Origin of the sequence: Mariniflexile sp. HMF6888, assembly GCF_044335535.1 — a bacterium.
GTDB lineage: Bacteria > Bacteroidota > Bacteroidia > Flavobacteriales > Flavobacteriaceae > Mariniflexile.
The window spans coordinates 1-230,686 of the sequence record NZ_JBIQVZ010000003.1 but is presented as its reverse complement, the minus strand read 5'-3'; the positions used below and the strand labels follow the sequence as shown (position 1 = coordinate 230,686).

Here is a 230,686-nt window from a genome sequence, read left to right as displayed (position 1 = left end):
TCACTGGCATAATAAGCGTATCTTACCTTAACATCAGGACTTATACTTCTTCTCACTTTTGAGGCTGCTTGAATGGCTTTTTGATAATGTGCACCTTCCATTTCTAAACCAATAACACGCCATGTCGAGCTATAAAAGAATTTTAGAATGTCTTTGTTTTGTAATGAAGTTCCTAAAACTGTAATCATGGTACCTTCATACACATCAATACCATGGCCTTCTAAATCTTGCTTTGAAAGTTCGTTGGTAAATGGGTAATTATCGGCTGTTCCTTCAAAAATATGGGCTGTAGGAATCATAATATCACCTTTTCCTCCTTCTAAAATCCCAGCTTTTCCCATAATGGATATAGAATCTATGTTTAAATGGATGTTATTACCTTTTACTTTATAAGGCTTTAACAACTCGTCTATCGTTTCATAAGCTTGTTCCCCAAAAGCATAATCCATAACCAAAATAATCGGTTTTTCAGATGCTATTTTGGCTTCATTGACTTGAATATCCAACTTAGAAACATCTAACTTGCTCGTATCAAAAATTTGAACATCTATTTTAGTACCCGAGGCATCTTCAATATAAATCATGCCATTTTGTAACGCTTCTTTGGTTACTTTATTTCGTAAATCATCATTTTCCTTCTTGCTTAAAGATTCATAAACACTGTAAACATCTTTTGATGCTGGAGTTTTTAAAGCTGACGGTGCATAAAGCGTGTTCATAACACTATGCATGTTGGCACTTATAATGTGTATGGGTCTTTCTAACAAATTGTTTTTATAAAGAATGTCCTTAATGGTATCTGCCCAAATTTCACCGTGTATGTGATGCCCCAGTCGCTCTCTTAAAACAGGGCTAAAGGTAACAGTACGTTTGTTTGTATTAATTTGTTCTTCTATAGCTAGTTTTCCTAACCAATACACAATATGCAACAAGCGTTCTGGTTGTGTTGGTATTGCAAAATCTGAATAAACGGCTCTTAACTCGTTAAATGTGCGCCCTAAAATATTGGCAGTATGTGTTATGGCTATTTCACGTTCCTCTTGCGTGAGTTTCTTTTTCGACAAAACTGCATTTTCGAGTTTGGTCCAATCACGGGTTGTAGAACCACTTTCATCAATTAAAACACGACTGCTAATTTTATGGGATTCTATAAAAAGAAACGTCAGATGTGTTAAAATATCGTAGATTTCCGAACGACCTCGGGTAATCTCAATATTCATTTGCTCGGCATCAATTCTATAACAATTTCTACGTCTTTTTTCAGGTATGATGGGCTTAAAATGTGAGTCAGAATACCCCTCATCACTTGTTAGGTTTATAAAAGTGCATTCTTCAATACCAATAGGCAATCTATCGATGACATAAAGTAAGCCCTCTAATTCTGCTTTTTCTTCGCCAATAGAACCGTAAATTTCTGGTCTTAGTAACAACAGGGATTCACGAAGTGTATCGCCCGAAATACCCATGGGCTTATAAAACCCTCTGTTAAACAAATGGCGCATAGTAATATACATCCGCTCAATGGCGTTCGAGCTCTCTTGCGCTCTCGTTCTTTCGTGATGTTTTTTGTTACTCATACTCATTTTTAACGTGACAAAGATACCATTATTTGGTTTAATTTATGTGCGGAAACCCCTCAACTATTTTTCTATCGTTCGACAATCTGGGAAGTTTATTTTGTCCACCTAATTTTCCAATAGATTTCATATACTCCTGAAATCCGCCTTTTTTAACTTTTGTTATTTTAAGTGGCTGTAATACTTTACCTTGTATCAAATCGAAATAATAACTGTTTTGCTTTTGAAGTGATGCATCTATTTTTTGAGCTAAAGCAAAAAGATCTTTCGGTTCGTTTTCAAACTCAACAAACCATTCGTGATAGGGCAATCCTTCCAACGGATTAATTTGCGGAGCCACTGTAAATTCGGTAACTCTTATGTTTGAATTTAAAGTTGCTTCTTGCATAGCTTGTTCTACTTCTTTACCAATAACATGTTCACCAAAAGCAGAAATAAAATGTTTTATACGTCCAGACACGATAACACGATATGGTTTTGTTGAGGTAAACTGTACTGTATCACCAATATTATAGGCCCAAAGTCCTGCATTTGTTGAAATAATCATGACATAGTTTACACCTATTTCAACATCTTTAATGGTGATTCGTTTGGGGTTTTCGTTGAAAAACTCATCAGCTCTAATAAACTCATAAAAAATCCCTGAGTTTAATTGAAGCAGCATCCCTTTTTCGTTCTGTTTATCTTGAAATGCAAAAAAACCTTCACTGGCAGGGTACAACTCAATACTATCTACTTTTCTGCCGATTAAATTCTCAAATTTAGCACGATAGGGTTCGTAATTTACACCTCCAAAAATAAAAAGGTTGAAGTTTTTAAAAATGTCGCCTACTTTTTTTCCTGTTTTTTGCTGAAGTTTTTCAAAATACATCTGTACCCACGATGGTATGCCCGAAATAATAGTCATGTTCTCTGGAAGTGTTTCCTCAACAATCGCATCTACTTTGGTTTCCCAATCTTCAATACAGTTGGTTTCCCATGATGGTAACCGGTTCTTTTGAAGGTATTTAGGCACATAATGCGCTACAATACCCGAAAGGCGCCCTAATTGTATGCCATTTTGTTCTTTAAGGATAGGGCTTCCTTGAAGAAAAATCATTTTACCATCTACAAATTTGCTGTTTCCTGTTTCGTTAATATACATTAAAATAGCATTTCTGGCAGCTTCTACATGATAGGGCATGCTTTCTTTTGAAATAGGAATGTATTTAGAACCCGACGTGGTTCCTGATGTTTTTGCAAAATAGATGGGCTTACCTTTCCAAAGAATATCTTCTTCACCCGCAACAACACGTTCTACATAAGGTTTTAAATCTTCATAATCCCGTATAGGAACCCTTTTTACAAAATCTTCATAAGAATTAATGCTTATAAAATCGTGGTCTTTACCAAATTGGGTGCCGGCTGCTTCTGAAATTAGGTTTTGAAATACCTTTTCTTGGGTTTCAAAAGGTTTTTTTGCCCACTTTTGAATAGTGTAATGAACCCGTTTTGCAAAAGGTTTTGCTAAAGCCGATTTTATTGATATCATCTGTTGTTTTTAAGGTTATGAGGTTATATAGTTAATCGTTTATCATTCATCAATCGTTAAACCATCATTCGTTAATCATCAATCGTTAAATTATTTAAAATCTATGAAGTTTGTTGGGTTTATGGGGTAACCGTCATTCCAGAGTTCGAAATGCAAATGCGGACCGGTAGAAAGTTCTCCGGCATTTCCTGCGGTTGCAATAACTTCACCTGCCTTAACTAAATCGCCTTGGGTTTTTGTTAAAGCTGAATTGTGTTTATATACTGAAATTAACCCATAACTGTGTTCAATAATTACAACATATCCTGTATTAGCGGTCCATTCAGCAAAAATAACAATACCATCGGCAGTTGCTTTTATGGGTGTTCCTTTAGCAACTACAATATCGACTGCAAAATGTTTGTTTTTTACATTATACGATTCGCTTATAGTACCATTTACAGGAGGAAATAATACAAAATTGGACGCAGATGTTGCCGACTCAAATAAATTGTATTTATCCTCTTTATCTACTTTTTGTCTTAAAATGGAGTCTTCGGTTGTTGGTTTTAAGTTTACTTCGCTAGCCTCTAATTTAACCGCTTGAATAATGGAATCTCTAGAAAAATCTACCGTACTAACTTCTCCTTGCAACACCTTTTTTATGGAAGCGTAATAGCGGTCGTTCATAGCAATTACTTGCTGCAGTGAGTCGGTTTTATAATTCAATTCGGTTGCTTTTTTCTTTAATGACGCAGAGGAATATCCTGGTATATATTCTTTTAAAGAAGTAAATGCAATAAGCATGGTTGTGCCCGCAATTAAGATAATTGCCGACAAAGAAGCTAAAACAAACACATTTAAGCGCGTTAGCTTAATTGATAAGCGCTCCTCAAACGTATGCTCGTTAAGTATCACCAATCGGTACTTATCAAGTAATTTTCGTTTTATCTTTCTTTTTTCTGGTTTCTTTGTGTTCATCTTAAAGCAAAATTAAATAAAAATATGGCAAGACTGGTTGCTTTATACTAAAGTTATATCCAAAACGATTTTATTAAACTTTAATTACTAACTTTGCACAATAAAATTAATAATTATGATGTCATTAAGTATGTTTTTAGGAGCTATTGGTCCATTGCAAGTAGCACTAATAATCGTGGTTGTTCTATTATTGTTTGGAGGAAAGAAAATCCCTGAATTAATGAGAGGACTGGGAAGTGGTATTAAAGAATTTAAAGACGCTAGTAAAGAAGACGATAGTAAAGAGAACAAAAAAGAGGATAAAAAGTAATTAAGTTCTTTTGTATATAAAACAAAAAGACCAGCATAAATATGCTGGTCTTTTTGTTTTATATAGTCTAACTAATCTATTTTAACTGATCTAATTATAGACTCTAATTCTAACATATAATTACGTTTTTCTACTGATGGAGCAAAAGCAAAACCTTCAACAACGACCCAACGTTTATTAATTTTATCTTCAATAGCGTAACTAATAAATGGACCTCCCATAAAATCTTCTTTTAAATCCCACAATCCTTTGGTTTCAATTGCTGGTTTATTGTCTACAATCGTTTCAGATATATAAGGAGCATAAGAGTCTTCAGTAGTCATATACGATTCTATTTTTTCACCATTCGCTTTTATTATGCCATCTTGCCTTCCTTTAATATAAGCTTTACCAATAGAGTCTCTTAACTTAACTATTTGGTTTGTTAAACTATCATTTCGCTTAATGGCTGAATAAGGCAGTTCAAAAATCATTAAATTAGTAGTTCCTGTGGTAATGTCTTTTCTAATCCAAAAGAAATTATCGGTTTCTTTTGCTATTCTATATGCAGATGGAAATTGAATCGTTAATCCAAGTTTTTTTTGAATTGAAGTGAAATTGTGAGGTGATTTGGCCATTTGGCGTCTCCTTTCCGCAATCTCTTCATTTCTAAATGTTTTAACTATTTTTGAAGCATTATCCTTTAAAACATCGGCAAGTTGTTCTCTAGATTTTCCCCTAATTACAATAACTTTTTGAGGTTGTGCATAAACATTATTTAAAATTTCCATGCCCGTTTCCTCATTTACTTCTATTTTTAAAATGGTTCTATTTTTTGTAACAAATCCTGAAAAAACCGATGGTGGAATTTGACTAATAGTAAACATGGGTTCGTCTTGTGGCAATCCATAAATTGGAGCTGCAAGCACGTTTCTAATAGCATCTCCTACACTACCATCCCACAATTCGTTATCTATAATTACAGAAACGTTGTTAATGTTTCCCGACGAGTCTAAAAGCATTTTTTCGTTAGATGATTTTTTATCGCCACAAGAAACAAATAGGGTTAGTAAAACTGCTGAAAAAAGAATATTTCGCATAATTTAAATTGGTTTTAAGGAAATTTAGCTCTTTGATATTTTAAGTTTCATTCCTGGTTTTAATTTACTACCACTAATACCGTTCCAATCTTTAATATTTTGGACAGAAACTCCAGGAAATTTTTGTGAAATACTCCATAACGAGTCGCCACTTCTTACTGTATATATTTTTGAACCACCAGAAACAGCTTCCGAAGTTGTAGATTTACTTGTTGAAGATGTAGCTAATGCTGTTAAATTTCGTGGGTAAATGGCTAAACGTTGTCCAATCTTTAAATTGTTGCTTCGTAAGCCATTCCATTTTTTTATATCGCTTACTCGCACGCCGTACTTTCTGGCAATTAACCCTAGAAATTCTCCAGATCTGACACGGTGCGTCATTTTAGTGTCTGCATCAAAAAATTGAGGCATGGGCTTTTCGCGCTTGTCAAATTCGGCTTTGGCAAACTCGTAAATTTTATCTTCGTTCGTTACAAAATCTCCAATAGCCGTTCTAGGTAAACGCAGTGTATAATTCTCGCCTTTAATAAAAGGAATAATATCTAATTTGTAGGAAGGATTTAAAAATTGAAGTTCTTCTATTTCAACACCTGTGGCCTCTGATATTTGGTCGAGTGTTATCATTTGTTTCACTCGAATGGTATCCGTTTCAAACAGTGCAACCTCTGGTCTTGGTTTTGTAAACCCGTGTTCTTCAGCATATTCAAAAATATACATGGTTGCTAAAAAAGCTGGTAAATATCCTGCCGTTTCACGAGGTAAATTATGCCTTATGTTCCAATAATTTTGGTAACCACCGGAGCGACGAATCGCTTTAGTAACATTGCCTGGGCCTGAGTTATAGGCAGCAAGCGCTAAATCCCAATCGCCAAAAATTTCATAAAGTTTGGATAGGTATTTTGCGGCGGCTTCGGTAGATTTTATTGGATCACTACGTTCATCAACATAACTACTTACATCCAATCCGTACATTTTACCTGTGCCATACATAAATTGCCATAGTCCTGTAGCTCCTACCCTAGATTTTGCTCTTGGCTTTAAGGCAGATTCTACTATGGCTAAATATTTTATTTCCAAAGGCAGGTCGTGGTTGTCTAATTCGCGCTCAAACATTGGGAAATAAAAAGCACTTAAATTGATTAGCCTTTGAAGCGTTTCCCTTCTGTTTTTTAAATATGATTTGATAATACTTTCTAAACCTGGATTGTATTCTACATTAAAAGGTGTTTTTGAACTTAAATCGGCTAATCTGGATTTTAATAACTCTGTTGAAAGTTCTGGATATTCTACTTCTTCAAAATTAAGTTCGGTAATAGAATTGTAAATGGTATCGTAAAGTGAATTGCTATATAATTCTTTAAGCCATTTTTCATCTAAATTGGCGGTAAACATATCGTCTTCAACTTTTTGAAGTAAAAGACTATCTTTTTGAGTTTTAATGTGCTTAAAATCGTTCTCATTCCCTTTTACAGAAACCGAATCTTGCATTTGCGAAAAACACGTAGCAAAATTGAAGAGCCATACTATTATAAAAAATCTAAACGTCATAAATCTTATTCATTTGGTTATATTGAACGATATTAGAGCTAAAATCGTATTTTTTAAGTTAAAATAAAAACTTAATTTGATTTATGTGATTCAAAACCTACAATAATAGTTATTAACACGTTATTTTGTCGGAATTACGCTTTATTATTAAGAACTTCATCTTGACTTTTTTCAATTGGCTGCAAAATAATCTTTTTGCCCCATATTTCACCTGTTTTTTACTATGTAGCGCTGCTATGAAGTGCTAAAAAGCTAAAATCTGGAACCGGACGGAGCGTATAAAATAACCTGGTGGGTTATTTTAGCGAACGAGCCAGCTTGCGCAAAGGATATTTTTCGCTTCAATCAAAAAAGTCAAGATGAGTTCAAACTAAAAAAGCCACAAACACACAACTATCTTTCAATATTCGTGTGTTTGTGGCAAAATATGTATCAACTATATTTTGAAGCCAGTTACTAGTCAATTACCTCAAGGTAAGTCTCGAGCATTCAAATCTCGATTATCGAGTAAAGTTATTCTAAAATTGCTGCGATACCAGGCAATACAATGCCTTCTAAACTTTCTAACATAGCGCCACCGCCTGTACTTACATAGCTTACTTTATCTTCGAAACCAAATTGCTTTACGGCAGCTACCGAATCGCCACCTCCTACAAGTGAGAACGCTCCATTTTTAGTAGCTTCAGCAATAGAATTCCCTAATTCTATGGTACCACCAGCAAAACTTTCCATTTCAAAAACACCTAATGGCCCATTCCAAAGTATGGTTTTGCATTGCATAACGACATCATGAAATTGTTTTATCGATTTTGGTCCAGCATCTACACCTTCCCAACCATCTGGAATTTTATCTATATCAACTACTTGTGTATTTGCATCATTACTAAATGCATCGGCAGCAATAACATCAACTGGAATGTGTACCTGTACGTTTTTAGCTTTTGCTTGTTTTAATATTTCCAAAGCTAATTCTTGCTTATCATCTTCACAAATAGAGTTTCCAATTTTTCCTCCTTGAGCTTTAATAAACGTAAATGCCATACCACCACCAATAATTAAATGGTCAACCGCATCTAAAATATTTTCTATAATCGTGATTTTTGAAGATACTTTAGCACCTCCTAAAACTGCTAAAACTGGTTTTTCACCTGTTTTTAAAACTTTATCAATACTCTCAATTTCTTGTGCTAATAAATAGCCAAAACATTTACTGTTTGGGAAAAATTCTGCAACAATTGTAGTGGAGGCGTGTGCTCTATGTGCTGTGCCAAAAGCATCGTTCACATAAATGTCTCCTAATTTTGATAGTTTTTCGGCAAATGCTTTATCACCCGCTTCTTCTTCCTTATGAAAACGTAGATTTTCAAGTAACAAAATTTGTCCTGGTTGTAAACTAGCTACAGCAGCTTCTGCTTTTTCACCAACACATTCGTTTACAAACTTTACTTCAACACCTAAAATATTTTCTACTTCTTTTACTATGTGTGCCAAAGAAAACTGTTCTTGAACGCCTTTTGGACGTCCTAAATGTGACATTAAAACACAGCTTCCTCCATCTTCTAAAATTTTAATAATAGTTGGTTTTGCTGATACTATTCTGGTTGCATCGGTTACTTCAAAGTTTTCATTTAGAGGCACATTAAAGTCTACTCGTATTAATGCTTTTTTGTTTTCGAAATTAAAATCGTTAAGCGTTTTCATCTGTTTATATTTATTGTTTTTTTTTGGTCAGATGGAACACCCTGAATAATCATCCTCGTGTATGTGAATGCAATTCTCATGGGGTGTTTCATATAAAGCTGTTTATTTGTTTTTTAAAGGTTACATGGAACACCCTTTATAATCACCTTCGTGTGTGTGAATGTGATTCTCATGGGTGTTTCATATAAAGCTATTTATTTTTTTAAATATTTGGTTTACAAAAGTAACTAATTAAAAACAGCTACAAAACCTGTTTTCAAACGAAATCGATGTAGCTTGAAAATAATTTTTTTTGATTTTTATTTTAAAGCTTTATGGTGTTTTAACATCTAACAAAATTTGTGTAGGTTTGTTCGATGCAATTCACAGATATTCTTGGGCAGGAACACCTTAAAAACCATTTAACACAAAGTGTTGATAATGGGAGAATTCCGCATGCACAATTGTTTGTGGGACCTGAAGGTAGCGGCACCTTACCAATGGCCATTGCTTATGCGCAATATATATTGTGTAACAATGCTAATGGTGAAAATAATTCTGGTAACGAAGCATGTAACCTAAAGTTTAAAAACTTTTCACATCCCGATTTACATTTTGCTTTTCCCGTTACCAGCAGTGATAAAGCTAAGAGCCACCCTGTTTCGAGTCATTATCTTGAAGAATGGCGTCAACTTTTAAAAGAGCAGCCTTATGGCAATTTGTTTGATTGGTATAAACTTTTAGGTGTTGATAACAAACAAGGGCAAATCGGTGTTGATGAAGCACAGGATATTGTAAAAGCTTTATCGTTAAAAGCTTATGAAGGCGGTTATAAGGTGATGCTTATTTGGATGGCTGAAAAAATGAACACCGCCTGTGCCAACAAGCTTTTAAAACTTATTGAAGAACCTCCCAACAAAACTGTTTTTATTTTAATTGCTGAAGATGAAGAACAGATAATAAACACCATACGCTCACGTTGCCAAGTATTGCATTTCCCTCCCTTGGCAGAAGATGTTGTGAAAAATGCCTTGGTGAAAAATTACAGTTTAGATATTTCGGTGGCTACTAAAATTGCGCATCAAGCCAATGGTAATTACAACAAAGCCTGCGATTTGGTCTATCATGACTCTGAAGATTTACAATTTGAGACTTGGTTTATTTTCTGGATCCGAAGTGCTTTTAAAGCCAAAGGAAATAAAGCCGCCATACACGATTTAATTTCATGGAGTGAAGATATCTCTAAAACCGGTAGGGAAACCCAAAAACAATTTCTTAATTTCTGTTTAGACTTTTTTAGACAAGCCTTATTGCTTAATTATAAGGCGACCGATTTGGTTTACTTAGAACCCAAAACGGAAACATTCAAACTTGAAAATTTTGCGCCTTTTGTACATGGTAACAACATCTTGGAAATAAGTGACGAGCTGCAAGATGCCATTTATCACATTGAACGCAACGGAAATTCTAAAATAATTTTAACCGATTTGTCTATAAAACTGACGCGGTTGTTGCATAAAAAAGCGGAATGATTTTAAAACAGAAAACCCCTAAAAAATTATTTTCAGGGGTTTAATTTACTGTATATCAGTTAAATACTATTTTTTATACTCTTTATTTAAAGCTTCTAAAATAGTTTTTGTTAAATCTTTATCATCAGCTCCATACATAACAGTTGCAGCGGCATCACTAGTTCCTAAAATATAAGTATAGCCATTACTTTTTCCATAATCTTTAACATGCTTTTTTACTTTGCTAATTACAGAATCAATTTCAGTTTGAAATTCTTGTTGCAATTGTTGTTGTTCCATTTGCATTCTTTGTTGAAGCACTTGTTGTTTTTGTTGCAACCCTCCCATTAATTCTTGAGCTTTTGCTTGAGATGATTTTTGAGCTGTTAACTGCGTTTCTTGAACTTCTAATTGGAATGCTTGACCAACACTATCAGCCTTTTTTCTAAAAGCTTCTTCTTTCGCTTGAAATTTAGCTTCAATATCTTTTTTCTCTTGGTAATCGTTAATAACGGTTCCGTTATCTACAAATCCAATTTTTGCTTGTTCTTGGCAAGAAGTAAATGCCAACATCACCGCTGCTGCGTAAAATATATTTTTCATTTGTTTAATTTTATAACACGAACAAAAGTAGTAAAGTAAACGATATTTAAAGTAGAAATTTGTTTGATTTTAATATATAGTTATAATTTATAAAAAACAACACTGATCATAAAATTTTATTATCAAAAACGAGCTCCATAAACGCGTTTAAATCGATCCAAAGATTTTTGACTGGTGTTTGGCTGTTTTTGCTTTAAAAATCGGCTATAAACGCTTTAAAATCGGTTTTAGCTGTTTTTAATGACATAAATTAATGAAGAAGCCTCTTTAGTTGTAATAGATTTGAAATTTGATAGCATCCCAACCCAAAAGCCTTTTAAAAAACTCATTTTTCCATTTTTATACTTTTCAGAAAGCAGGCTTACATAAAACGCATCAAAATACATGGATTTTGTTTTTAGGACTTCCATTGAAACTTTCGAAACCAATTTTGATATAGAAGCTTTATTAAAATGCCAAAGATGTCTGGGCACATCATAAGCAGCCCAAAACTCTTTATAATAATTTGCATCGTAACTTTTATAATTTGGCACCGCAATAATTAATGTTCCGTTAGGCTTTAGCAATTTTTTAAAAATCTGAATGTGTTCTTCTAAATTTGGTAGATGTTCTAATACATGCCAAAGCGTTATCACGTCAAAACTTTCTGGTTCAAATTTTAAAAGTTGCGCCGAATTAAAAACCGCATTGTCAGTTTTAATATTAGCTATTTCCCGAGCTTGCTTGTTTGGTTCAATTCCAGAAACAGTCCAGTTGTTTTTCTTTGCCGTTAATAAAAAATCGCCTGTGCCACACCCTACATCTAAAAGTGTTTTTTCTATTGAAGAAAAACCATTAATTAGTTTTAGTTTTTGCTTTAAAGACACTTTTCTAACCAAATGATATACATTTTCAAAAAGATTTCTTTTGGAATCTGTATGCGAAATATAGTCATCGCTTTTATAATAGTCGGGCAATGTTTCGGATGATGGCTGTGGATGGGTTTCTAAAAAACCGTATTCTGAATTCTCGAATAATTCAAAATTCTCACCAGAAACCGAATGGTCTATTACTTTTAGAAAAGGTGATGTTGTTGTTGCTTTAGCCACTAATTCACGAATGTTTTTTAAAACTTTCTAAACGTTCCACGTGGAACGTTTAGAAAGTTTGATTATATAAATGCCGTTTTGATCCATAACAAAAATTAAAGCGTATCACTCCTATGTATCATTTTATTCTAAAAAAGCGCTATAAAATAACGTTTAGTTTGTCAGACTGAGCTTGTCGAAGTCCTATTGTAAAAAAAGCATTGGCATCTTTTCACAAGCTACGGTTTTGTCTTCAAATAATGCATTTCATTTTAGATAATGTTCAAGATAAACTTCATTCTGTCATATCTAAAAATGTAATTTTAAATCGACCAAACAAAGATTATCTACCCATATAAACCAACAATACCGAAATATCATTAGGCGACACACCGCTAATCCTTGATGCTTGGGACACCGTTGTTGGCTGTATCTTTTTAAGCTTTTCACGTGCTTCAAAACTCATGGATTTGATTTGTGAATAATCAAAATTCTCAGGGATTTTTACATATTCCAATCTCGTTAACTTATCAGCATTATTCTTTTCTTTAGAAATATATCCAGAATATTTTACTTGAATTTCTGCTTGCTCAATAACTTCATTATCTAAATTATTATCTTGAATATAATCTTCAACCGCATCAAATTTTCGCATATCATCTATAGTGATATTTGGTCTTGAAAATATTTTAAACATTTTATCAGACTGTCTAATTGATGAAGATTCTTTAGATTCCAAAACCGGATTGGCATCTTCTGGCTTCACACTAGTATCAGCAAAAAACTTAACAAACTTTTCTGCCTCTTCATGCTTCTGCTCCATTCTTCGTAAACGTTTTTCACTAGCTAAACCGATCTCAAAACCTTTAGGGGTTAATCTTAAATCGGCATTATCTTGACGCAACAACGTTCTATACTCTGCTCTCGATGTAAACATTCTATATGGCTCTTCTGTGCCTTTAGTGATTAAATCATCAATTAGAACACCTATATAAGCTTCGTCTCTTTTTAATATAAACGCTTCCTTTTCCTGAACTTTTAAACTCGCATTAATACCAGCCATCAAACCTTGGGAGGCTGCTTCTTCATAACCCGTAGTGCCATTAATTTGACCCGCGAAATATAAACCTTCAACAAGCTTTGTTTCTAAAGTATGCTTTAATTGGGTTGGTGGGAAATAATCATATTCAATAGCGTAGCCAGGTCTAAAAAATTTCACATTTTCAAAACCAACGACAGAACGCAAGGCCTTAAATTGAACATCTTCTGGCAACGATGTAGAAAACCCATTCACATAAACCTCACAGGTATTCCAACCTTCAGGTTCTACAAATAATTGATGCCTGTCCTTATCTGCAAAACGGTTTATTTTATCTTCTATAGACGGACAATATCGAGGCCCTAAACTTTTAATTCGTCCATTAAACATGGGCGACCTATCGAATCCTTCACGAAGTAAATCATGAACCAATTCGCTAGTGTATGTCATGTGACAAGAGCGTTGCTTCACTAATGGTTTTGTAACATCTAAATAAGAGAATTTCTCCGGGTTTTCATCACCTGGCTGTTCAATCATTTTAGAATAATCCAATGAACGCCCATCAACTCGTGGCGGCGTTCCCGTTTTCATTCTACCGGAATCAAAACCCAGACTTACTAATTGTTCCGTAATTCCTGTTGCGGCTTTTTCACCTGCTCTACCACCTCCAAAATTTTTATCGCCTATATGAATCAAACCATTTAAAAAAGTGCCGTTAGTCAACACAACAGATTTGGATTTAATCTCAACACCTAAAGACGTTTTCACACCAACAACCTTTCCTTTATCCATTAACAACCCGGCTACCATTTCCTGATAAAAATCAAGATTGGGCGTACCCTCTAAAAGCAGTCGCCAATCTTCCGCAAAGCGCATTCGATCGCTTTGAACCCTCGGACTCCACATCGCAGGCCCTTTAGATTTATTAAGCATTTTAAACTGAATAGCAGATGTGTCGGACACAATACCACTATACCCACCTAACGCATCTATTTCCCGAACAATTTGTCCTTTGGCAATACCGCCCATAGCAGGGTTGCAAGACATCTGTGCAATGTTTTGCAGGTTCATTGTAATAAGCAATGTTTTACTCCCCATGTTGGCAGCAGCGGCAGCGGCTTCACTTCCTGCATGTCCTGCACCAACAACTATAACATCATAAACATCATTAAACATAACTTCATTTATTAAATTGTTCCACGTGGAACATTAATCAAATTTAATTTTTGAGTTTGCAAATATACACTGATTTACTGAATATCAAACAAGTTGACTTAAGTAGTGGTTTTCTTTTTCTCGCATCAGCTTCGCCTCGTTATCGGTCTTATCTTTGTAGCCACAATAATGTAACACACCGTGAACCATCACACGCTGCAGTTCTTCATTCACAGGCACATTAAAATCCTTGGCGTTATCTGCCACTCGCTCTACAGATATAAAAATATCTCCATGTATATTTTTTCCGACTGAATAATCAAAGCTAATAATATCAGTTAATGTGTCATGATTAAGAAACTCTACATTCAATTTATGTAAATAAGCATCGTCACAAAAGATATAATTGACCTCTTCAAGTTGACATCCTTCTTCAGAAATAACACCTTCAATCCATTCAGATAATTGTTTCTCATTGTCTAATGAGAATACAGTTTCGTAATTAAAATTAATCATCGTTTTGTTTGAAATACTCTTGAACTTTCTTTTTGTAAACTGGATGCAAAGGTAGTATTTGTTTGTTCAATATTTCGGTCGTATTAAAATATTGCTTAGCCGTTGGAATTTGATTATTAGGATTGTTGTTATAATCGTCCTTATTGGTTTTGGATTCACGCTTATTATCTTCTCCTTGCTGGAACGTAGCGTTCTCCATCTTCAATAGTTGATGTTTTAAATTCAACATTTTTTGAAGGGTTTGATTCGTAAATCCTTTGTTCAATAAATCCAATTCGACTTCTTCCATCTTTCTAATTAATGAAGAAGCGTTACCAGATTTACCTTCTTTAGCAAGCTTATCTTCTAATGCATTTCTTAACGCTTGTTGTTGCTGATAAATTTGATACAGCAAGCCATTCATGTCTTCACTATTGCCTTCTCCTTCTCCTCCACTTTTGTTTCCGTTTTTATCATTTCCTTGCTTATCACCATTTTTTCCTTTGTCTCCTTCTTTTCCTTTATTACCTTCTTTTTGCCCTTCTCCTTCATCCTTTGGCTTTCCTTCTTTATCCTTTTTCATTCCTTCCTCCATCATTTTATTTAGCTGTTCCTGACTCATAATAACATCTGGAAGTTGCATATCTCCCTTGTTACCTTGTCCCATAGACATACTCAGATTTTCTTGCATATTATCCAAAACATCACTTAAGAAATTTGCTAAATTATTAGCCGCTGTGATGGTAAATTGCTGATTGGAGACTCCTTTGTATTTTTGATCTTCTGCAAACAACTCTAAAGCCTTATCAATGTTATAATATACATCTGTTATTTGCTTGTTAACCTCTTCAGAAAGTTTAGGCTGTCGAAGTGATAAGGAAAACAAACTATCATCTACATGCTCGAAATGTTGTCTCAAACTGTTTTGTTTTTTAAGAAGTGACGCGTACTGATTGTGGTTCTCTTCAATGGTTTGAAATCGTTTCATTAGCTTTTCTTGATCGAATGAGAAAAGCACTAAATTATCTAAAATTTGCCTTAGCATCTCAACATCTTCTTGTATTTGTTCACCACCACCTGCTTGCATAGCACTTTGCATTTGTTGACTTAACTTCTTCATTTTTTGAGCAGCTTTTTTCTGGCTGCTCTGGGCATTTTTTTGATTTTGGTTCTTGTCTAGAGCTTGTTCCTTTTTCTCTAATTCATCTAAAGCCTTTTGTTGCTCTTTCTTAATTTCATTCTCTTCTAACTTATCTTGGGGAATCTCAATAGGTTTTTTTAATTCTTTACCTTCTTTCTTTAAATCGTCCAACTGCTTTTGAAATTCTTCAAAGCTATCATTTAATTCTTCTTGCTTTTCTTTTGTGTTTTTCTCATCTGATTGATTAGATAATTTCTCTTGTTCGTTTGCAAGTTTTTCTAAATCATCTTTTAGTTTGTCTAACTTTTTCTCAACGTAAAAACGTTTGGTTAATTCCAATAACTGCTCTAAGCTTCGTTTTTTGTTTTTGTTTTGTTTAGCTAACTCATCCAGCTTTTGGGTCAGCTCTTCTTTGTTAATTTTATCTTGAAGTTTTTGTAATTCTTCTAAAAGTTTTTCATCTTGTTTTAGTTGTTCTTCATTTTCATCTAAACGCTTTTTTAAATCTTCTTTAAACGTATTTTCTTCTTTATGTTCCTTTTGAAAATCCTCTAAGTTATCTTTAAGTTTTTTGTTAAAATTTTTCATCATTTCATCTTGCTGCTTTTGGCGCTCTAAAAATGATTCTAGTTTCTTTTTATCATTAAAATTAAGATTCGATTTTTCTTTTTGGGTTTTAGCTAACTCTTCTAATTGCTTCTCTTGCTCATCAAATTTCTTTAAAGACTTATTTAAATCTTTAATGGATTCACTCTGTGCATTCAATTGTTTTGTAACTTCTTCCTCTTTAGTTCGCTTTCTATAACTAAAAACATTGCTTTTGACACTTTTATACTTATTAACTTCGTCATTATCAAATACTTGAAAGTATATTTCATAAGAAATACCTGCTTCTATGCTTAAGTTATTGGGAAATGCTGTGATAAACTCCGCTACATTGGAATTTGCTATGGAAATGGTCTCAATTTTCTTTTTCGATTCGTCATCAATAGGATAATAAACTAACTGTAATTTACTAAATCCGTAATCGTCGTTTATCTGCCCATAGAAATAAAGTGTTTGCAAATCCAGACTATCTGTTTTTACTTTTAGGTTGATGTTTGGAAACTCATCTTTAACAACGTTCAAATTAAATGCTAAGGTTTCATAATCTTTAAGGTTTTTGTTACTGGTACTTAGGCTATAGGCTAAATTATTATAAACACGTCTGGAGGTTTCAAAAAGGCCTTCTTTAACAGATAAAAAATGAATGGTGTCTTTGGCAAATAACTGGACCTTATCGGTTGATTTTGTTTTAAGCCGCCATGTAATATGGGTGCCTTCTGGAACAACAGCATTTCCCGTACTTTTTAAAGTTTCATCTTTCTTCTTGGTGTAATTTGGGTAATCTAACAGCATTTCAAAACTTAATAATGAAGGGACTTCAACAATATGAACGGTATAAGGTTTTGAGGTCACATTATTGGAGCTTAGTTGAAATTCGATTGGTTCTTTAGGTTGTGGAAACACATATTCAAACGCCCCTATTCCTGTTTGCTTTAAAAAATAGGTTTCATTGTTATAACGTATTTCAGCGTTTTCCGGAATAACATTGCCTGCTGTTCTAACCATCAATTTGAAGTCTTTGTTTTCTATGGCATTTAAATGGTCATTAACCACAAAAAACTGAAACGGTGCTGGCGGTTCGTATGCTGTTTTAAAGTGTACCACACGATCTAAACTATGGCTAAACCAATTGGTTTTACCAAATAGAAAAGTCGACAAAAGGATTAGAACAGGAATGGCAGCATATTTTAAATACTGAACATTCTTTTTAAAATTTATAGCTAGCTTAAAAGGAATCGGACTTAACTCTAAAGATTTTTGTTCGATGCTTGCTATAAGTAATTCCGATTGAGCTGGGTTTTGATACAGTTGCAATACATTCAACAACTTATCATTCACTTCAGGAAAATGCTGCCCTATTATTCTTGAAGCGTCTTCATAGTTTATCCCTTTCTGAAGTTTAAAAAGTTTCGCTAATGGCATAAAAATAAACTTGGTAAACAACGCCAGTTCCACCAAAACAAATAGCCAAAACAAGATGGTTCTTGCTAATGTATTAAGCCATAAAACATGTTCAACAAACAAAGTGAATAAAAAATATAAAAACCCGATGGCGAAAAATAAGATCGTGCCTTTAAACAATTCATTGGTGTAATAACGCCTAATAAAAGCTTCTAGTTTGGTCTGTATGTTTTTAAAACTGCTTTGCATCTCTATAATTAACTTACTAAACTACAATTTTATTTAGTACAGTGTTTATAATAATGTGTTAATTGTATCTTTGCCACAAATTTACAAAACATGACCAAAAAAGTTCGTGTGCGTTTTGCACCTAGCCCAACAGGACCGCTACATATAGGCGGTGTTCGTACGGCGTTATTCAACTATTTATTTGCTAAAAAACATCAGGGTACTTTTATTTTAAGAATTGAAGATACTGATCAAAATCGTTATGTTGAAGGTGCCGAACAATACATCATTGATGCCTTAAACTGGTGTGAAATTCCTTTTGATGAAGGTCCAAATAAAAACGAAACCTTTGGCCCTTACCGACAAAGCGAACGTAAACATTTGTACAAACAGTATGCCGATGAACTGATTGCTAGTGGGAATGCTTATTATGCTTTTGATACTGCTGAAGCTTTGGATTTTCATAGAAAAGATCATGAAGCTAAAGGAAAAACTTTTATTTACAACTGGCATAACCGCTTAAAACTAAGCAATTCGTTATCGCTTAGTGCAGAAGACGTACAGGCAAAACTAGATGCAGGTGATGATTATGTGATACGTTTTAAATCTCCACAAGACGAAACTTTGCATTTAACAGATATTATTAGAGGCGATATTAAAATTGACACCAATATTTTAGATGATAAGGTGTTGTTTAAAAGCGATGGCATGCCAACTTACCATTTAGCGAATATTGTAGACGACCATTTAATGGAAATCACCCACGTCATTCGTGGCGAAGAATGGTTGCCTTCTTTGGCATTGCATTATCAATTATACAAAGCGTTTGGTTGGGAAACACCAGAGTTTGCGCACTTACCACTTATTTTAAAACCTACCGGAAAAGGTAAATTAAGCAAACGTGATGGCGATAAATTAGGCTTCCCTGTGTTCCCTTTAAAATGGACTGACCCAATAACCCATGAGGTTTCTAGAGGTTATAAAGAAGATGGTTACTTCCCAGAAGCTATGATTAATTTCTTAGCTTTTTTAGGCTGGAATCCTGGAACAGAACAAGAAATTTTTAATTTAGATGAATTAGTTTCTGCTTTTGAATTAGAACGCGTTCATAAAGCTGGAGCACGTTTTGACCCCGATAAAATTAAATGGTTTAACCATCATTATATGCAAGAACAAGCTAATGACGATTTAGCTGAAGCGTTCAAAAAACAACATACTGAATTAACGGAAATTGACGTAAACTACATTTCTCTTGTCGTTGGAATGATTAAAGAACGGGCAACGTTTATATCTGATTTTTGGGAGTTAAGTTCCTTCTTTTTTGAAGCGCCAACATCTTACGACGAAAAAATAGTTGCCAAAATAATGACTAACGATACTCGTGAATTAATGAGTGAGTTAAAACAAATTATCAATGCCGTTTTAGATTTTACGGCTGAAAATGTTCAAACCGAAGTAAAATCTTGGATAGGTAAAAAAGAAATTGGTTTTGGAAAAGTGATGCAGCCTTTACGTTTAGCTTTAGTAGGAGAAATGAAAGGTCCCGATGTATTTGATATTATCTACATGATTGGAAAAGCAGAAACGGTAAAGCGTATTGAAAATATGATTTCTACTCTTTAGTTGCCGCGAATATGCAAATACATATGAATATATAATCAGACCTGTCAGGGCTTAAAATCCTGACAGGTTTTTTATTAAAACGAACCCATCACACCCAAAACCAGCATATTCTGATTGCCTTTAAATCGGGCATCACCACCTGCGGTATCTAAATTTTGGTTTTCAAGTTTTTTTAAAATATTTGTAAAGCCATAAATATATTGCGCTTTCAATTTAATAAACTTCAACCCTACTGATGCACCAATAGCACCGTTAAAATTAAATTGGGAAATATCGGTAATGTCTTCAGTCATTAAATTGCTGTAATTATCAACAAAATAACTTTCCTTGGTTTTATCTTTTAACTCCAATTTACTGTTGTATTGAATCATGGGTCCTAAATCTATGGTTAAATAATCTGGAATTACTTTAATGTGCCCCAATATGGCGACTTGAGCCGCAAATAGTTTATAATCTATAAACTCACTGTTAGCAACAACAGCGTCTGGTCTTGCAGAAACCCCCATAGTGCTTTCAGAAAGTTGCATACCAAAACTCACATTGTACCATCTATGGGGAATATCAACCGTTGCACTAAGGCCTCCTAAAAAACCATCACCTTGTTTAGTTTCAAAATTGGTGGTTGCAATATCAAATTTGGTAATCGCTCCCGTAATGCTTATTCCATTAGTAATTCTATAATTACTTTTTTGAGCAAAAATTTTTGTAACAAAACATAGTATAATAACTACTAATAAGGCAAATTGAGTTTTTTTCATTGTATCTTTAGGCTTAACAAAAAACAAATATAACTCAGAGACTGTTTAAATTTTGTTTTTGGAATGTTTTATAGGGTATTTTTTTGTCAAACCAAGGTATTTTGAGATTCATAGCCATAGCTATGTACCGAAAAATAGCTGATGTATGGCTGAAAAAGGCACATAAAAGAGCCAAAGGATAAAACTTAAACAGTCTCTCAATTTAGTAAGTATCATTTTTTAACCATTTTTAATCAAAAATATTATGAGCTTTTTAGTTTACCCTTTTATTTTTTTAGGACTCGTTATTTTAATTTCGTCCTTCTTTATTGTTAAACAACAAACCGCAGCTATCATTGAGCGTTTCGGTAAGTTTCAAGTGATTCGACACTCTGGTTTACAATTAAAAATCCCATTAGTCGATAAAGTTGCTGGCAGATTAAGCTTAAAAATTCAGCAATTGGATGTTATTATTGAAACCAAAACTTTAGACGATGTGTTTGTGCGACTAAAAGTATCTGTACAATATCGTGTTTTAACCCAAAAGGTATATGATGCATTTTATAAATTGGATTATCCACACGATCAAATTACCAGTTATGTATTTGATGTGGTACGTGCCGAAGTACCAAAAATGAAGTTAGATGATGTGTTTGTGAAAAAAGACGATATTGCATTAGCGGTAAAAGCAGAACTAAATGATGCTATGCTTGATTATGGTTTTGACATTATTAAAACCCTTGTAACCGATATTGATCCCGATGCACAAGTAAAAGCAGCCATGAACCGCATTAATGCTGCCGATAGAGAAAAAACTGCAGCACAGTATGAAGGGGATGCAGCACGTATTTTAATCGTTGAAAAAGCAAAAGCGGAAGCTGAAAGCAAACGTTTGCAAGGTCAAGGTATTGCCGACCAACGTCGTGAAATTGCACGTGGTTTGGAAGAATCCGTAGATGTTTTAAACCGTGTTGGAATCAACAGCCAAGAAGCATCTGCTTTAATTGTGGTTACACAACATTATGATACGTTACAAGCCATTGGTAGCGAAACGAATAGTAATCTTATTTTACTACCAAATTCGCCTCAGGCTGGGAGTAATATGCTGAACGATATGGTGGCTAGTTTTACAGCAAGCAACCAAATTGGTGAAGCCATGAAAGCCAGTAAAAAGAAAAAAGAATAACTTTATTAAAAATTATCAAAAGCCTCATAAATTAAATCTTTATGAGGCTTTTTTTATGAATGTTCTTCTTTATGTTTTTTAAGCATGATCTTTAAGGTTTCTAAATAATTTTTTAACGAATTATCATCAACATTTAAATTATCTTCACTTGGAATCGTAATAGGGTTTTCATCTAAATATTGATATAACTCAGGATAATTTGTTTCAATTTCCAAGGTAATATTTGATATTTCTAAAAGTAAATTGGCTTTCATGTTCCTGATAATTCATTTTTAATAAAACAAAAACTTGAATTACTAAAATAAAATGAGCTATAAAAAATTATTTATGTCTTATATCATCTTAGCTTTAATTTATAAACGGATGGCGTTCTTGCCAATTTTGTTTTGGGTTCATTAACTTAAATACCTGCTTTAATACCGCATTTATTAAACTATTGGTGTGTTTTATATAAACCTCCATAGGTTCTGGTTTAGCACCAACCGAACTTTTAATTTCCATAGCGGTTCTAGCATAAACCACTGTTTTGAAATTAGTGTCAATTCCAAATTCCAACATACTATAAAGCATATTTAAGTATAACTGATTTTTATATTGATGTGCTTCATCATACCCCAAAAAATAAGTTTCAAGGTGTTTTTCATTCGCTATTAAAGTAAAAAAACCAATGAGTTCGTCATTCAAATAATATCCAAAAACCTTAAAATTATCTTGCAGCTCAAGTTTTAAATTATAAAAATGATTTTTTGGTAGTATAAACGTATTAAACTTAGCATTGTTAGAAACATTTAAATAAAGCGCGTGTAAGCTATTAGAATGAGCTTTAACGGCTTCTAAACTTAATTCTGAACATTCTATACCATTCAACTTCGTTCTGGCCGTTTTATAACGTCTTTTGTACTTTTTGTTTAATGAAGCTACGTAATCGTTAAAGTTTAACCAATTTGGTTGAAGCTTCAAAATCATATTAGGTTGTACTTTAACTTTATGTAGTTTATGATTGTTGAAAAAATCGGTTTCTAAATGAATTGTGTCATCTAGAAAATAATCTTTAAACATGACAGCACGTATGGTTTTATTTTGGTTGGCTTTAATTTTATTTTTAATCACTTCTAAAGCTTCATAAACCAAATTCAAATAAACAGTATGTGATATGTTTTTCTTTTGAAAAAACACCCCATGTTGACCTGTATGCGTTAAGTTACCGACTACTAGAATATTTCCTTTTAATATTTTTGAAACAACATCACGAAAAAATCCTTTTAAACAAGAAACATTGATGGTTCTAAACATATCTTTTAGATACAACTGCACCCGTTGTATGATGGCTACTCCTACTAATTTATTTTCATCAAAAATTCCAACATAAAAAAATTGAATGTTATTGGGCGATGCATCTTCAAGTGCTTTTAGATAAGAAGATTGTAAAAAAATATCGTGCATAACAATGCTGTCCCACGAATTGGGAAGGTTTGCAACAGAATGATAAACTTGAAATGATTTCAAAAGTTAGAATAAAAAAGACCGAAGTTAAAACACTTCAGTCTTTATTTTATTTAAAAATTTACAAAATTTATTTCCAAGCACAGATAATGCCTCCCATGATACCAAGTGTTACTATCCAATAACCTGCATTTATAAGAATATACTTCGCACTTTTACGTTCAAATAAAGCATTAGTACCCAAAATAGGTAAAGCAATAAAAACACCTACGATAACACCATGTAAAACACCATGTTTAAAGGTTCTAAAAGCTTCGGAATAATCTAACATAAAAGCTTCATAAGAAGGTAAGGCATTGACAGAATCTCCACCTACTAAACTTAATGCCCCCATTTGATGAATAACAATTCCTGGTAGTGCTGTAGCTAATAAAAAGGCAAAAAGCAATGCTAAGCCAAAAATTTTAACCATGTTAGCACCTTTCATTTTTTCTTCAGTCATGTCGGCCGCTTGCATCCAAGCCGTACCAAATACTTTAGGGTTGTACCAAATAAATCCAATAACCAATGCAGAAATTGCTGCAACTAGAATTGCGAAAATGTTAAAAAAATCCATAATTATTTTAGTTAAAGTTAGGCTATAAATATAATTAAAATAACAATAAATAATTCATTTTAAATGATTTGAAAAAATAACTAAACTGCTTTAGCTTCTTCAACCAAAAGAGTGTTGGAGTCTTCCAGAGCTTTACTAATAAAATCATTCACCTCTGCATTTTTTTCTAATCCGTTTTTAACTAAAACACCTAAAACAATCATAGTAGCAATACGAGTCCCCACTTTTTTTGCTGCGGTGTTAAAAAGTGGCTGTAACTCATCGTAACTTATATTTTTAGCTAATTCTTGGATTTCTGCCTTTGCTTTAAGTTGTTTTGCTTCTGGTAAATTGGTGTATTTCTTTCCTAATTGCTGAACAACGTCAATGGCTTTGCGTTGTGGCTGTGCATTGGAACTATTCTGTTGAACAGGTTTATTTTCAGCTTTATGAGCCGTTTCTTGTTTTGCCCAAGTATCTCGCAATCCAACAGTTTTGTTGAATATGAGTTTATTAGAAGATGAATCGAGATCCACATTAAAATAACCTAATCGTTGAAACTGAAACCGCTCGCCTACTTTGGCATTTAATAAACTGGGTTCAACAAAAGCATCGATTGTTTTTAGGGAATTTGGATTTAAAAATTCCATAAAATCTTTATCTTCATGACTGTCTGGAGCTTCGTCCATAAATAACCGGTCGTATTCTCTAACTTCAGCTTTTATAGCATGTTTAATAGATACCCAATGCAATGTTCCTTTTACTTTTTTGGATGTATCTTCAGAATAGGTACCATGTATTTCCGTAATGTTTCCTTTTACGTCTTTTACAACAGACTCTGCTTTTATTATGTAGGCATTTTTAAGACGCACTTCACCACCTAACTTTAATCTAAAAAACTTACTGCCAGCTTCTTCTTTAAAGTCTTCTTTTTCAATATACAACTCACGTGAAAAAGGTACTTTTCTATATCCTGCACTCTCATCTTCTTGATTGTTTTCTGCTTCTAGCCACTCCTCTTTTTCTTCTGAATAATTTGTAATAACCAGTTTTATAGGATCTAAAACAGCCATAACCCGCGGTGCTGTTTTGTTTAAGTCTTCACGAATACAAAATTCCAAAAGTGATACATCAATAACGTTATCACGTTTAGCTACCCCAACAGTTTCAACAAACTTTCTTAAAGCATTTGGTGTATAACCTCTACGACGTAATCCCGAAATGGTTGGCATACGTGGGTCATCCCATCCTTTTACAATACCATCTTCAACCAATTTAAGTAGCTTACGCTTACTCATAATGGTGTAACTTAAATTTAAACGTGCAAACTCACGTTGTTTTGGTCTCACTAAATTAGGATCTATTACTTGGTCTAAAAACCAATCGTAAAGTTCTCTATGAGGTTTAAATTCTAATGAACATAACGAATGTGAAATTTGTTCAATATAATCGCTTTCACCATGTGTCCAATCGTACATAGGGTAAATACACCAATCGTTACCCGTTCTATGATGATGCTTCTTTAAAATACGATACATAATAGGGTCACGCATAAGCATGTTAGGGTGTTGCATATCTATTTTGGCGCGCAAAATATGTTCACCTTCTTCAAATTCACCCGCTTTCATGCGTTCAAATAAATCTAAATTTTCTGCAACACTTCTATTTCTGTAAGGACCATCAACTCCAGGTTGCGTTGGAGTTCCTTTTTGTTCTGCCATAGCTTCGCTAGATTGCGAATCTACATAAGCTTTCCCTTCTTTTATAAATAAAACAGCCCAATCATATAGTTGTTGAAAATAATCAGAAGAAAACAATTCTTTATCCCACTTATACCCTAACCAAGATACATCTTCTTTAATAGCATCTACATATTCCTGTTCTTCCTTTGCAGGATTGGTATCATCAAAACGAAGATTTACCGGTGCGTTGTATTTTTCACCTAAACCAAAACTAATACCAATAGCTTTTGTATGTCCAATGTGCAAATACCCATTTGGTTCTGGTGGAAAACGAAAACGTAATTTGTTTTTTGGCATGCCATTAGCCAGATCTTCTTCTATAATTTGCTCTAAAAAGTTAAGTGGTTTTCTTTCTTCAGACATAAAAATGTATCGCAATAGATAATTAAACAAAAATATTGTGCAAAATTAGGTAATTTTACCGACTTAAAACTGCTTAACATGGGAATTATAAAAGTTGAAAATATACGTGTATTTGCTTATCACGGTTGCTTAAAAGAAGAAACAAAAATTGGTAGTGATTACCGTGTAGATTTACAAGTTGAAGCTAATTTACAAACTTCTGCAAAAACAGATAAACTTGCTGATACTGTTGATTATGTGTTTCTAAATCGAATTATAAAACAAGAAATGCTTATTGCTTCCCATCTACTTGAAACCGTTGCAAAACGTATTTTAGATAGAATTTTCAATGAAGATAAATTAGTAAAAAAAGCAACCGTTTGGATTAGTAAATTAAATCCCCCAATTGGAGGCGATGTTGAAAAAGTAACTATAAAAATGACCGATAAGCGTAAAAGTTAATTTTAACTATTAAAAAGTGTTATTTTTTTTTACATTTGCAACACCATTAAGGTGTCGTGGCCGAGTGGCTAGGCTCAGCTCTGCAAAAGCTGCTACAGCGGTTCGAATCCGCTCGACACCTCAAAAAGCTTCTGGATAACTCTAGAAGCTTTTTTATTTTAAAGGACTTATCTTTTCTAATTTTTCTTTTAGAAGTTCCTTTTCTTTTGGAAAAAATCCTTGAACTAAAAGTATAAAGCCAAAGCCTAATATTACCAAAGCAATTATTTTTTTTGTTTTAAATATGATACGAGGTGTTAGTCTGCTCTTTAGTTTTTTTGCTATAACTATTTTAATTAAATCAATTAAAAAGTAAACTATTAAAATAGTGCTTAAAAATACCAAAACACCATCTTTTGAGCTTGTAATGGAATTAGCTATCACAATAAACGCCACCCATCCTAATAAAACACCGATGTTAATAAAATTGAGTAAAAATCCTTTTAAAAATAATTTTCCATAGCCCTTTTTTATTTCAATTTTATGATATTCTTTAACAATATCCCGAAACGATTTTGATGTTTTTATGAATGAAATAAAGCCATAGGTAACTAATAAAACACCTCCAAATATTAAAAAACTAGGATCGTCTTTAATTTTTTCAAGTAGTTTGCTGGTACTAAAAAATGCTACTAAAATGAATATTATATCTGCTAACATAACACCACAATCAAAGATTAAAGCGCTTCTAAATCCTTTGGTAGCACTAGTTTCAAGAAGTACAAAGAATACGGGTCCTATTGTAAAAGCCAAAATAATTCCAAAAGGAATTGCCGCTAAAATGTCATCAAACATAATATTTGTGAAGGTTTAAGACAAAGTAAAGAAATATTTTAAAACTTTATGGCTTCTTTTATACCATTTAATCATTTAAAATGACCGTAATAAAAAACAAAAACCCATTGCAAGCAATGGGTTTTCTATTAATTTTAATTTTTTTAAACTATTCCATTCGTTTTATACGTCCACCTAAAACTTTGCTTTCATTAACAGTTTCTGGGTTTCCATAAATAAAAACATCACCTCCTGCTCTTATTTTAACATCCACTAATTTTGATACTTTTACATATGATTCACCAGCTGCATTTATAGATACTTCGGTTGTGTCTGTATTAAGATTTTCCCCTCTATAAATCCCTCCTGTAAGTAATGACACTTTTTGTGATTTAGAAATACCTGTTGCTTTAATACTTCCTCCTGTCACAGCTTTTATATTAGCATATTTAACCTCTAATGGCACTTCAATACTACCACCTTCTTGGGCTCTTAAATCTATTTCAAACTGTTTGATTGTATCTTTTCCATATACTTTTGAACCTTCATTCACATCTATTATGTCTAAAGATTTGTAATGCAACATAACTTTTGTGTTATTGCCATCAAAAATTTCTTCAAATTTCATCTTAATCTTTAAAGTGCCATTTTTGTTATTTATTACAACATTTTGATTGTTTTGACCTGTAATAATAACCTTGTTTTCATTGGATTTTACCAATTCAACTTCTATTAAATCATAAACCTTAAGTTCATTGAATTCTCCTATGGTTTTTTCAATTTGCTTTTGAGCTAAAGTTGTTGCTGATACTAAGATAATCGCTAATAAGATAATACGTTTCATTTTTATTATTTTTAGTTAGAACGTTTTTTATCAATAATTATTCCCTTTTTAAAAACTATTCATTTTTTCCTATTAAATTAAAATCAAGGTGCTTTTTAACTAAATCGGTATTTTTAACTTTTACAATAACTTCATCGCCTAATTGGTACATCATTTTTGAATTTCTTCCAACCATAGCATATTGTTCTTGGTCAAACGCATAATGGTCATCTTTCATATCACGAATACTTACCATACCTTCACATTTGTTCACTATAATTTCTACATAAATACCCCAATCAGTTACACCTGAAATAACACCTACAAAATTTTCATCTTTATGATCTTGCATAAATTTAATTTGCATGTATTTTATAGAATCACGTTCTGCTTTTGTTGCCAAATTTTCCATATTACTGGAATGATTGCACTTTTCTTCGTAAACAGCTTCGTTAACCGATTTTCCTCCATCTAAATAATATTGCAACAATCTATGTGCCATCACATCAGGATAACGACGAATAGGCGATGTAAAATGACTATAATAATCGAATGCTAACCCATAATGCCCAATATTTTGAGTAGAATATTCAGCTTTACTCATACTTCTTATTGTTAAAGTATCTACTAAATTTTGTTCTTTTTTACCACTCACTTCTTTTAGTAAATAATTAAGTGACGCTGATGTTGTTTTACGGTCTTTAAAATTTAATTTATAACCAAATTTAGATACAATCCCTTGTAAATTAGCTAATTTACTATCATCTGGTTCGTCATGAATACGATATACAAAAGTTTTTTTAGGGTCTTTTTTTCCTATAAACTCCGATACTTTTCGATTTGCTAATAGCATAAATTCTTCAATTAATTTATTAGCTTCTTTACTGGTTTTAAAAAATACACCAACAGGATTTGCATTTTCATCTAAATTAAACTTTACTTCTACTTTATCAAATGAAATAGCACCAGCACTCATACGTTTAGCACGCATTTTTTTAGCTAATTCGTCCATTTTTAATATAGCTTGTGCTATTTCTGGTGAGGTATTGTAAGCTTCTCCAGTAAGAGAAACTTCTTTAGGAATGCTTGTATTGATTGATGAGATTCCTGCCTTCGCAGGAATGATGACATTATTTTCTATAATAGCTTGTGCTTCTTCATAAGAAAAACGGGCATCACTATAGGTTACCGTTCTACCAAACCATTCATTTTTTATCTCACATTTTTCATTCATTTGAAACACTGCAGAAAAAGTTAATTTTTCTTCAAGAGGTCTTAATGAACATGCATTATTTGATAATACTTCAGGAAGCATAGGTACGACACGATCTACTAAATAAATAGAAGTAGCACGCTCGTAAGCCTCATCATCTAAAACCGTTCCTTCTTGGACGTAATGTGATACATCAGCAATATGAATGCCTATTTCATATAAACCATTTTTTAAAATCTTAAAAGATAAAGCATCATCAAAATCTTTAGCATCTTTTGGATCGATAGTAAAGGTTAAATATTGACGCATATCACGACGTTTTGAAATTTCTTCAGTAGTAATAGAAGTATTTAATTTATTAGCAAAGTCTTCAACTTCATAAGGAAATTCATAAGGCAAGCCATATTCAGCTAAAATAGAATGTATTTCAGTGTTATGATCTCCTGGTTTTCCTAAAACCTGAATAACTTTACCATAAGGCGAATCGGCATTCTCTGGCCAATCTTCAATTTTTACTAAAACTTTATCACCATCTTCAGCTTTTAAAGTTTTATTTATTGGTACAAAAATATCTTTGTACATTTTATTGCTATCAGCTATAACAAAAGCAAAATTCTTCTTTTCTTGAATTTGAATAACCCCAATATATTCAGTTTTTTCACGTTTTAAAACTTGGGTAATTTCTCCTTCTAATTTTCCTCGGTGACGTCGTTTATAAACATAAAATTCTACTTCATCTCCATTTAAGGCTTTGTTAATATTGTTTGAAGCTATAAATACATCATCATCAAAATCTTCACAAATAACATACCCCATACCTTTTCCATATAAATCTAAAATTCCTGTATGGTATTCAGTATTCATTACAGCTTTGAATTTGCCACGTTCTACTTCTTCAATTTCTTTTTTTACTGCAAGCTCAGCTAACTTTTTTATAATTTGATTTCTACTACTAGCATCGGTTACACCTAATTTAGCAGCAATTTGTTTATAGTTAAAACTTTGATTTCTATCTTTTTTAATAATACTTAAAATAGTATTTGTAAGGTTGGAAATGCCTTTTTTGGATTTCCTTTTTTTCTTTCTTGTCATTTAATTCTTTGTAATCATATTTATTTCCTAAGATACTGGAAATTCTGTTATTAAATAGCGTTGTTTTAGGAGAAGATTTGCTATTTATTTTTTACAAAGCTACAATTTAAATATTAAATGACATTTTTTTATGTTAAGCTAAGTTAAAGTGTACTTATCCACATTATATATAATATCAATATTTTCTTTTTGAAATTTAAAAAAATTAATGATGATTATGATTGGTTGTTAATAGCGGTATAACTTTTTCAACTTTTATTTTGATTACAATTTATTTACTTTTTATTAATAGTTAATTAACATGTTATATGAATTTAAAAGGTTCATTTTTAAGTGATTTAAATTTTATATAAACAGTTGTTAACAACTTAAAATAGTTGTTAATTATTAATAATATTTTAAAAATAGCTGTTTATATATATGCTTTTATAAGCTTATAACATTGCTAAAAAAAGTGAGTTAAATTTTTGGTTATGTTCTTCTTGTTTTTGATTGGAAAAAAAATTGAATTATCAATATTTTTCTTTTAAAAAACTATCAACACTTATTAACAAGTAATGAATATACTAATCCACATTGTTTATAATTATTACCTTTGTATAAAGATACTTTAATATATATAAAATGAAAATTTCTATAGGAAACGATCACGCAGGAACTGATTATAAATTTGCTATCGTAAAACATTTAGAATCAAATGGATATACGGTTACTAACTATGGTACTGATGGTATTGATAGTGTAGATTATGCTGATTTTGGACATCCTGTAGCTACTGATGTTGAAACTAACAAATCTGATTTTGGTATTTTAATTTGTGGTAGTGCTAATGGTGTTGCAATGGCTGCTAATAAACATCAAAAAATACGTGCTGGTTTATGTTGGAACAAAGAAATTGTACATCTTGTTCGTAGTCATAATAATGCTAATATATTATGTATTCCAGCAAGGTTTACAGCTATACAGCAGGCTATTGAAATGGTCGATGTTTTTTTAAATACAGAATTTGAAGGTGGTCGTCACCAAACACGTATCGATAAAATACCTGTGTCTTGTTAAATGACACATAAACATTCCCATAATCATATACATATTTATGATATTCATAAGAAGGATAAAAATCTTATGGTTTCTATTCTTTTAAATACCTTTATAACTGTAGCTCAAGTAGTAGGTGGTTTAATTTCTGGTAGTTTATCATTATTAAGTGATGCATTACATAACTTTAGTGATGTCCTTTCCTTAATAGTAAGTTATGCAGCGTCTAAATTATCAAAAAAACAAGCTTCAGAAAATAGAACTTTTGGTTACAAACGAGCTGAAATTTTAGCTGCTTTTGTTAATGCGTCAACGTTAATAATTGTAGCTATTATTTTAATAAAGGAAGCCATTGAACGTTTTAAATATCCGCAAGTCATAGAATCTAATTTAGTTATCTGGTTAGCTTTATTAGCTATTATATTTAATGGTTTAAGTGTGTTGTTATTAAAAAAAGATTCTGTGCATAATATTAATGTAAAATCCGCCTATGTCCATTTATTAACAGATATGTTAGCAAGTGTTGCGGTGCTTATTGGTGGCTTATTAATGAAATATTTTCAACTGTTTTGGGTTGATAGCGTACTTACTTTTTTAATAGCACTTTATTTAATTTGGATGGGTTACGATTTATTAAAAACATCAACTAAAATGCTTATGTTATTTACGCCAGAACACATAAACATACAAGCTTTAGTTGAAAACATTGATGCTCTGCCTAAAGTTAAAAAGTTGCATCATGTACATATATGGAATTTAAGTGATTATGAATTACATCTAGAAGCTCATTTAGATTTATATGAAGATGTAACTATTTCAGAATTTGATAGTATATTACGTAACATAGAAACTGTTTTGAAAGAGCAATATCATATTAATCATGTAACTATTCAGCCAGAATATAATAAAAATGATCCTAAAGAAATTATTGTGCAAGATTAATTAAGTTTTTGAGAGCAGGATATTGTTGTTAATACATTTATTTAATCATTTATATTATAAAAACAAAAACATCCGTGTATTTACGGTAAAAAAGATAAGTATTTATTCATTTAAATTAGAATGATAGAAATCCAAATAAAAACTTTTTCAGAATTAACTACTGAAGAATTATACAGAATATTACAGCTTCGTAGTGAGGTTTTTGTTGTAGAACAAGATTGTATATATCAAGACATTGATGGGAAAGACGACAAAGCGCTGCATGTTTTAGGAATTAAAAACCAGCAAATAATAGCTTATGCCCGACTTTTTAAATCAGGTGATTATTTTGAATGTGCCAGTATTGGTCGTGTTGTTGTTGCAAAAAATCAACGGTCTTTTAAATACGGTTATGATATTATGAAGGTTTCAATTGAAGCTATTGAAACTTATTTTAATGAAACTACTATAAAAATTTCAGCACAAGCGTATTTAAAAGCGTTTTATAAGAATTGTGGTTTTGTTGAATTTAGCGGCATATATTTAGAAGATAATATACCACATATTATGATGATAAAGGAATAGGTTCTATTATCCTTATAAATTATCTTTTCAAAGTAAAATGTCCTTTAATAGTTTTGCCTGTATTTAAGGTAATTATGTACCAATAGTCGCTTGAAGCTAATAGTTGACCATTAAAATTTCCGTTCCACTCCATATTCGTAGGTAAATATTTTAAAAGTTTTCCGTAACGGTCAAAAATAGCAATGGTTTTAATAGTGTTATTAAAATCTTGAACTTTCCAAACATCGTGTACGCCATCGTTATTTGGGGTAAAATATTTTGGTATATAATAATCTTCAGTAGTAATTAAAACACTAAAAGTACTTTCATTAGTGGCACAAACCGATTCATTATAAATATAAATGGTTTGCGAAGTTGTAATAATATTACCTGCAAATAAAGGGGTGCCATTGCCACCAGATTGTGTAAAATAGTTTCCATAAGTTAATGTTGGCAAAGAGTAAGAAGTATTAGTAGCGACACTATTTAAAGTATCTACATTTACAAAATTATTACATTGGTCTTGTTTAGATACGTAATTTGAAAAACCGTCAGGGAGCCAGTTAGTATGTGTACTTGATGGGTTATCAACTACCACACAATTTAAGTTTAAATTACCGCTAAAATTTACGGAGCCATTACTGTTATTGCCATTTTTTACATTCAATCGACATAATTGGTTATTGCTACAATTTAAAGTTGTTAGGTTAGAATTTTTGGAAAAATCAAGTTCAGATAAATTATTAAAACTACAGTTTAAAGTTCCTAAAGCAGTATTGGTTTTTGTATCTAAAGTTGTGAGCTGATTTTGTTCACACGACAAAAAACCAATATTAATATTTTGAGATACATTTAAATTTGAAAGTAAATTATTTCCACATTGAAACTTGTTTAATTTGGTGTTTTTAGTAATATCTATGGTTGTTAATTGATTATTTTCACAAACAAAAACATTCAAATTTATATTTTTTGAAACGTCTAAATTTGTTAATTGATTGCTATTACAAACCAAAGAAATTAACAGGGTATTTTGACTAACATTTAAATTATTTAACCCATTGTTGTCGCACCAAAGAATATTCAATTTAGTTAAATTGGTAACATTTAAATTGGTTAATTGGTTATCATAACAAAAAAGTTGGGTTAAGTTGGTATTTTGAGACACATTTAAGTTAGTAAGTAGGTTGTTGGAACAATCTAAAAATGTTAATGAGACAAAAGCTTCAATACCCGTTAAATCTGAAATATTTTTTACTGAAATATCTAAATAGGTTATGCCACTAATATTGGTAGTTGATACAAAACCGTTTATGGGTGCAGAATCGTATCCTAAATTAATTAAAGCTTGCTCAAAATTTGGGTCGGGAATGGCTGTATTTTGTGAGAAACCAATAAAGCTAAATAGTACTAAAAACCCCCGATATATGTATATTTTAGTTACCCACATAGGTAATGACTATTTCTACACGTCGGTCAAATTTTGGGTCACCACCAAGTGGAAATTTACGACGCAGACCAATATGGCGCATGCGTTTTTTATCGACGCCTTTTTTTATAAAATAGTTATAAATATATTCGGCACGGGCTTCGGAAAGGTTGCGAAGTTTGGTTTTTCTATCAACAGCATCCCTTGAGTTTTGGGTACAGCATACATGTCCTTGAATGGTAAAGTAAACATTTTTTCGTTCCACTAAAGCTTTGGCGATAGATTCCAATGTTTTTTTGGATTCTGGAATAATTTGGCTATATCCTGTTTTAAATAGAATATTTTCAAACACTATTTTATCGCCAACTTTAAGATCGCCTTTTAACAGTTCGTGTGCGTCTTTCTTTTTTACTTCTTCTTCTTTTTCCTTTTTAGTATCTACTATTTTAGGAGGTTTTGGTTTTACTATTATTTCTACTTTTCGGTTTAAACCTCTAATTTTTATAACATTTTTTTCTTCAACTATTTTTAATAAAATTTTACCTTTACCATCAACATTGCTTATTAAGTCTTCACTAATTTCGTTATTAGAAAATACGGTTTTAATAGCGTTGGCGCGTTGTTGCGATAGTTTTAAGTTATAGGAATCGGCACCAATATCATCACAAAAACCAAAAATAGAAATAGATTCAATATCAATATCCGATAAGTTTGAAATAAAGAGAAGTAAACGACTTTCTTCGGTTGGAAGAATAGCGTATTTGTCGGTATCAAAATAGACCTCGTGCGTTAATTCATTTTGGGAAAAAACAAATACACATTGAAGCATTAACAAGAATAAAACCAGTTGTTTGTTCATAGTAGGATTATAGAACTGGATATAAATATACTATTTTTAATGAATTTTAATTAATACCGTTGATTTTTTGGGTTTAACAGCTATTACAACAGGTTGAAAAACAAACTTTTATTTTAAATAGTTTAGATAGGAAGTTTGATTTCCAAGTATCTCAGTTGCTTTTTTTATTTCGTTATCGTGTATTTTATAATAGTCATATAAACCTTCTCTGTAAACGTAACGTTTTACAATATCTTCGGTTAATAACTCTAATAAATAGGTTTTATTTTCGTCTATAACACCGCTTTTAGACTTGTTTAAATTTGAAACCAGGGTACTAAAGTCGGTTTCAATATTATCATCCAAATCATCATTTTTTGCTGCTTCAAACGCTTTATTTAGTGCTTTTTCGGTGTCAGTTTCAAATGAAAAATTATTGGCTTTTAAAAAGCTTTTAAAGTTTAAAAAATCGGTATCGTTAAGTTTTAGGCTATTAATATCTTTTACATCATGATTGTAGTAGTAATTGGTAGCATAATTAAAAATTAAATCGTTGTTAACAATGGCATTTATTATAGACGAATTTTTTGAAGCATTAAAGCTTACATCTGGAAATACACCACCACCATCAAACACTTTTCTACCGTTTTTGGTTTTAAACTCGTTGTAGTTTTCTTGTTTTACTCTAACAGCTTCCCCTTTTTCGTTTCTATGCCAATAATCTAATGCCTGTATGCATCTGCCAGAAGGTGTGTAGTAGCGTGAAATGGTAATTTTTACCTGTGTCCCGTAAACCAGTTCTTTAGGGCGTTGTACCAAGCCTTTACCAAAACTTCTGGAACCTACAATAACGGCACGGTCTAAATCTTGTAATGAGCCCGAAACAATTTCGCTTGCCGAGGCACTACCCTCATCAATTAAAATAACCAATGGAATTTCGGTATCTATCGGGTCGTTTTGGGTGTAATAGGTCTTGTTATATTTTTTCACCTTTGATTTTGTAGTAACTACCAACTGACCCTTTGGTATAAACAGGTTTACAATATTTATAGCTTCGTTAAGTAAACCGCCAGGGTTACCACGTAAATCTAAAATAATACGCTGCGCGCCTTGGGCTTTTAAATCGCGTAGGGCATAGTTGGTTTCGGTAGTCGCTTTATTGTTAAAACGGCTTAAAACAATATAGCCTGTTTTGCTGTTTACCATCGAGAAATGTGGCACGGCTTTTATTTCTACTTCGGCGCGTTTTATGGTGGTAGTTTGTGTTTTTCCTTGGCGTTTGTAGGTTACCTCTACCGAGGTATCGGTAGCACCTTTAAGGAGTTCGCCAGCATCTTCTTTGTAAGTTTCAACAAGCGTGTTCCCTACTTTAATAATTTCATCGCCTGCTTTTAAACCAGCTTTATCGGCGGGATAATTTTTGTAGGGTTCAACAATAACCAATTTATCTTTTAAGGTTTTTACTTTAGCGCCAATACCCGTATAGTCGCCTGTATTGTTAATTCTAGCAGCCTCTACATCCTGTTCGTTCATAAAATTGGTGTAAGGGTCTAAATTTTCTAACATGCTTTTTATGGCGATATCCATTAAATCGCCGGGGTTGGTATCGTCCACATAATTCATGTTAAGTTCTTTAAAAAGCGTTGTAAATATTTCTATTTGCTTCGCAATTTCAAAAAAATCGTTTTTAAAAGCAGTGGTTGTTACAAACAACACACTGGCTATTACAGGAATTATAAATCGTTTTTTAAGTAATTTTCTCATCACTATTTAATTTTTCAGTTTCTGAAACCTTTTTTAAAAACTTCTCAAAAAGGTGGTTCATATGGGTTTCAATTTGGGCTAACGTAGGTTTGTCTTTGCCAATGTACAAAATCATAAACGCATATGGCGTTGAAATGTTGTTAAAATAGTTGGCTTTATTAAGTCGGTAAACCTCTCGCATCAAACGTTTTATACGATTTCTGTCTACAGCCGTTTTAAATTGGCGTTTACTAACGGAAACACCTGCTTTTGCCATAACACCATCATTAAAAGTAGTTGGCATAAAAACCAAACGCAACGGAAATGCCGAAACTGCTTGTCCATTAGCAAACAACTGTTCGATAAGCTTTTTGCTTTTGAGTTTTTCTTTTTTATTGAATGAAAATTTCAAGTTTGAAGGTTTAAAAGCCAAAGGTAGTGAAATTAAAAAATGATAGTGTTTTTAAGATGTCAATTTAGTGTTTGGGGGTTATTTAAAGGTTAGGTTATGCGTAATGTGGGATTGAAAAGCGAAAGTTTTCATTTAGTGCGGCCAGTAGCCAAAGCTATAACTTTGTTTTTAATTTTTTATATAAAATGTCAAAACGGAGCTTTGGCGGAATAGAAGCAAAAAACGTTCTATTCTAACACATATTGTGTATAGGTTTTTGTTGGTAACTTTTTTCTAACGCCAATTATTAGACCAATCTTTCCAAACGGGTTCTAATCCTGAGTTTGTTAACATGTTTGCAATGGCTTCGGTAGATCGTTCATCTGAAATTTCAAACTGTTCTAAAGTTTGTTTATCCACTGTGTAACCACCAGGATTGGTTTTAGATTCAGCACTTAAAGACGTAATTCCTAAATGCACAATATGGTTTCTAAAGGTCTCACTTTCACGTGTACTCATCGACAGCTCTACGTCTTCATCCAATAATCTAAAAGCGCAAATAGTTTGTACCAAATCTTTATCGGTCATTTCTACTTTTGGTTCTAAGCCTCCTGAGTGAGGCCTTAGTCGAGGGAATGAAATAGAGTATTTAGTTTTCCAATAGGTCTTTTGTAAATACTTTAAATGTAGAGCTGTAAAAAAGCTATCTGCTCTCCAATCTTCCAATCCAAACAAAGCGCCCAAGCCTATTTTATGTATGCCTGCTTTTCCCAACCTATCAGGAGTGCCTAATCGGTAATCAAAATTTGATTTTTTACCTTTAGGATGGTGTTTTTTATATTCATCTCTGTGATAGGTTTCTTGGTAAACCAAAACCGCGTATAAGCTGGCTTCAATCAATTCTTCATACTCATGCTGGTCCATAGGCTGTACTTCCATGCTTATGTTAGAAAATTGATCTTTAATCAATTCCATCGCATGTTTTATATAGGGAACACCAACGGTTTTGTTTGCTTCTCCTGTCACCAATAAAATGTGGTCGTATCCTTTGGTTTTTAAAAAGGTAGCTTCTTTTAAAATTTCAGCATCGGTTAGGGTTCTACGTGGAATTTTATTTGTCATGCTAAATCCACAATACGTACAAATGTTTTGGCACTCGTTAGACAAATACATCGGCACATACATTTGTATGGTATTTCCAAAACGTTTTTGTGTGCTCATTTTACTCAGTACAGCCATTTGTTCTAAATATGGAGCAGCCGAAGGAGATATTAAAGCTTTAAAATCTTCTAAATCTCGCTTGGTTTTAGAAAGCGCATATTCTACATCTTGTGCTGTTTTTGAGTGGATGCTCGCTAAAGTTTCTTCCCAATTATAAGTATCGAATAGATTTTGAAATGTGTTGTTCATGTTTTTTTAGTAGTTAAGTAGTGGAGGAGTTAAGAATTTTAGTAGTTGAGTAGTTGAGTAGTTAAGTAGTGGAGGAGTGGAGAATTTTAGGAGTTAAGTAGTTTAGGAGTTTTACAAAAATAGATTATTGCTTAAGCGGCTGTAATTCTCCACTCCTCCAACTCTTCATTACTCCACTCCTCCAATTCTAAACTCCTAAAATTCTCCACTCCTCAATTTACTGCAAAAAACTTGTTAGCGGACTACTGGCTTCCGCATGCTGTTTAACGGTAGCTAATTTTGCGTTGTATGCCATTCTACCTGCTTCTACAGCCATTTTAAAAGCCTTGGCCATTTCTATGGGGTTTTGGGAAACGGCGATGGCTGTGTTCACTAAAACAGCATCTGCTCCTAATTCCATAGCATAGGCAGCATGCGAAGGGCTTCCAATTCCTGCATCTACAATTACGGGAACATGGCTCTGTTCTATAATAATCTCCAAAAAGTCAACTGTTTTAATACCTTTATTGGTTCCAATGGGTGCTCCTAAAGGCATGACGCATTGCGCCCCGACTTCTTCTAGTCTTTTACATAAAACAGGATCAGCGTGAATGTATGGCATCACTACAAACCCTAATTTTACCAATTCTTCTGCAGCTTTTAAGGTTTCAATAGGATCGGGTAATAAATATTTAGGGTCTGGATGGATTTCTAATTTTATCCAGTTGGTTTCCAAAGCTTCACGAGCTAATTGAGCTGCGAATACAGCTTCTTTGGCATTCCTTACTCCAGAAGTGTTAGGGAGTAGATTGATACTCGGACGCATAATGCTCTGTAGCATTTTGTCGTGTTCATTGTCTAGATCCACACGTTTTAGTGCAACGGTAATCAATTCACTTTCACTAGCAATCAATGCTTGGGACATCAAATCACTAGAACTGAATTTTCCAGTTCCTGTAAAAAGTCTTGAATGAAATTCTTTATCTGCAATTCTTAATATATCTTTTGTCATCTGTTAAGGATGTTTATGATTTAAAATTATAAAGTTGTTCTTCTGTTGATGAAGCGTTTAATAATTGATGAAAGACTTTAATTTTATTAAACTCACGAGTAATTTCACCAGACATTGCTATACCTGAAACGCCTGTTTTCAAGATTTCTGTAATATCGTTTTCTGTAATCCCACCAATAGCTATAATGGGAGTGGTTGTTTTTAATTCTTCAATAATTAAAGCGTACCCATCTAAGCCTAAAATGGGACTTAAATTTTCTTTAGTAGAGGTAAACCTAAATGGCCCTAAACCAATATAGTCTACTTCTTTTGCTATTAATATTTTACAGTCTTCTAAAGTGTTTGCTGTACCTCCAATAATTTGCCAAGCGTACAAATGTTTTCTTGCAATCGTTGGACAAGTATCTGTTTTTCCCAAATGAACGCCATCTGCTTTAACTTCTTTTGCAATTTTATAATGGTCGTTAATGATTAACCTTGTCTGAAAATGACTGGTGATTTCTCTAGCTTCTAGTGCTATTATTAAAACCTTTTTTTCAGATAGATTTTTTAAACGAAGCTGAACTAATTCGACACCCGATTGACATGCTTTTTGAATGTTTTCCAAATGCTCTTTAGGCGTGTTTCCTTGCGATATATAGTGGAGTTTGTTGATGGTCATTTTTTGAGAATTTTAGGAGTATAGAATTTAAGTAGTTTAGGAGTATAGAATTTAAGGAGTGGAGGAGTTTAGGAGTTAAGGATATGGGGATTTAAGAGTTTGAGTAGTTTAGAATGCTACGGCAATATACGTTTAACATTTTACTGACTTCATTAATTAAATCGTTTAGTATTTTGAATTGATTGGTGTATTCTAAATCACGAGCTAGAATTAAGAAATACTTACATTCTTCTAGGGATGCTTGTGCAATATTGTAAAAACGTAATTTTTCTTTATTACTGATTCTTTTATATCCTTCAGCAACATTTGCGGTGATAGATACAGCTGCTCTTCGGAATTGTGAAGTCAAACCGTAAATTTCTTCTTTAGGAAATTGTTTCGTGATTTTATACACCTCTAAAACAAATTGGTGTCCTTTTTGCCAAACCAATAAATCTTCAAAATTTTTACTCTTTTCCATAATTATTTAAATTTTTGTGCTACTTCACTCCTCAAATTCTCCACTCCTAAACTCCTCAAATTCTCCACTCCTAAACTCCTTAAATTCTCCACTCCTAAACTCCTATAATCATGACTTCCCAATAACGAATCATTACTATTTAAAAATTGTTCGGTGTAATATTTGGCAGCTTTACAAGCGTCTTCTATATGTTGTCCCAAAGCGATGTTACAAGCTAAAGATGATGATAAAATACATCCGCTTCCATGTTTTTCCGAGACTTTTTCTGTGTTTGGAGGCATGTTAACCATTACAATACCACTATGGTACAATTCATCCCAACCTTTTTTGTCTTTTCTATGGCCGCCTTTTAAATAGATGTTTGTGTAATTACTGATATATTCAAGAGTTTCTTCAATATCTTTTTCAGGATATAATAGTTGGATTTCATCGTAATTAGGAGTGATGATGTTACATTGCTTCCAAATTTTATCAAGCAAATCCTGATTTTCTTCTGTATGAAAATCAAAACCAGCAGTTGCTTTGATGATGGGGTCTAGGATGATTTTTATATCCCTATTTAAGTCATGCAATTTGTCTAAAATAAGCGATAATGTTGCCCAGGATTGAACGATTCCAATTTTAACGACGTTAATTTCAAAACGCTCAAACAATGTTTCTATTTGGGAAAGAATGACTTCGGGAGAAATCCATTCACAGGTTTTAAAATCCATATCATTTTGAACGGTAACCCCAGTACAGACAGATAAGCCATAAAAACCATGTGCTTCAAATGTTTTGATATCTGAAGTGATTCCGGCACCACTACTTGGGTCGAAACCGGCTATTGATAATATGCAATTATCAATTTGCAATGAACAATTTGCAATACGTGTTTGGTTGTTTGTCATTCTCTTTTATAAATTTATTCTTGAAGAATTAATGATTGCGTATAATATTTTTAAAATTTCTTCTATATCAATAAAATATTTTTGGAATTCATTTTCAGAAATATAGCCCGTATCCTTCAATATACGTAACCAATATTTTGTCTCTCTAGCTTCTTCTGTATTCGCTCCAACAGAAGTTCCCGAGCGGAGAATTTGTTTTGATAAAACATATTCTTTCTTTTCCGAAATCAACTTTTGAGAGAGTTTAACCATCAAAACAGCGAAATTATATGTTTTGTCTAAAATGATATTATTGCTCATTGTTCTTTGTTAATTGCACATTGCACATTGCACATTGCAAATTGTTCTTTGCTAATTGCTAATTGTTAATTGTTAATTGCTCATTGCTCATTGCTCATTGCTCATTGCTCATTGCTCATTGCTCATTGCTCACTAAAAAATGCTTGCATTTTAGCAAAATTCTCAATGGGATTTTTACTATTCCAAATACCTCCTAAAACACCCACTCCTTTGTAACCTAGCTTGTTAAACTCAGCCAAGTTTTCTGTGGTTACGCCTCCCATACCTATGATGGTTTTGTTGATATGATTCACGTCAAATCCACGACCATTATAGTCTTGTTTAGAAATAGATGAAAACACCGGACTGAGCAAATGATAATCAAACTCAAATGCACAGTTTTCTAATTCTTCAGGTTCATGAAAAGAGCTGCTAATTGTTTTACCATACATTTCTAATTCAGTAAAATAATTACTGGGAATATCTAAATGGTCTCTTCTTTTTTGTTCTTGAAAATGAATGCCTTTTATATTAAACCTGTTTACCAACTCATGAAAATAATGCACCACAATTCGGTTGTGGTATCGTTCATCAATCTGATTTAAATAGTCACAATGCTCTTGATAGTTCTTATGTGGTTTTCTAAAATGATAGTACTCTAAACCTTCTTGAAATAACTGGTGTAGTATTTCAATTTCGTTAGGAACATCATTTTCGGGAGCTATTAGTACAATCATGGCAATTTGCAATTAACAATGGACAATTAACAATGGACAATTTGCAATTAGCAATTAGTAATTAACAATGTGCAATGACACTATGATTCAGTGCACATTGTGGATTGAAAATGGGTTATAGGTAAACCTCTGAACCTTTGTCTTTAAATTCCTGAGATTTTTCTTCCATTCCTTTCTGAATGACTTCATTGTCTACAATGTCGTTTTCTGCTGCAAAGTCACGAACTTCTTGGGAAATTTTCATAGAACAGAATTTGGGTCCACACATAGAACAGAAGTGAGCTACTTTGGCGCCGTCTGCTGGTAATGTTTCATCATGGTATTCCAAAGCACGTTCTGGATCCAAGCCTAAGTTGAACTGATCTTCCCAACGGAATTCGAATCGGGCCATACTCAACGCATTGTCTCTGTGCTGGGAACCTGGGTGCCCTTTTGCTAAATCGGCGGCATGGGCAGCTAATTTATAAGTGACAACCCCTACACGTACATCTTCTTTATTTGGCAATCCTAAATGCTCTTTGGGCGTTACGTAACACAACATGGCACATCCGTACCAACCAATCATGGCAGCACCAATACCAGAAGTAATGTGGTCGTATCCTGGAGCAATATCCGTTGTTAAAGGGCCTAGTGTATAGAAAGGAGCTTCGTCACAAACTTCAATTTGTCTTTCCATATTTTCTCTAATCATGTGCATTGGCACGTGACCAGGGCCTTCAATAAAACATTGTACTTCGTGTTTACGTGCAATTTGTGTCAATTCTCCTAAGGTTTCTAATTCAGCAAACTGAGCTTCATCATTGGCATCGGCAACAGAACCCGGACGTAAACCATCTCCTAAAGAGAAAGCAACATCATAAGACTTCAAGATTTCGCAAATGTCCTCAAAATGTGTGTATAAGAAACTTTCTTTGTGATGAGCCAAACACCATTTTGCCATAATAGAGCCTCCACGAGATACGATTCCTGTTACCCGTTTCGCTGTCATAGGTACATAACGTAACAAGACTCCTGCGTGAATGGTAAAGTAATCGACTCCTTGCTCTGCTTGCTCAATCAATGTATCACGAAAAATTTCCCAAGTTAAGTCTTCGGCAACACCATTTACTTTTTCTAAAGCTTGGTAAATTGGCACGGTTCCAATGGGCACCGGAGAGTTACGCACAATCCACTCACGGGTTTCGTGAATGTTTTGACCTGTAGATAAATCCATGATATTATCTGCCCCCCAACGACAAGCCCAAACGGCTTTTTCTACTTCTTCTTCAATAGATGAGGTCGTCGCAGAGTTACCAATATTTGCGTTTATTTTTACCAAGAAGTTTCTGCCTAAAATCATAGGCTCTGCTTCTGGGTGGTTAATATTTGACGGAATAACGGCACGTCCTCTAGCTACTTCTGAACGTACAAACTCAGGAGTGATTTTTGCTGGAATTGAGGCTCCAAAATGTTCTCCTGGGTGTTGTTTTCTTATTTCGGTCATTTCGTCAATTCGTTGGTTTTCACGAATAGCGATGTATTCCATTTCTGGAGTAATGATTCCTTTTTTAGCGTAGTGTAATTGCGTTACGTTTTGTCCTTTTTTAGCACGCAATGGCTTTCTCAAAAGCGAAAAACGCATGTGGTCTAAACTTTTGTCGTTCAAACGTTCGTTACAATACTCTGAGGTAAAAGAGTCTAATTGTTCTACATCTCCACGATCTAAAATCCATTGCTCTCTAATGCGTTCAATGCCGTTATGTACGTTTAATTCTTTGTTAGGATCTGTATAAGGTCCCGAAGTATCGTACACAGTAACGGGCTCGTTTGGAGTCAATTTACCTGTTAAAGAATTTTTGGTGTCACTCAAAGAAATTTCACGCATGGCCACTTTAATTTGTGGGTGGATTTTTCCTTGTACGTAAATCTTTTTAGAGTTTGGAAATGGCTTTCTTGTAATTTGACCTTCCTTTGGTGCGGTGTCTTTATTCTTCATTTGTTTAAAGTATTAAGTACAGATTACAAAGTAAAGTACTGAGACTTTGATGCTGCTTATTTATGATTTGTTGTTTTTTAAATTTAGAGTCTCTAAGGTTATCCTCCCTGTGTGGCTTGAATAATTAAAACATTATCATTCTGATTGAATGTTTCTGTTTCCCACTGCGATTGTGAAATAATTTCAGTATTTATAGCTACAGCAATACCTTTGGTAGGCGAGTTAATTTGTTGTAATAGCTGTAAAACATTGAGATTCTCATCAATGTCTAGCGAACGTTCGTTAAGATGAATGGTTATCATTTACAATACATTTTGGTTATTGAACTCATCTTGATTTTTTTCAATTGGCTGCAAAATGATCTTTTTGCCCCATATTTTACCTGTTTTTTACTCCGTAGCGATGCTATGAAGTGCTAAAAAGCTAAAATCTGGAACAGGACGGAGCGTATAAAATAACCCGGTGGGTTATTTTAGCGAACGAGCCAGCTTGCGCAAAGGATATTTTTCGCTTCAATCAAAAAAGTCAAGATAGTTCATTGTAAACAGCAAGGGAAGCAAATAAGCTTTGAAAAAAGACACTTTCAGAAAAGAAGTGTTTAATGAAAAGGTGTGCTAGCGTATATTGCAATACACTATTCAACTTTTCCCTTCGTTGGTACTAACCAAATCAGGTTCAAAGGGTATGTCTCAGTTCTATCTGTTTTAGAACACCCCTAAAGTTTACATAGCGAAGGTATTAAAAAAAATAGAGGTAGCACAATTTATTTGATAATTAATGCGAATTAAGGACTGGGTTTTAAAGAATATTAATATTTAGTAAATGGATTTTCAGTATTTTCCAAAATTCACACCTTTGGAAAGCTATCTCTTTGATTCATAAGGCTCATTTTCAACCCTTGATTTGTATAAGTAACAAAAAAGGCTTCTTTTTATTCAAGAAGCCTTTAGTAGGAAAAAATAAGAAAGGTTACTTTTTATTATTCATCTTATTAATATCTGCCATTAAGTTTTTAGGATCTATTTCTACGCTTTTTACAGCTTTTTTAGTTGTAAATGTATAGGTAGGATACGCCCAAGCCCAATCATTTAAGGGGGTGGCTTTGGTTGGTTTTTCACCACGCATCATTTGTAACGGGATATAAAAATCTTCGGTATTGCCATCGGTGTAAGTAATGGTAATATCAATAGGCATGGGCATTAAACCAATACGCTCTAAAGTTACATTGTTGCTTTCTACGGTTTTTACACTATAATCAATCGTGTTGGTGGTTTGTGCAAAATCGGTTAAATACCAATCAAGTTCTAAGCCCGAAACTTTTTCGGCAGTACGTATAATATCTAACGGTGTAGGATGTTTAAAAGCAAAATCGTTAAAGTATTTTTTAATGGTTTTTGCTAAGTTTTCTTCACCCATAATATAGCCTAGTTGGGCTAAAAACACAGCCCCTTTGCTATATGCCGAAATACCATAGGATTGGTTGTCTTGATAGCGGTCTGCATGTGTGGTAAGCGGTTGCTCCTTGCCCGATTTTGCTAGATAAATATAGTTATTATAGGCATCTACTACTGGGTTAGTGTTGCCTTGGTTCATAACCTCGTTCATGGCCAAATCGCTTATATAACTGGTAAAGCCTTCGTCCATCCATTCGTGTTTGACCTCGTTGGTAGCCAATAGAAACTGAAACCAAGTATGTGCCAATTCGTGTGCCGTAACCCCTACCAAACTGCCGTAACTACGCTCTCCGGTAATAAGTGTACACATGGCGTATTCCATACCACCATCACCCCCTTGAATAACGGAATATTGCTTATAAGGGTAAGAGCCAATATGCTTGCTATAGTACTGCATAAGTTCAACCGTTTTTGGTTGCATTTTTTTCCAGCGTTCTTTTTGCTCGTTGCTTAATGTGTTTTTGTAGAAAAAATGAAGCATGGGGCCATCAGGCACTTGCATGATATCGTGGATATAATGGGGGTCGGCAGCCCAAGTAAAATCGTGTACATTAGGTGCTACAAAATGCCAAGTTAATTTATCGGTATTTGGACGGTTTACAGTTCCTGTTTCATAGCCATAGCCAATGTCGCTAGGGTTTTGTAAATAGCCTGTGCCACCAATAACATAGTTTTTATCGATGCTGATTTTTACGTCAAAACTGCCCCATACCCCATGAAATTCGCGGCCTATATAAGGGTCGGCATGCCAACCTTCAAAATCGTATTCTGCCATTTTTGGGTACCATTGCGCCATCGATAACGCTACACCTTCTTTATTGTTTCTACCCGAGCGACGAATTTGCAAAGGCACTTGAGCATCAAAATCCATCTCGAAAGTAACACGTTCTCCCGGTAAAATGGGTTTTGCTAAATCGACTTCCAGAACCGTACCTACGGTTTCATGTTTAATGGTTTTTCCGTTTTGTTTTAACGAATGTACTTTTATAAATCCAATTTCGTTAGGTTGCAATTTACTTATGCGATTGCCTACTCTAGAATCTGGATCGGCAATGGTTTGTGATCGTACATCCATTTCGCTACCTGGTTGAAACGCATTAAAATATAAGTGGTAATACACACGGTTTAAAACATCGGGTGAGTTATTGGTGTACACCAAGGTTTGTTTGCCTTTATATTGATAGGTATTTACATCCATATCAATAGCCATTTTATAATCGACGTGTTGTTGCCAGTAACAAGAAGTTGTAGTGCTTTGATTTTGATAGGCTGTAGTTGTTGTAACGGGCTGTGCACTATTACATGACGTGAATGCCAAAACAGATAGCACAGAAATAATTAATTGTTTCATTTGTTTTGTTTTTTATAAGTGGAACTCATTTAAACTTTTTCAATTAACTAAAAAAATCGCCTTTTTTTGTCCATGCGCCTCCCGACCGATTGGCTACGCCGAATCTTCGATTTCACTAAAATAGGCCACAGGACTGTTTACTCACGATACTTAATTATTTGAAAAATACGTGTTCGTGAACCTTACGGTTTCTTAACGCTCTGTCCTGTCTTTTTTCTTTCCGTAGGCCTTGCTATGTAAAGAAGAAGACCTTTAATAGGATACAAAATGACTAATTTTCGCTTCAATTCAAAAAGTTTAAATGAGTTTGTAGCTTCAAAATAATAAAAAAATGAGGTTAAAAAGTCCTTTAAATTTAATTTGTCATATTGAGCTTGTCGAAACCGATATGGATTACCAGTAATTAAACTATTTCGACAAGCTCAATATGAGACAGAAATAGACTTTTTATCCTCATTTTCAATACTTTAATAGTTTTGAAAAACTAAAATATTTTCAGCTTTTTGTCACTATAAATTTTATGTTAAATAGACATTTTAGCTGCCATAATGAAGGCATTGTAAGCATTAACAATGCGTCCTGTTTTAGATAAATCGGTAAAAGGTTTTATGTTATTGGTATCGCCACCAACGACCACTTTTGTTTTAATGGCTAAACCAGAGTCCATAATGATTTGTTTTACTTGAGCTGCAGACAATTTTGGATAATACGAACGAATTAATGCCGCAACCCCAGCAACCGCAGGTGCCGCCATAGAAGTACCTCCTTTTGTATCATATTCGTTTTGTGGGGTTGTTGAATATATTTTAGCACCTGGAGCAAATACATCAACATTTTGTTTTCCGTAGTTGGAGAAACTTGCAACAATGTTTGAACCATATTTTGGTTCTAATGCACCCACTCGAATGTATGTATTAGAGATTTCTTGACCATTCACATTATCGTCTGGAAAATTAGATTCCACATCCACATTTTCACTGTCATTTCCAGCAGCATGTACAAATACGACGTCTTTATCGCTTGCATATTTAATGGCATCACGTACCCAGTCGCTATGCGGAGAAAAGCTTTTTCCAAAGCTACCATTAATTATGGTTGCGCCGTTATCAACAGCATAACGAATAGCTAAAGCAATATCTTTATCGTATTCATCTCCGTTTGGAACGGTTCTAACACTCATGATTTTTACATTGTTAGCCACACCATTAGCTCCTTTGCCATTGTTGCGTTCTGCAGCAATAATACCCGCTACGTGTGTTCCATGACTTTCACTTTTCTTTACTGGTTTTACGTTTCCGTTTCCATAAAATTTAGAATTCCAGTTATTTGGGTCATCACCATTTACACGTCCGTTAAAGTCTTTATTTAAGTTATAGTTTAGGCGGTCGTTAATGCTTTCTAAGCCCTCGCTAATTTCTTTTAAGGCATCTGCCATAGAATCCATACCGTTGCTATACATGTAATTTGCCACTTGAGTAGCTTGAAGAAGTGCCTGGTCCTCAGTCTTAATGGCTTTTACTTCTTCTTTGGTATAATCTTTTTTTCCAAAATGTTTGGTAAGTAAATCGTCTGTATTTTTTATTTGTTGATAAATTTGATCGTATTGTGTTTTTCTACCCAACCATTTTTGATATTCTGTTTCGTACAAATTTTGTGCTCTTGCATAATCGGGGCTATTAGTATCGCCACTCGCCAGTATGCGTACATATTCTAATTGTTCGTTATAACCATCACCTAAAAAATTCCAACCATGTACATCGTCAATATAACCATTGTTATCATCGTCTTTTCCGTTGTTTGGAATTTCATCTTTATTGGTCCAAATCACATCGTTTAAATCTTCATGGTCTATATCAATTCCAGAATCTATCACAGCAACAATAACGGTATTTCCTTTTTTGTTTTTAATGAGTTCCGTATAGGTTTTATCGACGCTCATCCCCGGAATGGTGTCTTTTGCCAAGTCTAGATGGCCCCAATTATGTTTTTCATTTTCAGTTAATTCTGAAACTTTTAAAGGTGAAGTGTCAATATTTTCAAGGGGTGTAGAAAGAATGTTGGCAGTCCCTCCACAGCCAGAGAATAATACGGCCACAGCCGCCGATAGCATTACTGTTTTAATTGTTTTCATTTGTTTGTATTTGAATTAGTCACTTTTTTTATTGGAATATATCTTGCGAAGTATAGATGTCTTTTAATCTGACGCCTCTTTCGGTATTAGTCACAGTAATAATTTCATTATGGGCATCATGTTCTAAAAATAAATAATAATTATTGGATGCTGCTATATTAAGGAATTTTTCTTTTTCGTCGAGGGTTAAAAGAGGTCTGGTATCATAACCCATAACATAGGGTAGTGGTAAATGTCCAACAGTTGGTAATAAATCGGCCATAAAAGCGATGGTTATCTCTTTGTATTTGATAAGCGGAATCATTTGTTTATCGGTATGTCCGTTTGCAAAAAAGATATCGAAACCCAGTTTTGAATTTATAAGAGTATCACCTGTTGGAATAGTCATAAATTTAAGCTGTCCACTTTCCTCCATAGGTAGAATATTTTCTTTTAAAAAGGAAGCCTTTTCTCGTTTATTGGGTTGTGTTGCCCATTGCCAATGGTCTTTATTGCTCCAAAAGTGGGCGTTTTTAAATGCGGGTTCGTAACCTGTTTTGTCATGGTTCCATTGAATACTTCCTCCACAGTGGTCAAAATGTAAGTGGGTCATAAAAACATCGGTAACATCATCACGATGAAAACCGTGCTTTTTAAGAGATCCGTCTAGACTGTGGTTTCCCCATAGATAGTAGTAACCATAAAACTTGCTAGATTGCTTATTACCCATTCCTGTATCAACTAAAATAAGCCTGTTGCCATCTTCAATAAGTAAGCATCTTGTGGTAAGGTCTATCATATTATTGGCATCGGCAGGGTTTGTAGTTTGCCATAATGATTTTGGAACTACGCCAAACATGGCACCACCATCTAACTTAAAATTTCCAGAGTTTATTGGATATAACTGCATCTAGGGCTTGAAATAAAATATGTTGCAAATTACTAAAAACGTTAATGAGAAGTCAAAAATCATTGCGTTTATTAGATTTATTTAACATTTTGTTATTATAATTAAGTAAAACATTCTTTTGAAACCTTTAAAAATTCGATTAGATTTATAAAAATAATTTTTTGAGATGTCACTAAAACGCATTGTTGAAACACCATTAAAAATCAAAAAGATGAATCTCTTACGATTTGGACGGGACTTCAAACCTGATGAAGAGGTTATTTTAAGGGACTATCTTGCTATTGAGCGCACGCGTTTAGCAAACGAACGCACATTACTTTCTTACATTAGATCTTCGTTGTATTTGTTGCTGGGAGGCATTGCTTTTTTTCAACTGGAAATTTTTCCGAATTTCAAATATTTAGCTTTTGCCTCACTTTTTTTCAGTGCCCTTTTTTTTGTTATAGGAATTTATCGATTCACGCTATTAAAGAAGAGCTTGAAGAGGTTATATTACATGTCTGAATCCACAAAAGACGATAATTGATTTTCCCAAGTAATTTTATACAGAATAGATTATGAGTATCGATTTAATTATCACATTTTGTATTATTGGTGTTGGTGTTTTTCTTTTCGTAAAGGATTATTTTTCTATCGATACAACATCAATTCTTATCATGGCTCTGTTTATTGTTGCCGGGGTTCTAAATCCAGAAGAAGGTTTTTCGGGATTTAACCATCCAGCGACCTTAACATTGGGCTGTATATTTGTTGTAAGTGGCGGTGTTTTTAACTCGGGTATTTTAAACGGATTAAGTGGGCATATTATCAAACTAGCTAAGATTCATTATGTTGTGGCACTTGTTGTGTTTTGCTTTATTACAGCCGTGTTTTCAGCCTTTATAAACGATACGGCCATAGTGGCATTGATGTTGCCCATAGCCTTAACGGTTTGTAGAGAAACCAATATTAGCCCAGGAAAGTTATTAATGCCCATATCGTTTGCAGCACTTTTTGGAGGTACTTGCACGCTTATTGGAACATCAACCAATATTTTGGTTAGCGGTTATGCTAAAAAATATGGTTTAGAAGAATTTGGGATGTTTGAATTTAGTTTAGCAGCTCTTTGTTTACTAGTTATAGGGTTTCTATATATCTTCTTTATTGCGCCTTTTTTACTTCCAAAACGCAAAGAAGAAGATAATGAGCTTACTAAAAAAGTAGAAAAATATGTTCTTGAAATTGTTATAGAAGAAGGGTGTACAGATATCAATAAAGACATTATAAATTCAAAACTGGTTTTAGATTTCAACGTAAACATCATGTCCATAATGAGGAAAGGGGTTTTAAATTATGAATTGGGACCTAAAACCATTATTCTAAAAGGAGATGTTTTGAAAGTTGTTTTGCCGCCGCAAATGGTTCATAAATTGTTAGATGTTAAAGGATATAAGATTAAAGGGAGCAAACTAATAAACAGCATAGATAATTATAATATTTATGAGGTTATTGTTCCCTTTGGATCCAGTTTGTCTGAAGGGTCTTTAAAGTCCATGCAGTTTAATAGGCGGTACAACATGTCGGTGTTAGCGATTCGTAAACGAGGCGAGATTATATTCGACAAGTTATCATCAGTAAAGCTAATGGAAGGCGATATGCTGTTGGTTTTAGGGAAAAAAGAAGATATAAAAAATTTAGAAGATAAAAAGCTTGTTGTAACGCTTTCAGAATATCAAAAGAAAAAAACTGATTTAAAAAAAGCCATACCCGCAGTGTTAATTGGAATAGGCGTTGTTTTGGCAGCATCCCTTAATCTTACCACGATATTAATAAGTGCCATGGTGGGAGCGTTATTGATGGTTTTAACCAAAATATTAACCCCCATGGAAGCTTATAACGCTGTAGAATGGAAAGTTATTTTTATGATGGCAGGTGTACTATCTATGGGAACAGCATTAGAGAAAACAGGTGGAGACCAACTTATAGCCAGTTTTATACAAGAAACGTTGGGGCAATACAACCCACACATTACTTTGAGTTTATTATATTTAATAACCTTTATTTCGACCAACCTTATTTCTAGTAAAGCCACAGCCGCATTGTTAACACCTGTTGTTATTAGTCTAGCGGCCATCATGGAAGTTAGTGAGCGCCCTTTTTTGGTGGCAGTGATGTTTGCGTGTTCATTAACGTTTATGACACCTATGAGCTATCCTACAAATACTATGGTTTATGCCCCAGGAAACTATAAATTCAATGATTTTTTAAGAGTAGGAACACCTTTAAATTTAATTATTTGGATTGCCGCATCCTTTATTATTCCTTATTTCTTTCCTTTTTAATTTTTAACGGATTAAAGCGTATGTTCTTTAGCGACAAGGGCTTTTTATATGCCAATGGAACTAAACCAAAGGGGAAATACCAAAGACTTTTCAACTCTATAGGAGTAGTAATCATAATAACTAAAAAGGCGTCGTATAGTAATTGGGATTTTAAATCGAATAAAATTAGTATTTTAACACAAAAATTTAGTGTATGATAGAGTTAGCAGGAATTGTTATCATAGGAATATTGGCGCAATGGGTCGCTTGGAAATTTAAGATACCGGCCATTTTACCTTTAATTCTTATAGGTTTGTTGGTAGGTCCTGTTGCTTCAGAGTTTCTCTCATCAGATGGCACTAAATGGATTCAACCTATTTGGGATGGAAAGAAAGGGTTGTTCCCTGGTGAAAGCTTATTTTATTTTGTATCACTTGCTATTAGTGTTGTTTTATTTGAAGGTGGGTTAACATTACGGATGGGCGAAATTAAAAATGTGGGACCCATTATTACTAAGTTAATCACCATAGGCTCATTGGTGACATTTTTTGGCGCAGCAATTTCAGCCCATTATATATTTTATTTAAGTTGGGAAATATCTTATTTGTTTTCTGCTCTAATAATAGTAACCGGACCAACAGTAATTACTCCTATTTTAAGAAATATACCCCTAAAAAAGGATGTATCGGCAGTTTTAAAGTGGGAGGGTATTTTAATAGATCCCATTGGGGCATTGGTAGCGGTACTTGTTTTTGAGTTTATTAGTGTTGAAACTGGCGGCGCATTTACAAAAATGGCATTAATAGAATTTGGAAAAATTGTTTTATTTGGTTCAACATTTGGGTTTACATTTGCCCATACACTCAATTTTTTAATAAATAAAAAATGGATACCTCATTACTTATTAAATGTATTTGCCTTGGCATCTGTTTTAGGTGTTTTTGTCTTGTCCGATGTGTTTGCTCATGAGTCTGGCTTGTTGGCGGTGGTCGTAATGGGAATGGTTTTAGGAAATTCTAAATCGCTGTATTTAAAGGAACTGCTTTATTTTAAAGAATCGTTAAGTGTCCTTTTAATTTCTATTTTATTCATTTTGCTCGCAGCAAATATTAATATTGAAGATTTATTATTGATTTTTAATTGGAATGCCGTTATTCTATTTGCGTTGGTTGTTTTTATAATTCGTCCTTTAGGAGTATTTATTAGCACCTATAAATCTACATTAAGATTTAATGAAAAACTTTTTATTAGCTGGGTTGGTCCAAGAGGAATAGTAGCAGCCGGTATTGCTTCTCTATTTGGGTTAACACTTGCTAGAAGAGGTGTTGTTGATGCTCAGTATATTACACCTTTGGTATTTATGATTGTGTTGGGTACTGTTTTACTTAATGCAACTACGGCAAGACCTTTTGCTAAATTAATAGGCGTTTTTCTAAAGCGGTCCGAGGGCATTTTAATTGTTGGTGCTTCACATTTTTCTAGACTTATTGCGCAATATTTAGAGAAAAACGGCAGACATGTCGTTTTAATTGATAGTAATCAAACCAAAATAAAATTAGCACTGGAGGAAGGACTTGAAGCTATAGATAATGACATATATTCGGAAACCCTAGCGGATAATATAGAACTCAATGATGTTGGGTTTTTAATGGCAATGACAGCAAGTGCCGATATTAATGAATATGCTATTAATAAATTTTCTAGCCAGTTTGGTGAAAGTGGCACTTTTAGACTGATTAGTGTAGATGAAATGCAAAACCCAGAGAGTAGTCCTAAAGAAGGTTTGTTTTCGCAAACCGATGATTATATATCACTTACTGAAGTAGCCAGAAAACATCCTAAAATTCATGAAATTGAATTAAGTGATCGGAAACATTTTGAGGAATTAATTGAAATTTCAAACAATGATGTAGACATTATTCCTTTATTAGTAAAGGATAAACAAGGTGTTTTAGAAATAATTTCTTCCCACAATAAGGCTATAGATAAAATAGAAAAAGGCTATAAGTTGGTATATCTTGGTAAGCCTTTTTCTAATAATAAACGAGGTATGTAAAAATTTCTAGGCTATTATATGAAGCTCTGTAAATTCCTTACTAATAACAATAGTGTTTTCTCCATTAAGTTTTACATCTTCAAATAAAGCCTCTTCGTTATCAATTTGAATTTTAGAGATATTAAATGGCAATCCGTGAAATTTAATCCTCAAAGTTTCGTAAGGGGTTATGTATTTACCCGATTTAAACTGCTGAATAATTAATGACTTCTTTTTGCCTAAAAGTTTAAAGTTTCTTAGGCTATATCTACCTTTTATATAATCATAGCCATCTTGTGCATCTTCAAAAACCTGGGATGTTTCTTCACCTGCTTTATAATACACATCTAATATGAGCTCTTCTAAAGGTTTTTCACCTACATATTGCTGAATAGGGTATTTTGGTATGATAGCACCTTCTTTAACAAAAATTGGCATGCTATCTAAATCGGCATCTACCCATAGTTCTTGACCTCCTTCAAAAATATCATTGTTCCAGTAATTATACCAATTTCCAATAGGGAAATACATGCGTCTTCCTTTGGCGTTTGGTTCAGTAATAGGACATGCTAATATTTTTTCACCACAAATAAATTCGTCATTTCTATAATGTGTATGCGTATCATCTTGGTCAAATAAAACAAGTGACTTTAGTATAGGAACCCCTTCATTGGCATATCTCCAAAAGGCGGTATATAAGTAAGGCAATAGTTGGTATCTAATCTCTATAAACTTTCTAACAATGTTAGTAATATTAGTTCCGAAAGCCCAAGGTTCTTGGTCTCCGTGGTCTCCCGAGGAGTGTGTTCTACAAAACGGGTGGAAAATACCTAATTGGATCCAACGTGCATATAATTCGCCATTAGGTTGTTCGGCAAAACCGCCAATATCAGAACCAATAAACGAAAAGCCAGACATACACATACGCTGTGCTTGAATGTTGGCTATGGTTAAATGCTCCCAGCTTGCCACGTTATCTCCTGTCCAGCTTGAGGTATAGCGTTGTGTACCAGAATAAGCCGCTCTTGTAATAACAAAAGGTCTTTTTGGGTATGCGAATTTTTTTAGCCCTTGATAGGTAGCCCTTGCCATTTGCATTCCATAAACGTTATGTGCTTTTCTATGGCTGCATTGGTTTCCATCATAATCGTGTCTTACATCGTTAGGAAAGGTTTTCCCGGGCACATCCATTACAGCGGGTTCGTTCATATCGTTCCAAACACCTTTAACACCTATGTCTTCAACAAGTTCTTTGAATAAATTGGACCACCATTCGCGCACTTCTGGGTTTGTAAAGTCTGGAAAATAACATTCCCCAGGCCACACTTTACCTTTCATATAAGGCCCATCGGCACGTTTACAGAAATAATCTTTATCCATACCTTCTTGGAAAACCGAATACTCTTTGTCGATTTTGATGCCTGGATCTATAATTACAATGGTTTTAAAGCCATTATCGGCCAGTTCCTTTACCATTTTTTTGGGATCTGGAAAGTATTCTTTACTCCAAGTAAAGCATCTAAAACCTTCCATATAGTCAATGTCTAAATAAATGGCGTCACAAGGTATTTCCAGTTCTCTAAACTTGTTCGTTATTTCTTTTACTTTAGATTCAGGATAGTAACTCCATTTACATTGGTGGTATCCTAAAGACCATAAAGCTGGTAATTCGTGAGGTTTCCCTGTTAAATCAGTATATATGGAAACAACATCAGACATTTGGGGGCCGTAAATGAAATAATAATTCATTTCACCACCTTGTGCCCAAAAACTGGTAATGTTTCTGCGTTCATGACAAAAGTCGAAAAAGGTACGGAAGGTATTGTCAAAAAAGATCCCGTAGGATTTTTTGTGGTGCAAACCTGTATAAAACGGAATGGCTTTATATATGGGATCGGTATTTTTGCCGTATGCGTAAGAATCTGTCACCCAATTTTCAAAACGTTTCCCTTTGAGGTTGTTATCTACCGGTTTATCTCCTAATCCGTAATAACTTTCACCTTCTTGTGCTGTTTTGGACATTTTAACAATGTCGCCACCTAAGTCGTAACTTTCTTCCCAGTGAAACCCTAATTCGTCTTCACAAATAAGGGTGTTATCTTTGGCATCATAAAGCGCCACTCTCATATCTATTTTTGCTACATGACAAATAATTTTGGAGGTAGTGATGATGTATTTATCTGCTTCTTCGGTTATTTCAAGAAAGTTATAGCCTCTGCTTGCATATTTGGTGATTGCATAAGAGAAATCTTTTTCAAAAACGCCTGTTGTCGTATATCTAAATCTTAAAATACTGTCGCGTTGGACAGTTATTTGCAACACCACATTATTTTCAGAAGTAAAAGATAAGGTATCTAGATTTTTTTTGTAAGAAATTATGTTTGAGGGAAATAGGTTTCCCTTGTATTCTAATTCAGTGTTTAATATCATTCTTAATGATGTTAGAATTAGTTGGCGAAAATACTAAAAGAATTAAATTTTAGTCGAATTTATTCATTAAAAATATTAAAGTAAAGCTGTCTAATAATCAAATAATTACATGTATAATTATAGAATTCACAATTTTTACACAAAGTATGCCCTATTACATAATTTTTTCAGTTTTTTTATACAAAATAGGCGTTGTTAAGATTGATTTCACCTTAACAACGCCTAAATTTTAACGTTAAAAAACAAGTATTTTTTAAGAGACTGTTTAAGACTTAAACTGAAAAACAGTAACTGCCAAAGGTGCTAAGGTTATTTCAGCGGAATATGCCTTGCCATTCCAGGATTTTTCAGAGATTACAAGCTGTTTTTTGGTTTTATTGGTTACGCCACTGCCTCCAAATTCTTTAGCATCACTATTAAATATTTCAATGAGCTTTCCCTTTACAGGAAGTCCAATAAGATACTTTTCTCTTACAGTTGGAGTAAAATTACAAACCACCACCACATCATTTTCAGTTTGATACCCTTTTCTAATATAGGATATGACACAATTTTCATGGTCGTCGTAGCTAATCCATTCAAACCCTTCGCCTGAAAATGCTTTTTCAAATAGGGCAGGGGTTGATTTATAGAACGTGTTCAATGCTTTATAATAATTGTGGAAGTTTTTGTGGGGTTCGAATTCTAATAAATTCCAATCTAAACTTGCTTGAAAATCCCATTCGTTATATTGCCCAAATTCGGTGCCCATAAACAGTAATTTAGTTCCGGGATGGGTAAACATATAACCAAATAAAAGACGAAGATTTGCAAAGCGTTGCCATTCATCACCAGGCATTCTTCCTAAAATGGAGTTTTTACCGTATACGACTTCATCATGTGAAAGCGGCAACATAAAATTCTCTGAAAACGCATAAGCCAAACTGAAAGTAATATCGTTTTGATGGTATTTTCTATAAACAGGGTCTTTTCCAAAATATTCAAGGGTGTCGTGCATCCAACCCATCATCCATTTCATACCAAATCCCAGACCTCCTAAAAACACTGGTTTTGAAACCTTTGGAAATGCGGTAGATTCCTCGGCAATGGTTTGTACATCGGGGAACGATGCATAAACTTCTTGGTTTAGTTCTTTAAGAAAATCGATAGCAGCCAGATTTTCCCTTCCACCGTAAATATTAGGTTCCCAATCGCCGTCTTCTCTGGAATAATCTAGAAATAGCATAGAAGCAACGGCATCAACACGTAACCCGTCTGCATGGTATTGATCCATCCAAAAAATGGCATTACTGATTAAAAATGATTTTACTTCGTTACGCTCGTAATTAAATATTAAGCTTTTCCAATCTTGGTGATAGCCTTTGCGCTTATCGGGGTGTTCATATAAACAAGAGCCATCAAAAAAACCTAATCCGTGGGCGTCTTCAGGGAAATGTGAAGGAACCCAATCGAGTATAATGCCTATATCGCTTTGGTGTAATTTGTCAACCAAATACTTAAATTCTTCAGGATAGCCAAAGCGTGATGTTGGCGCAAAATATCCCGTAAGTTGATATCCCCAAGAAGGATCATAAGGATATTCCATGATAGGCATCAATTCCACATGTGTAAAGTTCATGTCTTTTACGTATGTTACTAAATCGTCTGCCAATTCATAGTATGACAAAAAGCGGTCTTCTTCTAAATGACGTTTCCAAGATCCTAAATGCACTTCATAAACCGAATAAGGCGCATCTAAAGCGTTATGTTTTTTACGCTTTTTCATCCAATCGGTGTCTTTCCATTTATAGGTATCGTCCCAAATTATGGACGCTGTTTTTGGAGGGTGCTCACAACGACGTGCGTACGGATCTGCTTTTTCGGTTTTTATGCCATTGTTATGGCTTTCAATTTTGTATTTGTAGATATTGCCTTTACCTACTAACGGAATAAAGCCTTCCCAAATGCCGCTACTGTCCCAACGCACATTTAATTGGTGTTCGCCTTCGGTCCAATAATTAAAATCACCAATTACAGAAACTTGTTTGGCACTTGGTGCCCAAACAGCAAAATAAGTGCCCTCAATACCATCAACTGTGGTTATATGAGACCCGAATTTTTCATAAAGCCTATAGTGTTTACCTGCTTTAAAAAGGTTAATATCGAAGTCTGTAAATAGACTATAAACTTTTACTTGCGCCATATATTATATTACAAATCCGTTAGGGATGATTGCTCCTTTTTTAATTACTACAATGCCGTCTTTTATGGCATACGTGTCTGTTTCGGTGTCTTGTAAGTGGCTGCCACCATTAATTCTAACATCATCTCCAATGCGGCAGTTTTTATCTAGAATCGCGTTTTTAATAAAGCAACGTTCACCAATACCCAATAAAATTTTTATTTTCTTTTCTTCAATTTCAAGTAATGTTTCGTAGTAATCGCTACCCATCATATACGTTTTTATAACGGTTGTTTCTTTACCTATTCTTGAACGAATACCAATCACAGATTGTTCTATTTTTGCAGCACCAATTAAACAGCCTTCTGCTATTACGGTTCTTACTAAGGTGGTTCCTGCTAGTTTTGTTGTTGGCAACATTCTAGCATGCGTGTAAATACGTTTTGTTTTATCGTATAAATCGAATTTAGGAATATCATCGGTTAAACCTATATTTGCTTCAAAAAAGGAGTCAATATTACCTATATCGGTCCAATAGCCTTCGTATTGATAACTTAATGTTTTGTGTTTTTCAATAGATTGCGGAATAATTTCTTTGCCAAAATCGTTTGTTGATTGGTCGCTCATTAATTCCACTAAAAGCTCTCTATTAAAAATGTAAATGCCCATAGAGGCTAAATAGTTGCGACCTTCTTTTTTCATGTCGTCGCTAACTTCAGAGGACCAATCGGGTAATAAGCTAGCGTCTGGTTTTTCGATAAATGACGTTACAATATTTTCGTCGTTAGCTTTTAAAATTCCGAAAGAGGTTGCGTCTTTAGCACTTACAGGAATGGTCGCTATAGAAATAGCCGCATTGCTTTTTTCATGGGCTTTGATCATTTTATGGTAATCCATTTGGTATAACTGGTCGCCCGATAGTATTAAAGCATATTCAAAATCATGTCTTAAAAAGTGATGCATGCTTTGGCGAACGGCATCGGCAGTTCCTTGAAACCAACCTTTATTTCCGGGTGTTTGTTCTGCCGCAAGTACGTCAACAAAGGCACTACTAAAAAAACTAAAATGATAAGTGTCTTTTATATGACGGTTTAAGGAAGCCGAATTAAATTGCGTTAATACAAAGATACGTTTAATGTCGGCATTAATACAATTAGATATAGGAATATCCACTAACCTATATTTTCCAGCAATAGGAACTGCTGGTTTTGAACGCTCTTCTGTTAATGGATGTAGTCTAGAACCTTGACCGCCACCTAAAATGATGGATAAAACCTTATTGTTAATCATAATCAGTTAGTTTATAGAGTTATATAAATTTATGTATTCTTGTGCTGAAACGTGCCATGAATGGTCTATTTCCATTATTTTTTTACGTATATTATTGTATTCCGATTGGTTTTTATAAAGGGCGACCCCTCTATCTATGGCGTTTATTATTTCTAAAACGGTGACATTATCATGGCAAATACCAAAACCGTTTTCTTTGGAAATATCTATAACGGTGTCTTTTAAACCACCGATGCTTCTAACAATAGGAATGGTACCGTAGCGTAATGCATACATTTGATTCAAGCCGCAAGGTTCTACACGCGAAGGCATTAGTAAAAAATCGGCACCAGCATATATAATATGTGATAGCTTTTCGTCGTAGCCTATAAAAGCATTGTATGTGCCAATATAATCTTTTTTTAGCGCTTCTAGCTGTTGTTCAACAAAACTATTACCAGAACCTAACAACAATATATTAAGATTGTTTCTTTCGAGTGCAATTTTGAAGACGTCGGGAAACAGATCAGAGCCCTTTTCACCTACCAATCTACCAATAAAGGCAAACAAGGGTTTTTCAAAATCTAAATTAAACAGATTGCATAAATATTTTTTATTTGTTTCTGCGCCAGTGTCAACCGTTTGGATGCTATAATTTCCTGCAATATAATGGTCCGTTTCGGGGTTCCAAACATCTGTATCTATACCATTTAATATACCTGAACATTTGGCACTTTCAGCACTTAACAAACTTTCCAATCCGTTGGCGGCTAACTTTAACTCTTCCATATAGCTTGGAGATACTGTGGTAACGCGCCATGCGCATTTTATAGCTGCAGCTAATGGGTTTATGGTACCGCCCCAATCTAGTAAACCAACATTATTGAAATTAAATGATGGAATTAAGCCTACTTTTATATGGGAAAACCACCCTTGGTATTGGGCATTATGAATGGTTAATATATTAGGTATTTTTCTAAATGCTTCGTATTTATAACTTTCTTGAAGCATAAAAGGAATGAGTCCCGTATGGTGGTCGTGGCAGTGTATAATGTTTGGGTGTTTTTCCCATGTTAGCATCCAATCGAGTGTTGCAATTTGGAATGCTAGAAATCGGTTGGTGTCATCTGATGAATACACATAGTCTTTAAATAGAAGTTCGGGGATGTCTATAAAAAAGACATCAAAACCTAAAGATTTTTCCTTTAATGTTTTAACATTAAAGTTTACAAGTGTATTACCTAAATTGATTTCGTTACTATAAATAGTTGTAAACACATTTTCTTTAGTAAACATATTATCGTAAAAAGGCATGATAACCTGCGATGACACGTTTGAGCTGTTTTGATATTTAGGTAAAGCCCCAACAACATCGGCTAGTCCTCCTACTTTAGCTACCGGATAGCATTCTGCACTTATATGAATAATTGTCATGAATATTTTTGCTTTGTTTATAAACTTACAAAAATATTATACAATATTTTGAAGGAAATTTATTTTTGAAGAAATTATTGCAGAATCATGTTTAATTAAAATTTTCAATAATATTTTTGCATTAAAAGCCAAAAGCATTAAGAAATCCTAATCATTCAGCTTTGATAATGGTATAAAGGACTGTTCTGAATTTAAATATTTCCTTGTTTAAATACTTTATAACCTGAAAAACACTTTTAATTTTATATTTAAACGGAAGCTAAAATGTTTTAGTTTCTATATTTGTTCTGTTCCTTAATTTAAATATGTACAAAACATACCTTTATATATTTCTTTTGTTTCTTGCTTCCAGTTTAGGGGCCCAGAGCGATGTATTCAAGAACCAATTGGACAGCATACACAAATTGAGACAGCTTTCCCATAACACAGAACTTGGTTTAGAAACAAGGATAGCGTACGCAAAACAGGCTGTAGCGTTATCGAAAAGAACAGGTGTGGATTCTGTTTTTTTACTATCAAATAAAAATCTTTCAGTGGTTTATTTAGGGGACGTTAAGTATTTTGATACAGCTAAAAAAATGTTTCACGAAAACCTAAAGCTTGCACACAAACTGAAGGATTCGCTCAGTATTGCATATATAAATTATCAACTAGGTTATGTATGTCATGTTAGTAGAAAAAAAAACGATAGTGCCTATTACTATTATTACAACGCATTGAAATATTTTAAAAACCCATCCTTTTCTAAAATAGCCAAACATAAAATAACCCAAGCAAATATTTTAAACAATATAGCTATTTTACAAAAAGGAGAGCAAGATTACGCAGGAAGCCAAACGACAACAATACGGGTAATCAATTTGTTGTTGACGATCCCGGAAAGTGAAGAAACCCTCGGGATATTATCCAATGCATACAATTTACTGGGGCAGAACTTAATAAGGCTAAAAGAACATGACAAAGCATTGGAGTATTATCAAAAGGCATTATCAATATCCAATAATTTTATTGATAAATTATATGTGTCCATTAACATAGCTGAAGTTTATAAAGAAATGGGCGACTACAAAAATGTACTTGATAAATATGATAAACTGCTTGAAGACCCTGACCTTTTCAAAAAAGACCCCGGTTCCTATGGGGCCATTCTCTGCAACATAGCCTATACCATGTTTTTGGCCAAAGATAGAAACACGGCTAAAATAGATTCCCTTTTTACCAAGGCCCATAACATTTTTGAGGAACTAAAACTGGATTACGAGCTGTCTGCAAGCAGCAACGACATGTCCGAATTCTACCAAGCCACCAATGAAAAAGGGAAAGCCCTTTTTTATGCTAAAACAGCTTACAGGATCGGCAAAAGAAGTAGGGTATTTGAGGAAGAACTCCGTGCCCTGAAACAGCTCTCCGGACTAAAGGAAGGCGAGGCGGGCAAGGCCCATTTATATGAGTACATAGCGCTCAATGACAGCCTAATAGCCAACGAGCGTGCCAACAGGAACAAATTCGCCCGGATCCAGTTTGAGACCGACCAATATATACAGGAGACCAAGCGCCTAAGCACGCAGAACCTATTGATATCGGTCATAGCGGCCATTTTTGTACTCAGTTTGGGGCTGCTGTATTTTATAAGGCTGCAGCAGGGAAAGAACCAACGGCTCCTTTTTGACAGGGAACAGCAAGAGGCGAACCAGGAGATCTATGGCCTGATGCTCAGGCAACAGGCGAAACTGGAGGAGGGCAGGGTGCAGGAGCGCCATAGGATCGCGGAAGACCTGCACGATGGCATACTGAGCCAGTTGCTGGGCACCCGAATGAACATGGGCTTTTTGGAACTAAAGGGCGATGACGGTACCATGGGGGACTACCACCGGTTTTTGGACGAGATCCAAAAGATCGAAAAAGAGATCAGGTCGCTGTCCCATGAGCTCAAAGGGGATGAGGTTCTGGCAAGAACGAATTTCGAATCCATGATGGACCAATACCTAAAGGACCAAAGCCAAGTGGGCGGTTTTGAATATGAGATTGTAAACAGAGGGGTTCTGTTTGACAGCATCCATGATTTTACAAAAGTCAATATCTACAGGATCCTCCAGGAAGCCGTACAGAACATTGTCAAGCACGCAAGGGCCAAGCATGTGCGGATCGGCTTTTATTTAGAAGCCGAACGGTTGAACCTGGCCATAGAAGATGACGGGGTGGGCTTTGATGCCAACGGTGAGAAAAAGGGCATTGGGCTAAAAAACATGGCATCAAGAGCCGAGAAGCTAAAGGGCTCTTTTAGAATAGATACCGTACCAAACAAAAAAACGGTCATACACATTATTGTCCCGGTTTAATTTCCTGGATATTGGAGACCGTCCGTTGACAGCAGAAGCTTATAAAAAGGGATTCTCCCAGATTAGCTCAAAAAATCCCAAGTTAAATTTCGTGGTTGGTACAGCTAATAATTGTGATGTAGCATATTTACGCAATCACCTTACTTATTTTGAGGAAAAACCTTTGTCCTTACAGTCACATACGTTTTATATTTGAAGTGCTATTAGTAAAAATCGAGACTACATAAAACTCTCGAGATCATTTTTGGAAATTACATTAATAAAGGTGATTAAAAAAAGGGCGGCATGATATTTTTATTATCATGCCGCTTAATTTTTTTAATCATTCAGCTTTAAAACAGCCATAAATGCCTGTTGAGGTATTTCTACATTACCAACTTGACGCATACGTTTTTTACCTTTTTTCTGCTTTTCCAGAAGTTTACGTTTACGCGAAATATCGCCACCATAACATTTGGCCGTAACGTCTTTACGCAATGCTTTAATAGTTTCTCTTGAAATAATTTTAGCACCAATAGCGGCTTGAATAGGTATGTCGAATTGTTGGCGCGGAATTAACTCTTTTAGCTTTTCACACATTTTTTTACCAATATTTTGAGCATTATCGGCATGTATTAAAGCTGAAAGTGCATCAACAGGTTGGGCATTTAATAAAATATCCAAACGTACTAATTTGGAAACTTTCATCCCAATGGGATGGTAATCAAAAGAAGCATAGCCTTTTGAAACTGTTTTTAACCGGTCGTAAAAATCGAATACAATTTCAGCCAAAGGCATTTCAAACGTTAACTCAACACGTTCGGTAGTTAAATACGTTTGGTTGGTAACAATACCGCGTTTTTCAATACACAACGACATGACATTACCAATAAAATCGGCTTTAGTAATAATGGTTGCTTTTATATAAGGTTCTTCAACACGATTTATGGAGGAAGGATCTGGTAAGTCCGATGGGTTATTTACAATAAATGCCTCGTTAGGGTTTTTGTTTGTAAATGCGTGGTATGATACGTTGGGAACTGTTGTTATTACCGTCATATCAAACTCACGTTCTAAACGTTCCTGAATAATTTCCATGTGGAGCATGCCTAAGAATCCACAACGGAAACCAAAACCTAATGCAGCCGAACTTTCGGGAGTAAATACTAGAGACGCATCATTTAATTGTAATTTCTCCATGGAGCTACGAAGTTCTTCGTAATCTTCGGTATCAACAGGGTAAATACCGGCAAAAACCATCGGTTTTACATCTTCAAATCCTTCTACAATATTGGTTGTAGGGTTTGCAAAATCGGTAATGGTATCGCCTACTTTGACTTCTTTGGCGGTTTTAATACCAGTAATTAAATAGCCAACGTCACCAGTTTTAACACTTTGCTTAGGAATCTGGGTTAATTTTAAGGTGCCTACTTCGTCAGCATAATATTCATTAGCAGTAGCAACGAATTTAATTTTCTGTCCTTTTTTTATTTCACCGTTAAAGACTCTAAAATAAGTTTCAATGCCTCTAAAAGTATTGTAAACAGAATCAAAAATCAATGCTTGTAATGGTGCGTTAGGATCGCCTTTTGGTGCAGGAATACGTTCAATTACGGCCGCTAAAATATTATCGACACCAAAACCTGTTTTACCACTGGCGTGAATGACGTCTTCTGGTTTGCATCCTAATAAATCTACAATATCGTCGGTTACCTCTTCTGGGTTGGCACTTGGTAAATCGACTTTATTAAGAACTGGGATAATTTCCAAATCGTTTTCTAAAGCCAAATATAAATTAGAAATGGTTTGTGCCTGTATGCTTTGTGCCGCATCTACAATAAGCAAAGCACCTTCGCAAGCAGCAATGGAACGGGACACTTCATAAGAGAAATCTACGTGACCAGGCGTATCTATAAGGTTTAAAATGTATTGTTCACCTTTATAGGTATAATCCATCTGGATAGCGTGCGACTTGATAGTAATACCACGTTCGCGCTCCAAATCCATATTATCAAGTAACTGGTTTTGTTTTTCCCTTTCGGTTACAGAGCCTGTAAAATCCAACAAGCGATCGGCAAGTGTGCTCTTACCATGGTCTATATGTGCAATAATGCAAAAGTTTCTAATGTTCTTCATAAAGGAATTTAAACCCTAATTAATTTGCAAATATAGATGTTTTTAAATGAGGCTGAAAGATTGAATACATGTTAATTATATTATCTGATAGCAATTACCATAATAAATGTATTTTCAAACTCAATTTATATATTTTTTGTGTTTCCAAACTGTAATATTTTTATGATAATTTATTGTGTAAGAAATTAAACTTTTACATATTTTTAAAGTCTTAAGTTTGTTAGTGTTAAATAAAACGTAATTAAAATAATATAGGGATTAAATGTTGAATTTTTTAAACAGAATGACAAAACAACTATTAAAGTGCTTTTTAGCATGTATTCTGGCAACTACTTTGTTAAATGCCCAAGAGAAAAATGAAATTCCAAGTATAGAAAAAATATATATTCATACGGATAGGTCTTTTTATACGGTAGGTGAGTCGGTATGGTATAAAGCCTATTTGGTTTATGCTTACAATAATTTGCTTTTGGATAATAGTCATATATTATATGTAGAATTGGTTTCGCCAGATTCAAAAATAATTGCGAGAAACAAAACACAATTAGACAACGGATTGGGGTATGGTGATTTTAAATTAACCGATTCCGGTGGTGTAAAAAAAGTTGGAACTTATCAAATAAGAGCTTATACAAACTACAGCCGAAATTTTGGTAACGACTTTGTTTTTAAAAAGGAGATTGAGGTTATTGATGTTTTTGATAAACAAACAGACACTAAAGAAGCGGCAAGCAAGTTAAAACCTAAAACAGCAGAGGTAAATACCAATGAAGCTTCCCAAAACACTTTTAATGTGCAGTTTTTTCCTGAAGGAGGCTCGCTTATAAATGATGTTCAGAGTACTGTCGCTTTTAAGGCCGTTGATAATCATGGAAACCCTATTAAAATAGAAGGTAAAGTTTTTGACTCCAATGAGGAACTTGTGGGGATGTTATATAGCAGTCATGAAGGTATGGGAAAATTTCAGCTTAAACCACAGAAAGGGAATCAATATCATGCTAAAATTTCAATTTCAGATGGCAATCAAATAGAGGTTCCGCTTCCTAAAGCACATGAAACTGGTTACTTGTTAAGTTGTAAAAAAGTTAAGGATAAAGACATCATAACTATTAAAACGAATTCAGAAACCTTAGCGCAACAGCCTAATGCGCCGCTTACAATCGTTGGTGCTACACGGGGCGTTGGTTATTTTGAAGGCAGGCAATCGGTATCCAGCACGATTTTTTCTTTTGAGTTGCCCAAAACCAATTTTCCCGAAGGCATTACCCAATTAACATTATACGATGCCAGTTTAAGACCGCAAAGCGAACGCTTGGTTTATATTGAAAAAGAACAGGACCTGCAAGTAACCGTAGCAACTGACAAGAAGGTCTATAAACCTTCGGAAAAGGTAACGGTTAATATATCTTCAAAAACCAATGCAGGGGCTCTAGCGTCCGCAAGCTTTTCATTAAGTTGCACAGATTTGAACAGGCCAGAGGATGCCAAAGATTATGGTACAAATATCAGCTCCTATTTTTTAATGGAATCGGATATTAGAGGGCAGGTACACAACCCTAGTTATTATTTTGATGCTAGCAATTCCAATAGGCTATACCATCTCGATTTATTGCTTTTAACACAAGGTTGGCGCGGATTTTTATGGAAAGAAATGCCAAAAATTAGCGATAGTCTTAATTATCAACCCGAGAAAGCGTTTACCATAGCTGGTAGAGTAAAGCAGCTTTTTGGAAATAAACCAAAAGCCAATAGTAACATGACTTTAGCCTTAATGGGTAAAACGGGGATAAATATATTTGATACAGAAACAGATTCTCTTGGAATGTTTAAGTTTGATAACCTGGTGTTTTATGGAAAGGCCAATATGTTTTTAAATTCGAAAAATGATAAAGGAAAGGGCAAAGGGGAAATTATAACATTTCCATTTGAGCCAGATCCGATACCAGTAGCGTTTGAAAAGCAGTCAACCAGTCTTCCTTTAGTTACTAATGCCGTTAAAGAGACTATTTTAAGGAAATATGTCAATTATGGTATTGCACCAGAAAATGTATTGGATGAGGTTGAAATTATTGCCAAGAAGAAAAACACGACCCCAAGTTTATATGGCATAGCCGATTATAGCTATGTTGTAGGAGACGAATCCCCTGTTTTTAATGATATTTACCAACTTATTCAGCATAACATCCCAGGTGTTATTGTTGATGGAAACACCGTTCGTTTTATGAGGTTTAGTGAGCCTGCACACATTATATTGGATGGGATTTCATTATTCGACCCATCGCAATTAGATTTTATCTTGCCAGATAATGTTGAAAAAATAGATGCGATAAAAGGGCCAAGTGCAGCCATATTTGGTTCAGAAGGCGCCAATGGTGTTATTGCCATTTACACAAAAGACCCTACGGCAAATGTGCGGTCTAAAAAAGAATTCCATAACATTAACCAAAATATAGAAGGCTTTTATGATGCGCGGGTATTTTATTCGCCAGACCCCAACAAACCATCTTTAGAGATGCAGAACACAGACGCTGTACGCAATACATTATATTGGAATCCCTATATACACCCAGACCAAACAGGCACTTCTCAAGCAAGCTATTATAATAGTGAGGTTGAAACTACTGTAAAAGTGACTTTAGAAGGTATTACCGCAACGGGTATTCCTGTGGTGAAGAAGGTGTTTTATACCATTGAAAAATAACAAAGGGTTATTTTAAAAACGATTTATTCCCAAAATTTGCAGTTCGTCAGAAAAGTATTTTACCAAAGGTGTTATTAAAGTTCATTTGTGGTATAAATAATCAAATAGACTGTAATGAAAAAAGATGTTTTAAAAATTGTTCTGCTTATACTTGTTTTAATTGTTACTAGTATAGTGGTAACTTCAACAGATTCTAAGTATAAACACACTATACTTCCAGATGGCACCTATAGTTCAAATCATATTACAGATAGTAATTGGGAATATATTAAAGACAGATTGTTTAGTGGGAAAGGAGAGGCTGAATTTGTATTTAAGTTAAACCAGTTAGAAAAAAAGGCTCCTATTTTAATAGATCTTCAAGGAGAAACATACAATGATAGTTTGACTGTTGATAGCATTATTAAAGAATTAAGAACTATCATTCCCAATAAAACAATTGATATTTTTAAAAATTTTGCAGGAAAAACTTTTGACGAATTAAATTCAATTGGGAATGAAGAAATGTTAATTAAAGGATATTCTTTTTCTGACTTGAGGTTTTCGTGTATAAAATTGAAATTTGGAGAAGGTAAGAGTGCCTCTCTTTTTGATGAAATTATTAAAACCGTTTTTCCTGATGGTAGTAATATTGAAAGAACAAACCCTCCAAGGGAAGAACGTTACATAAGATATCCAAGTCAAGTGTGGTTTCATTTAAAAGACAGCCTTCCATATGATAAAAGACAAAAATATATAAAATATGAATTGTTAAGGACACTTTGTTTTATATATCCAAATAATTCAAATTCTAGACTAGAAAATGTTCCTAAAGGCATCTTTTCTTTACCAAATTATATTCCAGATGAAGCCAAGTTTAATGAACAAGACAGGTTTTTACTTCAAAAATTATATGCTGATGATTTTTTAGAACAATTTAGAGATTACTTGTCCACTACCTATTCTTGGAGATATGCCAATAATTTTTTAGACAAAGATTTAACAAAAATGATAACATGGGTGGTGATTATTTGCATGGGTTTATTTGTATTTCTTTTATCATTCAGTTTTTTACAGAGCAAAAAATTTAAGTATTCCTATCTAAATTATTTTTTACCATTACTATTTATAATGCTAAATGCCCTAAATTTTACGTTAATTTATGCTTATTTAACAGATTTAGGAGTAATACAAGTTCTTACTTTAGAAGCAATTTTACCAGGATATTTACTAGCCATTATGTCATCTTTAATAATTTCATTTTCCTTATGGTTGATAGAAAAGATGTGGATTAATAACATTAAGAACTTTAGTTTTCAATTACTTTCTAAAGTGATTTTTACTTTTATAGCATTTAATCTCCCAATTGTAATATTATTTATAATTGATTCGGAAAAAAGAGGTTTTTTAGAATTTTATATGCCAATTTTAATTTTTATTATTATAATGGCTATAAGTAGGGGGTTGCTCATCTATCTAAACCACTTCTCAGATTCCTTAGTAAAAGAAAAAGATGTAGAGTTGAGCCAATTAAAACAAGCAAATGCCGAAGCCGAAGTGAAAATTTTACAATCCCAAATAAACCCACACTTTTTATATAATGCTTTAAATTCTATTGCGAGTTTAGCGCACACCAGTGCCGATAAAACAGAAAAAATGGCATTGTCTCTATCAGATTTGTTTAAATATACCATTAACAGACAAGGAAAAACGATAAGTACTGTAAATGATGAACTTGATATGGTGCGTAGTTATTTAGAAATAGAACAAACCCGTTTTGGCGATCGTTTAGAATTTGTTATCAATGCCGAAAACGATGTGTTAAATGAAGAAATCCCTATGTTTATATTACAACCACTGGTTGAAAATGCGGTAAAACATGGTGTTTCTAAAATTGAAGATAAAGGCTTAATAAAACTTGATATTTTGAAAACAGACAAGGGTCTTAATATTGAAGTAATAGATAATGGCCCTAATTTTCCAGAAGGGTTAGTTAGCGGTCATGGGCTGCAAACGGTTTACGATTTATTGCGATTAAGTTATGGCGATAAATCGGCAATAAAATGGCAAAATATGCCACACAAAAGTATTAGCATTTCAATTGATAAAACAGCCTAAAAAATGACCATTCCTTATAAAACCATTATTATTGATGATGAGCCACCAGCCAGAGATCGTTTGCTAAAGTTGCTGGGTCATTTTCCTGATACCTTTCACGTAATAGCTGAAGCAAAAAACGGCAGGGAGGCCAAACAAAAAATAGAAGCACTAAGGCCAGATCTTATTTTTTTAGATATTGAAATGCCGGGACTTACAGGGTTTGAATTGCTAGCAGCACTTGAGACCATTCCTGTTGTTATATTTTGCACGGCTTACGATCAATATTCTTTAAAAGCTTTTGAAACCAATGGCATCGATTATTTGGTAAAACCCGTGCGTTTAGAACGTTTAGAAAAAACCATTAAAAAATTAAAATCACTTGACAAGCAATTTTCTTCCCAAAACTTTTCAAACTTATTAAAAGAAATATCAAAACAGAAAGAAGTTAAAAAAATGACTTCTATTACTGTAAAAAAAGCTGAAAAGCTTGTCTTTATTAAATTAGAAGACGTGTCGCATTTTGAAGCTAGTGAGAAGTATGTTACTGTACATACAAAAAATGAACAGCATTTAAGTGAACAATCATTAGTACAATTAGAACAAAAATTACCAACCAATTTTTTACGCGTACATCGTGCTGTAATAATTAATACAGACTACGTTAAAGATGTTCAGAAATACTTTAACAGTAGATTTATAATTACATTAAACAATCAAAAAATGAGCAATATAACCACAGGTAGAAGTTATAACGAAGCTATTAAAGTTTGGATGGGTGTGTAACAAAAACCCAAAGAATATACTTATAAGATAAATTGCTGGTATTTAAATAATAATATTTAAAGAAATTATTCAATCAAATAAACAATTACCATGAATCAAAAACTTATGAAATCTTTTTACTTACTTTTTTTGCTTTTGGCAACTCAAATGTTTTCCCAAAACACAAACAATTTAAAAACAGCTTTACCAAGTTCGGTTTTTGGAGAATGGACTATATCATATGGTGGTAGCCAGTACAATGAATTCACATTTCATAAACACTTTATTGAAACCAATTGGCAACCTTATATGTATGACAATGAAAATGTGCAAAAAAAAGATGACAATCTTTATTCTTTTACTGGTAGAAATGACCTTAATCAAACAATTAATTATCTAATAAAAGTTATTGCCAAAGACACTATTTCTATGGATACTGGTAAAGGTTTTGAAACTTATTTTAGACAAGAAACCCCCAGAAATGCTAATTATACAACTTTTAAAGACTGTCCTTCTTTTCTAAAAAAAACATGGTTTACAACCGATGGAAATGATAAGCTTGAGTTTTCTTTAATAGATAATCAATTTATTTTCAACGGGAAAAAATATGAAGTTGAAAAAGTAGTAAATTATACTGGCTCCAAACAATACAGATTTTTAGTTACAGACGGAATTGACTATAAAATGTTTTATTTTAAAGATTGGTACGCAGATGGTTATATACAGGTAGGTTTTCATGGAAAGTATGGCGATGTTTATAAATCTAATAAAGAATACCCAGATTCTAGGACAGAAAATGTAGATGCATACTTGGCATCTATAGTGCCAAAAGAAATACGAGGAAATTGGTTAAAAACAGATGGAAGTAACTTATGGTCTCATACCTTTTATTATGATTTTGCGGTGCTAGACAAAGCAAAATGGAACTATAAATCTATTAAAAAGAAAGGTAACAAATATGTGGTAGCTATAGAAAGAGATGGCATAGAAAAAGTAATGTATGCACAACCAAATGCTAATAATACAGTTAGCTTTGGCACTAAAAAGAAGGGACTTAAACCGTATAGTCTTAAAAAAACCAATACACCAAATGTTAAAATAAAAGAAGATATAAGTACTATTTTAGATACTACCATTCTTAAAGTGGGTACTGCAACTTATTCGGGCATTATAAAAAACTTTGGTAAGCATAGTACAGAAAAAACAGGGACAGTTTCTGTAAATAATATTTTTACTGGCAACCAAGATTCTTATTTAATTAAAATAAATGACGATGGTAGTTTTTCAGTTAGTTTTCCATGTTATCACTTAGAACAAGTATATGTTAAGTTTCCAGAAAGTTATTCGGCTGTATATGTAGCTCCTGGAAAAAATACATGGCATTTCATAAATAGTTATAAAAGAGGTGATGGTTTTTTTGCAGGAGATTTAAAACAGTTAAATACCGATGTTAATAGTCTATCTTTTATGGTGTTTGATCAAGATTATTATAATCTTACAAAAAATATAAATGAGCTTACACCGCAAGATTATAAATTGGCTTGTTTCGACATACAAAAACAACAGATTCATAAATTAGACAGTATTGCAGAAACACGTTTTTTAAGTAAAAAAGCGTATCAAACTATGCACGAAGAATTAACCTATAGAGGTTATGAAAATGTACTAAGTTATGATATGCTCAAAAGAGTCAACCGTAAAGATAGTGCTAACGTAGATGCAAAGTATATAGATTTTATTACTACAGATATATTAAATAACAAAAGAGCTATAGAAACAAGTAGTTATAATTCATTTATAAATCGTCTAAAGTATTTAAGGCATTTTAGAGAAGGGATTAGTGTGTCACATCCTAATATTAAAGAGTTAGCTAAAATATTAAAAGACCAAGATGTAGAATTAACCATTGATGAACTCGCTTTAATAGAAAAACTTAACACCTTTAATAAAGAAAATGCCCAAGTCATTAAAAAACAAAAAGAGTTTTATGATGAAAACAAAGATATTTCGGGTAGAATAGGCCAAAAATATGGCGTACTGTATCAAAAAATGACAGAAGATGAACGTAAAAAATATTTTGGTGAAAATATGTCGTTAGACAATCTCATAAAGTATATAAAGTCAAATAATTTAGACATTGTTTTTACAGAAGCAGAAAAAGAATATAAAATAAAGACAGAAAACTTATTGACTAAGGAAGAACAAGAACGTTTTAAATTGTTTTATTCTGAAGAAACTAAAAAGCAAAATAGTGTATTTACAGAAAAGTATAAAAGCTATATAGATAAATTTGTTTCGAACGAACTAAAGAGAAAAAGTATTGAAAAGATTCGCGAAAATCTAGAAGACACTTTTAGTACAGATGTTATTATTGCTCAAGAAATTTTAGGGGCGCTTAGTCGAAACTATACGCCTGTATCAAGTTCTGAATTAGAAGAGGCTAAAAAAGAAGTTAAAAATTCTTTTATTGCTGATGTCTTAACTATTGAAAACGATAAACTAATTGCTAAAATAGAAGCCAATAAAACCAAAACGGGTTTTGTAGTAAACACAACATCAAATACCGAAGCCGATGAGATTTTTGAAACCATCATTTCTAAATATAAAGGGAAAGTGGTGTTTGTCGATTTTTGGGCAACGTGGTGTAGTCCTTGTAGATCTGGAATTAAAAGGATGAAACCACTTAAAGAAGATTATAAAGATAAAGACGTTGTATTTGTGTATGTTACTAATCCGTCATCTCCAGAAACTACTTATAATAATATGATTCCAGATATTAAAGGAGAACATTATAGAGTATCTAGTGATGAATGGAATTATTTAACCCAACAATTTAATATTTCAGGGATACCACATTATTTGCTTGTAAATAAAGAAGGACAGGTTGTAAAACGAAACACGAGCGATTTGCGAAGTCCTGATAGTGTAAAATTACTTTTAAATAGTTATTTGGAAAAATAATAAGGCTATTCAGTAAATAGCCATTATGTTAATTGTAAAATAGCGGTATTTAGCTAGTATATGTTGTAATACCGCTATTAAATTTTACATTATCATACTTCCACAAATACCCAAACTTATAATCACATAAGCAGCCGCTAATATAAAAAACACTTTAGCTGCTTTTTTGTTATTTTTCAATAAAATGAAACCAATAATAGCTAATAAAATGGCAGGACCAAACATTATAGTTATAACTAAGTAAAGTATGGCATCGTAATTTGGTTCTAAAAGGATCATCATAACTTGCTAAAAACTTAAAGGCCGATTAATAGGGTTCCGCAAATACCTAACCCAATAATGATATAAGCAGTGGCAATTATAAATAATATTTTTGCGGTTTTTGGTTTATTCTGGCGAATGCTATAACCGATAAGAATCATTATTATTGCTGGGATATTACCAATGATTAAGGCAACTATAATTGCAAATACTAATTCCATTTTATATATTTTTTCTAAGTTCTTCCAAACGCGCTTTTTTATCATCCCTATAAAATAAATTCATCGTTTCAAAAGGGATAATTTTATTGTCTTTATTGACGATGTGTACACACGATTTTTTAATGGCACGCACATCAAAATTATAAGCATCAATAAATTGCATGATAATAATACGAAATAAATTGTCATAACCCAGATTGGGCGCATCAATATTTGGTAAGCAGCACATGATGGATTTTAGATTTTCTTCGGCGACTTCAACAGAATTTCCTGTGCTGAAAAGTTCAATCATTTTTTCTTGAAGTTGCGAATCTTGCTCGTAAATAATGGTATTTTTGCTATTATCCAACAAATCATTTGGGTTGATATAACGTGTTAGCGGAAAAACGTCGCCTCCAAGTTTTAAAGCATACCCCATAACCAAAGCATCAGGATTACAAGGTACAGGCAACAAATCATCGGGATTGAAAATACTGGTTTGTTCTAATATTTTTCGGCGCACTTCAGTAAGTGTCATTCTATCGGTTTCGGGATTAAAATGTTCTAATCTGCCGGCAATTTGAGTAGGCTGAAAGGTAACCCCACGAACACATTTTTGTTGTAAAGCAAAATCTATTATTTTTCCTATCTCATTATCATTTAAGCCTTTTTGAAGTGTTACCACTAAAGTTGTTGAAAGGTTTACGGCGTTCAAATGTTCAAGTGCTTTCATTCGGATGTCACTTAAATTGGCGCCTCGTAATTCTTGCAAAACACGATCTTCAAACGAATCAAACTGTAAATAGATTTCAAAATCGGGGGCGTAGGTTTTTAATTTTTCCGCAAAAGCGCTATCCTTTGCAATTTTTATACCGTTGGTATTCAACATTAAATGGCGAATAGGAAGTGATTTGGCATAATCTAAAATCTCCCAAAACTGTGGGTGAATTGTGGGTTCGCCTCCCGAAATTTGTACCACATCGGGTTCTCTTTCGTTCTTAACAATGGTATCGAGCATTTTTTTAATTTCATCTAACGTACGGTGGCGGCCATAAGTGGGCGAGGAACCTGCGTAACAGGTTGGGCAAGTTAGATTACACCTATCGGTAACCTCTATAACGGTTAGGCAACTGTGTTGCTCGTGGTCTGGGCACAAACCACAATCGTAAGGGCAACCGTAATGTGTTTTTGTATTGAAGGTGTATGGCGTTTCGCTAGGTTTATTGTAGTTACGTATGTTTTTGTAGTACTCAATATCATCGGCAATTAATACTTTGCTATGGCCATGTTCGTTACAGCGTTTTAGCATATAAACGTTACCATCTTCAAACACTATTTTGGCGTCAACCCGCTTTAAACAGTCTGGACACAAACTTAAAGTAAAATCGTAATAGGTATATTTTCTAGTTGGCATTTTTAAGTTTTTGAAAGATGAATTTATAATAATAAAGCCAACAAATTATGCATAATATTTGGATGCTACTTAAACCAAATACATAAAAGATATTGGGTTTTAAAAATTCTATAAAAAAGCGAAATCCGAAATACAGTAGCATAAAACATTTGAAGCGTTCGCCATTTTCTAAGCTGAAGTTATTTTTAATGTATGTTAAGCTGAAAAACAGCAGTACCAAAAACACCAATTCGTAAAGCGATGTTGGGTGGCGCAATACACCATCTCCTAAATCCATTCCGAAGATTGAATGTGTCTCATTGCCATATGTAAACTCATTAACACCCGATAGGAAACAGCCAATTCGACCAATAAAAATGCCCAGAATAATAGGAAAGACGAACAAATCGCCAGAAGAATTTGACTCACCAATGATCTTTTTAGCCAATTCCACACCAAGCAATCCACCAAACAAACCGCCCATAATGGTTTTGGTGTTTAATAGTTGGATGATGTTTTCTTTTGAAAATTCAATCATCGGGTTTTCTAAAAACCCAACCAATCGAGAACCAATTAAAGCGCCAATGGCAGCGCCAAGAATAATGGAAAGACGATTCATTGAAGGAATAGAATCCACATGTCTTTTTCTCAAAAAAACATAATACCTATAGGCTACAAAGAAAGCCAAGTATTCTAAAACCAAGTGGCTATTAATATGATAACCAAAAATTAAGGGTTCAAAAGGAATCTTCAAAAAAAGTAATGGATTAGAGTTTGATTATGATGAAGATACACAATTACTCAAAAAACACTAATTTTACACCAAATTTTTTGATGTGGTAAAAATAGACAACATACAGCTTCCCGATTTCCCCTTGCTTCTTGCGCCTATGGAAGATGTAAGTGACCCACCATTCCGTGCTTTGTGTAAAGAACAAGGTGCCGATGTGGTGTACACCGAGTTTGTGTCGAGCGAAGGTTTAATTCGTAATGCTGCCAAAAGCGTTATGAAGTTGGATATTTATGAAAAGGAACGGCCTGTCGGCATTCAAATATTTGGAGCCAATTTAGAAAGCATGCTCCAAACCATTGATATTGTTGAAAAATCCCAACCAGACATCATCGATATTAATTTTGGGTGTCCCGTAAAAAAAGTAGTGAGCAAAGGTGCGGGCGCAGGCATTTTAAAAGATGTTTGCTTGATGGAACAACTTACTAAGGAAATGGTAAAACGCACCAACATACCCATAACCGTAAAAACCCGTTTGGGCTGGGACCACGATTCCATAAAAATTCTTGAGGTGGCTGAAAGATTGCAAGATGTCGGCTGCAAAGCCATAGCCATACATGGGCGCACCCGTGCCCAAATGTACAAAGGTCATGCCGATTGGAGACCCATTGCCGAAGTAAAGAACAATCCACGCATGCACATACCCGTATTTGGAAATGGTGATGTTGACACCCCAGAAAAAGCTATGGAAATGCGCGATAGTTACGGACTTGATGGTGCCATGATAGGGCGTGCCAGTATTGGCAATCCGTGGTTTTTTAAACAAGTAAAGCACTATTTTAAAACAGGCGAACACTTAACGCCCATTTCCATTGAAGAACGTGTTGAGGCAGCCCGTCGTCATTTGCAAATGGCTATCGATTGGAAAGGCGAAACCTTGGGCGTTTTTGAAACCCGTCGCCATTATACCAATTACTTTAAAAACATTCCGCATTTTAAAGAATTAAGAACCAAAATGGTCACCAGCGACCAATCTGAAGATGTGTTTGCAGCCTTTGATGAGGTATTGGAACAATTTGCCAATTATCAATTTACAGAATAATTTTTTTGCATGGGCAAATGGCAAGCCACCGCGCTATCCATTACTAGTTTTGGCTCGATGCGTGCCTCGCCAAAAGCTATCCACTACTATCGCTTTTGCGGGCAACCCAATGAACATCGATTTATTTCTAAGGTGCTTGTAAAACGAGATGGATTTTTGCGAGAAGGATGGAAGCGGCATCCATTTTTGCCAATAAAAGCAAAAAAGATATAGCGGACAGCCTGTTTGCCATTTTTTTATGGCAACTCGCCCAAATTAATGTGTTTCTTCCACCAAAGATTTTGTAATGCGTACCGATGCTATTTTTGAAGCAATAATACCCAAAATCGAAATGGTTATAAACACAATAAATAAATTTTCAATTTTAATGTTTACGGGGTAAGCCAGCGACGGGGTTATCATAACCAACGAAAATGTTTTTTGAATAAAAACGATTAGTAAACCTAAGATCAATCCAGATGAAGCCCCTAAAAGAGTCATTACGGAACCATGTATAAAGAAAATTTTTCGTATTTTATTTATAGGCAACCCTAAATTAAAAAGGGTGTTTAATGATAGCTTTTTTTCTAGCACCATCATAATAAGAGAGCCTAAAATATTAAAAATCAATAGAGTTGATACTAGGGTTAATAAGAGATAGACAAAAAGGTTTTCGGTGTTAAGCATTTTATATAGGGCATCGTTTAATTGCGCTCTGTTTTTTATAACCACTTTATTGCCCAAGATGGCTTGAATATGTTCTTTTGCAAGGGCTTCGTCTATGCCTTCCTTAAGTTTAAACTCTATGGCACTTATTTGGTTGGGTTCGTAATTTAAGAGGTTTTGAGCCAAATCTATAGGAGCATACACATAGGTGTCGTTTAGTTTTTCATTAATAAAAAACACACCAACATTAATAACGTTAATACTGTTAAACGCATTTTTTGTGGAGGTTATTTGTCCTTTTCCTGGTTTTGGAACATAAACGTTTATGGGGTTGACGTAATCTAAAATACCTAACGATAAACTGTTTGCAATACCCCAACCAACCATGATTTGTTGTGATTTTGGTTCTATCCAATTGCCGTGTTCTATAACGGTATCAAAACTAACGACTTGTTCAAAATGTTCGTCAACACCTTTAATAGTGGCAATGGTATTCTTATCTTGGGAGGATATAATAACACGCTCTTCAACAATTTTGGCATATTGGGCAATGTCACTTAACTTATTAAGCTTACTTACATCATCATTGGTTAAAATAAACGATTTTCCTTTTGCCGTTTCAGCTTTCAAATCAGGATCTATAATGCTAGAAAACTGTAGTGTGAAATCTTTTAAACCCGAAAAGCCAGAAAGTACAATAAATAAGGAAGCAGAACCTAAAATAACACCAATTACGGCTATAATGGTAATAAAATTAATAGCATTGTTACTGCTTTTTGAGCGTAAATAACGTTTTGCTATATATAAGGGGACATTCAATTTATAATTAAGATTTTTTCCTTTTGTCTAAAATAGAGGGGTCTTTAATGGGGTTTTCCTGCCCTTTTAAAGATTTGTCGATTTGGTCGATATACTCTAAAGAATCGTCTATAAAAAACTCTAAATTAGGCATACGGCGTAACTGGTTTTTAGTGCGTTGCGCCAATTCGTGTCTAATTAACGGTGTGTTTGACTTGATTCCCACCAACAATTCCTTTGCTTTATCGTTAGGAAAAATACTTAAATATACTTTAGCAACCGATAAATCGACCGTTACTTTAACTTTAGACACCGATATTAATATACCATGTAAGCCGCCTTGTGTAGCGGCACCTTGTAGCACTTCAACTAAATCGCGTTGTAAAACCGATCCTATTTTTTTTTGTCTTTGACTTTCCTCTACGTTACTCATTTTAATACCTATTAAAGGTTTAGAATACAAAAATAGCGGTTATTTAAAGATTATCTTGCTTTTAGGTTTACAAAATTTGTATCTTACTATAAAGAATTGGTAAATGAATAAAATTGAACATATAGGAATAGCCGTTAAAAACTTAGACGAAGCTAATGAATTGTATGCCAAACTATTTGGTAAACTATGTTATAAAACTGAAGTTGTGGAAAGCGAAGGCGTTAAAACATCGTTTTTTATGATGGGGAATAATAAAATAGAACTCTTGGAAGCCACAAATGATGACAGCCCTATAGCGAAGTTTATTAATAAAAGAGGAGAAGGCATCCATCACATTGCTTTTGATGTCGATGATATTGAAGCTGAAATAAAAAGATTGACCCAAGAAGGTTTTGTGGTTTTAAACGACATACCCAAAAAAGGAGCTGATAATAAGCGCGTTGTTTTTCTGCATCCCAAGACTACGCATGGTGTTCTTATAGAGTTGTGTCAAGAAATTAGTTTAAAAGAATAATTTTCTTGTAGAGTTTTAAAATTAGTATTAAATTCGCAGCCAATTTCGGTGTGATGCTGTTTTAAGATGGTAAAATATACGAAATCGGTCCTATAGCTCAGTTGGTTAGAGCACCTGACTCATAATCAGGTGGTCCCTGGTTCGAGCCCAGGTGGGACCACTAGAAAAATCAAGGCTTCACAGAGTTTTAACTCTTTGAAGCCTTTTTATTTGCAAACAGCATGGAATTTTTTTTTAACAGGATTATTTTTTATTATAATTCGTTTACTTTTTTCTCTTAGATGGAGGTGTGTTGAGATTCTATTCCATAAACAGTAATAATAGTCCTGTAATGTTCTTTATGGGATATAGTGTGACCCCGTTGTTTAGCTGATTTTATGAAGGTATCCATAAATATTAGTGCTCTCGATACAAGTTTTTGGATTGCCGTAATATTTAATACCCCCTTTTTTAAATTTCTTTTCTGTACTATATTTATATATATTTGCTACGATAATAAAAAATGAGGGATTATTTTTTTCATATCAGATAGGTACTTTTTTTAGAATAGTATCGTTTTAAATAGTAAAACAATTGTGTTTCGTCGGACATTTTTAACGCTTTACAGGTGTTTTTAATGCTGTATTTTGTGTAGTTATTTTGTTCGCCCAGTTTTTTTTATAACTTGTATCCAATGATAATACAAAACAAAAGAATAGTTGTCTCAATCTTATTTGTATTAATAAGTTTTGTATGCGCTGCTCAAACTGGAGATGATCCACCACCACCAGGACCACCATCTGGCTATGGTTTACCTATAGATGGCGGTGTGCTATTAGGTGTTTGTGTTGGCTTGTTCTATGGTGTTAAAAAACTATTGTTTAAAAACAATAATAGTTAGTTTAACGCTCTAAGCTCTAAAAGTCTAGAGACATATTTTCCTAAAACATCAAATTCCAAATTAACAATGGTGCCTTTCTTAAAGGTGTTAAAGTTTGTATGATTATAGGTATAAGGTATAATGGCAACGCTAAAACTGTCTTTTTTTGAGTTTACAACCGTTAAACTTGTGCCGTTTATGGTTATCGAGCCTTTTTCAATGGTAATATTATTAAGCGAATCATCATAATCAAAAGAAAATACCCAACTACCATTAGCTTCTTCAACATGGGTACAAACAGCAGTTTGGTCAACATGCCCCTGCACAATATGCCCATCGAGCCTGTCACCTAGTTTCATGGCGCGTTCTAAATTTATTTGGTCACCAATTTTAAGAGTGCTTAAATTGGTTTTGTTTAGGGTTTCCTTTATGGCGGTAACAGTATATTCATTACTATTAATGGCAACAACCGTTAAACAAATACCGTTATGTGCGACACTTTGGTCTATTTTTAATTCGGGGGTAATCGTACTTTTAACTGTGATGTGAAGGTTGTCTAATTCTGTTTTTAAATTGGAAACAGTCCCAATATCTTCAATTATTCCGGTAAACATAATATTGTTTGTTTATTTAACTAAATTTGCGATTCCAAATGAATATCAAAATTACAAACAAAACTTGTCATTCTTAATGAAGAAATCGGAAAATATAGTAGTTGGCATATCAATAGGTGACTTAAATGGCATTGGTGGAGAAATTGTTTTAAAAACGTTTGAAGACTCTAGGATGCTAGAGTTCTGTACGCCTGTAATTTTTGCTTCGGCAAAAGTCATGAATTTTTTCAAAACACATTTTAATTCAGAAATCAATTTTAACAGCATTAACAATTTAAATCAACTCATTTTTGGAAAGGTTAATGTGTTTAATTGCTGGAATGAACCTGTAAATATTGAGTTTGGTAAAGAAGATGTTAAAATAGGAGCGTATGCCATTAAGTCTTTACAAATGGCGACAAAAGCACTTAAAGACGGTCAAATAGATGTTTTGGTTACTGCGCCTATAAATAAACACAATATACAGTCCGAAGCATTTAAATTTCCTGGACATACCGATTATCTGGCCCAACAGTTAGAAGGCGAAAGCCTTATGTTTATGGTAACCGACACATTAAGAATAGGATTGTTAACAGACCATGTGCCTGTAAAAGATATTGTAGGGCATCTATCTAAAGCTTTAATCATTAAAAAAATAAATGCAGTTTACAATTCACTTTTAAAAGACTTTAATATAATTAGACCTAAAATAGCCGTTTTGGGCATTAATCCACATACTGGCGATAATGGCGTTATTGGTAACGAAGACGATACTATTTTAAGACCAACGCTTCAAAAAATTAAAGAAGAAGGTAAATTAGTATTTGGACCTTATGCTGCCGATAGTTTTTTTGGATCCAATAATTACAAAAATTTTGATGCCATTGTAGCCACCTATCATGATCAGGGTTTAATACCTTTTAAAACACTGTCTTTTGGTCAAGGCGTTAATTTTACTGCGGGGTTGAATAAAATTAGAACCTCTCCAGACCATGGAACAGCTTACGAAATTGCAGGAAAAGGGGTAGCAGACGAGAACTCGTTTAAGGAAGCTGTTTTTGCCGCGATTCAAATATTTAAAAATAGATTTGATTATGAGAAGCTTACGTCAAATCCCTTGAAAAAATCAAATCAAAAGATGTAAACAAAAAAATGTTTATAAGTAATGTTGCTTAAATAAAAATTTATATATTTGCAGGCTCAAAATAGATGTGAGAATGAAGCCATTAAAAGAGTTTACAATCCCATTTGTGGGATTAAAGATTGGAAAGCATCATTTTGAGTATAAAATTGAGAAAACGTTCTTTGAATATTTTGAGTATGAAGAGTTTAATGATGTAAATGTTAACGTAGATCTTGTATTAGATAAGAAAACAACATTATTGGAATTAAACTTTAAAATTTCAGGATTTGTAAATGTTAATTGCGATTTAACAAACGAACCTTTCGATCAACCCATAAAAAATGAGTTCGATTTAGTGGTAAAGTTTGGAGATGAATACAATGATGAGTTTGTAGATATTCTTATTGTACCTCACGGTACATACGAAATTAACATTCAACAATATATTTACGAGTTAATTGTACTTTCGGTACCATTAAAACGTATACATCCTGGAGTTAAAGACGGAACTTTAGACTCCGATATACTTAAAAAACTAGAAGAATTAAGCCCGAAGCTTAAGGAAGAAAAAGAAACTGAAGAGGAAACCGATCCTCGTTGGAATACATTAAAGAAACTATTAACGGATAAATAAACATAAAAAATGGCACATCCTAAGAGAAAAATCTCAAAAACAAGAAGAGATAAAAGAAGAACACATTACAAAGCAACTGCGCCACAGATTGCTACTTGCCCAACAACTGGTGAAGCACATTTATACCACAGAGCTCACTGGCACGAAGGAAAATTATATTACAGAGGTCAAGTGTTAATTGATAACTCTGAAGCTGTAGAAAACGTAGCATAAATTGTATGCACGCATATAATAAAACGCTCACATGTGAGCGTTTTTTTTATGATATGCTTTTTCTAAAGGACAAAAACACGTAATTTGCACAATGTTTCGTCAAATTTTAGTAGTTTTCGCAACATTTTGAGCGTTTTTGTTCAATTTTAATGATTTTTTGATCAATTTAACTATAAAGTTATGGGAAAAATCTCAGCAGCAATAACCGCTGTTGGTGCTTATGTGCCAGAATACGTATTAACTAATCAAATTCTTGAAACATTGGTTGATACTAATGATGAATGGATAACTTCTAGAACAGGAATAAAAGAGCGTCGAATTCTTAAAGACGAGGGAAAAGGAACTTCTTATTTAGCTATTAAAGCAGCACAAGACCTTATTAATAAAAAAGGCATAGACCCTAAAACGATTGAACTTGTTATTGTTGCAACGGCAACTCCAGATATGAAAGCGGCCTCAACAGCTTCTTTTACGGCTACCGAAATAGGTGCGGTAAATGCATTTTCATTCGATATGGATGCTGCATGTTCTAGTTTTTTATATGGGATGTCTGTAGCAGCTAGTTATATTGAATCTGGGCGTTACAAAAATGTATTGTTAATTGGAGCCGATAAAATGTCTTCAATTATTAATTATAAAGACCGAGCCACTTGTATTATTTTTGGTGATGGAGCAGGTGCCGTTTTATTCGAACCGAATGAAGAAGGTTTAGGGCTTCAGGATGAATATCTAAGAAGTGACGGAACAGGTAGGGAGTTTTTACAGGCTACCTATGGAGGTTCTTCATTTCCAATAACCCCAGAAGCCATAGAAAAAGGGGGACAGTATGCTTTTCAAGAAGGGAAAACAGTATTTAAAAACGCGGTATTCAACATGGCAGATGCCACTGTTAAAATATTAGAGCGTAATAATTTAACAAAAAAAGATGTTGATTGGTTGGCAGCGCATCAAGCAAATAAGCGTATTATTGACGCTACCGCACAACGCATCGAATTGGAAGAAGAGAAAGTTATGATTAATATTCACAAATATGGTAATACGACATCTGCTACGTTACCATTACTATTAAGTGACTATGAATCACAACTTAAAAAAGGAGATAATATAATTTTTGCCGCTTTTGGAGGCGGATTTAATTGGGGTGCCATTTATTTAAAATGGGCATATAATTCAGTAAACTAACCATTAACTAATTAGTAAGATTATGGATATTAAAGAAATTCAAAACTTAATCAAATTTGTTGCCAAATCTGGGGCAAGCGAGGTTAAACTAGAAATGGATGATATTAAAATCACCATAAAAACAGGATCAGATTCCGAAACAACAGCAGTGCATTATGCGCCTGTAGCGGCTCAAATGCCACAAATGGCAGTGCCTGTTGCTGAAGCAAAACCAACTGCGGAACCTTCTGCGTCTGTCGCTCCAGCAGCAGAGGACTCAAAATATATCACTATAAAATCGCCAATTATTGGAACTTTTTATAGAAAACCATCTCCAGATAAGCCTTTATTTGTAGAGGTTGGACAAACCATTGCCGAAGGTGATGTGCTTTGTATTATAGAAGCAATGAAACTTTTCAACGAAATCGAATCTGAAGTTTCAGGTAAAATAGTTAAAATATTAGTTGACGATTCTTCACCTGTAGAATTCGACCAACCATTATTTTTAGTAGATCCATCTTAATTAATTCAGAATTCAGAATTCTGAATTCATAATTTTTATAAAATTATGTTTAAAAAAGTATTGATTGCCAATAGAGGGGAAATAGCATTGCGTGTTATTAGAACCTGTAAAGAAATGGGCATAAAAACAGTTGCTGTTTATTCTACAGCCGATGCAGAAAGTTTGCACGTTAAATTTGCAGACGAAGCCGTTTGTATAGGACCTCCATCTAGTAGTTTATCTTATTTAAAAATATCCAATATTATTGCGGCTGCCGAAATTACTAATGCAGACGCTATTCATCCTGGTTATGGTTTTTTATCTGAAAATGCTAAGTTTTCAAAAATTTGTGAAGAACACGGTATAAAATTTATTGGTGCTTCTCCAGAAATGATTGACAGGATGGGAGACAAAGCCAATGCAAAATCTACTATGATTGCTGCAGGCGTACCTTGTGTTCCAGGAAGCGAAGGGGTTATAAAGTCATTTGAAGAATGTGAAAAAATAGCCAAAAAAACGGGCTATCCAGTAATGCTTAAAGCTTCTGCCGGTGGTGGTGGGAAAGGCATGCGTGCCGTTTGGAAACCAGAAAACTTAAAAGACGCTTGGGATTCCGCTCGTCAAGAAAGTAAAGCTGCTTTTGGAAATGACGATATGTACATGGAAAAACTTATTGAAGAGCCAAGACATATTGAAATTCAAATTGTAGGAGATTCTACTGGAAGGGCATGTCATTTATCAGAAAGAGATTGTTCTATCCAACGTCGCCATCAAAAACTAACCGAAGAAACACCTTCACCATTTATGACCGATGAACTTCGTGAAAAAATGGGAAAAGCAGCAGTTAAGGCAGCAGAGTATATTAAATACGAAGGTGCAGGAACCATCGAGTTTTTAGTAGATAAACACCGTAATTTCTACTTTATGGAGATGAATACGCGTATTCAGGTAGAACACCCAATTACAGAGCAAGTTATCGATTTCGATTTAATTCGTGAACAAATACTTGTGGCTGCAGGAGTGCCAATTTCTGGTAAAAATTATTTACCAAAATTACATTCTATCGAGTGTCGTATTAATGCCGAAGACCCGTTTAACGGTTTCCGTCCATCACCAGGAACCATCACAACGTTACATGCCCCAGGAGGCCATGGTGTGCGTTTAGATACTCACGTGTATGCAGGTTATACCATCCCGCCAAATTACGATTCTATGATTGCCAAGTTAATCACAACGGCACAAACCAGAGAAGAAGCCATCAATAAAATGAAGCGTGCTTTAGATGAATTCGTAATAGAAGGTATAAAAACCACCATTCCGTTCCATAGACAATTAATGGATCATCCAGATTATTTAGCTGGAAATTATACCACTAAATTTATGGAAGATTTTGTTATAGAAAAACAAGTTGAAGAATAAATAGTAAAGACTCCGAAAGCAATTTCGGAGTTTTTTATGGTGTTCTTTTTTTTTTAAGTTACAAAGTTACAAAGTTACAAAGGTTCAAAGTTGCAAAGTTAAATAGTTTCAAAGCTGATTCGAAAAACCCAACACCCAACACCTAAAACCCAGAACCCAAATACCATCAACGAAAAATGACTCTCTCTTATTGGGAAATAAAATCGTGGTTTACCAACATAGATTTTACTATTGTTGGAAGCGGTATTGTGGGACTAAGTTGTGCCTTACAGTTAAAAGACCAATACCCAAAAGCTAACATATTAGTATTGGAAAAAGGCATGTTGCCACAAGGCGCCAGTACAAAAAATGCAGGATTTGCCTGTTTTGGTAGCCTTAGTGAAATACTTGATGACCTAAAATCACATTCGGAAGAAGAAGTTTTTAATCTTGTAAGTAAGCGTGTGAATGGTTTACAGCTGTTAAAAGAAATTTTGGGTGAGCGTACTATAAATTATCAAAACTATGGTGGTTATGAGTTGTTTTTAAATGATGATAATTTGTTTGAAGCATGCCTTTCAAAACAAACAGACATCAATAAATTGCTTCAACCTATATTTAAAAAGGATGTTTTCAGCATGAAGCCAAACGGCTTTCATTTTAAAAACATAAAAGAGCATTATATTTTTAATTCGTTTGAAGGACAGATAGATACAGGAAAGATGATGGAAGCTCTACTTCAAAAAGTACAATCAAAAGGTGTTAAAATATTAAATAACATAACGGTAGAAGGCTTTTCAGAAACAGCCGACTCAGTAAAAATAAAAACCAATGCCGTTGAGTTTTCAACATCAAAACTATGTATTGCTACTAATGGTTTTGCGGCGCAACTGATAAAAGAAGATGTAAAACCAGCACGGGCACAGGTACTCATTACAAAACCTATAGATAATCTCCACATAAAAGGCACGTTTCATTTAGACAAAGGGTTTTATTATTTTAGAAATATTGATAATCGAATTTTGTTAGGTGGTGGCAGAAACCTAGATTTTAAAGGAGAAGAAACAACCGATTTTGCTCAAACCGATTTTATTCAAAACAAATTGGAAAGTATATTAAAAACGGTTATTTTACCTGAAACTCCGTTTGAAATTGAACAAAGGTGGAGTGGTATTATGGGCGTTGGAAAACAAAAAAATACTATTGTAAAACCATTGAGTAATCATGTATATTGCGGTGTAAAACTCGGCGGTATGGGAATAGCCATTGGGAGCTTGGTAGGAAAGGAATTAGCACAATTAATTGCATAGCATGATTAGAAAATTATTTAGGTTTTTATTTAAAAGCCTCCTTTGGTTTTTTGTAATTTCAATAGGATTGGTTATTGTGTTTAAGTGGATGCCCATTCCTGTTACCCCACTCATGGTTATACGAACTGTTGAGCAAAAAATGGATGGAAAAGATATCGTTTGGAAACACGATTGGGAGTCTATAGACCATATTTCCAAAAACCTGCAACTAGCAGTGATTTGTAGCGAAGATCAAAATTTTTTAAACCATCATGGGTTTGACATGAAAGCCATTGAAAAAGCGCTTGTGTACAACAAAAAAGGCAAGCGTACCAGAGGCGCAAGTACCATTAGCCAACAAACAGCAAAAAACGTTTTCTTATGGCCACAGCGTAGTTGGTTACGTAAAGGTTTAGAAGCTTATTTTACGTTTTTAATAGAATTAATTTGGTCTAAAGAACGTATTATGGAAGTTTATTTAAACAGCATTGAAATGGGCAACGGTATTTATGGTGCCGAAGCAGCAGCGCAACATTGGTTTAAAAGATCTGCTGCCAATTTACGTCAACAAGAAGCTGCTGCCATTGCCGCTATTCTACCCAGTCCGTTGCGATACAGAGCTAATCCTGCAACCAGTTATATTCAAGGCAGAAAGAATTGGATCATGCGTCAAATGCGCTTTTTTGGTCCTTTAAATTACGATTAAGCCATGGCTTCGAGTTTAGAAATTAAAAAACAGCTGTATGCGCAATGCTTTGATTTTGTTGAAAACAGGTTCAATACGATTCAAAATACGATTAACGAAATACAGGAATCTTTAACGTCCGAAACCAAAAGTAGTGCCGGGGATAAACATGAAACAGGTAGGGCAATGCTGCAATTGGAACGTGAAAAAGCAGGAAACCAATTGGCGGAAATTCAAAAAATCAAAGAAAGCTTATCAAAGATATATATTTCAAATACTTCAGAATTTATTGGTTTGGGATCTGTTGTTTACACCAACAAAAGCAACTATTTTATTGCTATAAGTGCCGGTGAACTAAAAGTAGATAACGACGTGTTTTATGCTATTTCGCCCCATACCCCTATTGGGCAATTACTTATGGGGAATACAGTGGGGAATGCGGTTGTTTTTAGGGAGCAACAGTTTAAAATCGAAAAGATATTTTAGATTATTTTAATACAGAAAGACAAATATTTAGACCCTTTTCTAAATCAATATCATTTTCAAAAAAAACAATTTCCCCATTCAAATCGACTTCAATTAAGTAATAACTTCCTTTAAAATAAGAGTGTTTAACTGTTGCTTTTAAGTTTGAATTTTCGACTAATTTCAATTGATTTGCATAGACAATGCCATAATTCTCTATATCATTAAACTCATCAAAAAATGAAGCAATCAATTTGTTTTGTGGATTTTTGTACAGTTGTTCAGGCCTGCCTTTTGCCATAATTTTGGCATCGTGCAATACGATCATCTGATCAGAAAATGAAAGCACGTCATCTTTATCGTGTGTGGCGACAATACAAGTGATATGCTTTTCTTTCAGATATTTAAAAAGACTTCGGCGTAGCGATTGTTTTTTGAAATTATCAATATGGCTAAAAGGTTCATCGAGCAGTAATACCTCGGGTTGTTTCGCAATGGCTTTTGCTATAGCAACCCGTTGCTTTTGTCCGCCGCTTAATTCTTTCGCTTTTGTATTAGCATAGGGCTGTAGCTCTACCACTTCCAACAACTCTTTTATACGCGCCTGTTTTTCATCAGGATAAAAATTAGAAAGAAACGCACCAATATTTTCGGCGACCGTAATGAAAGGCATCAAATCGAATTCCTGCGCCACGTATTTCATGAATTCAGGTCCAATAATGAGGTTGTGTTTTGGACCTAATATTTCCTTATCTTTCCAAAAAATCTGACCTTCATTTAAATCGTAAGTCCCGTAAAGTAATTTTAGAAGGGTACTTTTTCCTGAACCGCTTTCACCTATAACAGCAAAATGTTGACCTGTTTTAACAGAGAAACCAATATCTTTTAAAATAGGTTGTTTTTTGTATTGGAATGTCAGGTTGTTTACTTGTAGCATGTCGCAAAAATAGCATAAAAAAACCGCTCAAATTATTGAACGGTTTTTAAATTTTTATAATTGGGCGGTTTTAATTCCAGCCGCCACCCAAGGCTTGATACAGTTTTACATGGGCTAACAATTGGTCTCTTTTAGTTTCTATAATTTCAATTTTAGAATCTAAAGCTTCTCTTTGGGTTAACAAAACTTCTGTGTATTCTGCTCTTGCCGATTTGAATAGTTGAATAGACAAATCAATCGATTCTGTTAGAGCTTCTACTTGTGCTTCTTTAAGCAGATAACTTTCTTTAAGATTTTGCACATTTGACAGCTGATTTTCTACCTCGATATAGGCATTTAATATGGTTTTTTCATACTCGAAAACAGCTTCTAATTGTCGATTATTTGCAGAGCTATATTCTGCTTTAATCGCATTTCTGTTGATTAACGGCGATACCATATCTCCTACTAAAGAATAGGCTAATGACTCTGGTGTACTCGTTAGAAATTTAGGTTTAAAAGCTTCTAAACCTAAGCCGGCCCTAAGACCTATTGAAGGAAAAAAGTTAGCTTTAGCCACCTTAACATTTAATTTTGTAGCTGATAATTCAAATTCGGCTTTTCTAATATCTGGACGGTTTGATAATAATTGCGAAGGCAGTCCTGTAGCGATTACATCGACTGTTTTTATAATAAAATCTTGAGAACTTCTTTGTACTTTTTGCGGATAGCGTCCCACTAAAAAGTTGATTAAATTCTCGGTTTCCACAATTTTTTGCTGAATTTGAAATTTATTGCTTTGGTTTTTGTACACTTCGGCTTCAAAACGTCTTACGGCCAATTGTGTAGCTCTTGCAGCTTCTTTTTGAAGCTTTACCATTTCTAATGCATTTTGTTGAATGTCTAAATTCTGCTCGATAATCGTTAATTGATTATCTAAAGCCATCAGCTCGTAATAGGCACTTGCAATTTCCGAAACTAATTGTGTAACCATGAAGTTTTTACCTTCAACAGACGCTAGGTATTCTAAAACGGCTGCTTTTTTACCGTTGCGAAGTTTTTTCCACACGTCCACTTCCCAAGAGGCGGAAAGTCCTGCTGAAAAATTAGTTAAGGGCTCTGGAAAGGCTTCTTCCTCATGAATGTTTAGGTTTTTTTCCACGGCACCATTTCGGGTAAATTCCCCAACTTTTTCAACTTCTGCGCCAGCATAAAAGCCAACAAAGGGCAAATATTCCCCGCGTCTTGCTTTTATTTCATTTTTAGACATTTCTACCTTTTGTAACATCATGTTTAGCTCTTGGTTATTTGCTAAAGCACTATCAATTAAGATGACTAAATTTGGGTCTGAAAAAAAGTCTTTCCACTTTACCATTGCGGTATTGATGGTATCTGATGATTGGTTTTTATATTGCTCTGGGACGGTTTTATTTTCTTCTCTTATGTTTTTGGTTGGTACACAAGAATATAGGGATAGTACAGCCAGAACAGCAACCAAACAACGTTTTATATCTGTTTTTATGTTATTCATCTTTGTTGTTTTTACTAAGTTTTTTTAACAGTTTTTTTAATTTGCTAATACTATAGGTATTAATATTTGTTTGGTTTTCGGTTTCGTTTTGTCTAATAAATTCTTCCGAAAGTGGTTCGCTAGCTTCATCTTTAATGAGGTTTCTACCTTCAGCCATTTTAGCAAAAACATAATAAAGCCCAGGGATGATTAACACACCAAAAAGTGTCCCGATAAGCATACCGCCTAAAGAAGATCCTCCAATGGTTCTGTTACCAATAGCTCCTGCGCCAGTTGCTACAACTAATGGAATTAATCCAGCAATAAAAGCAAAAGAGGTCATTAAAATAGGTCTAAAACGTGCTTTTGAGCCCTCGATTGCAGCTTCTAAAATCGTGACGCCTTGCCTGTGTTTTTGCACCGCAAACTCTACAATTAATACGGCATTTTTACCCAATAGACCAACAAGCATAATCACACCAATTTGGGCATATACGTCATTAGCCAATCCCATCGCTTTTAAAAGAAAGAACGATCCAAAAACCCCAACAGGAAGTGACAGAATAACAGCAAATGGCAACAAGAAACTCTCGTACTGGGCAGCTAAGACAAAATAAACGAACACCAATACGATGATAAAAATGTATAATGATTCGTTGCCTCTGCTGGCTTCGTCAAAGGATAATCCTTCCCAAGCAATATCGTAACCTTTTGGCAATTCTTTTGCAGCGACTTCTTTAATGGCATTAATAGCATCACCACTTGTAAAACCTTTTGCTGGAAGCCCTCTAATGGAAGCCGAATTATAAAGATTGTATCGAGTGATTTCATTAGGACCTAATTTCTTTTCAATAGTCATGAATGCTGAATAAGGTACCATTTCACCTGTTTCATTTTTAACAAATAGCTTTTCAAGATCTGATGGTAAACGTCTGTATTCTGGTGCTGCTTGTGTATATACTTTGAAGAATCTACCAAATCGAATAAATCCTTGCTCGTAGGTACTACCTATTAAAATATTAAGGTTTTCCATGGCTTTTCCAATGGTAACACCTTTTTGCATGGCAATTTTGTTGTTAATTTTTAACTCATATTGCGGATAGTTTGCAGAAAAGAAGGTGAACAATCCCGTAAGTTCTTTACGTTTGGATAAAGCCTCCATAAAAGCGTTGTTGATTTTTTCAAATTGATGGTAATCTGTAGAGTTGGTTTTGTCTAACAAACGCATGGCAAATCCTCCAGAAGATCCAAATCCAGGTACCGCAGGAGGTTCGAAGTATTCAATAACCGCTCCTAAATTTTTGGTTTCCTCTTCCAATTCTTCCATAATTTCGTGAACCGAATGATGACGATCCCCCCAAGGTTTTAAGTTAATTAAACACGTACCAGCGTTAGAACCGCGACCTTCGGTCATGATTTCATAACCGGCTAAAGACGAAACGGATTCCACACCTTCGGTTTCTTCACAAATTTTTTGAAGTTTTCTAGCTACGTCATTGGTACGTTCCAGGGTTGCACCTGGGGGTGTTTGAATGATGGCATAAATCATTCCTTGGTCTTCGTTTGGTATAAATCCAGCTGGTAAGACTTCGTTCGTAAAATAAATGCCTGCACAAAATGCCGCTAAAATTCCAAAGGTTACAATACGTCTAGCAACTATTTTATTAAGAATGGCCACATATTTCCCTGTTAATCGTTCAAACCCTCTATTAAACCATATGATAAAACGGTCTATTGGTGATTTTTTGATTTTACCATGGTTGTTTTTAAGTAACATGGCACATAAAACGGGCGTTAATGTTAAGGCAACAATTGCGGAAATAACAATAGAACCAGCCATAGTGATGGAGAACTGGCGATAGAATACCCCAACAGGGCCAGTCATAAATGAGATTGGTATAAACACCGAAACCATAACTAAGGTAATGGCTATAATAGCGCCCCCTATTTCGCCAAGCACTTCGGATGAAGCTTTATAGGGTGTAAGATGTTCCTCTTCCATTTTAACATGGACCGCTTCAACCACAACAATAGCATTATCGACCACAATACCAATGGCCAATACCAATGCGAAAAGCGTAATTAAGTTGATGGAAAGACCAAATAACTGCATCACAAAAAAGGCTCCGATTAAAGACACTGGTACCGCAATAATTGGAATTAAAGTAGAACGCCAATCGCCTAAAAACAAGAATACCACGATGGCTACCAGAATAAACGCATCTCTAAGCGTATGCATTACTTGCTCAATGGAAGCATCCAAAAAGTTGGACACATCGTAACTAATTTGAAAATCTACATCTGGAGGCAAATCTACTTTTAGTTCGTCTAACTTATCTTTTACTGCTTTAATAACATCACTACCATTACTTCCAAAGGTTTGTTTTAAAACGATTGAAGCAGAAGGTTTTCCATCTAGATTCGAATAAATATCGAAAAATTCACTTCCTAGCTTTACATCTGCAATATCCTCTAGTTTGATAATTTCACCTTCTTCATTGGCACGAATAATAATCTCTTTATACTGTTCTGGTTCGTTGTATCGGTCTTGATAGGTTAACACATATTCCAAGGACTGCGAAGTTATTCCTGAACTTTGACCTAAACGTCCAGGTCTGGCCAAAAGGCTTTGCTCTTCCATGGCCTTTAAAACTTCTTCCGCAGAAATATTATAAGCACGCATGCGGTCTGGTTTTAGCCAAACTCTCATGGCATATTTACGGCTACCTAATATTTGTGCACTTGCAATACCATTAATACGTTGAATTTCTGGAATAACCTTAGTGTAAGCGTAGTTGTAAAGAAATTTTTCGTCATTATTTTTATCTGAACTAGACAAGTTAACGTACATTAACATACTAGGTTGTACAGGTGTAATAACGACCCCTTCACGTTGAACGAGTTCTGGAAGCAAAGGCATTACTTGATCTACACGTGTTTTTACCCTAACAACGGCTTCGTTGGGATCTACACCTGGTTCAAAAATAATACGTATGGTTGCTTCACCGGCACTTGTGGCATCGGATGCGATGTAACGCATGTCTTGAACACCATTTATCGCCGTTTCTAATGGAATTAAAGTTGAATTAACCAATACTTCTGAACTAGAACCCGGATAAGCAATAAATATATTGACCGTAGTAGGTGCAATTTGGGGGAATTGTGAAATAGGCAGTTGCTTTATGGCAAGTCCACCTATAAATACGATAATCACCGAAATGACAATAGCCAAAACGGGTCTTTTTATAAATTTTTTAAACATTCTTTTGTAGATTAAATTCTAGAATTATTCAGCATATAAGTCTAATTCAGACAATACCTTATTTGGCTCTAAAAACTTAGTAAGGATTTTTTCATTGTTTTTTACCATCCTAATACCTTCTAATAAGATGGTATCTTTTTCTGTTAGTCCTTTACTAATTATATATAAGTGTGGTAGTTCTGCACCAATAGTAATTTCTCTTTGTCTTACAACATGGTCCTTACCAATTACAAAAACATAGGTTTTGTCTAAAATCTCAAAAGTGGCTTTTTGAGGAATAATAATAACATCTTTAAAAGGCACATTCATTAAAACACTCCCTGTTTCGCCATGTCTTAAAATACCGTCTGGGTTTGGAAATGTTGCTCTAAAGGCAATGTTACCGGTTTCGTTATTAAATTCGCCTTCTATGGTTTCTACAATTCCTTTTTGATTAAAGCGTTTATTGTTGGCCAGTAAAAGAGCTACTTCTTTTTTCACGTTTTTATCAGCACTCATTATATAATCAAGATATTCGGCTTCTGGCACATTAAAATATACCCACATTTTACTATTATCCGATAATGTGGTCAGTAACTCTCCTTCATCTAAAAGACTTCCTTCCCTTGCTTCTAAATGGTCCATAATACCATCAAAAGGAGCGTTGATTTTTGTAAAACCTAAGTGGGTTTGTGCTAGTGCAACTTCAGCAATTGCTTTATCATAATTGGCATTTGCTAAAGCCAATTCGTTTGGAGACACGACATTCCCATCGGCCAATAATTTGGTATTTTTTAGCTCAATTTCTGCTGTTTTGGATTCAGCTTTTGCTTTTTGTAATTCGGCCTGATAAATATTCGGCATTATTTGAAACATGGCTTGCCCCGTTTTAACATGTTGGCCTTCATCTACAAATATTTGCTTTAAATATCCCTTTTCCAAGGCTCTTATTTCAATGTGTTTAATAGAATGGATTTGACTCACATAGTCTTTGGTTATTATGGTATCTTTTTTAATGGGATTTGTAACAAGAAAGGCCGTTTGTTCTTTTTTTTCTTCTTTTTTTGTTTGACAACTTGTGTGAATTAAAAGCACAAGCAAGCCTATAAAAACAGCTGTTTTTTTCATAAAAATTTTGTTTAAAATAATTTGGAGTTAAATTGAATATATAGCAGCCATACTAGTTTTATATGACCAGCCAGTTAATTAAATTAAGATTTGAGTAAAAAAAGGTAAACTAAAAATGATGGTTTACAAGATGATGTATTATCAGATAATAAATACTTGAAGTCTTACATGAAGTTTTGTTGTAGACTTGTCAAAATAGTTTTTATAACTATGGGAACCCCCCTTGTGTAGTTGAAATGACAATTCATTAAATAATTGAGCATTTAAAAAAGTGGTTGAATAAGAATGAAAAGACAAAAGATTATCTTCACCAGGCACCTCCTCATTTTCTATTTCTTGAATTTCAGTAGTTTCAAAAAGAAATTTCCTTTCATTTTCTTGTCTAGAAGAATTAAAAGAGAAGCTATTTGAATGGGTATCGATAGAAGCTATATTTGTAGTAGCTCCTATTTCTTCAATAAAGTTTAAATAATTGCCTTCAATTATTGAATTTGCATTAAGGCTTATAGCACATGTAATCAGTGCTATACCAAAAAATAATAAATATTTGTTGAAGACTTTGTTCATTTCGGGCATAAAATTATTGTAAATGCCTTTTATAACCAAATAATGATAGTTTATAATTGAATTATAGTTAATTAATGTGTTTTCGACGAAAAAGTCTCTCTGTTTTTATTAATAAATAAAAATATTAAAGGTGTTTTTAGTTTCTGTTTAAAATATAAAACCGCTCAAGTAATTGAATGGTTCCTTATGTTTTAATTTAGTTCGAGCACAAAATACTACTTAATCTTTAAAACTTTCAATCTTGTTGGGTAATTCATCAAACCCCATATTAAAAAGTGTAAACCCAAAAATATCGGCATATTGCTCAATGGTTTTACTCACAGGTGTTCCGGCACCATGGCCTGCATCGGTTTCAATGCGTATTAATGTTGGGTTATTACCAGATTGTTTGCTTTGTAGTTCAGCAGCAAATTTAAAACTATGAGCCGGTACCACTCGGTCGTCATGATCGCCCGTTGTGATTAAAGTCGCGGGATATTCTACACCAGCTTTTACATTATGAACTGGGGAATAGCCTTTTAAATAGTCGAACATCTTTTTGCTTTGTTCGGCTGTACCATAATCGAAAGCCCAGCCTGCACCTGAGGTAAACGTATGATAGCGTAACATGTCTAAAACCCCAACGGCTGGCAATACTACTTTTGCTAAATCAGGTCGCTGAGTCATAACAGCGCCTACCAATAAACCTCCGTTTGAACCACCTCTTAAAGCCAAATAATTTGAAGACGTGTATTTGTTATTTATTAAGTATTCCGCGGCAGCGATAAAATCATCAAACACATTTTGTTTTCTTAATTGTGTCCCTGCATGATGCCACTTCCGACCATATTCGCCACCACCACGCAAATTAGGTACAGCTAAAATACCACCTTGTTCCATCCAAACGGCGTTGGTAATACTAAAAGCAGGTGTTAAACTAATATTGAAACCACCATAGCCATAAAGAATGGTTGGGTTTTTGCCATCCCGTTTCAAGCCTTTTTTATGAGTGATTATCATAGGGATTTTAGTGCCATCCTTTGAATTATAAAAAACTTGCTTGCTTTCGTAGTCATTACTGTTAAAGTCGATGTCTGGTGACCAATATAAATTGGTGCCACCTGTTTTAGGGTTTAACGAATAAATACTTGAAGGAGTATTGTAATTAGTGAATGAATAATATAGCGTTGAATCTTCTTTTTTCCCAGAGAAACCAGAAGCGGTTCCTAATCCTGGTAATTCTATATCTTTTATTAATTTACCATTGTAATCGTATTGTTTAACTATAGAGATGGCATCAACCATATATTCCGTAAAAAAATAACCACTCCCAACCGAAATATTTAACACATGTTCTGCTTCAGGAATGACATCTACCCAATGTTCTGGGGTTGGGTTTGAAGCATCCACTGAAACTATTTTTTTGTTTGGTGTATTTAGATTGGTTACTATAAATAATTTGCTGCCTTCATTTTCAATAACTTGTGAATCACTATCGGTATGATTTAAGATAGAAACTAACAGGCTGTTTTTATTTGATAAATCTTTTATAAAGAGTTTGTTTCCCGATGTTGAAATACGCGGTGTGATGATTAAATATCTATTGTCTTCGGTAACATTGGCATAGATGTACCGGTGCTTTTCTTCTGGTGTTCCTCCGTAAATAAGGGTGTCTTCACTTTGAGGCGTTCCAAGTTTATGATAATATACTTTATGCTGATCGGTTTTGGCGGATAGTTCGCTGCCATTTGGTTTATCATAACTTGAATAGTAAAAGCCTTCGTTTTTGTACCAAGAAATTTGGCTGAATTTGATATCTATTAGTATGTCCCCTATTTGTTCTTTAGTTTCAGCATTTAAAACGATCACTTTTCGCCAATCGCTTCCTCCTTCAGAAATAGAATAGGCTAAACGGCTACCATCTTTGGAAAAACTTAACGTATCCAATGAAGTTGTGCCATTTTCAGAAAATGTATTTGGGTCTAAAAATAGTTCTGCATTACCATTTCCTTTTTTTCTGTAAATAACATTTTGATTTTGTAAACCATCATTTTTAGAAAAGTACATATAGTTGCCTTCTTTAAATGGCGCACTTATTTTTTCGTAATTCCATAGATTTGAAAGGCGTTCTTTAAGTTCGTTTCTAAAGGGAATGTTGCTTAAATAGTTGTTGGTTACCTTATTTTGAGCTTTTACCCAAGCTTCTGTTTCCTTGCTTCTGTCGTCTTCTAGCCAACGGTAAGGGTCGTTAACTTTAACACCAAAATAAGAGTCTATACTATCAACTGTCTTTGTTTCAGGATAATTCACTGGCACTTTTTTTCTACAGGGTTCTGTTTGCAAGCCATAAAGCTTATAGTGACTACAATACTAATAATTAATTTGTTCATATAATTATTGATTTGCAATGAATTCAAAAATAACGAAAATCCCTCAGGATATGTTGTTGGTCTTAAAAGTTTAAATTTTACATAGCAATAGCTGTACTTTTACTATACATTTTATAAATTAATTTTAGTTATGAAGAAGGTCTTTTTAGGTTTATTATTAATGGCAAATTGTTTTTTGCTGTTTTCTCAGTCAGATATTACCAAGAACGAGATCAAGGAGCATATTAAATTTTTAACTTCTAGAAAGAATGAAGGACGTTATCCAGGTGGCAAAACTAATAAGCGTGTTGTGAAATATTTGGTGAAAGATTTTAAAAAATCGGGAATTGAATCTTTTGAAAGAGGATATAAGCAACATTTTAAAGCCAGATTAAGGGTAGAAGAAGGTGTAGCGGAAAAACCATTGGTATCTACCTGTAATGTTATAGGTTTTATTGAAGGTAATGATGCCATTTTAAAAAATGAATACATTATTTTGTGGGCACATTATGATCATTTAGGTTTGGGCGGACCTTCTTCGAAATCGGATAAAAAAAATACAATTCATTTCGGAGCCGATGATAATGCTAGTGGTACTGCAGCTTTATTGGAAATAGCAGAAAAGTTAGTGGGGTACAAATTAGAATTAAAACGCAGTATTATATTTATTGCTTTTGGAGCTGAAGAGCAAGGACTGTTGGGAAGTGAATATTTTGTTGAACACCCTATAGTGCCTTTGGAAAAGATTAAGCTTATGATTAATATGGATATGGTTGGTCGACTTAATGAAGAAAAGCAGGTGTATATGGGAGGAGCGGGAACGTTTCCAGGAGGCGTAGATTTTATGACCCATTTAGGAAAAAGTTTAGGTTTGAACCCTGTGGTCCATGCAGGATCGGTAGGGGGTTCTGATCATGTGTCGTTTTATAAAAAAGAAATTCCAGTAATGGGAATGCATACAGGCGGGCATCCGCAATACCATACGCCTGAGGATACTTTAGAGCTAATAAATTTAGAAGGCGAGAGAATGGTTTGTGAGTATATTTTTCAAACTATCGTGAAAATAGCTTCAACAAATAAGGAGCTCTATTTTATTAAACAAAACGATTGATTATAAAAAAAGAGGCTGTCTAAAAAGTCCTTTAAATTTAATTTGTCAGGTTGAGCTTGTCGAAACCGATATTGACTACCAGTAAGTTAAAATATTTCGACAAGCTCAATATGACATAGAACTAGACTTTTTAGACAGCCTCATAGTATATAGAATCCTATTGAAAATTATACTAAGTTGTTTGCTATTAAATACTCTCCAATTTGAATGGCGTTGGTAGCAGCACCTTTTCGTAAGTTATCGGCAACAATCCACATATTTAGTGTGTTTGGTTGCGATTCATCTCTACGTAAACGCCCCACAAATACCTCATCTTTATCATGCGCTAATATGGGCATAGGATATGTATTGGTTGCTGTATTATCTTGTAAAACAACACCAGGAGTATCGCTGATTATTTGTCTAACATCAGCCAAATCAAAATCGTTTTCAAACTGTACGTTTACAGATTCTGAATGTCCACCAGCAGTAGGAACACGCACTGCGGTAGCTGTTACAGAAAAAGTTTTGTCATTAAATATTTTTTGAGGCTCTCTGGCCAATTTCATTTCTTCTTTGGTATAGCCATTTTCTAAAAATGTATCACAGTGAGGCAGTACGTTTCTGTTAATTGGGTAAGGATACGCCATATCACCTTCAATACCTGCCATTTCGTTTTCTAATTGCTTAACCGCTTTAACACCAGTTCCTGAAACCGATTGGTAAGTAGAAACCACCACACGTTTCATCTTATATTTTTTATGAAGTTGCGATAATGCTAACACCATTTGAATGGTTGAGCAGTTAGGATTTGCTATAATTTTATCGTCTTTAGTTAGCTCGTGTGCATTGATTTCTGGAACGACCAATTTTTTAGTAGGGTCCATTCTCCATGCTGAAGAGTTATCAACTACAGTGGTACCAACTTCTGCAAACTTAGGTGCCCATTCTAACGATGTGTCCCCACCTGCCGAAAAAATAGCAATTTGTGGTTTTGCAGCCACAGCATCGGCTAAACCAATTACGGTGTATTCTTTATTTTTATATATTAATTTTTTTCCAACAGAACGTTCAGATGCTACCAAAAGCAATTCAGTTATTGGGAAATTGCGTTCAGCAAGAACTTTTAGCATCACTTCACCAACCATTCCAGTGGCACCAACTACAGCTACTTTCATTTTTAATTTAATTTAAAGATTCAATAAAATTTACGAGGCAAAACTAAGTAATAATTATATTTTAGAATCAAAAAAAAGCCCTTGTTTTCTTAAAACGAGAGCTTTTTAACAACAAATAACACGTTGTTATATATTTAACACTTTGTTATTTTTTAAGCAAATCTCTGATTTGAATAAGTAATTCTTCTTGTGTTGGTCCTGCAGGTGGTGCTGGTGCTTCCTCTTCTTTTTTCTTCATTTTGCTTATTGCTTTTATAATCATAAACATAACAAATGCAACAATGATAAAGTCAATTAAACTTGTTAGGAAGCTTCCGTAAAGTACAGCAATTTCACCAGTTACAGTACCTGATTCATCGGCAACTCCTGGTGTGATAACATATTTTAAATCGTTAAAGTCAGAATTAAAAATCAATCCAACTAATGGTGATACAATTCCAGCAGTAAATGAAGTGACAACTTTATTAAAAGCAGCACCCATTACAAAAGCAACCGCAATGTCTACAAGGTTGCCTCTCATTGCAAAATCTTTAAACTCTTTTAACATACATGATAAGTTTATTGGTTAGTAAATCACTAAAATAAATAAAAGAATGATAATTTTATGTTTTTTATTTTAAGAAAACCCGTTTTACTCTTTGCGAAATAGCTGTTATAAGTTCGTATGAAATAGTACCAGCAGTTTCGGCTAAATTTTCGGCGGTCGTGTTGGGACCAAAAACAATCACCTCGTCGCCTTCTTTACAATCAATGTTTGTAACATCTACCATAATCATATCCATGCATACATTTCCTAGAATATAAGCCTTTTGATTATTGATTGTTACATATCCTTTACCTTTACCGTATTGTCTGCCAATGCCATCAGCATGTCCAATGGGCAGCGTTGCCGTTCTTAAAATTTTGTCGGTTTTAAAAGCACGATTATAGCCTACCGATGCGCCTTTTTCAATAGCATGGATTTGAGAAATAATCGTTTTTAAAGTACCAATAGGTTTAAAATTTTTGTTTTCTTTTTCCGAATTTCCAAAACCATACATTCCAATACCACTTCTAACCATATCAAAATGGCCTTCAGGATAATTTAAAATGCCCGAAGTATTACAAATATGAAGCAATGGTTTGTATCCAATAGCATTAATAAGCGTTTTTGCTATATTTTTAAATGTTTCTATTTGATTTATGGTGAAATCCCTTTCGTTTAAATCTTCGCTAGCTGCTAAATGTGAAAAAACGGATTTTATTTTTACTGCCGAAGTTTCATTTACTCTTGAAACAATATAATCCACGTCACTTTCAGAAAACCCCAATCGGTTCAAGCCTGTATTAAACTTTATATGAATAGGATAGTCAGTTAGTTTTTCTGCAGAAGTGATAGAAATAAATTCGTTTAAAATCTTGGTATTATATAAATTGGGCTCTAAACGGTTTTCTATTAAAGCATTAAAATTTACCGCCTGTGGGTGTAATACTAAAATAGGTTTGGTAATGCCAGCATTTCTAAGCGTTACGCCTTCATGTACAAAAGCCACGGCAAAATAATCTACAGGTAGATTTTGCAAATGGTTGGCAATTTTGCAAGCGTCACTTCCATAAGCAAATGCTTTAACCACCGCCATAAATTTGGTATGGTTGTTTATTCTCGATTTTAAGTGTTCAAAATTATGTTTTAAAGCTTTTAAATCGATTTCAAGTACGGTTTCTTGCGCTTTAGGCATTCGGGTTTTGGGTTTTTGGAGTCAGTTCTTCGGCATCATTCACCTTCATGTTTCTAACTTTATCGCGTGTCATGGCTTTGTAATAAGCGGCTCTGCTTAAAGGTTCGTATTCATCAACTTCACCTAATAACACCAAATTATCATTTTTTCCTTTTCGGTAACTGTATTGCGCTAAGTTGCCTGTTCTGGTACAAACAGCGTGTACTTTGGTAACATATTCGGCAGTGGCCATTAAATTGGGCATAGGGCCAAAGGGGTTGCCTTTAAAGTCCATATCAAGTCCTGCTACAATAACTCGGACACCTTTGTTGGCTAAATCGTTGCAAACACGTACAATTTCGTCATCAAAAAACTGGGCTTCGTCAATGCCAACGACATCACAGCCATCGGCCAAAATTGGAATATTAGCTGCTGCAGGAACGGGGGTAGAACGAATTTGGTTGGCATCGTGCGATACCACCATATCCTCGTTATAACGCACATCAATAGTAGGTTTGAAAATCTCTACTTTTTGTCGGGCAAATTGGGCGCGTTTAAGCCTTCGGATTAGTTCTTCGGTTTTTCCTGAAAACATTGAGCCACAGATAACTTCAATCCATCCAAATTGTTCTTTATGATTTACTGTATTTTCAAGAAACATTTTGTAATTTTAACACTAAAATAAAGCGATTATTCGTTTGCATAAAGGTGGCGTAAATTTATTAAAAAACAAAAGCCTAAATAGCAATAATTTAAAATTTATAACAATGAAGAAGAAGTTAGAGTCGGAATTGATAAGTATTGCACACAGAATCCTTAAGTTAAAAGGAAAAGAAGACGTTGTCAAAATGCATGCTGAGGTATCGGAACTTTTTGAAAAGTTATCGGTATTAAAATTTGCCCATGAAAAATTTGAAGGTGATACGCCCACTATAGGAAGTGACACTTCTTTTTTTGGTATGCTAGATGGTGCTTTTAACAACAAAATAAGTGATACTATTGAAGTAGAAGATAAAATTTATATTAATCTGGATGAGGTTGAAGATGACCATATTATGGAGCCAGGTATTGAAACCATTAAAGGCATGGTGGCACACATGCCAAATGAACCTGAAGATATTGATGTAATTTTGGAAGAATCCATTCCGAAGCAGAAAAACCATAGAGATGACTTAGATGATTTGATGTCTAGTTTTAAAGACATGCCCGTTTTCGATCCTGTTTCTAAAACACAGAATGGTATTCCAAATGGTATTCCAAACGAAAAAAAATCATTAAACGATAAATTAAAAAGTGGTGGATTAAACATAGGGCTTAACGATAAGATAGCCTTTATTAAACATTTATTTGAAGGCAAAAGTGAAGATTATGAGCGTGTTATTTCCCAACTTAACACTTTTGAATCGTTTAGTAATGCCAAACAGTTTCTTATTGACATTGTAAAACCAGATTACAACAATTGGGCGAACAAAGAAGAGGTTGAAGAGCGTTTATTCCAAATTTTAGAAAACCGATTTAATTAGTGAGCAAGCTTTATATTGTACCAACGCCCATTGGAAATTTGAAAGATATGACTTTTAGAGCTGTAGAGGTTTTAAAAGAAGTCGATTTAATTCTTGCCGAAGACACACGCACATCTGGGAAACTATTAAAACATTTTGAGATTTCAACCCATATGCAGTCGCACCACATGCACAACGAGCATAAAACGGTCGAAAACTTAATTCAAAAACTAAAAAGCGGTACCACCGTAGCACTCATTAGCGATGCAGGAACCCCGGCTATTTCCGATCCTGGATTTTTATTGACTCGTGCTTGTATAGAAAACAATATTGAAGTCGATTGTTTGCCTGGGGCTACTGCCTTTGTGCCGGCTTTGGTAAACTCGGGCTTGCCAAACGACAAGTTTGTATTCGAAGGATTTTTGCCCGTTAAAAAAGGGCGACAAACACGTTTGTTGTTACTTGCTGAAGAAACCCGAACCATCATTTTTTATGAAAGCCCGCATAAATTACTAAAAACCCTTGCTAATTTTTGCGAGTATTTTGGCGAAGACAGAGAAGTATCGGTATCTAGAGAGCTTACAAAATTGTATGAAGAAACCATCCGTGGTACTGCAAAAGAGGTATTAGATCATTACACCAATAAACCTCCAAAAGGCGAAATAGTTATTGTGGTTGGTGGAAAAAAATAAGATACTCGTAAAACTGAACTCGTTTAACTTCGTTGAATCTTCGATTTCAGTTTCATACATATTGAGATTCTGAAGCAAGTTCAGAATGATATTAATTTTCAGAATTAAATAATTAAGATAATGACTATTGAAGAATTCATAAATAAAATAAAAGCCACACCAAACAGTATCGAGTTTTCAGAAACCATGGCTGTAATAGAATCAAACTACAATTTTACGCCAACGGCTTTTAAAAATGGCGCCTTACAAAATAATGCAGGTGAAAATTCGGGGTCTTGTAAATTATTTGCTTTCGCCAAATTACAAGGTTTCTCAAAAGATGAAACATTGGCTTGTTTTGGGAAATTCTATTTTGACGATGTGTTAAATGATCCAAATGGTACAGGTCATCAAAACATTCGAAATTTTATGAAAACGGATTTTGAAGGTTTGACTTTCGACGGAGAACCTCTAAAACTTAAATAGCTTTTTGTTTCAGATGCAAGACTTGTTATCAAATATAAGACAATGTACCATCTGCGAAAAACATTTGCCTTTAGGACCACGCCCCATTGTATCGGCACACTCCAATGCTAAAATCGTGATTATTGGGCAAGCACCTGGAACAAAAGTTCATAAAACAGGCATTCCTTGGGACGATCCCAGTGGGAAGCAATTACGAAACTGGTTGGGAGTCACTGATGCTGTTTTTTACGACGAAACCAAAATAGCCATCATGCCCATGGGTTTTTGTTATCCCGGAAAAGGAAATTCGGGGGATTTACCACCACGACCTGAATGTGCACAACAATGGCATAAACCCTTGTTGGAACACTTACCTAATGTAGAGTTGATTCTTTTGATTGGGATGTATGCACAAAACTATTATTTGAAAAATAAAGCAAAGAAAACATTAACTGAAACGGTTGCTAATTTTAAAGCATATTTACCAACGTATTTGCCCTTACCACATCCGTCACCGCGAAATAGGTTTTGGCTAACGAAAAATCCTTGGTTTGAGATTGAGGTACTGCCGGAGTTGAGAAGTAGAGTCCAAGAATGGATTTAATTATTTTCTGTAATAACTTCATTTAACCTTCATTAATTGATATAACTTAAAAATTAGTTCAAATGTTTTACTAATAGTATTGATTGATTTCAGGGAAATCTTTTTAGTCTTTTTTTTCTATGTATTTGAAAACGAAAATAATTTGTGTTGTTGGATTTGTTTAAGACATGAGATGAGATGCAATTTGCCTGTGCAAAAAGTAAAACTATTGAAAATGAAATATTATAAAATAAACCTCGCTATTTCTAACAAGTTCAATTAAAAATCCATTCGTTTATTAGAAGTAAAAAAATAACGAACAATCCGCATCCAATCCTATAATTTTAGTAACTTTCATTAATTATACAAAGCAAAGGGGTTTATGGAGTTAATAATCAGGTCGTTCAACTTAAAATTAAAGCATACATTTTCAATTTCCAGACAATCGTATAACGTGCAACCCACATTAATTGTTGAATTAAAAGAGGGTGGTTTTTCTGGGTTTGGTGAAGCTACCGCGAACCCCTATTACAATATGACAGTTGAAAAAATGAAGGACGATTTAACAAGCTTAAAGTCTATAATTGAAACTGCAAACCTTACCACTCCTGAAGAATTCTGGAAACACATGCATCCCCATTTAAAGCATAATATGTTTGCTTTGTGCGCTCTAGACCAAGCTTATAACGATTGGTATGCTAAACAAAAAGGCAAAAAACTTTACGAGCTTTGGGGTTACGATATTTCAAACAATCCATTGACTAACTACACCATCGGCATAGATTCTATTGAAAAAATGGTTTCAAAAATGAACGAGTTGCCATGGCCTATTTATAAAATAAAACTAGGAACCAAAGACGATATAAAAATAGTTACGGAATTACGTAAACATACCCATGCTATTTTTAGAATTGATGCCAATGGTGGTTGGAGCATTGATGAAACCATTAAAAATGCCAAAACTTTAAGGGAACTAGGGGTAGAATTTTTAGAGCAACCCTTAAAAGCCGATGATTGGGATGGCCATAAAGAAGTGTATCAAAAATCGGTGTTGCCGATAATTGCCGACGAAAGTTGCCAAGTAGAAGCCGACGTTGCCAAGTGCTACAACTATTTTCATGGTATAAATGTAAAGTTGGTAAAATGTGGCGGTTTAACACCTGCACGCCGTATGTTAGTTCATGCCAAAGAATTACACATGAAAACCATGGTGGGCTGCATGACGGAATCTTCGGTGGGTATTTCGGCAATTGCCCATTTATTACCGCTTTTAGATTATGTAGATATGGATGGGGTGTTGCTTATAGAAAATGATATCGCCACAGGCATTACGCTTAACTATGGCGTTGCGCAATACAGTGATTTAAATGGAACAGGCGTTGCTTTAATTTAAAAGCTTAGCAACCTACGTTCTGCCTACAGGATTAACTCAAATTACATCAAAAACTTTAAATGAGTTCATATTTAACAATCGAAATATCAATAGTTAATTTGTTAATAGAATGTCATTTAAATAAAAATAAAAAGATCTTAATAGCAACATTTTTATAAGTTAAGTTTTACACATAACGAGGTAACAAATAACCTCGAATGTTTTTTTTGGAAAATTAATATGTATTTTTACCGTCCAAAATAGGTAATACTATATAAAACTTAATAAAAATGACAAACCTTATTACAACGACTTGGTTGGGAAACATGAAGTTTGAAAGCACCAATCCATCGGGACATAATTTGTTTATAGACGCAGGACCAGAAAATGATGGAAAAGGAGAAGGTTATCGCCCAAAGGCGTTAATGTTATCGGCTTTAGCTGGTTGTTCAGGTCTGGATGTGGCATCGCTTATTAAAAAGATGAAATTGGATGTAGCTGATTTTAAAATAGATATTGAAGCAAATCTTACTGAAGAAGATCCGAAATATTATGATAAAGTAGCTATGCATTTTCATTTTTATGGCGAAAATCTAAGTGAAAAGAAACTTCAAAGAGCAGTCGATTTATCGGTTGAAAAATATTGTGGTGTTATGGAAATGTTTCGACAGTTCTCAGAATTAACCATAGAAACCCATTTTCATAATAAACCTTAAACTTTCAGCTAAATAGATGCGTTGGACAGTAAAACCTAAACCCGAATCTAAAAAAATTGAAGCTTTGCAAAAAGCGCTTCAAGTAGATGAAGTGGTGGCTACATTATTAATACAACGTGGTATTGAAACGTATGAAGATGCCAAAACTTTTTTCAGACCAAGTTTAGATGATTTGCACGATCCATATTTAATGAAAGATATGGACAAAGCCGTAGCCAGAATTGAAAAAGCCATGGCTAACCAAGAAAACATTCTGGTTTATGGTGATTACGATGTTGATGGGACAACCTCGGTGGCATTAATGGCATCCTATTTAAAGTCTAAACACAGCTTGGTTTATACCTACATTCCTAATAGATATGATGAAGGATACGGTATTTCATATAAAGGAATCAATTTCGCTTTAGAAAATAATTTCACACTTATCATTGCCTTAGATTGTGGTATAAAATCGGTCGATAAAGTAGCTTACGCTAAAGAGTTAGGGATTGATTTCATTATTTGCGACCACCACAGACCTGCCGATACCATACCACAAGCAGCAGCCGTTTTAGATCCCAAAAGAGAAGATTGCACCTATCCTTATAAAGAATTATGCGGATGCGGGGTGGGTTTTAAATTAGTTCAAGCCTTGGCTCAAAAAGACGGTTTGACCCCCGATGATTTAATGGGTTATCTAGATTTGGTAGCAACCGCTATTGGCGCAGATATAGTGCCTATTGATGGTGAAAATAGAGTGTTAGCATATTTCGGATTACTGGTAATTAACACCAATCCAAGGCCAGGAATAAAAGCTATTTTGAATCAAGTTGAAAAAACAGAATTAACTATTACCGATGTGGTTTTTATTGTAGCGCCTCGAATTAATGCTGCAGGGCGTATGGAACATGGTAATTTTGCTGTAAGACTTTTAACAGAGGAAGATGGTGAATTGGCAGCCAAATACGCTTCAGAAATTAACGATTATAATCTCGATAGGCGTGAAACAGATAAACAAATTACCGAAGAAGCTCTTAAACAAATTGAAGAGCAAGACGAGCAAAATAGAATTACTACTGTTGTTTACCATAAAGATTGGCATAAAGGCGTTATTGGTATTGTGGCTTCTAGATTAACCGAAACCTATTACAGACCCACATTGGTGTTTACAAAAAGTGGTGATAGATTAGCTGCTTCGGCACGTTCGGTACGTGATTTTGATATTTATAATGCTTTAGAGGCATGTAGCGAACATATTGAACAATTTGGAGGGCATAAATATGCTGCGGGATTAACACTTTTGGAAGAAAATTACGAAGCCTTTAAACAGGCTTTTGAAGATGTAGTTTCAAAAACCATCGACAGAAATCTTTTAACGCCCGAAATTAAAATTGATGCTAAGATTGATTTGGAAGACATCACTCCAAAATTTTACAGGATTTTAAAACAATTTGCACCTTTTGGACCTAATAATATGACCCCTGTTTTTATGACCGACAATTTGGTTGATACTGGTTACGGAAAATGTGTAGGCGAAGACAAAACCCATTTAAGAATAACCGTTGCCCAACCACAATCTAAAAGTCTGGTGGCTATAGGTTTTGGAATGGGCGATAAATTTGATTTAATTTCAAATAAAAAAATATTTAAGGCCGTTTATTCTGTCGATGAAAATGAATGGCAGGGAAATGTGTCTTTGCAACTCAAATTAAGAGACATCAAATAATAAAGTATGGCAAAAACCGACCCTTACGCCGCCTTGCGCATTAAGGAATTCAACATCTTTTTATTAGTACGTTTTGTACTTGTTTTTGGCTGGTCCATGCAATTTATTGTCATAGAATGGGAAGTGTATAGTTTAACTAAAGATCCGTTGTCGTTGGGTATTATTGGTTTAATGGAAATAATTCCAGCATTCACTATGGCACTATTTGCTGGTCATATTGTAGATCAAAACGAAAAACGAAACCTGTTAGCCCTTTGTATTGCTGCTTTCTCTATAATTAGTTTAGGATTGTTTTTATTAACATGGGATGCCGTTACAGGCAGCTGGGAAACTAAATCCATATTGTATGGTATTTATGCTTTGGTCTTTTTTGGTGGTTTTTTGCGTTCGTTTTTTGGACCCACCATATTCTCATTAGTGGCTTTAATAGTGCCTAAAAAAGTATATCCTAATGCTGCCACATGGAATAGTTCTACATGGCAAATGGCATCGGTTTTAGGACCAGCATTTGGAGGTTTTTTTATTAGTTGGATTGGTGTGCATTGGTCACTTTGCATCATTTTCGGGTTGATAGTTTTATCGTTTATCATTTTATTACAGATAAAAAGAAAACCTATTTTAAATCCTAAAATAGGTGAGCCTGTTATTGAAAGTTTAAAAGAAGGTGTGCGGTTTGTATTTAAAACAAAAGCCATTTTGGGAGCTATGACTTTAGATATGGTGGCGGTATTATTTGGTGGAGCCATTGCGCTTTTACCTGTGTTTGCACAAGATATATTAAAAGTTGGTAGCGAAGGTTTTGGCGTGTTGCGAGCCGCGCCTGCAGTTGGAGCATTCATAACCATGTTAATTACGGCTTACCTTCCTATTAGTAAAAATGCCGGTATGAAATTGTTAGCCGCTATTTTTGGTTTTGGAGTTTGTATTATTGTGTTTGGATTGTCTTCTATATTTTTGGTTTCGGTGGCAGCGTTATTTTTTAGTGGTGTAACAGATGGGGTTTCCATGGTGGTGCGACAAACCATTTTGCAATTAAAAACACCAGATCATATGCGTGGACGTGTATCGTCGGTAAACTCTATGTTTGTTGGATCTTCAAACGAATTGGGAGCTTTCGAAAGTGGTGTAACAGCCAAACTTATGGGAACGGTAACGGCTGTGGTTTTTGGAGGTACGATGACTTTAATTACCGTTGTTACTACAGGTATTGTATCGCCTTCGTTTAGGAAACTGGATTTAACTAAGGATTTGGAAGTTCATGGGAATGAGGATTAACATTTAGAGATAGATTAGTGATTTTTTTTATTATATCTCTAACAACATAGTATATTCTTTTTTCTAAATGAGCTTTAACATTAAAGTCGTTATTAGTTTTTTCAAGATAAGAATTAAGAGTTGAATTAATTTTTTGCTTATGATTTTTATCTTTTAATTTGGAATAATCTCCAATAATGATTCCATGAATATTTCCCTTTGAGTCTTTTAAAATAATTAAATTTTCATAATCCTTATTATTATCAAATGTTGTTTCTTCATCAAATGCAATTAATAAATCATCGGCATTATTTATTTTAATATTATAAATTTTTGGAATATGAGAATTTACTGGAGCAACTTTTATAATTCTATCTTTGAATCTTAAATCATAGAACTTATTAAAATGCTTTGATATTGCTTCTTCTGCAATATTCTTGATTTCTTGATTTTCTACCATTTTGAATTATTATTAAAAAAGACTGAGTAATGAGATAAAATTTCTTCAATTGCTCTAAAATCATCAAATCTTAAAAGATTAGGCTCTGTTGAATCTACAACAACTACGCCATAAAGGTCATCATGTTTAAAATACTTAATTGGACAACAAATATAAGAGCATGATTTGTCATTCAGCCTCTTGGATTTAAAGATAGGTAAATTTAATTTACTTTCTTGCTCTTTATAATAATTTTCTTTCGTGTTTTTTTCATACTTTGTCACTTCATCGAATAAAAACTCACCTATTGAGTAGCAAGTTCCAACAACACCCTCGTCTGGGAGGAACTTAACTTTGCATCTTTTTTTTTCTTGTCTAGTTTGATATCTTCCTACATTTACCAGTACAGTTCTATATTGAGGTAAATAGTATTTATCTCTTTTTAAAATCAGCATTTTTTTTGCTTTAAATGTAGATACTCTAAATTTAGAATTTTCTAGTGTAGTATTCGGTTTTATATATCCATCAAAAATAAGTTGACAAATATTATCATGCAATCTGGTTTTTTCTTTGGTTTCAATATTTCTATGTGATAAATAGTATAAAAGTAAATTTATAAAACCTAAAAAACATAAAACAACTACTGGTCTTGATACTATGTCTTTACGTAATTGCTCATCTAATATGCCTTTTGTAAATAGAAGTTCTCCATTAGCAACAGACTCTACAAATATTGTAATCAGGAATATTATCAATAATTGAAATAATCCGTAGATTTTTTCTTTATTAATCATTTAATCAGCTTGGTTAGTTTTTGATAAATGTAAGAAAAAAATTAATAAGTTTTCAACTCAAAATACGCACCATCAAAAACACCATAGGTGTAATAATTAATCCAATCTCCCAGATTGATGTATTTTGACTGGTCATTAAGTTGAATTTCTAAAGGCAAATGGCGGTGACCAAAAACAAAATAATCATAATGTTTTTCGTTTAATATTTCTTTGGAGTATTGTACCAGCCATTCATTATCCTCACCAAGAAACGTAGTATCATCATCACCTGAAATCAATTTGTTTTTAACAGATAGGTATTGTGCAATTTTCACACCAATATCGGGATGTACCCACCTAAAAATCCATTTAAAAAACGGGTTGGTAAATACCTTTTTCATGCGTTTGTAACCTTTATCATAAGGACCTAAACCATCGCCATGGCCAATAAAAAAGGTTTTGTTGTTAAAGGTAAATTCTTTGGGTTCGTGGTAAACAGGTATGTTTAGCTCTTCTTTAAAATAACCGTTCATCCATAAATCGTGGTTACCAACAAAAAAGTAAACTGGAATTCCAGAATCCGTAATTTCGGCAAGTTTACCAAGAGTTCTGGTAAAGCCTTTTGGAACGACTGTTTTGTATTCAAACCAAAAGTCGAATAAATCACCTACTAAAAATATAGCAGCGGCGTCATGTTTAACGCTGTCTAACCAAGCAACAAACTTCTTTTCACGGGGGCGGGAAGCTTCGGCAGTGGGTGCTCCGAGATGATTATCGGAAGCAAAATATATTTTTTTTCCTTGTGGAATATTCATGTGGTAAATATAAATAATTCCTGCGAAGGAAGGAATCTTATTATCTGAGGGTAAAAATAATAAAGATTAGCGCTGCTTTTGGTAATACCAGACGAATATTTGTTTTATAACTAGACATAGCTGGCGGGTGCGTTAGGGATTACTCATGAATTCTATTTTATGTTTTTGAATTCGTGAATACTCCGTATTTGAAGCAATTGTTGGAGCACCTCGTAGAGTGCGACTTGCGAAAGCCCGACCTGAAAAGGGAACGCCATAGAAACTGTTTAAGTTTTATCCTTTGGCTCTTTTATGTGCCTTTTTCCGCCATACATCAGCTATTTTTCGGTTCGCAGCTATGGCTATGAATCTCAAAATACCCTATAAAACATTCCAAAAACAAAATTTAAGCAGTCTCTAAATATTATCATACGCAAACCATTCGGCAAAAGAACTATCAGTTTCCTGAAGTTTTAACGAATGCAAATCGATGTTTTCTGGTAAACGGCGTTTTATTTTTTTTGCAAAATCTATCACCATCATTTCGCTGGTTGGTTGATAATCAACAAGCAACACATTGTGACCTCTGTCTTCAAGTTCTTTTGCAAGCTCAACGTGTGGCGTGTTTTTATTGAAAACGGTGGCATGGTCGAACACATTTACAATATCTTCTTTTACTATTTTCTTTAAATCACCAAAATCTATAACCATACCATATTTCACGTTTTTGGTGTCGGAAATAGGTTTTCCAATAACGGTAACAGATAGTTTGTAGCTGTGTCCGTGAACGTTTTTACACTTACCGTCGTACCCGTAAAGGGCATGACCGGTTTCAAAAGAAAATTGTTTTGTGATGCGAATAAAACTCATTAGGGATAAATTTAAAATACAAAGATAGGGGTTTTGTAAAAGCAATTTGTTTTTAGATTACATTTGGCCAATAAATGGCATTTTTTGATGCTATACAACACTTATTAGCAAATTTATGGGTCATCTTTTTGAGGCTATTGATTTTGTTGAAAATCCGCTTTATGAACAGATAATTTCTGATATTGGAAAGCAACAATTTAGCATTGTTGAAAATTTTTTTACAGATGATGAAGTTGCGATTTTAAGGCAATCTATTCAAGAAAAACATGAAGAAGATAATTTTAAAAAAGCTGCCATAGGCAATAGATTAAACGAAACTATAGTGAAGTCCATAAGAGGTGATGTTATTTTATGGATAGATGAAACTAGAGCCGATGCTGCCGAAAAGTTATTTTTTAATAAAATAAACGATTTGGTTGGTTATTTAAATAAAACCTGTTTTTTGGGCATTTTGCACAAAGAGTTTCATTATGCCATTTACCCTAAAGACACCTATTACAAAAGGCACATTGATACCTTTCAAAATGATGACAGACGTAAACTATCGTTTGTTTGTTATTTAAATGAAGATGGATGGTTGCCCGAAAATGGTGGTGAATTGGTGTTGTATTTAAATAAAAATGACAACGAAGTTGAAAAGATTATCTATCCATTTCCTGGGCGTGTTGTCATTTTTGAAAGCCAAATCATTGAACACGAAGTAAAACCGGTAAATACCGAACGCTTAAGTATCACGGGTTGGTTAAAAACACGTTGATTAGCGGCCTTTTCTTTTGTTTACAAAATAAACAATTATTAGAACAAGGGCTAAAACCAGAAACAAACCGTTACCACTTATAAAACTTAAAATATCCATAGCTATTGAATTTAATGCGCAAATGTAAAAATATTTATAAGAAAAATTCATACCAATAAAAGGGTGTTTGGTTGGTGGTAGATTAAAACTTAAACAGTCTCAGTAATTAAAAATTACAATTTAATTTCGCATATCTTTGTGAAGATTTTTATAATTCATTAAATTAATTACTTTTGCATTAAATTAATTACAACGTGAAATCGCCATGATTTGGAAACGCAAACACGAATAAAAACAAAGCGATACCATATGACCTTTAAGAAACAATAAATATTTCATATGAAAAATATTTTAGTACCTGTTGGAGCTTCTCAAAATGCATTAAGCAATTTACAATATGCTGTAGATTTTGCTCAAGCTTTTGGAGCCAGACTTTATGTAGTTCAAGTATATAATGTTTATACCAAAGCAGGCACTATGATAAAAATAGATCATATTTTAGAAGAAGATACGCTTAATTATTTAAACGATCTAGTTTCTAAAGTTGACACCAAAAATGTTGAGGTCGTTGTAAGAGCGCTTAAAGGAAAATTTATTGATACCATAGAGTTGGTTTGTAAAGCAGCGAATATTGATTTAATTTTGATTGAACCAAGGATTTACTCAGAAGATGATGGCTTATTTTTAGGAAAAACATCTGGTAAAATTGTTAAACAAACGGTAATTCCAACTTTAATAATTCCAGAAGGTTATGTTTTTAAGCCTATTAAAACCATTTTGATGGCTGTTAAATCTGCGATTATTAAAAAAGAAGGTGTACTTACTCCATTAAAAGCTATAAAAAATAATTTTAAAGCGGTGGTTAATTTGCTTTTAGTTAAAACGCCTTATTATAATGAAGGAGATTTTGATGTTAACGACGAGCTATCGAGTATCGTATCGGAGGTGATACATTCTGAAAACCCAACCACCTATCATGGTGTTTTAGAGCATTACAAAATGCACAACCCAGATATGCTTTGTGTTGTAAGACGAAAAAGAGGGTTTTTCATGAAGAAATGGGAGAATAACCAAATTTATAAAAAGGATTTTAACAGTAGCTTACCTGTATTAGTGTTAAGCGAATTAAAATAATGAGTCGGGGATGTAGCTCAGTTGGCTAGAGTGCTTGACTGGCAGTCAAGAGGTCGTGGGTTCGAATCCCATCTTCTCCACAAAAAACCTTCGTGTTATCAATAAACACGGGGGTTTTTGTTTTTAGTTGACAATCTGGTTGACATTTTGTGTTTTTATTTGTTTTTATTCTTCCTTTATTATAACTATTTTCATTGGATCAATAATAATTTTTATAAAATGGAATCTCCAAAAGAACGACATGCAAGACTTGAATCAATGCTTAAAAAATCCGAAGAAGACTTGGAATTAAGTAAAGAAGCATTAAAAGCGGAAAATAAAAAACTAAAAGATGCTAAAGAACGTACCAAGCAATTAGGTATTAAATATTTTGGTTTTGATATTGAAGAGGAAGAGGATAGACTATCAAAAAATGTCTTAGAAATAATAAATTAACAAAACACACACCACCTAAAGTAAAATATGTGGTGTGTGTTTGGATTGAATTATTCGGAATGCATTGGTTTAATTGTGGGTGTAGGTGTTTTGTTCGATAATAGGAACAAATCATTATTGTGATACCATAAATACCACAAAATAAAAGTGTGTGGTATGTTTGTCTTGGCATCTATATACAATTTACCACAAGAAAACAATATGAAATTCAGAAAAGCAGAATAGCGTTTTTTTGGAATATAAGCGCCTTTAATAATATCTACCAATTCCCAGGTTTTGCAAATTTTTTGTCGCCAATATTTATGATGCCATCAAATTGACAAGATTTATATCTTTTAGGTTTTATAGTATAGTAAAGGTCTGCATAATTTTTAAGTTCATCATTAGTTCTTCCATACGGAAAAACCAAAATAATTTTAATGCTACTATCAATAATTCTTGCGGTCTCTATTGCGGGTATTAAATCCGTATCACCAGATACAATTACATAAACTTCACTATGAGATTTATGCACTAACTCTAAAAGTTTTGTAGCAATAGCTACATCTGTTTTTTTCTCCTCATGCTTAATGAAATCTCTGCCACACTCTTTACATTTTATTGTCTTAGGCTTAAATCCACCATAAATAATTTCAATACCAGTGCTTTTTATAGCGTTTATATATCTTTCGTGTCGCGCTATGCTTTGAGGTTTTTCCTCAGCTACATGATATCTTAAAGCGGTAAAATAATAAATCCCATTAAACGAATGTCTCTCTTCAGATAATTCTTTAAAATTGGGGTCTGTTAAATAAGTTCTTAATAAAGTTTTTACATCAAGCCATTTGGCTTTGATCCTGTGTTCCGTATAGAGGTCTTCGATGGAGTGATAAAGATTAAAACCATCTATTAAAAAGGATACTTTCATTTATAGCAAAAAAAAACCCTCTAAACCTTAATCGAGAGGGGACTAATAACATTGCTGCTATTAGCGGAGTTGGGTCAAATATATATAATTGTATGTTTTTGTCCTACATTTTTATGCTAATTTTATATTAAAATCGATGAAATACTGTTTTTGTTAACATTTTGTCATATTCTTTCCTTGTGGTAAATTATATATAGAAGCCTTTGTCTTGAGTTGCTCGTTAACCCGATTGTTGTCTTTGGGAGGGTTATCATACAATAAGTACAAACTCATACTTGTTACACTACAAAACCCCCAATCACTACACAAAGTAAAAATATGTGGGTTTAGGGGTGGGTTCTTTTAAATTATGCACAAGTCCTTATTGTAATACTACCAAAACCACACAACCCACAAAGAAAAATTGTGGGTAGTGTGTTATTCATGTTTTCCTCCATGGGTAAAAAACCTCGCTTACCAAAGAACAGCAAACATCCAAACGCTGTCAATCAATAAAACGAGGTTGCTATGAAGACGTAGGAACTATAAATTTTAATCTGAAGGGTTTTTAATAGGTATTTTTACGCCAACATTCATATTCTATTTTTTAAATTTTATTCTAGGTTTCTGTGTTTCTGGAAAAGAGTAAAATTGTAGTTATAATTGTTAACCCAATAATGACATAGTTAGTTTTTTTATCATCTACACATTTTATTAGTTCACTTTCTAGATCATCAGGGTTCATTAAAATATCTACACGTTTTAAATCATATTTACTCTCTTTATAATCGTTGGTAGTACCATCAATAATATAATAATCTTCATTGAATTTAGAATCTTCATTTAAAAGTGGGAACTCTTGATTTTTTGGTATAATAACGTAAATATGCTCTCCTTCACCTTCATAATTCACAGCCCTAAAATAGTGCTTGATGCCTAAATTTAATAAAACGGTACTAGCGAAAACACTAAAACTTTTACAATCTGCATTTCTTGAAGCCCAAACACAGGCAGGACTTTTTACATTATACACATCATTATAACTATACTGAATATGTGAATACAAAAAATCTTGTATCAAATTACAAGTGTTTTTTAAGGATTCTGAAACAAAAAAATCTGAAATATCTTTAGTATCCCTAATGTGTTTTCTGGACCATGTAATAACTTCTCTTATTCCTACACAGCCTTTTCCGTGAGAAGTCTTTATAATTTCACAGTTACTTGCAGGAAATAAATCGTTAAATTCATATCCGCTTAAAACAGGCCTGTTAATAACACCATTTATCACTTCATATCCCATACTCTAAAGGTTTATTGTTCCTCATTTGTTTGGTTGTCCTCACTTTTTTTCTTTGAAGCAACTGCTATAACAACCAACGCAAATAAACCCACACCCACATAAAGTATTGTGTTGTTTTTGGTTTTTTTGGGTGCTGTAACAACAACATCCTTTAATTCTTCATATTGTGGGTCTAAATATTCAATCTTTTGAATATCTGAAGCTTTAGCTTCGACGGCCTTGTAACCTATAAAAGATATAGTTATCAAATCGGTTGGAAGAGTTTGTAACTCATATTCTCCGTTCCAATTAGTAGTAGATCCTTTTTTCTCTCCGTTTCTAATATAATAAACGTGTGCTCCAGGTAAAGGTTTATTGGTTTCAAAATCAATTACCCTGCCCTTTAAAAGAATTGTACCTCCATCCGGGCTAAATGGTGGTGTTGATAAATCAAATGGGATAAACCCTAAGCGATTGCCATAGGCATTGTTTGTGAAATACATGATGTTTTTTTTGAGTTTATACTAGTGAAGGGAAATCAAATATACATAAATTTTATTGATTGTATATATTGTTTTGATAAATAAAAACTATTAATGCTAATAGCTTTCTTCTGATTCTTTAGGTAAAAAATTTTCATTTATTTTAAATCTTAACACATCAAAAGGGATGTTCCTAGTGAAATTAGATGTAACAGTTACTTCATCATCATCACGTTCTACAAATGCAACTGTTTCAGCTTTTTTCATTATAGCACTTCCTAAATGTCCTGTTGGTTTATCGGTTCCATGATTCTTGTGTAAAATCGTACACAAATGAGCGTTACTAACTGATGTCCATTTCATCATACTTTGAACAATTTTATTTGAAACATCTAAATCATTTACCGTTTCCAATATATCCGCTGCACCATCAATTGTTATTAAGCCAATATCATTTCTGTACTCACTTTCCAACATTATCCATTCAATAAACTTAAATCGATTTTTTGAATCTTCCTCTCTTAATCCAAAAGGGACAAATAGATCATAATTGCTTCCCACCATTTCACAAACTCTTTTTGCTACTTTTTGGGTGTGAAATGTTGATTGTTCGGTATCCACATCAATAACAAATTTACTTTTAGTGTCATGGCCTTTTAAAGAAGGAAAATAGAAGTTAGATTTTCCACCAATGTAACTGGCTATTATTGCAGATTTTAGAAATGTTTTATACGATTTTGAGGGACCTACTAAACAACTAAAATTTCCATAAGTGCCAAAAGGTGTTGGATAGTAATTGTTTTTATATTTATACTCTCCAAGGCTTAATGCAATAGGTTCTGGTTTTAGTTTAGCATTAATATCTATGCGATATTTGTCATGCATTTTTTTGAAATCAAGAGAACTAAGCTCATTTTCTAAACTAGGGATTTCTTCTATCGGTTTTAACATCGTAATATATATTTAAGAAGTGATTTATTTGCGTTATTAAAATATCTCTAACAACGTCTTCATTCCATACTTTGCGAAAAAGTTTTTTTTCGTTTTCCTTGTCTTTAATAGCTTCAGACAATACTTCTGTTTCTTTATCTTTAATCTCTTGAGATTTCGTTGTTGGATGTTCTTTTTTAATTTTTAAACTATCAAATAAATTTTCTACCTCCTGGTCATTTAGTTTCTCAGTAAATTTTTGGATATACACACTTAAAGGATTTTCTAAAAGTTTGTGTAGTTCTTTTGTAGGCATATCATCGTAAACATTCGATTTATATTTTTCTAGAAATTCACTGTAAGTATGAATGTAAAGTTTAGCAAATAATTCTTGTCTATTAATCTGTTCCTTTTCTTTTTGATTAACATATTTAACAACCTCATTGAAAGCTTCTATATCGTTTTTATTTGCGTTCCATCCATTACCTTCAATTCTCCATTTAATTCGATTAACCGCTTTCTCAATATTCATAATGCAGGAGTCTTTTTGTCTTTAAAATCTCTATGTGCCTCAAGATTTCCCATTTTATCAATTTTATTAAGCCAATTTCTAAAGTGTTTTTTAAAACTAATAATGTCTTCATCTAATTTATTTTTACCTGATGATATTTCAGAAAGCTTAAATTCATTTAATAGCTTTTGTAAACTGCCAGATTTTAATTTAAATTTCTCATAAATTGATTCTCTCCATTTTTCTTCATTATTCGACTTTATGATTTCTGTATATGAAGAAAAAACATCATCAATATTGTTGGTGTCATTATCATTATCATTATCAGTATCATTATCAGTATCATTATCAGTATCGGCATGTTTCGCATCCGTTCGCATCCCATCGGAAGCGTTTGAATTTTTTTTATTCCATCGCATTCGAGCGTTTTCGCTATTTTTTTCACAAACTTGTTGGTATTTTTCACAATCCCTATCTAGTTGAAGTTTAATAGGTAACCATGCCATTTTTAATACTAAATCTTCTGTTTCAAAAGAAATATTATTAACATAGTTTAGAACATACTTAAATAGCTTTCCTGCCATTTCATCAGGTAGTTCCTTAACAACATGGTGTAAGTCTTTATAAAGCACGAAGGAAGATTTGCTTTTCTCGTTGCTATTTTTTTTAGTATCTTGTTCCATAATTTATTGCATGGTGCTATAAATAATATTAAACCCTAGTACATTGTGGTGATGGCTAGGGTTCTTTTATCTTTTATATTTTAGTGATTTGACTTCTTTTAGGGCTTCGTTTAGGTCTATTCTTTTAATGAATACTCTACGACCAATTTTAACTGCGGGGAGGATACCCTTTTTTATGTAGTTGTGTACTGTTAATTCTGCAATGCCTAGTTCATCTGAAACGTCTTTTATTGACAATTTTTCGTTTTCATCTACACTGGTAAGAATTGCTAATTTTTTGTCAATGATATTTTCTAAATGCTCGAAAAGTTCGGCTTTAGAAATGTTTTGAAGTTGGATTACATGTGTCATACGATACTGTTTATGTTAAACGATACCGTAAAAATATGTTTGAATATAAAAAAGTGGATTTGATAATTTGATTTATCAAAAAATCAAATGAAATTATTCAGTTAAACTAAGTTTAGTTATAAAATGAAGTAGGTCAGAATAGTCTTTTGATTCAAGTGTTTTTTTGGTAAAATGGTTTTTTTTCCAATGGCTATATAGACTTTCACTAAGTGGTTTTCCTTCAGGAAATTTAAAAGTATTATTCAAAATCGCGACTAAATTCTTTTGATTAATTGAATTGTTTTTACAACAAAATCCAATATAAGAAGCTATACCAAAAATTGTCATAGGAATAGATGGTGAAAATATTGTGCAATTATTATCAATTATTTTTTCTGACAATAATTTGTTATATAATTTACTCCATTTTTCAGTTCCTAAAAAATCCTCTAAAGTTTTATCTTCAACATTTATTTTTGGTGGTTTTGTGGTTTTTTTTGTGGGTGCTTGGTTGGTTGTTATGTCTTCTAATTCTTTTATTTTTGAAGTGATTATCTCTAAAGCTATGTCTTTTTGATAATATTTCCCCCAATCTTTTAAGAACTTAAAAAAAACTTCGTCAAATGTTTTTTTGTGTTTAACAATATAATTTACAAAAAAACCATGTTGATCTGAAATGTGAAGCCCATGTTCTTCTTTGTAAGGAAAAGTCAAAAAAAGAAAGACTATTTGAGGACATAAACCAAAATAGAAATCAACCATTAACTCCTTCCAGTTACTTATACCATTTGTAAATATTTCAAAATGATCAATATTTCCCCTGTAAATAGCAAAGCCTTCAACCTCGTTAATCGGAAATATTTCTTTATATCTCTTTTTCAAAAAATCAATTTTATCTTTTACATCTACAAAACCTTTTATTTTATAAATACAATTTTTAAGTTCAGTATTTGGATCTCCAAAAGCCCCTTCGGCGTAATATTTAAAAATCAAATAAATTTCATTAATAAAAGACTCTGAGTATCGGTGTCTCTTTTCTTTGAAAAAATCACAAAAATATTCTTCAAAAACCCCATTGGATACCATTTCCTCTTTAAGTAAGTCGCTATTACTTCTCAGATTTCTTTCTTTGAAAATTCCTAAATATTTAAACTTTATATCGTTTGAATCATATTCAAAATTATCGGGTTTTATTTGCGTAATAAATGTCTTCATGCCTTTTTCAATTTAGGTAACTCCATGTTTCCAAATGCAAGTTCGACAGCATCTTTTCGTGCGATATTATCTACTTTGTAGTAGGTATTGAATGTCTTTAAATCCCTGTGGCCAGACATGCTCATAATAGTTTTGTCTGCAACACCTTTTTTCTTTAGCAACGTGATGAATGTTCTACGAGCTGTATGTGTGGATATGCGATTGTTAAACGATTTTTTAAGCGTTTTCTTTTCTTTATTTTTAGTCCTGGTATATTCTACAATATTGGTAAACCCAGCAGATTCAAAAATATCCTTTAAATATTTGTTTTGTTTTTGATTTGATATTAAAGGTAACTCATAATCGTATTTTTTTAAAATATATTCAGATAGCTCAAATAATGGAATTTCTCTAATTACTTTGGTAACATCCTTTTCCTCTCTTAAATAGATGGTGCCATTTATAATGTTGTTTTTGTTTAATAAAAATAGCTCTCCGTAACGTAAACCAGTAAGACATTGAAAAACAAAGATATCTTTCACTTTTTCAAGGCTTTTGCTTTTAGTGTCATGCTCAAATATTGATTGTAACTGATCCATTGTTAAAGCAATTTCTTCGGTGGCCACTCTTTCGGGGTTTTTGAAATCTTTAAATGAGTTGTTATAGGTGTAATTTTTTTTAAAAGCCCAATACAAGAAGGTTTTAATAAGGCCCATATTTCTAGCGAATGTGTTGGTGCTGTGGTCTGAAGTTGTGTAGCAATAATCGGTGAATTCGGTAAAAAACGTATCGTTAATGGTGCTAAAAGTTAATTTGTATTTGCGTTTTATCTCAAATTCTTCAAAATGGTTTCTAATGTTTTGGTATCTCTTAATGGTAGACGGCTTCCATTCTTTGCGCTTTTTCTTTTCATCCATAAATTCATCAAAGGCATCAAAAAACAAATCTTTTTTTGAGGAAGATTTTTTAAAGTTTTGGTCAAAGGCATTTTTAAGAGCTTTTGAAGTGAAATCTTCATTCATCTTTTTACATTCAGATTCAACATTTAAAAATGCATCAGAATAGCGATCGAGTTGGTTTTTAATGGTTGTTGCATTGATATCTTTAACCGTTCCTTTTAATTTTGGTCTATTTTCTGTAAAGCTCCAGTGCGTTGGCTTTATTTTTTCTCCTGTTGAGTAGACGAATTTTTTACCTTCATGCTTAAAGTAGCAAGAAAATAAAATAAGAGTTTCATTATTGCTTTTGGGTTCTTTTAAATAGAAAGTGTGTGTCATTTATTCTAGTTGACAGTTAAGTTGACAATTTAGTTGACAATTTTAATATGTTTACTTATAACTCAAATATATAACAAACTATATTAATAAGCTTAAAATGTGAATAAAATATAATTTTAGTTATGTTAAAACATGTTAAATATTAAAAAATTCAATAGCCATCTTCTCCACTTAAAAACCTTGTGTTTCTAGTAAACACGAGGTTTTTTTGTTTTAAGGGAATGGTTTGGTTGACAATTTTCTATTTTGCTCTTAAACATATTGACTTAAAGTCAAAAAAAATTACGGTATAAATTAAGTGTGCTAAACTTAATAAATAAATATAAAAAACCGATAAAGTAAAATTTATATTACACATAAAACACACCACAAATTTTGTGGGTGGTGTGGGTTTTACGCTTTTAATACTCGGTATTAAATAAAATACAAACATTCCTATAGAATAAAGTAAAAATGTACGGGTGTGCGTGCGATTGTGGTGTGTTTAGATTGAATTTACGTAACCAGTTTAAAACCCATTGGTTAAATGGAGGTGAATTAAAATCTAAATGGTACAAACCCTAAACCATAGACATTGTTTCTGTAAATCATATGGCTCTTTTGAAAAAGCCCGTCTATTGCTAAACGGGCATTAAGATAATCTTTATACGGAGGAACTAATTCAATTTGACTTAGTTCTATTGCTTTTGCAAAAGCAACTTAAATCAATTAAATCTAAAATTCTATTGAGAAATCTCTCTTACACGTAGGGTATTTACCATACCTTTTTCTGCAATTGGCATAGAAGCTAAACTAATTACCATATCACCTTTTTGTACGTAATTGTGTGCTCTAGCAATTCTGTTTATATCGCCTACGGTTTCATCGGTAGAAACAAATTTATCGTAATAAAAAGCCCTAACTCCCCACAGCAAACTTAATTGCGTTAAAATACGTTTGTTTGATGTAAACACTAATATATGGCATGATGGTCTCCAAGCCGAAATTTGAAATGCAGTATATCCACTATTAGTTAATGTTGAAATAGCCTTTGCATCAATTTCATTTGCCATAATAGCAGCATGATAACAAATAGATTTTGTGATATATCGGTTTGTACGGATATGTGGTGGTAACTGTGGCACTTTAATTAATGGTGAATCTTCAACATTTCTTAAAATGTTTGCCATTTGTCTAATAACTTGAACAGGGTAACTACCAACCGATGTTTCTCCAGAAAGCATTACCGCATCGGCTCCATCCATAACAGAGTTTGCCACATCGTTTACTTCTGCACGTGTTGGTGTTAAACTAGTAATCATAGTTTCCATCATTTGGGTTGCTATAATTACTGGTATTCTAGCTTTTTTAGCTCTTAATACTAATTGCTTTTGAATAAGCGGTACTTCTTCTGCAGGAACTTCTACACCTAAATCACCACGAGCTACCATTAAACCATCACAATGCGCTACAATGGCATCAATATTTGTTACGGCTTCTGGTTTTTCAATTTTTGCTATAATCGGGATTTTATGTTCGCTATGCTTTTCTATTAAATCACGCAGTTGCATTAAATCTTCTGCATGACGCACAAATGATAAGGCCATCCAATCTACATTTTGACTTATAGCGAATAAAGCATCCTCAATGTCTTTTTCGGTTAAAGCAGGTTGTGATATATTGGTATTAGGTAGGTTTACTCCTTTTTTAGATTTTAATGGCCCACCTTGAATCACTTTTGCTTTTACCTCTGATTTACCATCGGTTGAAACGACTTCAAAAATTAATTTACCGTCATCTAAAAGGATACGTTCACCTGGTTTTGCATCTTGCGGAAACCTATCGTAAGTCATATACACGCGTTCCTTTGTGCCTTCAAATCGTTCGCCCGTTGCAAAGATTATTTCGTCTCCTGGATTTACTACCACTTCCTCTTTCATAACGCCTACTCGAAGCTTAGGTCCTTGTAAATCGGCTAATATGGCAGCATTAAAACCAAACTCATCATTTAGTTCCCGTATCATTTGTATACGTTCTGCTACATCTTTATAATCGGCATGGGAAAAGTTAATTCTAAATACATTTGCGCCTTCTTCAAGCATTCCTTTTAATACTTCCTTAGTGCTTGTAGCTGGACCTAATGTGGCAACTATCTTGGTTTTTTTTCTTAATGGCATTAGCTAAAAATTAAATTGTCTTTTGATTTTAATTGGTTAATATCAATACTAAAGGCTGTTGCTATTTGTTGTATTTTTAATATGTTATTTAAAATACTTTTTTCTTCACTTAAATTAAATTGGTTATCTATTTTTAAAAAATAGTTAACAGCCTTATATTCTGGTATTAAATATAGTGTTTGTGTTATTTTTTCTTCTGTATCAAATAATGAATTAACAGTGTCTTTTTTGTAAATTTCTGTTTTATAAATATTAGAGACTAAACTCCATGTTGTAAGCTGCTTAGCATCTTCCCATTCAAAAATTGAATACGTGGCATTATTAAAACTACAGTCTAAATTTGATGTCCTTCGAGTAAGATTGGTACTCAAATGTTTATTTAGAAGATATGCTAAACGATAATCTTCAATAGTACAATAAATTGCTATTAAAGTGCAATCTACCTCTTCAAAAACATCATCAAGAATAAGTTTGTGTACTGCCATAACTTACATTAAAGGTTGTAAATATAGTATTTAAAACCATTCTATATATAAAAGTTAGGCGAATCTTAACAAGTAAAACAACTAAAACGTTATAGTTAATTACTTTGTTTGAAATAGTCTAAATCATTTTAGACATTTTGTTTTGAAATACAAAAAAAGCACGTTTTGAAGCTTTTTCTTCGGCCTTTTTTTTAGAAGTAGCTCTTGCCTTAGCAACAACTTTATTGTCTATTGATAGTTTAACCGAAAAGTGCCTAACCTCATCATTGCCAGTATCTTCATAAACATTATAGCCAAATGTTCTTTTTTCTTTTTGGCACCATTCTATAAGTAAGCTTTTATAACTTATTACTTTGCCTTCTAAGGTTTCTATATCTACATAAGGTGTTATAACACGTTTGTAAATAAATTTTTCGCAATATTTATAGCCTTTATCCAAAAAAATAGCGCCAACTAATGCTTCAAATAAATTACCATGTATATTGTCTCCAAATTGTCCGGGAGGGATCTTACTTTCTACTAAGCCAATTAAGTTCAGTTCCTTTCCAAGTTCATTTAAATGCTCTCTACTTACTACTTTAGACCGCATTTTGGTTAGATAGCCTTCATCACCTGCAGGTACTTCAAGATATAGATGAGATGCAATAACAGCACTTAACATAGCATCACCTAAAAATTCCAATCGTTCATAATTAATAGCGTTTCCTTTGCTATCTTTTATGTTCATAGATCGGTGTGTAAATGCCTTTTTATAGAACTTAATATCTTTTGGCTTAAACCCGAGAATCTTAATTAACTCCATAAAAAAATTCCCGTTGCGTTTAAAACGGGAACTTAATATGTTACGAATGTTTTTCATTCGGGATTCAGTCTAATTTTTTAAATAATACACAAGCGTTATGTCCGCCAAATCCAAATGTATTACTCATTGCTACTTTAATATTGCGTTTTTGGGACTTGTTTAAAGTTAAATTTAGTTCTGGATCAATATTTTCATCTACCGTAGTGTGGTTAATAGTTGGCGGAATAATACCATGTTCCATAGCCAATATAGCCGAAATAGCTTCGATAGCTCCTGCGGCACCTAATAAGTGTCCAGTCATTGATTTTGTTGAATTAATATTTATATGCTTGGCATGACTACCGAATATTTCTGAAATTGCTTTTAATTCTGCAACATCACCTAATGGTGTAGAGGTTCCATGAGTATTGATATGGTCTACATCTTCTGGTTTTAGACCTGCATTTTCTAAACAATTTTTCATTACGGCAACGACACCTCTTCCTTCTGGATGTGGTGCTGTCATGTGGTAAGCATCAGACGATAAACCTCCGCCAACAAACTCAGCATAAATTTTAGCTCCTCTTGCCTTTGCATGCTCATATTCTTCTAAAATAAGTGCACCTGCGCCTTCGCCAAGTACAAAGCCATCTCTAGTAGCATCAAAAGGTCTCGATGCTGTTTCTGGACTTTCGTTTCTAGTTGAAAGGGCATGCATGGCATTAAAACCACCCATTCCAGCAATAGTAACTGCAGCTTCGCTTCCACCAGTAACAACTAAATCACAATGCCCTAAACGAATTGAGTTTAATGCATCAAACATAGCGTTTGCTGAAGACGCACAAGCAGAAACCGTTGTGTAATTTGGTCCCATAAATCCATATTTAATGGATATGTTTCCTGGCGCAATGTCTGCAATCATTTTAGGAATAAAGAACGGATTAAATCTTGGTGTTCCGTCACCTTTAGCAAAGTTCAAAACTTCTTCCTGAAAAGTTTCTAAACCTCCAATGCCTGCTCCCCATATAACGCCTACCCGTAATTTATTAACGGCATCTAAATCTAACTTAGCATCGGCAATAGCCTCATCGGCTGCTACCATGGCATACTGTGTAAATTTATCCATTCTACTGGCAAGCTTTCTGTCAATAAAATCGGTAGCATTAAAGTTTTTTAATTCACAAGCAAATTTGGTTTTAAACTTCTCGGTATCAAAATATGTTATAGGCGCAGCACCACTTCTACCACTAATTAAGCCTTCCCAATATTCGTCTTTGGTATTGCCAATAGGTGTTAAAGCCCCTAGACCCGTGACTACAACTCGTTTTAATTCCATAAATGTTTTTTGCTTATTTTGCAGCTTCTATATAAGAGATAGCTTGACCAACTGTTGCAATATTTTCAGCTTGATCATCTGGAATTTGAATATCGAACTCTTTTTCGAATTCCATTATTAATTCTACAGTGTCTAAAGAGTCTGCTCCTAAATCGTTTGTGAAGCTTGCTTCAGTTACAACTTCGTTCTCATCAACTCCTAATTTGTCTACGATAATCGCTTTTACTCTTGATGCAATGTCTGACATAATGTTTAATTTTAAGTTTTAATTAAGTCGCAAAAATAAAAAACTTTATTTTATAATTTGCTATTCTGTTAAAAATGTATTGGTAATTTACTAAAATTAGTTTTAAGTATTTCAAATTTAACTCTTAATTGTTAATAATTATTCTTTTTTTTGTTCGAAATAATGAAGCATTTTGTCTGTAAAATGAAATGAGTTTGAAAATTTTATGAGTTATCCTATGAATTTTATTACGAAAGGCATCTGACACTAGTTTAAAAATAAAAATAAGCTGATGAAACACCATGAAAATGACATTCACACACGAGGACGATTATTAGGGTGTTCCATCTAACAATTAAAAAACAAATAAGTATAACATAGATGAAACGTATAGTAATTTTTGCTTCCGGATCTGGAACCAATGCTGAAAATATAATCAAACTTTTTAATAACAGCGAACATGCGTCTGTTGTTTTAGTACTTACAAATAATCCTCATGCTAAAGTTTTAGACCGATGTAAAAACTTAAAGGTTAGTGCGTTGTCGTTTAATAAAATAGCTTTTACAGAAACCAATGATGTGCTTAATATTTTAAAAGCTTCAAAACCCGATTTAATTGTTTTGGCTGGTTTTTTGTGGAAATTTCCTGAGTTTATTCTAAATGAATTCCCAAATAAAGTTATTAATGTTCATCCAGCGTTATTGCCTAAATATGGAGGCAAAGGTATGTATGGTATGCGTGTACATGAAGCTATTGTTGCAAATAAAGAGATTGAAACGGGAATAACCATTCATTTTGTAAACGAACATTACGATGAAGGCGCCATTATTTTTCAGTCAAAATGTATGGTGAGTGATACCGATACCGCAGAAGATGTTGCTGCTAAAATTCATGAATTGGAAATGGCCCATTTTCCGAAAGTTGTAGAGAAGTTGCTTTTTAATAACAAATTGTAATAAAAAATAGAGACTCCCGTCTTCACGGGAATGACAAAAATGTCTAAAAAGAAGAAAAAATATTATACCGTTTGGAAAGGCCACAAAACAGGGGTTTTTGAAACTTGGAATGCTTGCAAAGCACAAATAACCAATTTTGAAGGTGCACAATATAAATCGTTTGAAAGTTTTGATGCTGCTAAAGAAGCTCTAAAAGGTGATTATTTTAACTATGTTGGAAAAAAAGCCGGTTTTAAAAGTGAATTATCCGCAGAACAACTAAAAAAAACAGGATTACCAAATTACAATTCCATTTCAGTTGATGCGGCTTCCAGTGGAAATCCGGGTATTATGGAATACCGAGGTGTAGAAACCAAAAGCAAAAAGCAACTTTTTATTCAAGGTCCTTTTGAAGAGGGTACCAATAATATAGGGGAGTTCTTGGCCATTGTGCATGGTTTGGCATTGCTTAAAAAAAACAATAGCGACCGTATTTTATATACCGATAGTAAAACCGCTATAAGTTGGGTAAAAAAGAAATGCTGCAATACCAAGTTAGAACGAAACGAAAAAAACGAAGCCCTTTTTGAATTGATTGGCAGAGCTGAAAATTGGCTGAAAACAAATACATACACCACCGTTATAGTAAAATGGGAAACCAAAGCTTGGGGTGAAATTCCCGCCGATTTTGGACGAAAATAACAGATTTTCTTGGAACTGTTTAAAACGATACTATTCACAAAATTATTCTTGCCTTAGTATTTAAAAGGCTTATATTTGCACAAAATTATCACACGGCTTTTATGAGCAAATTAGTAATTGTTGGCACCGTAGCTTTTGATGCTATAGAAACGCCTTTCGGTAAAACCGATAAAATTCTTGGTGGTGCTGCAACATTTATTGGTTTAGCCGCTTCACATTTTAACATTGATGCTGCTGCAGTCTCTATTGTGGGTGGCGATTTTCCTCAAAAGTATTTAGATCTTTTATCAAATAAAAATATTGATATTTCGGGTATTGAAATTGTTAAGGAAGGAAAAACATTCTTTTGGAGTGGCCGTTACCATAACGATATGAATTCTAGAGACACGTTGGTTACCGAATTAAACACCCTTGCCGATTTTAACCCCGTAGTTCCTGAAAATTATCGCAATGCAGAAATTGTGATGTTAGGAAATCTACATCCTATCGTCCAATCCAGTGTATTAGACCAAATGGTTAATAAACCAAAATTGGTTATTTTAGATACTATGAATTTTTGGATGGATAGTGCCCTTGATGATTTACATAACGTTATGAAACGTGTAGATGTTATCACTATAAACGATGAAGAAGCTAGGCAACTTACGGGAGAGTACTCTTTGGTAGTGGCTGCCAGAAAAATTCATGCCATGGGACCTAAATATGTAGTGATTAAAAAAGGCGAACATGGTGCGTTATTATTTCATAATGATGAAGTGTTTTACGCTCCAGCGTTGCCTTTAGAAGAAGTGTTTGACCCAACAGGAGCAGGTGATACCTTTGCAGGAGGATTTGCAGGCTATATAGCCAAAACAGGTGACACATCTTTTGAGAATATGAAGAATGCTGTGATTTTTGGTTCGACATTAGCATCGTTTTGTGTTGAGAAATTTGGAACCAAACGGATGGAAAATTTAGAAAACGAAGAAGTACATAAACGATTGTTGCAATTTAAGCAATTAACACAGTTTGACATAAAATTAGCATAAACCAACGCGCTCACAATAGAGCGCGTTTTTAATTTAAGTAATAATTTATCATTTCAGCGAAATCAAGGATTCACGAATTCAACGACATGAAATAAAATTAATGAGTAAAGCGAAAATCTTTAAAAATGAGTGATTCAATAAAACATGAATGTGGTATAGCTGTTTTAAGACTTTTAAAACCGTTAGAATTTTATAAAGAAAAATATGGTAGTGCTTTTTATGGGGTAAATAAAATGTACCTCATGATGGAAAAACAGCACAACCGCGGACAAGACGGCGCAGGTTTTGCAAGTATTAAGTTAAACACAAAACCTGGAGAACGCTATATTAGTCGTGTACGTTCTATAGCACAACAACCCATTCAAGATATATTTGCTCAAATTAACGAACGCGTTAATAAAGAATTTTTAGCACATCCTGAATATACGGATGATGTAGCTCTACAAAAAAAACACATACCTTATATAGGCGAAGTGTTTTTAGGGCATGTTCGTTATGGTACTTTCGGAAAAAACAGCGTTGAAAGTGTGCACCCATTTTTAAGACAAAATAATTGGATGCACCGAAATTTAATTATGGCAGGTAACTTTAACATGACCAATGTTAAAGAGCTATTTAGCAATCTTATCCGTTTAGGGCAACACCCCAAAGAGTATACCGATACCATTACTATTATGGAAAAAATCGGTCACTTTTTAGATGATGCCGTAAGTAAAATTTATAAAGACGTAAAAAAAGAAGGTTTTAGTAAAATGGATGCTTCTCCATTAATAGCCGAACGATTAAACGTAGCAAAAATTTTAAGAAAAGCGGCTAAAAATTGGGACGGTGGTTATGCCATGGCAGGACTCATTGGTCATGGAGATTCGTTTGTATTAAGGGATCCTGCAGGAATAAGACCAACATACTATTACCAAGATGATGAAATTGTTGTAGTTGCATCCGAACGTCCAGTTATTCAAACCGTATTCAATGTGAAATTTGAAGACGTAAAAGAATTAGAGCCTGGGCATGCTATTATTACTAAAAAATCTGGCAAAGTAGTTATTAAAAAAATATTAGAGCCTTTAGAACGTAAAGCATGTTCGTTTGAGCGCATTTATTTCTCTAGAGGTAGTGATGCCGAAATTTACCAAGAACGTAAGATGCTCGGCAAACTGTTAATGCCTAAGGTTTTGGATGCCATTGATAATGACACAAAAAACACGGTATTTTCCTATATTCCGAATACAGCTGAAACATCTTTTTTTGGAATGATAGAAACTGCCGAAGCTGCTTTAAACAAAAAGAAAACGGCCGCTATTTTAACAGGGCAGCGTTCTATTTCTGCCGATAAAGTTACCGAAGTACTATCAGAGCGTATTCGAGTAGAGAAAATCGCCATTAAAGATGTCAAGCTAAGGACATTTATAACCGAAGATAGCAGTAGAGACGATTTGGTAGCGCACGTTTATGATGTTACCTATGGCGTTATTAAACCAAATGACAATTTGGTGATTATTGATGATAGTATTGTAAGAGGTACCACGTTAAAGAAGAGTATTTTAAAAATGCTTGATCGTTTAAACCCGAAGAAAATTGTCGTGGTTTCGTCAGCACCTCAAATACGCTATCCCGATTGTTATGGTATTGATATGGCTAATCTGGAAAGCTTAGTGGCTTTTAGAGCAGTATTGGAATTACTAAAAGAAGCTAATAAGTACCATATTGTAGAAGAAGTTTACAATAAATGTATAGACCAAACGGAGTTAGAAGATGTTTATGTGCAGAATTTTGTGAAAGAGATTTATGATCCTTTCACAGATGAACAAATCTCTGATAAAATAGCAGAACTTTTAAGTGATGAAAGCATAAAAGCCAAAGTCAAAATTATTTTTCAATCAGTTGAAAATTTACATAAAGCATGCCCAGAACATTTGGGCGATTGGTATTTCACAGGAAACTATCCAACCGTTGGTGGTAACAGAGTTGTAAACCGTGCTTTTATTAATTTTTACGAAGGCAATAAAGAACGTGCCTATTAATTATTTTGTAATCAATTTATAGACGCCTATATTGTGAAAAACACATTTAATCTAAAAAAAATGCCGTTTATCTAATAAATAATACGTTTATCTAAAATACATATAAATTAGCCTCACCATAACATAAGTAGGTTAAGTTCATGGTAGATTTGGGGCAAAAAAAGGTGAACGTTCGTTCGCCTTTTTTTATGCAATTTAGTTTCCTGCTAAATGTTTTTATAATTAACAAAAACCGCTTAAGCCAATATATAAGCAGTTTGACTAAAATATTTTTCACAACGTTTAAGCTAATATATATTTGACTCACCATAACATAAGTAGGTTAAGTTTATGGTAGATTTGGGGCAAAAAGGTGAACACTCGTTCACCTTTTTCATTTTATAAACTTTTGCTAAGTTTTGACATAGCCCTCATCTTGACTTTTTTGATTGAAGCGAAAAAGGTAAGATGAGTTCATAAAAAAAATCGCCCAGAAAAATTCCAGACGATTTATATTTAAATGTTTTGAACCTTGTTATTTCGCTTCTGCGTAACGTCTTTCAACTTCATTCCAGTTAATGACATTAAAAAATGCATTGATATAATCTGGACGACGGTTTTGGTAGTTTAAGTAATAAGCGTGTTCCCAAACGTCAATCCCTAAAATTGGCGTTCCACCGCAACCAACTCCCGGCATTAACGGGTTATCTTGGTTTGGTGACGAGCAAACTTCTACTTTACCTCCTTTTTGTACACATAACCAAGCCCATCCTGAACCAAAACGTGTAGCTGCAGCTTTAGCAAAAGCATCTTTAAAAGCATCTACAGAGCCATAAGCAGCTTCGATAGCAGCTTTTAACTCGCCAGATAAATACCCTTTTCCTTCTGGATTCATAACATTCCAAAATAATGAGTGGTTGTAAAATCCACCGCCATTATTTCTTACTGCTGCATTGTTCATATCAAGATTAGCAAGGATGTCTTCAATAGATTTTCCGTCTAAATCGGTTCCTGCTATAGCATTATTTAAATTGGTGGTATATCCTTGGTGATGTTTTGAGTAGTGTATCTCCATAGTACGAGCGTCTATATGAGGCTCTAAAGCATCATAAGCATATCCTAATTCCGGTAATTCGAAAGCCATAATTTTTTGTTTTAATTATTAGTATTTGTTTTCTTTTCCAAATTTACGGATAAAACGTATCAATTAAAAATAATTAATTGTTATCAAGTGATTGATAGTTTTTATCTTGTATGCAAAATTTAGAGTTCATGCCACAAAACCAACTATTTACAATATATAATGCCTCAGCAGGTAGTGGCAAAACCTTTACGTTGGTTAAAGAATATTTAAAAATTTTATTTCAATCCCATAACCCCGATCAGTTTAAACGCATTTTAGCCATTACTTTTACTAACAAGGCAGTTGCTGAAATGAAAGAACGCATTATTGAAGTGCTTAAAACATTTTCTTCTCCAGAAATTTTAGAAAATCCCAATAGTATGTTTGAGGTTATTTGTGAAGAATTGCAAATGGATCCAGATGAGCTTAACCTAAAATCCAAAAACCTATTAAATACCATTATCCATAATTATGCAGCGTTTGATATTTCGACTATTGATGGTTTTACGCATAGACTCATACGAACTTTTGCTTACGATTTAAAACTCCCTTTAAATTTTGAAGTTGAATTAGACCAAGAGGCTTTGTTAAATGAAGCTGTTGATAGCCTAATTTCAAAAGCGGGAACAGATAAACTACTTACAAATGTATTGATTGATTTTGCCATTGAAAAAGCCGATGATGACAAAAGTTGGGACGTATCATACGATTTTAATAAAATAGCAAAATTGTTGGTTAATGAAAATGACATTCCTTTTATTGAAACCTTAAAAAGCAAAACCTTAACCGATTTTGTAGCTTTAAAAAAACAGCTGATAATTGAAATAAAGACAACAGAAACAGCTATTGTTGAAACGGCGCAAAACGTTTTGACTTTAATCGAAGAATGCGGATTAGAACACAACGATTTCTCTGGAGGCTACTTGCCAAAACACTTTAAAAAATTAGCAGAGAAAGATTTTGATGTTGCATATGGAAACAAATGGCAAGAAGCTATTGAAACCCAAACACTCTACCCAAAACGGGTGACTAGCGATGTCGCTTCAACCATAGAACAGATACAACCACAAATAGCTTCTGCATTTAATTTAAGTAAACAAGCCGTTTTTCATCTTAAATTCCTAAGGGCTTTCTATAAAAACATCACGCCTTTATCGGTTTTAAATGCTATTAATAATGAGTTAATAATATTAAAAGCCGACCAAAACAAAATGCTCATTTCAGAGTTTAATACCATTATTAGCAAAGAAATAAGCAACCAACCCACGCCGTTTATTTATGAACGTATTGGCGAAAAATTCAATCATTATTTTATTGATGAATTTCAAGACACATCGGTTATGCAATGGCAAAATTTAGTTCCGCTATTGGGCAATGCCCTTTCTACGGGTAAAGGAACCGCCCTATTAGTAGGCGATGCCAAGCAGGCCATTTACCGATGGCGTGGTGGAAAAGCGGAACAATTTATAGGGCTATTTCATAACGACAACCCGTTTTATGTAGAAAAAACGTTAAAAAATCTACCAACAAATTTCAGGAGCTTTAAAGAAATTGTTACGTTCAATAACGGGTTTTTCAGCTATTTGGCAACATATATTTTTAGTAATGAGGCCTATGAAAACCTTTATGAAAATGCACATCAAAATATTAGTAAACATCAAAACGGTTATGTTGAATTATCGTTTTTAGACATTGAAAAGGAAGATGATAGAGATGCGCTTTTTTCTGAAAACGTTTTAAAAACCATTCAGGATTGTCAAAAGAATGGATTTAAGCTTGAAGATATTTGTGTTTTGGTAAGAAAGAAAAAAGAAGGTGTTGCCGTAGCAAATTATTTAAGCCAACACCACATTCCTATAGTGTCATCTGAAACCTTGTTAATTAATAATGCATCTGAAGTACAATTTGTAAACAACCTATTTGGACTTTTAGTTCAACCTAAAAACAACGAACTAAAGATTGCTGTTTTAAATTATTTAGCATGCTTATTTAATATTGAAATCAAGCATGATTTTTTTAAGAGCCATTTACCATTAACTTTAACCCAACTCTTTAAAAGTTTTGAGGTATATAATGTATTTGTAAGCAACCATAATTTATTGCAGCTTCCACTTTATGATGCTGCTGAAACCATCATTAGAAGCTTTCATTTGGTTAAAACGTCCAACGCATATATTCAGTTTTATTTAGATGTTGTTTTAGATTTTTCACAGAAAAAAGGCTCGGATATTTCGGCATTTTTAGACTATTTCAACAAGAAAAAAGACAGTTTAAGTATTGTATCGCCTAAAGGTCAAAATGCTGTACAAATAATGACCATCCACAAATCGAAAGGTTTGGAGTTTCCTGTGGTTATTTTTCCATATGCCGATTTGGATATTTATAAAGAACTGGAGCCCAAAGAGTGGTTTCCTATAAACAAAGAAGTTTACAATGGCTTTTCGTATACCCTATTAAATTTTAATAAAGATTTCGAGAATTTTGGTGATGCTGGATTCGAGATTTTCAACAATCATAAATCTGAACAAGAGCTTGATAATATCAATCTATTATATGTAACGCTAACTCGTGCGGTTGAGCAATTATATATCATATCAACCAAAGATATTTCTGCAAAAGGTGATGTCAACAATAAAAAATATTCAGGATTATTTATTAATTACTTGAAACATTTAGATATTTGGAACGATTCACAAGCAACCTACACTTTTGGAAATAATGAAAAAACTCCAAAACCCCAAGCGTCTTCAATAAATACAACTTTTCAAGAAGAATTTATTTCTACTTCAAAAGAAATGCACAACATAAAAGTGGTTACAAAATCGGGCATGCTCTGGGACACAACTCAAGAAGAAGCCATAGAAAAAGGAAATCTTGTTCATAATATCATGTCCAAAATTAAAACCAAGGATGATCTTGATGTTGTAATAACCGATTATATAAACACAGCTATTATTAATACCATTCAAGCTGAAAGATTAAAAAATTTGATGGTTCAAATAGTGAACCATCAAAAACTTGAACCTTATTATAACTCGGATAATATCATCTATAACGAACGGGACATTATTACCAAAGAAGGCATTATTTTAAGACCAGATAGAGTCGTTATAAATGCTGAAAACGAAGCGATCATTATTGATTATAAAACAGGGATTGAAGACAAAAAACATGTACAGCAATTGCAATCGTACCAAGATGTATTGCAAGACATGAAAATAATTGTTAAAAAGAGAATTCTTGTGTATTTAAATGATGATATTTCAGTAAAAGAAGTATAACTTTGCTAAAAATACAAAATTATGTACGGAAAACTAAAAAATCATCTACAATTAGAGCTTCAAGACATAAAAGATAATGGACTTTACAAAGAAGAACGCATTATTACCTCTGCACAAGGTGCCGAAATAACTTTAAATACCGGGGAAACGGTTTTAAATTTTTGTGCCAATAATTATTTAGGTTTATCGTCGCATCCAGATGTCATTCAAGCGGCTAAAGATGCTATGGATACGTATGGTTTTGGTATGAGCTCTGTTCGTTTTATATGTGGCACACAAGACATCCATAAACAACTTGAACAAAAAATTGCTGATTTTTATCAAACCGAAGACACCATTTTATATGCCGCTGCTTTTGATGCCAATGCCGGTGTTTTTGAGCCATTATTGGGTGCCGAAGATGCTATTATTTCAGATTCTTTAAATCATGCTTCTATTATTGATGGTGTTCGGTTGTGTAAAGCTGCCAGATACCGCTACGAGAATAGTAATATGCAAGATTTAGAAAATCAACTTATTGTTGCAAATAATAAAGGGGCCCGATTTAAAATAATAGTAACCGATGGTGTGTTTTCTATGGATGGTATAGTAGCTCCGCTTGATAAAATCTGTGATTTAGCCGATAAATATGATGCGTTAGTAATGGTAGATGAATGTCATGCCGCTGGATTTATTGGTAAAACAGGTCGCGGAACTCTTGAGGAAAAAGGCGTTTTAAATAGAATTGACATTATAACGGGTACTTTAGGAAAGGCTTTGGGTGGTGCCATGGGTGGTTATACAACAGGTAAAAAGGAAATTATTGACATGCTTCGTCAGCGTTCCAGACCTTATTTGTTTTCAAACTCGTTGGCTCCTGCCATTGTAGGTGCATCGATAAAAGTATTTGATATGTTGGCAAACGATACCAAATTGCGTGATACTTTAGAATGGAACACCAATTATTTTAAAAAAGGGATTAAAAAAGCTGGTTTCGACATTGTTGATGGCGACTCGGCTATTGTTCCCGTGATGCTTTATGATGCTAAATTATCGCAAACCATGGCAAACATGCTTTTAAAAGAGGGTATTTATGTTATAGGATTCTTTTTTCCTGTAGTGCCAAAAGAGAAAGCAAGAATTCGCGTTCAGCTATCGGCAGCACACACCAAACAACATTTGGATAAGGCTATTCTTGCTTTTTCAACCGTTGGAAAATCGCTGGGTATTATATAAATTCGTTCAGAACTATCAATAAATAAGCAAAATCTTCATTTTTTTTATATATTTGTCTTTGTTAATAAAATTTAACAACTTACTTTTGTTTACAATTAACACTTAAAAATTAAACTTTTGAATATGAAAAATCTTAGCAGATTATTGTTCGCTATGTTGCTTATACTTGGTTATAGCAACGCTAATGCGCAAGACAAAAACAATCCTTGGCAAATTACAATTGCTGCAAACGCAGTTGACTTTTTTCCTACCGGAGAAGATGCTCCTCTTGGAGATATGTTTAGTGATTTCTTTAATGTAAGCGATCACTGGAATATTTTACCTTCTTTGTCTTCTATTTCGGTATCTAAACATTTAGGTGATGGTTTCTCTTTTGGAGTTGCTGGGTCTTTAAATAAAATTGAACATTTTGGTGATGCAGCTGTAGATGATTTATCATATTACGGTGTAGATGGTACTATTAAATATAACTTTTTACAAGGTACAACTATCGATCCTTATTTAGGTGTTGGTGGTGGTTACACTTGGGTTGACGAAATTGGTGCTGGAACTTTAAACGGAACTGTAGGTTTAAACATTTGGTTTAGCGAGAATGTTGGTTTAACATTACAAACTGCTTACAAACATGCTTTTGAAGATTATTTAAGTACTCATTTCCAACACACTGCTGGTATCTCTATTAAATTTGGTGGTACTGATACTGATGGTGATGGTATTTTTGACAAAGATGATGCTTGTCCAGATGTAGCTGGTATTGCTGCATTTAACGGATGTCCTGATACTGATGGTGATGGCATTGAAGATAGCAAAGATTCTTGTCCTAACGAAGCTGGTACAGCTGAACTTAACGGATGTCCTGATTCTGACGGTGATGGTATTGCTGATAAAGATGATAAATGTCCTACTGTTGCTGGTTTACAAGCTTTATCTGGTTGTCCTGATGGTGATGGTGACGGTGTAACTGACGCTGATGATAAATGTCCTACTGTTGCTGGTCCTGCTGCAAACCAAGGATGTCCTTGGCCAGATACTGATGGTGATGGTGTGTTAGATAAAGACGATAAATGTCCAGATGTTAAAGGTTCTGTTGCAAACAATGGTTGTCCTGAAGTTCCAGAAGAAGTTCAAAAATCTTTAAATGCTTACGCTAAAACGATTTTATTTGATACTGGTAAATCTTCTATCAAATCTCAATCTGAGGCTGTATTAGCTGATATCATTAGTATTCTTAAAGAATACCCTACTTCTAAATTTACAGTAGAGGGTCATACTGATAGTGTTGGTAGTGATAAACTAAACCAAGATTTATCTGATGCTAGAGCACTTTCTGTTAAAGAGTATTTAGTGAAACATGGTATTGATGAATTTAGACTTTCTTCTAAAGGTTATGGTGAGTCTAAACCAATTGACAAAAACACTACAGCTGCAGGTAGAGCTAACAACAGACGTGTTGAAATTAACTTAGCTAAATAATTTACTTTTAGTAGTAGAAAATAAATAAGTTTAAAACGCTTCGGATATCCGAAGCGTTTTTTATTTTTATACAATGACAACTTTTATTTTTGATGCTCTAAAAGATTTACAAAACAACAACTCAAATCTTTCCGAGCTAACGTTTGTTTTACCAAGTAAAAGGGCTGGTCTCTTCTTAAAACATCAACTTTATAAAGTTAGCAATCAAACTATTTTTTCTCCTACAATTATTAGTATTGAGGAATTTGTTGAAGAGCTATCTCAACTTAAAACCATTACAAACACCGAATTACTTTTCGAATTTTATAGTACGTATACCCAATTAACAAAAAAAGAAGAAACCGATACTTTTGAAGTGTTTTCTAAATGGGCACAAATTTTACTTCAGGATTTCAATGAAATTGATAGGTATTTAATCCCCCAAAAAAACATTTTCAATTATTTAAGTGCTATTAAAGAAATTGAAAATCACCATTGGTCGCTTGAAGAAAATCAAACAGAATTCATTAAAAAATATTTGTCCTTTTGGAACAAACTACACAATTACTACACCCATTTCAGCAAACAACTTTTAAATAAAAAAATAGGTTACCAAGGGTTGATTTATAGAGAATCTGTTGATAATTTAGAAACCTACATTCAAAACAATTCTAAAAAACAACATGTGTTTTTAGGTTTTAACGCCCTTAATACTTGCGAAGAAACCATTATTCAAAAATTGCTTCAAAACAATTTAGCAAAAATTTACTGGGATATTGACACCACTTTTTTTAATAGCATAAACCACGACGCCGCTTTATTTACGAGGCAGCATAAACAAAAGTGGCACTACTTTAAAAGCAATCCGTTTCATTGGATTACGACCAATTATACAAAAGAAAAAAACATCTCAGTTTTTGGCATTCCTAAAAATATCGGACAAGCCAAATACATTGGTTCGCTATTAAATAAATTACAAAAAGAGCATACAACACTTCAAAACACTGCTGTTGTTTTAGGGGACGAAAATTTATTAATTCCCGTACTTAATGCACTTCCTGAAAATATTAATGCATTAAATATAACTATGGGGTTTCCGTTAAAGTCCATTCCGCTAGCTTGGTTGTTTGAAACACTTTTTTACATACACAAAATACCTTCAAATACCTTTTATTATAAAGATGTTATTAATGTAATATCACATCAATTTATAAGACCACTTCTTAATGTTGAACAGGTAGATTATGCTTCAAAAATTATTGAAACTATTGATGCTAATAATATTATTTACCTAACTGTAGACCGACTAAAGGAGATGGCACCTAAATCAATTACTATTATCGAACTCTTGTTTTCTAATTGGGGTAAAACAATCGATTTAGCGCTTCAAAACTGCTTTCAGCTCATCCTACGTATAAAAACCTGTTTAGACGACAACAAAGCCGCTAATTTGCTGTCGTTAGAGTACTTATTCCGCTTTAATGAATTGTTTAATGAGTTGTTGCGTTTAAACACCAAGTACCAACACATAAAAGATGTTTCAACCCTATTTAGTATCTATAAAGAATTGCTGAGTTCTGAAACTTTAGATTTTCAAGGGGAACCTTTACAAGGTTTGCAAATTATGGGAATGTTGGAATCACGTGTTTTAGACTTTGAAACCGTTATAATTACTTCTGTAAATGAAGGTGTGCTTCCTTCGGGAAAAAGTAATAATTCGTTCATTCCTTTCGATGTGAAGCTAGAAAACAAACTGCCTACTTACAAAGAAAAAGATGCGGTTTACGCCTACCACTTTTACAGGCTTTTGCAGCGTGCCAAAAATATTTACATTTTATATAATACCGAAGCCGATGTGTTAACTGGTGGTGAAAAAAGCCGATTTATTACCCAACTGGAATTAGAGGGTGTTCACAACATTACCCACCAAATTATTGCGCCACAAGTGCCTGTTATAGAAACATCGTTACAAACCATTGAAAAAAATGAAAGTCTTCAAAGCGATATTATTAATCTTGCTGAAAAAGGATTTTCACCTTCGTCGCTAACATCATATATAAGAAATCCTATTGATTTTTATTATCAGAAAATATTAAAAATAAAAGAACACGATGATGTTGAAGAAACCGTCGCAGCCAATACTTTAGGAACCGTTGTGCACAACACGCTCGAAGATTTTTACAAACCATTAGTTGGCACATTTATAACAGCTGAAATAATTAAAAATTTAAAATCCCAAATTGAGCAAAAAGTAAGTTTTCATTTTAAAAATGAATATAAAGAAGGCGATATTACCAAAGGAAAGAACCTCATCGTTTTTGAAATAGCAAAACGTTATGTCTCTAATTTTTTAGATTTTGAAATTCAAGATTTAAAAGCTGGAAACCAAATAAAAATATGTGCTATAGAAGCCAATAATGAAGTTATGGTTACTATTCCTGAGCTTGATTTCCCTGTAAAGCTGGTTGGAAAAGTTGATAGGGTAGATGAGTATAATGGCATTACTAGAATTATTGATTATAAAACAGGGCGCGTGGAACAAAACCAAGTAGAAATTGTAAATTGGGAAGAAATCACAACCGATTATAAAAAATACAGTAAGCCCTTTCAAATACTTACGTATGCTTATATGATGCATCTCATGGGCGATATTAATTTCCCTATTGAAGCAGGCATTATATCTTTTAAAAATTTAAATGCAGGCTTTTTAAAATTTGCAAAAAAAGACAAATCTGGTAATGGTGCAAAAAAAGATTTCTTGATTACTAACGAAACTATCACTAATTTTAAAGTTGAATTGAAACAGCTCATTTTAGAAATTTGCAATCCGAATATCCCTTTCACTGAAAAAGAAGTTTAAATGCTATCTCAAGAACATATTGTTATAAATGGAAAACACCAAAAACCCATAGTCATTGATGTTACCTATGTCGAAAACAAAACAAATCTGCCCATTATAATATTTTGCCATGGTTACAAAGGGTTTAAAGATTGGGGTGCATGGAACTTAATGGCAAAACAATTTGCTAAAACTGGATTTTGTTTTATAAAGTTTAACTTTTCACATAATGGTGGTACTGTTGAACAACCTATAGATTTTCCCGATTTAGAAGCCTTTGGAAATAACAACTACACAAAGGAGCTAGACGATTTAGAAACGGTTATTGATTGGGTTTTTAATTATCCCGACATACAAAATATAGCAAATACAGATAACATTTCATTATTAGGTCATAGTAGAGGTGGCGGGATTACCCTTATAAAAGCTGAAGAAGATAGTAGAATAAAGAATGTTATTAGTTTAGCAAGTGTCTCTGATTTTGGTAGTAGAATGACGGCGCTTTGCGATTTGGAAACTTGGAAGCAAACAGGTGTTACCTATGTTGTAAACGGTAGGACCAAACAGCAAATGCCACATTATTATCAGTTTTACGAAGATTTTAAAGCTAATGAAGAACGCCTAACTATTAAGTGTGCAGTTTCAAACCTGAAAATACCACATCTCATAATTCATGGTAATAAAGATACCAGTGTTTTAATGAATGAATCTGAAGATCTTCATCTATGGAACCCCCATAGTGAATTACAAATTATTGATGGGGCTGACCATGTATTTGGTGCCAGTCATCCTTGGAAAAAAAAGGATTTACCCAAGCATTTAAATGAAGTTGTACAAAAGTGTCTTACTTTTTTGAAAAATAACCCATAGAAAAAAACATTTCTTTAGTAGCGCCATATAATTGGATACAATTCTGTATTTTTACAAGTGTAAAACAAACACTTATATATGAAATCGCCATGATTTGGAAACACAATTGATAATCATCGAACACCAATGAGAATAAAATTTGTGAGATAAACACCAATGAAGATTAAAGCGATTGCTTCGCCAGTTCGCTATCGCTCGTGTCCATATGACCTTTAAAAAACAACTGCGAAGCACATCAGTGAACCCAGCTAACAAATATCAACTTAGTGAACTAAATAATTATCTACATATGAAAACCAACATTATTTTATTTATTTGCAGTCTATTTTTGGTTGATTGCAATAGTGAAAAGGCAGTTACAGTATTTGAAAGCCCAGATAAAAGCATTCAATTAGAATTCAATTTAGATACAAACAAAACACCATTTTACAAAGCTTCTTATAACAATAAAGAAGTTATAGATTCTTCACAACTCGGCATTATTAGAGAAGATGCAAATTTTTACAATGACTTAAAAATTATAGGCATTTCAAAGCCTGAATTAGTATCCGATTCCTATACAATGTTTCAAGGAAAACGAAAAGACATTTCATATACCGCCAATCAATATACGGTAGAACTCCAAAATGAAAAGGGTGATTTAATGAATATCATCTTCCAATTATCCAATGATGGTATTGCGTTTAGATACCAATTTCCTGAGTCATCCAACGATATAAAATACATTGTTGAAGAAAAAACAAGCTATCATTTTAATGAAAACACCAAAGCTTGGTTACAACCCATGTCTAAAGCAAAAACGGGATGGGCAAACACCAACCCATCGTATGAAGAACATTATCAAATGGGAATACCAGTAGCTGAAAAATCACCCATTGGTGAAGGTTGGGTGTATCCTGCTTTATTTAATACAGATAGTACATGGGTTTTAATTTCTGAAACCGCTTTAAACGAAAATTACTGCGGAAGCAGATTAAAATACAACGATACTGCAAATGCATTGCAGGTAACTTTTCCTCAAAAAGAAGAAATTTTTCCTGATGGGGCATTAAACCCTGAGTCTAAATTACCTTGGTTTACACCTTGGCGTATTATCACGATAGGGTCGTTAAAAACCATAACAGAAAGTACTTTGGGTACCGATTTAGCTGATAAAGCGATAGATTTAGACACGTCATTTATTAAAAGTGGATTGAGTTCTTGGAGTTGGGTGTTGTTAAAAGATGACTTTACAACTTTTGAAACATCCATGAAGTTTATAGATTATGCTGCAGATATGCAATGGCCTTATTGCTTAATTGATGCCGATTGGGATACAAAAATCGGTTATGAAAAAATAAAAGAACTTGCAGATTATGCGAAAACCAAAAACGTAAAAATAATTCTTTGGTATAACTCTTCGGGTTCTTGGAATACCACACCGTATCATCCAAAAGGCAAATTACTTACCCACAAGGATAGAATTGAAGAATTTACAAAACTCAATAATATAGGCATTGCAGGATTAAAAGTTGATTTTTTTGGTGGTGATGGACAGTCTATGATTGCTTATTATCACGGGATACTAAAAGATGCAGCAGCACATAAATTAACAGTTAATTTTCATGGTGCAACACTACCTAGAGGCTGGCAGCGTACCTATCCAAATTTATTAACTACTGAAGCCATAAAAGGCGAAGAGTTTATAACTTTTGGTCAAGAAACTGCCGATTTACAACCAAGCCATTGTGCCATGTTACCATTTACTCGTAATGCTTTTGATCCCATGGATTTTACACCAATGGTTTTAGATTCCATTCCAAATATTACAAGAAAAACAACGGCTGCTTTTGAATTGGCACTACCTGTTCTATTTTTATCGGGGATACAGCATATTGCCGAAATTCCAGAAGGGATGGCTAAACAGCCCCAGTTTGTAATTGATTATTTAAAAGACATTCCAACCAATTGGGACGATTCTAAATTCATAGAAGGCTATCCTGGAAAGCATGCTATTATGGCTAGAAAAAAGGGTGATACATGGTTTATAGTTGGTATTAATGGTGAAAACGAACCAAAAGTGTTTAATCTTGATCTATCATTTGTGAACCAAAAGGATGGCTTTATTATTTTAGAAGATGCCAATGGATTTCAACAAAAACCGATAGAAGCAACCGATAAGTTAACTGTAATGATGAAAGCACACGATGGCTTTGTCATGAAGTTTTGATCCAGAGGAATTAAAATGACCAACAGCTCCTTCCCTTTTTTAAGGGAAGGTGGATTTAAATCTGATAAGATTTAAAGACGGAAGGGTAAAACTACCTCGTCTTCGGTTTCTTTCGGTGAAACCGAAGCCACTTCTCCTTTCAAAGGAGGAGAATTTAAAAGGCAGTAAATATTATGATTATATCTGCTTTTAAATTGAAGCAACGAACGGCTCCTTTCCTTTTTCCTGTTTTTTGCTAATAGGAAGTAAGAACATTGTGTTTTCAAGGGTTTCTAACAGTACAAAATAGGAAAAACAAAAGAACCAGTAAAATAACTTTACTGGTTCTTTTGTTTTTATACTGTAGAAAATACTATTTAACAGAAAACTTAAATGTAGTATTAGACTTGTAAGTTTCTCCTGGATTTAATACCGTAGAAGGAAACTCTTTTTGATTTGGTGAATCTGGATAATGTTGTGTTTCTAAACAAAAACCGGTTCTATATGCATAGGTGCCGCCGTTTTTACTTGGCAAGGTACCATCTAAAAAGTTTCCAGTATATAACTGAATTCCTGGTTCATCTGAATAAATTTCAAGAAGCCTTCCGCTTTCTTTTTCATAGGCTGAAGATGTCAATCTCATGCCTTCGTTTTGATTGTTTAAAACCCAGCAATGATCGTATCCTAAACCTTTAGTTAGTTGGTCGTCTTTAGCATCAATATCTTTAGCAATGGTTTTTGCAATTCTAAAATCGAATGGGGTGTTCGTAACATCCCTAAGTTCGCCTGTTGGAATTAATGTAGCATCTACAGGGATATATTTATCGGCATTAATAGCTATTTCGTGATCTAAAATAGTTTTTGAAAAATCGCCCGATAAATTAAAATACGAATGTTGTGTTAGATTTACAATGGTTTTTTTATCCGTCGTTGCTTCATAAGCAACTAACAACTCATTGTTGTTTGTAAGTGTGTATATTACTTTGGTTTGTAAATTTCCTGGGTAGCCTTCTTCCATATCTTTACTTAAATAGGTAAGTACTACCGAGGCAGTGCTATCCGTTTGCGTTTCAGAAGCAGACCAAACTACTTTATCAAATCCTTTTACACCACCATGCAAATGATTAGCATCATTGTTAGTAGCCAAGGTATATTCTGTGCCATCTAAAGTAAATTTGCCTTTGGCAATTCGGTTACCATAACGCCCGATTAAAGCACCAAAATAGGGATTTCTTTTTTCGTATTCTGCCAACGTATTATAGCCTAAAACAATGTCCTGATACATGTTGTTTTTATTTGGAGCGGTCCAATGTGTTATAATACCTCCATAAGTAATAATGCTTACTTCCATGCCTTTTTCGTTTTTCAAAGTATATTTTTCGACTTCTATACTATCGGTAGTGGTGCCAAAAGCTTCTTTTGAAATGGTTACCAGATTTACTTTTTCAGGAACAACGTCAACCTCTTTTTTCTTTTCGTTTTTACATTGTATGCTTAAAAATGCCATACTTAGTAAAGAAAGAACATAGATACTTTTCTTTAATCTATTCATAATTAGTGTTTATTTTAATTGGTGATTTTTAAATGTTGCTTTCATGTTCAATAAAATTAAGTGGTGTAATTACAACACTTATAAATTTTAACGCTTAAAAGTATTAAAAAAATAGAACTTATATCAATTTAAATTTTAAAATAACGAAGCTGTTTGCCTGTAAATCTACTATGGCTTTTTTGCCTTTTAATTTAAAAGTTGATTCTTTTGGACTGATCTTATCTGGTGTTTCAAAAGAATTTTTATCTACTAAACTTTCGCTTGTTAAAACGGTCATTGTGCCTTTGGAGCTTACTTTTTTACCAGATAGATTTACTGTAACATTTTGATTGTTGTTTGAGGTATTTACCAATTTAATGATGAGTTCTTTCTTGTTTATATCTTTTACAGCTGATGCATACAAGTTATCTTGACCTATTAACGGTTTTCCATCTTTTTTTATCGATAACAAATCTGTTCCTGAATTATTAGCATACATTTTTTGAACCTGATAGTTTGCTGTTCCATACGATTCTAAGTTGTTGAACCAAATCATATCCGGCGTCCATTGCCAACCATCAGCATGTGCCATTAAAGGTGCATACGAGGTTAAATGTACTACCTCCGCATTACGTTCTAAACCTGTCATAAAAGCTGCTTCAGAAAGTGCACATTCCCAGTTATTCTTATTTAACGGGCTAGCAATGGCAACACTTTGTGCAGCATATTCACCAGCAAATATTTTAGGGCCTTTTCTATCATAACTATCATAGCGTGTTGCATTATCCCTAAACCATTGTGGTGATTTGTAATAGTGTTCATCAACTATTTCAGCTTGTAGTTTTTTTAATGCTTCCCAACCGTACTCAAAATAATCGCCTTCAGGAAAAGGGCCACTTCCTGAAACAATAATCATTGTTGGGTATTTGTCTTTTATTGCTTTTGCAAAAGCCTTGTAACGCTCAATATAATCGGGTCCCCATTGTTCGTTTCCTACACCAATGTATTTTAAGTTAAAAGGTTCAGGATGTCCCATACTATTTCTAATTTTGCCCCAAGGCGTGTCTATAGAACTGTTTGCAAATTCAATTAAATCTAAAGCATCTTGGATATAAGGATCTAATTCTTCCATAGGTACTAACTCACCTGTATTAAATTGGCAAGCCATCCCACAGCTTAAAATTGGTAACGGTTCTGCTCCTAAATCTTCCGATAATAAGAAATATTCAAAAAAGCCCAATCCAAAACTTTGAAAGTAATCTGGGGTTAATTTATGTGAGAATTCGGTATTCCATCGGTTTATTAAGTGTTCTCTGTCTTCAACAGGACCTACCGTTTTTTTCCATTGGTAGCGTTGTTCTAAGGTTCTTCCTTCAACAATACATCCACCAGGGAAACGTAAAAAACCAGGGTTCATATCATATAAAAGTTGTACCAAATCTTTTCGCAAACCATTTTTTCTGCCTTTCCAAGTATCTACCGGAAATAACGAAATCATATCTAAATCTATTTCACCAGTACCTTCAAAAGTGATTTTTAGCTGCGCCTTCGCTTCCGTTTTTGTAGCTACTATTTGTGATGTGTACTCTTTCCAATCTGGCGATGTTGGAACTATATTTGTTTCGCCTAAAACGCTTCCGTTTTCACCAATAAATTGAACCTTTATTGTTTTAATATAGCCACTTTTTTTTAATGCAGACAGGTAAAGGTTGTAGGTGGCGTCTTTTTTTATTCCCATGCCACGGAAACCTTCGTTTATAAGCTCATATCCTTTATCGTTATTTACCTTAACCCTAATATAGTTCTTATTAGTAGGGTTTCCAATATAGTTAACAACCGAAGCAATTCCTGAATTTTGATTAAATGAATGACGGTCGCTATTAGGTTGTATCCATCCCATAAGCGGATTATCAAATTCAAATGAACGGTTTTTTATCATTTCGGCATACAAACCTCCATCGGCTGCAAAATTGATGTCTTCAAAAAACACACCGTACATGGTTGGTTGAATCTTAGCAATGGTTTTAGACATATCTACAATGAGTTCCTGTTGTGCTATTGCATGACCAGTAACCAATAAGGCCACTGCAAAAAGTGCCTTTAAGCCTAGTTTTCTTAAGGGTTGTATTATCATTTTTTATGTATTTAGTTTATTATGTTATTAAATTTATTAATTACTCAGTAGTACTTATTAAACGGACGCCATAAATGCTTGCTGTTGAAGAATTTTTTTCTGCTTCAAAACGTACTGTTAATATATCGTTATTGGTTACAAGAGTCTCTGGTAAATTATAGTCAACCTCAAAGAAACGATTGCCTTCTGTTCCTATTAATTCAGGATTGGCTATAATGATTCCGTTGACAAGAATCTTAAATTTCTGTCCAGAATCTTTACCAAAATAGGTGATACGTAATGCTTTTGCTTTAAAATCTTTGTTTTTGAGATTGTAACTGAACCACCCTGTAGCATCACGCCAATGGCGGTTTTTATTTAGTCCGCTATTAGAATTATTGGATTTTATGCCATGGTCGGATTCGGGTTGTTGTTCTCCAGGGGCAACATAATCTAAGGTAATAGCTTTTAAATGTGCTTCTGCCAGTTGTTTTTCTTCTAATTCGCTTTGCAGCTTAGATAAACCCTCGTATGTTTCGTTTTTAAAATATATAGAATAACGTTTCTCATGAATTTTATAAAATGGTTGAAGTACCAGATTTTTATATTTTTCAGGATAAAATAATTCTGTGGCACTAAATTTAAGAGCCTCGCTTTCTATAGGTTTTATGTTCTTTAAAATATCTTTGCCATCTTTTGAAATAAACATAGGAGCTTCCGTCATTTCTAAAAAAGGTCCTGAAGCAACATGACCTCCACGACTATCATCTGCAAATAACCCTTCTTGATTTTCTTCTCCTGTAATAGCAGCAAGTACAATGGGGCCATATTTTAGCGATACATAACCCGATTGATCTGGTATTTCCTCTAAAGTTAAATGCATGGGTAATTTGAGTTCTATTTTGTCGCCATTTTTCCACTTACGCTGAAGTGGGATATACGAACCAGGTTGTCCTTCTATCTTCTGAATTTTTCCGTTTACGTAAACTTCTAATGCTCCTGCTTTTACCCATTCTGGATAACGAAGCATTAAAGTGGCTTGTATTTTCTTTTTACTTTGCCATATGAATGTTGTGGAAGCTTCTTCAGGAAAATTAGTTTTCTGAATAAGTGTTGCTTGCTTTTCGTCCCACTTAACTGTTGAAGGAATGAATAGATTGATATATAATTTATCATTCTTCTTTGCATAAATTAGCTCATTATATTTGGTGTGATTTTCCATACCAGAACCTACACAGCACCAAAAACTTGTTTCGGGTTGCGAATATACCCTGTAATGTCCTGGTCGCATGGGTGTAAAATACACAAATCCTCCATTAGGATTTTGAGACGATAAAATATGATTGTAGAGTCCGCGTTCGTAAAAATCTATATAGCTGGCATTTGCCGAATCTTCAAACAACAACTTACCCAATTTTAGCATGTTGTATGTATTGCAGGTTTCTGGACCTTGTTCACTACTTAAAACAGAGCTAAAATTATCGATGGGGTTAAAATGCTCCCTAACACTATTGCCACCTATACTTAGTGACCGTTTTTGGGTGACATTATCGTAAAAATTAGATGCTGATTCGTGATATTTTTTATCATGTTCCAGTTGAGCGATTCTTTCAAAACCTATAAATTTAGGAATTTGTGTATTGGCGTGCATTCCGGTAAGAATATCTTTGTTCTCTGCTAACGGATTCAAAAGTGTCCATTGGGAAAAGCGTTTAGCCAATTCTAAATAACGTGTATCGTTTGTAATGGAATAAACATCGGCGAAAACTTCATTCAATCCACCATGTTCAGAACGTAACATGTCTTGTACTTGAGCATCATTTAGATTTTCCGTAATGCGGATAAACCAGTTGGTTAAATCTATTAACATGGTTTTAGCTTCAGCTTTTTGTGCATAAACCCAAGCATCTTTTAATCCTGCAAAGGTTTTATGGATGTTATAAAGAGGCACCCATTTATCGTTAAGGCTAAAGCTACCCGCTTTTATGTTTCCTTTTTGAATCTCACTCCATAACACCTTGCTTTCAGGAACTCCGCCTATATAGCCATTGCCATTAGCAAGTTGAACACGTTTTAATTCGGTTAAGGTATAATCAATTAAATCTTCTGCTTTTTTATCATTAGTAGAAGCAAAATACATAGATAATGCTGAAAGATAATGCCCTAATATATGACCATCTAACCCTGAGTTTTCCCAGTTGGTGTACGATTCAGCTTTAGATTCTAAACCGGCTTCCCTTAAAAAAGGTGCAAGCAAACGGTCCGGATTTAGTTGTTGTATGTAATTAAAGTCGGTTTCGGCAGCATCTTTAAAAATCCCTGAAGTTATAGACACTTCATTTAAAGTAAATAAATCTACTTGCTGTTGGGCAAATGCTCCCGTTAAACCGAATACTATAAAACTTATGGCTAAATATCTCATCTTTATCATCTTAATTAAGTATATTATTTTTTAAACTTGGCCAATAGTCGCTATCCCAGGACAACTTGGCGATTTTAAGCTTTGGAGATCCATTATCATTCGCATCATAGGCATGAAAAACAATGTAATCTATTTCATTAAACGTATATGTGCTATTATGTCCAGCACCGTACCAGTTTTTGTTTCCTTCAATTATTAGAGAGCCTCCACCGTTATTTAAATCCTTTCCTTTTTTATCAATAAAAGGACCAGTAGCCGATTTAGAGCGACCTACCACTACTTTGTAAGTGCTATTTTCGCCTCTGCAGCATAAATCCCAAGACAGGAATAAATAATAGTAATTATTCTTTTTAAAAATAAATGGAGCTTCTAAGGCTGCATCACCTGGATCTGTGTCGTCTAACTCAAAACTGCGTTGTCTTCTTGCTATGGTATGCCATTGTTGAGGTTCCGCAAGTGTTTTTAAATCTGGATTGAGTTTAACCATTTTCAAACCATTCCAAAAAGAGCCAAAAGACAACCAAGGCGTATTGTTTTCATCAAAAATGAGGTTAGGGTCGATGGCATTCCATAAATCTCTATTTGGTATGGATTGAATGACGATACCATGATCTACCCATTTATAATTAGCATCGGTTGGGTTTAAAGTGCTATTGGTTACCAAACCTATTGCCGACGTATTTTTAGCGAAAGCTGATACCGAATAATACAGGTAATAGGTATTGTTATGAAACGAAATATCGGGTGCCCAAATGTGGTTTTTAAATTCAGGAACAACACTATCTGCCCAAATTGGTTTTTCGGGGAAAACCGATGGTTCTTTCTTCCAGTTTATTAAATCGGGTGAACTAAAACAATCGATACCGCTTCCTGTAGAATATAAGTAAAATGTATTGTTTTGCTGAATAAGGACAGGGTCATGCACACGAATATTTTGAGCGAATAGCGAAGACTCTATAAGAATGGTTAACACTAAAACTATTTTTTTTAGCAATTTCATTGTATTCTAATTTTGAATGCCTTCTGAAGTCATAATGATACGTTTCATAGTGCCATCTTCGTTATAATAAAGTCTATCTACACAAACCGAGCGCCTAAAACTTCCTCCGTGGGTTGGAATGCTTCCGTTATGGTAAATGAAATAATCGTTTCCTTTAAACTCGATAATCGCTTGATGATTGGTATTGCTATTTCCAGCTACTTCATTCAAAATACCTTTAAATTTCCATGGACCTGTTATGGATTTGCTCATGGCATAGGCTATCTTTTCCGGAAATTGATACGCATACGATAAATAATACCAGTCGCCTTTTTTATGGATCCAAGGAGCTTCGGTAAAGTTTGGTAATTCTATGGTCATTATGGGGCCATCCAATTCTATCATGTTATCTTTCAACTTAGCATATTTGCATACGGTATTTCCCCAAAATAGATAAGCTTGCCCATCATTATCAATCCAAACTGTTGGGTCTATATCATCCCAACTAATTTTTGTTTGATTAGTCATGTCATTGGTAATTAGTGCCTTTCCTAAAGCATCTTTAAAAGGCCCTGTTGGACTATCGGAAACGGCAACACCAATCGCTTTTCCATGAATACTTCCGTGTTCGACAGTGACATACCAATAAAACTTTCCGTCTTTTTCTATCACTTGTGAAGCCCAAGCACTACCTGACGCCCATTTAAAATCTGTTGGTTTTAAAGGCACCGGGTGTTCTTTCCAATGTACCATGTCTGATGAAGAATATACTAACCATTCGTGCATTCTATAAGCATTAACATCATCTGGTGCTTGGTCGTGGCCTGCATACAAATACACTTTATCATTATAAACAATGGCAGCAGCATCGGCTGTGTACTTATCTGTAATAATAGGGTTGTTTAATTTTAAAGCATCCCCATTCTCAATCTTCTTTGTTTTACAAGACGTAATAAGTGAAACCGCTATAATTAATAGGACTATATTTTTCATCTGCTGATATTTATTGTTTTTTATTGGTCTTATATAATTCGCATATCATCATGGGTGTTTGCGACGAATTTAGGTCATGCTTATTTCATACTTTAATTTTAACTAAAAACTTTATAAAGTCTTTTTGCCCCAAACAGGCAAACCGGCTGCTGTAAGTCCCGAATAAGTTATGGTTACTTTTCTGGTAGAAGCTTCCCAATCCCAAGCATCGGTTACTTTGCATTTAACACCATTAATCGTTAATGTTTTATTAACACTGTCGTACGACCATGTGCCTGTTAGACCTCCACTTATTTTTTTATCAGCTGTTAGTTGAATAGTTGCTGCGTTTTGAATGGTTTTGTATTGGTATTTCATTTCTATATGCTCCCAGGTTCCAATAAATGAAGTTTCAATAATTTCTGTTGAAGGTACTCCTGCATAGCGTTCTGGTGCTACAACGGGCCAACCATCTTCAGTCCATTGAATTTCACGAACATGCCCCATCATAACGGCATTGGATGCATTTATTCCTGGAACATTTTCTGGTAAACGCGCTTGAGATGCATAAAACCATTGTTTTGTGTCAGGATTTTGAAAAACAGAGCAATGAGAGAACCCAACCCAACCTGTATGGTTTTTAAACGCATAAGGATGCGTTAGCATAGGATAACAATCGGCACCCGATGTAATATTTGCACCATTTATACCGAGATAGGGACCTGTAATACTTCTTGAACGCGCGACCCTTGTATTGTACGCTACCGATAATTCATCATAAGCCAAGAATAAATAATAGTAATCGGTGTCTGGATTATAAATGATTTCTGGTCCTTCTGAGGCTTGCCAGCGGCTGTTTCCGCGTTTAGCAATAGTAACCCCGTAATCTTGTAAGGTTTCTAATTTATAGGGCTTACCTGTATCTGGGTTTAATTTTACGGCAGCAATTCCAGAATGCCAAGACCCATAAATTAAATACTGCTCGCCTTCTTTTGTTATAACCATTGTAGGGTCTATTCCATTAAATTTGAAATAACCACTCCAATCATTACCACTTGTTCTTGTGTAAGTTTCCAAATCATCGGCAATTGAACAAACTACCATGCCTTTATCTACCCAAACATTGGAGGATAAATCGTCCGATTCTGCAAGACCTATAAATGCGCGTTCAGACCAAGAGGTGTTATAATCGGAACCAATTATAGGTTCTAAAACAACAATACTATAATACATTCTATACGTATTCCCTACTTTTTTCACATAAGGAGCCCAATACCCATAACTTGGATTTTCAATAGGCGGTAAAGAAGGATTCATTCGAGCCCTTTTATTGTTTAAAGAATCTTTAACCCAAGCAGGCGCAGCGCTCATGCTACTTCCCCTATATTCCCAATTAATTAAATCTTTAGATCGTCTATGATGAAAATGTCCATGCCCCTCATGTGTGTTTCCATAAGAAGCATCTGTTTGGTACATATAATAATAGTCGCCACTTTTCTCTACAGTCGGGTCGTGAACATTGGCCAAATTCCATTGTGAACGCGAATTCCATGAGGCTATAGAGGTGTAGTTATCTGGATATATAGGCCCTGCAAATGTACTTGGAGTAGGTATAGGAGTGGGAGTGGGCGTTGGTTCTTCAGTTGCTGGGTCATCTTCTGAACAACTTGCAACAAAAAGCACCATCAATATGGTTACCACTTTAGGCACTCTTTTTATACTTTTCATTTTTTATATTTATTTGCCTTCTATCATCACAATCGAAAAAGGAGGGATTGTTACGGTAAGTTTTCCTTTTTTTACCTCAAAACCTTTGTAATTGGTTGGTTGTATTTTTGTTGGATTATCAAAAGAGTTGTGATCTTGTAATGTTTTTGAAGTAAGTACTTTAGCTGTTATATTTTTAACAGCAAGTTCATTTAGATCTATTTCAATTTTGTTTTCTTTTTTAGAATCTACATTAACCATGGATACATGAACGAGTCCGTTATTATCTTTTGAAGCTGAAACAGAAATTGCAGGAAGCGATTCATTATTAAAGGTATATAGAGGACTTTCAAATGCAATAGGCAATAATTTAGCGTCCTGGTGCACTTTATACATTTCCATGATATGGTATGTTGGTGTTAAAATCATTTTAGCTTCTTTAGTAAGAATGACAGCCTGTAGTACATTGACGCATTGTGCTAAATTTGCCATACGAACGCGATCAGCATGGTTATTAAATATATTAAGGGTTGCACCTGCTAAAACGGCATCTCTCATCGTATTTTGTTGATATAAAAACCCTGGATTAGTACCTTTTTCAACTTCATACCAGCCGCCCCATTCATCTACCACTAAATCAACTTTTTTGTTTGGATCATATGTATCCATAATGGCAGCATGTTGGGTAACCAATTCTTCCATTTTTAAGGCTTCTGTCATGGTTTTGAAATACTGTTCTTCTGTAAAGCTAACAGCATCGCCTTTTTTATTCCAGTCTATCACAGAATAATGGTGCAATGCCAAGCCTCCTAACATATTTATCGGAATATTTTTCATAAGGGTTTCAGTCCAATTATAATCATTACTACTTGCTCCAGAAGCAATACGCACGATTCTGCCTGTATTTTCCCAATCCGAAATGAATGTGGCATATTTTCTATATTCATTGGCATAATAATCCGCTGTCATATTGCCACCACAGCCCCAAGCTTCGTTTCCAATTCCCCAATATTTTACTTTCCATGGTTCTTTTCTACCATTTTCCTTTCTTAAATCACTCATGGGACTCTTTCCTCCAAAATTGGTGTATTGCACCCAATCTGCCAATTCTTGCACCGTACCGCTACCAACATTACCAGACAGGTATGGTTCGGTTTCAAGTAATTCGCACATATTTAAAAAATCATGGGTACCAAAACTGTTGTCTTCGGTGACACCTCCCCACCAAGTGTTCACTATGGTTGGTCGTTGGTCTAAGGGACCAACACCATCTTTCCAATGATAGGTGTCTGCAAAACAGCCTCCTGGCCATCTTAAATTAGGTATTTGCAGTTTTTTTAAGGCTTCAACAATATCATTACGTACACCGTTGGTATTAGCTATTTTAGAAGTGTCTCCAACAAAAAAACCATCATAAATGCATCTTCCTAAATGCTCAGCAAAATGACCGTAAATATGCTTGCTAATTACTGGAGCATCTTCAGTTTTATTTATTGTTACCAGAGTTGTGTTATTTTGAGAATATACACTCAGGCATGCTATAAAGTTAATTACAAGAACTTTTAAAAACCCATTTTTAAATTTAAACTCAACCATTTGCTTTTTTTTTATAATTTAATTATTCTTTTTTTTATTAAGATTTTAATACCTGTTTTTATAAGTGTTTAATATACACTTACAAATAAATCGAAAAAAATCCACATTTCCAAGGGTATTAAACAAATAACTTTTATTTTTAATCTAAAGAATTCCTTGACGCTTTGCGTCGGGGTTAAGTGGAAAGTTTGAAAACCTAAGGTTTTCATCAATAAAAAATAATTTTCCGCTTGATACCTCGATGGCTCTGCCTTGGGGCAGTTCATTCTTTAGATAAATATTCTTTTTCTATTAGAACTAAAAACTTATAGAAAGCCCCAATAGTTTGCTAACTTTTCAGCTTCTTCATTTGTTAAATGTATTACTGTTTCATGTAGGCTGCTCTCACCGAACAAATCCAGCCCTTTACGATAATGACATGAACTTAAGTGGAAATACCTATTGTATTTCTTCTTTTGAATCGGCAGAAGGAATTAGATTTAGGTATTTCTACTTTGTGAATTTCCAATAATCAAAATTGAACAGTTCACCTTCATCGCCCTTGAACACTAGAAATAAATTGTGAACTCCCTTTTTCTTTTTTACTTCTGTCCGAAAAATTTTCCACCCGTCTAAACTATCACTATTAGCAACCTCACAGACTCCCAGTAAGAGGCCGTTTCGGTCGTCCAAACGAACCTCTACTTTTCCGCCTTTTAATGAAGCAGCACTCATCTCAAATGATTTTGCTCCCTTTTTAAAATCAACTGCTTTAACCTCTATATAATCATTGTTGTGAATCGAGGTGACGTATATTCCGATTTCATCATTCTTATGTGTTTTAAGTCCTTCGCTCCACGCAATCGTTTCTGCTTCAGTACGTTTATAGGGATTCCAAACACCAGTAGGTTTAAGAGCCGCACCTTCATACCACCAGGGCAATTCCTGTATGGTACCATCAGGATTGTATTTAAGCTCAGCCACACACACCGAGCGACGTTCATGATGTTTATTGACCAAGGCAAAATTCAGTTTATAGTTGAAGCCAAAAACATAAGACCTGCCTTTGTAGTCAATGATTCCTGGATGATTCCCGTTGGACCGTTTGTCTGGTTTCATGATATATCCCTTAAATTCCCAGGGGCCTGTCGGGCTATTGCTCATAGCATAAGCCATACCCTCGGGGCAGCATGTACTGGCATAAGCATTATAATAATGTCCATCCCTTTTATATACCCAGGGTCCTTCTTGATAGTGGAAGGGATCCGGCTGTCCTTTTACTTTCATGATTAATTCATCTTTTACTATCTCCCCGGAATAAGAAATCATGTCTTTATTTAGTTTAACATACCAGAGATTCGGATTGCCCCAATACAGATAAGCCTGTCCATCATCGTCAATAAAAACACTCGGATCAATATTATCACTAGCAGGTGCAATCAATGGCTCTCCGATTGGGTCTATAAAAGGGCCATAAGGAGAATCTGAAACCAATACGCCAATCCCTCTGCCTTCTACCGTGCAGTAGAGATAAAATTTTCCGTTGCGTTCTATGCACTGAGCCGCCCAAGCTCCATTTCTAAAACCTTTTTTTCCATCTTCTGCCCATTTAAAATAAGATAAATCAGCAACCGTACCATGGTCTGTCCAGTTTACCATATCTGTGGTAGTGTAAAGCAACCAATCTTTCATCAGGAAACCGGACGCATCATCTTCATCATGTCCGGTATATAAATAAACCATGCCCTTATACACCATTGGTGCTGGGTCGGCTGTAAATTTTGTCTGAACGACAGGATCTTGTGCTTGACAGGTAGTCGATATTGTAGTGATAAATAACGCTACAATTAGAATAAGCTTATAGTATTTATTTTGCATTTAAAATTCTTTATTGGTTTATTTTGATTAATTCATTTTTGAATTGGGTTCCGTATTCGTATAAATAATTCATTCCTTGTTGCGGATATTTAGGTGAAAGTGAATATGAACAGTATGATTTTCGGGAGCCATCCATTTCTCGCATAATCACTTCCCATAGTCATATCGAAACCAGTCAACATCCACATATCCCTTATCTTCTTTTGTATTGAAATTAAAAATCCCGATGCGATCTCCCCGGTAGCTGCCCCAAGTTAATTGAGACCTATTCCCAAATGGTTGATAAGACTTGCCATCGTTACTAAAAGCATAGCTACTGATTCCGTCAATACCCCAAGTTGATCGAAGCCAGATAGATTTCCCATTAACCCTTATGCCTAAAGTGTCTTTTCCATTGCTGGAATATAGTAAACTACGTGTTCCATTTTCCTGTTTAATACCAAATAAGCTATGGCTGGTGGTTGAAAAATGTGTCAACCCGGCAAATTGACCGTCGACCATATGGCTAATGTCTATTTTTACAGTTGCAACATTGGAAGACGTACGCATACTTCTTTGTGTGATTGTGTTTCCTGCCCGAAGTATAACACTTTTTTCTTTGTTTAACTGAGTGGGCGTAAAAGCATGAAGTCGAAGAAAACCTTTGCGCTCTGATAAAGACCATTTGTCGGCTCGTGGTTGATAGTTCCACTCCCATTGAACGTTTAGTTTCTTGGTTTTGAACTCATCACTGCTTTGAATGGAAAGTTTCTTTTTATGCGATATTGGTTTTTCACCACCCCAAACCATGCGACCAATGGCATCTGTACCTACTTCACCAATAATTGGCCATCCATCAACCCAGTGAACAGGCAACAAACTGGCGGGACGCCCTTCCCAATCTCCGTTACCATGATGCGTAAAGAAATACCATTTGTCTGTTGACACCTGCAATAAGCCCCCTTGATTGGGCTCCCTATCAAGCTTTTTATCAACATGATTTAATTGCCTGATTTCCCAGGGCCCATAAATATTTTTCGAACGTTCCATCATGATCACACGCCCTTCCGGTTTCACTTCACTAAAATAGTGGTAATAAAGTCCATTGAACTTATAAAGTTTATTCGCTTCACTTCCCTGAGATTGATGTATGATGGCGTCTGATTCCATGATTAGATTTTTTCCATCAGGTGTCATTTTAAATAAATGAATGTTGTACTTTTTATTGTTTTTCGGATCAAGTGCAAAATTGGTAGCAATAAAATATAGCTGACCATCATCATCACAAAACGAACTGCAGTCGTCCCACCCACTTACCTTCCATAATTGATGAAGAGGTTCCCATGGTCCTGCGGGATTTGTAGCAGAACTCATAAAAAAACCATCATCGGGCGTACCAAAATATATCCAAAACTTATTTTTATAATACCTTAAGGAACCTGCCCAAATACCCTTGCCATAACAATTCATCCGGTCCCAGTTCAATTCCGGACTTATGCGGGTGAGGTCCTCAGCCACATGGCTGATAATTTCCCAGTTTACAAGATCTTTGGAATGAAGTACCGCCATGCCAGGCGAAAATTGCATAGTGGAAGATATCGCATAATAATCGTCGCCCACACGTATGGCATCAAGGTCACTGTAATCTGCTGGAAGAACAGGGTTAACATAGGTTCCGTTTCCTTGGTCTCCCCATTTCCCAGTCATTTGAGCCTGTGAACACAAACTTGCCAATTGAAAACAAAACAGAAACAATAAAAATCTAAAACAAATCATGCTAAAAATGTATGTTTTTTATTTAATAAATATGCCACTCCCAAATACCATTGATGCCACTTAAAATTTTCACTCTTAAATAACGTGCTTTTACATTCAAATTGTCTGTATGTGGCGATTGAATGACAACCTCGGGATGCCCACCACACGGTTTCCATGTGTTGCCGTTAGTGGAATATTCTAGCACATACGCGTGTCCTGCAGTGGGGCGAACAAAATACACTTCACTGCGTTTGATATTCCGTGACTTACCCAAATCTGCAACGATCCAGGAAGCAGTATCCTCTGGGTCTGGCATCCATCTCGAGCCATTCGCATCATCGAAGGCAAATTTCGATGGGAAGGATTCTGTTCTTTTAAATAACGAATCTTTATTACGCTTAATTACCAAATCGGAGCGGACACTCGATGCCTTTGAGCTGACAACTTTGATTTTTTCTCTATAGGGTACAGTGTGAAGGGCACCTACTCCGTTGAGCGTTAAATCGACAGGTCGAATGGTTCCGTCTTCATTAAATTCCAACTTGTTCACATAGGTTTGTCGGTTGGTACTTCTCCTGCCGAATTCCAAATATGCAAAATAGTAATCATCGGTTCCTGGCACATTAAATACACAACCATGGCCTGGACCAAATACTTGGCGTTCGTGATTGGTAGTAGATATAATGTCATTTTTAGGAAAATCGAATGGCCCCAGTGGCGATGTTTTGCCCATCATGTAAGCATATTGGTATTTTTCATCACCACCAAGCGTATATAGGTAGTAGTAGATACCTTTTCGTTTAAAAAAGATGGGGCCTTCTGAATAACCTTGCCGTTTTGTTGAAATTTCAATAATAGAGGTAGTATCTACAGAAACCATATCTGGGTTCAGTTTAGCCGCAGACCTGAGCTGCCAGAAAACATAAGCCTGTTGGTCATCGTCTATAAAAATTTCAGCATCTATACCGGCAGGACCTTTGGGATCTTTGGATTTTAATAAAGTCGCCGGAGTAAAGGGTGTAGAAAAAACATCAACACCCTGAGCCAATTTAAAAGGCCCATCAGGCGAATCTGCAACAGCAGGATACATAAAACCATTGACCGTTGGATATATATAATATTTGCCATTCGCTGCAACAGCCTTGCTGGGTGCCCAGTATTTATGTCCCACGGCAGAAGGGAAATAAGATCCGGAAAAACTCCAGTGTACAAAGTCTTTCGACTTCCATACTACCGGCGGACCAGATGTTTCCAATCCTCTATCGTAGCCATCTGTTGTTGCATAACAATAGAAGGTTCCGTTAATTTCCTGGATGCTGGCATCTGCAATCATATCAGGGATCAGCGGATTGCCGAAAGGATTTTTAGTCTGAGCTTTTACTGAAAGAACAAAAAACAATAAAAAGCAGTTTAAGAATGCTTTTATTGTAACAGGAGAAAACATTGGTCTTTTTACCAAAAGAGGCAATATGTCAATAATAGTTTTCATGTTTTTTTAATTTAATTACTTGTAAATTCATTACAACACAATAGGATTGAATATGCCTAATTCTCTATAACCGAGCAACAAATCCTCCCCCGGGCACCAATTTAATTGTCAGTACATCTTTTGGAGAAACCATTTGTTCCCGCCTGTCGATACTGCTATTATTCTGTTTGTCATCGTAGATTAATGTGGCATTAGTAGATTTTTTGAGGAAATCCAGAGGGATTTTAACTTCACGTTCTGTAGCCCCGTTCAGTACACCAATCCACCATGTAGTATCTTTACGACGAGCATAAGCCACCACCTCACCAATGCTTGTGCATGACAAGACCTTGGTTTCATCCCAAACTGTTGGTATCTCCTGAAATAAATCGAACATGGGGTTTTCAAGGTAGAATTTATACTGATCGGTAAAATGGGTTACAGGTGAAAGAAACACTATTGCTTGTGCAAACTCATGTGGCCAGGTAAATTTTGTTGTGGTAAGTTGTTCAGGGTCTAAAATTACAGGTGTATAATCAGCTGCACCAGCCATATAACGGGTAAAAGGCACACAAACATCCTGTTCTAATGGAGCCACACGATGGTATCTTGTCATGTGGTATTCATTTCCTCGTACGGCTTCTCGGGTAATATCCATTGGATAGGTACGTGTCAAACCTGTAGGTTTAACGCTTCCATGAAAGTTTAACAGTAATTTTAATTCGGCACAGTCTTGCATGGTCCCCATATACCACTGCATAATATTGGCAGTAGCGTCGGGAATAAAATCAATCTTAATCCCATCAATACCAAGTGCTTTTACTTTTTCTAAATATATACGACGTTTGCTCCCCTCAAGCATCTCTTTGGAATCGACCCATACAATTGATTTTACACCAACACTTTTACCATAATCAACGACTTCCGCCAACAATGCCCATTGATCTTTGTCTTGGCTATGCCATTTACGCCAGCCATCGTCAATTAAGTAATACTCCCATTTCAATTTTGCGGCGGCATCATACCAGTTTTTCTGATCCTCATAAACAGGGCTACCAACACTCCACCATTGCCATAGACAACGACCGGGTTTTACCCATGAAAAATCTGTTTCTTTAGCAGGTGCAGGGCAGAGATTCATTAATAAATCAGAGTTTATCAAGTCCGTTAAATTCTGGGTAACTATGGTAGTCCGCCAAGGCGATACGCTTTGTCCCTGATACATCCCATTTAATACCGAAGGCCCATTGTCATCTCTTTTTTTTATATCCCATCCTTGTTTTTCAAAAGGGAAAACCACTTTAAAATTATTTCCCTTGCGTATAAAAGCCATATCGGAAAAAGTCTGGCAGTCAGCTTCAGAAATGGAAATATAACGACCTGCAACTTCAAAAGTAATGGGACCCATAAGCGGTTTGTCTTGTGGGATTTCCACTAAAGTTGTTGCCTGGCTTAGCTCTTCATAACATTGGCTAAAACCAGACCAAGCAACTTTGTTGGTTTTTTTAGGAAGCTTCCATGATGTCGATTCATTGTATATGTGCTTCGCCCCTTCAGGTATTGTGTAACGGATGGCCACACCATCATTATACACCCGTACAATCAGTTTAAATAATTTGCCCGATGTTTCTAGAGGAATAGTAACCTCCCTAGCATGATTATAGGCAATAGTATGGCTTCCCATAACAGGATAATTTTCATTAATTTCACTAATGATTGGGTCAGAAATGACTTTTGTATTTTTTCCTAAGTCAATTCCATCAACCGTTATTCCTAAAGGCGATGTTTCTAAAACCCGAGTTTTTTTTGACATGATTGAATATGAAAGGCGCCCTTCTTTAGTAATAGTAACCAAAGCAGAAAGTTGTTTATTGGGGCTGGTAATTTTAATTATATTTTCGGCAAAAGCCCAATTGATTCCTGCAAGTAAAAAACTTGATGTAATAATACATACAATTATTTTCTTCATTTTGTTTTTTTTTAATCCTATTCAATCTATTATTGTTTATAATGGACTCTTCCTTCTGTATCCCTTGCGATATAACTCAAAAAAGCCTTCAGCCACAGGACGGAGCATATAAAAATAACCCAGAGGTAATTTTAACGAACGAGCTGGCTTGCACAAAGGGTATTTTTGCTTCAATTAAAAAAGCTTAAACGATTTTAGTATAGGATTTTTATAAAATACCTATGGGTCATTTTCTTTTTTAGTGCCTTTATAACTTTTCGGTTAACGCACTGCCTTTATAAGTCACCGTTTTCACAGGGTTGCTTTCATTTAATCCTACTCCTGTTTTTTTATTTACCAAAACCAAACGGAATTGACGCTTTTTTAACATGCCAGGAAACTCCCCTTGACAATCAGAAATATTTAATGTTCTCTTTATATCATCCCATTTAAAAGTAATTGTAGTATATAGTCCTTTTTCATAGTTGTAATTATCACCTTCGTCTTCATATAAGGTGAATTCACCATCGGCACCAGGATAAATACGAATTTCCATATCGTCTGCCTTTTTTTCTAAAGCATACTGAACTTCGGGCCCCCAAGGTATAATAGTCCCTGCTTTTACATATAAAGGCATGATGTTAATTGGGGTTTTCTTTTCTATAGTTTGCCCACCTTTATAGGATTTTCCAGTCCAAAAATCAAACCATTTGGTATTTGCTGGCAAATACACTGAAGTAGATTTTGTTTCACTAAAGTTTTCTATGGGATCAATATATTTAGTATCATCTTTTTTTGTTTCTACATACATTGGTTCTGTTACTGGGCAAACTAAAAATGATTTTCCAAACATGTATTGCTTGTCAATATCAAGAACATTTTTATCTTCAGAAAAATCCATCATTAAAGCTCGCATCATACTAGATCCATTTGCTGATACATCCCATGAAGTTGAATATATATAAGGAAGTAAACGATACCGTAGATTAATGTATTTTTCAATGGCATCATAAGTCCAATCACCTTTTTTTCCAAACTGGTAAATCTCTCTTGGTGTATCCGTTCCATGTGAACGCATCATTGGACAGAACGTGCCGAACTGTAACCAGCGAACATAAATTTCATGAAATGCTTTATTTTCAACTCCGCCTGGAAAATTCCAAGCAAAAAAGCCACCAATATCGCTATTCCAATAGGGTATTCCACATAGCGAAAAATTAAGTCCTGCTGAAATTTGATTACGTAGTACATTCCAATCTGTTACTACATCACCAGACCACGAATTTGCACCATAGCGCTGTTGGCCGGCAAAAGCTGAACGAGTTAAAATAAAAACTCTTTTCTCATCGGTTGTGGCACGTTGGTGGGTCGAAACTCCTTTAATATGCTCAAGAGGAAATGCATTTACCACAGAGCGGTATGGACCAAGAAATGTTGGTTGTTCAAAATCCTCATCCTTAACTTCAATGTGATCTGGCTCTGAGGAATCTAACCACCATGCATCATTATTGATGTTAGAAAAAACGCCTTTATTAAGGTAATCCCAATAAATATCACGAGCTACAGGATTATATACGTCGTATGGTTTCGTTCCTGAATTTGGAGGCCATGTTAAAAAGTTAAGTTGCATGTTTCGGCTTTTAAACTCAGCATATTGTTTTGTTAAAGGTCCAAAACCCGGCCAAGCTACAATCATTAAATGGGCATTCATATCATGCACTTCATCAACCATTGCTTTTGGGTCTGGAAAAATTGTTTTATCAAAACCCATTCTGTTCCAAACACTATCCTGTCCCCAATAGCGCCAATCTTGAATAATCCCATCTAATGGCACTCCCAATTCACGATATTTTTTAACTACTCCAACAGTTTCAAACTGTGTTTTATAGCGTTCGCGACTTTGCCAATAACCATAAGTCCAGTAAGGAAACATTGGCACTTCTCCTGTTAAGTCGCGCATTTGAGCAATAACACCATCAGCATTTCCACCAAACATAACATAATAATCAATACATTGCCCAATTTCAGAATCGAAAGAAGTTGCTTCTTGATTATTAGAAAAAGTAGTTGGCGAATAGTTGTCCCAAAATAACCCATATCCTTTGTTAGACAAGAAAAATGGAATGACTGTTTCCTGATTTCCTTGTTTCAAAAATACTTCCTGATTGCGTTGCGACATTTTGCCTTGTTGCAACTGTCCCAAACCATAAATGTATTCTGAAGGCTCTAACTGAAACATTTGCTTTACATTAAAAGCATCAACTCCTGCATACTTCTTAGGAATTATGGCAGTTCCCTTTTCCTTTTCAGATATCAAAAGTTGGTTTTCGGTATTAAAGAATTCAATTAGCCCAGTCTTTTTATTTACTGTAACCTTTATTGAAGAACTTGTTAACGTAATCATTTCATCAGTCTCTTCAATCTTAACAGGAACATCTTGGGCTTCCTTTACAACAGAAAGGCTTTCTTTTTTGAAATCTACTCCTTCTACTGATTTTATAATACGTACAATTTGAGGGCTGTAAAATTGAATGTTAATATCAATGGAATTGACTGTTATTTTTATTCCTGGTTTGTTTTCAATAAAATTCACTGAGTGAACATTAGAATTAGCAATATAAAAAATATCGCTGGAATGGACATTTGTCTTAATTCTTGACTTACTTTCAATATAATTGCCTGCATAAATATTAGGGCTGAACATATAAAAAGTTAATAAAACTGACAGTAAAATTTTTCTTGGCATTTTATTAGATTTTTGATTGTTTATAAAAAGAGAAGTTCATTAATTAAAATGAACTTCTCATATAAAAACTCTAGATTATCATAATGAATAACCTGGATTTTGTGTCAAATTTGAGTTTTTGGCTATTTCACTCTGAGGGATAGGGAATAATGCTCTATAATCACCATTTGGCGAGTGTGACAACCAGGATTTCTTGGTAAAAACTCCAAAACGGATCATATCGGAGCGGCGACGGGCTTCCTGACAGAATTCCCAACCCAATTCATCAAGCATACGGCCGTACTGTATATCAGCCCCTCCTTCTTCTGTTGATTCCAGATGGTTTCTCAAACCGTAATCATAAGTGCTTCCCCCAGCGAGCTCTGCTCCGGTAACCACTGCTTTTTCAGGATTGTTTTTAAAGTTGCGGGCACGTACTTCGGAGACAATAGCTGCTGCTTCATCAGCAAGTCCTGTTCTTAAGAGGCTTTCTGCCTTCATCATCAAAATATCGGCATATCTGAAAAGTGGCCAGTCGTTACTCAACCGGTTTGTGGCTCCCATCGCTATTTCAAATTTGCCTAAACGAAATCCATCAACTTCTTCTGATTCATCAACTCCGCCAACATAATTACGGAAAAACAATGGTTTCCCAGCCCAATCACCCATGCTCGCAATAATGGGATCTCCATTTGCAGCATACTGTGGCCCTTTGATATAATTATCAATATACCTAGAGTCTAGGGTGTCAAATGTGCTAATAAATTGAGGAACAGCACAAACACCACCCCAAGGGCTGTATTCTAGGTTGTAGGTTTTTTGGTTGCCTGGATCCAATGTTTGCATATGCACATCAAACGAGTTCCAATCACTGACATACTTTGAATCAAATGGCAATGCAAAAATGATTTCATTTGAATTTTGATTCTCAGTAATAAATACATTTTTCTGGTTTGATTCCAAACTGAATTCACCTGAATTAATGATTGTATTACATACTTCAATGCAAGCGTCCCATTGCGGAGTTCCGGTGTACACTTCAGCGTTCAGGTACATTTTGGCCAACAGGCTAAGCGCTGCCCATTTGTTAAATTTTCCATAGGTTGCCTGACTATTTTCCTCGCTTACCATCGAGATATTGTCGATTATGTCTTTTACTATGAAATCATATACCTCTTTCCGTGTGTTTTGCTGAGGCAGAAAACCTTCAGGCACATCAAAACTGTCAACAATTGGTACGTTCCCATAAATATCACATAAAATCCAGTAATAAGAGGCTCTTAAGATTTTCATCTCTGCTACTAATGGATCAACGTCTTCTGCGGCAACAGGAATTTGTCCTGTTTGAACCTGATAAATAATACGGTTGCAATTGGTGATTCCACCGTATGCTCTTGTCCAGATATTGATAACAATATCATCATCAGTTGTCCACTTATGTTCGTGGATGCGACGGTACACTCCTCCATCAACCCAACCATTTGGGCGGGCGGGTGTCAACATTTCATCACCGGAAACTTCTTGTGCACGATATACGGTATTCCATTGTAAGAGAAGACCACGCCAATCGACATAAGGTGCACCGGTAATTGCCGGTATATCATAAGCGGTTGGAACAAACTCACTTGAAATAATCTGATCATAAGAAGTGTCTTCCAGTTTTGTACAGGAAGTAATTAGGATCAGAAAGAGTGCAACAGCAGCCACTCCTGAACAGGTAATATATTTTATTTTTTTCATATCTTTCTAATTAATAATTAAAATGTCACGTTAAGTCCAATGGTAAAAGTTCTCGTAGTAGGATATTTGTACGGAGAGTCCATTCCAGGATCCAATCCAGATGTTGGCGTCTGAACAACACCGGCTTGAGCCGTTGAAACTGGATTTCGTAAACTAACTTCAGGATCTATCCCTTTGTATCCGGTTATGATAAACGCGTTAAGAACTGACGCATAAATGCGTGCCGACTGGAAGTATTTGTTCCCGTTTTTATTATTGAAGTTATACCCCAATGTGATGTTGTCAATTTTCCAGTAGTCCCCATTTTCGATGTAGTAGCTATTGAATTCGAGTGGCGATTTCAATTGGGTTTTACCATATACCGGATCGAATGCAGTTTTGAGTACATTGTACTGGACATAAGTCGGGTTCTCAAACATCATACGTTGTAGGTTTGCCACCTGAAATTTGAACGCACCTCTTTGTGAAATACTTAAATCCCAGTTCTTATAACTAAAAGAATTGTTCCAACTGAGGTGGTATTTTGGAATTCCGTTTCCAATAACTTTCTTATCCTCAAAAGAATGCCCAAAGTCGGTGTATTTTACGGGTTGACCGTCGGCTCCTTCATAAACCCATTGACCATAATTCCCCGGATCACCAGTCTCATCATTGCCAATATCAATTACTTTATAGCCATAAAAATCGCCAACCGGGCCTCCAACTTTTAATAGATGGGAGAAAGTCTGAATCGGCGGGAAAATAGCCCCTACCCTTAAATAATCTGTTGACTGTTGGTAAATGTCGTTTGAAAGACTGACCAGTTTATTTGAGTTCGTAGAGAAGCCAACGCTAGTATTCCAAACCATATCCTTGGTTTTAACAGCCATAAAATTAAGCATGACTTCCACACCCTTGTTTTCCATTACTCCAACATTTGCCAAGGTTTGATTGTAAAGATTCGGAGGGCTCGGCACCGCAAATATTGATAGAAGATCATGGATCTGACGGTTGTAGTAATCAATGCTACCACTAATACGGTTATCCAACATACTGAAATCAACCCCAATATCCGTTTCGCGTTTTTCTTCCCATTTCAAATTAGGATTTGGGTTGGAAGCAGGAACCAGTGTTTTTACCCAATTACCATTGGAATACACATAGCCATAACCGTAATCAAGAATTCCAACTGCCTTAAACAAATCAGAAGGTTGTGAACCAGTGACTCCATACCCTGCCCTTAATTTAATGTCATTAAATAGGGTCTGATTTTGCATGAAAGATTCTTCTGTAACTCTCCAGCCTACTGAAATTGCGGGAAATGTACCCCAAGGATTATTTGTTCCCCATAATTGACTGGCTTCTTCACGGCGGATACTTGCCATTAAAAGGTATCTATTGTCATAGTTATAGCTCAATCGGCCAAAATATCCTATCAGGTTGGTCTTTTTTCTATAGTTCTTAATCAAGCCCTCATATTTCCCACTACTAATAGCTTGTCCAAGTCCAATATTGTTGTATCCAAACTTATCGGTTGGGAAATCCCAGTTTCTCATTTCATAATCGCTGTATTCATTATCCTGATAACTATATCCTCCTAAAATAGTGAAATTGTGATCCTTTACAGACTTTTTGTATTCTGCAGAGAGTTCAACTAAGTGATCGATTGATTCTTTTCCTCCAATAACTGCATAACCATTCCTGTTATCCCGTAAGGTGCTTGCATGTTGTTTTGTTTCAGCATAGCCATTCTCTTCAGTACTTTTCCCGTATGAAAAGACTCCTGATAATTTTAGGCCATCAATAGGAGCATAGACAACAGAGCCTTTATATCTCGAAATTTGGTTATTTGCCTTTCCGTCACTTTCGTATAAGTCAGATACCGGACTTTGATAATCAAACTTCGTAAGCTCCTGAAACCATGTTCCGTCAGGATTCTTAACAGGAGCGGTTGGGTTTTGCATGATGGACTGTCGGTAAATATTCGAGTTAAAACCATTCCATTCCGAAGAGGAGCTGAATAAATTGATGTTGAATTTCAGTTTATTGTCAAACATGCTATGGTTAAAGTCCACGCGACCCTTGAATGTCTCATTGTAAGACTTTCTAAATATTCCTTCATTGTTATCATAGTTTAAACTTACCAGGTAATTGGTTGTTTGGTTACCACCACGGAATGTTAAGTTGTGCGATTGAATCAATGGAGTTTGGCTTATCTCTTTAAACCAATCTGTGTTTTCTCCATAATCAGGCATTTCATTTTGACGGAAACCTGCAGTGACCTGATTCCTAAAATCGGCTGCGGTCGATAAGTTAAGCTTCCGTGCGATGGTTTGAGTACTTACAAAGGTTTGATATTCAACAGTACTTTTGCCATCCCCGCCGCGTGCACTTTTTGTTGTGATCAGGATTACACCATTTGTTCCCCGAGTACCATAAATTGCAGCTGCAGAACCATCTTTAAGCACATCAATGGTCTCAATATCCCGAGGTGATACTGTTTTCATATCGCCAGGAATTCCATCAATAAGAACTAATGGATCCTGATTCTGTCCCATTAGTGAACTATTCCCACGTAAAAGAATCTGGGTTTTACCTGTAGGGTCACCACTGGACGAAATGATTGTTAGACCAGCTACTTTCCCCTGTATTAATTGGCCTGCGTCAGTAACACTTCCTTTGATGAAATCATCAGCTTTTACAGTGGCTACCGAGCTGGTTACATCCGCTTTTTTCATGGTTCCATAACCAATTACAACTACTTCATCTAGCGCAGCTGCATTTTCTACCAGCGTAATAGCAATATTAGTCTGATTACCAATAGCTACTTCTTGTGTTAAGAAACCAACATAAGAAATAACAAGTGTGGCATTTTTATCTGAAACGTTTAATGAAAAGTTACCATCAAAATCTGACTGCGTACCATTTGTGGTGCCTTTTTCTATAATATTTGCTCCAGGTAACGGTTGACCATTACTATCTGATATAGTTCCAGAAATTGGAATACCTTGCTCTTTTGTATTATCCAAAGGATTTGGACTTACCAATACTGGTTTTTCTTTAATAATAATGGTGTTTTTATCAGATAACTCAAAATTCAAGTTTTCCTTTGATAAGCTTTCCTCCAATAACTTTGACACCAATATCTCTCCTTTTTCCAAATGTACTTTTGGAGCATCCTTAAATAAGTTTCTGGGATAAATAAAACGATAATCTGTTTGCTGTTTGATGATTTTAAAAACCTGATCAACGGTAACCAATTGATCTTGATCGATCAAAACTTTTTCTTGAGAAAATGAACTTTCTCCATTTAAACTGAAAACCGTTGTACAAAATAAAAAGATAAACGTTTTCATAATTGAGAATAATAGCCGTCTCCGAATAATCGAACGGACAATAGTTGATTTAATTTTCATAAATTTGCATTGTGTTAGTTAAACATTTAATTAATACACTCTAGAGGGACGGAGTTTGATACACGCCAAATGTTATGACTTCGCCCTTTTTTTTAAACTACTCTTATTTTATTATTACTGTTTTGTTTTTTATTTTATAGTCATTAATTATTTTAAAATTTTTAACAATTTTTAATATGTCTTCTATGTTTTGATTTTTATCTAATATTCCGTTGAATTCTATATTCTCACTTTCTTGATTTACAAAAAATACCTCTATATCGTACCATCTGGCTAAAACTTTCATAATTTCTTTTAATGGTTTGTTTTCAAAACTAAAAATGCCTTGTCTCCATGAAACTTCGTTATACACATCTACATTCACTACCGATAAAACGTTGGTGTTCAAATTAAAATTAGATTGTTGTGTTGGACTTAATTTTTGTTTTTCCCCATTAAAGTCTAGTACTACCTTGCCTTCTGCCAAAGTAGTGTAAATATTGGTTTCGTCTTTATAGGCTTTGATATTGAACTCTGTTCCTAAAACCTCAACCACTTGATTTTGGTTTATTACTTTAAATTTTGATCCTTTATGGTTAGTGCTAGGGGATACATCAAAATAAGCCTCTCCATAAACAAGTTCCACATTTCGGGTTTCACCTTTAATAAAAGACACGGGGTATTTAAGTTGGGATTCTGAGTTTAACCATACTTTTGTGCCATCTGATAATTCAACAAAAAACTGACCGCCTCTAGGAATGGTTAGATAATTGTATTCAGGTTTTTTATTGGGGTTGTTTTTTGAATTATATACAATTTTTTCGCCATTGCTTTTAAAATTACCAGCTTCATAGTTACTCCCCCTTTCTAAAGCTACAACAGTTCCATTTTCTAATGTTAGGGTAGCCTTATCAGTGCCTGTTTTTATATTATTGTTTACTGTTATTGACACACATTCATTAGAGTTGTTAAAGAGTGTGTCTCTAAAAAAACATGTAGATACCAATAATCCTATTAGGACGGCAGCGGCAGTATATTTCCAATATAAAAACCTTACGGATGGTTTTGTAATATTACTTTTTACTTTTTTCCAATCTTCCTTTTTTTTAATTTGATTTGCTAGGTTAAGACGCTCTTTTATTAAAGTTTTATCGGTAAGATTCTTCAATATATATGTTTTGTCAGCATCATTAAAAATATCGGAAGCTTCTAAATCTGTAGGTTTCTCGTCTTTTAATAACGAGGATGCAAGTTTTTTGGATAGTATAATGATTTTATTGAAAACAGACATGCGATGTATAAATGTGTGGTTAATTAACTTAAAAATATGCTTATTTAACCTTAAGACGACAAAATGTTAAGATAGGGTTAAAAAAAATTCACTTTTTTTTTAATTTGAACTTATCTTGACTTTTTTCAATTGGCTGCAAAATGATCTCTTTACCCTTTATTTTACCTTTTTTTTACTCTGTAGCGCTGCTATGAAGTGCTAAAAAGCTAAAATCTGGAACAGGACGGAGCGTATAAAAATAACCCAGTGGGTTATTTTAGCGAACGAGCCAGCTTGCGTAAAAGGTATTTTTCGCTTCAATCAAAAAAGTCAAGATGAGTTCTTTATGAAAAAATCAAGGCTAATCACCTAAATCGAAACGAAAGCTATAAGAATGAAATAATCTTTTAGGATAGGCTTTAGTTTCTTATACGCAATTTTTTTTTGAGCTTTAACTGTGTTTAGCGATATGCCCAGTTTGGTAGCGATCTCTGGATTCGTAAAATTATTAATGCTTAACCTAATAATTTGCGCGCACTTGTTAGGCAATGTTTTTATAGCCTTTTCAACAATACTATAGGTTTCTAAAACCACAACCTCTCTTAAATAAAAAGGCTCTGTTTCCATGTCTTCCATTTTTAAGGATGACAACTTTTCGGTTGATGTAACACGTTTACTCTTAATGTAATCGAGCGATTTATTTTTTACTGAAGTATATAAATAGGATTTAATATTTTCCTCACTACGAAACTCAATGTTATCTTCCCAAATTTTAATGAAAACTACTTGAACAATGTCTTTTGATGCTTCAATATCACTTAAATATTTGTTGGCGAATAAGCATAGCAATGTATATAAAGAGTCAAATGTTTTTTTATACTCTTTTAAGGTAAGTTGATACGGTTCGCTATTAGTGTTCAAAGTTGTTGAATTAAATTCAATAATTTGCTTTTCTATCTCAACTAATACTATTTTTAATAAGTTTCAGTACTTTAGTAGGGCTAATTTAACTATAATTAACAGAATTTTTTTGTTTTACATAGCTAACTTAAAAAAGCAACATAACCAAGTGTATTTTTATAAATGTTATTTATACACTTATTTTTGATTTCAAACAAAAATAGTAAATAAACTCATTTAAAATCGTTAGTATCCGAATAAGTGACTATTTAAGTTTTATCCTTTGGCTCTTTTATGTGGCTTTTTCCACCATACTCCAGCTATTTTTCGGTCTATGTCTATGGATCTCAAAATACCTTCGTCTGAAAAAAATTCTCTATAAAACATTCCAAAAACAAAATTTAAACAGTCTCTAAAGATTCAAGACCGCTTCGTTAAAACGAACATAATATATAGACTAAATTACAACAAATTGATATTCAAATGTCTGTTTGCATGTCTGTTTTAATAATCACTAAGCAACAAATTATTATACTTTACCAAAGTTCAAACTTCAACTTATTGAATGTTAATACTTTTTAAAACCTAACTTTTGATTCGCATTTATTATTAACTGCAATGTACTGCTATTAAAATAATCTCAAAAATTTTCTTGTTAAAGAATAGAAAAGTAAGATAAAAAGCGAGTATGGACTATTTTTTAGTCCAAATTAATGAAAAGTTTAAACGAGTCCTTATTTAAAACTCAAACTTTAGTTGGACGCTCACACTTTTTTGTTCACGTGTTTTTTTTGTTTCGGTGTTTAAATTAGACATGGAAATACCAAGCAACCGCACCGAATTACTCAGTTTTTCTTGGTACAGTAAATCTTTTGCGGTTTCAAGAATTAATGATTTATCACTAATAAAATAGTATAATGTTTTGCTTCGGGTTTGCAAAGTAAAATCACTGTATTTTATCTTCAATGTTACGGTTTTACCAGACACTTTGCTTTTTGCTAGGCGTCGAGAAACTTCATCTGCAATATGTTCTAGCTTTTCAAGCATAAACACTTCGCTCGATAAATTTTCACTAAAGGTGCGTTCGGCAGCTAAACTTTTTCTAATTCGGTTTGGTTTTACCTCACTATTATGAATGCCCCTAACCACATAATAATAGTACCGACCGGATTTCCCAAAATGTTCATCTAAATAATCAATGGATTTTAGTTTTAAATCTTTTCCGGTAAAAATGCCTAATTGATACATTTTTTCAGCAGTTACTTTACCAACGCCATAAAATTTCCTAATATCAAGTGCTTCCAAAAATTCAATAACCTCTTCAGGATTTACTGTTTTTTGTCCGTTAGGCTTGTTAAAATCGCTGGCTACTTTCGCTACAAATTTATTAATAGAAATACCTGCCGATGCTGTTAAACCCACTTCATTAAAAATACGCTCCCTTATTTCTTTTGCAATTAAAGAAGCGCTTGGATTGCCTTTTTTATTGAGGGTAACATCTAAATAAGCTTCATCTAAAGAGAGTGGTTCTACTAAATCGGTATAGTCATGAAAAATTTTTTGGATTTTTTTTGAAATTTCAGCATAACGTTCAAAATGAGGTCTTACAAAAATAAGTTCAGGACATAGTTTTATAGCCAAATTTCCAGCCATAGCACTTTTTACTCCAAACTTTCTAGCTTCGTAACTTGCTGCACTAATGACACCGCGTTTACCACTTCCACCAACAGCAATGGGTTTCCCTTTAAGTTCGGGGTCATCCATTTGTTCGACAGAAGCATAAAACGCATCCATATCAACATGAATAATTTTTCGTATTGGTAAATCGGTCAACATAGTGTAAATTTAGGCATTAAATACCATTTTTTTATTGGTGTTTTTAATGAGTAAATTAATTAAAATTAGTGGAGATAGTTAATGATAGAAATTGAACGTAAGTTTTTAGTAACTTCAAATAGATATAAAAATGAAGCTTTTAAAACCACAAGAATTATACAAGGGTTTTTAAATACACATAAAGATAGAACCGTGAGAATTCGATTAAACGGAAATACTGGATTTATAACCGTAAAGGGAGCATCTACAAATGATGGTTTATCACGTTTTGAGTGGGAAAAAGAACTATTAAAAGAAGAAGCCGAAGCACTTTTAAAACTCTGTGAACCGGGTGTTATTGATAAAATCCGTTATGAAGTAAAATCCGGAGATCATATTTTTGAAGTGGATGAGTTTTATAGTGAAAATGAAGGATTGGTCATTGCTGAAATAGAATTAGCTACTGAGAATGAGGCATTTTTAAAGCCCGATTGGTTAGGTGAAGAAGTTACTGGAAATATTAAATATTACAATTCGCAATTGAGCAAAAGACCATTTAAAACATGGTAACGTAAATAGTTAAAAGAGAGAAGATGCGCCTCTGACAGATAAAAAATAATAAATATAAACAGATGAGAAAAATTATTATACTAGGTTTTTCAATATTGGCAATGGTGTCATGTAGAAAAAAAGAAAAGGAAAATACCATCATAGAAGAAACCACCAAAGACACGGTGATGCCTGAAATTATAGAAAAACCCGTTAAAAAAACGACTAAAGAAATTAAAGAAGCTCTAAATGCTAAAGGGTATCAAACGTTTGATTATGTTGACGAGGTAACAAAAGACACCATTTTAATGCAACAATACTTTATCGCATTTTTAAAAAAAGGTCCCATTCGTTCACAAAATGAAGAAGACGTGGAGATTTTACAAAAAGAACATTTGGCTTATTTAAGCAAAATGTATGAGTTGGGATATGCCGATATTTCTGGGCCTTTTGGAGATAAAGGGGATATTAGAGGTATTACAATCTACAATGTGCCAACCCTTAAAATGGCCGATAGTTTAGCGAATGCAGACCCCATGGTAAAAGCAGGACGTTTGGTTATAGAAATACACCCTTGGTGGGCGGCAAAGGGCTTTTCGCTTAGGTAATGATTAAGATTTTTAAAATTCTTTATTGGATTGTAAATGTTGTAATAATTACAGCGCTTTTGGCTGTGCATTTTGTTTTAAAAGAGCGCAGTTATTTTGATTCTTTAAATTATTACGCACACCCTTTACCATTAATAATATTGGTCGTTTTAATATTATCTATCTTTATTAAAAAAAGAAAATATCATTTTGTTTTAGCAGGTGTTTTATTAATAATTTGGTTAGGAAGAAGTTTTAAAATCCATATTCCAGAGTCTGTAAATGATTCAGATTTAGAAGTGGTATTTTGGAATGCATCCCGAAACAATGGTTTTGGTGAAGCATTTAAAGAGAGTAACAGTATTCCGGATATAATGGTTTTGGTTGAGTCTAAAAAAGTTAATACGGACTCGTTGCAACTAAAATATCCAAAATATTTCTTTTATAAATTAAGAAGGGAAATATGTGTTTTCTCTAAAACTGAAATACAAATTGAAAGTGAAAATGCATCCAATTACAGCTCAACGGTTATAAAATTTAAAACTAAGGGTCTTGATTTTTATGCGGTTGATATTACAGGAAGTTCCGATGTGCCTCGTACTTGGGAGTTGGGTTTTGTTAATCAATTAATTAAAACAACACAGAAAACTGTTATTTTGGGCGATTTTAATGTGCCTTTTGAATCTAAAACTTTAAAAGAAATTAAAGAAAATTTCAACCACGCTTTCAATGAAAAAGGAAATGGTTTTAGAGAAACGTGGTTATGGAACATACCATTGCTTTCTCTCGACCATATTTGGGTTTCTAAAGATTTAAAAATTCTTAAAACTCAAAAAATAAACACATTTAAATCAGACCACAGTATGTTGAAAACCATACTTCGTATAAATTAAATCCAAATTTTAGATAAACATTCTAATCGGATAAAATTGGATACGAATTGGATGTATCCAAAAAAACATATCCATTGATTATTCAAAATGTTGAAGGAACGACTTTGGGTTGTTAAGAAACATCTTGGTAATAGTATAATGGTCAGTTTCTAAGTCCATTTGGTTGTGTGAATCAATATCAGTACGATGAACGCTATTAAGATAATCACCAAAATCCTCTGCTCTAAAGAAAAAGCCAACAGAGCGTTCTACATGCCATCCTAATTCCAAATACGGTAATAGCTTTTTAGCAGCATCAAAACACTTTTTACCATATCCTTTGCCGTCCATATGTGGAAGTTGCAATCGGCAAGCTATGGATTCCAATAGTGTAGATTTACCAGACCCGTTTTCTCCTATGATGAATGTTATTTTATTGGATAAATCAATATGCTTGGTATATTTAATTGCAGGAATATCATAAGGATAAGGGTGCTTCTTTTCGGTATTTATATGTAGTGATGATAAATATGGCATAAGATTATTGTATGGAAAATGCTATTAAATCTTCAAAATTTCCATTATCGGCTTTTTTAAGGGCTTTTATATAAGAGTTACGTGCCTCGCTCTTATTAATAAAGTTCTTCTGACCCCAAGTAAATTTAGGCTTTTTAAAAATATGCTTCATTATGATGTCGGCCATTAAGCGAGAATGCCTACCATTCCCATTAGGAAACAAATGAATGGCTACCAATTCATGCTTAAAACGTATTGCTATTTCCTCATCTGAAAATGTTTTGTTTTCAATCCAAAACTTACAATCGTCCAATAATTGACGGAGCCTTATAGATACTTGATGCCACGGAATACCAATAGTTTTATCACTTTGTCTAAACTGTCCAGCCCATGCCCAAACATCACTTAGCATGCTTTTGTGAACACCGATAATAAAATCTTCCGTTAGGATTTTATCTGCTTTAAACTTTCTGCCAATAAGATAATATTCAATAGCTTTTTGGATATTGAGTTGCTCAAACTCGTCCAATTCCTCACGTGTGGTAACCGTTGGAATGAGCAACCCTTCCATTTCTTCCTCGCTCAAGGCTGTTTGCCCTTTTACAAGTTTCATGTCTTTTAATCCCATAGATAACGAGGCATTTCTTCAATAATTTCCTTGGTTTTGTCATCAATAGCTTTTTGCAGGCGTTCATTGGTGTTTTCTTGGTCTTCCAGTGCCATGGTATTGGATGTCGTCCTAACAATCTCCAAAGCCAATGCTCTGGCTCTATTTTCAATGGTTTTTTCAATAGAACCATCCATAGGAACAAACCCATAGACAAGTTTCATATTTAAAGCTCTCCCTGCTTCCTCTAAACTTCTTAAGGTAATATTTCCTTCTTTCTCTCTTTTTTCATAACCTTCTACGGCTGGTGGTGTCACCCCTAAACGCTCACTGAATTGTCTAAGGGACATCTTGTAAGCTTTACGGATAACATGCAACCAACCCCTGTCGGGAATAGAGATATTTAATAATGGATAATAAGCTTGGAGCTTGTTGTCCAATTGCTCTAACATTAATTTATGTCTTGAATCTTTCATAATAGTGACTTTATGATTTATAAACTTAAAAGTTTATAATAATCTAACAAATATATACATATAAGTTTATAAATAAAAATTAATTATAAACTTATAGATTTATATATGTGTATTAAATATAAATATATGTTTATATAATAATGTAAAAGATGCCTTGGAATGGATGAAATCAGCAACTGGTTATGACGTTTTATTTGGCTATACACAAAAAATATACACAAAGTTTGATTTAGGAAACGACATTATAATTCAACGTATTGATTTGCAAAAAGTTACATATTATTTTGTAATAGAGATACTTCTTTTTGCTTCATTTCCAAATTCATCAACAATGGTAATGACGTGTTTACCTTCTTTAGGAATTATAGCCAACTCATGAATGTCTTTTGTACTTCCAATAAACGTTTCATTTAAATACCAAAATAGGGTTGCATCTGGTTTGGAATGCGCTATCTTTAGAATCAAGTCATTGGGTTTTTCATCAAAATCCTTAGGTAAAAAAATGGTGTTATTTTCCTCTGGATAAATAAATTCCATTGTAACGGCATTATCTCCCAAACAATCGCTTTTAAACTTGGGTAAAGGTTTGTAAAAGGGATTTTTGGTTTTGTAATAATAGGCCATTATAGGAGGTAGTACAAACCACGATTTGTTTTTAATACGACTAAGTTCTTCACAAGAGGAGTTTACTTGATATGTTTCAGAAGTATCTAAATGTGCCAAAATATGAAACGGACAGGGTTTGGTTTTTAATCCACTTAACTGAATAAAACGTTCTTCAAGATCATCACAATTAGGAGACGCTCTATAGCCACTTTTTTTGCAAATTGATACTTTTTGCATTTCATCATAAGGTTTCGAAAACCAGTCACTTTTTGGCAATAAGTCAAACACATCAAATAGAATGGGAGCTGCTGCTTGTACGCCTACCAAACCGGGTCTTCCTTCGCCATCGGCATTTCCTACCCAAACGCCTACAACATAATCTTTAGTGGTACCAATAGCCCACGCATCGCGAAAGCCGAAACTGGTACCTGTTTTCCAAGCAATTTGTTTAGAGCCATCAAAAAATTCCCAACTTTCATCGCCTTCGGGTCTATTCACTTCTTTTAAACTTTCATAAGTTAAATAAATGGAAGCCGCATCAAAAAGTGTTTTGTCTGTTGTTTTCTTTCCGAAATCAATGGTTTCCGAAGCTAAAAAAGTGGGTTCACAAAACTCATTGGTATAATATTCACTAGAGGTTTCAGAAAAATGGTTTAATGTTGATGACAATGCTGCATAACTTTTGCATAAATCCCACAGATTACTTTCGGCACCACCGAGAATAAGTGAGAGTCCATAGTGATTGGCATGGTATTTTAAATCTTTAAGATGAAGTGCTTTTAAGTAATGATGAAAGCGGTCTAACCCAAATTCCTGAAGCATACGAACCGAAGGAACATTCAACGAGCGCGATAAAGCACGACTTGCGGGAACTGCGCCATCATAAGTTTTATCATAATTTTCAGGATTGTAACTCCCAAATTGCGTGGGGACATCGGCAACTAATGTATGCGGTAAAATATCACCAGCATCCAACATGGCGGTATAAAGAAATGGTTTTAAAATGCTTCCGGTACTTCGGGGTTTATCAATAACATCTACATCTTTTTCATGGGCTTTGTCTGTTGGGGAATTGCCAACATACGCCATCACTTTTCTGGTTTTCACATCTAAAACCAATACAGCAGCATTGTAAATTTCATTTTGGCTTAATTGATTGTAATGGGTTTTTATAACATAGTTGACACGTTCTTGTAAACGCATATCGATACTGGTCTGTATCCGTTTTCCCTTATGTAATTGCGATACTTTTTGTAGTAAATGAGGTGCTATTTGTGGTAACGGATATGGTTTTTGAGCTAAACTTTCAGCAATTGACAGGTTATAGGTTAACGAATCTATAATCTTATTTTCTAAAAGTTTTTTGAGCAGCTGATTTCTTTTTTTAATTAACCGTTCTTGATTTTTTCCAGGATAAATAAGACTTGGAGCATTCGGTAAAACGGCGAGTGTAGCGCTTTCTGCCCAAGATAACTCATTGGCATTTCTATTGAAGTAACGCCATGAAGCGGCATCCAACCCTACAACATTGCCACCAAAAGGGGCATTGCTACTGTAATATGCTAAAATATGGCTTTTTGATGCTCTTAATTCCAATCTGGTAGCAAGAATAATTTCGATGGCTTTTTCAAAATAAGTGCGTTTTTGACCTTTTCTTGATAAGCGAATAACTTGCTGTGTAATAGTACTACCACCACGTTTTACGCTGTTGGATTTTAGGTTATCTCGCAACGCTTTAAAAATAGAGACAGGGTTAAAACCAGGATGTTTATAAAAATATTCATCCTCAAATTGAATGATACAGGTTTTGAATTTCTCTGGAAGGTTATCGTTTTGAGGAAACCGCCACTGCCCATCATTAGCAATTTGCGCTCCTAAAAGCTCATTGTTGGCACTGGTAATTACTGTTGCTGTCGGGTCTTTAAAAAGTTGCCTTGGTAAACAGAAATAATATGCCATTAAAAGCGCGCCAATAAGTATTGATTTTATTTTATGACGTTTTAAGAAGGCAAGGAGTTTTTTCATTATGCTATTTGACCAGACCTCACAGGTTTTTAAAACCTGTGAGGTCTATTTCGAATTAAACTCATATTCCCGTTCTACTTTACAAATTCTCACGTTGTACCAACTATACCAATCTTGCCTGCCTTTTAATTGTGCTTGTAAATGGTCCGTTTGTTGTTTCCAGTTTTTTATTGCTTCTAAGCTTTCCCAATAACTTACGGTAATACCTAGTTGGTTTCTTGCGCTATCCATTCCTAAAAAGCCAGATTGCTGTTTGGCGAGCGCTTCCATTTTTTCTGCCATGTCACTGTAGCCTTCAATATTTTCTTTTTGGGTTGAAGTGAAAATTACGGCGTAATAGGGTTTGAAGTTGGTTTTCATGCATTTATTTTTCAACCGTTATCCATTGTCCTTTTGTTCTTACCAAATACTCATTATCATACATCGCTTCAGCTTGAATACCCGGTAAATAATAGGTTCCTAAATAGGAGGCATTCAGCATCACATTAAAAGTTTTTGTGCTGTATTTTCCTTTTTGAGGTAAATCAAAATAGAAATTCACCCTATCATCTTTAATATCTGTATAACGTGCCTGACTTGTGGTGGCATCGCCAAACTCAGTAAAACGTGTGTTTACGATGTCCCATCCTGAAGGGAAAATTTCGGTTAAAGCTACGTTTTGTACGCTTTCATTTTTCATATTACTAATGCTTACAGTTGCTACAAAATCTTGTCCTTGTTGCAATTTTGAGACCTCCATTTTATTGCCCTTTAAATCTTTGTACACTACAGAAATACTTAAACCACGTTGTTCGGCAATTTCTTCTCCTAAAGGTAATTTCCCAGAGTTTAAAATACGGACATAAATCAAATTGTCTTTATTGTTTTTTATGGACAGGCTGTTTGCGCCATCTAATACTTTTAATTCGCGTTGGGCAATAGCACTTTTAGAATTTATAGTTTCGGTTTTTCCGTTCATTGTATAGCTTATATGTAATGCTTTTCCACCATTAGCGGCGACCATTTTTGACATGGCTAGTAAACTATAAGCGGTGGTTTGGGTGCTCATCCAACGGTTGCTCGATAAATCTTTGGCAATATATTGTGCCAATTCCCGCGTTTTGGAGTTTTTTGTCAGCACCATAGTTTCTAAAGCCATCGCACGATTTCTATCTACCGAGCCATAGGTATAATAATTATATTTTGGAGGCAAGAAATTTATATTGGCAGTCTTTGAAATACTGTTACTCGCTTCTTTTTGTCCTGCCAAAGCATAAGCCGCAGCTAAACGCCATTTGGCTTCATTGGAAATTTCGCTAAACTCACGTAAACGGTTCATGGCGGCTAAATCTGCATGTCCAGCAAGTGCCAACGTATATAACCTGTAAGCTTGGGCTAAATCGGAATTATAGGTTCTATAACTTGGTCGCCAATCTCTAGCAGCTTGTTTTTGGTATTTTAACCAATTGTTTTTAAACATTAGTGGCAGCACATAGCCTTTTTTCTCTGCTTCAATCATAAAATGACCGGCATAACTGGTTCCCCAATCGTCAGCAGTGCGTTCTCCAGCCCAATAACTTAATCCACCATTTGATTGCTGGAAATGCCCTAATTGTATGATGCCATTTTTAATATTGCTTTCAATTTGTTGCTTTTTATCATACGTTAAATCGAAAATATCTCCTAAGAATAACTGCGGAAACACACTCGATGTGGTTTGTTCCACACACCCATGAGGGTATTGGATTAGATACTGTAAACGACGCGAAAAATCCATGGGAGGCAGGGTTGAAAACTCAACGGTTGCCGTATTGGTTCCTGTAACCCCAAAGGTTGAAAACTCTAACGTTTTTGATGCATTGGATTCTAATGTTTCATCAATGGGAATAGAGGTTATAGGGTTTGGGTTTATAACATCCAATGCTACTTTGTAAGTTGATTTTTCGCCGTTTCCTGTTGCTATCACTTCAATGGTACTAACGCCTTTTGCTTTACTAACGTCTAATTCAAAATACGTTATTTGCTCATCTGGTCTAGAGAATGACAGTGTTTTGGTTCTTTCTCCAACGATAGAAATACCATTGCTTAATTTGAGACTAATAGTTACATTTTTTACCTTAGGCTCCATAGCAAAAACGGTCACTGGAAGTGTTACTTTTTCTCCCGGACTTAATTTCCTTGGAAGCGTAGCCAATACCATTAAAGGTTTTTTAACCTCTACTGATTTATCTGTGCTTCCATACGCTTTGGTCGTATGGTTTCCTGCAACAACCATGGTGCGTACTGCACCAATATAATTTGGAAGTTTTATTTTATGGGTTTTACTTTCACCGGCTTTTAACGAGAAAGGGCCTAAATAAGTAACCACCGGTTTAAATCGGTTTGCTTTTTTATTTTTTCCTGCGGCTGCACTTCCGTCGCCACCAATAGCAAAAACTTGGTCGATGCTTCCGCTATAGGCACCAATAACATCATCAAAAATATCCCAGGTTTTTACACCCAATGCTTCACGGGTATAAAATTCGTCCCAAGCATTCGGTGTTTTAAAACGTGTTAAATCCAGTAGTCCTTCTTCAACAACCGCAAGGGTGTAAGTCATGGCTTTTCCGTTTTTTTCTGAAACGGATACTTGAAATTCCTGTTCTGGTTGCAGCACATGGGGCATTTTCAGCTGAGGTTCCAATCTAGTGCTAGGGTCTTCAACCATGATTGGAATAACACCATACAAACGAATGGGCAAATCGTTGGTCGTTATGGCATGTGGTTGCAATAGCGAAATATTGATAAATACATTGGGAGCCATTTCAGAAGTTATAGGAATTTCAACAGTGGTTTCACCTTTTTTGGTTTTCGTCCATTTGTAGTTTAAGACCTCTGTGCCATTTTCAACACTCACCAAGGCACGCCCTTCATTGCCCGACTTAAATTTAATTTTTGCAGTTTCACCCACATTATAATGTTCTTTGTCGGCTGAAAACACTAACATTTTAGCTGCTTCTTTATCGCCAGCTGGGACATACCAGTTTTTATAAAAATAGGCCGTTTGCCCTGTGGCGTGACCACTTACAGGGTCTACAACTCTAATGAGATATCTACCACGTTGGTTGTCTGGAATTTTTATATTTAGTTGTGTTTTTCCGTTAGCATCTGTATTGATTTTACTGTTCAGAAATGGTTTATGATAGGAACTAGACACATAGCTAGACAGGTTATCGTAAGACGAATTCCACCACCAGCGCCATTCCACTTTATAAACTTTTACTTCGAGGTTGTTGCGTTTTATGGGTTTTCCGTTGGCATCTACCACAACCACATCAAAAGTTTGGTTTTCATCCGTAAAGAATGAACCATAAGCATTGCCTTTAGGAGCACGTAAGCCAACAAACGACTCGTAAGGTGCATATTGTTTGGTAAAAGCATCCATAGAGAAATCACCACCATTTTCAAAAGCACGCACCAAAAACTGAACGTTCAACATGCCTGGAGCATTTTTACCAATCTCTAATTTTTTATCGATTTTTGCGAGTCCTTCAGCATCCACAGAACCTTCAAAAATAGTGCTTTCTTCCGTGTTAAATTGCCTTGTTGGATCATTAAAAACGTAATCTTTATAATTTTTGAAAGCAGTATGGGAACTACTGAATTTCGCCTTAATTTCTGCTCTTAAGTTTTTTCCGGGAGCGCCATGAAGCCACTTCACATCCAAAGTTCCTTTTAAAGGTTCTTTGCTTGTAAGGATGTCGTTTTCAAAATCCACTTTAATTTTTAGGCGGTTGGGTTTAACGGTTTCAATTTTTAAATCTTTGTAAAAGGATGCGCCACCAACAGAAACTTTGGCATTGTAATTTCCTGTTTTATCTTCAGAAGAGGTTACTACCGTAAATTTATAAAAGTTATTTAGGTTGTTTGACGTGACGTTTTTATAAACCAACTTTCCGTTGGGATCGGTAATTTCCATTTTAACAGGATGGCCTTTTGGTAAGGGATTTGTATAATCATTCAGCATAAACGTTAAGTGAAGTGTGTCTCCAGGTCGCCAAACCCCACGTTCGCCATAAATGTAGCCTTTAAGCCCACGTTGAAGTTTATTGCCGAATACATCAAATTTACTCAGCGATAACGAATTACCATCGGCAAGTTTTATATACGTTGTATTTTTTCCTTTTGAAACAATAGCAAAGGCCGCATTTTTGTTTAAATCTATAAGGGTTAATCCGTCGTTGTCTGTTAACGCACTTGCTATTTCTTGTTGTTGGAAGTTATAGAGTTTTACAGTTGCATTTGCTTCTGGGTCGGTAGTTAAAATATTAGTAACAGCAAAATAGTATGAGTTATTACTGCCTTGTTTAGCAATAACGCCCAGATTTGATGCCAATAGGTTTTGGGAAACAATTTTTGAGTCGTTATAATACGCATCATGGCAGGGGTTGTTTTCTTCACGCCAATTATAGTTGTAGTTTTTGTAGCGGTATGTTAGGTTGTCCCAATAGGCTTCTTCGCGTAATTCTTCTTCTTCGGGTGTACTTTCTGTTTGGGTTCCTTCGTAGTATTCATCTTCGTAATATGCTTCATATTCATCATCTTCTGTGTTTGATGTTGTCGTATTTGCATCGCAATTATATAATGAGTAGCTTTTATTGTAGCTCAGTTCCACCCGATAAATAGCACCAGCATCTGAACTAAAAAATTTAGATAAATCGATACTATACGCTTTCCACTTTCCAGTATTTCCAGCAGCGGTTTGAAGTTGTATGGTTTGTTTTGCAATGCGACGGCCTACCTGTCTAATCGCATAAGAATCTCTGCCGTTTAACTCGCTGTCTTGCAGAAACTGAAGCACATTATTTTGAAAAATTTTAATGATTCTTACGTCTACAGCTTTTAAGTTTACCGCTTCAAAATTGAATTTTAATTCTTGTGAGTTTGGTAGAATGGTGCCATTGCTAATTAAGCGTACTTGCGGTTTTAGTTCTTCAAAAGCAATGATTTCAGAAAATGGTTTTTTAAGTTTGTAACCATCGGTGTTCGAAATGCCTTGGAATACATCCACTTGAATATTCCCTATCAATTTAGATTCTGGGTATACTTTCAATACATTCCCATCCACTACATACTTCGGGTTTTTTACCGTTTGAAGGGTTATCAATCCATCAAAGTTTTGTTGCTTTTTTAAAGGGTCGGAAAAATTAATGGACAGATGTTGCTCTGGGGCTTGGATGACATCCACATTAATAATGGTAAAGTTGTTTATTCCGGGAATAAATACTTTGTTTTCACCTTCATTATCTGCTTTAATAGCCTTTCCATGCCACTTTACAAGGACTTCGCTGTCGTTTATTTTACGGTTGATGCTATCAATTTTAAACTCGAACACTTTCGCATATTCATGAGCTTCATTGAATACAATGGATAGTTTTTTATCTTCTTGAAATGCTTCAACTATTTTTTTTGCATCTTTAATTGAAATGACATCTGCCGAACGCAATCCTGCTTCCAAATACTGCCAATTTTTGCTGTAAGATTGTAAATTATTGGTAACAATATTAAAATTTGGTGTGATGGTTTTAAACTGAAATGTGTAGCTGCTAAAATCTTTGGGGATGTTTTTATAAATATCATTTAGTTTAACGGTGACACTATATTCTGTCGATGGTTCTAAATATTCATCGGGTGTAAAAAGTAGTGTGTGTTTGTTGGTAGTCGTTAATTTTCCCTGTACATGCGGAGAAATGGTTATGATATCAGAAGTAACTTCCTTGCCCATTTCCCAACCTTCTACATCTTTTGCCAAATTAATTTGAATGGGGTCAGCCACCGAAACCAAACCAGAAGAGGTATAGCTTATATATTCTCGAAACTTAAATAAGTTATCGGTTTCAATTTCTTTTTTTTTACATGATGTTGCTAAGGCTATAATAGCAACTAAAACCCAGAGTTTTTTTGGAGACATAGATTGATGATTTACTGAATTGAACTTAAATTAAAAGAAATTGTAGGCAGCTTCTTGTTAAACAAATTACGTTCAAGTATTTTATTTTAGGCTTTTCTCTTTTGTTAAATTATTCATAAAAGATGCTTTTGATAAAAATATTGATTGTTGACCGATAAAACTTTTACAATTCACTGCAAGTACAGTGATAATGGTTTTAGAGAGATTACAGATTTGTGGCCTAACTTTTTGTTCATAATAAATTACTTAGCGATTATTAAAACATACATTTGAATATGAATTGGCTGTCATTTAGCCTATTTTCTATATTCTTTTTTCTTTTAGCAAAGCCTTGAATCTTATCGGACACTAATGAAAAATATTTAGACAGTCTCTTAATCTTTATACATCCCGACATAAAGTTCACCTTTGTCATTCATAGTTGCTCTAAACATCCCAGGCGTATTAAATTCCATAACCATGTGTCCATTTTTATCAATCGCAATAATACCACCTTCACCAGCACCATCTCCAATTTTTGGTAACTTTTTTTGAATCACTTCATTCGCAGCTTCTGCAAGTGGCATGCCTTTATATGCCATTAAAGCCGAAATATCATATGCAACCATACCGCGAATAAAATATTCACCCCAACCTGTGCTTGAAACTCCGCAAGTGCTATTATTTGCATAAGTACCCGCACCAATAATAGGCGAATCACCTATACGTCCCCAACGTTTGTTCGTCATACCACCTGTTGAAGTTCCAGCTGCTAAGTTGCCATTTTTGTCTAATGCCACACAACCAACAGTTCCAAATTTCGAGTCTTTAATTTCAGAATCATAAAACAATGAAACTTTATTTTTTTCAGCGTTTTTTGCATGTTCTAAAGATTTCATTTGGGGTTCTGTATAAAAGTAACTCGGTTCTACAATTTCTAGGCCCTGTTCTTCAGCAAATATTTCGGCACCACTTCCGGAAAGCATCACATGTGGCGATTTTTCCATAACAGCACGGGCTAAACTAATAGGGTTTTTTATTGTTTTTGTACCTGCCGAAGCACCTGCATTTAAAGTTTTTCCGTCCATAATAGAAGCGTCATGTTCATTCGTGCCTTCGTGGGTGAAAACAGCACCTTTACCTGCATTAAATAAGGGAGAATCCTCTAGAACATTAATGGTCTTTTCTACCGCATCCAAACTAGTGCCACCATTTTTTAAAATGTTATAACCAACTTTAATAGCTTCTTCAAGCTTAGCTCGGTATTCCTTTTCTTTTTCTGATGAAATATTTTCTTTTTTTATATAGCCTGCACCACCATGAATAACAATTGAGAATTGAGCCGTTTTGTTTTCAGTAGTTAATTTTAAATCTTTAATACGTTCCTCTTTAATTTCGGAATCAATCAATTTGTCTTGTTTTTTACAACTAAAAAGCAGAAGTGAGCTAAAAAAAATTAGAACATATTTTCTCATAAGATTTCATATTAATATACTGAACTTATCCTGACCTTTTCTATTTCCTAAAACCTGCCTGCCGGCAGGCAGGAATGACTAAAATTCGTCCATATTTCGTTTCTTTTTTGATGCTTAGCTCTGCTATGCCTTTCAAGAAGTGCCTCATCTATACAAATTTTATCCCATTTTCGGTTAAAAACAAAAAGTCAAGATGAGTTCATTAATTTGCGCTTTAAAGTTAATAGTTTTACAAGTATTAAACTTTAATGAAAGTGACTTTTTATTGCTATATTCGCAAATAATTTAAAATTAATTAATAAATCTATAATTAATGAAAGTGATGACAGATTTTGGAATAGAAAAAACTCTTAAAATTTTAGGGATAAAAGATATAAATGAAGGCACTTCAACAGGCTCTAACAATTTTTCCAATGGAGATATTTTAGGATCCTATTCGCCTGTTGATGGACAGTTAATAGCAAAAGTAAAAACGACCACAAAAGCCGATTATGACAAGGTCATGGACGCCGCAACCCATGCATTTAAAACGTGGCGATTAATGCCTGCACCACAACGCGGTGACATTGTGCGCCAGTTTGGAGAAAAACTTCGAGAAAAAAAGGAGGCTTTAGGAAAATTAGTGTCTTATGAAATGGGTAAATCCTACCAAGAAGGGTTGGGTGAAGTTCAGGAAATGATTGACATCTGTGATTTTGCAGTAGGTCTATCGCGTCAGCTTCATGGGTTAACCATGCATTCCGAACGCCCTGGTCATCGTATGTATGAACAATACCATCCATTAGGTGCTGTTGGAATTATTTCAGCATTTAACTTTCCTGTAGCAGTTTGGTCTTGGAACACCGCTTTAGCTTGGGTTTGTGGTGATGTATGCGTTTGGAAACCCAGTGAAAAAGTACCGCTTTGTGGTATTGCTTGTCAAAATATAGCTGCTGAAGTTTTTTCAAAAAACAATTTACCAGAAGGTATTTCGTGTTTAATTAATGGCGATTATAAAGTAGGAGAATTTATGACGAAAGATACTCGTATTCCATTAATTTCGGCAACAGGTTCCACCAGAATGGGTAAAATTGTAGCTCAAGAAGTTGCAGGTCGTTTAGGAAAAAGTTTGTTAGAGTTAGGAGGGAACAATGCCATTATTGTAACTCCAGACGCCGACATAAAAATGACCGTGATAGGAGCGGTTTTTGGCGCAGTGGGTACTTGTGGTCAACGTTGCACTTCAACACGAAGATTGATAATCCATGAGTCTATTTACGATAAGGTAAAAACAGCAGTTACCGATGCTTACAAACAACTTCGTATAGGAAATCCGTTGGATGAAAAAAATCATGTGGGCCCTTTAATAGACACCAATGCGGTGAAGATGTATCAAGATGCTTTAACTAAAGTAGTTGAGGAAGGGGGTAAAATTATAGTTGAAGGAGGAGTGCTTTCTGGAAAAGGGTATGAAAGTGGCTGTTACGTAAAACCAGCCATAGCTGAAGCAAAACCAGAATTTAAAATAGTACAGCATGAAACTTTCGCACCTGTCTTGTATTTATTGAAATATTCGGGTAGTGTAGAAAATGCGATTGAAATCCAAAACAATGTAGCACAGGGATTGTCTTCAGCCATTATGACAAACAACTTGCGTGAAGCTGAGCGTTTCTTGTCGGTTACTGGATCTGATTGTGGTATTGCCAATGTGAATATTGGTACTTCGGGTGCCGAAATTGGTGGTGCTTTTGGTGGTGAAAAGGAAACTGGTGGTGGTCGCGAATCTGGTAGTGATGCTTGGAAAGTCTATATGAGACGCCAAACCAACACCATTAATTATACTACTGAGTTGCCTTTAGCCCAAGGTATTAAATTTGATTTATAGCTAGATATGTGTGTGTTTAGCCTTTATCTTTTCAAATGAAGCATTTATAAAATGGCATTCGTACACAAAAGAATGATTATTTAGGGTGCCCCATCTGACTAAATTAAAACAGATGGAACCTTTGTAAATAATTCAAGTATAAAGAGTTGGGTTGTTTTCTGTGTTGGGCCGTTAAAGTAGCTTAGGTAAATCGGTTAATAAAAAAACCTTGCTCCAATGCCGAAATTTTATCGGGAGAAACAAGGTTATATCTCTAAAAAGATTAATAGCAGTGCAAATATATATTTTATATCGTGAGAAAAAAAGCACTAAAGTTAAATTATGGTTAAGCTTCCAATAAATTAGATTAACTGTATTTCACTTTTCTTAGAACCCGCATAGATTCTTTATAAAGATGGTATAATTCTTCACTATGAGCCCTTAAATAGGGTTTTGCCTCATTTAACTTGTCAATAGCTTCGTGAAATAAATTTAGATAACAAATTAAATAGGTTATGGGTAAATTTTTTAAATCTGTTTCTTCACTTTTTGTAAACGGTAGTCCTTTTTTTAGTTTTTCTAAAATAGCATTTGTAGTGTTATAAATATGGTGAAGTACTTTTTTATCATACTGTGGTGGTTCAAATAAAAGTTTGGTTTCAATGGAATAATTGGCATTGTTTTCAAAATTGATAATGGTTTCTTCTAATTGATAGTATTTATTGGAATTTTGAAACCCCAGATTTACATATTCAATGATTTTAAACGAATCGTCATTAATAAAAATGGCAACTTCATCTAAAGCCGAAAAAAACAAACGCACCTGTTCGTTTATCAATTCAATGTCAACTCTAGAAAAGAATATTTCATCTTTAACTACTTTTTTTTGCCCTGCCCAACAAACAACGAAGTATTCCTTAAACACTTTGTATTGAGCGTTGTAGTCTTTGCGTTTTTTTAAAAAATCGAAAACGCCGTTTAAGGTGAGCTCAATATTGTTTTGTGAATTGTTTTCAATGGACTCAACAATTTTAGAGTTAACATCTTTTATTTCGATGTCGAATACTTTGGGCATACTCATGCTTCCATCTCTAAAAAATACCGAACCACCGTAATATTTCCAAATGTTTTTCCGTAGCGATGTTATTTTTCCAGTTGGGCGAATGGTAACCAAACCAACTACTTTATCATCGGGTAAATGCGGAAATGGAATGTTTTCGTACTGTACAATTGGCGGATGGCTTAAATAGGCATTGATGAGGTTTTGAATTTTACTGTCATCAAAAAAGTCGACACCAACAATGTCGTTATCAACATCTTCAACACCAATAACAATGTACGAGTTGTTTTTAGGGTTGCTATTTGAAAGCGCACAAACATGCTTTAAAAACTTAGCCTTTCCTTCTTTAAAACTAATATCAATTTTACGCTTTTTATCGTAAAAGCTGTTTTCATCATTGTGTGACAACAAATTTTTTATAAGTAGACGCTTGTTGATCATTTAGGTATTGTCTATGTTTTATTTTTATTATTTATTCAAGACTAATCAAATTTTGAGCCCTTGCGTTCGGAGCTTTTAAGGTAATTGATAAATTTTGATAATTGATTTATTAGATTTTCAGCATCACTGTTAAGTTTATTGAAAGTGGTTTCATCTATATAATTTCGTCGAAACATCTTAATAAATTGCGACTTGCTTTCGTTACATGACCCGCGGGAATAGCTTAAAAACATTATAAATTCCTTGTTTCCTCCTCTACCGAATCCTTCAGCTACATTATCCATTATTGAACCAGATGAACCATTGATTTGTTCTCTTAATTTATAATCTTTACTTAAAGAAGTATGGCATATTACTTGAATAAATAATAAAAATAAAAAATAAATAATGCTATCCATATTAAAAATAAGTTCAGACAGATTTATTTAATGTAAATGCATTAGCCTGTGCCGTTGGAAAAATTAACATATCGGCAATATTAACATGGGCAGGACGTGATACAACAAAATAAATAATTTCGGCAATATCTTCGGCTTGCAAAGCTTTAAAGCCGTCATAAACTGTATCAGCAATTTTATCGCCTTTAAAACGCACCTGTGAAAATTCGGTTTCAACCAAACCTGGGCTTATGGCACCTACTTTAATTCCAAACGGGTTTAAGTCAATACGCATTCCTTCTGTAATAGCCAAAACAGCATGTTTACTGGCGCAATACACATTTCCCTTTGGATATACTTGCTTACCTGCCGATGAGCCAATATTTATAATATGCCCCGATTGTCGTTTGGTCATTTGTGGTATTATGGCTTTGCTTATATATAAAAGCCCTTTGACGTTTATGTCCATCATGGCATCCCAATCATCAATACTTCCTTCGTTTATGGGGTCTAAACCATGTGCGTTGCCCGCATTATTAATTAAAATGTCTATATGTTTAAAGTTTTCTGGTAGCGATTCAATGGCTTTAAAAGTTTCAGTTTTATCGCGCACATCAAAATTTAGTATATGCACATTTGTTAGTTTACCTAAGGCTTCTTGTATGGTAAACAGGCGTTCCAATCGTCTTCCACATAAAATTAAATTAATGCCATGCTTTGCAAACTCATAAGCTGTTGCATGTCCTATACCACTTGTTGCACCGGTTATTAGAGCTGTTTTGTTCATTTATATTATTTTTGCAATTCATATATAAAAATACTTAAAAGAGGCATAAAAAGGCATAATTGTTTTTCCTATTTGTAGAAACAAAAATCACTGTTGTTTTGAGATATGGGACAGGCCTTACTATACTTAACAAGCAAAATATTTCATGATATTAAATTAGTGCTGGTGCGTTAAAAAAATATTATATTGTTCCTCATTAATATTTTCACTATTTTTCTAATTCATATTTATTAACAAAATCTAGCAATTGAGAGAAAATGTATTTTCCTGAATTCATGATTTTACATTTAAAAATGTAAAATCATAAACTTTCAATTCAAATCAAAAAATCAAAGAACATATATAAAACAATGAAAACCAACGCTTTATAAACAATATTAAAGAGTTAATGCACCAGCACTAAGTATTAAATAAAAAAAAAGATGATCTATTTTACGCTTTGGGTACGTATATAACTTAATGAACCCCAATAAATAAATATATGATAATTATGAAAACATTGAACAAATTAAGCTTATTTTTTCTATCATTTTTAATGATATCCATCATTGGATGTAGTGACACCGAATCGAGCAAAATAAACGCTGGAGCTCCAAAAATAACAGTAAAACTTGTTGATTCTCCAGGCGATTATGACGAAGTAAACGTTAATGTAGTTGGTGTTATGATAAAAATGGATGACAGCAACGATGATAGTGGATGGATTGATTTAGAGATGAATAGTCAAGGAACTATCAATTTATTGGATTTAACTGGTGGAGTCAATGAAGTATTGGTTGACATGAAACCAATTCCTGCCGGAACACTTGAACAAATGCGATTGGTATTAGGTGATGGCAATACCATAGTTATTAGAAATGATGCCGATGAACCAGAAGTCTTTGATTTAAAAACACCCAGTGCTCAGCAATCAGGTTTGAAACTTAAAGTAGGAGCCGTAATCGAAGAAGGATTTACCTATAATTTTGTATTGGATTTTGATGTTGATAAATCAATAGTTATGGCAGGTAATTCAGATAATATTATTTTGAAACCAGTACTTTATGTAAGTGCTGAAGTGAGTTCAGGAAATATAGAAGGAATCGTTGAACCGAGTGATGTGCCTTCAATGGTTTCAGTATTGGTAGACGATATGGGAACTCCAGAAACAGAAGATGATTTTGTTGTTTCTGCCAATACAGACGACACAGGGGCTTTTGTTTTGTGGGGTTTACCTGCAGGAACGTATGATGTCGTTGCAACACCTTTGAATTCTGAATCAGGTTACACCGAAGGGTCAGTATCAGGAATATTGGTCATTAATGGCGAAACAACCACAATAGCAGAACCTATTCAGCTAACTGCTCAAGTAGGTTCTATAAGTGGTGATGTAACAAATGACATTGTAGTAACTGTAACCGTAAAAGATAAAGATAGCGGGGATGTAGTTGCAACAATGGATTCCAATGCCAATGGAGAATTTATTTTGGGAGATATCCCAGTTGGGACATATACCGTAACCATAAGTGCTGCTGGTTTTGTTTCACAAGATTATACTAAAGATGGTTCTACAGATGTCATTGTAACATCTGATACAGAAACCGTTCTTGATGCAATTACGTTAGTTGCAGAATAAAAAAATTAAAAAACGGCTTTATTAATAAATAGCGCGACACCTAGGTGTCGCGCTATTTATTTTAACCAATTATTAACTGAACAGATTTGATAATTTAACCAATATTTAACAGCGTTCAAAGAAAAGTTTTAACAATTTGCACTGCTCAAATAAGCTTAGTATATTCGGGCGTTTAAAAAATATATAAATGATGGAAGAAACAAGTACAATTGATATTAAGACTATTAACGAGAAAATTGAAAGAGAAAGTGCTTTTGTTGATTTACTGATGTTAGAGATGAACAAAGTCATCGTAGGGCAAAAGCATATGGTAGAACGTTTACTTATTGGTTTGCTGGGGCAAGGGCATATATTACTTGAAGGTGTTCCAGGACTTGCAAAAACTTTAGCCATTAATACCTTGGCGCAAGCGGTTGATGGCAGTTTTAGCAGAATACAGTTTACCCCCGATTTATTACCTGCCGATGTCACAGGAACCTTAATTTATAATATGAAGTTGAATGACTTCTCCATCAAAAAAGGGCCTATTTTTGCCAATTTTGTATTGGCAGATGAGATTAACCGGGCGCCTGCAAAAGTGCAATCGGCATTACTTGAAGCCATGCAGGAAAAACAAGTAACTATTGGAGACGAAACGTTTAAATTGGACAAACCATTTTTAGTAATGGCAACTCAAAACCCTGTTGAGCAAGAAGGAACGTATCCATTGCCAGAAGCACAGGTAGACCGTTTTATGCTGAAAACGGTTATTGATTACCCAAAAATTGCTGAAGAGCAATTAATTATGAGAGCGAATATGAAAGGCGCTTGGGAAAAGGTAAACCCTGTGGTTTCAATTGCTCAAATTCTAAAAGCACAACAAGTGGTTCGTGATGTTTACATGGACGAAAAAATTGAAAAATATATACTAGATATTGTTTTCGCAACACGCTACCCAGAAAAATATAAACTAGCCGATTTAAAACCACTTATTTCTTTTGGTGCATCACCTCGTGGAAGTATCAATTTAGCATCTGCTGCCAAATGCTATGCTTTTATAAAACGTCGTGGGTATGTAATCCCTGAAGATGTTCGAGCCGTAGTTTACGATGTGTTAAGACACAGAATAGGCATCACTTACGAAGCCGAAGCCGAAAACGTAACTTCGGTAGACATCATCAATAAAATAGTAAACGAAATAGAAGTACCTTAATCCAGTTAACAGGATTCAGTGGCAGTAATCAGTTTTTTCGTTACTGGATACTGGATATAATTTACTGCTAACTGAGACTGTAAAACTGTTTACTAAAAAAATGGATACTAAAGAATTACTAAAAAAAGTACGTAAAATAGAGATTAAGACACGCCGTTTGTCCGATCATATTTTTGGAGGCGAATACCACTCAACTTTCAAAGGGCGTGGTATGACTTTTAGCGAAGTGCGCCAGTATCAATTTGGTGATGATGTTCGAAATATAGATTGGAACGTTACTGCACGCTACAACGAACCTTATATAAAGGTTTTTGAAGAAGAGCGTGAACTTACCATGATGCTTATGGTAGATGTTTCGGGGTCTGAAATGTTTGGTACCGAAGCACAATTTAAGAGCGAAGTAGTTACGGAAATAGCAGCAACTTTAGCGTTTTCTGCAACCCAGAATAATGATAAAATTGGCTTGATTTTATTTTCAGATAAAGTAGAACTTTACATTCCACCAAAAAAAGGACGCTCGCATGTACTACGTATTATTCGCGAATTGATTGAGTTTGAACCAGAAAGTAAACAAACCAATCTGGCCGAAGCTTTAAAATTCATGCAAAATGTTATGAAGAAAAAAGCTATTGTGTTTGTATTGTCTGATTTCATTGCAGACAATTACCGTCAAACCATGAAAATTGTTTCAGGAAAACATGATGTTACAGGGATTAGGGTTTATGATAAGCGCGAAGAAGACATTCCGAATTTAGGCGTTGTTCAAATGCAAGACGAAGAAACGGGTGAATACATGTTAGTAAATACATCGTCCAAAAAAGTACGTCTCAATTATGGTAAGTTTTATCAAGAAAAAGTAGATTATTACCGTGAAAGTTTTACAAAATCGGGAGCAGGGACTATTGATTGCCGTGTTGATGAAAGCTATGTAAAAAAAATGTTGGGGTATTTTAAAAGAAGAGGATAAATGGAGTTTAGATTTATGATTAACGATTTACGATTTTTGAATAAAATAATGAGGGTCTTAGGTCTTGGGTCTTGGGTCTTGGGTCTTTGGTCTTTTGTCTTCCGTCGTCGGTCTTTCGCCTTCGGTCTTGGGTCTTCCATCTTTTGGTCTTTGGTCTTTTGTCTCTCATCTTTTTTCTCTTTTTCTCAAGTAACGACATCTATCGATTCAACAAAAATTAAAATAGGCTCACAAATCACCTATAAAATTGAAGTTGAAACCAAACCAAATAGCTTGGTGGTTTTCCCCGAAGGACAAACATTTTCACCTTTAGAAATGATTGAGTCCTATGCCATCGATACTATTAAAAATAAGGACAAATACAACCTTATCAAAAAGTATGGTTTAACTCAATTTGATTCTGGTAAATACACCATTCCTAGGCAAAAAATCATTATTGGCGATAAAACTTTTTTTACCGATTCATTAAAAGTTGAGGTTAACAACGTGGTTGTAGACACTACAAAACAAGGGCTCTACGATATAAAGCCCATTATTGGAGTTAGTAAAAAAGGCAGTGATTGGTGGAAATATTTATTGCTGACACTTTTAATAATTGGTGTCATTGGCTTTTTAATGTATTGGTTTATTTGGCGAAAAAAACCATTAACCGAAGCAGAACAAATTGCTTTGTTACCACCTTATGATAGAGCGAAGTTAGCTCTTAAAAAATTGGATGAAAGTCATTATTTAGAAACCGATTCCATAAAAGAATACTACTCAGACCTTACGTTTATTATTAGAAAATATCTTGATGAAAAAGTGTATGACCGAGCCTTGGAAAGTACAACGGATGAGCTGATTAATCGGCTTAATTTACTTAAAGAAGGCAATCAAATAGAGTTGAGTACCGAAGATATTAGAAATTTAGAAAGCATTTTAAAGCGTGCTGATTTGGTGAAATTCGCTAAATCTGCCGTAGACGTTGAGCTTGCCAAAATAGATAGAGATACTATTGATATTGAGATTGACCATGTAAAAGAAGCATTGCCAGAACCAACCGAAGAAGAAAAGCTTTTAGATGAAAAATACCGTGAAGAATTAGAGCGTAAAAAGAAACGTAAGAAAATTATCATTACTGTTGTTATAGGTGTGTTTTTATTAATGGCAACATTTGTTGGCTTTGGTTTAAAGTATGGGTTCAATTATGTAAAAGACACCATTATTGGCCATGATAGCGTGGAACTTTTAGAAGGCGAATGGGTCACCAGTGCGTATGGCGTGCCACCAGTTACCATTTCTACACCAAAAGTATTAACTCGTATCGATTTGTCGGTTCCAGACGAAATGAAAACGCAAGTAACCCAAACAACTTTTATTTATGGAACCTTATTAGATATGTTTAGTGTGATGGTAAATACCACTTCATATAAAAACATGGGTGAAAACAAAATCGATATTGAGAAGGCATCAGAACAAAGTCTTAAAAGTATAGAAGCTCAGGGCGCTCAAGATATTGTGGTATTGAGAGATAAATTTATAACACCTAACGGCGCAGAAGGATTAAAAACCTATGGAACATTAAAAATTAAAAATCCAATAAGCCAAAAAGTACAAGAGGGAAATTATATATTACTACAATTTGCTTCAGAAAATGTGTTACAGCAAATTATTATGACCTATCCAACCAATGATGAGTATGCAGACCAAATGGTAACACGTATTTTAAATTCAGTTGAACTTAAAAAAGCAGAAGAATAATGTTTGAAGGCATCGATTTTTTAAACAAGCAGTGGTTTTGGGCTCTTTTGGTGTTGCCATTAGCTATATTATGGTATGTTTTCAAACATAAAAAGCAAACAGCTGAGCTTAAAATATCAAGTTTAAAAGGGTTTAAACTAACCAGTTCTTGGTTGCCAAAACTAAAACATGGGTTATTTATATTGCGTTTATTGGCAATAGCATTATTAATAACCGCATTAGCAAGACCACAAACCGTTGACGTGTCTTCTAAAACAAAAACAACCAGAGGAATCGATATTGTAATGGCTATTGACGTATCGGCAAGTATGCTGGCAAAGGATTTATCGCCAAACAGATTGGAAGCTTTAAAAAATGTAGCAGCAGAATTTATTAAAGGTAGGCCAAATGATAGAATAGGACTGGTAGAATACGCTGGGGAAAGTTACACAAGAACCCCTGTTACTAGTGATAAGGCAATTGTAGTACGTTCATTAAAAGATATTAAATACAACACAATTATTGAAGGCGGAACGGCTATTGGGATGGGTTTAGCAACAGCGGTAAATAGATTAAAAGACAGCAAAGCCAAGAGTAAGGTTATTATATTATTAACCGATGGCGTAAATAATACTGGTTTTATAGATCCGAAAATAGCTAGCGAATTGGCTGTGGAATATGGCATAAAAACATATACTATTGGTTTAGGTACTAACGGTATGGCATTGTCACCGGTAGCTTTAGATCCAAGAACAGGCGGATTTCAATACGCTCGGATTCCAGTAGAGATAGACGAAGTATTGCTAAAAGAAATAGCAAAAGTTACGGGAGGAAGGTATTTCAGGGCCACCGATAATAGAAAGCTTGAAGAAATATATGGAGAAATAAATAAACTTGAGAAAACAGATGTTGAAGAGTTTAAATATTACAATTATGAAGAAAAATACAGACCATTAGTGCTATTGGCAGGTTTGTTATTACTATTGGAATTTTTATTACGTAATACGCTTTTTAGAAGTTTTGTGTAAATAGACAAAAGAGATAAGAGACAATAGACAATAGAGAAGAGAAAAAAATACTCCATTTAACGAAAACAAAGTCCCCTTTGGGAATTTAGGGGAGGGACAAATAAAAAATAAATGTATCAATTAGACGAAAAAATATGGTTTTGGGTGTTAGGAATTATTCCAGTGATAGTCCTATTCTTTTTGGTGCTTCAATTTTGGAAACACCGTACCCAACGCAAATTTGCCGATAAAGCATTACTAAAAAAATTAAGCCCGAATACATCGTTATTTAAGTCGGTTTTAAAACTAGTTGTATTAAGTTTGGCCTTTGCATGTTTAGCCGTCGCATTGGTAAACCCAAAAATAGGGACAAAGCTAGAAACTATAAAACGCGAAGGGGTTGATATTGTTTTTGCTATTGATGTCTCTAAAAGTATGCTTGCCGAAGATATCGCACCAAATAGATTAGACAAAGCAAAACAATTGGTAACGCAAATCATCAATAATTTGGCAAGCGACCGTGTAGGTATTATTGCTTACGCAGGAAAAGCATTTCCACAATTGCCCATTACAACCGATTATGCTTCGGCAAAAATGTTTCTTCAAGGCATGAATACCGATATGCTATCATCGCAAGGGACAGCTATAAATGAAGCCATTAAATTGGCGACCACCTATTTTGATGATGAAGAACAAACCAATCGGATTCTAATTATTATCTCAGATGGTGAAGACCACAGTGAAGAAGCTACTGCAGTAGCCGAAGAAGCTAACGAAGCAGGCATTAGAATTTTCACCATTGGTGTAGGGGATGTAAAAGGTGGACCTATACCAGAAAAGCGCAACGGGATTGTTTTAAATTATAAAAAAGACAGCCAAGGCGAAACCGTTATTACACGTTTGGATGAAGAAACCCTTAAAAGTATTGCAGCCGAAGCTAATGGCGTCTATTTAAACGGCAAAAACACGAATGATGTCGTTAAAAAAATAGGTGATATTTTAAATGGGATGGATAAAAAGGAGTTTGAAACAAAGGAATATGCCGATTTTAAAGACCAATTTCAATGGTTTTTAGCTTTTGCTGTTCTCTTTTTGCTACTCGATATTGTCTTACTAGATCGTAAAACAGCGTGGTTAAAAAAGTTGAATTTATTTAACGAAAACCTTTAGGTATTGGCGATTGAAGTTAGAATGTTAATCGTAAATCTAACATCTATAAAACATTTATAAAACCTTTAACTAGAAGCCGTTGTTTGGTTTTATATATTTATAAGTCGATTAATAAACAGTAAAATGAAGCATATACTATTAATTTTAATAACATTAACAACTACTTTTTCTTTTTCGCAAGACAAGGAAAAGGAAGCATTATTAGCGGCTAAAAAAGCTAATAATTATGTGTATGAAGGAAATAATTTAATTAGTGAAAACGATTTTGTTTCGGCAGAAAAGGAATATAGAAAAGCCATTTCAGAACAAGGAACAACCGTCGCAGGCATCTATAATTTAGGAAACTCTTATATTAAAAAAGGCAACTATGAAGAAGCCTTGTATCGACTAGACCAAGCCGCTAAAATTGCTACTTCAAAACCTGAGAAACACAAAGCTTACCACAATATAGGTAATGTGCTCATGCAAAACAAAAAATGTAAAGAAGCCGTTGAAGCTTATAAAAATGCCTTGAGAAACGACCCGACCGATGAGGAAACACGTTATAATTTGGGTTTAGCTAAAATATGTGCTGAACAACAAAAGGACAAAGAAGACGATAAGAAAGACGATAAAGACAAGGATAAAAAGGACGACAAAAAGGATCAGGACAAAAAAGAGGGCGACGATAAGAAAGACCAAGATCAAAAAGACCAAGGCGATCAAGATCAAAAAGAAGGCGACGATAAGAAAGATGAAAACGGAAAGCCTAAAGAAGAAAAAGATGATAAAGGAAAAGCTGGCGATAATGAAAAACAAGAGCCGCCAAAACCCCGTCCAGGTCAAATGTCTCCGCAACAGGTTAAGAGTTTGTTAGAAGCCATGAATAACCAAGAACAAAAAGTTCAAGAAAAAATCAATGCCGAAAAACAAAAAGGCACTAAAATAAAAACAGAAAAAGATTGGTAAAACGATAAGTTTGCAGTCACAGTCGCGGTTAACAGTTTCCTACAAGGTTTTAAAAACCTTGTAGGTTTAAAAAAATGCAAAACGTCAATTCAATACTGAATGCAAGCGAAGTATTTCAATTATTAAACATGAAATTATTAAAACAAATATCCATACTATTAATACTCTTAGTTACAAGCATAACCTATGCCCAAGTTAAGTTTGAAGCCAAGGTTAGCAAACAAAAGCTTGGGGTTAATGAGCGTTTGCGTATCGATTTTGAAATGAATCAAGATGGCGATAATTTTAATCCACCAGATTTTTCTAATTTCAATGTGGTTGGAGGTCCCAACCAATCGGTTAGCAATTCGTGGATTAATGGAGTTAGGAGTTTTAAAAAAACCTATAGCTATTTCTTAGCACCCAAAGGCCGAGGTCATTTTACCATTGCTCAGGCAACTATTAATATTGGTGGTGAAACCTACAAAACAGTACCTATTACCATTGAAGTAACCGCAGCAGTAGAAATACCTAAAGACCCTAATGATCCAAATTATATAGCTTCGGAGAATATTCATTTGGTAGCAGAAATTTCAAAAACCAATCCCTATTTAAATGAAGCCATTACAGTAGTATATAAACTTTACGTATCCCCAACTATTGCTGTTGATAATTGGAACGAAATTGATAGTCCACGTTATAACGATTTTTGGAGTCAGAATATAGATACGCAAGGACAAAAAGTACAAAACGGCACTTTCAAAGGAGAAGATTATCGCTTTTTGGTTTTAAGGAAAACCGTATTGTATCCCCAAAAAACTGGCAAACTTAATATAGAACCTTTAAGTTTAGATATTGCTTTACGCGTACCGACTAACAGACGCGATATTTTTGGAAGTCTTTTAATGACGCGTACCAACAAAGTGGTCTCTGCAGGAAATAGTACCATTACCGTTAAACCCTTGCCGGAAGAAGGCAAGCCTTTAGATTTTTCTGGAGCCGTTGGTGATTTTAGTTTTGAGGTGTCCCCTTCAAAAACAAGTCTAGAGGCTTCCGAATCCTTGCAATTAAAAGTGGCTGTTAAAGGAAACGGGAATTTAAAGCTTTTTAAACTGCCTAAAGTGTCGTTGCCAAGTTCTTTAGAAGTTTACGAACCCGAACATAAAGAAGAGGTTAATACCAGCCTATCCGGTATGCAAGGATCTATTTCCGATAATTATACCATTGTTCCTCAGTATAAAGGAAAATATCCCATACCAAGTATTTCTTTTTCATACTTCGATTTAAAAACAGAAAGTTATAAGCGTTTAACCTCCGATGAAATTGTTTTAGACGTTTTAAGTGGTCCTTTAAACACTGCCAATTCTAATAGCACATCTGTTGCAAATAACGGAAAACAACCCGTTTTACTTAATAAAGATCAGTTTGCATTTATTAAAACAAGCACCAATTTTGTAAGTATAAATAATACAGCCTTTTTTAAAACAACGGCCTTTTGGAGTCTGTTATTACTGCCTTTTTTAGCAATTCCGTTAGCCATTGTAATTAGAAATAAAAAGGCAACAAGAGATGCTGATGTTTATGGAAATAAAATTAGAAAAGCCGATAAACTAGCTAGAAAATACTTGAGTAATGCCAAAAAATCGCTTGGAAAAAAAGAAGCATTTTATATTGCTTTAGAGAAAGCGCTGCATAATTATTTAAAGGCGAAATTACATATTGAAACCTATGAATTAAGTAAAGACCGAATTAATACTTTGCTTGCAGAAAAGCAAGTAGAAGCTACTGTGGTAAAAGACTTTATTAGCATTTTAGAAAGTTGCGAGTTGGCACGTTACACACCAATAGATATTGTAACCATGCAAGAAGATTATGAAAAAGCAGCAACAACCATTTCGTTAATTGATAAACAGGCACGCTAAAAATGAAGAAGTTATTATACATCCTGTCGTTTTTGTTCAGCTTTGGTTTATTTGCCCAAAACGACGCCCTTTTTGAGCAAGCAAACACATTATATAATGAAGGAAAATATGGTGAAGCTATAGATAAGTATAAAACCATTTTAGATACTAAAAACCATTCGGTAGAGCTGTATTTTAATTTGGGGAATGCCCATTACAAGTTAAACAACATTGCACCAAGTATTTATTATTATGAAAAAGCTTTACAGTTAGCACCTAACGATGAAGACATAAAAAACAATTTGGCCTTTGCACAAAATATGACCATTGATGCCATTGATGTGGTTCCTGAAGCGGGATTATCAAAAATTTTAAATAATGCTGCTAATACCATGACTTTTGACGTTTGGGCAAAAGTATCAATTGGTTTTGTGTTTTGTTTTGTTATTTTATTTTTAGTCTACTATTTCGCATATTCGTCGTTAAGAAAACGATTGGCTTTTTTGGGCAGTTTAGCATCCTTAACAATAGTGTGCATTACGTTATTATTTGCATTTCATAAATTCAATTTAGATAAAAAAAATAAACCTGCCATTGTATTTGCTAAGGAGATTTTAGTGAAAACTGCTCCAAACAATAGAAGCGAAGAATCCTTTAGGTTGCACGAAGGCACCAAAGTACAGATTTTAGATACTGTTGATGACTGGAAAAAAATTAGACTTCAAGATGGTAAAACCGGCTGGGTTTCTTCAGAAGACATAAAAGCACTTTAATTTGATTATCTTTAGCAAACAATTATTTCCATATGAACTTAGATAGAGTCTTTCAGAATAATAAACAATGGATAAAAGATAAGCTGGCCTCCGATGCGAATTATTTTGATAGTTTAGGAGAAGGACAAAATCCCGAACTTTTATTTATTGGCTGTTCCGATAGTCGTGTTACTGCTGAAGAATTAATGGGCTTGGGTCCTGGTGATGTTTTTGTGCACCGTAACATCGCTAATATGGTCATTAGTATAGATTTAAACGTTATGTCTGTTGTAAATTATGCCGTAGAACATCTTAAAGTAAATCATGTAGTAGTATGTGGTCATTATGGTTGTGGTGGTGTTAAAGCGGCCATGCAATCGGCCGATTTAGGTATTTTAAATCCGTGGTTACGTAATATACGTGATGTATATCGTATCCATAAAAATGAATTAAAACACATTACTGACGAGGAAAAAAAGTATGAGAGGCTTATAGAACTTAATGTACAAGAGCAATGTGTTAACCTTATTAAAACCGCTGCAGTACAAAAAGCAGCCAGAGAACGTGGATTAAAAGTGCATGGTTGGGTATTCGATGTACATACAGGTGAGCTGATAGATTTAAAAATAGATTTTGATGAGATTCTTGAAAGCATACGGGAGATTTATCATTTAGATTAGATAACACAAGCGACCCACAAGCTATCGTCTGGGCACATCTCTGAAGAATATCTAGTCCAGCATAATTGCAGAGAATTTTTAAAGCCCAATTCAAAAGACCGTGATATATGTTTTCTTTTAGAAAGAATATTGCCTTTCTGGTCTCTCAATCTAGTAATAGCTCATATAGCGTTTCAAATAAAACGATTAATATGAGTTTTTAATTTTTCGTTTGCCTCCAATTGTTGTATTTGGATCTGTTTCTTCTTTCTTGTTTTGTAGTTTTTTTTCATAATTATAAGATTAAAAAACAGTCTTAAAATCAATATTTTAATATTTATAATGGGTTGGCTTGATTAGAAAGACCTTATGTTACTTTAATACGCTTCCAATTTTTTATGCACTTTGTCAATTTCTTTATCAATGTAAGCTTGAGCGTAATGTACATAGCGGTTAAATGAATTGCTGGCATAACTATGTCCGCTAATTTTGCGAACTAAATGTTCAGGCATTCCCAATATAAGCAACGTAGTAATGGCAGTTCTACGCATCATATGCGAACTCATTTTATCGCAAAAGCGGAGTTGTTTTATATGTGAATTCTTGTTTACAATTTTAGTTTTACCTTGTTTCTCACGAGTCATTTCAATGGGGTTTGTATAGCCTGCTTTTTCGCCTATTTGCTTTAGGGTTCTATTAAAGATAAATAGGGTAACGGGCTTAAAGACATATTCCTTGGCTGATTTCGTTTTATACTTTTCATAAATGTCTATCGCATATTGTGGCAGCTTAATAAAACTATAAGTTTTGGTTTTTTGCGACTTTATTTTTAAATACCAGTCATTATTATCCTTTTCAAAATTTTTATTGGTCAGTTTAAAAATATCAGAAAAACGTAGCGCTGTTGTGCAACCAAAAACAAATACATCTTTAATACGCTTTAAAGCTGGGGTTAGGCTACTTTCAAAATCTTTATCGTGTATTAAAAACTTAAGTTGTTCGGGTGACAATACCAAAATATCAATATCTTCTTTACGAACGTAGAAAAGCCTTTGGAAATCTCCAGTAGGGAAGTCTTTATCATACCTTAAGTAATTAAGGAAGACCCTAATGATTTTTATGTTATGCCCAACGTAGTTATCATATAACCCATTCTTATAGCAATACTCCGTAAAATTTTTATAAAATTTTTTCCAATAGTTTTTTTCAGAAAGTAGTTCCCTTTTATTTAGTTTGGAAGCGTCACAAATACGCAATTCAAAATCAGTATGTAGACTAAATTTTTGTAACAGCTTTAGTGAAGATTTGTAATTATCAATGGAGCCTTTTTTTATTTTTTCACCGTTCTTTTTTAGTCGTTTTCCTGTTTCGCTTTCGCGGATAAATTGTTTGAATAAGGGGAGGAGTGCGGTGGTTTTTTTCATGAAGTATGGCTTGTAATACAAAATACACAAGCTGCAAATCTAATGGAAATTTTTGAAATGGAATTTTAGGTTTTGAAATAGGGGAATGAGTTTGTTTCGGTATGTATGTTTATAGCAAATCTTAGAATTGCTAAGTAATGGACGAGCAGGTTATTGCTTCGAAGTTGCAAACCCCTGCTATGCGAAGGTGTGCTGTGAATGAGTCGTAGTTGCGAACACGACTCAATGCTGTATAAAAGATGGAAGTCGGCCTTCCGCAATCGTTGTGCAAGCGAGGGTTGCAAACCACCTCTCGGAGCTGGAACAGTAATGGACCGGTGCTGAACGGAAAGAGGAAAAGGCTAGCAGGACTGGTCAGGTAGGAATAAGAGAGACGAACGCAAGTGAACCTCCGATGAAGTTGTGGGATAGCTGAACAATTTGTCAAAAGCCCTTTTTCTTCGTGATGGGTGATAATTATAGCGGGAACTTGCTTACTGGCTATAAGGCAAACGCAATAAAGGAGGCGTGACTCTTATTCAGGCTTTTATACGGAACTCAGGAAGTCCTTATTGGATGCAAAGGGAACGGCGCAAGCGAGCAATACTCGCAAGGCTTATAGTACCAAAGCCAATTAAGGATGGCGGATGGTGTTGTAGTAGTGACGAAGCTTTTGTAATGGAAGTGGAGCGAAGAACACCAATCATACGGTTGTTGGTAGATTGACAACTTAACTATTTTAAGGATGACCAATTTATTTACGACAGAATCAAAACAAATTCCGATAACCAAAAAGATGGTCAGGGAAGCGTACCGCAAAGTAAATTCGAACAAGGGAAGTGCAGGAGTTGACAGGGAAAGCTTGGAAAAGTTCCAAGAAAACCTGCTCGGCAACCTGTACAAAATCTGGAACAGGATGAGCTCTGGCAGTTACTTTCCCCAGCCCGTCAGGGAGGTTGTCATCCCCAAAGCAGGCGGATACGAACGAAAGTTGGGCATTCCAACAATAAGCGACCGCATTGCCCAAGAAGTGGTCAAGACCTATCTTGAACCCCGAGTGGAAGCTATTTTTAGCAAAAACTCATATGGTTATAGACCCAATAAGGGCGCACACCACGCCCTTGAACAGGTACGAAGCAATGTAAGGCACTATTCTTGGGTGGTGGATATGGACATCAAAGCCTTTTTCGACGAGGTGAACCACGAACTGTTGCTCAAAGCAGTAGATAAGCACGTATCGGAAAAATGGGTGCGAATGTACATCGTGAGATGGTTGGAATGTCCGATCCAAACCTCAAAAGGGGAACTGATCCAAAAGAAAGGAGAGGGAACTCCTCAAGGGGGCGTTATCAGTCCGTTATTGTCCAACCTATTTCTGCATTATGTTTTGGACAAATGGCTCGAAAAGGAATATCCACAAATATCATTTGTGCGTTATGCCGATGATGTAATTGTACATTGCCATAGTGAAAGTCAGAGTCTGGAAGTTTTAAATGCGATTAAGAACAGATTGGGACAGTGTAAACTGCGATTAAGCGAAGCCAAGACAAAAATAGTGTACTGTCAGGATTACCGAAGACCAAAAATCAAGGGCTGTCCCAAGAAATTTGACTTTTTGGGATACACGTTCAAACCCCGCCCCAAAGCCTCCAAAACAGGCAGGGGAATGTTCTTGGGGTTTGATTGCGAGATAAGCCAGAAATCCCAAGCACGGATTGTTCAAAAGTGGAAAGACCTAAAGTTTCATAGGCAAAGCGACATAACAATACAGGATGTTGCTGAAAAACTCCGCTTGCAAACAATAGGGATTTTGCGATATTATGGTTATTTCAATGTGGCATCCCTACGAAAATTGTTCAGGTATTTGCAAAATCGATTAGCGAAATGGGTAAGGAACAAGTATAAATCGATGGGAAGAAGCTATGCAAAAGCACATCGTTGGTTGGCAGAAATAAAAATCAGCTATCCCACGTTGTTTTATCATTGGCAATTCTTTAAATCGATGTGATTTGTATGATAAGAGCCGTATGAAGCGAGAGTTTCACGTACGGTTCTGTGAGAGGCTTGAGTTGAAATACTTTTGCCTACTTGACTTTAAAACTTAGCATTATATTATTACATAAAACTAAAAACTGTACTTAATTTTATTTAAATATAGCTTGTCTTTATTATTGCTTCGAAGTCACAGACTTCGAAGAGCGGGGCGCTAGCGGGGGGAACAGCGGGGTTTATTTATTTCTAATATAATTCAAATATTCTTCTTGAATCATTCCGAAATTAACAAATTTATCTAAACTTATATCATAATACTAAAGCTGTACTTAATTTTGTTTAAATATAGCTTGTTTTTATTTACTACTTTATTATTGCTTCGAAGTCGCAGACTTCGCAGAGCGGGTACGGTAAATACTTCCATATGCATGATAAAAGAAATTGCCGATAATCTCAACATACAGCTTTCAGAATTATTTTCTTCATTCGAGCAAAATTAACCATTTGTATCTTACTTAAATTACCGCATAAAAAAAACGAGCATAAAATTTATGCCCGTTTTAATATTGTCGTTGTTAACACTTATTGTTTTTGCTCACTCTTACCGCCACTAACTGCAAGTTAGCGGTAGCGCACACTAGGGAACAGCGGGGTATATTACCAGTTTTTAATGTCTTTTGGTATTTTAATAGGATAGTTCCAACCATATTCGTCTATCATGTCCTTACGTACTGCCATACTTACTATTGAAAAGTACTCTTCACTATCTTGTTCAGCTTTTTTAAGTTCGCTTTTGAATATATCTAGGAAAAAAGAATTTGAAAAATCACTACTAGAAATAAAAAACTCACACACATTTTTATTGCAATTCATGTAATCTCGTTTTTCATCTTCATCTAAAAAATTTAGACTTTTATCACTTAAAGTAATGTTATTTGTGTCTTTAAAAACCGTACACATGGATTCAATCTCTTTTCTAAAAGCCTTAAAATTATCTATTTTTATACCCCACAAAAATTTTATAAAATTTTTATAATCTTCATTTTTATCACCTATTAATTCTATACAATGTTGTTTAAATGCTTCCATAATTGATGGATATGTAAAACCAATATGCATATTTCCATATTTAATTCCTATTATCATAACTTGTCTAATCAGATTTTTGTTGTTCAAAGAATTCAACGGTAATTTCTACGCCTTTTTCTAATTTATTGTTAATTCTATCTATTATTTCATTTTGCAGTTCTTTACTAACATTTTGCCCTGTGATATCAATATACACCGATTGTGACGTTCCGCTAGGTAAATTATAATATCTATAGTTAGCTTGGTCGGCAACAGTCCCAATTAAGTTAGAGATTTTGCCTCTTGTTGTTAAAGCATAGTTTTTTATTTCAATAGCCATATTTAAAGCAAAGTTGAAAAAATCTGGCCTTGCACTACTTTCTGTACCCTGCTATGCGAAGTTTAAAACCAAGGCTGTAAGGAACTTTTATTCATGAATAATAAGAGCTTATTTTATTGGGATCTCCACCACAATGAATCACAATATTTTCAATCATCTCATTCTGTAATGAGTTGCAGAATGAGATTTTTGGAATCTTATACCCCTTTAATTGATTTAGCTTAATATAAGTCAGCAATAATATGGACGCAATCAGGATAATGTATACCATCACCTGGATCCCGTTCCACTGCCTTGAAAAATAGTGCTTGAAGTTTAGTTCCTGTTTGATGAACCTAAAGAACTTTTCAATTTCCCAACGGTTCCTGTATATCTCGGCTATCTGCTTGGCCGTAAACCCCTCTTCCGGCAAATTGCTAAGGAACAGTATGCGTTCCCCGTCGGCTTTGAGCGTGCCCTCCAAAAGCCTAAATACAACATCTTTCATTTTCTTGCCGTTCCTATAAAGGTGTACCAGGCTGTGCCTGTCAAGTTTGATATTATCGTTCTCGTAATTCAGTTCTGTTTGATGGCTTCCTTCCACTACACCATATCTTGATGCTTTATATATGCGTGTCACAAAGTATTTGCCCCCGTCCGAGAGCTTTTTCATTGTCAAACGGTCCTGCATTCTCCTGTCAAATACTGCGATATCCTTTTTGTTGGGGACATGCTCTTGGAGAATATCGCTTAACGCCGGAATATCACTGATCATTTTCTGGTCCCTGTGGAACTTTACCTTAAAAGGCAGTCCATCAAAGCCAATAGTGAACTTTATACTGTGCTTTCCCTGTTCCCCTTTTTTGTTCCTCTGACCATTTTGCATTCCAAAACCCAACAGTAACGCTGAAAGACTCGTTATTGTTGAATCGTACAGGCACAATTTGTTCTGGTCCTTTTTATTGAGCTTCTCCCGAAAGGTATCAACGGTATAGTAGTACAGACTTTCGAAATAGTCCACATTTATTTTTCCTATTCGCTCGCAGATACTACTATGGCTAACCTTTTTACCTTTAGGGATATGAGCATGTTTGCAGAAAAAATGGCTCTCGTAGAAACTCTCAAATACCCTTGAACTCGCCCTGTTCTCATTCAATATGCCAAAAATACAGAGTTTGAAAAGCTCTTTGCCCTGTAGCTTTTTGGCGTTCCAATCAACTAATGTTTCACGGGCAAAAAAGTCAAGCTTCTCATTTGGGATATAATTGAGCACCTCATGAACCGTTACCTTTTTTTTCATCGGTCTATATATTTGTGTAGTTAATATATAGGAATGTAAATCTAGTATATTTTTCAATTACTTTTAAAGTTCCTTACAGCCTTGGTTACAAACTTCGTGCAGCGGGGTTATACTTCCCAGTTATTTAAAAGCGTTTCTACACGCTCTTTAAAGTAATTTCCCCAATTTTCAGGTTTAGTCCCAATAACACCCAATTCATGCTTTCTATATTTCTCATTGTAATCTCCCAATATATAGCCCAACTCTTTTAATTCCTTGTCTAGTTCTAAATATCCTTCGTGATAATAGTATTCTATGGATTGAAATGCAGCTATTTGAGTCATCGCTTCTGCTGTTTGGTTAGATATTTCATTGTTCTTCATTATTTCAAACAAAATAACATCTAAATGAAGTAAAACTACTAAATCGATCGCTTCTGATTTTTCGCTTATCTTATCTTTCAAAAGGTTCCTTACTTTATTTAAACATTCTACTATTTGCCCCATTTATTCTCTGTTTTTTTCTTTCACATTATTCTGTATTTCACTTGATATGTATTGAGTTTGACCAGTTCCCTTAATTTTAGTTTTTAAAACTGTAGTAGGTGCTGTAATTTCATATTCTATTAACACTTTATTTCCAGAGGTTAATCCAACTCCTACTGGTCCAGAATCTGCGCCATAAGCATCTGTATAAAAATGTTGCTCAGGAGCATTTTCTTCACCTGGTGTAACAAATCGCCAAACCCTAGTTCCTGGTTGTAAAGTTTCTACACTTACCGATTTTTTGAAGTCAATAGTTCTAAGCATAAAGTCTTTTGAAGCACCTGTCTTACCGATATTGCTAATTATAAACATATTCGCAATATCTCGCTTTCTCTCAGAGCCTATCGCACCACTTCTTTTAGTTACTTCATTTATATATTGTTGATCTGATAACCTAGCATTTCCAGAAAAAAGCCTTTTTCTTACTTCTTGCAAATAATGATCTGATAAAGTCGAAGGATCTGTTGTAAATATTTCAATACTTCCATCACTTCCTACAACTGTAAACCCATCCTGCATTAAGGATTGCATTGCTTCTTTCCTTTTAACAATGGTATTATCATTTGTCCATCCACATCTTGTTATAGGTCGGTTATCTACATATGCTTGATATTGCCTATAATCAATTTGCTGAAGTATATTTGGTGATATCTCTGGTAATTCTCTAGTTCTTGTAATTAGTCTAATAATACCTACCCCTACTGACGGCTTAGGTTTTGGTTTATGATTATCTAAAATCTTTTGGGCTTGCTCAAGCGTTTTTTGCATTCCTGTTCTTAACTCTTCTTTAGTCAATCCAGAGTGCTCAATAAAAGCATATATTACATCGTTTGGCTGTAAACCCTCTAAATCTATAGCATCAATAACCCTATTGCCACTAAAAGCATATGGAGAATAAAATGGATAAGTATGAACCATAGGGTCCACCGCAAAAAACCTCCCCACCCTAGGGTCATGCATTCTATACTTATAGTTAACAGAACTCCCCGGAGTCCCCTTAACCTCATCATCCATCTCCTGTCCCTGAAAGCCGTATCTATACTCATTAACCTCGACCGCATCATGTCTATTGGGCAAAAGCATTCCGAAGGGATAGTAATCATTTTGCTGTTAACATCAGTGTTTATAAGAACGTATCGACTTTTAAAAAAGGAAAAAATTACCAAAAACATGCATTTTTGCACTTCTTTTCTTGTCTGATTTCATTAAAAAATGGTTTATAAAAGTATCAAAATTTATTCTAAATTAATTGATGGTTTTTTAATTTTTAATAAAAAAATTCTTGAAACAAACTCTCCTCGAGGCAGAACCATAGAGAATACTTCGACTTAGGCTCAGTACAGTTTCACCTGTTTCATTTTGACCTCAGGGTCAAAAACTGAAATTTTGTATTTTACCTTACCCAGAACTACCCGAAAAGGCAGTTCTGACCTCTCTTCCAAAGAGGTGAATTGGACACCCCAAGACAAGAGCCTACAGGGAATTATATAGATTTAAAAGCTGATTGAAAATACTATTATTTAAATAAAGGAAATACCATTGTTTAACAAAGGAAAAACCTTACCCCTTATTGTACATATCTATTTATATTTGTTTTTTTATCATAAAAGTTTTGACAAATTATATAATAATTGAAACCCAAGATTCTGTAATTAATAAAATTACATCCATATTGGATGAGTTTCCAGAATTCAACTGTATTGGCTACTCAAATAGTTATGAGGACTCTATGGATATTGCTCTGCGAGAAATGCCAGATTTAATTTTTATAAATATAGATTCTAATAAAAACAACCCCTTTGGATTGGTTAATGAATTGAATCAATATATAAAAAGCGATACCGAATTTATTGCGATTTCCTCGTCAAAAGAAAAGACTTATGAAGCAATAAAAATGGGTTTTTTTGATTATTTGCTAATTCCAACTACTGATTTGGAAATTAGAAAAGCAGTTATAAAATTTAAAAAAAAACACCCAGCTAAAATAAGCAAAACAATTTGCTTAAAATCCTATAAAGATTACCAATATTTAAATTTAGATGAAATTTTATTTCTAAGAGCAGATAATAACACAACTGATTTTCATATGATTGATGGAATTGTGATAAATGCCTTTAAAACTCTTAAAACATTTGAATCTATTTTGCCAGAAAATTTTTTAAGGGTACACAAAAGCTATATAATTAATTCCAGTTATGTTTCTAGAGTTAATTATGGAAGCTCAAAATGCACTATTAAAAGGAGCAATCATAGTGTGCCTTTTACAAAAACCTATAAAAGCAATATTGAACTTATGGTTAATTTATTGTCTCCTTCAACTTCCTCCATTAAACTAAATTAGTTTTCCTCTTAAAAAGTGGTGTTTTACTCCTGAAGGGTTACCTTTTACTATTTATTGAGATATAAAGACTACTAATTGCCTTTTCTTTGATACTTTTCTTCCTTTAAATAAGATATTGTATAGAAACTTGCTTATTTAACAAAGTTACAGTTGTATATATAATATTAGATAGCTTAGGTTAAATGTATATTTAAATTTATTTAGAAAACGTAATGTTTTGTCTCTCATCTAAATAAGAAAATAGAATTTTTAAAAAGCAACATATGCGAAGTTTCAATTCTAATTAACTATGGATAAGAACAAAACAATTAAAGTACTACTAGTTGAAGATGAACCTTTAACTATTGATGCATACAAACTTGCATTAAATAGAACAGCTTCATTGTATGAAAATTTAAAATTCCACATTGATTCTGCAAACAATTGTGATAAAGCCTTATTAAAACTTAAGAGGACAGAAACTAATGATTGTTTTGACATTGTTTTTTTAGATATGAGAATACCTCCATCAAAAGATGGCAATATTTTAAGTGGTGAAGATTTGGGAATCAAAATAAGGAATACTTATGAAAATATTAAGATTATCGTATCGACTTCTTACAATGATGCCTTTAGGATATCGAGTATTTTGAAAAGCGTTAATCCAGATGGTTTTTTAGTTAAAGGTGATTTGTCATCAACTTTATTAGTTGAGTCTATTAAAGCGGTTATTTCATCAGCCACTTATTACAGTCAAACAGTTTTACAAATATTAAGAAAACAAGCTACCAATGATTTTGTTGTAGATAGTATAGACAGAAAGATGCTACATGAATTGTCTAATGGAACAAAAATGAATGAATTGCCTCAAGTCCTCCCTCTTTCAATCGCTGCTTTAGAGCGTAGAAAACGATTGTTAAGAGATATTTTCAATGTTGTAGGAAAAGGAGACAGAGACTTGCTAATAGCGGCGCGGGAAAGAGGTTTTATCTAAAGGCCCATTAAATTAAAATTTTAAAAATAAGGGAACACCTTGATTATTCTAGGCTATAACCTTAGTTCTTTCACCAGCAACCATTGTATGTTTAATCATTGGGTTTTTTATAAATCTAAAGTTGGAATTGCATCCATAACACTATATTTTCATTGAATAAATATTTAAAATACAGGATTTGTAAATCGTATAATATCAAGGCTTCCTCTTTGATAAATGCTATTTTTATTTGCCTAACGATTTCAATATTTTGCGGATGCTTGGTTTTAATTTCCCACTATCAAAATATTTTAAACTACCAACTCTATGAGCAAGAGAATTTAATTTATAGAAACGATTCTGCTTTTAATTATTTAATAAATAATACAGGATCCATTCCTTACGATAAAAACCAGACTATAGATGTATTTGAAGATGGGACTTTATCATTCATTGAAAAAAAAACATGGGGTTTTTATGATGTTTTAGTATGCAAAACCATTTTTAGGAATGACACCATTTCAAAAACAGCACTAGTTGGGCAAATAACCAATACGAAAAACGGTTTAGCTCTATATATGACTAATTACGATAAGCCTCTAAAATTATCTGGAAATTCAAAAATATTAGGTCAAATTAAAATTCCCAACGGACATACAGAACAGGCTTATATAAATGGAACAAAAGGTAATGCAATAGTACTTAAAGGTGAACAATTAAAATCTGGAGACATACTGCCGAAAATAGAAAAAAGCATATCTATAGATGTTGCAAAATACATACCTGTTACATTCAATAACTTTGATGGAAATCCAATAATAATAAACGATTTTGATGAAATAACTAAGTCAATTGACTTAAGCGGTACCAAAGAGCTTAGCAATATAACCTGCAAAGGAAATATTGTATTAATTTCCAATAATGAATTAAAAATAGCAAATACCGCTAAATTAACAGATGTTATTATATCTGCACCTACAGTACATATTATGTCTGGTTTTAGGGGCAATATCCAAATTATAGCTAAAGATAGTGTTAGTATAGATGAGCATGTATCCCTGCTTTATCCTTCTAGTATTTACATTAAAAATGATAATGGCACAGCATCTATTACTATAAATGACCATGCAACAATAGCAGGAGGCATTGTAATTGATGGAGATACTTATGCCGGGGCGTTAAATCGTTCCTTAACAATACATGAGAAAGCTACTGTAATTGGTAATGTGTATTGTTATGGTAAAACACAATTGGAAGGTAAGGTTCTTGGAAGCATCTATACAGATAAATTTTTTTTAAAAACAAAATCATCTAATTATGAAAATGTTATTCTAAACGGAACCATAAACAAAGATAGTTTGCCAGAAGATTTTGTAGAATTACCCTTGTTTAAAAATAATTTTAATGAAAGAAAATATGCTGTCATTAAAAAGTTTTAAAAATCTAAAAGCCTCTTCTATTATAGAATCGGTTATTGCTATTTCAATTATTTCGATTTGCGCTTTAGTTGCCTTTACAATTTATTTAAACGTCATAAAACAAAACAAGTCAATACAATATTATAATGCAAAACATACTATTAACCTTTTAATTCAACAAAGCATCCAGCAAAATGATTATGAAGACAACAGCTATTCTTATAATGGATATACTATTGATAAAATTGTGGATGTTAGCAAAACAGATCATACAGCCCTTTTGACTTTCACCTTTAAGTCGGGTAACAAAACCCATGTAATAACTAAACTAATCTCTTACAATGCATATGAAACACCTTAAGGGATTTACCATTTTAGAAGCTTTAATAACGCTTGTTTTAATGAGTGTTATTATTTCAATTACATTTTCATTATTCAATTTAATTGGCAAACAATTGTCTCTTTTTGAAAAGGAAAACACGCAGGTACTTGAATATAATTTATTTAATACAACATTGATGCGAGATATAGATAAAGCTTATGATTTTAGTTATACAGAAAGTGATTTGGTTTTAAAATTCTATGACGAATCTGAAATAAATTATACAGCAAATGCCAAATACATTTTAAGACATAACTATATAAAAACAGACACATTCAAGATACAAGTTAATGATTTTCAGTTTTTAAAAGATGATGCAAAAACGGATATTAATACAACCTTCCTACTATCATTAAAGGTGTTAAATGATACGATTAATACTAATTATTTTCTAAGCAAGAATAATTCCGAAATAATAAACAAACGCTATTTTAATGAAGATTGATACTATTTCATATAAGACCAAGAAAAAAGATTCATTAAAACTTGATTTTAATGTGTCCATGCCAACTTTTAAAAAGTTTTCTGACAAACAAAAAGAAGATTTTTATAGAGAGTTTTCTACACTTATAAGATCTGGGGTAGATTTTAACCAGGCATTGTCCATTTTAACAGACCAGCAAAAATCTGAATTTATTCGTTCCATCTATAAAACTATTAATGACGATGTGGTGAAAGGAAAATCACTCCATGAAGCTATAAAGAATCATAAATATTTTTCACCATACGAATATTACAGCATAAAAATAGGTGAAGACACGAGACGTTTGCCTGAAATATTTGATCAATTGCAAAAGTTTTTTTCAAGAAAAATTAAAATGAAACGCCAAGTTGTTTCCGTATTGGCGTACCCTGTTTTTGTATTGTTTATAACGTTTGCTGTTCTATATTTTATGCTCAATTTTGTAGTGCCTATGTTCGCATCGGTATTTCAACAATTTGGTAAAGACCTTCCTGGTATTACACAGTTTGTGGTAAATGTATCCAACCATTTTAATAGCATCCTATTGATGGTATTAGTTATATTCATTTCCGCTTATATAGCCCATAAAGTATTAAATAAAAACAATTCTTATCAAGACATAAAATCCAGGATAATTTTAAGAACCCCCTATTTTGGCAATCTAATCAAGAAGATTTATTTAGCGCGTTTTTGTCAGTCATTTAGCCTATTGTTATCTGCAAAAACACCTTTAATTACATCATTGGAGCTCACCGAAAAAATGATTTCTTTTTATCCACTAAAATCGGCTATTTCCCATGCGAAAAGAGATGTGCTAAAAGGGGAAACCTTGTCTGATAGCTTGAGAAAAAGTCCATTTTTCACTTCGAAAATTATTTCGTTAACATCAATTGGGGAACAAATTAATGAGTTGGATACTATGTACGATGGTCTAGCAAATCAATACAATGAAGATGTAGATCATGAAACAAAAATGATAGGCACCATACTAGAACCTTTAATGATAGTAATAATTGGGGGGATTGTTGGCTTTATTATGATTGCCATGTACTCGCCTATTTTCAACCTAAGCAAGGTAATTCAAAACTAGATTATTAATATTAAATATTTAAAGATGAAAAAATCTGTATTAAAGCTAAAACATAAAAAATTACATCTAAAAGCCTATTCCATGTCTGAAATATTGATTGTGCTCTGTATTATTGGAATTCTAATTTATTTGGTTGTTCCTAATCAAACATCGGTGGTTACGAGCGCTAAATCGATTGAAGCACAAAACATGTTAAGTATGATCCATGGTTTGCAGAAAAGCCATTTTTACCGCCACTCTAAATATACCGCTGATTTTAATGAATTGGGATTTGAAGAAGCTTTAACCATCGATCAAGGAGGGCAAGCTGTATATAAAATAGAAGTTATTGAAGCTTCACTTAACACATTTACGGCCACGGCTACAGCATTACAAGATTTTGATGGAGATGGTGTGTATAATACATGGGAAATCAATCAGGATAGAGTGCTAAAAGAAATAATAAAAGATTAACATGCTAATCACTTTCAGGTTGTTACTAATTGTAGTCTTAATTATAATACTCTACCAAGATGTTATGAAGAGAACAATACATGTTGGGTTACCAATAATTATGCTTTTAATGGCCATAGCAATAAATGTTATTTCTAATCATTTAAATTTTTCTGATATCCTTTATAATAGTGGTTTTATTTTAATAAATATTTTAGGGCTTACTTTATATTTTTCCTTTAAAAATAAAGCCCTCGTAAACCCTATAGACAGTTTTATTGGTTTGGGAGATATTGCCTTTTTTATAGCTATTACACCATTATTCACTCTAAAGCCTTTTATCCTATTCTTTATTATGGGATTGCTTTTTTCTTTAATTATGCATGGTGTTTTCTTGGTTTTTAAAAAAGTAAAAACCATTCCTTTAGCGGGCTATTTAGCATTATTTCTAATGATTAATATAATTGCAGAAAAAGCATTTAAAATCAACATGTTCTTTTAAATGAATATAGAAAGCCAAAAACATATACATTTAAGTATTGATCTGCAACAGTCTATAAGTTCTGATATTGCCAATCATTTTTCAATCATTCCCAAAGAAATCACAAATGACACAAATGTCTTTTTTATTGCTGATGAAAAGCGCTTGGAGGAATATGCCATTAAAGAAGAATTAAAACTCATTTTTAATAAAAACATAATTCTAGAGTTTGTTGAATCATCCATAATAAAAAGAGCGCTTTCTCTTTATTACAGAAAAAATGACGATAGGCCAAAATTAGTCTCTTATGGAAATGATTTTTTGGAAGACTTGATTTTTGAGGCCAAAAATATCAATGCAAGTGATATTCATATTGAAATATATGAAGATGATGTACGGGTTAGATTACGAATTGATGGACAGCTCATTGAAAAAAACCATATAAAAAAAGAAAATTATCTTGAATTAATCAATCAAATAAAAATTAAGTCAAATCTAGATATTACTGAAAAGCGTCTGCCCCAAGATGGTAGAATAGAATATGACGATTTTGATATTAGAGTATCGATATTACCAACCCATCATGGGGAAAAAGTAGTGATGCGAATATTAGGTAGAGATGCATCCCATTTGGATATTAATAAACTAGGTTTAGAAAATGATGATGTACATACCTATTTAGAGGCCGTTAAAAAGACAAATGGCATCGTGCTTATAAGTGGGCCTACAGGTTCCGGAAAAACCACAACACTATATGCAACCCTTAAACATCTTAACGATATAAAAAGAAATATAGTAACAGTTGAAGACCCTATCGAATACACCTTAAAAGGCATTAACCAAGTGCAGTTAAAAGAAAATATAGGACTCACTTTTACATCTGCATTGCGTTCCTTTTTAAGGCAAGACCCAGATATTATTATGCTTGGGGAAATTAGGGATGCACAAACAGCACAAATGGCGATTAGGGCATCTTTAACAGGGCATTTGGTATTATCTACTATTCATACCAATTCTGCTGTGGGTACTATTTCTAGATTAATAGATATGGATATTCCTTCATTTTTAATAGCAGAAACCATTAACATATCTGTTGCCCAAAGACTGGTAAGAACCTTATGTGATACTTGTAAAAAAGAAGAGCCATTTAATGATAAGAACTTACCTAGATCTTTTAAACCAGATGGCTTATTAAAAACCCATTTTACAGCCAAAGGATGTGATGATTGTTATCATACAGGTTATAAAGGTAGAAGAGCTATTTACGAAATATTACCAATTACCCATGAGGTTGCTGATGCCATAAAAAATAATACATTGGTACAATTGGATTTTACAAAAAATAAAAAATTATCAAATAAAGCATTTGATTTATTGTCAAGGGGATTAACATCACTTGAAGAGATTTACCCAATCCTTATTAACTCATAAACTATGTCATTTAGAATTTTAACGATATTCTTTTTCTGTCTATTTATCAATATATGTTTTTCCCAATCCAGTATTGAAACGTTTACAAAAAAAATTGATGAATTAGCAAAAACAAAAAAAGGGTTGAATGACAATGTTAGAATTGACTTGTCAGGATTGACCCTATATGATTTTATTAATGCCTTAGCAGAGGAACACCAATTAAATGTAAGTGTTGATTCAAATTTGAATCAATTGGTTACCAGTAATTTTTATGACGTAAACATAAAGGATGTCTTCATGTTTTTAATTAAAAAACACGATCTGGATGTTGAAGTAATGAACAGTATTTTAATATTTAAAAAAAAGCCAGATGTGGTAATTGTTGAAAAAGCAAAACCTTTAAAAAAGATAGATGTTACTTATAATAGCGAAAACACTTTTTTATCGATTAATCTTAAAAACGATTCCTTGCCCAGAGTTGCACAAGCAATTACCGACGCATCAAAAAGAAATGTCATTTTAGCTCCTGAGGTTAAAACAGAATTAGTTTCTGCATATATTCTTAATAGACCTTTTGATCAAGTTCTCGAAATGATGGCAAAGTCCAATAGCTTAGTGCTTACTGTCGATGAAAATGAGAATTATTATCTCGAAAAGGATATGGTTTCACAACCAACCACTGCTAAACCAGCTACACAAACTAGCAGAAATAGAAACACCTCATCCAAAAATAATAAATCTACAGGCAGTGAAGATGGCGCTTTTCAGGTTGAAGCTAACGAAAAAGGTTTTTTAGATGTAAAAGCTTCAGAAGCAGATGCTGCAGACATCATTATAGAAGCGGCAGAGAAATTGAATATAAACTATTTTATGTATAACACACCAACAGGAATAAATACAACCTTAATGGCTAGTGGTATTACGTTTGATGATTTGCTTGACCACCTTTTTAAAGGCGAAAACTATACTTATAAAAAAATTGATGATCTCTATTTAATTGGAGAACACGCCACCGAAGGATTGCGAACGGTAGAATTAATCCAGTTAGAAAATAGAACTATTGAAACTGTTTTAAGTACGCTCCCAGGGAGTTTTACAAAAAACCTTGAAGTGAAAGAGTTTGTTGAATTAAATGGTTTTGTTGTTAGTGGGTCTAAAACCCATATCCAAGAATTTAAGGATTATGTCCATGAAATCGATTTGGTGGTTCCAGTAATTCAAATTGAAGTCATTATAGTACAATATAAAAAATCTTACGAAATCCAAACTGGAATTCAGTCAGGAATTGACAATAACCAAAGAACAACTTCTGGGGCACTTTTTCCAACTACAGATGTGGCGCTCAACGCTACTTCTGTTAATGGATTGATAGACGCATTTAATGGCTTGGGAATTATTAACCTTGGTAAGGTTTCCGAAAAATTCTATTTAAATTTAAAAGCATTAGAGAATAATTCACTCATTAAACTGTCCTCAACACCAAAACTGGTAACCTTAAACGGGCACGATGCCACGTCTTCTATTGGAGAAACCAGTTATTATTTTGAGCAAAACAACAGACTCATTACTTCAGGAATCAATAATGATATTCTCCAATCTGGCACATGGAAGTCTACTGAAGCAAACTTAAGCATTAATATTAAACCTTTTGTCTCTAAAGATGAGAATGTAACACTTACCATTGCGGTTGAAAAAAGTTCTTTTCTTGGAAGGGTTGGGGAAGGTGCACCTCCAGGGAAATCTACTCAAAAGTTTGAATCGTTAGTTAGAGTGAAAAATAATGAGATGGTACTTTTAGGGGGATTAGACGAATTAGAAAATGAAAATTCAGGGACAGGGACGCCTTTATTGTCACGAGTTCCAGTAATTAAATGGTTGTTTAGTGGTAGAAGTAAAAGAAAGGAAAAGTCTAAACTTCACATTTTTATTAAACCAACGGTAACTTACTAAATGGACATTCATCTTAAAAACATATTTAGCAGCACAAGCAGATATAATGCGATAAATATATCTATAACAAGCAATGTATTAGAATATCAATTAATTGAAATTAGTTCTAAAAATAATGAATTAAAGCTTGAAAAGCGTTTTTCATCAAACGCCTTTGAAGATTTTAAAGCAAAACTGAACAAAGATTATCCTGTAATTTTACATATAGAAGGGGATAATATTATTAATAAGCTTGTCGAAAACAAAGCAGGTTACAGAAATGATTTAATTTTTAAAGCGAATCCTAATGAATTTCACTTTTTTGAATATCATCAAAATCAAAACATTTTTATATCTGTTGCAAGAAAACAGTATATAGAGTCTGTTATAAAACAAATAAGTGATAGTCATTTTTATATAATCCATGTGTCTTTTGGACCATTTGTAATGGCAAATTTACTGCCCATTATAAAAGATTACGATAAGATTTCATCATTAAATTATACACTTAATATAAATGATAAGGAGATTTTATCATTTAAAAATGAACAAACGTCCCCTAAAGAATACGAAATAAATGGAGAGTGCTTAAACCAAAGAGAAATACCGCTTTTAGCAGCTTTTCTTGATTATAAATATCCAAACCCTGCCATTGAATTCGATACTGATTTTTTAGATGCTAACAAGACTGAATTTAAGTTTAAAAAATGGTTTAAAATGACTGGGATTTTTACACTCGTGTTTTTTTTAATCACTCTTTCTACAAGCCATTACTTAAAGGATTTTTATTTAAATGAGTTAGCAGAAAAAGAATCCCTCAATGTTATAACCCAACAGACTATTTTAAAGGTGAATGCATTAAAAGATGAAAAGATTTTAAAGGAAAAAATATTACTCTCAAGTGGCATCGGTAATAAAAGTTTCTTAACCAAGTATATTATGGATATTGGAAATTCCGTGTCTCAAAACATCACACTAAACGCCATGCAAATTATTCCTCCTCTTAAAAAAATCAAGACTTCAGAAAAAATGAATTTTGACATGAGTGTTATTAAAATCGTTGGCGCGTGTGAAAACAATAAATCATTTAACGATTGGTTGAAAAAACTGAAAGCTTTAGCATGGATAAAAAAAATAGACATTGAAGATTATTCACAAGAAACTAAAACAGAGAATACATTCACCCTATCAATCAAAATATAATTGTTTAAAAATTTCACATATAGACAAAAGTTCTTCGCTGTCGTAATAGGCTTTATCTTGCTATTTATGGCATCCTATAAAAAAACTTTTAAGCACACCTTAAGTGCTGGCAAAGAATTGGGTATCGTTAAAGAAAAATTGTTGAACAACGAAAATGCGTTACAAGATCTTCATAATTTAAAAAATGACATAAGCCATTTAGACAAGACGATTGGTGGTCAAACATCAAACCCAGAATTAGTTCAACAAAAACTACTCGATTTTATTTCAAAGAACAATTATAATGTAAACATTGTTTCCATTGAAGATGTTCATTTGTTTTCAGATAACGAGTTTTTAATTTATTCCAACCAAATTGAACTTGAAGGCACCTACAACAATTTAGTAAGTATCCTTTACGAAATAGAAAAACATTTTAAAAACTCAAGGGTTGTAAGTACGCAATTGTACTCAAAGAAAAATTACAGAACCAATTCTAAAAACCTTTACTTAAAAATTATTTTACAAAACTATGAAAACACAAAATAAAGGCTTATTGCTATTAATGTTACTAACATTGTCATTTTCATGTGATGATATTTTAGAAGAAGATATTACAAATGATACCATTCAAATTATTTCTCCAAACGAAGGAATGACCACTGACGGCAATACTGTTCAATTTTCTTGGGGAGGTCTAGATGGTGCTGATGGTTATAGAATTCAAATTATTAAAAGTAATCAAGTATATGAAGTAGATTCTTTAATAACAACAAGTACTTTTAAATATGTTTTAAACTCTGGAACCTACCAATGGCGTGTTAGGGCAGAAAACTTTGCCTATAGCACCGCCTATACCTTTCCCATTAGTTTTCATGTTGAAACATCTGATGATTTATCTAACCAGAATGTCGCATTAGCAACACCCTCCGTTGACCTTTATACCAATAATAAAAATATCACATTTACTTGGCAAGGAATTACATCTGCTATATCCTATAAATTTGAATTAATCAAAAGTTTGAATGGAGAACAAACGATACTTCCAGAAACAGACGTAACTGCTTCCAATTATACCATTGATCCCAATTTATTCAATGACGATGCGAAATATATATGGAAAGTAAAGGCAGTTAATGCAACTTCAGAAACTGTGTATTCCCAGCGATCCCTATTCATAGATACTGTAGCACCAAATCAACCGGCTTTGACCTCCCCGGCAGATCAAGGTACCGCCACAACAACAGTAGCATTTAACTGGACAAATGGAACAGATTCCGGTAATATAAAATCTACTATTACCAATACTATAGAAATAGCTTCGGATATTGATTTTAACACAAAAATTCATTCTGCAAGTACAGTAAATAATACCTATCAATATGTGTTTAGTACACTTGGAACCTATTATTGGAGAATAAAGGCCATTGATGCAGCTACTAATGAAAGTGATTTTAGTATAGTAAGGTCTTTAGTCGTTCAATAAAAATACTGTTAAAAGATAATCACGCTTAAGTTTAATTCTTTAAATGAAGAAAAAACATCTAAATATAACATTAACAATACTTTTGATAATCATTTGGGGCTCGGTTATCTATAAATATTTTGGAGGCAAAAAAGCGTCTGTAAAAAATGTGGAAGCCATTAGTTCTGCAGCAAATTATAAGCAAGATTATACAATGGCTAAAGACACCTTTTTACTTAAACTAATAGATAGAGATCCTTTTGGAGTTTCTGGAAGGGTTATAAAACGTGTTGAACCAACAAAACCTGTCAGCAGTCCTAAAAGCGTTGTAAAACCTGCCGTTAAGAAAAGTATTGTTTGGCCAACCATCATATACCATGGCTTTGTAAAAGGAGAAAGTAAGGATACAAAAATGATTTTATTAAAAATAGACAGCAGACTTTATAGAAAACGTGAAAAAGAAACTGTAAACGACATTACTCTAGTGAAAGCTTATAACGATTCCTTAACGGTTTTATTCAATAATAATAACAAAACAATTAAAAAGCAATGATCAAAAAATTTAGTATTCACGCCACTATCAATTCAATTATATTACTAACAATAATCGTTTTTGGAAGCTATTTTTTTCTAAACAAACAAAAGCAAGAGATTGTATATATTGATAATGTTAAACTTTTTAATGGCTTTAATATGACTAAAGACATCAAGATTGTTGAAGAAGCAAAAATCAACAAACAAGGAAAAGAATTGGATAGTTTATATGCCATATTTCAAACGATAACAGATAAAGAAGATGTTTCGTCAAAACACTTACAACAACAAATTGCCTATAAAAGCAAGGCGTTTCAAGAACTTCAAGACAATTATACACATCATTTAAGCAATACGATTTGGAATAGACTTAATGGCTATATTAAAGAATTTGCCCAAGCGAATAATTTTAAAATTATTTTAGGAACAAGTGGAAATGGAAATGTTATGCATGGCGATGAAACGATAGATATCACAACTCAAATTCTAGCATTTTCAAATAAAAAATACGAAGGGCATAATTAGGGTTTGCCCTTAACTATTTAACGGAAAACCCTTAACAACTTTTTTTAAGCTTTAGGTAGTTTTAAGAAAATTTTAGCACTTAAAGTTTATGCGGTTTTTTAAGAAATACATCCCTATACTATCATTAGTGTTATTTGTTGTGCTTGGGGTGTTTATACTAATTAAAAAGTCAAAAACTCCGAGCACCCATAATATTCCGGAATATAAATTCTTCAGTTTAAATCAGGGAAATTGGAAGTCCAAACGTATTAATCAATTCGTTAACGACATTAATTATACGGCAACCGAAGTCCCTATTCAATATTACCTCTTAAAAAATAATCCAGATAGTTATACTAAAATAGACTCGCTTTATCAAATGAATGCCAAAGAACGCATTATAGAAGTAGAGTTTCAACATGTAAAAGAAGCTGATTTATTATTAGCCGATTACACCAATAAAACATACGAAGATGCTGTAAAATATATGGCATTTACCATTGAAAAAGACTTTACGGTAGTAACGTCTTCCAACGACACCATACCATGTTCTGGAGTCAATTTCGAGCGCAATTTCAAGATAGCACCTTTTAAACGGGTGCTCCTCTACTTTAACAATATAAAACCAAATGATACGATAAAATTGATATACCGAGATTATTTATTTGGGAACGGAATTATAAAATTCGGTTTTAATACAACACCTTTAAAACTTTAGGTTATAAAGAAAATGGTCGTCCAAGCAACATTTTATCGGTTACTACAGAACAATGTTAGTCATTTCAAAAAAAGGGATAAAACTTAAAAACGTTCGCATGAAAAAAATATTTCTATTTCACTTTTTATTACTAACAACTATTAGTATACACTCACAGAATTTTCAAGGTTGGAATAAAAAACAACCTATAGTAATTAATAGCAGCTTAGTAGAAGGAGTGTCTCCATTGGTTGATTTCCCTGTCTTAATAACATTAGACCATATAAATGATGAGGTGATTGATGGAGGTTCTTATTCTGCTTTAGACGGAGGGGGTGATATTCGCTTCTCCAGTGATGCTACTGGGGATAATCAATTAGCCACCGAAATAGTAGCGTTTGTAACCAGCTCAACACCTGCTAACAGAAAATGTCAAATTTGGGTAAAAATTCCAAGTTTATCCCCTACCACAGATACTACAATATACTTATGGTATAATAAAGAAGGTGAGACACAACCATTAGCTACAGATCCTTATGGGAGTCAAGCAGTGTGGACTAATTATGAAGCAGTATGGCATATGGAAAACGACCCGAATACAGCAACCCCTCAAATATTGGATGCTACTGGTAATGGATACAATTTGTCTAGCTTTGGAGCTATGCCTGCAAGTGCAGTAGTTAATGGGGCTATTGGTAATGGAGTGGTGTTTGATGGTGTTGATGATTATTTTGCATTAGCAAATGACTTATCGTTAAGCAGTTCCTACACCTTTTCAGCCTGGTATAATTGGGATTCCACGAGTACACAAGAACATTCAATTATTTTATCAATTGGACCAACCACTTATCATAGTTTTTCACTTTACGAAAACTTGAGTCTAGATTATTATGGAGGTGCAGGAGCAACAACAAATATCTTTACTTCTGCGAATACTATAGCTCAAGATGTTATGCAAAAATGGGATTTTGTTGCAACTAATGGGGCAGGACAACACTATCTTAATAGTAATACTTTAACTGCCAATCGTACAACAGGAGTTGTAGCGGGTGATATTAAATATATGGGAGGTGATTTGGAAAACTATATGAAAGGATGGTTAGATGAAATTCGTATAAGTAGTGATAGTAAAAGTGAAGATTGGATCAAAACAGAATATACTAACCAGACTAATGCCTCAGGTTTTGCTACTGCGGGAATACCCCAAGTTGCATTGACTGATACCCAAGCGCCCACAGCGCCCACACTATCCAGTGCTGCCCAGACCGATACCACGGTCGATCTAAGCTGGGCAGCAGCCACCGATAACATTGCAGTTACCGGTTATAATGTTTATAGAGATGGCGTTCTGGAAACCACTTTGGGCAATGTGCTGAGCTACCAAGCAACAGGGCTTACGGCATCAACCGCTTATAACTTTACAGTGACCGCTTTAGATGCTGCTGGGAATGAAAGTGCCGTTAGTAACGCAGTGGCTATTACAACAGACG

189 protein-coding genes, 3 tRNA genes, 2 pseudogenes and 1 riboswitch (1 of these 195 cut by a window edge) are annotated in these 230,686 nt (G+C 34.1%); of the genes and pseudogenes, 85 read left to right on the top strand and 109 right to left on the bottom strand.

Features of this window, described 5'->3' with window-relative positions; all coding sequences use genetic code 11:
* The 3 genes from ACGLWY_RS09555 to ACGLWY_RS09545 all read right to left on the bottom strand — a co-directional run.
* Window positions 1-1,577, bottom strand: partial view of a DUF6909 family protein gene (locus ACGLWY_RS09555; RefSeq protein ID WP_396619453.1) — the 5' portion only. Its footprint begins 109 nt before the window's first position; only the first 1,577 of its 1,686 coding nucleotides appear in the window; its start codon is at window positions 1,575-1,577; the stop codon falls past the left edge of the window.
* 37 nt (window positions 1,578-1,614) lie between these two features.
* On the bottom strand, window positions 1,615-3,108 hold the full coding sequence (locus tag ACGLWY_RS09550) for a GH3 auxin-responsive promoter family protein (RefSeq protein WP_396619452.1): 1,494 nt from the start codon (window positions 3,106-3,108) through the stop codon (window positions 1,615-1,617).
* Between the two features lie 90 nt (window positions 3,109-3,198).
* The gene (locus tag ACGLWY_RS09545) at window positions 3,199-4,068 is read right to left on the bottom strand and encodes a M23 family metallopeptidase (RefSeq protein WP_396619451.1); all 870 of its coding nucleotides are present in this window, start codon (window positions 4,066-4,068) and stop codon (window positions 3,199-3,201) included.
* 115 nt (window positions 4,069-4,183) lie between these two features.
* Here ACGLWY_RS09545 and tatA point away from each other — a divergent pair, with 115 nt between their 5' ends.
* The gene (gene tatA, locus ACGLWY_RS09540) at window positions 4,184-4,378 is read left to right on the top strand and encodes a twin-arginine translocase TatA/TatE family subunit (protein WP_396619450.1); all 195 of its coding nucleotides are present in this window, start codon (window positions 4,184-4,186) and stop codon (window positions 4,376-4,378) included.
* Window positions 4,379-4,449: 71 nt separating this feature from the next.
* Here tatA and ACGLWY_RS09535 read toward each other — a convergent pair whose 3' ends face one another.
* From ACGLWY_RS09535 to ACGLWY_RS09525, 3 genes are all read right to left on the bottom strand, one after another.
* Window positions 4,450-5,457 carry a DUF4837 family protein gene (locus ACGLWY_RS09535; protein WP_396619449.1) on the bottom strand — a complete coding sequence of 336 codons (1,008 nt, stop codon included), beginning with the start codon at window positions 5,455-5,457 and terminating at the stop codon, window positions 4,450-4,452.
* 24 nt (window positions 5,458-5,481) lie between these two features.
* Window positions 5,482-7,005: a LysM peptidoglycan-binding domain-containing protein gene (locus ACGLWY_RS09530; protein WP_396619448.1), complete on the bottom strand. Its 1,524-nt coding sequence runs from the start codon at window positions 7,003-7,005 to the stop codon at window positions 5,482-5,484.
* 513 nt (window positions 7,006-7,518) lie between these two features.
* Window positions 7,519-8,706 (bottom strand): phosphoglycerate kinase, encoded by a 1,188-nt coding sequence (locus tag ACGLWY_RS09525; protein ID WP_396619447.1) that lies wholly within the window; start codon window positions 8,704-8,706, stop codon window positions 7,519-7,521.
* Window positions 8,707-9,062: 356 nt separating this feature from the next.
* On the opposite strand from ACGLWY_RS09525, the gene ACGLWY_RS09520 reads away from it, so the two are divergent.
* Window positions 9,063-10,217, top strand: coding sequence for an ATP-binding protein (locus ACGLWY_RS09520; protein WP_396619446.1), 1,155 nt, complete (start codon window positions 9,063-9,065; stop codon window positions 10,215-10,217).
* 66 nt (window positions 10,218-10,283) lie between these two features.
* Here ACGLWY_RS09520 and ACGLWY_RS09515 read toward each other — a convergent pair whose 3' ends face one another.
* The 5 genes from ACGLWY_RS09515 to ACGLWY_RS09495 all read right to left on the bottom strand — a co-directional run bounded on the left by ACGLWY_RS09515 (window position 10,284) and on the right by ACGLWY_RS09495 (window position 17,952).
* The gene (locus ACGLWY_RS09515; RefSeq protein ID WP_396619445.1) at window positions 10,284-10,799 is read right to left on the bottom strand and encodes an OmpH family outer membrane protein; all 516 of its coding nucleotides are present in this window, start codon (window positions 10,797-10,799) and stop codon (window positions 10,284-10,286) included.
* Between the two features lie 227 nt (window positions 10,800-11,026).
* Window positions 11,027-11,887, bottom strand: a complete 861-nt coding sequence (locus ACGLWY_RS09510; RefSeq protein WP_396619444.1) for a class I SAM-dependent methyltransferase — start codon at window positions 11,885-11,887, stop codon at window positions 11,027-11,029.
* Between the two features lie 322 nt (window positions 11,888-12,209).
* Window positions 12,210-14,081, bottom strand: coding sequence for a tRNA uridine-5-carboxymethylaminomethyl(34) synthesis enzyme MnmG (gene mnmG / locus ACGLWY_RS09505; RefSeq protein ID WP_396619443.1), 1,872 nt, complete (start codon window positions 14,079-14,081; stop codon window positions 12,210-12,212).
* Window positions 14,082-14,165: 84 nt separating this feature from the next.
* Window positions 14,166-14,576, bottom strand: coding sequence for an rRNA maturation RNase YbeY (gene ybeY, locus ACGLWY_RS09500; protein ID WP_396619442.1), 411 nt, complete (start codon window positions 14,574-14,576; stop codon window positions 14,166-14,168).
* Window positions 14,569-17,952, bottom strand: a complete 3,384-nt coding sequence (locus ACGLWY_RS09495; protein ID WP_396619441.1) for a DUF4175 family protein — start codon at window positions 17,950-17,952, stop codon at window positions 14,569-14,571. Before ACGLWY_RS09495 ends, ybeY begins: the two co-directional genes overlap by 8 nt.
* Before the next feature lie 90 nt (window positions 17,953-18,042).
* On the opposite strand from ACGLWY_RS09495, the gene gltX reads away from it, so the two are divergent.
* Window positions 18,043-19,554 carry a glutamate--tRNA ligase gene (gene gltX / locus ACGLWY_RS09490; protein ID WP_396619440.1) on the top strand — a complete coding sequence of 504 codons (1,512 nt, stop codon included), beginning with the start codon at window positions 18,043-18,045 and terminating at the stop codon, window positions 19,552-19,554.
* Window positions 19,555-19,628: 74 nt separating this feature from the next.
* Here gltX and ACGLWY_RS09485 read toward each other — a convergent pair whose 3' ends face one another.
* The gene (locus tag ACGLWY_RS09485; protein WP_396619439.1) at window positions 19,629-20,312 is read right to left on the bottom strand and encodes a hypothetical protein; all 684 of its coding nucleotides are present in this window, start codon (window positions 20,310-20,312) and stop codon (window positions 19,629-19,631) included.
* A gap of 244 nt (window positions 20,313-20,556) precedes the next feature.
* Between ACGLWY_RS09485 and ACGLWY_RS09480 the strand changes: the two genes are divergently transcribed.
* Window positions 20,557-21,477 carry an SPFH domain-containing protein gene (locus ACGLWY_RS09480; RefSeq protein WP_396619438.1) on the top strand — a complete coding sequence of 307 codons (921 nt, stop codon included), beginning with the start codon at window positions 20,557-20,559 and terminating at the stop codon, window positions 21,475-21,477.
* A gap of 53 nt (window positions 21,478-21,530) precedes the next feature.
* Here ACGLWY_RS09480 and ACGLWY_RS09475 read toward each other — a convergent pair whose 3' ends face one another.
* From ACGLWY_RS09475 to ACGLWY_RS09460, 4 genes are all read right to left on the bottom strand, one after another.
* Complete coding sequence (locus tag ACGLWY_RS09475) at window positions 21,531-21,731, bottom strand: hypothetical protein (RefSeq protein WP_396619437.1); 201 nt, start codon at window positions 21,729-21,731, stop codon at window positions 21,531-21,533.
* Window positions 21,732-21,825: 94 nt separating this feature from the next.
* Window positions 21,826-22,983, bottom strand: a complete 1,158-nt coding sequence (locus tag ACGLWY_RS09470; RefSeq protein WP_396619436.1) for a GNAT family N-acetyltransferase — start codon at window positions 22,981-22,983, stop codon at window positions 21,826-21,828.
* Between the two features lie 67 nt (window positions 22,984-23,050).
* Window positions 23,051-23,536, bottom strand: a complete 486-nt coding sequence (locus tag ACGLWY_RS09465) for a DUF1761 domain-containing protein (protein WP_396619435.1) — start codon at window positions 23,534-23,536, stop codon at window positions 23,051-23,053.
* An 80-nt stretch (window positions 23,537-23,616) separates the two neighbouring features.
* Window positions 23,617-25,620 (bottom strand): glutamine--tRNA ligase/YqeY domain fusion protein, encoded by a 2,004-nt coding sequence (locus tag ACGLWY_RS09460; RefSeq protein ID WP_396619434.1) that lies wholly within the window; start codon window positions 25,618-25,620, stop codon window positions 23,617-23,619.
* Between the two features lie 78 nt (window positions 25,621-25,698).
* Here ACGLWY_RS09460 and folB point away from each other — a divergent pair, with 78 nt between their 5' ends.
* Entirely contained in the window at window positions 25,699-26,061 is a 363-nt protein-coding gene (folB, locus tag ACGLWY_RS09455) for a dihydroneopterin aldolase (protein WP_396619433.1), read from the top strand.
* Window positions 26,062-26,111: 50 nt separating this feature from the next.
* Window positions 26,112-26,182: transfer RNA gene (locus ACGLWY_RS09450), tRNA-Cys, on the top strand.
* Between the two features lie 32 nt (window positions 26,183-26,214).
* On the opposite strand, the gene ACGLWY_RS09445 is transcribed toward ACGLWY_RS09450, so the two are convergent.
* The 3 genes from ACGLWY_RS09445 to ACGLWY_RS09435 all read right to left on the bottom strand — a co-directional run bounded on the left by ACGLWY_RS09445 (window position 26,215) and on the right by ACGLWY_RS09435 (window position 30,002).
* On the bottom strand, window positions 26,215-26,895 hold the full coding sequence (locus tag ACGLWY_RS09445) for a LysE family translocator (RefSeq protein ID WP_396619432.1): 681 nt from the start codon (window positions 26,893-26,895) through the stop codon (window positions 26,215-26,217).
* Window positions 26,896-27,043: 148 nt separating this feature from the next.
* Window positions 27,044-27,718: a head GIN domain-containing protein gene (locus tag ACGLWY_RS09440; protein ID WP_396619431.1), complete on the bottom strand. Its 675-nt coding sequence runs from the start codon at window positions 27,716-27,718 to the stop codon at window positions 27,044-27,046.
* Window positions 27,719-27,773: 55 nt separating this feature from the next.
* Entirely contained in the window at window positions 27,774-30,002 is a 2,229-nt protein-coding gene (locus ACGLWY_RS09435; protein ID WP_396619430.1) for a ribonuclease R family protein, read from the bottom strand.
* Between the two features lie 624 nt (window positions 30,003-30,626).
* Between ACGLWY_RS09435 and rpiB the strand changes: the two genes are divergently transcribed.
* The 3 genes from rpiB to ACGLWY_RS09420 all read left to right on the top strand — a co-directional run bounded on the left by rpiB (window position 30,627) and on the right by ACGLWY_RS09420 (window position 32,546).
* The gene (rpiB, locus tag ACGLWY_RS09430) at window positions 30,627-31,061 is read left to right on the top strand and encodes a ribose 5-phosphate isomerase B (RefSeq protein ID WP_396619429.1); all 435 of its coding nucleotides are present in this window, start codon (window positions 30,627-30,629) and stop codon (window positions 31,059-31,061) included.
* Window positions 31,062-31,982, top strand: coding sequence for a cation diffusion facilitator family transporter (locus ACGLWY_RS09425; RefSeq protein WP_396619428.1), 921 nt, complete (start codon window positions 31,062-31,064; stop codon window positions 31,980-31,982). It abuts the gene before it with no gap.
* A 120-nt stretch (window positions 31,983-32,102) separates the two neighbouring features.
* Window positions 32,103-32,546, top strand: a complete 444-nt coding sequence (locus tag ACGLWY_RS09420; protein WP_396619427.1) for a GNAT family N-acetyltransferase — start codon at window positions 32,103-32,105, stop codon at window positions 32,544-32,546.
* A gap of 19 nt (window positions 32,547-32,565) precedes the next feature.
* Here ACGLWY_RS09420 and ACGLWY_RS09415 read toward each other — a convergent pair whose 3' ends face one another.
* The 16 genes from ACGLWY_RS09415 to ACGLWY_RS09340 form a co-directional block, all read right to left on the bottom strand.
* Window positions 32,566-33,972: a T9SS type B sorting domain-containing protein gene (locus ACGLWY_RS09415; RefSeq protein WP_396619426.1), complete on the bottom strand. Its 1,407-nt coding sequence runs from the start codon at window positions 33,970-33,972 to the stop codon at window positions 32,566-32,568.
* Entirely contained in the window at window positions 33,959-34,810 is an 852-nt protein-coding gene (locus ACGLWY_RS09410; RefSeq protein ID WP_396619425.1) for an OmpA family protein, read from the bottom strand. The genes ACGLWY_RS09415 and ACGLWY_RS09410 overlap by 14 nt, the downstream gene beginning before the upstream one ends.
* Before the next feature lie 108 nt (window positions 34,811-34,918).
* Window positions 34,919-36,553, bottom strand: a complete 1,635-nt coding sequence (locus ACGLWY_RS09405; RefSeq protein WP_396619424.1) for a S41 family peptidase — start codon at window positions 36,551-36,553, stop codon at window positions 34,919-34,921.
* Complete coding sequence (gene rnpA / locus ACGLWY_RS09400; protein ID WP_396619423.1) at window positions 36,537-36,944, bottom strand: ribonuclease P protein component; 408 nt, start codon at window positions 36,942-36,944, stop codon at window positions 36,537-36,539. The genes ACGLWY_RS09405 and rnpA overlap by 17 nt, the downstream gene beginning before the upstream one ends.
* A 273-nt stretch (window positions 36,945-37,217) precedes the next feature.
* A complete protein-coding gene (thiH, locus tag ACGLWY_RS09395) occupies window positions 37,218-38,333 on the bottom strand; it encodes a 2-iminoacetate synthase ThiH (protein WP_396619422.1) in 1,116 nt (371 codons plus the stop codon).
* A 217-nt stretch (window positions 38,334-38,550) separates the two neighbouring features.
* Window positions 38,551-39,324 carry a thiazole synthase gene (locus ACGLWY_RS09390; protein ID WP_396619421.1) on the bottom strand — a complete coding sequence of 258 codons (774 nt, stop codon included), beginning with the start codon at window positions 39,322-39,324 and terminating at the stop codon, window positions 38,551-38,553.
* Window positions 39,325-39,337: 13 nt separating this feature from the next.
* Window positions 39,338-39,985 (bottom strand): thiamine phosphate synthase, encoded by a 648-nt coding sequence (gene thiE / locus ACGLWY_RS09385; protein WP_396619420.1) that lies wholly within the window; start codon window positions 39,983-39,985, stop codon window positions 39,338-39,340.
* Between the two features lie 91 nt (window positions 39,986-40,076).
* On the bottom strand, window positions 40,077-40,445 hold the full coding sequence (locus tag ACGLWY_RS09380; protein ID WP_396619419.1) for a four helix bundle protein: 369 nt from the start codon (window positions 40,443-40,445) through the stop codon (window positions 40,077-40,079).
* Window positions 40,446-40,447: 2 nt separating this feature from the next.
* Entirely contained in the window at window positions 40,448-41,335 is an 888-nt protein-coding gene (locus tag ACGLWY_RS09375) for a hydroxymethylpyrimidine/phosphomethylpyrimidine kinase (RefSeq protein ID WP_396619418.1), read from the bottom strand.
* 6 nt (window positions 41,336-41,341) lie between these two features.
* Entirely contained in the window at window positions 41,342-41,635 is a 294-nt protein-coding gene (locus tag ACGLWY_RS09370; protein ID WP_396619417.1) for a four helix bundle protein, read from the bottom strand.
* A gap of 122 nt (window positions 41,636-41,757) precedes the next feature.
* Window positions 41,758-42,351: a thiamine phosphate synthase gene (locus ACGLWY_RS09365; protein WP_396619416.1), complete on the bottom strand. Its 594-nt coding sequence runs from the start codon at window positions 42,349-42,351 to the stop codon at window positions 41,758-41,760.
* 115 nt (window positions 42,352-42,466) lie between these two features.
* Complete coding sequence (thiC, locus tag ACGLWY_RS09360) at window positions 42,467-44,326, bottom strand: phosphomethylpyrimidine synthase ThiC (protein WP_396619415.1); 1,860 nt, start codon at window positions 44,324-44,326, stop codon at window positions 42,467-42,469.
* 98 nt (window positions 44,327-44,424) lie between these two features.
* Window positions 44,425-44,628, bottom strand: coding sequence for a sulfur carrier protein ThiS (gene thiS, locus ACGLWY_RS09355; protein ID WP_396619414.1), 204 nt, complete (start codon window positions 44,626-44,628; stop codon window positions 44,425-44,427).
* A 327-nt stretch (window positions 44,629-44,955) separates the two neighbouring features.
* Window positions 44,956-45,053, bottom strand: a riboswitch (TPP riboswitch).
* A gap of 242 nt (window positions 45,054-45,295) precedes the next feature.
* The gene (locus ACGLWY_RS09350) at window positions 45,296-47,131 is read right to left on the bottom strand and encodes a M1 family metallopeptidase (protein ID WP_396619413.1); all 1,836 of its coding nucleotides are present in this window, start codon (window positions 47,129-47,131) and stop codon (window positions 45,296-45,298) included.
* A gap of 523 nt (window positions 47,132-47,654) precedes the next feature.
* Window positions 47,655-49,262, bottom strand: a complete 1,608-nt coding sequence (locus tag ACGLWY_RS09345; protein ID WP_396619412.1) for a S8 family peptidase — start codon at window positions 49,260-49,262, stop codon at window positions 47,655-47,657.
* Between the two features lie 28 nt (window positions 49,263-49,290).
* Entirely contained in the window at window positions 49,291-50,151 is an 861-nt protein-coding gene (locus tag ACGLWY_RS09340; RefSeq protein WP_396619411.1) for an MBL fold metallo-hydrolase, read from the bottom strand.
* A gap of 166 nt (window positions 50,152-50,317) precedes the next feature.
* On the opposite strand from ACGLWY_RS09340, the gene ACGLWY_RS09335 reads away from it, so the two are divergent.
* From ACGLWY_RS09335 to ACGLWY_RS09325, 3 genes are all read left to right on the top strand, one after another.
* Window positions 50,318-50,677, top strand: a complete 360-nt coding sequence (locus ACGLWY_RS09335; protein WP_396619410.1) for a DUF202 domain-containing protein — start codon at window positions 50,318-50,320, stop codon at window positions 50,675-50,677.
* Between the two features lie 31 nt (window positions 50,678-50,708).
* Window positions 50,709-52,472, top strand: coding sequence for an SLC13 family permease (locus ACGLWY_RS09330; protein ID WP_396619409.1), 1,764 nt, complete (start codon window positions 50,709-50,711; stop codon window positions 52,470-52,472).
* Between the two features lie 193 nt (window positions 52,473-52,665).
* A complete protein-coding gene (locus ACGLWY_RS09325; RefSeq protein ID WP_396619408.1) occupies window positions 52,666-54,507 on the top strand; it encodes a cation:proton antiporter in 1,842 nt (613 codons plus the stop codon).
* A gap of 6 nt (window positions 54,508-54,513) precedes the next feature.
* On the opposite strand, the gene ACGLWY_RS09320 is transcribed toward ACGLWY_RS09325, so the two are convergent.
* The 4 genes from ACGLWY_RS09320 to ACGLWY_RS09305 form a co-directional block, all read right to left on the bottom strand.
* On the bottom strand, window positions 54,514-56,916 hold the full coding sequence (locus ACGLWY_RS09320; protein ID WP_396619407.1) for a glycoside hydrolase family 31 protein: 2,403 nt from the start codon (window positions 56,914-56,916) through the stop codon (window positions 54,514-54,516).
* A gap of 265 nt (window positions 56,917-57,181) precedes the next feature.
* The gene (gene glgB, locus ACGLWY_RS09315) at window positions 57,182-59,098 is read right to left on the bottom strand and encodes a 1,4-alpha-glucan branching protein GlgB (RefSeq protein WP_396619406.1); all 1,917 of its coding nucleotides are present in this window, start codon (window positions 59,096-59,098) and stop codon (window positions 57,182-57,184) included.
* Between the two features lie 3 nt (window positions 59,099-59,101).
* Window positions 59,102-60,367 (bottom strand): glucose-1-phosphate adenylyltransferase, encoded by a 1,266-nt coding sequence (locus ACGLWY_RS09310; RefSeq protein ID WP_396619405.1) that lies wholly within the window; start codon window positions 60,365-60,367, stop codon window positions 59,102-59,104.
* Between the two features lie 6 nt (window positions 60,368-60,373).
* Window positions 60,374-61,780 (bottom strand): glycogen synthase, encoded by a 1,407-nt coding sequence (locus ACGLWY_RS09305; protein ID WP_396619404.1) that lies wholly within the window; start codon window positions 61,778-61,780, stop codon window positions 60,374-60,376.
* 305 nt (window positions 61,781-62,085) lie between these two features.
* Here ACGLWY_RS09305 and ACGLWY_RS09300 point away from each other — a divergent pair, with 305 nt between their 5' ends.
* Window positions 62,086-64,119, top strand: coding sequence for a tetratricopeptide repeat protein (locus ACGLWY_RS09300; protein ID WP_396619403.1), 2,034 nt, complete (start codon window positions 62,086-62,088; stop codon window positions 64,117-64,119).
* A gap of 318 nt (window positions 64,120-64,437) precedes the next feature.
* Here ACGLWY_RS09300 and lepA read toward each other — a convergent pair whose 3' ends face one another.
* Window positions 64,438-66,234: a translation elongation factor 4 gene (gene lepA, locus ACGLWY_RS09295; RefSeq protein ID WP_396619402.1), complete on the bottom strand. Its 1,797-nt coding sequence runs from the start codon at window positions 66,232-66,234 to the stop codon at window positions 64,438-64,440.
* A 283-nt stretch (window positions 66,235-66,517) separates the two neighbouring features.
* Here lepA and ACGLWY_RS09290 point away from each other — a divergent pair, with 283 nt between their 5' ends.
* The 4 genes from ACGLWY_RS09290 (at window position 66,518) to ACGLWY_RS09275 (ending at window position 74,737) form a co-directional block, all read left to right on the top strand.
* Window positions 66,518-68,935 (top strand): TonB-dependent receptor plug domain-containing protein, encoded by a 2,418-nt coding sequence (locus ACGLWY_RS09290; RefSeq protein ID WP_396619401.1) that lies wholly within the window; start codon window positions 66,518-66,520, stop codon window positions 68,933-68,935.
* Between the two features lie 114 nt (window positions 68,936-69,049).
* Window positions 69,050-71,032 carry a sensor histidine kinase gene (locus ACGLWY_RS09285; protein ID WP_396619400.1) on the top strand — a complete coding sequence of 661 codons (1,983 nt, stop codon included), beginning with the start codon at window positions 69,050-69,052 and terminating at the stop codon, window positions 71,030-71,032.
* Window positions 71,033-71,035: 3 nt separating this feature from the next.
* Window positions 71,036-71,797: a LytR/AlgR family response regulator transcription factor gene (locus ACGLWY_RS09280; RefSeq protein ID WP_396619399.1), complete on the top strand. Its 762-nt coding sequence runs from the start codon at window positions 71,036-71,038 to the stop codon at window positions 71,795-71,797.
* 90 nt (window positions 71,798-71,887) lie between these two features.
* The gene (locus ACGLWY_RS09275; protein WP_396619398.1) at window positions 71,888-74,737 is read left to right on the top strand and encodes a redoxin family protein; all 2,850 of its coding nucleotides are present in this window, start codon (window positions 71,888-71,890) and stop codon (window positions 74,735-74,737) included.
* Between the two features lie 84 nt (window positions 74,738-74,821).
* Here the strand turns inward: ACGLWY_RS09275 and ACGLWY_RS09270 are convergent, their stop codons facing one another.
* Genes ACGLWY_RS09270 through ACGLWY_RS09255 form a run of 4 tightly spaced genes read right to left on the bottom strand, consistent with a single transcriptional unit; the run spans window position 74,822 to window position 77,345 of the window.
* A complete protein-coding gene (locus ACGLWY_RS09270; protein WP_396619397.1) occupies window positions 74,822-75,019 on the bottom strand; it encodes a hypothetical protein in 198 nt (65 codons plus the stop codon).
* A gap of 14 nt (window positions 75,020-75,033) precedes the next feature.
* Window positions 75,034-75,219 carry a hypothetical protein gene (locus ACGLWY_RS09265; protein WP_396619396.1) on the bottom strand — a complete coding sequence of 62 codons (186 nt, stop codon included), beginning with the start codon at window positions 75,217-75,219 and terminating at the stop codon, window positions 75,034-75,036.
* A gap of 1 nt (window position 75,220) precedes the next feature.
* Entirely contained in the window at window positions 75,221-76,612 is a 1,392-nt protein-coding gene (locus ACGLWY_RS09260) for a radical SAM protein (protein ID WP_396619395.1), read from the bottom strand.
* Window positions 76,602-77,345: a prolipoprotein diacylglyceryl transferase gene (locus tag ACGLWY_RS09255; RefSeq protein ID WP_396619394.1), complete on the bottom strand. Its 744-nt coding sequence runs from the start codon at window positions 77,343-77,345 to the stop codon at window positions 76,602-76,604. Before ACGLWY_RS09255 ends, ACGLWY_RS09260 begins: the two co-directional genes overlap by 11 nt.
* Before the next feature lie 82 nt (window positions 77,346-77,427).
* On the opposite strand from ACGLWY_RS09255, the gene dusB reads away from it, so the two are divergent.
* A complete protein-coding gene (gene dusB / locus ACGLWY_RS09250) occupies window positions 77,428-78,423 on the top strand; it encodes a tRNA dihydrouridine synthase DusB (protein ID WP_396619393.1) in 996 nt (331 codons plus the stop codon).
* Window positions 78,424-78,678: 255 nt separating this feature from the next.
* Here the strand turns inward: dusB and ACGLWY_RS09245 are convergent, their stop codons facing one another.
* Window positions 78,679-79,887 carry an ABC transporter permease gene (locus ACGLWY_RS09245; protein ID WP_396619392.1) on the bottom strand — a complete coding sequence of 403 codons (1,209 nt, stop codon included), beginning with the start codon at window positions 79,885-79,887 and terminating at the stop codon, window positions 78,679-78,681.
* A gap of 7 nt (window positions 79,888-79,894) precedes the next feature.
* Window positions 79,895-80,299, bottom strand: a complete 405-nt coding sequence (rbfA, locus tag ACGLWY_RS09240; protein ID WP_396619391.1) for a 30S ribosome-binding factor RbfA — start codon at window positions 80,297-80,299, stop codon at window positions 79,895-79,897.
* A 103-nt stretch (window positions 80,300-80,402) separates the two neighbouring features.
* On the opposite strand from rbfA, the gene mce reads away from it, so the two are divergent.
* From mce to ACGLWY_RS09225, 3 genes are all read left to right on the top strand, one after another.
* On the top strand, window positions 80,403-80,813 hold the full coding sequence (mce, locus tag ACGLWY_RS09235) for a methylmalonyl-CoA epimerase (RefSeq protein ID WP_396619390.1): 411 nt from the start codon (window positions 80,403-80,405) through the stop codon (window positions 80,811-80,813).
* Between the two features lie 86 nt (window positions 80,814-80,899).
* Window positions 80,900-80,973: transfer RNA gene (locus ACGLWY_RS09230), tRNA-Ile, on the top strand.
* Window positions 80,974-81,486: 513 nt separating this feature from the next.
* Window positions 81,487-81,693 (top strand): PID-CTERM protein-sorting domain-containing protein, encoded by a 207-nt coding sequence (locus ACGLWY_RS09225; protein ID WP_396619389.1) that lies wholly within the window; start codon window positions 81,487-81,489, stop codon window positions 81,691-81,693.
* Here the strand turns inward: ACGLWY_RS09225 and ACGLWY_RS09220 are convergent.
* On the bottom strand, window positions 81,690-82,286 hold the full coding sequence (locus tag ACGLWY_RS09220; protein WP_396619388.1) for a riboflavin synthase: 597 nt from the start codon (window positions 82,284-82,286) through the stop codon (window positions 81,690-81,692). The two genes, ACGLWY_RS09225 and ACGLWY_RS09220, sit on opposite strands and share 4 nt — an antisense overlap.
* 76 nt (window positions 82,287-82,362) lie before the next feature.
* Here ACGLWY_RS09220 and pdxA point away from each other — a divergent pair, with 76 nt between their 5' ends.
* From pdxA to ACGLWY_RS09175, 9 genes are all read left to right on the top strand, one after another.
* Window positions 82,363-83,409: a 4-hydroxythreonine-4-phosphate dehydrogenase PdxA gene (gene pdxA / locus ACGLWY_RS09215; RefSeq protein ID WP_396619387.1), complete on the top strand. Its 1,047-nt coding sequence runs from the start codon at window positions 82,363-82,365 to the stop codon at window positions 83,407-83,409.
* A 73-nt stretch (window positions 83,410-83,482) separates the two neighbouring features.
* A complete protein-coding gene (locus ACGLWY_RS09210) occupies window positions 83,483-84,022 on the top strand; it encodes a YceD family protein (protein ID WP_396619386.1) in 540 nt (179 codons plus the stop codon).
* 9 nt (window positions 84,023-84,031) lie between these two features.
* A complete protein-coding gene (gene rpmF, locus ACGLWY_RS09205; protein ID WP_069829108.1) occupies window positions 84,032-84,235 on the top strand; it encodes a 50S ribosomal protein L32 in 204 nt (67 codons plus the stop codon).
* 180 nt (window positions 84,236-84,415) lie between these two features.
* Complete coding sequence (locus ACGLWY_RS09200; RefSeq protein WP_396619385.1) at window positions 84,416-85,417, top strand: beta-ketoacyl-ACP synthase III; 1,002 nt, start codon at window positions 84,416-84,418, stop codon at window positions 85,415-85,417.
* 22 nt (window positions 85,418-85,439) lie between these two features.
* Window positions 85,440-85,919, top strand: a complete 480-nt coding sequence (accB, locus tag ACGLWY_RS09195; protein WP_396619384.1) for an acetyl-CoA carboxylase biotin carboxyl carrier protein — start codon at window positions 85,440-85,442, stop codon at window positions 85,917-85,919.
* Between the two features lie 45 nt (window positions 85,920-85,964).
* Window positions 85,965-87,317 (top strand): acetyl-CoA carboxylase biotin carboxylase subunit, encoded by a 1,353-nt coding sequence (gene accC / locus ACGLWY_RS09190; RefSeq protein ID WP_396619383.1) that lies wholly within the window; start codon window positions 85,965-85,967, stop codon window positions 87,315-87,317.
* A gap of 176 nt (window positions 87,318-87,493) precedes the next feature.
* Complete coding sequence (locus ACGLWY_RS09185; RefSeq protein WP_396619382.1) at window positions 87,494-88,606, top strand: NAD(P)/FAD-dependent oxidoreductase; 1,113 nt, start codon at window positions 87,494-87,496, stop codon at window positions 88,604-88,606.
* A gap of 1 nt (window position 88,607) precedes the next feature.
* Window positions 88,608-89,291, top strand: a complete 684-nt coding sequence (gene mtgA, locus ACGLWY_RS09180; RefSeq protein WP_396619381.1) for a monofunctional biosynthetic peptidoglycan transglycosylase — start codon at window positions 88,608-88,610, stop codon at window positions 89,289-89,291.
* Between the two features lie 3 nt (window positions 89,292-89,294).
* The gene (locus ACGLWY_RS09175; protein ID WP_396619380.1) at window positions 89,295-89,756 is read left to right on the top strand and encodes a 3-oxoacyl-ACP synthase; all 462 of its coding nucleotides are present in this window, start codon (window positions 89,295-89,297) and stop codon (window positions 89,754-89,756) included.
* Between the two features lies 1 nt (window position 89,757).
* On the opposite strand, the gene ACGLWY_RS09170 is transcribed toward ACGLWY_RS09175, so the two are convergent.
* From ACGLWY_RS09170 to ACGLWY_RS09145, 6 genes and pseudogenes are all read right to left on the bottom strand, one after another.
* On the bottom strand, window positions 89,758-90,672 hold the full coding sequence (locus ACGLWY_RS09170) for an ABC transporter ATP-binding protein (protein ID WP_396619379.1): 915 nt from the start codon (window positions 90,670-90,672) through the stop codon (window positions 89,758-89,760).
* A gap of 70 nt (window positions 90,673-90,742) precedes the next feature.
* Window positions 90,743-92,182 (bottom strand): TolC family protein, encoded by a 1,440-nt coding sequence (locus ACGLWY_RS09165; RefSeq protein WP_396619378.1) that lies wholly within the window; start codon window positions 92,180-92,182, stop codon window positions 90,743-90,745.
* A complete protein-coding gene (locus ACGLWY_RS09160) occupies window positions 92,175-95,423 on the bottom strand; it encodes an efflux RND transporter permease subunit (protein WP_396619377.1) in 3,249 nt (1,082 codons plus the stop codon). Before ACGLWY_RS09160 ends, ACGLWY_RS09165 begins: the two co-directional genes overlap by 8 nt.
* 24 nt (window positions 95,424-95,447) lie before the next feature.
* A complete protein-coding gene (locus ACGLWY_RS09155; protein ID WP_396619376.1) occupies window positions 95,448-96,530 on the bottom strand; it encodes an efflux RND transporter periplasmic adaptor subunit in 1,083 nt (360 codons plus the stop codon).
* A 141-nt stretch (window positions 96,531-96,671) separates the two neighbouring features.
* Window positions 96,672-97,097, bottom strand: coding sequence for a hypothetical protein (locus tag ACGLWY_RS09150; protein WP_396619375.1), 426 nt, complete (start codon window positions 97,095-97,097; stop codon window positions 96,672-96,674).
* A gap of 219 nt (window positions 97,098-97,316) precedes the next feature.
* Window positions 97,317-99,466: pseudogene (locus tag ACGLWY_RS09145) on the bottom strand (prolyl oligopeptidase family protein).
* A gap of 130 nt (window positions 99,467-99,596) precedes the next feature.
* Between ACGLWY_RS09145 and ACGLWY_RS09140 the strand changes: the two are divergent.
* Window positions 99,597-100,556 (top strand): M28 family metallopeptidase, encoded by a 960-nt coding sequence (locus tag ACGLWY_RS09140; RefSeq protein WP_396619374.1) that lies wholly within the window; start codon window positions 99,597-99,599, stop codon window positions 100,554-100,556.
* 167 nt (window positions 100,557-100,723) lie between these two features.
* Here the strand turns inward: ACGLWY_RS09140 and ACGLWY_RS09135 are convergent, their stop codons facing one another.
* The 4 genes from ACGLWY_RS09135 to ACGLWY_RS09120 form a co-directional block, all read right to left on the bottom strand.
* The gene (locus ACGLWY_RS09135) at window positions 100,724-101,713 is read right to left on the bottom strand and encodes an aspartate-semialdehyde dehydrogenase (RefSeq protein ID WP_396619373.1); all 990 of its coding nucleotides are present in this window, start codon (window positions 101,711-101,713) and stop codon (window positions 100,724-100,726) included.
* Between the two features lie 145 nt (window positions 101,714-101,858).
* The gene (gene mscL / locus ACGLWY_RS09130) at window positions 101,859-102,260 is read right to left on the bottom strand and encodes a large conductance mechanosensitive channel protein MscL (protein WP_396619372.1); all 402 of its coding nucleotides are present in this window, start codon (window positions 102,258-102,260) and stop codon (window positions 101,859-101,861) included.
* 64 nt (window positions 102,261-102,324) lie between these two features.
* Window positions 102,325-103,431 carry an alanine racemase gene (gene alr / locus ACGLWY_RS09125; protein WP_396619371.1) on the bottom strand — a complete coding sequence of 369 codons (1,107 nt, stop codon included), beginning with the start codon at window positions 103,429-103,431 and terminating at the stop codon, window positions 102,325-102,327.
* The gene (locus ACGLWY_RS09120; RefSeq protein WP_396619370.1) at window positions 103,424-104,071 is read right to left on the bottom strand and encodes a thymidine kinase; all 648 of its coding nucleotides are present in this window, start codon (window positions 104,069-104,071) and stop codon (window positions 103,424-103,426) included. Before ACGLWY_RS09120 ends, alr begins: the two co-directional genes overlap by 8 nt.
* A 106-nt stretch (window positions 104,072-104,177) precedes the next feature.
* On the opposite strand from ACGLWY_RS09120, the gene ACGLWY_RS09115 reads away from it, so the two are divergent.
* From ACGLWY_RS09115 to ACGLWY_RS09080, 8 genes are all read left to right on the top strand, one after another.
* Window positions 104,178-104,933, top strand: a complete 756-nt coding sequence (locus tag ACGLWY_RS09115) for a hypothetical protein (protein WP_396619369.1) — start codon at window positions 104,178-104,180, stop codon at window positions 104,931-104,933.
* Window positions 104,933-105,604 (top strand): 16S rRNA (cytidine(1402)-2'-O)-methyltransferase, encoded by a 672-nt coding sequence (gene rsmI / locus ACGLWY_RS09110; RefSeq protein WP_117174134.1) that lies wholly within the window; start codon window positions 104,933-104,935, stop codon window positions 105,602-105,604. The genes ACGLWY_RS09115 and rsmI overlap by 1 nt, the downstream gene beginning before the upstream one ends.
* A gap of 120 nt (window positions 105,605-105,724) precedes the next feature.
* Entirely contained in the window at window positions 105,725-106,069 is a 345-nt protein-coding gene (locus ACGLWY_RS09105; protein WP_396619368.1) for a HopJ type III effector protein, read from the top strand.
* A gap of 13 nt (window positions 106,070-106,082) precedes the next feature.
* Window positions 106,083-106,652, top strand: coding sequence for a uracil-DNA glycosylase family protein (locus tag ACGLWY_RS09100; RefSeq protein WP_396619367.1), 570 nt, complete (start codon window positions 106,083-106,085; stop codon window positions 106,650-106,652).
* A 361-nt stretch (window positions 106,653-107,013) separates the two neighbouring features.
* Window positions 107,014-108,024 (top strand): dipeptide epimerase, encoded by a 1,011-nt coding sequence (locus ACGLWY_RS09095; RefSeq protein WP_396619366.1) that lies wholly within the window; start codon window positions 107,014-107,016, stop codon window positions 108,022-108,024.
* Window positions 108,025-108,293: 269 nt separating this feature from the next.
* A complete protein-coding gene (locus ACGLWY_RS09090) occupies window positions 108,294-108,719 on the top strand; it encodes an OsmC family protein (RefSeq protein WP_396619365.1) in 426 nt (141 codons plus the stop codon).
* 16 nt (window positions 108,720-108,735) lie between these two features.
* Window positions 108,736-110,424, top strand: coding sequence for a single-stranded-DNA-specific exonuclease RecJ (recJ, locus tag ACGLWY_RS09085; RefSeq protein WP_396619364.1), 1,689 nt, complete (start codon window positions 108,736-108,738; stop codon window positions 110,422-110,424).
* A gap of 6 nt (window positions 110,425-110,430) precedes the next feature.
* Window positions 110,431-111,699 (top strand): MFS transporter, encoded by a 1,269-nt coding sequence (locus ACGLWY_RS09080; RefSeq protein WP_396619363.1) that lies wholly within the window; start codon window positions 110,431-110,433, stop codon window positions 111,697-111,699.
* On the opposite strand, the gene ACGLWY_RS09075 is transcribed toward ACGLWY_RS09080, so the two are convergent.
* The 4 genes from ACGLWY_RS09075 to ACGLWY_RS09060 all read right to left on the bottom strand — a co-directional run bounded on the left by ACGLWY_RS09075 (window position 111,665) and on the right by ACGLWY_RS09060 (window position 114,554).
* On the bottom strand, window positions 111,665-112,138 hold the full coding sequence (locus ACGLWY_RS09075) for a hypothetical protein (protein ID WP_396619362.1): 474 nt from the start codon (window positions 112,136-112,138) through the stop codon (window positions 111,665-111,667). The two genes, ACGLWY_RS09080 and ACGLWY_RS09075, sit on opposite strands and share 35 nt — an antisense overlap.
* Entirely contained in the window at window positions 112,132-112,911 is a 780-nt protein-coding gene (locus tag ACGLWY_RS09070; RefSeq protein WP_396619361.1) for a hypothetical protein, read from the bottom strand. The genes ACGLWY_RS09075 and ACGLWY_RS09070 overlap by 7 nt, the downstream gene beginning before the upstream one ends.
* A gap of 41 nt (window positions 112,912-112,952) precedes the next feature.
* Entirely contained in the window at window positions 112,953-113,705 is a 753-nt protein-coding gene (locus tag ACGLWY_RS09065) for a UDP-2,3-diacylglucosamine diphosphatase (protein WP_396619360.1), read from the bottom strand.
* A gap of 396 nt (window positions 113,706-114,101) precedes the next feature.
* The gene (locus ACGLWY_RS09060; protein ID WP_396619359.1) at window positions 114,102-114,554 is read right to left on the bottom strand and encodes a 6-pyruvoyl trahydropterin synthase family protein; all 453 of its coding nucleotides are present in this window, start codon (window positions 114,552-114,554) and stop codon (window positions 114,102-114,104) included.
* Between the two features lie 115 nt (window positions 114,555-114,669).
* Here ACGLWY_RS09060 and ACGLWY_RS09055 point away from each other — a divergent pair, with 115 nt between their 5' ends.
* The 4 genes from ACGLWY_RS09055 (at window position 114,670) to ACGLWY_RS09040 (ending at window position 116,919) form a co-directional block, all read left to right on the top strand.
* Window positions 114,670-115,311: a 2OG-Fe(II) oxygenase gene (locus ACGLWY_RS09055; RefSeq protein ID WP_396619358.1), complete on the top strand. Its 642-nt coding sequence runs from the start codon at window positions 114,670-114,672 to the stop codon at window positions 115,309-115,311.
* Between the two features lie 378 nt (window positions 115,312-115,689).
* Entirely contained in the window at window positions 115,690-116,484 is a 795-nt protein-coding gene (locus ACGLWY_RS09050; protein WP_396619357.1) for a universal stress protein, read from the top strand.
* A 6-nt stretch (window positions 116,485-116,490) separates the two neighbouring features.
* Window positions 116,491-116,564: transfer RNA gene (locus ACGLWY_RS09045), tRNA-Ala, on the top strand.
* A gap of 139 nt (window positions 116,565-116,703) precedes the next feature.
* Window positions 116,704-116,919, top strand: a complete 216-nt coding sequence (locus ACGLWY_RS09040) for a hypothetical protein (protein WP_396619356.1) — start codon at window positions 116,704-116,706, stop codon at window positions 116,917-116,919.
* Window positions 116,920-117,178: 259 nt separating this feature from the next.
* On the opposite strand, the gene ACGLWY_RS09035 is transcribed toward ACGLWY_RS09040, so the two are convergent.
* The 14 genes from ACGLWY_RS09035 to ACGLWY_RS08970 form a co-directional block, all read right to left on the bottom strand.
* Complete coding sequence (locus ACGLWY_RS09035) at window positions 117,179-117,826, bottom strand: NYN domain-containing protein (protein ID WP_396619355.1); 648 nt, start codon at window positions 117,824-117,826, stop codon at window positions 117,179-117,181.
* 598 nt (window positions 117,827-118,424) lie between these two features.
* Window positions 118,425-119,108: a hypothetical protein gene (locus ACGLWY_RS09030; protein WP_396619354.1), complete on the bottom strand. Its 684-nt coding sequence runs from the start codon at window positions 119,106-119,108 to the stop codon at window positions 118,425-118,427.
* An 11-nt stretch (window positions 119,109-119,119) separates the two neighbouring features.
* On the bottom strand, window positions 119,120-119,590 hold the full coding sequence (locus ACGLWY_RS09025) for a carboxypeptidase-like regulatory domain-containing protein (RefSeq protein ID WP_396619353.1): 471 nt from the start codon (window positions 119,588-119,590) through the stop codon (window positions 119,120-119,122).
* Window positions 119,591-119,686: 96 nt separating this feature from the next.
* Complete coding sequence (locus ACGLWY_RS09020) at window positions 119,687-120,520, bottom strand: hypothetical protein (RefSeq protein ID WP_396619352.1); 834 nt, start codon at window positions 120,518-120,520, stop codon at window positions 119,687-119,689.
* Window positions 120,492-121,031: a hypothetical protein gene (locus ACGLWY_RS09015; protein WP_396619351.1), complete on the bottom strand. Its 540-nt coding sequence runs from the start codon at window positions 121,029-121,031 to the stop codon at window positions 120,492-120,494. The genes ACGLWY_RS09020 and ACGLWY_RS09015 overlap by 29 nt, the downstream gene beginning before the upstream one ends.
* The gene (locus tag ACGLWY_RS09010) at window positions 121,028-121,693 is read right to left on the bottom strand and encodes a DUF6291 domain-containing protein (protein WP_396619350.1); all 666 of its coding nucleotides are present in this window, start codon (window positions 121,691-121,693) and stop codon (window positions 121,028-121,030) included. The genes ACGLWY_RS09015 and ACGLWY_RS09010 overlap by 4 nt, the downstream gene beginning before the upstream one ends.
* 66 nt (window positions 121,694-121,759) lie before the next feature.
* Entirely contained in the window at window positions 121,760-122,044 is a 285-nt protein-coding gene (locus ACGLWY_RS09005; protein WP_396619349.1) for a helix-turn-helix domain-containing protein, read from the bottom strand.
* 93 nt (window positions 122,045-122,137) lie between these two features.
* Window positions 122,138-123,238 carry a hypothetical protein gene (locus ACGLWY_RS09000; RefSeq protein ID WP_396619348.1) on the bottom strand — a complete coding sequence of 367 codons (1,101 nt, stop codon included), beginning with the start codon at window positions 123,236-123,238 and terminating at the stop codon, window positions 122,138-122,140.
* Window positions 123,235-124,494: a tyrosine-type recombinase/integrase gene (locus tag ACGLWY_RS08995; protein WP_396619347.1), complete on the bottom strand. Its 1,260-nt coding sequence runs from the start codon at window positions 124,492-124,494 to the stop codon at window positions 123,235-123,237. The genes ACGLWY_RS09000 and ACGLWY_RS08995 overlap by 4 nt, the downstream gene beginning before the upstream one ends.
* Window positions 124,495-125,216: 722 nt before the next feature.
* A complete protein-coding gene (gene pyk / locus ACGLWY_RS08990) occupies window positions 125,217-126,650 on the bottom strand; it encodes a pyruvate kinase (RefSeq protein ID WP_396619346.1) in 1,434 nt (477 codons plus the stop codon).
* Window positions 126,650-127,135, bottom strand: coding sequence for an IPExxxVDY family protein (locus tag ACGLWY_RS08985; protein WP_396619345.1), 486 nt, complete (start codon window positions 127,133-127,135; stop codon window positions 126,650-126,652). The genes pyk and ACGLWY_RS08985 overlap by 1 nt, the downstream gene beginning before the upstream one ends.
* 118 nt (window positions 127,136-127,253) lie before the next feature.
* Window positions 127,254-127,994 (bottom strand): ribonuclease III, encoded by a 741-nt coding sequence (gene rnc / locus ACGLWY_RS08980; protein WP_396619344.1) that lies wholly within the window; start codon window positions 127,992-127,994, stop codon window positions 127,254-127,256.
* A 7-nt stretch (window positions 127,995-128,001) separates the two neighbouring features.
* Complete coding sequence (gene fabF / locus ACGLWY_RS08975) at window positions 128,002-129,252, bottom strand: beta-ketoacyl-ACP synthase II (RefSeq protein WP_396619343.1); 1,251 nt, start codon at window positions 129,250-129,252, stop codon at window positions 128,002-128,004.
* A 13-nt stretch (window positions 129,253-129,265) separates the two neighbouring features.
* Complete coding sequence (locus tag ACGLWY_RS08970) at window positions 129,266-129,499, bottom strand: acyl carrier protein (protein WP_007647141.1); 234 nt, start codon at window positions 129,497-129,499, stop codon at window positions 129,266-129,268.
* A gap of 360 nt (window positions 129,500-129,859) precedes the next feature.
* Here ACGLWY_RS08970 and ACGLWY_RS08965 point away from each other — a divergent pair, with 360 nt between their 5' ends.
* The 4 genes from ACGLWY_RS08965 to ACGLWY_RS08950 all read left to right on the top strand — a co-directional run bounded on the left by ACGLWY_RS08965 (window position 129,860) and on the right by ACGLWY_RS08950 (window position 134,168).
* Entirely contained in the window at window positions 129,860-130,435 is a 576-nt protein-coding gene (locus ACGLWY_RS08965; protein WP_396619342.1) for a phosphoribosylglycinamide formyltransferase, read from the top strand.
* A 39-nt stretch (window positions 130,436-130,474) separates the two neighbouring features.
* Entirely contained in the window at window positions 130,475-131,116 is a 642-nt protein-coding gene (locus ACGLWY_RS08960) for a viroplasmin family protein (RefSeq protein WP_396619341.1), read from the top strand.
* A 101-nt stretch (window positions 131,117-131,217) separates the two neighbouring features.
* The gene (locus ACGLWY_RS08955; RefSeq protein ID WP_396619340.1) at window positions 131,218-132,144 is read left to right on the top strand and encodes a PfkB family carbohydrate kinase; all 927 of its coding nucleotides are present in this window, start codon (window positions 131,218-131,220) and stop codon (window positions 132,142-132,144) included.
* Between the two features lie 125 nt (window positions 132,145-132,269).
* The gene (locus tag ACGLWY_RS08950) at window positions 132,270-134,168 is read left to right on the top strand and encodes an amidophosphoribosyltransferase (protein WP_396619339.1); all 1,899 of its coding nucleotides are present in this window, start codon (window positions 132,270-132,272) and stop codon (window positions 134,166-134,168) included.
* A gap of 514 nt (window positions 134,169-134,682) precedes the next feature.
* Here ACGLWY_RS08950 and ACGLWY_RS08945 read toward each other — a convergent pair.
* Window positions 134,683-135,291: a superoxide dismutase gene (locus ACGLWY_RS08945; protein ID WP_396619338.1), complete on the bottom strand. Its 609-nt coding sequence runs from the start codon at window positions 135,289-135,291 to the stop codon at window positions 134,683-134,685.
* Window positions 135,292-135,419: 128 nt separating this feature from the next.
* Between ACGLWY_RS08945 and ACGLWY_RS08940 the strand changes: the two genes are divergently transcribed.
* The 6 genes from ACGLWY_RS08940 (at window position 135,420) to ACGLWY_RS08915 (ending at window position 147,136) form a co-directional block, all read left to right on the top strand.
* Entirely contained in the window at window positions 135,420-138,551 is a 3,132-nt protein-coding gene (locus ACGLWY_RS08940; RefSeq protein WP_396619337.1) for a UvrD-helicase domain-containing protein, read from the top strand.
* Window positions 138,552-138,572: 21 nt separating this feature from the next.
* Window positions 138,573-139,766 (top strand): glycine C-acetyltransferase, encoded by a 1,194-nt coding sequence (gene kbl / locus ACGLWY_RS08935; RefSeq protein WP_396619336.1) that lies wholly within the window; start codon window positions 138,573-138,575, stop codon window positions 139,764-139,766.
* A gap of 123 nt (window positions 139,767-139,889) precedes the next feature.
* Window positions 139,890-141,239, top strand: coding sequence for an OmpA family protein (locus ACGLWY_RS08930; protein ID WP_396619335.1), 1,350 nt, complete (start codon window positions 139,890-139,892; stop codon window positions 141,237-141,239).
* A gap of 73 nt (window positions 141,240-141,312) precedes the next feature.
* Complete coding sequence (locus ACGLWY_RS08925; protein WP_396619334.1) at window positions 141,313-144,078, top strand: PD-(D/E)XK nuclease family protein; 2,766 nt, start codon at window positions 141,313-141,315, stop codon at window positions 144,076-144,078.
* A complete protein-coding gene (locus ACGLWY_RS08920; protein ID WP_396619333.1) occupies window positions 144,079-144,927 on the top strand; it encodes an alpha/beta hydrolase family protein in 849 nt (282 codons plus the stop codon).
* Window positions 144,928-145,216: 289 nt separating this feature from the next.
* Entirely contained in the window at window positions 145,217-147,136 is a 1,920-nt protein-coding gene (locus tag ACGLWY_RS08915) for a glycoside hydrolase family 97 catalytic domain-containing protein (protein WP_396619332.1), read from the top strand.
* A 352-nt stretch (window positions 147,137-147,488) separates the two neighbouring features.
* Here the strand turns inward: ACGLWY_RS08915 and ACGLWY_RS08910 are convergent, their stop codons facing one another.
* The 17 genes from ACGLWY_RS08910 to dinB form a co-directional block, all read right to left on the bottom strand.
* Entirely contained in the window at window positions 147,489-148,667 is a 1,179-nt protein-coding gene (locus tag ACGLWY_RS08910) for an aldose epimerase family protein (protein WP_396619331.1), read from the bottom strand.
* A 118-nt stretch (window positions 148,668-148,785) separates the two neighbouring features.
* Entirely contained in the window at window positions 148,786-150,780 is a 1,995-nt protein-coding gene (locus tag ACGLWY_RS08905) for an alpha-L-arabinofuranosidase C-terminal domain-containing protein (protein ID WP_396619330.1), read from the bottom strand.
* A gap of 40 nt (window positions 150,781-150,820) precedes the next feature.
* The gene (locus tag ACGLWY_RS08900) at window positions 150,821-153,181 is read right to left on the bottom strand and encodes a beta-L-arabinofuranosidase domain-containing protein (RefSeq protein WP_396619329.1); all 2,361 of its coding nucleotides are present in this window, start codon (window positions 153,179-153,181) and stop codon (window positions 150,821-150,823) included.
* A gap of 10 nt (window positions 153,182-153,191) precedes the next feature.
* On the bottom strand, window positions 153,192-154,181 hold the full coding sequence (locus ACGLWY_RS08895) for an arabinan endo-1,5-alpha-L-arabinosidase (RefSeq protein WP_396619328.1): 990 nt from the start codon (window positions 154,179-154,181) through the stop codon (window positions 153,192-153,194).
* 6 nt (window positions 154,182-154,187) lie between these two features.
* Entirely contained in the window at window positions 154,188-155,153 is a 966-nt protein-coding gene (locus ACGLWY_RS08890; RefSeq protein WP_396619327.1) for a glycoside hydrolase family 43 protein, read from the bottom strand.
* Window positions 155,154-155,264: 111 nt separating this feature from the next.
* Window positions 155,265-156,860, bottom strand: coding sequence for an arabinan endo-1,5-alpha-L-arabinosidase (locus ACGLWY_RS08885; protein ID WP_396619326.1), 1,596 nt, complete (start codon window positions 156,858-156,860; stop codon window positions 155,265-155,267).
* A gap of 9 nt (window positions 156,861-156,869) precedes the next feature.
* On the bottom strand, window positions 156,870-158,435 hold the full coding sequence (locus ACGLWY_RS08880) for an alpha-N-arabinofuranosidase (RefSeq protein ID WP_396619325.1): 1,566 nt from the start codon (window positions 158,433-158,435) through the stop codon (window positions 156,870-156,872).
* 489 nt (window positions 158,436-158,924) lie between these two features.
* The gene (locus tag ACGLWY_RS08875) at window positions 158,925-160,292 is read right to left on the bottom strand and encodes a glycoside hydrolase family 43 protein (protein ID WP_396619324.1); all 1,368 of its coding nucleotides are present in this window, start codon (window positions 160,290-160,292) and stop codon (window positions 158,925-158,927) included.
* A gap of 147 nt (window positions 160,293-160,439) precedes the next feature.
* A complete protein-coding gene (locus ACGLWY_RS08870; protein ID WP_396619323.1) occupies window positions 160,440-161,978 on the bottom strand; it encodes a glycoside hydrolase 43 family protein in 1,539 nt (512 codons plus the stop codon).
* A 91-nt stretch (window positions 161,979-162,069) separates the two neighbouring features.
* Window positions 162,070-163,473, bottom strand: a complete 1,404-nt coding sequence (locus ACGLWY_RS08865; protein ID WP_396619694.1) for a family 43 glycosylhydrolase — start codon at window positions 163,471-163,473, stop codon at window positions 162,070-162,072.
* 109 nt (window positions 163,474-163,582) lie between these two features.
* Window positions 163,583-165,466 carry a glycoside hydrolase family 97 catalytic domain-containing protein gene (locus tag ACGLWY_RS08860; protein WP_396619322.1) on the bottom strand — a complete coding sequence of 628 codons (1,884 nt, stop codon included), beginning with the start codon at window positions 165,464-165,466 and terminating at the stop codon, window positions 163,583-163,585.
* Between the two features lie 247 nt (window positions 165,467-165,713).
* Window positions 165,714-168,191 (bottom strand): TIM-barrel domain-containing protein, encoded by a 2,478-nt coding sequence (locus ACGLWY_RS08855; protein ID WP_396619321.1) that lies wholly within the window; start codon window positions 168,189-168,191, stop codon window positions 165,714-165,716.
* 78 nt (window positions 168,192-168,269) lie between these two features.
* Window positions 168,270-169,910: a RagB/SusD family nutrient uptake outer membrane protein gene (locus ACGLWY_RS08850; RefSeq protein ID WP_396619320.1), complete on the bottom strand. Its 1,641-nt coding sequence runs from the start codon at window positions 169,908-169,910 to the stop codon at window positions 168,270-168,272.
* Window positions 169,911-169,927: 17 nt separating this feature from the next.
* Window positions 169,928-173,245, bottom strand: a complete 3,318-nt coding sequence (locus ACGLWY_RS08845; RefSeq protein WP_396619319.1) for a SusC/RagA family TonB-linked outer membrane protein — start codon at window positions 173,243-173,245, stop codon at window positions 169,928-169,930.
* Between the two features lie 163 nt (window positions 173,246-173,408).
* The gene (locus tag ACGLWY_RS08840; RefSeq protein WP_396619318.1) at window positions 173,409-174,575 is read right to left on the bottom strand and encodes a FecR family protein; all 1,167 of its coding nucleotides are present in this window, start codon (window positions 174,573-174,575) and stop codon (window positions 173,409-173,411) included.
* A gap of 348 nt (window positions 174,576-174,923) precedes the next feature.
* Entirely contained in the window at window positions 174,924-175,475 is a 552-nt protein-coding gene (locus tag ACGLWY_RS08835) for an RNA polymerase sigma-70 factor (protein WP_396619317.1), read from the bottom strand.
* Between the two features lie 717 nt (window positions 175,476-176,192).
* Window positions 176,193-177,290: a DNA polymerase IV gene (dinB, locus tag ACGLWY_RS08830; RefSeq protein ID WP_396619316.1), complete on the bottom strand. Its 1,098-nt coding sequence runs from the start codon at window positions 177,288-177,290 to the stop codon at window positions 176,193-176,195.
* Between the two features lie 81 nt (window positions 177,291-177,371).
* Here dinB and ACGLWY_RS08825 point away from each other — a divergent pair, with 81 nt between their 5' ends.
* From ACGLWY_RS08825 to ACGLWY_RS08815, 3 genes are all read left to right on the top strand, one after another.
* On the top strand, window positions 177,372-177,839 hold the full coding sequence (locus ACGLWY_RS08825) for a CYTH domain-containing protein (protein WP_396619315.1): 468 nt from the start codon (window positions 177,372-177,374) through the stop codon (window positions 177,837-177,839).
* Between the two features lie 62 nt (window positions 177,840-177,901).
* Window positions 177,902-178,426, top strand: a complete 525-nt coding sequence (locus ACGLWY_RS08820; RefSeq protein ID WP_396619314.1) for a YciI family protein — start codon at window positions 177,902-177,904, stop codon at window positions 178,424-178,426.
* Window positions 178,426-179,298, top strand: a complete 873-nt coding sequence (locus tag ACGLWY_RS08815) for an endonuclease/exonuclease/phosphatase family protein (protein WP_396619313.1) — start codon at window positions 178,426-178,428, stop codon at window positions 179,296-179,298. The genes ACGLWY_RS08820 and ACGLWY_RS08815 overlap by 1 nt, the downstream gene beginning before the upstream one ends.
* A 78-nt stretch (window positions 179,299-179,376) precedes the next feature.
* Here ACGLWY_RS08815 and ACGLWY_RS08810 read toward each other — a convergent pair whose 3' ends face one another.
* The 7 genes from ACGLWY_RS08810 to ACGLWY_RS08780 form a co-directional block, all read right to left on the bottom strand.
* Window positions 179,377-179,814, bottom strand: a complete 438-nt coding sequence (locus ACGLWY_RS08810) for an AAA family ATPase (RefSeq protein WP_396619312.1) — start codon at window positions 179,812-179,814, stop codon at window positions 179,377-179,379.
* 4 nt (window positions 179,815-179,818) lie between these two features.
* A complete protein-coding gene (locus ACGLWY_RS08805; protein ID WP_396619311.1) occupies window positions 179,819-180,406 on the bottom strand; it encodes a mobile mystery protein B in 588 nt (195 codons plus the stop codon).
* A 5-nt stretch (window positions 180,407-180,411) separates the two neighbouring features.
* Entirely contained in the window at window positions 180,412-180,852 is a 441-nt protein-coding gene (locus tag ACGLWY_RS08800) for a mobile mystery protein A (protein WP_396619693.1), read from the bottom strand.
* Window positions 180,853-181,155: 303 nt separating this feature from the next.
* On the bottom strand, window positions 181,156-183,507 hold the full coding sequence (pbpC, locus tag ACGLWY_RS08795) for a penicillin-binding protein 1C (RefSeq protein WP_396619310.1): 2,352 nt from the start codon (window positions 183,505-183,507) through the stop codon (window positions 181,156-181,158).
* Between the two features lie 45 nt (window positions 183,508-183,552).
* The gene (locus ACGLWY_RS08790) at window positions 183,553-183,867 is read right to left on the bottom strand and encodes an antibiotic biosynthesis monooxygenase family protein (RefSeq protein ID WP_396619309.1); all 315 of its coding nucleotides are present in this window, start codon (window positions 183,865-183,867) and stop codon (window positions 183,553-183,555) included.
* A gap of 4 nt (window positions 183,868-183,871) precedes the next feature.
* On the bottom strand, window positions 183,872-189,436 hold the full coding sequence (locus tag ACGLWY_RS08785; protein WP_396619308.1) for an alpha-2-macroglobulin family protein: 5,565 nt from the start codon (window positions 189,434-189,436) through the stop codon (window positions 183,872-183,874).
* 374 nt (window positions 189,437-189,810) lie between these two features.
* A complete protein-coding gene (locus ACGLWY_RS08780; RefSeq protein ID WP_396619307.1) occupies window positions 189,811-190,890 on the bottom strand; it encodes an isoaspartyl peptidase/L-asparaginase family protein in 1,080 nt (359 codons plus the stop codon).
* 313 nt (window positions 190,891-191,203) lie between these two features.
* Between ACGLWY_RS08780 and ACGLWY_RS08775 the strand changes: the two genes are divergently transcribed.
* Complete coding sequence (locus ACGLWY_RS08775; RefSeq protein ID WP_396619306.1) at window positions 191,204-192,754, top strand: aldehyde dehydrogenase family protein; 1,551 nt, start codon at window positions 191,204-191,206, stop codon at window positions 192,752-192,754.
* A 346-nt stretch (window positions 192,755-193,100) separates the two neighbouring features.
* Here the strand turns inward: ACGLWY_RS08775 and ACGLWY_RS08770 are convergent, their stop codons facing one another.
* From ACGLWY_RS08770 to ACGLWY_RS08760, 3 genes are read right to left on the bottom strand one after another with little or no spacing between them, the layout of a single operon-like run.
* Window positions 193,101-194,234, bottom strand: coding sequence for an ATP-binding protein (locus tag ACGLWY_RS08770; RefSeq protein WP_396619305.1), 1,134 nt, complete (start codon window positions 194,232-194,234; stop codon window positions 193,101-193,103).
* A 41-nt stretch (window positions 194,235-194,275) separates the two neighbouring features.
* Window positions 194,276-194,632 carry a four helix bundle protein gene (locus ACGLWY_RS08765; RefSeq protein WP_396619304.1) on the bottom strand — a complete coding sequence of 119 codons (357 nt, stop codon included), beginning with the start codon at window positions 194,630-194,632 and terminating at the stop codon, window positions 194,276-194,278.
* Window positions 194,633-194,645: 13 nt separating this feature from the next.
* Window positions 194,646-195,398 (bottom strand): SDR family NAD(P)-dependent oxidoreductase, encoded by a 753-nt coding sequence (locus ACGLWY_RS08760; RefSeq protein ID WP_396619303.1) that lies wholly within the window; start codon window positions 195,396-195,398, stop codon window positions 194,646-194,648.
* Between the two features lie 490 nt (window positions 195,399-195,888).
* Here ACGLWY_RS08760 and ACGLWY_RS08755 point away from each other — a divergent pair, with 490 nt between their 5' ends.
* The 10 genes from ACGLWY_RS08755 (at window position 195,889) to ACGLWY_RS08710 (ending at window position 207,328) form a co-directional block, all read left to right on the top strand.
* The gene (locus ACGLWY_RS08755; RefSeq protein ID WP_396619302.1) at window positions 195,889-197,013 is read left to right on the top strand and encodes a DUF4382 domain-containing protein; all 1,125 of its coding nucleotides are present in this window, start codon (window positions 195,889-195,891) and stop codon (window positions 197,011-197,013) included.
* 190 nt (window positions 197,014-197,203) lie between these two features.
* Entirely contained in the window at window positions 197,204-198,205 is a 1,002-nt protein-coding gene (locus tag ACGLWY_RS08750; protein WP_396619692.1) for an AAA family ATPase, read from the top strand.
* Window positions 198,206-198,305: 100 nt separating this feature from the next.
* Window positions 198,306-199,172: a DUF58 domain-containing protein gene (locus ACGLWY_RS08745; RefSeq protein ID WP_396619301.1), complete on the top strand. Its 867-nt coding sequence runs from the start codon at window positions 198,306-198,308 to the stop codon at window positions 199,170-199,172.
* 48 nt (window positions 199,173-199,220) lie between these two features.
* Window positions 199,221-200,912, top strand: coding sequence for a BatD family protein (locus ACGLWY_RS08740; RefSeq protein WP_396619691.1), 1,692 nt, complete (start codon window positions 199,221-199,223; stop codon window positions 200,910-200,912).
* The gene (locus ACGLWY_RS08735; RefSeq protein WP_396619300.1) at window positions 200,912-201,919 is read left to right on the top strand and encodes a VWA domain-containing protein; all 1,008 of its coding nucleotides are present in this window, start codon (window positions 200,912-200,914) and stop codon (window positions 201,917-201,919) included. Before ACGLWY_RS08740 ends, ACGLWY_RS08735 begins: the two co-directional genes overlap by 1 nt.
* A 111-nt stretch (window positions 201,920-202,030) precedes the next feature.
* Window positions 202,031-203,068, top strand: coding sequence for a VWA domain-containing protein (locus ACGLWY_RS08730; protein WP_396619299.1), 1,038 nt, complete (start codon window positions 202,031-202,033; stop codon window positions 203,066-203,068).
* 123 nt (window positions 203,069-203,191) lie between these two features.
* On the top strand, window positions 203,192-204,016 hold the full coding sequence (locus ACGLWY_RS08725; protein ID WP_396619298.1) for a tetratricopeptide repeat protein: 825 nt from the start codon (window positions 203,192-203,194) through the stop codon (window positions 204,014-204,016).
* A 128-nt stretch (window positions 204,017-204,144) separates the two neighbouring features.
* The gene (locus tag ACGLWY_RS08720; RefSeq protein ID WP_396619297.1) at window positions 204,145-205,917 is read left to right on the top strand and encodes a BatD family protein; all 1,773 of its coding nucleotides are present in this window, start codon (window positions 204,145-204,147) and stop codon (window positions 205,915-205,917) included.
* Between the two features lie 2 nt (window positions 205,918-205,919).
* On the top strand, window positions 205,920-206,669 hold the full coding sequence (locus tag ACGLWY_RS08715) for a tetratricopeptide repeat protein (RefSeq protein ID WP_396619296.1): 750 nt from the start codon (window positions 205,920-205,922) through the stop codon (window positions 206,667-206,669).
* 32 nt (window positions 206,670-206,701) lie between these two features.
* On the top strand, window positions 206,702-207,328 hold the full coding sequence (locus ACGLWY_RS08710) for a carbonic anhydrase (protein WP_396619295.1): 627 nt from the start codon (window positions 206,702-206,704) through the stop codon (window positions 207,326-207,328).
* A 356-nt stretch (window positions 207,329-207,684) separates the two neighbouring features.
* Here ACGLWY_RS08710 and ACGLWY_RS08705 read toward each other — a convergent pair whose 3' ends face one another.
* Window positions 207,685-208,731 (bottom strand): tyrosine-type recombinase/integrase, encoded by a 1,047-nt coding sequence (locus ACGLWY_RS08705; protein WP_396619294.1) that lies wholly within the window; start codon window positions 208,729-208,731, stop codon window positions 207,685-207,687.
* Window positions 208,732-209,455: 724 nt separating this feature from the next.
* Here ACGLWY_RS08705 and ltrA point away from each other — a divergent pair.
* Complete coding sequence (gene ltrA, locus ACGLWY_RS08700) at window positions 209,456-210,718, top strand: group II intron reverse transcriptase/maturase (RefSeq protein WP_396619293.1); 1,263 nt, start codon at window positions 209,456-209,458, stop codon at window positions 210,716-210,718.
* A 641-nt stretch (window positions 210,719-211,359) separates the two neighbouring features.
* Here ltrA and ACGLWY_RS08695 read toward each other — a convergent pair.
* From ACGLWY_RS08695 to ACGLWY_RS08675, 5 genes and pseudogenes are all read right to left on the bottom strand, one after another.
* Complete coding sequence (locus ACGLWY_RS08695) at window positions 211,360-211,848, bottom strand: hypothetical protein (protein ID WP_396619292.1); 489 nt, start codon at window positions 211,846-211,848, stop codon at window positions 211,360-211,362.
* Window positions 211,849-211,855: 7 nt separating this feature from the next.
* Complete coding sequence (locus tag ACGLWY_RS08690) at window positions 211,856-212,110, bottom strand: hypothetical protein (protein WP_396619291.1); 255 nt, start codon at window positions 212,108-212,110, stop codon at window positions 211,856-211,858.
* A gap of 91 nt (window positions 212,111-212,201) precedes the next feature.
* On the bottom strand, window positions 212,202-213,389 hold the full coding sequence (locus tag ACGLWY_RS08685; protein ID WP_396619290.1) for an IS4 family transposase: 1,188 nt from the start codon (window positions 213,387-213,389) through the stop codon (window positions 212,202-212,204).
* 107 nt (window positions 213,390-213,496) lie between these two features.
* On the bottom strand, window positions 213,497-213,874 hold the full coding sequence (locus tag ACGLWY_RS08680) for a hypothetical protein (RefSeq protein ID WP_396619289.1): 378 nt from the start codon (window positions 213,872-213,874) through the stop codon (window positions 213,497-213,499).
* Window positions 213,875-214,999: pseudogene (locus ACGLWY_RS08675) on the bottom strand (RHS repeat-associated core domain-containing protein); the annotation flags it as partial.
* Window positions 215,000-215,525: 526 nt separating this feature from the next.
* Between ACGLWY_RS08675 and ACGLWY_RS08670 the strand changes: the two are divergent.
* From ACGLWY_RS08670 to ACGLWY_RS08590, 17 genes are all read left to right on the top strand, one after another.
* A complete protein-coding gene (locus ACGLWY_RS08670) occupies window positions 215,526-216,254 on the top strand; it encodes a LytR/AlgR family response regulator transcription factor (RefSeq protein WP_396619288.1) in 729 nt (242 codons plus the stop codon).
* A 289-nt stretch (window positions 216,255-216,543) separates the two neighbouring features.
* Window positions 216,544-217,227, top strand: a complete 684-nt coding sequence (locus tag ACGLWY_RS08665; protein ID WP_396619287.1) for a response regulator — start codon at window positions 216,544-216,546, stop codon at window positions 217,225-217,227.
* Window positions 217,228-217,379: 152 nt separating this feature from the next.
* Complete coding sequence (locus ACGLWY_RS08660; RefSeq protein WP_396619286.1) at window positions 217,380-218,645, top strand: hypothetical protein; 1,266 nt, start codon at window positions 217,380-217,382, stop codon at window positions 218,643-218,645.
* Window positions 218,611-218,985, top strand: a complete 375-nt coding sequence (locus tag ACGLWY_RS08655) for a hypothetical protein (protein ID WP_396619285.1) — start codon at window positions 218,611-218,613, stop codon at window positions 218,983-218,985. The genes ACGLWY_RS08660 and ACGLWY_RS08655 overlap by 35 nt, the downstream gene beginning before the upstream one ends.
* Complete coding sequence (locus ACGLWY_RS08650) at window positions 218,972-219,451, top strand: Tfp pilus assembly protein FimT/FimU (RefSeq protein ID WP_396619284.1); 480 nt, start codon at window positions 218,972-218,974, stop codon at window positions 219,449-219,451. Before ACGLWY_RS08655 ends, ACGLWY_RS08650 begins: the two co-directional genes overlap by 14 nt.
* A complete protein-coding gene (locus tag ACGLWY_RS08645; protein ID WP_396619283.1) occupies window positions 219,441-220,559 on the top strand; it encodes a type II secretion system F family protein in 1,119 nt (372 codons plus the stop codon). Before ACGLWY_RS08650 ends, ACGLWY_RS08645 begins: the two co-directional genes overlap by 11 nt.
* 24 nt (window positions 220,560-220,583) lie before the next feature.
* On the top strand, window positions 220,584-221,012 hold the full coding sequence (locus tag ACGLWY_RS08640) for a type IV pilin protein (RefSeq protein ID WP_396619282.1): 429 nt from the start codon (window positions 220,584-220,586) through the stop codon (window positions 221,010-221,012).
* A gap of 64 nt (window positions 221,013-221,076) precedes the next feature.
* A complete protein-coding gene (locus ACGLWY_RS08635; RefSeq protein ID WP_396619281.1) occupies window positions 221,077-221,493 on the top strand; it encodes a hypothetical protein in 417 nt (138 codons plus the stop codon).
* The gene (locus tag ACGLWY_RS08630) at window positions 221,494-222,903 is read left to right on the top strand and encodes a GspE/PulE family protein (protein ID WP_396619280.1); all 1,410 of its coding nucleotides are present in this window, start codon (window positions 221,494-221,496) and stop codon (window positions 222,901-222,903) included.
* A 3-nt stretch (window positions 222,904-222,906) separates the two neighbouring features.
* On the top strand, window positions 222,907-224,835 hold the full coding sequence (locus tag ACGLWY_RS08625; protein WP_396619279.1) for a type II secretion system protein GspD: 1,929 nt from the start codon (window positions 222,907-222,909) through the stop codon (window positions 224,833-224,835).
* The gene (locus ACGLWY_RS08620) at window positions 224,836-226,017 is read left to right on the top strand and encodes a hypothetical protein (protein ID WP_396619278.1); all 1,182 of its coding nucleotides are present in this window, start codon (window positions 224,836-224,838) and stop codon (window positions 226,015-226,017) included.
* A 66-nt stretch (window positions 226,018-226,083) separates the two neighbouring features.
* Window positions 226,084-226,545, top strand: coding sequence for a hypothetical protein (locus ACGLWY_RS08615; protein ID WP_396619277.1), 462 nt, complete (start codon window positions 226,084-226,086; stop codon window positions 226,543-226,545).
* A complete protein-coding gene (locus ACGLWY_RS08610) occupies window positions 226,529-227,482 on the top strand; it encodes a hypothetical protein (protein WP_396619276.1) in 954 nt (317 codons plus the stop codon). The genes ACGLWY_RS08615 and ACGLWY_RS08610 overlap by 17 nt, the downstream gene beginning before the upstream one ends.
* A gap of 43 nt (window positions 227,483-227,525) precedes the next feature.
* The gene (locus ACGLWY_RS08605) at window positions 227,526-228,014 is read left to right on the top strand and encodes a hypothetical protein (protein ID WP_396619275.1); all 489 of its coding nucleotides are present in this window, start codon (window positions 227,526-227,528) and stop codon (window positions 228,012-228,014) included.
* Window positions 228,011-228,520, top strand: a complete 510-nt coding sequence (locus tag ACGLWY_RS08600) for an OmpH family outer membrane protein (protein ID WP_396619274.1) — start codon at window positions 228,011-228,013, stop codon at window positions 228,518-228,520. Before ACGLWY_RS08605 ends, ACGLWY_RS08600 begins: the two co-directional genes overlap by 4 nt.
* An 88-nt stretch (window positions 228,521-228,608) precedes the next feature.
* The gene (locus tag ACGLWY_RS08595; RefSeq protein WP_396619273.1) at window positions 228,609-229,217 is read left to right on the top strand and encodes a hypothetical protein; all 609 of its coding nucleotides are present in this window, start codon (window positions 228,609-228,611) and stop codon (window positions 229,215-229,217) included.
* A gap of 97 nt (window positions 229,218-229,314) precedes the next feature.
* Window positions 229,315-230,686, top strand: a 1,372-nt coding sequence (locus ACGLWY_RS08590; protein WP_396619272.1) for a fibronectin type III domain-containing protein, incomplete at its 3' end; no start/stop codon positions are given.

Excerpts from the sequence above, each read along its gene's own strand:
- ACGLWY_RS09550 (WP_396619452.1), bottom strand. The coding sequence starts at position 3,108 with ATGATATCAATAAAATCGGCTTTAGCAAAACCTTTTGCAAAACGGGTT.
- ACGLWY_RS09545 (WP_396619451.1), bottom strand. The coding sequence starts at position 4,068 with ATGAACACAAAGAAACCAGAAAAAAGAAAGATAAAACGAAAATTACTT.
- tatA (WP_396619450.1), top strand. The coding sequence starts at position 4,184 with ATGATGTCATTAAGTATGTTTTTAGGAGCTATTGGTCCATTGCAAGTA.
- ACGLWY_RS09535 (WP_396619449.1), bottom strand. The coding sequence starts at position 5,457 with ATGCGAAATATTCTTTTTTCAGCAGTTTTACTAACCCTATTTGTTTCT.
- ACGLWY_RS09530 (WP_396619448.1), bottom strand. The coding sequence starts at position 7,005 with ATGACGTTTAGATTTTTTATAATAGTATGGCTCTTCAATTTTGCTACG.
- ACGLWY_RS09525 (WP_396619447.1), bottom strand. The coding sequence starts at position 8,706 with ATGAAAACGCTTAACGATTTTAATTTCGAAAACAAAAAAGCATTAATA.
- ACGLWY_RS09520 (WP_396619446.1), top strand. The coding sequence starts at position 9,063 with ATGCAATTCACAGATATTCTTGGGCAGGAACACCTTAAAAACCATTTA.
- ACGLWY_RS09515 (WP_396619445.1), bottom strand. The coding sequence starts at position 10,799 with ATGAAAAATATATTTTACGCAGCAGCGGTGATGTTGGCATTTACTTCT.
- mnmG (WP_396619443.1), bottom strand. The coding sequence starts at position 14,081 with ATGTTTAATGATGTTTATGATGTTATAGTTGTTGGTGCAGGACATGCA.
- ybeY (WP_396619442.1), bottom strand. The coding sequence starts at position 14,576 with ATGATTAATTTTAATTACGAAACTGTATTCTCATTAGACAATGAGAAA.
- ACGLWY_RS09495 (WP_396619441.1), bottom strand. The coding sequence starts at position 17,952 with ATGCAAAGCAGTTTTAAAAACATACAGACCAAACTAGAAGCTTTTATT.
- gltX (WP_396619440.1), top strand. The coding sequence starts at position 18,043 with ATGACCAAAAAAGTTCGTGTGCGTTTTGCACCTAGCCCAACAGGACCG.
- ACGLWY_RS09485 (WP_396619439.1), bottom strand. The coding sequence starts at position 20,312 with ATGAAAAAAACTCAATTTGCCTTATTAGTAGTTATTATACTATGTTTT.
- ACGLWY_RS09480 (WP_396619438.1), top strand. The coding sequence starts at position 20,557 with ATGAGCTTTTTAGTTTACCCTTTTATTTTTTTAGGACTCGTTATTTTA.
- ACGLWY_RS09475 (WP_396619437.1), bottom strand. The coding sequence starts at position 21,731 with ATGAAAGCCAATTTACTTTTAGAAATATCAAATATTACCTTGGAAATT.
- ACGLWY_RS09465 (WP_396619435.1), bottom strand. The coding sequence starts at position 23,536 with ATGGATTTTTTTAACATTTTCGCAATTCTAGTTGCAGCAATTTCTGCA.
- ACGLWY_RS09460 (WP_396619434.1), bottom strand. The coding sequence starts at position 25,620 with ATGTCTGAAGAAAGAAAACCACTTAACTTTTTAGAGCAAATTATAGAA.
- folB (WP_396619433.1), top strand. The coding sequence starts at position 25,699 with ATGGGAATTATAAAAGTTGAAAATATACGTGTATTTGCTTATCACGGT.
- ACGLWY_RS09445 (WP_396619432.1), bottom strand. The coding sequence starts at position 26,895 with ATGTTTGATGACATTTTAGCGGCAATTCCTTTTGGAATTATTTTGGCT.
- ACGLWY_RS09440 (WP_396619431.1), bottom strand. The coding sequence starts at position 27,718 with ATGAAACGTATTATCTTATTAGCGATTATCTTAGTATCAGCAACAACT.
- ACGLWY_RS09435 (WP_396619430.1), bottom strand. The coding sequence starts at position 30,002 with ATGACAAGAAAGAAAAAAAGGAAATCCAAAAAAGGCATTTCCAACCTT.
- rpiB (WP_396619429.1), top strand. The coding sequence starts at position 30,627 with ATGAAAATTTCTATAGGAAACGATCACGCAGGAACTGATTATAAATTT.
- ACGLWY_RS09425 (WP_396619428.1), top strand. The coding sequence starts at position 31,062 with ATGACACATAAACATTCCCATAATCATATACATATTTATGATATTCAT.
- ACGLWY_RS09420 (WP_396619427.1), top strand. The coding sequence starts at position 32,103 with ATGATAGAAATCCAAATAAAAACTTTTTCAGAATTAACTACTGAAGAA.
- ACGLWY_RS09415 (WP_396619426.1), bottom strand. The coding sequence starts at position 33,972 with ATGTGGGTAACTAAAATATACATATATCGGGGGTTTTTAGTACTATTT.
- ACGLWY_RS09410 (WP_396619425.1), bottom strand. The coding sequence starts at position 34,810 with ATGAACAAACAACTGGTTTTATTCTTGTTAATGCTTCAATGTGTATTT.
- ACGLWY_RS09405 (WP_396619424.1), bottom strand. The coding sequence starts at position 36,553 with ATGAGAAAATTACTTAAAAAACGATTTATAATTCCTGTAATAGCCAGT.
- thiH (WP_396619422.1), bottom strand. The coding sequence starts at position 38,333 with ATGAACAACACATTTCAAAATCTATTCGATACTTATAATTGGGAAGAA.
- ACGLWY_RS09390 (WP_396619421.1), bottom strand. The coding sequence starts at position 39,324 with ATGACAAAAGATATATTAAGAATTGCAGATAAAGAATTTCATTCAAGA.
- thiE (WP_396619420.1), bottom strand. The coding sequence starts at position 39,985 with ATGACCATCAACAAACTCCACTATATATCGCAAGGAAACACGCCTAAA.
- ACGLWY_RS09380 (WP_396619419.1), bottom strand. The coding sequence starts at position 40,445 with ATGGAAAAGAGTAAAAATTTTGAAGATTTATTGGTTTGGCAAAAAGGA.
- ACGLWY_RS09375 (WP_396619418.1), bottom strand. The coding sequence starts at position 41,335 with ATGACAAACAACCAAACACGTATTGCAAATTGTTCATTGCAAATTGAT.
- ACGLWY_RS09370 (WP_396619417.1), bottom strand. The coding sequence starts at position 41,635 with ATGAGCAATAATATCATTTTAGACAAAACATATAATTTCGCTGTTTTG.
- ACGLWY_RS09365 (WP_396619416.1), bottom strand. The coding sequence starts at position 42,351 with ATGATTGTACTAATAGCTCCCGAAAATGATGTTCCTAACGAAATTGAA.
- thiC (WP_396619415.1), bottom strand. The coding sequence starts at position 44,326 with ATGAAGAATAAAGACACCGCACCAAAGGAAGGTCAAATTACAAGAAAG.
- thiS (WP_396619414.1), bottom strand. The coding sequence starts at position 44,628 with ATGATAACCATTCATCTTAACGAACGTTCGCTAGACATTGATGAGAAT.
- ACGLWY_RS09350 (WP_396619413.1), bottom strand. The coding sequence starts at position 47,131 with ATGAAACAATTAATTATTTCTGTGCTATCTGTTTTGGCATTCACGTCA.
- ACGLWY_RS09345 (WP_396619412.1), bottom strand. The coding sequence starts at position 49,262 with ATGAAAACAATTAAAACAGTAATGCTATCGGCGGCTGTGGCCGTATTA.
- ACGLWY_RS09340 (WP_396619411.1), bottom strand. The coding sequence starts at position 50,151 with ATGCAGTTATATCCAATAAACTCTGGAAATTTTAAGTTAGATGGTGGT.
- ACGLWY_RS09335 (WP_396619410.1), top strand. The coding sequence starts at position 50,318 with ATGTCACTAAAACGCATTGTTGAAACACCATTAAAAATCAAAAAGATG.
- ACGLWY_RS09330 (WP_396619409.1), top strand. The coding sequence starts at position 50,709 with ATGAGTATCGATTTAATTATCACATTTTGTATTATTGGTGTTGGTGTT.
- ACGLWY_RS09325 (WP_396619408.1), top strand. The coding sequence starts at position 52,666 with ATGATAGAGTTAGCAGGAATTGTTATCATAGGAATATTGGCGCAATGG.
- ACGLWY_RS09320 (WP_396619407.1), bottom strand. The coding sequence starts at position 56,916 with ATGATATTAAACACTGAATTAGAATACAAGGGAAACCTATTTCCCTCA.
- glgB (WP_396619406.1), bottom strand. The coding sequence starts at position 59,098 with ATGGCGCAAGTAAAAGTTTATAGTCTATTTACAGACTTCGATATTAAC.
- ACGLWY_RS09310 (WP_396619405.1), bottom strand. The coding sequence starts at position 60,367 with ATGATTAACAATAAGGTTTTATCCATCATTTTAGGTGGCGGTCAAGGT.
- ACGLWY_RS09305 (WP_396619404.1), bottom strand. The coding sequence starts at position 61,780 with ATGACAATTATTCATATAAGTGCAGAATGCTATCCGGTAGCTAAAGTA.
- ACGLWY_RS09300 (WP_396619403.1), top strand. The coding sequence starts at position 62,086 with ATGTACAAAACATACCTTTATATATTTCTTTTGTTTCTTGCTTCCAGT.
- lepA (WP_396619402.1), bottom strand. The coding sequence starts at position 66,234 with ATGAAGAACATTAGAAACTTTTGCATTATTGCACATATAGACCATGGT.
- ACGLWY_RS09290 (WP_396619401.1), top strand. The coding sequence starts at position 66,518 with ATGACAAAACAACTATTAAAGTGCTTTTTAGCATGTATTCTGGCAACT.
- ACGLWY_RS09285 (WP_396619400.1), top strand. The coding sequence starts at position 69,050 with ATGAAAAAAGATGTTTTAAAAATTGTTCTGCTTATACTTGTTTTAATT.
- ACGLWY_RS09280 (WP_396619399.1), top strand. The coding sequence starts at position 71,036 with ATGACCATTCCTTATAAAACCATTATTATTGATGATGAGCCACCAGCC.
- ACGLWY_RS09275 (WP_396619398.1), top strand. The coding sequence starts at position 71,888 with ATGAATCAAAAACTTATGAAATCTTTTTACTTACTTTTTTTGCTTTTG.
- ACGLWY_RS09270 (WP_396619397.1), bottom strand. The coding sequence starts at position 75,019 with ATGATGATCCTTTTAGAACCAAATTACGATGCCATACTTTACTTAGTT.
- ACGLWY_RS09265 (WP_396619396.1), bottom strand. The coding sequence starts at position 75,219 with ATGGAATTAGTATTTGCAATTATAGTTGCCTTAATCATTGGTAATATC.
- ACGLWY_RS09260 (WP_396619395.1), bottom strand. The coding sequence starts at position 76,612 with ATGCCAACTAGAAAATATACCTATTACGATTTTACTTTAAGTTTGTGT.
- rbfA (WP_396619391.1), bottom strand. The coding sequence starts at position 80,299 with ATGAGTAACGTAGAGGAAAGTCAAAGACAAAAAAAAATAGGATCGGTT.
- mce (WP_396619390.1), top strand. The coding sequence starts at position 80,403 with ATGAATAAAATTGAACATATAGGAATAGCCGTTAAAAACTTAGACGAA.
- ACGLWY_RS09225 (WP_396619389.1), top strand. The coding sequence starts at position 81,487 with ATGATAATACAAAACAAAAGAATAGTTGTCTCAATCTTATTTGTATTA.
- ACGLWY_RS09220 (WP_396619388.1), bottom strand. The coding sequence starts at position 82,286 with ATGTTTACCGGAATAATTGAAGATATTGGGACTGTTTCCAATTTAAAA.
- pdxA (WP_396619387.1), top strand. The coding sequence starts at position 82,363 with ATGAAGAAATCGGAAAATATAGTAGTTGGCATATCAATAGGTGACTTA.
- ACGLWY_RS09210 (WP_396619386.1), top strand. The coding sequence starts at position 83,483 with ATGAAGCCATTAAAAGAGTTTACAATCCCATTTGTGGGATTAAAGATT.
- rpmF (WP_069829108.1), top strand. The coding sequence starts at position 84,032 with ATGGCACATCCTAAGAGAAAAATCTCAAAAACAAGAAGAGATAAAAGA.
- ACGLWY_RS09200 (WP_396619385.1), top strand. The coding sequence starts at position 84,416 with ATGGGAAAAATCTCAGCAGCAATAACCGCTGTTGGTGCTTATGTGCCA.
- accB (WP_396619384.1), top strand. The coding sequence starts at position 85,440 with ATGGATATTAAAGAAATTCAAAACTTAATCAAATTTGTTGCCAAATCT.
- accC (WP_396619383.1), top strand. The coding sequence starts at position 85,965 with ATGTTTAAAAAAGTATTGATTGCCAATAGAGGGGAAATAGCATTGCGT.
- ACGLWY_RS09185 (WP_396619382.1), top strand. The coding sequence starts at position 87,494 with ATGACTCTCTCTTATTGGGAAATAAAATCGTGGTTTACCAACATAGAT.
- mtgA (WP_396619381.1), top strand. The coding sequence starts at position 88,608 with ATGATTAGAAAATTATTTAGGTTTTTATTTAAAAGCCTCCTTTGGTTT.
- ACGLWY_RS09175 (WP_396619380.1), top strand. The coding sequence starts at position 89,295 with ATGGCTTCGAGTTTAGAAATTAAAAAACAGCTGTATGCGCAATGCTTT.
- ACGLWY_RS09170 (WP_396619379.1), bottom strand. The coding sequence starts at position 90,672 with ATGCTACAAGTAAACAACCTGACATTCCAATACAAAAAACAACCTATT.
- ACGLWY_RS09165 (WP_396619378.1), bottom strand. The coding sequence starts at position 92,182 with ATGAATAACATAAAAACAGATATAAAACGTTGTTTGGTTGCTGTTCTG.
- ACGLWY_RS09160 (WP_396619377.1), bottom strand. The coding sequence starts at position 95,423 with ATGTTTAAAAAATTTATAAAAAGACCCGTTTTGGCTATTGTCATTTCG.
- ACGLWY_RS09155 (WP_396619376.1), bottom strand. The coding sequence starts at position 96,530 with ATGAAAAAAACAGCTGTTTTTATAGGCTTGCTTGTGCTTTTAATTCAC.
- ACGLWY_RS09150 (WP_396619375.1), bottom strand. The coding sequence starts at position 97,097 with ATGAACAAAGTCTTCAACAAATATTTATTATTTTTTGGTATAGCACTG.
- ACGLWY_RS09140 (WP_396619374.1), top strand. The coding sequence starts at position 99,597 with ATGAAGAAGGTCTTTTTAGGTTTATTATTAATGGCAAATTGTTTTTTG.
- ACGLWY_RS09135 (WP_396619373.1), bottom strand. The coding sequence starts at position 101,713 with ATGAAAGTAGCTGTAGTTGGTGCCACTGGAATGGTTGGTGAAGTGATG.
- mscL (WP_396619372.1), bottom strand. The coding sequence starts at position 102,260 with ATGTTAAAAGAGTTTAAAGATTTTGCAATGAGAGGCAACCTTGTAGAC.
- alr (WP_396619371.1), bottom strand. The coding sequence starts at position 103,431 with ATGCCTAAAGCGCAAGAAACCGTACTTGAAATCGATTTAAAAGCTTTA.
- ACGLWY_RS09120 (WP_396619370.1), bottom strand. The coding sequence starts at position 104,071 with ATGTTTCTTGAAAATACAGTAAATCATAAAGAACAATTTGGATGGATT.
- ACGLWY_RS09115 (WP_396619369.1), top strand. The coding sequence starts at position 104,178 with ATGAAGAAGAAGTTAGAGTCGGAATTGATAAGTATTGCACACAGAATC.
- ACGLWY_RS09105 (WP_396619368.1), top strand. The coding sequence starts at position 105,725 with ATGACTATTGAAGAATTCATAAATAAAATAAAAGCCACACCAAACAGT.
- ACGLWY_RS09100 (WP_396619367.1), top strand. The coding sequence starts at position 106,083 with ATGCAAGACTTGTTATCAAATATAAGACAATGTACCATCTGCGAAAAA.
- ACGLWY_RS09095 (WP_396619366.1), top strand. The coding sequence starts at position 107,014 with ATGGAGTTAATAATCAGGTCGTTCAACTTAAAATTAAAGCATACATTT.
- ACGLWY_RS09090 (WP_396619365.1), top strand. The coding sequence starts at position 108,294 with ATGACAAACCTTATTACAACGACTTGGTTGGGAAACATGAAGTTTGAA.
- recJ (WP_396619364.1), top strand. The coding sequence starts at position 108,736 with ATGCGTTGGACAGTAAAACCTAAACCCGAATCTAAAAAAATTGAAGCT.
- ACGLWY_RS09080 (WP_396619363.1), top strand. The coding sequence starts at position 110,431 with ATGGCAAAAACCGACCCTTACGCCGCCTTGCGCATTAAGGAATTCAAC.
- ACGLWY_RS09075 (WP_396619362.1), bottom strand. The coding sequence starts at position 112,138 with ATGGTAGAAAATCAAGAAATCAAGAATATTGCAGAAGAAGCAATATCA.
- ACGLWY_RS09070 (WP_396619361.1), bottom strand. The coding sequence starts at position 112,911 with ATGATTAATAAAGAAAAAATCTACGGATTATTTCAATTATTGATAATA.
- ACGLWY_RS09065 (WP_396619360.1), bottom strand. The coding sequence starts at position 113,705 with ATGAATATTCCACAAGGAAAAAAAATATATTTTGCTTCCGATAATCAT.
- ACGLWY_RS09060 (WP_396619359.1), bottom strand. The coding sequence starts at position 114,554 with ATGAGTTTTATTCGCATCACAAAACAATTTTCTTTTGAAACCGGTCAT.
- ACGLWY_RS09055 (WP_396619358.1), top strand. The coding sequence starts at position 114,670 with ATGGGTCATCTTTTTGAGGCTATTGATTTTGTTGAAAATCCGCTTTAT.
- ACGLWY_RS09050 (WP_396619357.1), top strand. The coding sequence starts at position 115,690 with ATGAAAAATATTTTAGTACCTGTTGGAGCTTCTCAAAATGCATTAAGC.
- ACGLWY_RS09040 (WP_396619356.1), top strand. The coding sequence starts at position 116,704 with ATGGAATCTCCAAAAGAACGACATGCAAGACTTGAATCAATGCTTAAA.
- ACGLWY_RS09035 (WP_396619355.1), bottom strand. The coding sequence starts at position 117,826 with ATGAAAGTATCCTTTTTAATAGATGGTTTTAATCTTTATCACTCCATC.
- ACGLWY_RS09030 (WP_396619354.1), bottom strand. The coding sequence starts at position 119,108 with ATGGGATATGAAGTGATAAATGGTGTTATTAACAGGCCTGTTTTAAGC.
- ACGLWY_RS09025 (WP_396619353.1), bottom strand. The coding sequence starts at position 119,590 with ATGTATTTCACAAACAATGCCTATGGCAATCGCTTAGGGTTTATCCCA.
- ACGLWY_RS09020 (WP_396619352.1), bottom strand. The coding sequence starts at position 120,520 with ATGTTAAAACCGATAGAAGAAATCCCTAGTTTAGAAAATGAGCTTAGT.
- ACGLWY_RS09015 (WP_396619351.1), bottom strand. The coding sequence starts at position 121,031 with ATGAATATTGAGAAAGCGGTTAATCGAATTAAATGGAGAATTGAAGGT.
- ACGLWY_RS09010 (WP_396619350.1), bottom strand. The coding sequence starts at position 121,693 with ATGGAACAAGATACTAAAAAAAATAGCAACGAGAAAAGCAAATCTTCC.
- ACGLWY_RS09005 (WP_396619349.1), bottom strand. The coding sequence starts at position 122,044 with ATGACACATGTAATCCAACTTCAAAACATTTCTAAAGCCGAACTTTTC.
- ACGLWY_RS09000 (WP_396619348.1), bottom strand. The coding sequence starts at position 123,238 with ATGAAGACATTTATTACGCAAATAAAACCCGATAATTTTGAATATGAT.
- ACGLWY_RS08995 (WP_396619347.1), bottom strand. The coding sequence starts at position 124,494 with ATGACACACACTTTCTATTTAAAAGAACCCAAAAGCAATAATGAAACT.
- pyk (WP_396619346.1), bottom strand. The coding sequence starts at position 126,650 with ATGCCATTAAGAAAAAAAACCAAGATAGTTGCCACATTAGGTCCAGCT.
- ACGLWY_RS08985 (WP_396619345.1), bottom strand. The coding sequence starts at position 127,135 with ATGGCAGTACACAAACTTATTCTTGATGATGTTTTTGAAGAGGTAGAT.
- rnc (WP_396619344.1), bottom strand. The coding sequence starts at position 127,994 with ATGAAAAACATTCGTAACATATTAAGTTCCCGTTTTAAACGCAACGGG.
- fabF (WP_396619343.1), bottom strand. The coding sequence starts at position 129,252 with ATGGAATTAAAACGAGTTGTAGTCACGGGTCTAGGGGCTTTAACACCT.
- ACGLWY_RS08970 (WP_007647141.1), bottom strand. The coding sequence starts at position 129,499 with ATGTCAGACATTGCATCAAGAGTAAAAGCGATTATCGTAGACAAATTA.
- ACGLWY_RS08965 (WP_396619342.1), top strand. The coding sequence starts at position 129,860 with ATGAAACGTATAGTAATTTTTGCTTCCGGATCTGGAACCAATGCTGAA.
- ACGLWY_RS08960 (WP_396619341.1), top strand. The coding sequence starts at position 130,475 with ATGTCTAAAAAGAAGAAAAAATATTATACCGTTTGGAAAGGCCACAAA.
- ACGLWY_RS08955 (WP_396619340.1), top strand. The coding sequence starts at position 131,218 with ATGAGCAAATTAGTAATTGTTGGCACCGTAGCTTTTGATGCTATAGAA.
- ACGLWY_RS08950 (WP_396619339.1), top strand. The coding sequence starts at position 132,270 with ATGAGTGATTCAATAAAACATGAATGTGGTATAGCTGTTTTAAGACTT.
- ACGLWY_RS08945 (WP_396619338.1), bottom strand. The coding sequence starts at position 135,291 with ATGGCTTTCGAATTACCGGAATTAGGATATGCTTATGATGCTTTAGAG.
- ACGLWY_RS08940 (WP_396619337.1), top strand. The coding sequence starts at position 135,420 with ATGCCACAAAACCAACTATTTACAATATATAATGCCTCAGCAGGTAGT.
- kbl (WP_396619336.1), top strand. The coding sequence starts at position 138,573 with ATGTACGGAAAACTAAAAAATCATCTACAATTAGAGCTTCAAGACATA.
- ACGLWY_RS08930 (WP_396619335.1), top strand. The coding sequence starts at position 139,890 with ATGAAAAATCTTAGCAGATTATTGTTCGCTATGTTGCTTATACTTGGT.
- ACGLWY_RS08925 (WP_396619334.1), top strand. The coding sequence starts at position 141,313 with ATGACAACTTTTATTTTTGATGCTCTAAAAGATTTACAAAACAACAAC.
- ACGLWY_RS08920 (WP_396619333.1), top strand. The coding sequence starts at position 144,079 with ATGCTATCTCAAGAACATATTGTTATAAATGGAAAACACCAAAAACCC.
- ACGLWY_RS08915 (WP_396619332.1), top strand. The coding sequence starts at position 145,217 with ATGAAAACCAACATTATTTTATTTATTTGCAGTCTATTTTTGGTTGAT.
- ACGLWY_RS08910 (WP_396619331.1), bottom strand. The coding sequence starts at position 148,667 with ATGAATAGATTAAAGAAAAGTATCTATGTTCTTTCTTTACTAAGTATG.
- ACGLWY_RS08905 (WP_396619330.1), bottom strand. The coding sequence starts at position 150,780 with ATGATAATACAACCCTTAAGAAAACTAGGCTTAAAGGCACTTTTTGCA.
- ACGLWY_RS08900 (WP_396619329.1), bottom strand. The coding sequence starts at position 153,181 with ATGAGATATTTAGCCATAAGTTTTATAGTATTCGGTTTAACGGGAGCA.
- ACGLWY_RS08895 (WP_396619328.1), bottom strand. The coding sequence starts at position 154,181 with ATGAAATTGCTAAAAAAAATAGTTTTAGTGTTAACCATTCTTATAGAG.
- ACGLWY_RS08890 (WP_396619327.1), bottom strand. The coding sequence starts at position 155,153 with ATGAAAAATATAGTCCTATTAATTATAGCGGTTTCACTTATTACGTCT.
- ACGLWY_RS08885 (WP_396619326.1), bottom strand. The coding sequence starts at position 156,860 with ATGAAAAGTATAAAAAGAGTGCCTAAAGTGGTAACCATATTGATGGTG.
- ACGLWY_RS08880 (WP_396619325.1), bottom strand. The coding sequence starts at position 158,435 with ATGGTTGAGTTTAAATTTAAAAATGGGTTTTTAAAAGTTCTTGTAATT.
- ACGLWY_RS08875 (WP_396619324.1), bottom strand. The coding sequence starts at position 160,292 with ATGCAAAATAAATACTATAAGCTTATTCTAATTGTAGCGTTATTTATC.
- ACGLWY_RS08870 (WP_396619323.1), bottom strand. The coding sequence starts at position 161,978 with ATGACTGGGAAATGGGGAGACCAAGGAAACGGAACCTATGTTAACCCT.
- ACGLWY_RS08865 (WP_396619694.1), bottom strand. The coding sequence starts at position 163,473 with ATGTTTTCTCCTGTTACAATAAAAGCATTCTTAAACTGCTTTTTATTG.
- ACGLWY_RS08860 (WP_396619322.1), bottom strand. The coding sequence starts at position 165,466 with ATGAAGAAAATAATTGTATGTATTATTACATCAAGTTTTTTACTTGCA.
- ACGLWY_RS08855 (WP_396619321.1), bottom strand. The coding sequence starts at position 168,191 with ATGCCAAGAAAAATTTTACTGTCAGTTTTATTAACTTTTTATATGTTC.
- ACGLWY_RS08850 (WP_396619320.1), bottom strand. The coding sequence starts at position 169,910 with ATGAAAAAAATAAAATATATTACCTGTTCAGGAGTGGCTGCTGTTGCA.
- ACGLWY_RS08845 (WP_396619319.1), bottom strand. The coding sequence starts at position 173,245 with ATGAAAACGTTTATCTTTTTATTTTGTACAACGGTTTTCAGTTTAAAT.
- ACGLWY_RS08840 (WP_396619318.1), bottom strand. The coding sequence starts at position 174,575 with ATGTCTGTTTTCAATAAAATCATTATACTATCCAAAAAACTTGCATCC.
- dinB (WP_396619316.1), bottom strand. The coding sequence starts at position 177,290 with ATGTTGACCGATTTACCAATACGAAAAATTATTCATGTTGATATGGAT.
- ACGLWY_RS08825 (WP_396619315.1), top strand. The coding sequence starts at position 177,372 with ATGATAGAAATTGAACGTAAGTTTTTAGTAACTTCAAATAGATATAAA.
- ACGLWY_RS08820 (WP_396619314.1), top strand. The coding sequence starts at position 177,902 with ATGAGAAAAATTATTATACTAGGTTTTTCAATATTGGCAATGGTGTCA.
- ACGLWY_RS08815 (WP_396619313.1), top strand. The coding sequence starts at position 178,426 with ATGATTAAGATTTTTAAAATTCTTTATTGGATTGTAAATGTTGTAATA.
- ACGLWY_RS08810 (WP_396619312.1), bottom strand. The coding sequence starts at position 179,814 with ATGCCATATTTATCATCACTACATATAAATACCGAAAAGAAGCACCCT.
- ACGLWY_RS08805 (WP_396619311.1), bottom strand. The coding sequence starts at position 180,406 with ATGAAACTTGTAAAAGGGCAAACAGCCTTGAGCGAGGAAGAAATGGAA.
- ACGLWY_RS08800 (WP_396619693.1), bottom strand. The coding sequence starts at position 180,852 with ATGTTAGAGCAATTGGACAACAAGCTCCAAGCTTATTATCCATTATTA.
- pbpC (WP_396619310.1), bottom strand. The coding sequence starts at position 183,507 with ATGAAAAAACTCCTTGCCTTCTTAAAACGTCATAAAATAAAATCAATA.
- ACGLWY_RS08790 (WP_396619309.1), bottom strand. The coding sequence starts at position 183,867 with ATGAAAACCAACTTCAAACCCTATTACGCCGTAATTTTCACTTCAACC.
- ACGLWY_RS08785 (WP_396619308.1), bottom strand. The coding sequence starts at position 189,436 with ATGTCTCCAAAAAAACTCTGGGTTTTAGTTGCTATTATAGCCTTAGCA.
- ACGLWY_RS08780 (WP_396619307.1), bottom strand. The coding sequence starts at position 190,890 with ATGAGAAAATATGTTCTAATTTTTTTTAGCTCACTTCTGCTTTTTAGT.
- ACGLWY_RS08775 (WP_396619306.1), top strand. The coding sequence starts at position 191,204 with ATGAAAGTGATGACAGATTTTGGAATAGAAAAAACTCTTAAAATTTTA.
- ACGLWY_RS08770 (WP_396619305.1), bottom strand. The coding sequence starts at position 194,234 with ATGATCAACAAGCGTCTACTTATAAAAAATTTGTTGTCACACAATGAT.
- ACGLWY_RS08765 (WP_396619304.1), bottom strand. The coding sequence starts at position 194,632 with ATGGATAGCATTATTTATTTTTTATTTTTATTATTTATTCAAGTAATA.
- ACGLWY_RS08760 (WP_396619303.1), bottom strand. The coding sequence starts at position 195,398 with ATGAACAAAACAGCTCTAATAACCGGTGCAACAAGTGGTATAGGACAT.
- ACGLWY_RS08755 (WP_396619302.1), top strand. The coding sequence starts at position 195,889 with ATGAAAACATTGAACAAATTAAGCTTATTTTTTCTATCATTTTTAATG.
- ACGLWY_RS08750 (WP_396619692.1), top strand. The coding sequence starts at position 197,204 with ATGGAAGAAACAAGTACAATTGATATTAAGACTATTAACGAGAAAATT.
- ACGLWY_RS08745 (WP_396619301.1), top strand. The coding sequence starts at position 198,306 with ATGGATACTAAAGAATTACTAAAAAAAGTACGTAAAATAGAGATTAAG.
- ACGLWY_RS08740 (WP_396619691.1), top strand. The coding sequence starts at position 199,221 with ATGAGGGTCTTAGGTCTTGGGTCTTGGGTCTTGGGTCTTTGGTCTTTT.
- ACGLWY_RS08735 (WP_396619300.1), top strand. The coding sequence starts at position 200,912 with ATGTTTGAAGGCATCGATTTTTTAAACAAGCAGTGGTTTTGGGCTCTT.
- ACGLWY_RS08730 (WP_396619299.1), top strand. The coding sequence starts at position 202,031 with ATGTATCAATTAGACGAAAAAATATGGTTTTGGGTGTTAGGAATTATT.
- ACGLWY_RS08725 (WP_396619298.1), top strand. The coding sequence starts at position 203,192 with ATGAAGCATATACTATTAATTTTAATAACATTAACAACTACTTTTTCT.
- ACGLWY_RS08720 (WP_396619297.1), top strand. The coding sequence starts at position 204,145 with ATGAAATTATTAAAACAAATATCCATACTATTAATACTCTTAGTTACA.
- ACGLWY_RS08715 (WP_396619296.1), top strand. The coding sequence starts at position 205,920 with ATGAAGAAGTTATTATACATCCTGTCGTTTTTGTTCAGCTTTGGTTTA.
- ACGLWY_RS08710 (WP_396619295.1), top strand. The coding sequence starts at position 206,702 with ATGAACTTAGATAGAGTCTTTCAGAATAATAAACAATGGATAAAAGAT.
- ACGLWY_RS08705 (WP_396619294.1), bottom strand. The coding sequence starts at position 208,731 with ATGAAAAAAACCACCGCACTCCTCCCCTTATTCAAACAATTTATCCGC.
- ltrA (WP_396619293.1), top strand. The coding sequence starts at position 209,456 with ATGACCAATTTATTTACGACAGAATCAAAACAAATTCCGATAACCAAA.
- ACGLWY_RS08695 (WP_396619292.1), bottom strand. The coding sequence starts at position 211,848 with ATGATAATAGGAATTAAATATGGAAATATGCATATTGGTTTTACATAT.
- ACGLWY_RS08690 (WP_396619291.1), bottom strand. The coding sequence starts at position 212,110 with ATGGCTATTGAAATAAAAAACTATGCTTTAACAACAAGAGGCAAAATC.
- ACGLWY_RS08685 (WP_396619290.1), bottom strand. The coding sequence starts at position 213,389 with ATGAAAAAAAAGGTAACGGTTCATGAGGTGCTCAATTATATCCCAAAT.
- ACGLWY_RS08680 (WP_396619289.1), bottom strand. The coding sequence starts at position 213,874 with ATGGGGCAAATAGTAGAATGTTTAAATAAAGTAAGGAACCTTTTGAAA.
- ACGLWY_RS08665 (WP_396619287.1), top strand. The coding sequence starts at position 216,544 with ATGGATAAGAACAAAACAATTAAAGTACTACTAGTTGAAGATGAACCT.
- ACGLWY_RS08655 (WP_396619285.1), top strand. The coding sequence starts at position 218,611 with ATGAAAGAAAATATGCTGTCATTAAAAAGTTTTAAAAATCTAAAAGCC.
- ACGLWY_RS08650 (WP_396619284.1), top strand. The coding sequence starts at position 218,972 with ATGAAACACCTTAAGGGATTTACCATTTTAGAAGCTTTAATAACGCTT.
- ACGLWY_RS08645 (WP_396619283.1), top strand. The coding sequence starts at position 219,441 with ATGAAGATTGATACTATTTCATATAAGACCAAGAAAAAAGATTCATTA.
- ACGLWY_RS08640 (WP_396619282.1), top strand. The coding sequence starts at position 220,584 with ATGAAAAAATCTGTATTAAAGCTAAAACATAAAAAATTACATCTAAAA.
- ACGLWY_RS08635 (WP_396619281.1), top strand. The coding sequence starts at position 221,077 with ATGAAGAGAACAATACATGTTGGGTTACCAATAATTATGCTTTTAATG.
- ACGLWY_RS08630 (WP_396619280.1), top strand. The coding sequence starts at position 221,494 with ATGAATATAGAAAGCCAAAAACATATACATTTAAGTATTGATCTGCAA.
- ACGLWY_RS08625 (WP_396619279.1), top strand. The coding sequence starts at position 222,907 with ATGTCATTTAGAATTTTAACGATATTCTTTTTCTGTCTATTTATCAAT.
- ACGLWY_RS08620 (WP_396619278.1), top strand. The coding sequence starts at position 224,836 with ATGGACATTCATCTTAAAAACATATTTAGCAGCACAAGCAGATATAAT.
- ACGLWY_RS08615 (WP_396619277.1), top strand. The coding sequence starts at position 226,084 with ATGGCATCCTATAAAAAAACTTTTAAGCACACCTTAAGTGCTGGCAAA.
- ACGLWY_RS08610 (WP_396619276.1), top strand. The coding sequence starts at position 226,529 with ATGAAAACACAAAATAAAGGCTTATTGCTATTAATGTTACTAACATTG.
- ACGLWY_RS08605 (WP_396619275.1), top strand. The coding sequence starts at position 227,526 with ATGAAGAAAAAACATCTAAATATAACATTAACAATACTTTTGATAATC.
- ACGLWY_RS08600 (WP_396619274.1), top strand. The coding sequence starts at position 228,011 with ATGATCAAAAAATTTAGTATTCACGCCACTATCAATTCAATTATATTA.
- ACGLWY_RS08595 (WP_396619273.1), top strand. The coding sequence starts at position 228,609 with ATGCGGTTTTTTAAGAAATACATCCCTATACTATCATTAGTGTTATTT.